This window comes from Bacillus hominis, assembly GCF_030348325.1.
Classification (GTDB): Bacteria; Bacillota; Bacilli; order Bacillales; family Bacillaceae_G; genus Bacillus_A; species Bacillus_A hominis.
In genome coordinates this window covers 57,672-257,756 of sequence record NZ_JAUCFS010000003.1, presented here as the reverse complement: position 1 = coordinate 257,756, position 200,085 = coordinate 57,672, and the positions used below count along the sequence as shown (strand labels likewise).

147 protein-coding genes and 38 pseudogenes (1 of these 185 cut by a window edge) are annotated in these 200,085 nt (G+C 34.2%); 123 read left to right on the top strand and 62 right to left on the bottom strand.

Annotated features, from left to right (window positions below):
* The 6 genes and pseudogenes from QUF93_RS01620 to QUF93_RS01595 form a co-directional block, all read right to left on the bottom strand.
* A partial coding sequence (locus QUF93_RS01620; RefSeq protein WP_289361222.1) for a hypothetical protein occupies positions 1-303 on the bottom strand: 303 nt, incomplete at its 3' end.
* A 423-nt stretch (positions 304-726) separates the two neighbouring features.
* The gene (locus QUF93_RS01615; RefSeq protein WP_289361221.1) at positions 727-1,239 is read right to left on the bottom strand and encodes a protein kinase; all 513 of its coding nucleotides are present in this window, start codon (positions 1,237-1,239) and stop codon (positions 727-729) included.
* Between the two features lie 419 nt (positions 1,240-1,658).
* Positions 1,659-2,426: a DUF817 domain-containing protein gene (locus QUF93_RS01610; RefSeq protein WP_289361220.1), complete on the bottom strand. Its 768-nt coding sequence runs from the start codon at positions 2,424-2,426 to the stop codon at positions 1,659-1,661.
* 110 nt (positions 2,427-2,536) lie between these two features.
* Positions 2,537-2,758: a helix-turn-helix domain-containing protein gene (locus QUF93_RS01605; RefSeq protein ID WP_289361219.1), complete on the bottom strand. Its 222-nt coding sequence runs from the start codon at positions 2,756-2,758 to the stop codon at positions 2,537-2,539.
* 10 nt (positions 2,759-2,768) lie between these two features.
* On the bottom strand, positions 2,769-3,248 hold the full coding sequence (locus tag QUF93_RS01600) for a DUF2975 domain-containing protein (protein ID WP_289375171.1): 480 nt from the start codon (positions 3,246-3,248) through the stop codon (positions 2,769-2,771).
* 269 nt (positions 3,249-3,517) lie between these two features.
* Positions 3,518-3,708 (bottom strand): annotated as a pseudogene (locus QUF93_RS01595) (hypothetical protein).
* A 622-nt stretch (positions 3,709-4,330) separates the two neighbouring features.
* On the opposite strand from QUF93_RS01595, the gene QUF93_RS01590 reads away from it, so the two are divergent.
* On the top strand, positions 4,331-4,468 hold the full coding sequence (locus QUF93_RS01590) for a hypothetical protein (RefSeq protein WP_000283272.1): 138 nt from the start codon (positions 4,331-4,333) through the stop codon (positions 4,466-4,468).
* Between the two features lie 200 nt (positions 4,469-4,668).
* Positions 4,669-6,099 carry an IS4-like element ISBce2 family transposase gene (locus QUF93_RS01585; protein WP_080019313.1) on the top strand — a complete coding sequence of 477 codons (1,431 nt, stop codon included), beginning with the start codon at positions 4,669-4,671 and terminating at the stop codon, positions 6,097-6,099.
* Positions 6,100-6,366: 267 nt separating this feature from the next.
* Here the strand turns inward: QUF93_RS01585 and QUF93_RS01580 are convergent, their stop codons facing one another.
* On the bottom strand, positions 6,367-7,797 hold the full coding sequence (locus tag QUF93_RS01580) for an IS4 family transposase (RefSeq protein ID WP_289375169.1): 1,431 nt from the start codon (positions 7,795-7,797) through the stop codon (positions 6,367-6,369).
* A gap of 1,005 nt (positions 7,798-8,802) precedes the next feature.
* Between QUF93_RS01580 and QUF93_RS01575 the strand changes: the two genes are divergently transcribed.
* The 3 genes from QUF93_RS01575 (at position 8,803) to QUF93_RS01565 (ending at position 12,139) form a co-directional block, all read left to right on the top strand.
* On the top strand, positions 8,803-9,072 hold the full coding sequence (locus tag QUF93_RS01575) for a YnaG family membrane protein (RefSeq protein WP_289361217.1): 270 nt from the start codon (positions 8,803-8,805) through the stop codon (positions 9,070-9,072).
* Between the two features lie 890 nt (positions 9,073-9,962).
* Positions 9,963-10,721 (top strand): DUF975 family protein, encoded by a 759-nt coding sequence (locus QUF93_RS01570; RefSeq protein ID WP_070142950.1) that lies wholly within the window; start codon positions 9,963-9,965, stop codon positions 10,719-10,721.
* A gap of 416 nt (positions 10,722-11,137) precedes the next feature.
* Entirely contained in the window at positions 11,138-12,139 is a 1,002-nt protein-coding gene (locus QUF93_RS01565; protein WP_289361216.1) for an alpha/beta hydrolase, read from the top strand.
* 184 nt (positions 12,140-12,323) lie between these two features.
* Here QUF93_RS01565 and QUF93_RS01560 read toward each other — a convergent pair whose 3' ends face one another.
* The 6 genes and pseudogenes from QUF93_RS01560 to QUF93_RS01535 form a co-directional block, all read right to left on the bottom strand.
* Entirely contained in the window at positions 12,324-13,148 is an 825-nt protein-coding gene (locus QUF93_RS01560) for an alpha/beta fold hydrolase (RefSeq protein WP_289375168.1), read from the bottom strand.
* Positions 13,149-13,693: 545 nt separating this feature from the next.
* Positions 13,694-14,800: a hypothetical protein gene (locus QUF93_RS01555; protein ID WP_353050833.1), complete on the bottom strand. Its 1,107-nt coding sequence runs from the start codon at positions 14,798-14,800 to the stop codon at positions 13,694-13,696.
* Positions 14,801-14,837: 37 nt separating this feature from the next.
* On the bottom strand, positions 14,838-15,500 hold the full coding sequence (locus tag QUF93_RS01550) for a hypothetical protein (RefSeq protein ID WP_289375164.1): 663 nt from the start codon (positions 15,498-15,500) through the stop codon (positions 14,838-14,840).
* 283 nt (positions 15,501-15,783) lie between these two features.
* Positions 15,784-16,281: a DM13 domain-containing protein gene (locus QUF93_RS01545; protein WP_289361213.1), complete on the bottom strand. Its 498-nt coding sequence runs from the start codon at positions 16,279-16,281 to the stop codon at positions 15,784-15,786.
* A gap of 76 nt (positions 16,282-16,357) precedes the next feature.
* Positions 16,358-16,507 (bottom strand): annotated as a pseudogene (locus tag QUF93_RS01540) (sensor histidine kinase); the annotation flags it as partial.
* Between the two features lie 154 nt (positions 16,508-16,661).
* Positions 16,662-19,067, bottom strand: coding sequence for a PAS domain S-box protein (locus QUF93_RS01535; protein WP_289361212.1), 2,406 nt, complete (start codon positions 19,065-19,067; stop codon positions 16,662-16,664).
* Positions 19,068-21,165: 2,098 nt separating this feature from the next.
* Between QUF93_RS01535 and QUF93_RS01530 the strand changes: the two genes are divergently transcribed.
* A complete protein-coding gene (locus tag QUF93_RS01530) occupies positions 21,166-21,903 on the top strand; it encodes a terminase gpP N-terminus-related DNA-binding protein (protein WP_289375162.1) in 738 nt (245 codons plus the stop codon).
* Between the two features lie 36 nt (positions 21,904-21,939).
* Here the strand turns inward: QUF93_RS01530 and QUF93_RS01525 are convergent, their stop codons facing one another.
* Positions 21,940-23,394 carry an FtsZ/tubulin family protein gene (locus QUF93_RS01525; RefSeq protein ID WP_097905103.1) on the bottom strand — a complete coding sequence of 485 codons (1,455 nt, stop codon included), beginning with the start codon at positions 23,392-23,394 and terminating at the stop codon, positions 21,940-21,942.
* 20 nt (positions 23,395-23,414) lie between these two features.
* Positions 23,415-23,831: a hypothetical protein gene (locus QUF93_RS01520; protein WP_002150988.1), complete on the bottom strand. Its 417-nt coding sequence runs from the start codon at positions 23,829-23,831 to the stop codon at positions 23,415-23,417.
* A 992-nt stretch (positions 23,832-24,823) separates the two neighbouring features.
* On the opposite strand from QUF93_RS01520, the pseudogene QUF93_RS01515 reads away from it, so the two are divergent.
* Positions 24,824-25,440 (top strand): annotated as a pseudogene (locus tag QUF93_RS01515) (alpha/beta fold hydrolase); the annotation flags it as partial.
* Between the two features lie 338 nt (positions 25,441-25,778).
* The gene (locus QUF93_RS01510; protein WP_289361210.1) at positions 25,779-26,219 is read left to right on the top strand and encodes a hypothetical protein; all 441 of its coding nucleotides are present in this window, start codon (positions 25,779-25,781) and stop codon (positions 26,217-26,219) included.
* 93 nt (positions 26,220-26,312) lie between these two features.
* On the opposite strand, the gene QUF93_RS01505 is transcribed toward QUF93_RS01510, so the two are convergent.
* Entirely contained in the window at positions 26,313-28,010 is a 1,698-nt protein-coding gene (locus QUF93_RS01505) for a helix-turn-helix domain-containing protein (RefSeq protein ID WP_289361209.1), read from the bottom strand.
* A gap of 1,872 nt (positions 28,011-29,882) precedes the next feature.
* On the opposite strand from QUF93_RS01505, the gene QUF93_RS01500 reads away from it, so the two are divergent.
* Positions 29,883-31,574, top strand: coding sequence for a hypothetical protein (locus QUF93_RS01500; RefSeq protein ID WP_289375161.1), 1,692 nt, complete (start codon positions 29,883-29,885; stop codon positions 31,572-31,574).
* A gap of 1,558 nt (positions 31,575-33,132) precedes the next feature.
* On the opposite strand, the pseudogene QUF93_RS01495 reads toward QUF93_RS01500, so the two are convergent.
* Positions 33,133-33,342 (bottom strand): annotated as a pseudogene (locus QUF93_RS01495) (hypothetical protein); the annotation flags it as partial.
* 49 nt (positions 33,343-33,391) lie between these two features.
* Here QUF93_RS01495 and QUF93_RS01490 point away from each other — a divergent pair.
* The 23 genes and pseudogenes from QUF93_RS01490 to QUF93_RS01380 all read left to right on the top strand — a co-directional run.
* A pseudogene (locus QUF93_RS01490) lies at positions 33,392-33,986 on the top strand (lysozyme family protein); the annotation flags it as partial.
* Positions 33,987-34,566: 580 nt separating this feature from the next.
* Entirely contained in the window at positions 34,567-36,390 is a 1,824-nt protein-coding gene (locus tag QUF93_RS01485; RefSeq protein ID WP_289375160.1) for a reverse transcriptase/maturase family protein, read from the top strand.
* Positions 36,391-36,500: 110 nt separating this feature from the next.
* Positions 36,501-36,977 (top strand): annotated as a pseudogene (locus tag QUF93_RS01480) (C40 family peptidase); the annotation flags it as partial.
* Between the two features lie 27 nt (positions 36,978-37,004).
* The gene (locus tag QUF93_RS01475) at positions 37,005-37,583 is read left to right on the top strand and encodes a YddI family membrane protein (protein ID WP_289375158.1); all 579 of its coding nucleotides are present in this window, start codon (positions 37,005-37,007) and stop codon (positions 37,581-37,583) included.
* Positions 37,584-37,604: 21 nt separating this feature from the next.
* The gene (locus QUF93_RS01470) at positions 37,605-38,501 is read left to right on the top strand and encodes a hypothetical protein (protein WP_289375156.1); all 897 of its coding nucleotides are present in this window, start codon (positions 37,605-37,607) and stop codon (positions 38,499-38,501) included.
* Positions 38,502-38,760: 259 nt separating this feature from the next.
* Complete coding sequence (locus QUF93_RS01465) at positions 38,761-39,021, top strand: hypothetical protein (RefSeq protein ID WP_002151030.1); 261 nt, start codon at positions 38,761-38,763, stop codon at positions 39,019-39,021.
* The gene (mobP2, locus tag QUF93_RS01460; protein ID WP_289375155.1) at positions 39,014-40,204 is read left to right on the top strand and encodes a MobP2 family relaxase; all 1,191 of its coding nucleotides are present in this window, start codon (positions 39,014-39,016) and stop codon (positions 40,202-40,204) included. The genes QUF93_RS01465 and mobP2 overlap by 8 nt, the downstream gene beginning before the upstream one ends.
* 3 nt (positions 40,205-40,207) lie before the next feature.
* Positions 40,208-40,651, top strand: coding sequence for a hypothetical protein (locus tag QUF93_RS01455; RefSeq protein ID WP_289375154.1), 444 nt, complete (start codon positions 40,208-40,210; stop codon positions 40,649-40,651).
* A gap of 42 nt (positions 40,652-40,693) precedes the next feature.
* Complete coding sequence (locus tag QUF93_RS01450; RefSeq protein WP_289375152.1) at positions 40,694-40,969, top strand: hypothetical protein; 276 nt, start codon at positions 40,694-40,696, stop codon at positions 40,967-40,969.
* Entirely contained in the window at positions 40,962-43,472 is a 2,511-nt protein-coding gene (locus tag QUF93_RS01445) for an LPD25 domain-containing protein (protein WP_289375150.1), read from the top strand. The genes QUF93_RS01450 and QUF93_RS01445 overlap by 8 nt, the downstream gene beginning before the upstream one ends.
* Before the next feature lie 146 nt (positions 43,473-43,618).
* Positions 43,619-43,807, top strand: a complete 189-nt coding sequence (locus tag QUF93_RS01440; protein ID WP_289375148.1) for a hypothetical protein — start codon at positions 43,619-43,621, stop codon at positions 43,805-43,807.
* Positions 43,808-43,954: 147 nt separating this feature from the next.
* Entirely contained in the window at positions 43,955-46,612 is a 2,658-nt protein-coding gene (locus QUF93_RS01435; protein WP_289375146.1) for a type IA DNA topoisomerase, read from the top strand.
* Positions 46,613-46,709: 97 nt separating this feature from the next.
* Positions 46,710-47,687 carry a DUF3991 and TOPRIM domain-containing protein gene (locus QUF93_RS01430; RefSeq protein WP_289375145.1) on the top strand — a complete coding sequence of 326 codons (978 nt, stop codon included), beginning with the start codon at positions 46,710-46,712 and terminating at the stop codon, positions 47,685-47,687.
* A pseudogene (locus QUF93_RS01425) lies at positions 47,680-47,871 on the top strand (restriction endonuclease); the annotation flags it as partial. The gene QUF93_RS01430 and the pseudogene QUF93_RS01425, both read left to right, overlap by 8 nt.
* A 593-nt stretch (positions 47,872-48,464) precedes the next feature.
* Positions 48,465-50,278: pseudogene (locus QUF93_RS01420) on the top strand (reverse transcriptase/maturase family protein).
* Positions 50,279-50,378: 100 nt separating this feature from the next.
* Positions 50,379-50,858: pseudogene (locus QUF93_RS01415) on the top strand (restriction endonuclease); the annotation flags it as partial.
* A 354-nt stretch (positions 50,859-51,212) separates the two neighbouring features.
* Positions 51,213-51,983 carry a PH domain-containing protein gene (locus QUF93_RS01410; protein WP_016132782.1) on the top strand — a complete coding sequence of 257 codons (771 nt, stop codon included), beginning with the start codon at positions 51,213-51,215 and terminating at the stop codon, positions 51,981-51,983.
* A 509-nt stretch (positions 51,984-52,492) separates the two neighbouring features.
* Entirely contained in the window at positions 52,493-52,711 is a 219-nt protein-coding gene (locus tag QUF93_RS01405; protein ID WP_289375140.1) for a hypothetical protein, read from the top strand.
* A gap of 378 nt (positions 52,712-53,089) precedes the next feature.
* A complete protein-coding gene (locus QUF93_RS01400) occupies positions 53,090-54,631 on the top strand; it encodes an SNIPE associated domain-containing protein (protein WP_289375139.1) in 1,542 nt (513 codons plus the stop codon).
* Positions 54,632-54,992: 361 nt separating this feature from the next.
* Entirely contained in the window at positions 54,993-55,220 is a 228-nt protein-coding gene (locus QUF93_RS01395) for a hypothetical protein (protein ID WP_289375137.1), read from the top strand.
* 232 nt (positions 55,221-55,452) lie between these two features.
* Complete coding sequence (locus tag QUF93_RS01390) at positions 55,453-55,905, top strand: SMI1/KNR4 family protein (protein WP_289375134.1); 453 nt, start codon at positions 55,453-55,455, stop codon at positions 55,903-55,905.
* Between the two features lie 263 nt (positions 55,906-56,168).
* A complete protein-coding gene (locus tag QUF93_RS01385) occupies positions 56,169-57,599 on the top strand; it encodes an IS4 family transposase (protein ID WP_289375109.1) in 1,431 nt (476 codons plus the stop codon).
* A gap of 232 nt (positions 57,600-57,831) precedes the next feature.
* The gene (locus QUF93_RS01380; protein ID WP_080019313.1) at positions 57,832-59,262 is read left to right on the top strand and encodes an IS4-like element ISBce2 family transposase; all 1,431 of its coding nucleotides are present in this window, start codon (positions 57,832-57,834) and stop codon (positions 59,260-59,262) included.
* Positions 59,263-59,650: 388 nt separating this feature from the next.
* Here QUF93_RS01380 and QUF93_RS01375 read toward each other — a convergent pair whose 3' ends face one another.
* Positions 59,651-59,992, bottom strand: a complete 342-nt coding sequence (locus QUF93_RS01375) for a YolD-like family protein (RefSeq protein WP_289361156.1) — start codon at positions 59,990-59,992, stop codon at positions 59,651-59,653.
* Between the two features lie 581 nt (positions 59,993-60,573).
* On the opposite strand from QUF93_RS01375, the gene QUF93_RS01370 reads away from it, so the two are divergent.
* The 3 genes and pseudogenes from QUF93_RS01370 to QUF93_RS01360 all read left to right on the top strand — a co-directional run bounded on the left by QUF93_RS01370 (position 60,574) and on the right by QUF93_RS01360 (position 61,554).
* Positions 60,574-60,936, top strand: a complete 363-nt coding sequence (locus QUF93_RS01370; RefSeq protein ID WP_002161986.1) for a YrdB family protein — start codon at positions 60,574-60,576, stop codon at positions 60,934-60,936.
* 210 nt (positions 60,937-61,146) lie between these two features.
* Positions 61,147-61,281, top strand: a pseudogene (locus QUF93_RS01365) (helix-turn-helix domain-containing protein); the annotation flags it as partial.
* A 147-nt stretch (positions 61,282-61,428) separates the two neighbouring features.
* Positions 61,429-61,554 carry a hypothetical protein gene (locus QUF93_RS01360; protein ID WP_289361154.1) on the top strand — a complete coding sequence of 42 codons (126 nt, stop codon included), beginning with the start codon at positions 61,429-61,431 and terminating at the stop codon, positions 61,552-61,554.
* Between the two features lie 160 nt (positions 61,555-61,714).
* Here QUF93_RS01360 and QUF93_RS01355 read toward each other — a convergent pair whose 3' ends face one another.
* Entirely contained in the window at positions 61,715-62,212 is a 498-nt protein-coding gene (locus QUF93_RS01355) for a CcdC protein domain-containing protein (RefSeq protein WP_002161984.1), read from the bottom strand.
* 729 nt (positions 62,213-62,941) lie between these two features.
* Here QUF93_RS01355 and QUF93_RS01350 point away from each other — a divergent pair.
* Together QUF93_RS01350 and QUF93_RS01345 are read left to right on the top strand one after the other, a co-directional pair.
* A complete protein-coding gene (locus QUF93_RS01350) occupies positions 62,942-63,376 on the top strand; it encodes an NUDIX hydrolase (RefSeq protein ID WP_289375132.1) in 435 nt (144 codons plus the stop codon).
* Between the two features lie 304 nt (positions 63,377-63,680).
* Entirely contained in the window at positions 63,681-64,106 is a 426-nt protein-coding gene (locus QUF93_RS01345; RefSeq protein ID WP_289361152.1) for a GNAT family N-acetyltransferase, read from the top strand.
* Positions 64,107-64,763: 657 nt separating this feature from the next.
* Here the strand turns inward: QUF93_RS01345 and QUF93_RS01340 are convergent.
* A complete protein-coding gene (locus QUF93_RS01340) occupies positions 64,764-65,204 on the bottom strand; it encodes a DUF2269 family protein (protein WP_289375180.1) in 441 nt (146 codons plus the stop codon).
* Positions 65,205-65,222: 18 nt separating this feature from the next.
* Positions 65,223-65,573, bottom strand: coding sequence for an ASCH domain-containing protein (locus QUF93_RS01335; protein WP_289361151.1), 351 nt, complete (start codon positions 65,571-65,573; stop codon positions 65,223-65,225).
* A gap of 346 nt (positions 65,574-65,919) precedes the next feature.
* Here QUF93_RS01335 and QUF93_RS01330 point away from each other — a divergent pair.
* The 4 genes and pseudogenes from QUF93_RS01330 (at position 65,920) to QUF93_RS01315 (ending at position 70,998) form a co-directional block, all read left to right on the top strand.
* Positions 65,920-66,418, top strand: a pseudogene (locus QUF93_RS01330) (GNAT family N-acetyltransferase).
* A complete protein-coding gene (locus tag QUF93_RS01325; RefSeq protein WP_289361150.1) occupies positions 66,405-67,091 on the top strand; it encodes an IS6 family transposase in 687 nt (228 codons plus the stop codon). The pseudogene QUF93_RS01330 and the gene QUF93_RS01325 overlap by 14 nt, the downstream one beginning before the upstream one ends.
* Before the next feature lie 258 nt (positions 67,092-67,349).
* Positions 67,350-67,508, top strand: a pseudogene (locus tag QUF93_RS01320) (IS6 family transposase); the annotation flags it as partial.
* Between the two features lie 136 nt (positions 67,509-67,644).
* The gene (locus tag QUF93_RS01315) at positions 67,645-70,998 is read left to right on the top strand and encodes a trifunctional glycoside hydrolase family 18/polysaccharide deacetylase/glycosyltransferase family 2 protein (protein WP_289375129.1); all 3,354 of its coding nucleotides are present in this window, start codon (positions 67,645-67,647) and stop codon (positions 70,996-70,998) included.
* A gap of 235 nt (positions 70,999-71,233) precedes the next feature.
* Here QUF93_RS01315 and tnpB (QUF93_RS01310) read toward each other — a convergent pair whose 3' ends face one another.
* Complete coding sequence (gene tnpB, locus QUF93_RS01310; protein ID WP_289375128.1) at positions 71,234-72,355, bottom strand: IS200/IS605 family element RNA-guided endonuclease TnpB; 1,122 nt, start codon at positions 72,353-72,355, stop codon at positions 71,234-71,236.
* 200 nt (positions 72,356-72,555) lie between these two features.
* Positions 72,556-72,702: pseudogene (locus tag QUF93_RS01305) on the bottom strand (recombinase family protein); the annotation flags it as partial.
* On the opposite strand from QUF93_RS01305, the gene QUF93_RS01300 reads away from it, so the two are divergent.
* The 3 genes and pseudogenes from QUF93_RS01300 to QUF93_RS01290 form a co-directional block, all read left to right on the top strand.
* Positions 72,643-72,834 (top strand): hypothetical protein, encoded by a 192-nt coding sequence (locus QUF93_RS01300; RefSeq protein ID WP_289375184.1) that lies wholly within the window; start codon positions 72,643-72,645, stop codon positions 72,832-72,834. The pseudogene QUF93_RS01305 and the gene QUF93_RS01300 overlap by 60 nt on opposite strands.
* An 18-nt stretch (positions 72,835-72,852) precedes the next feature.
* Positions 72,853-73,260: a UCP033725 family protein gene (locus tag QUF93_RS01295; RefSeq protein WP_289361147.1), complete on the top strand. Its 408-nt coding sequence runs from the start codon at positions 72,853-72,855 to the stop codon at positions 73,258-73,260.
* Between the two features lie 132 nt (positions 73,261-73,392).
* A pseudogene (locus QUF93_RS01290) lies at positions 73,393-73,589 on the top strand (DDE-type integrase/transposase/recombinase); the annotation flags it as partial.
* On the opposite strand, the gene QUF93_RS01285 reads toward QUF93_RS01290, so the two are convergent.
* Positions 73,558-73,689 (bottom strand): hypothetical protein, encoded by a 132-nt coding sequence (locus tag QUF93_RS01285; protein WP_289361234.1) that lies wholly within the window; start codon positions 73,687-73,689, stop codon positions 73,558-73,560. The pseudogene QUF93_RS01290 and the gene QUF93_RS01285 sit on opposite strands and share 32 nt — an antisense overlap.
* Positions 73,690-73,928: 239 nt before the next feature.
* Between QUF93_RS01285 and QUF93_RS01280 the strand changes: the two genes are divergently transcribed.
* From QUF93_RS01280 to QUF93_RS01250, 7 genes are all read left to right on the top strand, one after another.
* Positions 73,929-75,569, top strand: coding sequence for a family 14 glycosylhydrolase (locus QUF93_RS01280; RefSeq protein ID WP_070144042.1), 1,641 nt, complete (start codon positions 73,929-73,931; stop codon positions 75,567-75,569).
* 800 nt (positions 75,570-76,369) lie between these two features.
* On the top strand, positions 76,370-77,218 hold the full coding sequence (locus QUF93_RS01275; protein WP_289361146.1) for a HesA/MoeB/ThiF family protein: 849 nt from the start codon (positions 76,370-76,372) through the stop codon (positions 77,216-77,218).
* Positions 77,219-77,231: 13 nt separating this feature from the next.
* Positions 77,232-78,098 (top strand): HesA/MoeB/ThiF family protein, encoded by an 867-nt coding sequence (locus QUF93_RS01270; RefSeq protein WP_289361145.1) that lies wholly within the window; start codon positions 77,232-77,234, stop codon positions 78,096-78,098.
* 15 nt (positions 78,099-78,113) lie between these two features.
* Positions 78,114-78,551, top strand: coding sequence for a DUF441 family protein (locus tag QUF93_RS01265; protein ID WP_070143922.1), 438 nt, complete (start codon positions 78,114-78,116; stop codon positions 78,549-78,551).
* 14 nt (positions 78,552-78,565) lie between these two features.
* Positions 78,566-79,630, top strand: a complete 1,065-nt coding sequence (locus tag QUF93_RS01260; RefSeq protein ID WP_289361143.1) for an alpha/beta hydrolase — start codon at positions 78,566-78,568, stop codon at positions 79,628-79,630.
* On the top strand, positions 79,627-81,045 hold the full coding sequence (locus QUF93_RS01255; protein ID WP_289375125.1) for a hydroxymethylglutaryl-CoA lyase-like TIM-barrel protein: 1,419 nt from the start codon (positions 79,627-79,629) through the stop codon (positions 81,043-81,045). The genes QUF93_RS01260 and QUF93_RS01255 overlap by 4 nt, the downstream gene beginning before the upstream one ends.
* Before the next feature lie 452 nt (positions 81,046-81,497).
* Positions 81,498-82,928 carry an IS4-like element ISBce2 family transposase gene (locus tag QUF93_RS01250; RefSeq protein ID WP_080019313.1) on the top strand — a complete coding sequence of 477 codons (1,431 nt, stop codon included), beginning with the start codon at positions 81,498-81,500 and terminating at the stop codon, positions 82,926-82,928.
* 266 nt (positions 82,929-83,194) lie between these two features.
* Here QUF93_RS01250 and QUF93_RS01245 read toward each other — a convergent pair whose 3' ends face one another.
* Positions 83,195-84,625: an IS4 family transposase gene (locus tag QUF93_RS01245; protein WP_289375123.1), complete on the bottom strand. Its 1,431-nt coding sequence runs from the start codon at positions 84,623-84,625 to the stop codon at positions 83,195-83,197.
* A 155-nt stretch (positions 84,626-84,780) separates the two neighbouring features.
* Between QUF93_RS01245 and QUF93_RS01240 the strand changes: the two genes are divergently transcribed.
* From QUF93_RS01240 to QUF93_RS01225, 4 genes and pseudogenes are all read left to right on the top strand, one after another.
* Positions 84,781-85,758 carry a MerR family transcriptional regulator gene (locus QUF93_RS01240; RefSeq protein ID WP_289375122.1) on the top strand — a complete coding sequence of 326 codons (978 nt, stop codon included), beginning with the start codon at positions 84,781-84,783 and terminating at the stop codon, positions 85,756-85,758.
* A 2-nt stretch (positions 85,759-85,760) separates the two neighbouring features.
* On the top strand, positions 85,761-86,996 hold the full coding sequence (locus QUF93_RS01235) for an acyl-CoA thioester hydrolase/BAAT C-terminal domain-containing protein (protein ID WP_289375121.1): 1,236 nt from the start codon (positions 85,761-85,763) through the stop codon (positions 86,994-86,996).
* 199 nt (positions 86,997-87,195) lie between these two features.
* A pseudogene (locus QUF93_RS01230) lies at positions 87,196-87,258 on the top strand (N-acetylmuramoyl-L-alanine amidase); the annotation flags it as partial.
* 82 nt (positions 87,259-87,340) lie between these two features.
* The gene (locus QUF93_RS01225) at positions 87,341-89,431 is read left to right on the top strand and encodes a right-handed parallel beta-helix repeat-containing protein (RefSeq protein ID WP_289361141.1); all 2,091 of its coding nucleotides are present in this window, start codon (positions 87,341-87,343) and stop codon (positions 89,429-89,431) included.
* 255 nt (positions 89,432-89,686) lie between these two features.
* On the opposite strand, the gene QUF93_RS01220 is transcribed toward QUF93_RS01225, so the two are convergent.
* Positions 89,687-91,117, bottom strand: coding sequence for an IS4-like element ISBce2 family transposase (locus tag QUF93_RS01220; protein ID WP_289361140.1), 1,431 nt, complete (start codon positions 91,115-91,117; stop codon positions 89,687-89,689).
* Between the two features lie 140 nt (positions 91,118-91,257).
* On the opposite strand from QUF93_RS01220, the pseudogene QUF93_RS01215 reads away from it, so the two are divergent.
* From QUF93_RS01215 to QUF93_RS01205, 3 genes and pseudogenes are all read left to right on the top strand, one after another.
* Positions 91,258-91,407 (top strand): annotated as a pseudogene (locus QUF93_RS01215) (IS6 family transposase); the annotation flags it as partial.
* A 236-nt stretch (positions 91,408-91,643) separates the two neighbouring features.
* Positions 91,644-92,288, top strand: coding sequence for a hypothetical protein (locus tag QUF93_RS01210; protein WP_289375120.1), 645 nt, complete (start codon positions 91,644-91,646; stop codon positions 92,286-92,288).
* 556 nt (positions 92,289-92,844) lie between these two features.
* Complete coding sequence (locus tag QUF93_RS01205; protein ID WP_289361139.1) at positions 92,845-94,386, top strand: S-layer homology domain-containing protein; 1,542 nt, start codon at positions 92,845-92,847, stop codon at positions 94,384-94,386.
* 681 nt (positions 94,387-95,067) lie between these two features.
* Here QUF93_RS01205 and QUF93_RS01200 read toward each other — a convergent pair.
* Positions 95,068-95,700 carry a hypothetical protein gene (locus QUF93_RS01200; RefSeq protein WP_199710469.1) on the bottom strand — a complete coding sequence of 211 codons (633 nt, stop codon included), beginning with the start codon at positions 95,698-95,700 and terminating at the stop codon, positions 95,068-95,070.
* Between the two features lie 117 nt (positions 95,701-95,817).
* Here QUF93_RS01200 and QUF93_RS01195 point away from each other — a divergent pair.
* From QUF93_RS01195 to QUF93_RS01095, 22 genes and pseudogenes are all read left to right on the top strand, one after another.
* Positions 95,818-95,994: pseudogene (locus QUF93_RS01195) on the top strand (IS6 family transposase); the annotation flags it as partial.
* 235 nt (positions 95,995-96,229) lie between these two features.
* Entirely contained in the window at positions 96,230-96,802 is a 573-nt protein-coding gene (locus QUF93_RS01190; RefSeq protein WP_289361138.1) for a tyrosine-type recombinase/integrase, read from the top strand.
* Between the two features lie 47 nt (positions 96,803-96,849).
* Positions 96,850-97,137: pseudogene (locus tag QUF93_RS28970) on the top strand (pre-toxin TG domain-containing protein); the annotation flags it as partial.
* Positions 97,138-97,155: 18 nt separating this feature from the next.
* Positions 97,156-97,440, top strand: coding sequence for a hypothetical protein (locus tag QUF93_RS28965; protein WP_289361137.1), 285 nt, complete (start codon positions 97,156-97,158; stop codon positions 97,438-97,440).
* A gap of 334 nt (positions 97,441-97,774) precedes the next feature.
* Positions 97,775-98,149 (top strand): DNA/RNA non-specific endonuclease, encoded by a 375-nt coding sequence (locus tag QUF93_RS01175; protein WP_289361136.1) that lies wholly within the window; start codon positions 97,775-97,777, stop codon positions 98,147-98,149.
* A 79-nt stretch (positions 98,150-98,228) separates the two neighbouring features.
* Complete coding sequence (locus QUF93_RS01170) at positions 98,229-98,684, top strand: DUF600 domain-containing protein (RefSeq protein ID WP_289361135.1); 456 nt, start codon at positions 98,229-98,231, stop codon at positions 98,682-98,684.
* A gap of 687 nt (positions 98,685-99,371) precedes the next feature.
* Entirely contained in the window at positions 99,372-99,827 is a 456-nt protein-coding gene (locus tag QUF93_RS01165) for an immunity protein YezG family protein (RefSeq protein WP_289361134.1), read from the top strand.
* A 400-nt stretch (positions 99,828-100,227) separates the two neighbouring features.
* Positions 100,228-100,962: an AHH domain-containing protein gene (locus tag QUF93_RS01160; protein ID WP_289361230.1), complete on the top strand. Its 735-nt coding sequence runs from the start codon at positions 100,228-100,230 to the stop codon at positions 100,960-100,962.
* Positions 100,959-101,447 (top strand): hypothetical protein, encoded by a 489-nt coding sequence (locus tag QUF93_RS01155; protein ID WP_289361133.1) that lies wholly within the window; start codon positions 100,959-100,961, stop codon positions 101,445-101,447. The genes QUF93_RS01160 and QUF93_RS01155 overlap by 4 nt, the downstream gene beginning before the upstream one ends.
* Positions 101,448-101,606: 159 nt before the next feature.
* A pseudogene (locus tag QUF93_RS28810) lies at positions 101,607-101,942 on the top strand (HNH endonuclease); the annotation flags it as partial.
* Complete coding sequence (locus QUF93_RS01145) at positions 101,939-102,430, top strand: SMI1/KNR4 family protein (protein ID WP_289361132.1); 492 nt, start codon at positions 101,939-101,941, stop codon at positions 102,428-102,430. The pseudogene QUF93_RS28810 and the gene QUF93_RS01145, both read left to right, overlap by 4 nt.
* Before the next feature lie 270 nt (positions 102,431-102,700).
* Entirely contained in the window at positions 102,701-102,877 is a 177-nt protein-coding gene (locus QUF93_RS01140) for a hypothetical protein (RefSeq protein ID WP_289375119.1), read from the top strand.
* A gap of 17 nt (positions 102,878-102,894) precedes the next feature.
* Complete coding sequence (locus QUF93_RS01135; RefSeq protein ID WP_289361130.1) at positions 102,895-103,869, top strand: hypothetical protein; 975 nt, start codon at positions 102,895-102,897, stop codon at positions 103,867-103,869.
* Positions 103,870-103,885: 16 nt separating this feature from the next.
* The gene (locus tag QUF93_RS01130) at positions 103,886-104,341 is read left to right on the top strand and encodes a hypothetical protein (protein WP_289361129.1); all 456 of its coding nucleotides are present in this window, start codon (positions 103,886-103,888) and stop codon (positions 104,339-104,341) included.
* A 368-nt stretch (positions 104,342-104,709) separates the two neighbouring features.
* A pseudogene (locus tag QUF93_RS28805) lies at positions 104,710-104,829 on the top strand (HNH endonuclease family protein); the annotation flags it as partial.
* Between the two features lie 20 nt (positions 104,830-104,849).
* Positions 104,850-105,317 (top strand): DUF6985 domain-containing protein, encoded by a 468-nt coding sequence (locus QUF93_RS01125; protein ID WP_289361128.1) that lies wholly within the window; start codon positions 104,850-104,852, stop codon positions 105,315-105,317.
* 522 nt (positions 105,318-105,839) lie between these two features.
* On the top strand, positions 105,840-106,154 hold the full coding sequence (locus tag QUF93_RS01120) for a hypothetical protein (protein ID WP_289361127.1): 315 nt from the start codon (positions 105,840-105,842) through the stop codon (positions 106,152-106,154).
* Between the two features lie 12 nt (positions 106,155-106,166).
* Positions 106,167-106,433, top strand: a complete 267-nt coding sequence (locus QUF93_RS01115) for a hypothetical protein (protein WP_289361126.1) — start codon at positions 106,167-106,169, stop codon at positions 106,431-106,433.
* Positions 106,434-106,444: 11 nt separating this feature from the next.
* Positions 106,445-106,582, top strand: coding sequence for a hypothetical protein (locus QUF93_RS01110; RefSeq protein ID WP_289361125.1), 138 nt, complete (start codon positions 106,445-106,447; stop codon positions 106,580-106,582).
* A 97-nt stretch (positions 106,583-106,679) separates the two neighbouring features.
* Positions 106,680-107,078, top strand: a complete 399-nt coding sequence (gene tnpA / locus QUF93_RS01105) for an IS200/IS605 family transposase (RefSeq protein ID WP_289375178.1) — start codon at positions 106,680-106,682, stop codon at positions 107,076-107,078.
* Between the two features lie 11 nt (positions 107,079-107,089).
* Positions 107,090-108,202 (top strand): RNA-guided endonuclease TnpB family protein, encoded by a 1,113-nt coding sequence (locus QUF93_RS01100; RefSeq protein ID WP_289361124.1) that lies wholly within the window; start codon positions 107,090-107,092, stop codon positions 108,200-108,202.
* A gap of 1,192 nt (positions 108,203-109,394) precedes the next feature.
* Complete coding sequence (locus QUF93_RS01095; protein ID WP_289361123.1) at positions 109,395-110,627, top strand: DUF4046 domain-containing protein; 1,233 nt, start codon at positions 109,395-109,397, stop codon at positions 110,625-110,627.
* A gap of 271 nt (positions 110,628-110,898) precedes the next feature.
* Here the strand turns inward: QUF93_RS01095 and QUF93_RS01090 are convergent, their stop codons facing one another.
* The gene (locus QUF93_RS01090) at positions 110,899-111,552 is read right to left on the bottom strand and encodes an IS6 family transposase (protein WP_289361229.1); all 654 of its coding nucleotides are present in this window, start codon (positions 111,550-111,552) and stop codon (positions 110,899-110,901) included.
* 676 nt (positions 111,553-112,228) lie between these two features.
* Between QUF93_RS01090 and QUF93_RS01085 the strand changes: the two genes are divergently transcribed.
* The 3 genes from QUF93_RS01085 (at position 112,229) to QUF93_RS01075 (ending at position 118,835) form a co-directional block, all read left to right on the top strand.
* Positions 112,229-113,842 (top strand): S-layer homology domain-containing protein, encoded by a 1,614-nt coding sequence (locus tag QUF93_RS01085; RefSeq protein WP_289361228.1) that lies wholly within the window; start codon positions 112,229-112,231, stop codon positions 113,840-113,842.
* A 207-nt stretch (positions 113,843-114,049) separates the two neighbouring features.
* On the top strand, positions 114,050-115,834 hold the full coding sequence (locus QUF93_RS01080) for an S-layer homology domain-containing protein (protein WP_289361122.1): 1,785 nt from the start codon (positions 114,050-114,052) through the stop codon (positions 115,832-115,834).
* Between the two features lie 253 nt (positions 115,835-116,087).
* Positions 116,088-118,835 carry a M4 family metallopeptidase gene (locus QUF93_RS01075; protein WP_289361121.1) on the top strand — a complete coding sequence of 916 codons (2,748 nt, stop codon included), beginning with the start codon at positions 116,088-116,090 and terminating at the stop codon, positions 118,833-118,835.
* A gap of 171 nt (positions 118,836-119,006) precedes the next feature.
* Here the strand turns inward: QUF93_RS01075 and QUF93_RS01070 are convergent.
* Positions 119,007-119,295: pseudogene (locus QUF93_RS01070) on the bottom strand (Tn3 family transposase); the annotation flags it as partial.
* 3 nt (positions 119,296-119,298) lie between these two features.
* Here QUF93_RS01070 and tnpB (QUF93_RS01065) point away from each other — a divergent pair.
* From tnpB (QUF93_RS01065) to QUF93_RS01005, 13 genes and pseudogenes are all read left to right on the top strand, one after another.
* Positions 119,299-120,387, top strand: a complete 1,089-nt coding sequence (gene tnpB, locus QUF93_RS01065) for an IS200/IS605 family element RNA-guided endonuclease TnpB (RefSeq protein WP_289375176.1) — start codon at positions 119,299-119,301, stop codon at positions 120,385-120,387.
* A 332-nt stretch (positions 120,388-120,719) separates the two neighbouring features.
* Complete coding sequence (locus QUF93_RS01060; RefSeq protein ID WP_289361120.1) at positions 120,720-122,933, top strand: N-acetylmuramoyl-L-alanine amidase family protein; 2,214 nt, start codon at positions 120,720-120,722, stop codon at positions 122,931-122,933.
* 79 nt (positions 122,934-123,012) lie between these two features.
* Positions 123,013-123,731, top strand: a pseudogene (locus tag QUF93_RS01055) (IS6 family transposase).
* 335 nt (positions 123,732-124,066) lie between these two features.
* Positions 124,067-125,251 carry an efflux RND transporter periplasmic adaptor subunit gene (locus QUF93_RS01050; protein WP_289361119.1) on the top strand — a complete coding sequence of 395 codons (1,185 nt, stop codon included), beginning with the start codon at positions 124,067-124,069 and terminating at the stop codon, positions 125,249-125,251.
* Positions 125,248-125,928 carry an ABC transporter ATP-binding protein gene (locus tag QUF93_RS01045; protein WP_002187085.1) on the top strand — a complete coding sequence of 227 codons (681 nt, stop codon included), beginning with the start codon at positions 125,248-125,250 and terminating at the stop codon, positions 125,926-125,928. Before QUF93_RS01050 ends, QUF93_RS01045 begins: the two co-directional genes overlap by 4 nt.
* On the top strand, positions 125,925-127,124 hold the full coding sequence (locus tag QUF93_RS01040; protein WP_078214533.1) for an ABC transporter permease: 1,200 nt from the start codon (positions 125,925-125,927) through the stop codon (positions 127,122-127,124). The genes QUF93_RS01045 and QUF93_RS01040 overlap by 4 nt, the downstream gene beginning before the upstream one ends.
* A 108-nt stretch (positions 127,125-127,232) precedes the next feature.
* Complete coding sequence (gene yknW / locus QUF93_RS01035; RefSeq protein WP_199676356.1) at positions 127,233-127,931, top strand: YknW family membrane protein; 699 nt, start codon at positions 127,233-127,235, stop codon at positions 127,929-127,931.
* An 802-nt stretch (positions 127,932-128,733) separates the two neighbouring features.
* Positions 128,734-129,408, top strand: a pseudogene (locus QUF93_RS01030) (IS6 family transposase).
* Between the two features lie 350 nt (positions 129,409-129,758).
* Complete coding sequence (locus QUF93_RS01025; protein ID WP_080019313.1) at positions 129,759-131,189, top strand: IS4-like element ISBce2 family transposase; 1,431 nt, start codon at positions 129,759-129,761, stop codon at positions 131,187-131,189.
* 876 nt (positions 131,190-132,065) lie between these two features.
* Positions 132,066-133,604, top strand: a complete 1,539-nt coding sequence (locus tag QUF93_RS01020; RefSeq protein ID WP_289361118.1) for a thiol-activated cytolysin family protein — start codon at positions 132,066-132,068, stop codon at positions 133,602-133,604.
* Between the two features lie 904 nt (positions 133,605-134,508).
* Positions 134,509-135,909 (top strand): zinc dependent phospholipase C family protein, encoded by a 1,401-nt coding sequence (locus QUF93_RS01015; protein ID WP_289361117.1) that lies wholly within the window; start codon positions 134,509-134,511, stop codon positions 135,907-135,909.
* Between the two features lie 550 nt (positions 135,910-136,459).
* Entirely contained in the window at positions 136,460-136,684 is a 225-nt protein-coding gene (locus QUF93_RS01010; protein ID WP_289361116.1) for a hypothetical protein, read from the top strand.
* 246 nt (positions 136,685-136,930) lie between these two features.
* Positions 136,931-137,203 (top strand): annotated as a pseudogene (locus QUF93_RS01005) (pentapeptide repeat-containing protein); the annotation flags it as partial.
* Between the two features lie 297 nt (positions 137,204-137,500).
* On the opposite strand, the gene QUF93_RS01000 reads toward QUF93_RS01005, so the two are convergent.
* Complete coding sequence (locus QUF93_RS01000; protein ID WP_289361115.1) at positions 137,501-138,445, bottom strand: tyrosine-type recombinase/integrase; 945 nt, start codon at positions 138,443-138,445, stop codon at positions 137,501-137,503.
* A gap of 544 nt (positions 138,446-138,989) precedes the next feature.
* On the opposite strand from QUF93_RS01000, the gene tnpB (QUF93_RS00995) reads away from it, so the two are divergent.
* Entirely contained in the window at positions 138,990-140,111 is a 1,122-nt protein-coding gene (gene tnpB / locus QUF93_RS00995) for an IS200/IS605 family element RNA-guided endonuclease TnpB (RefSeq protein ID WP_289361114.1), read from the top strand.
* Between the two features lie 282 nt (positions 140,112-140,393).
* On the opposite strand, the gene QUF93_RS00990 is transcribed toward tnpB (QUF93_RS00995), so the two are convergent.
* Positions 140,394-140,708 carry a hypothetical protein gene (locus QUF93_RS00990; protein ID WP_289361113.1) on the bottom strand — a complete coding sequence of 105 codons (315 nt, stop codon included), beginning with the start codon at positions 140,706-140,708 and terminating at the stop codon, positions 140,394-140,396.
* 238 nt (positions 140,709-140,946) lie between these two features.
* Here QUF93_RS00990 and QUF93_RS00985 point away from each other — a divergent pair, with 238 nt between their 5' ends.
* Complete coding sequence (locus tag QUF93_RS00985) at positions 140,947-141,078, top strand: hypothetical protein (RefSeq protein ID WP_289361112.1); 132 nt, start codon at positions 140,947-140,949, stop codon at positions 141,076-141,078.
* A 70-nt stretch (positions 141,079-141,148) separates the two neighbouring features.
* Positions 141,149-141,382, top strand: coding sequence for a hypothetical protein (locus QUF93_RS00980; RefSeq protein WP_289361111.1), 234 nt, complete (start codon positions 141,149-141,151; stop codon positions 141,380-141,382).
* A gap of 307 nt (positions 141,383-141,689) precedes the next feature.
* Here the strand turns inward: QUF93_RS00980 and QUF93_RS00975 are convergent, their stop codons facing one another.
* Positions 141,690-142,586, bottom strand: coding sequence for a VanZ family protein (locus QUF93_RS00975; protein ID WP_289375175.1), 897 nt, complete (start codon positions 142,584-142,586; stop codon positions 141,690-141,692).
* A gap of 204 nt (positions 142,587-142,790) precedes the next feature.
* A pseudogene (locus QUF93_RS00970) lies at positions 142,791-143,021 on the bottom strand (IS4 family transposase); the annotation flags it as partial.
* Positions 143,022-143,077: 56 nt separating this feature from the next.
* On the opposite strand from QUF93_RS00970, the pseudogene QUF93_RS00965 reads away from it, so the two are divergent.
* From QUF93_RS00965 to QUF93_RS00945, 5 genes and pseudogenes are all read left to right on the top strand, one after another.
* A pseudogene (locus QUF93_RS00965) lies at positions 143,078-143,787 on the top strand (IS6 family transposase).
* Positions 143,788-144,751: 964 nt separating this feature from the next.
* Positions 144,752-144,919: pseudogene (locus tag QUF93_RS00960) on the top strand (Holliday junction resolvase RecU); the annotation flags it as partial.
* Between the two features lie 260 nt (positions 144,920-145,179).
* Positions 145,180-145,551 (top strand): hypothetical protein, encoded by a 372-nt coding sequence (locus tag QUF93_RS00955; RefSeq protein WP_289361110.1) that lies wholly within the window; start codon positions 145,180-145,182, stop codon positions 145,549-145,551.
* Positions 145,552-145,575: 24 nt separating this feature from the next.
* Positions 145,576-145,944 (top strand): FtsX-like permease family protein, encoded by a 369-nt coding sequence (locus QUF93_RS28800; RefSeq protein WP_353050834.1) that lies wholly within the window; start codon positions 145,576-145,578, stop codon positions 145,942-145,944.
* A 358-nt stretch (positions 145,945-146,302) separates the two neighbouring features.
* On the top strand, positions 146,303-148,117 hold the full coding sequence (locus tag QUF93_RS00945) for an acyltransferase family protein (RefSeq protein WP_289361108.1): 1,815 nt from the start codon (positions 146,303-146,305) through the stop codon (positions 148,115-148,117).
* A 32-nt stretch (positions 148,118-148,149) separates the two neighbouring features.
* Here QUF93_RS00945 and QUF93_RS00940 read toward each other — a convergent pair.
* Positions 148,150-148,398, bottom strand: a pseudogene (locus tag QUF93_RS00940) (hypothetical protein); the annotation flags it as partial.
* A 1,005-nt stretch (positions 148,399-149,403) separates the two neighbouring features.
* Here QUF93_RS00940 and QUF93_RS00935 point away from each other — a divergent pair.
* The 4 genes and pseudogenes from QUF93_RS00935 (at position 149,404) to colA (ending at position 154,167) form a co-directional block, all read left to right on the top strand.
* Positions 149,404-149,583 (top strand): CDI toxin immunity protein, encoded by a 180-nt coding sequence (locus tag QUF93_RS00935; RefSeq protein WP_002187481.1) that lies wholly within the window; start codon positions 149,404-149,406, stop codon positions 149,581-149,583.
* A gap of 8 nt (positions 149,584-149,591) precedes the next feature.
* Positions 149,592-149,804, top strand: a complete 213-nt coding sequence (locus QUF93_RS28960; protein WP_419761141.1) for a CDI toxin immunity protein — start codon at positions 149,592-149,594, stop codon at positions 149,802-149,804.
* Between the two features lie 58 nt (positions 149,805-149,862).
* A pseudogene (locus QUF93_RS00930) lies at positions 149,863-150,965 on the top strand (ABC transporter permease).
* A gap of 292 nt (positions 150,966-151,257) precedes the next feature.
* A complete protein-coding gene (gene colA, locus QUF93_RS00925) occupies positions 151,258-154,167 on the top strand; it encodes a collagenase ColA (RefSeq protein ID WP_289361107.1) in 2,910 nt (969 codons plus the stop codon).
* Positions 154,168-154,204: 37 nt separating this feature from the next.
* Here the strand turns inward: colA and QUF93_RS00920 are convergent.
* A pseudogene (locus QUF93_RS00920) lies at positions 154,205-154,887 on the bottom strand (IS6 family transposase).
* A gap of 186 nt (positions 154,888-155,073) precedes the next feature.
* Between QUF93_RS00920 and QUF93_RS00915 the strand changes: the two are divergent.
* The 4 genes and pseudogenes from QUF93_RS00915 to QUF93_RS00900 form a co-directional block, all read left to right on the top strand.
* Positions 155,074-155,442, top strand: coding sequence for a DUF898 family protein (locus tag QUF93_RS00915; protein WP_289361106.1), 369 nt, complete (start codon positions 155,074-155,076; stop codon positions 155,440-155,442).
* A gap of 630 nt (positions 155,443-156,072) precedes the next feature.
* A pseudogene (locus QUF93_RS00910) lies at positions 156,073-156,237 on the top strand (HNH endonuclease); the annotation flags it as partial.
* Between the two features lie 1,004 nt (positions 156,238-157,241).
* Positions 157,242-158,315, top strand: coding sequence for a tyrosine recombinase XerS (gene xerS, locus QUF93_RS00905; protein ID WP_289361105.1), 1,074 nt, complete (start codon positions 157,242-157,244; stop codon positions 158,313-158,315).
* Between the two features lie 223 nt (positions 158,316-158,538).
* Positions 158,539-158,751 (top strand): annotated as a pseudogene (locus tag QUF93_RS00900) (alpha/beta fold hydrolase); the annotation flags it as partial.
* A 47-nt stretch (positions 158,752-158,798) separates the two neighbouring features.
* On the opposite strand, the gene QUF93_RS00895 reads toward QUF93_RS00900, so the two are convergent.
* The 3 genes and pseudogenes from QUF93_RS00895 to QUF93_RS00885 all read right to left on the bottom strand — a co-directional run bounded on the left by QUF93_RS00895 (position 158,799) and on the right by QUF93_RS00885 (position 161,303).
* Positions 158,799-159,824: an ABC transporter permease subunit gene (locus tag QUF93_RS00895; protein ID WP_212091957.1), complete on the bottom strand. Its 1,026-nt coding sequence runs from the start codon at positions 159,822-159,824 to the stop codon at positions 158,799-158,801.
* Positions 159,814-160,452: an ABC transporter permease subunit gene (locus QUF93_RS00890; RefSeq protein WP_289361104.1), complete on the bottom strand. Its 639-nt coding sequence runs from the start codon at positions 160,450-160,452 to the stop codon at positions 159,814-159,816. Before QUF93_RS00890 ends, QUF93_RS00895 begins: the two co-directional genes overlap by 11 nt.
* Positions 160,453-160,595: 143 nt before the next feature.
* Positions 160,596-161,303, bottom strand: a pseudogene (locus QUF93_RS00885) (IS6 family transposase).
* A 461-nt stretch (positions 161,304-161,764) separates the two neighbouring features.
* Between QUF93_RS00885 and QUF93_RS00880 the strand changes: the two are divergent.
* Entirely contained in the window at positions 161,765-164,152 is a 2,388-nt protein-coding gene (locus QUF93_RS00880; protein ID WP_289375116.1) for an immunoglobulin-like domain-containing protein, read from the top strand.
* 174 nt (positions 164,153-164,326) lie between these two features.
* Here QUF93_RS00880 and QUF93_RS00875 read toward each other — a convergent pair whose 3' ends face one another.
* The 17 genes and pseudogenes from QUF93_RS00875 to QUF93_RS00795 all read right to left on the bottom strand — a co-directional run bounded on the left by QUF93_RS00875 (position 164,327) and on the right by QUF93_RS00795 (position 182,007).
* A complete protein-coding gene (locus QUF93_RS00875; RefSeq protein ID WP_289361102.1) occupies positions 164,327-164,521 on the bottom strand; it encodes a transcriptional regulator AbrB family protein in 195 nt (64 codons plus the stop codon).
* A gap of 22 nt (positions 164,522-164,543) precedes the next feature.
* Positions 164,544-164,738: pseudogene (locus QUF93_RS00870) on the bottom strand (DDE-type integrase/transposase/recombinase); the annotation flags it as partial.
* Between the two features lie 63 nt (positions 164,739-164,801).
* Positions 164,802-165,509, bottom strand: a complete 708-nt coding sequence (locus tag QUF93_RS00865) for an IS6 family transposase (protein WP_289361101.1) — start codon at positions 165,507-165,509, stop codon at positions 164,802-164,804.
* Positions 165,510-165,557: 48 nt separating this feature from the next.
* Positions 165,558-166,661, bottom strand: a complete 1,104-nt coding sequence (locus QUF93_RS00860) for a pre-toxin TG domain-containing protein (RefSeq protein ID WP_289361100.1) — start codon at positions 166,659-166,661, stop codon at positions 165,558-165,560.
* Positions 166,662-166,664: 3 nt separating this feature from the next.
* Positions 166,665-166,949 (bottom strand): hypothetical protein, encoded by a 285-nt coding sequence (locus QUF93_RS00855; protein WP_289361099.1) that lies wholly within the window; start codon positions 166,947-166,949, stop codon positions 166,665-166,667.
* A 30-nt stretch (positions 166,950-166,979) separates the two neighbouring features.
* The gene (locus tag QUF93_RS00850; RefSeq protein WP_289361098.1) at positions 166,980-167,582 is read right to left on the bottom strand and encodes a DUF5081 family protein; all 603 of its coding nucleotides are present in this window, start codon (positions 167,580-167,582) and stop codon (positions 166,980-166,982) included.
* Positions 167,569-167,709, bottom strand: coding sequence for a hypothetical protein (locus QUF93_RS00845; protein ID WP_289361097.1), 141 nt, complete (start codon positions 167,707-167,709; stop codon positions 167,569-167,571). The genes QUF93_RS00850 and QUF93_RS00845 overlap by 14 nt, the downstream gene beginning before the upstream one ends.
* Positions 167,710-167,982: 273 nt before the next feature.
* Positions 167,983-168,321, bottom strand: a complete 339-nt coding sequence (locus QUF93_RS00840; RefSeq protein WP_289375114.1) for a DUF4176 domain-containing protein — start codon at positions 168,319-168,321, stop codon at positions 167,983-167,985.
* Between the two features lies 1 nt (position 168,322).
* Entirely contained in the window at positions 168,323-168,583 is a 261-nt protein-coding gene (locus QUF93_RS00835; RefSeq protein WP_289361095.1) for a hypothetical protein, read from the bottom strand.
* A gap of 64 nt (positions 168,584-168,647) precedes the next feature.
* Entirely contained in the window at positions 168,648-170,117 is a 1,470-nt protein-coding gene (locus QUF93_RS00830; RefSeq protein ID WP_289361094.1) for a lipase family protein, read from the bottom strand.
* 23 nt (positions 170,118-170,140) lie between these two features.
* The gene (locus tag QUF93_RS00825) at positions 170,141-170,983 is read right to left on the bottom strand and encodes a DUF3952 domain-containing protein (RefSeq protein ID WP_289361093.1); all 843 of its coding nucleotides are present in this window, start codon (positions 170,981-170,983) and stop codon (positions 170,141-170,143) included.
* Positions 170,980-175,482 (bottom strand): type VII secretion protein EssC, encoded by a 4,503-nt coding sequence (gene essC / locus QUF93_RS00820; protein ID WP_289375112.1) that lies wholly within the window; start codon positions 175,480-175,482, stop codon positions 170,980-170,982. The genes QUF93_RS00825 and essC overlap by 4 nt, the downstream gene beginning before the upstream one ends.
* A gap of 40 nt (positions 175,483-175,522) precedes the next feature.
* Positions 175,523-176,731, bottom strand: coding sequence for a type VII secretion protein EssB (gene essB, locus QUF93_RS00815; protein WP_289361091.1), 1,209 nt, complete (start codon positions 176,729-176,731; stop codon positions 175,523-175,525).
* 189 nt (positions 176,732-176,920) lie between these two features.
* The gene (locus QUF93_RS00810; RefSeq protein WP_289361090.1) at positions 176,921-177,172 is read right to left on the bottom strand and encodes an EsaB/YukD family protein; all 252 of its coding nucleotides are present in this window, start codon (positions 177,170-177,172) and stop codon (positions 176,921-176,923) included.
* A gap of 13 nt (positions 177,173-177,185) precedes the next feature.
* A complete protein-coding gene (gene essA, locus QUF93_RS00805) occupies positions 177,186-177,698 on the bottom strand; it encodes a type VII secretion protein EssA (RefSeq protein ID WP_289361089.1) in 513 nt (170 codons plus the stop codon).
* A complete protein-coding gene (gene esaA, locus QUF93_RS00800; protein WP_289375110.1) occupies positions 177,673-181,332 on the bottom strand; it encodes a type VII secretion protein EsaA in 3,660 nt (1,219 codons plus the stop codon). Before esaA ends, essA begins: the two co-directional genes overlap by 26 nt.
* A gap of 378 nt (positions 181,333-181,710) precedes the next feature.
* Positions 181,711-182,007, bottom strand: a complete 297-nt coding sequence (locus QUF93_RS00795) for a WXG100 family type VII secretion target (protein WP_289361087.1) — start codon at positions 182,005-182,007, stop codon at positions 181,711-181,713.
* Between the two features lie 251 nt (positions 182,008-182,258).
* Between QUF93_RS00795 and QUF93_RS00790 the strand changes: the two are divergent.
* Positions 182,259-182,372 (top strand): annotated as a pseudogene (locus tag QUF93_RS00790) (IS6 family transposase); the annotation flags it as partial.
* 62 nt (positions 182,373-182,434) lie between these two features.
* Here QUF93_RS00790 and QUF93_RS00785 read toward each other — a convergent pair.
* Positions 182,435-183,064 (bottom strand): annotated as a pseudogene (locus tag QUF93_RS00785) (IS6-like element ISBwe3 family transposase); the annotation flags it as partial.
* Between the two features lie 313 nt (positions 183,065-183,377).
* Here QUF93_RS00785 and QUF93_RS00780 point away from each other — a divergent pair.
* The gene (locus tag QUF93_RS00780) at positions 183,378-184,220 is read left to right on the top strand and encodes an SDR family oxidoreductase (protein WP_131231528.1); all 843 of its coding nucleotides are present in this window, start codon (positions 183,378-183,380) and stop codon (positions 184,218-184,220) included.
* A gap of 271 nt (positions 184,221-184,491) precedes the next feature.
* On the opposite strand, the gene QUF93_RS00775 is transcribed toward QUF93_RS00780, so the two are convergent.
* On the bottom strand, positions 184,492-184,710 hold the full coding sequence (locus QUF93_RS00775; protein WP_289361086.1) for an alpha/beta-type small acid-soluble spore protein: 219 nt from the start codon (positions 184,708-184,710) through the stop codon (positions 184,492-184,494).
* A gap of 268 nt (positions 184,711-184,978) precedes the next feature.
* Between QUF93_RS00775 and tnpB (QUF93_RS00770) the strand changes: the two genes are divergently transcribed.
* A complete protein-coding gene (gene tnpB, locus QUF93_RS00770) occupies positions 184,979-186,100 on the top strand; it encodes an IS200/IS605 family element RNA-guided endonuclease TnpB (protein WP_289361085.1) in 1,122 nt (373 codons plus the stop codon).
* 75 nt (positions 186,101-186,175) lie between these two features.
* On the opposite strand, the gene QUF93_RS00765 is transcribed toward tnpB (QUF93_RS00770), so the two are convergent.
* Positions 186,176-187,348 (bottom strand): tyrosine-type recombinase/integrase, encoded by a 1,173-nt coding sequence (locus QUF93_RS00765; RefSeq protein ID WP_289361084.1) that lies wholly within the window; start codon positions 187,346-187,348, stop codon positions 186,176-186,178.
* A 403-nt stretch (positions 187,349-187,751) separates the two neighbouring features.
* Between QUF93_RS00765 and QUF93_RS00760 the strand changes: the two genes are divergently transcribed.
* From QUF93_RS00760 to QUF93_RS00745, 4 genes and pseudogenes are all read left to right on the top strand, one after another.
* A complete protein-coding gene (locus QUF93_RS00760; RefSeq protein ID WP_289361083.1) occupies positions 187,752-188,753 on the top strand; it encodes a helix-turn-helix domain-containing protein in 1,002 nt (333 codons plus the stop codon).
* A 239-nt stretch (positions 188,754-188,992) separates the two neighbouring features.
* Positions 188,993-189,508, top strand: a complete 516-nt coding sequence (locus QUF93_RS00755) for a hypothetical protein (RefSeq protein ID WP_289361082.1) — start codon at positions 188,993-188,995, stop codon at positions 189,506-189,508.
* A 404-nt stretch (positions 189,509-189,912) separates the two neighbouring features.
* Positions 189,913-190,222, top strand: a pseudogene (locus QUF93_RS00750) (hypothetical protein).
* A 266-nt stretch (positions 190,223-190,488) separates the two neighbouring features.
* Positions 190,489-190,668, top strand: coding sequence for a DUF8096 family protein (locus QUF93_RS00745; protein ID WP_289361081.1), 180 nt, complete (start codon positions 190,489-190,491; stop codon positions 190,666-190,668).
* A gap of 48 nt (positions 190,669-190,716) precedes the next feature.
* On the opposite strand, the pseudogene QUF93_RS00740 reads toward QUF93_RS00745, so the two are convergent.
* Positions 190,717-190,971, bottom strand: a pseudogene (locus QUF93_RS00740) (IS4 family transposase); the annotation flags it as partial.
* 195 nt (positions 190,972-191,166) lie between these two features.
* Here QUF93_RS00740 and QUF93_RS00735 point away from each other — a divergent pair.
* Together QUF93_RS00735 and QUF93_RS00730 are read left to right on the top strand one after the other, a co-directional pair.
* Positions 191,167-192,597, top strand: a complete 1,431-nt coding sequence (locus QUF93_RS00735) for an IS4-like element ISBce2 family transposase (RefSeq protein WP_080019313.1) — start codon at positions 191,167-191,169, stop codon at positions 192,595-192,597.
* Positions 192,598-192,827: 230 nt separating this feature from the next.
* On the top strand, positions 192,828-194,258 hold the full coding sequence (locus QUF93_RS00730; RefSeq protein ID WP_289375109.1) for an IS4 family transposase: 1,431 nt from the start codon (positions 192,828-192,830) through the stop codon (positions 194,256-194,258).
* Between the two features lie 635 nt (positions 194,259-194,893).
* Here the strand turns inward: QUF93_RS00730 and tnpB (QUF93_RS00725) are convergent.
* The 3 genes from tnpB (QUF93_RS00725) to QUF93_RS00715 all read right to left on the bottom strand — a co-directional run bounded on the left by tnpB (QUF93_RS00725) (position 194,894) and on the right by QUF93_RS00715 (position 199,124).
* Positions 194,894-196,015: an IS200/IS605 family element RNA-guided endonuclease TnpB gene (tnpB, locus tag QUF93_RS00725; protein ID WP_289375108.1), complete on the bottom strand. Its 1,122-nt coding sequence runs from the start codon at positions 196,013-196,015 to the stop codon at positions 194,894-194,896.
* Positions 196,016-196,210: 195 nt separating this feature from the next.
* Positions 196,211-196,633 carry a DUF1801 domain-containing protein gene (locus QUF93_RS00720; RefSeq protein ID WP_289361076.1) on the bottom strand — a complete coding sequence of 141 codons (423 nt, stop codon included), beginning with the start codon at positions 196,631-196,633 and terminating at the stop codon, positions 196,211-196,213.
* Positions 196,634-197,078: 445 nt separating this feature from the next.
* On the bottom strand, positions 197,079-199,124 hold the full coding sequence (locus tag QUF93_RS00715) for a sigma 54-interacting transcriptional regulator (protein WP_289361075.1): 2,046 nt from the start codon (positions 199,122-199,124) through the stop codon (positions 197,079-197,081).
* Positions 199,125-199,394: 270 nt separating this feature from the next.
* Here QUF93_RS00715 and QUF93_RS00710 point away from each other — a divergent pair, with 270 nt between their 5' ends.
* On the top strand, positions 199,395-200,085 hold the beginning of the coding sequence (locus tag QUF93_RS00710) for a YfcC family protein (RefSeq protein ID WP_289361074.1). The gene runs 722 nt beyond the window's last position; only the first 691 of its 1,413 coding nucleotides appear in the window; its start codon is at positions 199,395-199,397; the stop codon falls past the right edge of the window.

Sequence of the window (200,085 nt, the reverse complement as noted above, 5' to 3'; positions counted from 1 at the left end):
AGTTATGTTACAACCTCCACAAGTTATTTTAGTTTTAATAGAGTTTTGATCTAGTGAAACATTTCCGTCCCCTTTTCCACTACTATCAGTTTCATATTTATATTTAACATTACCTTTAATTTCTGAAGGATCCCCTTTATAAATTAGAGTAAGTTCACTTGCTTCATTATTTCCATCATATGTATAGCCTTGGTACATACCCTTCCAATTTTCACTCTCACCTTTAAGGGTAAACCACTTATCATTAGAACAAGCTCCTAATATAAGGATTATTAAAACAAACAGGAATTTTATTTGTCTCATCGAATCCTCCTATGTATCTTATTTATATTCCCTTATATCCCCATTTTACTGTATTAAATTTATAGTGAGTACTAAAAAATTAATGAATATTAAATACATGTGTGGTTGACATAACACATCATTATCAGCAGTAACCAAATCCTAGAAAGCCATTCATACCAATAGTTTGTCAGCCTTCCGTTCCTTCCGCTGTATGCAAGATTTCATACAGCCCTGTCACAACAGCATTTGGCAGTTCAAACCGTTCTCGTAGCCTGCATGAAATCCTGTATATCCTTAGCGTATAAAATCCACGTTTTGTTGGCGAGACCTCAAAAAGAAGCGCAAAACGCACTTCTTTTCTTTGTAATCACTACACATCACATTATTAATATGATTACGGACAAGCCTTCTTGTTACTAAATAATGTTTCTTCAATTCTTGTTATCTAACCCACTCATTTTTCATTACTTTAAAATACAGCTTTTCAAATCCCCTAAAATACTTACTGTAAACGCCTAACGTTTCAATATATGTATTAATAACCTCGCTTAAATCAAAATGAACACCATCTTTAGCTAAGTCATAGCTATCATCCAGACTATATAAATCAAAATATTTAGCTTCCCAATACAATCCCCTGTTAACTAAAAGTCTAGTGGTACATTTAATTGATTCTTCAATCGTCAGTTCTTGTTTTTTTAGTTTTTTATGAATGACGGAAAGAGTTAATTTAACAGTGTATTCTTCATCAACTGTGCTACTAAACTCAAATAACTTCCCTTCAATATCATCTATCTTTGCTTTAGACATTAAGGATATCTCAATTATTTCATATGGCGGACTGTCACTTGCTTCAATCAATTTATCACACCATTGAATTACTTCAGTTTTACTCCACAACCCACAGCAAATCCCTAAGCCATAAATACGAGTTAATTTTCGAATTAAATCCAAAGTTTCTCACCTACAATTTTTCATATACATTTTTGTTTAATTTTAATAGATTATTATTCATTCATCAATTTATATATAATAAAGAACAAAGCACCCATTATGGGCGCTTAACTTTCCTGTCGTCAAAAACAAAGGCAACATCATCTTCTTCATTAGTACTTTCAATAACAACGTCATTCCTACTTTTTATTGAACGGTCCGGCTTTTATTTTCTTAGATGACCAAAATTGCTAGTGATTAAAATAACAGATGCTTTTCTTTAAGAAGAGTTTTAAAGTCGATTTCCAATGGGAAATCGATTTTGTTAGCATCATAACTCAGTAATCTTGAAACTCCTTATTTTATTCGGTATTTTGTACGTTAAGAGAACTTTAACCTGAAAAAATCTTAACAGTTATAAAAATTAACTAGCATCTATCCTAGTGGAATTCCCTCCCCTTAACCTGCTTTAACGTCGCTACTATAAGAAAGCTAACAATCACTAATAAGAGCCATGAACTCACCTTCCCTAGATGAACGAGACTCCATGTATCGGTTTGGTTTGGGTATTGCCAAGCTCCAAAGAACGTTGCGATATTTTCGGCTATCCATATAAAAAATCCGATGAGCACAAAAGAAAGTGCGAGTGGCATACGGTAACGAGTTCCATTAACCTCGTATGTGACCCATGATTGCCAAAAAACAATAATTACAAGTCCAGATAACCACCAACGAACATCAATCCAATAATGGTGAGTGAAAAAATTCAAATAAATCGCAGATGCAAGAAGTACAACTATTAAAAACGGTGGCCACTTAACCAGTTCAACCTTTAATCTTCTCCACGCCTGACAAAGAAAACTCGCCACACTTGCGTACATGAATCCGCTATACAAAGGCACTCCAAAAATTTTGAAATATCCTTCCTCTGGATAAGACCAGGATCCCATATGTACCTTAAAAAGTTCAAGAGCAAGTCCAATAAGGTGGAACAATGTGATAACCTTTAGTTCATCACGTGTTTCCAGCCCAGAGCTCACCATCCACCACTGCATCAGAAGACAGATGATAAGTAGCCAGTCATAACGTGGCAGGAAGGGAAGTGGCAGGAATTTTGTAAAAGCCAAAGAAGCAAAAATAACGAGAGGAAACAAACATGATAAGGCCTGCTCCCAACCGAAACGTACGAGTTGTTTTAGTGCTCTCATGATTTATGCCCCCATTTTCGAATGGTTAAATTCATAAGTAACTCCCCTTTTATAAAATCACTGAAAAAGAAATCTTTCTTTTCCTTTTAATGCTAAATGTCCCCACTTTATTAATCTTGGGTGTCTTCATCAATTCGATATTCTAAAATATCTCCGGGTTGACATTCTAATGCTTTGCAAATTGCCTCTAAAGTTGATAGCCTAATAGCTTTTGCCTTTCCATTTTTCAATATAGAGAGGTTAGCCATAGTAATTCCAACTCTCTCCGAAAGCTCCGTTACGCTCATTTTTCGTTTTGCTAACATCACATCAATATTAATAATAATTGTCATATCCTCCACCTCAGACCGTCAAATCATTTTCTGATTTTATGTTAATCGCTTCATGTAGAAGCCGTTGGAGGATAGTAGCAAAAACGGCGATAACCAACGAAGTAAAAATGATGAGGAGTGCCATTAATGCAATAGGAGGGTCAACTTTCTTCGCAATAAAATGAAAGAGTGGCAAACCTAATACATACAAACTACTGATTGTAATCGCACAGCACTTTATGTTCTTTAACACTTTTACAGATAATTCCGAGAACGCTGTGTTCTCGTCAATGTACCGTAAAAGATTGAAAGCCTGATAGAGAGCAAAGTAAAAAGGTATAGCCGCTCCATACATCACCATGAAAAAGAGATATTTCATTGGGGCAATATTTGGATACAATTTTGCTGCGAAATTCGCGATATGGGGCACTAAAAATATACATATAGCAAGAACTGGGAGTCCTATAATAAAAACAGCTATCTTTAAAAAGAGCGTTGATACTCGTTTCATAAAAAGCACCTCACTTATTTATTGTAAATTTGATTTTAACACCAAATTTATTGTTTCTCATTAAATTATTATCTTTTCGGATTATATTTTTATTGTTATGCGAATATCTTTTAATTTCAGACAAAGATAAAAATTATCATTACAAAGGAAGGCTCTCTCTTTCAACTATTTGTTTTATCTTCCCTTAACAACAAATAAGACGCTAAGCCGATCACGGCAGCGCCTAAAATAGTAATAGTAAATTTAATCAAACTTATTTACACTCGCATTTACTTGTTTTTTTGTTTCCAAACCCCATTCTTCTTGTGATAAGTATCCTTGCTAGTCATGAAATGAAATGAGCTACCAGGAATATAGTATTTCTTACGCTTCTTTTTTCTTTTCTTTTCTTTCTCTCCTTTTCTTTAGCAATCTCCTGTAAATCCACTTTCCATTGTCTTAATAAATCTTTTTTTCGCATCGGACTGTGTTCCCCTTGAATTGAATTAATCACCCAAGAGATATATACACTTTTTTAATCCAATTGTCTATATTATTCATATTACTATTTATTATGTAATTTATATATAATAAATAAGCACCCGTTATGGGCGCTTTACATTTCTATTGTTAAACAAAGTCAACATCTTCATTAATACTTTTAATAACAACGTCATTCCTACTTTCTATTGAAAGGTTCGGCTTTTGTTTTCTTTTTATTACTTAAAATTCACCATACTCATTTTCAGTTAAATAGTTTCAAAGTCTTTCATTATAATATAATGGTACTTTAAATATTTTTTTACTTTATTTGGATATGTACAATTACATAAAATTATGTATTATTTGGTCTAAAAAAGTCTTTTCATGTAGATTCATGTAGATTAAACTTTAAATATAATGGTTTTATGTTTTTGCTTCACCCTCTTCATAGGAGAAATGAAGGGTTGTTGTCATTTTCATAATAGTAAGCACTTACAAAATGTCCAATCATTTCGATATGTAATATTTCATAAAACATTGTTGATTTATTTTTTAAAATATTCAGGAGAAATAGACGAAATGCAACAGAATAATTTATCAGACAGGGAGAAAATGATCGTATGTATCCAAAATTTATTGATAAAATAGCGTTTTCGAAAGCGCATAAAGAGTTATTAATTAAACTGTATAATAAAGAAATTTCAAGAAGCGAGTATAATCAATTGGTAGATGCTTTTTATCGTCCACAACAAAAATAAATATGAAGTACGTGTTTATTTTTTTATATCTTTTATAATAACAAAGTTCGTTTATATCATTTTTGGGGCAATCTCTTCTGCTAGGTTGATGGACATGTGGCGGTACCCCACATCCATCAACTTAAGGATTTAGACTATTCTTAAACTTAAAAGCACGTTACTATTCTCTTATGTTAATGAGAAAGGGTGACGTGCTTTTTATGAATATGCATCAAAAACAAGAGCTGTCTTTATTTGCCGAAGAGTTATATCGATATATGTCTCCCGCTACACTTAATCAATTAGCTATAGAAGCAGGTGGAATGAAACGAAAACGTAAGTGCCATGGGCACCATTTTTTATCTTTGTGTGTATGGTTAAATCAACAAATCGCTACAACCTCTCTTACTCAACTTTGTAGTCAATTAGAAACTTCAACAGGAATTTTATTAAGTCCTGAGGGACTGAATCGACGATTTAACTCGGCTTCTGTAGCCTTCTTTCGAAATGTATTTACTACACTTCTACAAGCTAAAATTGGAGGATCATCTACAATTTCTCATTCTCTTTCTGCTTACTTTGAGCGGATTCGCATCCTTGATTCTACAACCTTTCAAGTTCCAGATCGATTCGCAGCTACTTATCCTGGTGCCGGAGGCTGTAGTCATACAGCTGGTGTGAAAATTCAATTAGAGTATGACTTGTTGAGTGGAGAGTTTTCTGATGTGAAAATTGAACCAGGAAAACGAAGTGATCAGGCATATGGGGCGACTCGAATGGACATGACACAAAAGAATGAACTATATATTCGTGACTTAGGGTATTTTCGTTTACAAGACTTTAAATCGATCCAAGATAAGGAAGGGTATTATTTATCGCGTCTTAAATTACCAACTAAAATATATAGAAAAGAATTCGAAACAGTGGTATTTAAAACAAAACCTGCTCAATTGAGACCGGTATATATACAAATTCATTTGGAAGACATCATGAACCAATTACAACCTGGCCAAGTGTATGAATTACATGATGTATATGTAGGGAGCAAAGACAAACTACCCACTCGCATTGTGGTTTATAGATGTACAGAGGAGCAAAAACAGAAACGTCTACATGATCGAGCTATTCGCGAAAAGAAAAAAGGGATTACATATACAGAGCGTACGAAACTTTTACAAGGAATTACGGTATATATGACAAACATTCCTACGGAATGGGTACCGAAAGAGAAAATCTATGATTTATATTCACTGCGTTGGCAAATTGAGCTGTTATTTAAAATATGGAAATCTTGGTTTCGAATTCATCGTTGTAAATCTATTAAACAAGAGCGATTAGAATGCCACCTTTATGGACAACTCATTAGTATCCTATTATGTTCTTCTACTATGTTTAAAATGAGAGAACTCCTGTTACGTAAGAAACAGAAAGAACTAAGTGAATATAAAGCGATGTACATAATTAAAGATTATTTCTTACTTTTTCATCAAGCACTACATAAAAACACCCAAGAATTATCAAAGATTCTCCTTCGTCTGTTTAACCTCCTACAGCGAAACGGACGAAAATCTCACAGATATGAGAAAAAAACAGTCTTTGATATTTTAGGTGTTGTGTATGAGTATACCACTTCTGCCCATCAGGTAGCATAGCGAAAAATTTGAAACCCGTCAGGGTTTATTTGATGTGCCTACTTTTATAACATCTATAAAAGATAATAAAAAACTACGTGGAAAGACCGCATTTTGTATAAAAATATACGTTAAGTTGATGGATGTGTGGCGGTACCCCATCGCTATCAAGCTAAGCTTATGCAAAGTCAATTTTAGACGAGATTGTTTCTTTTTTCTAAAGGGCAAGTGTAGTTGATTGAAAGATTTGCATACGAAATAAACCCTAGCGGGTTTCATTTTTTTGAATTAAGCGGCTTGATTATAAGACAGGGTACAATTGTAAACGACACCTAATATATCAAAGACCGTTTTTTTCTCATATCGATGAGATTTCCGCCCGTTTTGCTGTAGGAGATTGAACAGGCGAAGTAACACCTTTGATAACTCTTGGATGTTTTTTTGTATAGTTTGGAATAGAAGAAGAAAATAGTCTTTAATCATATATATGGCTTTATACTCACTAAGCTCTCGTTTTTTCTTCATGAGGAGCAATTGGCGCATCTGAAACATGATAGAAGAACAGAGTAGAATGGCAATCAACTGACCATATAGATGGCACTCCAATCGTTCTGGTTTTATCTTTTTACAATGATGAATTTGAAAGAATGACTTCCACGTTTTAAATAAAATTTCGATTTGCCAACGCAAAGAATACCAGTCATGTACCTGTCCCATCGGGACAATATCTGTAGGGGTGTTTGTCATATATACGTTGATACCACTGAGTCGTTTACTACGAGGAGAATACTTCATTCCTTTCTTTTTTTCTCTTACAGCTTGATCTTGTAATCGTTTTTGTTGCTGTTGTTTTGTTAATCGATGAACAATTACACGAGCTGGCACTTTATCAATCATTCCTACATAAGCATCAGCTATTTCACATGTTTGTCCTGGTTGAAGAGAGTTCATTAACGTTTCCATATCTATCTGTATATACTCTGTACCTTTCTTAATTCTTCCATCTTGAAAATAATCAGGGTTAGGATTTTTTTGATACATACGTGTATTCGACTTGATACGAGAGATATAGTAGGCCTCTTTATCTTGTATATATTGAAGGTCTTTTAAATGAAAATAACCTAAATCTCGGATACATAAATCATTCGCTGTTACAGTTGGAGCACACAGCGAGCCGTAAGTGCGATCATGTTGTTTACCTGGACCTGTATGAATATGTAGGAACTGTCCACTTAACAAATCATACTCAAGTTGAATTTTTATCCCAGCTGTATGGCTGCATCCTCCTGCACCTGGATAAACCGATGAAAATACATCCGGGAGTTGAAATGCAGTTGAATCTAAAATACGAATACGCTTGAAAACAGAAGTGTATGGAGAAGAAATCGGCATAGATGCGGCCATTTTTTTGCTTAATAGTTCGGCTAGTAGCTGTTGTAAAAGTAGGACGGCCGTCTTATTAAACCGTTGATTCAGTCCCTCAGGACTGATGAGTACTTCTGTTGATGCTTCCAAACAGCTAGATAATTGAGTTAAAGAAGTTGTAGCGACATTTTGGCTCATCCATACACATAAAGCGACTAAATCTTTTGCTTGGTATTTACTGGTTCGTTGTACGAAACCAACATCTCTAGCAAGATCGCGTAAGATATTTGGAGATAAAAAGCTTTGAATCTCTTGAGCAAATAGTTGTAGTTCATCAGATATAGAAATAGACATACAAAAAACGCCATCCTTTCCTATGATTCTACAGAAAGGATAACGTCTTTTTTACTTTATGGGTAGTGCTATTCCTTGTATGACTTCTTGTGATTTCGGTGAAAGTCGTGATGGTACTTCATTCTCCCCCTTCGAATCATATTGAACTCACATCCTAACCATTTTCCTTTCAAATAAAGTTTTTATTAAAATTGCTTTAAATCGTATGTCTTGATATATATAAATTTCAAAAATAATATTATAATTTAGTAAAATAATACTTTTAATACTAATTTTTCATGTAGAATAGGAGATTAAAAATGATAACTGATTACCTTTCAACTAAATACACTGTAATACTCTCTTGCATAGCCCTATTTCTGATATTTGTTGTAATAATGAATTTTATAAAGAAAAATTCAGATAAGAAAAACAAAAAAGAATTATAAACATGTTGGTTATTAGGGGTATCATCACATCGCTATCAAATTAAAAAATTGATTGTTCCCCAAAACGAAAAAATGAGCTGAATGGTCATAAATAATTGTAGAGAGATAAAAAATTTTGTTTAGGGGGGACTTCATAAGCTTAGCTTGATAGCGATGTGGCGGTACCCCTACTTCAAAATGTTATCTCAAACTTTTTGACACATTGTTTTCCATAGAAATCACGCTACTTCAAAAGGTGTACCCTTTGATACAGAAATAATTTACATGAAATTATTGTAATTTTATATAAATTATTTAAAATATAACATTTATGTATTAATGATATTCAATTCATTTTATAGGATCCACAATGGTGATATTCAGTCTTTGTACAATTGGAGTATTAAGTAATGTAGTGAAAATAATGAATGGCACTGCAAAAATATATAACTATGTATTATTTGTATTTATCTTACCAGCAATAATTTATTATTTATAAGCTTCTTATCAAGAAGGAAAAAACACTAGCTTAATGACAGTGTTTTTTCCTTTATAATCTATGGAGCAATATATTTTATTTAGGCAAAAAGAGGTTATTATGATTAAAAAAAATAGAATAGGCACAATTATATCGATAATAATACCGGTTTTATTGATTTTATCTATCGTTAATGTTCCATACAAAATTATTATAACTGAATTTTTTGGAGTCTCTATACTTTTACCTGTATTTCTTTGTCCAATTGGATTTATCCTAGCTATATTTTCCTATCAAGTAGATAAAAATATCAGAGCGAAAATCGGGATAATATTAAATGTGGTAGTATTTTTGATTCCTTTTATTTGGGTGATTGGAAGAATTATGTAGTTGAAATGTATTCCGGCATATCTCCTATATCACTAAATCTATGAAGAAATAAAAAAGGAAGAGAATTTTTATAATTCTCTTCCCTTTTTATTTACGAGAAATTTCGTTTTCAATTGTTGTTTAGTATTTCGAAAAATGCTGTAGAATTTTTCTCTATCATTATAACAGTATAAAGGTTGGTTCTAAGATGCAATATTGCATATAGGAGTGTATTGATATCAACATAATCGCTTACCACCATGAAAACATAAAGCTGCATCACATCTTAACACATAAGTAGAGGAGGAAATAACATGGAAATCGCAATGGCAATTTTGAAATTTGTAAGTGGAGTTCTACCATTCGTAGCAGAACTTTTAAAAGCAGTAATGTAAGTTCATTATTACGCAATTATTAGGAATAACTTTTCATACAAATGATCTGTATATCAAAGATGAATTGATGTGCAGATCATTTGTATGAACAAACTTTAAACAAGAAAAAGAATTCCAGAATCTTAAGGAATTCTTTTTTTATGCGTAATTATAAATTTAATATTTTTTACAAATGATCTTAATTTTATTAACTAAACAAAAAAAACATACTACGTATGCCTTATTGTTTAGTTCAATATTGTTTGAACAGTAAGTAACCTTTCTCTTAACTATTTTTTAAAAAATAGCATGACTTAATCATTTTCATTAAGAGGTACAGCCACATATCAATCAACTTAAGATATATCTTTATATAAAGGTAACGTTTTTTAAGTAGTTTTTCATTACCTTTTACGGATATTTTAAATTAAATTCCACAGATGTAGATAATGTTATTTTTTCTAAAAAATGTTATCATTCTATTTGTCATAAAAAACTCACATTTAATGTGATAAAAAATTGAGGGGTTGGACTAACATGATCAGTGACTTAAAAAAAGAAGCCTTATCTTCAATAAGGGGCAATTGGGGATTAGGAGTAGGAGTAACGCTTCTTTATTATGGAATTCCTGCAATTGGTATGTTTATAATTGGATGTTTAATATTTATGCTGTTTAGCTTAATTATTGGAATGATAGATCCCGATAGTTTTGTAGAGTACTCGGTAACAGGAGAAGCAATAGCTGACTCATCAGCCGTCTTTTTTCTAGGACTTGCTACTGTAATTATGTGGGCTATTATATTTATTATTTATATTGCTACACAAAGCATTATGGGTTACGGCTATAATAATTTCACTTTGCGTTTAGCAAAAAAAGAATCTACTACAATTAGTGATTTATTTGAAGGATTTAAGAAAAATAATTTATTTAGATCTTTGAAGTTAGGTATCTTGCAGACTATACTTATCCTTTTGTGGAGTTTATTATTAATTGTTCCAGGTATTATAAAATTTTTCTCTTATTCTATGGCGTACTATATTTTAATAGAAAATCCAGAATATACAGCAAGTGAAGCGATTAAAAAAAGTAAAGAAATGATGCAAGGACATAAATTAGATTTATTCATAACATGGTTGAGTTTTATCGGATGGTTTATTTTAGGTTCTTTGGTAGGAATATTTACACTAAATATCCCATACCTTTGGATTAATCCATATTACACTACAACAATATCGCACTTCTACTTAAATTTATCTAAAAGGGAAAATAATATGGAAGAACTAAGAGTTAACTAGAAGCATCTGTTAGTTTGAATTAATTTAGAATTAATAATAGCTTACATATCTTCTCTAATGGAGTAGCACCACATATCCATCAACTTAAGCATTTTGGTTATTCTTAAAGTTAAAGGCAAGTTAATGTTCTCTTATATTAATAAGAATATTAACTTGCTTTTTAGATTTCAGTATAAATTATTTATGGTTTTATTGTATTGTTAGCTTTATAATATCCAAATTTATCACCTAGTTTTATAATTCAAGCACCTATTAATAGGAAAAAAGAATATTTTATACATTGGTTTTCTTCTAGAAATCCATTTAGACTAGTCATGATGAATAATCCTTTTAGTATTTTGTAATTAATTTACAGAATAAATAAAACATGAATTTTGCCCATGTTTTAAACCATATGTATATTGGAGGAAGCTAATTTGATTTTTTCAAAACTCATTGATCGATACGCCTTGTATGATTTGCATAAAAAAAGAAGTGCAGAGTTTCAGTATGCTTCTCTTTCTAACACCTCACTAAGTGTAAAGGACATAGATTCCTTTTATAAAGTAACACCATATGACATTCATTTTGACATGAAGCATTCACAACAGGAAAAGGAATACTTAGTTGGACACTTCAAATATAAAAGTTCAGTTCAATCTGGTGATTCATGCAACGACTCTGTAACTGGAGAAGTATACTTACATAAAAATGAAGATACACCTCATGTCATCTTTGTTCATGGTTGGCGAATGGATTCTAACGAACGTGTAAAAAAAATATTTCACGACCATATGAACAGCTTGAGCTGGAATATGTATTATTTCACTCTACCCTATCATTTTGAAAGAGAACCTGAACAATCCCTTTTCAGTGGAGAATACATGGTAAGTGCCCATATTGAACGAACTGTACAAGCAACTAGACAAGCGGTAGCTGATTTACGAACTTTGATCAAATGGATTAAAGCAAATAAAAAAGGTCCCCTGATTCTAATAGGAATCAGTTTAGGTGGGTTTATTACTAACCTAACAGCTCTTGTTGAACCAGAGATTGATGTATTAGCATCCATTTTCTACGCGAATCGACTTTCTTATTCTATTTGGAAGACAAATCCAGGTAAGTTTATTAAAGAAGACTTGGAACACCATGGTGTAACTTATGATGATTTAATAGATTATTGGAAAATCACTGAACCGAGTCAAGCATTACCAAAAGTAAAAAAAGAAAATATTTTATTAATTTCAGGTAAGCACGATCTATACGTACATTCTGAGGACACGGACTACTTGTGGAAATCCTGGGAAAGACCTACGCGATATATTTATACATGCGGACATGCTGGGATTGTTCTTAAACGTAAAAAAATTGCAACTGATACTATCAATTTTATTCAGAATCGATTGAACTACCCACACTTCCCCAATGACATGCCTTAAAGTGGGAGATTACTAAGTACAGAATCTTATTGAACTCTATTTCATTAGGTTCTCTCCGTATTTCCTACGTTTAAGAGACGAATAGCTTCGTCTCTTAAGTTTAGTCCAGCGGTAATCTCTTTGCCGTGATGTTTACTCCAAGAAGGGAAATCCACACCAAATGATATTATTTAAGACATTCATGTTAAGTATTTTCAGCCTTTAAAATATTGTGTAGTTTTTCAGCAAACTCTTGATGAAGCTCTGAATTGTAGGCCCCATGATGCCCTGGAAACTCCAAAAACTTTGTTCCTAATAGTTCTGTTAGTACGACCGAGCACCGGTAAGCAAAAAATTCTCGTGATGCACTTCCGCCAGCTGGAAGCACTTGCATGGGTGAAAGTTTTAATCTAGCCTTCAATGCATCAATAGCTAGCGAATAGTTTACTATCCCGGGAATTTCATGCTCAACAAAGTACGTTGAATTACTTAAAAGACGTTCTGTTTTCCCATCCTTCGAGTGGCCACAATTATTAGTATCCACTTCTGAAATTGATAGTAACTTTACAACCTCATTTCGATGATTCTCCTTAAGATATTCCAAGAATTGTTTTGCCTGTACAAGCTCATTGTCATATAAAAGTTGCAATAAAACCGGTTCGTGTGGGATAATCATCCGAATCTGTCCCGGATGTCGTATGCATAAATCGAGTCCGATGACAGCACCAGAGCTACTTCCAAATACGTACGCTGGTTCATCGGTCAGTTTAGCTAGTAGGCGGTGAGCATCATCACTGTGTGTCTCTACTTGATAATCCTCAGTTCGATTAGCTAGATTACTACGAGAATGGCCACGTCGATCGTAAGTAACAACAGTATACCGGTCAGCACGATAATTGGCGACATTATGAAACTTATCAGCATCACCACCTCCACCATGGATTAAAAGAAAGAGCGGACCTGCACCTTGTACCTCATAATAGATGTTTGCTCCAGGTACTTGCAATGTTCCATTTTTTACTACGCTCATTTGTAGATCTTCCTTTCTTCTGTCATCTCCCTTAACCTTACACGATTGGCGAATGGTATAAAATATAAGGATTAACTATGAAACAAACTCGCCATATGAAAAGGCGTTACTCATCATTTCACCAGTGGCTCCTTTTTATTGACATAAATTATTGTAGTTTAAAGATTAACCCTCCTTATGCAATATTACATATAAAAATCTTTATTGGGTCTGTTATAATTTTAAGAGTAAATTATTCATCCATTAATTTACTCTATCCATATCTATAGTTATGGAAACCCTAATTACATAAAAAAAGAGAGAAGGACATTGGTGGGTTCTTCTCTTTTTTTATTTACTAAAGATTACTATTCAAAGTGCTTATTGCAATTGCTTTAAGCTGAATTTTAAATTATAAATTCTGATTTTCATACTTCTTCACGAGTCGATAAAAAGAAAAGAGTATCTGCTCCTTCAAAAATAAGTTATAAAAGAGTTTTGTTTTCCTGTAACACATTATCTATCCTGCTATTCGCAATCAGTACGCTCCCGTACTGATTAAAGTTTCACTTTATAACCTGTTTGCAATATTTACACGTACCACGCCTCCGATAATAGTAAGCAATCGTAGCACCAAACAGAGCCACTCCCCAAATTGGCCATAATAACTCTGGACCTTCCAATGCCCATCCCCTATGATCTAGACCCCCTTTATTAATAAACCCCCGGATGTACATCAAACCTGCTGAAGTAACCATAATGGAAACCAGTGAAGCAGGAATAATTGCTAATGACAGAGGTACACGCCTACCAGCAATAAATGGAAACCAACGCGGGAAAATTTCTCCCCAGGGCTGAATAAGTCCCAGCGTAAGAATTGCCCCTCCGAGCGCTACGGTAGCTAAAGATGCGCCCATTAACCAAATTCCGGGTGAATCACGTTCAAAGGAATCAAGTAATTCTTTGGTAGTTCCCAGTGGAATGCCTAGCGCCCAACACCATCTTGTTATGGAATAACAGATAGGAATTATTATGGCAATGTAAGTGCACCATTTCCCCCAAGATGCTGCCGAGGATTGTGATGTCCATTTAGAGGGATTACTATTTCGGCCACAATACGGACAAGCATTTCGTGTTTGACGTTGATAGACTAAAGCAGTCGCACTCCATAGAAATGCTCCTAGCATACTAATATATTGATTTATAATCGTCCAATACATCATCTGTTCAAAAAATTTCACTCCATGCGGAAAATCAAATGGCGCTCCAATCAAAAAGATAAATCCATATGCTGCAGACGCTAAAACACGGTAGTCAATAACTGCAAATAATAGAATCGTTACTAACATATACACAAATATGAGTAATACTATTCGTAACAGGCTCTTGCCCCAGCCACGAATCATCATGACAGCTACAATGATCCCAATTAATCCAAAGCCAACCATTATAGGTGCACCAGTCTCAGGCCTCAAACCAGCTAGCATTGAGTATTCAGATTGTGGATCCCCTATTCCAAATGGAAACCCCTTTCCTCCCAACGCCCAATACTGACCTAATATCAAATACATCAACGACCAAACAACCGCCGTATAACCAATCCATTTAGGCCATAATGATAACCATCTAAAAATATGAATTCCGTTTTCGCTTTTCCTCTCAGTATTTGACATCGCGAAAGAACAACTCCTTTTTTAGAAAGTAATAATGCTAGAGCCTTCTACAATATTTACACTGCCCTCGCCTCCTTTGACAGTATGAAATAGTCGCTAGCCCTAATGCTATTCCCCATGGAAGCCAAAATAGTGATGGACCTAATTCTCCCCAATTTCCAGTATTGATGGAACCGTCCAAAATTTTTGAAATGATAATCGGACTTATTTTTAATCCTGCAAGAATGAGGAGAACAGATGCACATGTTGCTGGTATCACTGCGAACCAAATAGGAACACGTTTGCCACCCAAATAATAGAACCAATGAGGAAAATTTTCTCCCCATTTTTGGATAAGCCCCAATGTCAGAATAGCACCGCATATGGGTAATCCACCCAGAACAGCCTCTACCATACGTTCTGCAAGTGACTGGCTACTAATCGTCATTGCTGCTGTATTGCTCATCCCCAATGGAATCCCTGCAGCCCACGTTAAACGAACAATCGCATAAGGAAGTGCCATAACGATAGGGAATCCTGCGCCTCCTAAAGCCCAATAAGCTCCCATAAACCCGTAAGATATGGACCAAACTGCAGTTATATAGGCAATCCACCGATTCCAATTTGATAGCAAAAAATCCCGCTTTTCCACCCTGTCTTTCAATGTACCTTGTGAATCGTGATCTTTCGACCGTCGTATATGATTTAACTTAAAAACCATATTCTTCAACTCCCCAGTGTATATTGATGAATAAGTTCATATTATGATAAGAAAGTTAATTTGAAACGGACCTCCAGAACTGTTTATAAACAGTTCTGGAGGTCCGTTTAGAAAAGAAATTCCATAATCACAGTTGTAAGGTAACAACCTGGAAATATTGAGCAATAAAAATACCAATTCCGCATAATGGAATTGGTACGAAAAATCTTCTAATCTATATTAATTACCTTCTTTCTCTATAGAATTATACTTGTGTTACACAAACTCACTATTATGTTCATATTTATTTTTTAAAATAAACAGCACCAAAATTTTCATTAAATCTCTTACACCAAATAGAAACTGAACCATATACACTTACATCTACCCCTTCAGGAATTTCGTAGTTTTGGTCTCCTTTATTTCCCTTTAATTTTCCCAATTCAATATACTGATAGTTTTTCACGTCTTCATTATTTTTCAAACGATTCGTAGGAACTAATACAACTCGCACATCCGGCCCATTAGATGTTGCAAAATTAGAAAGTCTTAAAACACGTTTTCCATCTGCTAATTGATGAATTTTTGCCGTTCCAGTTGTTTCATGGACACCGTTTTGAAACTGTCCTTCACTTATTACTCGATCACTCTGTTGCTTTGCTTCAGTTGATTGTACCTCGGTTTGTGGCAATGCTTCATTCACGTGCTTATCAATAAATAATTTCTCTGGTCGGAACAATGACCATAAAATCCCCATTACAATTATCAAACCACCTATAAACCATACATATTTTCTTTTCATAAAGTAAAAAACCTCCTGTAACATACTGTGTAGTAATATGTTAGCAAGAAGGTCTTTCACTTTTATAACATAAATGTTACAAAAGTCTTTCAGCCGTCTTATTTTTTTCTGATACAATGGGAAGCGTAATCCAAAATTTCCTTCCCTGCTTGCCGTCTGTGCGATCCCTCACAACACGTTCTTCCTTGTGCATTTCAATCAATAATTCTGCAATATCTAATCCAAGTTCAGGAGATTACTTGCAAGAGTCTTAGAATTTTTGTATCAAAACCATGAACAGTATAGTAGGAGCTATTCAGGAAACTAAAAAAGAGCAGTTATTGACAAGCCCCCCTAAAGGGGGTGGGCTTTCCCGTTCGGAAAATCTGTAAAGAAAGGTATTACTTTTGAATTGTACAAATAGGGAGAGTAACTTCAACTGTTGTTCCTTTATTTACTTCACTCTCAATACATATCTTTCCTTGATGTGTTTCGATAATTTTATAACAGACCATTAATCCTAAGCCAATCCCCTCTTCTTTAATACTGTAAAAAGGTTCTCCTAGATATGGTATACGTTCTTTTGGAATCCCACATCCTTGATCGATAAAGCGAATGCTTATTTGATCATTATCAAGTTTATCAATTTGAATCAATATTTCTCCTCCAATTGACATGGATTCAATTGCATTTTTCAAAATATTAACAAATACTTGTTTTAATTGATTTCCTTCACATGGAATCAATGGAATACCAGGTATAAAATTTGTTCTAATTTGTATATTATTCATCAATGCTTGAGGTTGTAGTAGCATTAAAACTTGATCCATTAATACACTAATATCATTAGGTTGTATCTTTACCACCTGTGGTTTGGCCACCGCCATAAATTCATTTGTAATACTTTCTATACGCTCAATCTCTGACGATACTATATTTATATAACCCTGATTATTCTCATTTTCCGTTAATTTTAGTAATTGCATAAACCCTTTCATTGCGGTTAATGGATTATTAATTTCATGAGCCATTGCAGTCGCTAATTGTCCTACGACAGCAAGTTTTTCAGATTTTCGTAGTAATTCTTCTGTTTTTAGCCGTTCAGTGATATCACGAGAAATACTTAGGAAAACTTCTTTACCATTTAAGTTAAAAATACGGACACCAAACTCAGTTGTTATTATTTTTCCTGTTGGAAAAGCATATTCATCTTGCAAAGTGAAGGAAGTTTGTCCCTCTCTAATTTTTTCTAACAACCTTACAATCATTGGTGAATCTTGTGGTACAGCATTTGGAAACGGTAACGAGAGCAGTTCTTCTCTACTATATCCAAATCTTTTACAACCAACAGGGTTTACCTCAATAAATCGACTTGGAACACGATCCTCATTCAGCTCTACTACATATACTGCGTCAGTTGCTTGTTCGATTAGTGCACGGTACTTCATTTCACTATCTCTTAATTGTTGGTGTAATCGATGCCGTTCTCTTTCTGCTTGTTTTCTTTCAGAGATGTCTCTACATATTGCTGATAAAGCTATCACATTTCCTCTTACATCTAGTATAGGAGAAACCGTCAGACTGACATCAAGAAGACTTCCATCGCTACGTTGTCTAACAGTTTCTAATCTAGTAACTATGGATTCTCTTGTTAGAATTTTCTGAATATTTCTGAGTGATTCATCCATTAAGAAATCTGGTACACAAGGTAATCTCTCACCTATGATTTCGTTTGATGACCACCCAAATATATTTTCATAAGCTTTATTGGCTTGTAAAATATGCCCTTCTCGATCAGATATGGTAATGGCATCTACATTATGCTTGATAAATGATTCCAGTAATTCTTTGGTAGCTCTTAATTCTGATTCTACCTTTTTCCTTTCGGTTATATCGACTGTAGAACCAACAACTTCAATAACTTGTCCATTTCGTTTAATCGGCCTAAGCGCAATAAGAATAATAGTTTTATCATTCGGCCAGGGTAATTCAAATATAATTTCTTTCCCTTCCCACGCCTGAAGATAATACTTCATTAATTGTGGAACTAAATGGGGAGGAATAATAGAAGCATCAATAGTACGTAAACTTTTTCCTACCACCCGTTCAGAATAAATTCCGTTTTGATAATAAAACTGTCCATCACACAAAGTGTGTATAAAATGTTTATCCACTTTTTTAAATTTAAAGATACCCCCTTGAAGCTCATGTAAGGTATCTTTGAGTTCTTGCTTCGTTTTTTTAAATTCCCGATTCATTTTAGATAAGTCCTGTGTTAAATAATACAATCTCTGGTAGGCTTCCATAAGAAATAGTCCAATTAAAAGTCCTAAAGCTATATATAATAAGCCTTCAGTGTAAAGTAATGCATTATTAAAGAATACACCAACTAACCATTTTATTCCGACAAAAACAGAAAAATATAAAGATGCACTTTTAAAAGGATGAAGGTTTTTAAAATATGTTTTAAAAGTAGCAAATAAGATACCCATACCTAAATAAGCAATCACAGGAGGTTCCCAATACCCTCCAATGTAAAAGATGCGCATTATAATAATGCTAATTAACGTAATCCAACCAGCAATGCGACCAAAGTAAATAAAAGATAGAATAAGAGGAACAACTCGAAGATCATAGGAAAATCCCATGTACGGAAAAGAAAAGAACATCAAAGTAACTGCGATGATCCCCCCATAGAATTTTTCAAAATATCGCCTGGAATGAATCGTAAACACTTGAATATATATTGCTGCGCTAACTAATAAAGAAAAAATAGATAGATTGATGAAATAGTCTTTAATAATCATGTAATGTCCCTCCTTGCATTAAGTGTATTCGACAAAAAAGCAAAAAATCCTACAAAAAATATAAACGGTTCAGGTGCAAAAAATTCAAAATACATGTAAGTAATCTCTAAATCTTGGACATACTGATACTGTTACTCTAAAAAGATGCGCAATCGGCATAAATATTGAAGAATTTGTACTTCTTACAAAGGTATTCTTCTTAAAGGATGTCGACATGAGATTAACATTTCGCAAAAAAAGTATCAAAATGCAAACCTAAACTGAGATTGATATATCAACAGACATTAACATGTTAACATTCGAAAGAATAAAAATGTTAACTTCATGTCACCCCCCCTTGATAATAAGGATAATAAGAAACTAATACTACATGGATAAACCATAGGTTTATCAGAACAAGAATTGAAATATAAAAATTTATAGAGGTTAAAAACATCAATAAATACAATGATTCCCTATTAAAATATAAAGAATGTTTCTCCATATTTTAATAAAGTATTTCGAACAAAAGGTTAATAGAACATATAGACTGTAAAGCAAAATTACATCCATTGTATCGGAGCATATTTAATAAAGTATTATAATTAACATATATAGTTTTTTGTAACATGTAACTTAGAGATCTCCAATCCACTATTAGATATACAATTAAAGATTTAATACTTCTTACAAATATATTCTTCTCGCAGAGTATTGATATGAGATTGACATTTCGCGAAGCAGGATCGAAATACATAACAGGAATGAGATTGACATATCGATAGGTATTGACATGTTAGCCGACAAAAGAATTAGAGTGTTAATCTCATGTTGACTATACTTAGCAGTAATGAAAAATAAGACATTAACAAAACATCAATAAAACTATGGCTTTATTAGGACGAAAATTGAATTGAGAAAATCCACACTAGTTAAGAATTGCGCTTTATAAATTACTGGAAGTTTCAAGTAGAAAAATCACTAAGAAATACAGACTATCAAACAAAGCAGCGCTCATTATAGTTAATTCAATCAATAAAATAATATTAATATGAGCAAAATTACTTTGTAATATACGGCTTAGAGGTTTCAAATCTATTCTTGGGCGAATAATTAAAGGATCGTTACTTTAAATATAGAAATCCTTCCTGTAAGTATTAACATGAGATTGATATTGTGCATAATTGGATTAGAATACTCATCATTAATGAGATTAACATATCAATAAACATTAACATGTTAATCCTCAGAACGATACGATTGTTAATCTCATATCAACTATTCTTGATTATTGTGACAACAAGACATTGACAAAACATCGATAGGTATATGTCCTTATTAATAAAAGCGTTAATAAACCAAGATTCACATCAGTCTTTATTACTTATAATTAGAGACTGAATAGATCCTTCTATAAAAACCTTTTTCTTTATCGCAAACACTTAGAAATTAAGCATTACAGCTATTCAACAACAAAGCGAATGGGACCTTGTAGTGTTTCAAACTACTAATAGCCAATAACTCGACTAACTATTAGAATTTAATGCTCGTATGAACCTATAATAGTTGTTATCTAAAATTACTTTACTAGTCTTGGAATCAGTTAAAAAGAGACACTGCCTCTATTAGTCAAACAGATATCCGTTCTATACTCTCAAGTGTTATTAATGAAACAGGCTCATACTGCAATTATTAATAATATGGACTCTTTTTATCGTATTTATACCTATTTTTTTGAAAGTTTAATGCTATATCCTCATAATTTATTTACAAATCGGTTATATTTACTTATCATTAATGTTATGTGAATAAAACTGTCAATCTCATAGCAACCATTTATAAGGATATGGGTGACAAAGGTACCTCATTAATCCTATATAACATTGATGCATTTCAAATCCTAGTTAACAAAACGTTTACATTTGGTGAGGATAGATAACACTTTGTCAATGTTCTGTTAACACTTTGAGCATAACATGTTAGTGTTATCTTTCATGTTAATCCCAGATAAGAAAGGGATTCCTATTAGTACCGTCGAAAAACACTTAACATATCAATCTCGCATTTCATGTTAATGTCATTTATCAGCGAAATTACATACTGCTAAGGAGGTAATACTATGATTAAGCAGGAAAATCACTCAGAACAAACCACGGTAGATGATGAGAACTCATTACACGAAGACGCTTTTGAAAAAGCCTGGCGAATAACAGAGTTTTCTAAGTTAGTAGGTAGACACCATAATACTGTTTATAATTGGTTTAATACTTTAGAAGAGAAGGGATTGCACGGGACTCTTAGAACCAATAATACAAATGAAAAGCTATATAATTCATTAGATTTAAATATAGCACTTTTCATAAAGCAGAAAAGGGATGAAAAGTGGTCTTTAGATGCCATAATCGAACTTTTACCGCATCAATTCGAACTAAGGCCAGTATCTCCTGAAAACCACTCTAACGAAATATTATCTCAATTTGATTTTCAGGACGCAGCTGAGACAATCGAAAAATTGGTGGAACAAAAGGTTCAAGCACATTTACAAAACATCGAAATACAATTTCAAGAGAAATTTGAAATTGTATTAAAAGCATTACCTCAGCCTGAAGATCCAATTGCTATGAAAGAACGCCAAAGACAAGAAAGACTGGATAACATAATAATTGAACATAGAGCTCGTAAAGAATTAAGAAGACAAGCTGAAAAACTCTGGAATGAAAAACCTGAGGAAGAGCGTATGAAAAAAGTTGGTTGGTTTAAAAAAGAGGAAGATTTAGCAAAAAAACACCTATTTATAGAGAATTATTTAAACGAAAATATGATAGAGTACATGAAATCTATTATGACATCCGAATAAAAAAGAGGCCCGGGATATTCCCAGGCCTCTTTTTTATTATTTTGATGTACCAAACATTTTGTCTGGATCCATAAATGCAGCTAATTCTTCATCATTCTCAGCATCTGCTGATGGTTCCTCATTACTAGTTCCCATATCGATGTAATCACCAAAATTAATACTGAAATCATCGTCTTGATCTTGCATTTCAATTGTACTAATTTGAGATTTTTTAAACTGAATTTGATTTTGCTTCTCTTTAAATTCATTGAATTCTTCAACTAAACCCTTAGACAAACGGGACGGTAATGCATCAGTTTTATAGAACGTATACACACTGCCCATAAAATCATTTTTACTAATTAAATACCCATTAAATACCGTACCGTTGATTGGTAATGTATTCGTAACTTCTACTTTTGCATCATCCATAAATGAATCATCAATATTCTTTTGTTCGTCTAGAATTGCAAGCATTCCAAAATGATGCACCTTAGAGGCCTCCAACTCACCATCATCGTTCTTTTTCACTAATTCTATAGGATGGTGGAAAGAGCTTCCTTTCAACGATTCTGAGAACATATCTACTATTTCTTTACTATTTTCAATTTGATTCATATTGCGAGAAATTTTATTAATAACTAGACAACCAGTTTTCTCTAATAAAATACGTTTAAAGTCCTGTGAATCTAAAATAACAGATGTTCCTGCGCCATTAGAAGCTGTATTTAATTCATGGATGATTTCACCAATGCGCTGATTTGCATAGTCTCGTGAATTAGCAATACCTTTTTTCTCATTTTCGTTTAATCCCTTAAATTCATCATAGAAATGTTGGTTATCTGCGAAAACAACGAATGCAACACCTTTTGCTGGGTCATTTGCTAACTTCCAAATCTCTTGAGAGAATTTATTTACTTGTCTTAGTACATCAGGCCCATCAGCTCTTACAGGCAGTGTTACAACAATACCCATTTTAATAAAATCTTTACGTTCAATTGCATTATTGAATGCAATTTTTGCATACTTTTGTTGATTTGCTATTAATTCCTCTCTAGGAATTTTCATTGCCATACTTTTAAGTTCTTCAGCGATTATAGGTTTATTATGAAAAGCCGAGAATTCTTCAATTGCTTTAATGATTGTAGAAGTACCTGTTCCACCGCCTAAACCAGCAAAAAATAGTACCAATTCATCTGTTGGTCTTACACGCTCTGTGATGAATTCTTTTAACTTTTCTTTCGCTTCATCATTTGATTCTAGTACTTTTACAGCACGTTCTGGATTCTTCCCTAGTCCCCCTAATTTTAGTGATACTTGGTTACTTGTTGGTACGTTTTTTAATTCGGCTAAATCACCATCGTTACTATTTAGGGCAAGACAGTTGTACACAGATGTTCCATCCGTATGCTTATATTCAGCAAATTTATCTACCATTCTAGTTCCAGCCTGACCAAAACCAACCATTGTCATTTTTACTGCTACTTCGTTTTTAAGAAAGTTCTTCGCCATTATTTTATCTCTCCTTTTTCTTATCTATTCGTTTCTTTACGTTTTCCAAGTTCAATTAACACCTGCTGCCCTCTAATTGTTGAGATTAAAAATTTATAAGGGTGCATAATTTTTTCAGTTATTAATGACATTGAAGATAATGTACTAACACTTACTTCCGCTGATCTTCTTGATATGTTGGTTCGTTCAACCTCTAATGAGTATGATTTTCCCTTTAATTTCTTAACTCTCCTATCAATTACAACATTACCTACTATTTCATTTATTGAGATGCCTCTCATATATTTCGTCTCTTGGTATTGTTTATTTACCTCAGATCCTATGTAATGAAATACATTATAAAGTATTTCGTCCTCTTCAAGAATGTCTGCAAACATGTTCACAACTTCATCAGGAAATTTAATTACTTTATACTTTTCGCTCAATACCTCGTTCAAGTTGCCTCCCCCTTAAAACGTTGGTTAATTATTCCTACGAATATATTACATTAATATAAGACGTATATCAAGTGATTATATATAGAACTTACATATAAAGCGTATAAGTATTAAAGTTAGTTAAAATGTTGATATATCAACATGAATTCATACAGCGTACATACACACTGTATATAATATATATCAATTTCAGGTTTCATGTAATTAACAACACCTTCTATAAAACTATAAATTTAATATTTAATTTGACATTCTTCTGAATAATCCTTTATAAAAAATATCAAATTACAAACATTTCATGTTAAAACACTTCACAAAGCATCCATACGCTCTATTCATACACTTTATATATAAGCCGTATATATAAACCCTTTAAAATAAAGGGTTTATGGCTTCTATATCAATTTCATATCAATATATTTAACATATTTCATTTCTATACACCTTATATGTAAAACCTATACATAAAGTGTGTATGTACAGTGTGTATAAAACATACAAAAATCATTGCTCTTTTCACATCATATGGTTTGATATGAACATTTTAGTTTAATAAAGAGATCTTCGTATTCAGCTAGATTTATTAATGATTTTTCTACTATTTAAAACCATTGATAAAGGAGATCTGTCAATGTCATGTTATAAGTTCTCCTCTCAGTTATTAACTCACATAATTGCAAGTTCAATATCTCAAGTGTTAGGCTCTACACATTCACTTGTTAATCTCATATGTACACCATCTTTATAATTAACATATAGAGTCAATGTTAATAAATTCAACTAAATTTATTATATTTTTGTGTAAGTATAGATTTACTAATTGAATTATACATATTACTGTAAGCTACCAACTTAACAAAGCAATAGATACACCGAATGGCGATTAGTTCTGCTCAACAAATTGGACCTGTTGTAGAGTGACAATAAAGTTATTTAATTCACAACATAGTCATGTGAAAAATAATAAAGTTATTTAAAAATCTTTCTTTCAAGTGATCAAAAGGGGGGTTCAGAGGATATATATAGATTTACCTGCTCATGGTCGAAGTTTAATTGACGAAAGTTTCAACTCTCCAGATGATATGCTTTTAAATATTTTGAACTTTATTGATATGATAATTTCTAACCAAGCATTGTCTCTTATTGGTTTTTCATTTGGAGGATATTTGGCACAAGGTGTTTTGCACCATAGACATAAAAATGTAAAGAGTATTTGCTGGCTACTTCACTTCATTTGAAAGATAGAGATCTTCCTAAAAAAATAGTTGTTACAAAAGATGAAGATTTATTAAAAGAATTAGATTCTGATATAAGTATGGCTTTTGAAACATTGATGAATTATCAAAATAAAGAGAACCTTAACTACTTTTTAAACGAAATCCAACCCGGACAATCATTAGCTAATAAAAATTTTTAAATGTCGAATTGGAGAGAGAAAGGGTATTTTCTTTCTGAAGAACCTCTTAATGATGTAGGTACGCTTACACAACCTGCACTCATCATTCTAGGGAAACAAGATTCAATCTGTGGGTATAAAGATCACTTTTTTCTTCTAGAAAAATTTCCGAATGCTACGTTTTCTATTTTAGATGGTGCTGGTCATATGCTTCATAACAAAATTCAATAACTTTATTATCACTTTACACCTGTTGTATATTCTGGCAAGAAAGAAGAAGGGGGGATTGCTGACAAAATGGAAAGTGGCTCAGGATACATCAGAAAGTAAAGAAATATTAAATGGACTAATTTTGTACATTGGAACCGGTAAACCTAGCAATGGTTATTAAGTTTTGGTTTGAAACAAAGATGTACCGTTTATAAAAATGATGAATCGGAATTATCTACACTTTATTTTTTCTTATTGCACTAACGGGAAAGTCTAACTAGCTATTAAAGCTAAATGTTAACATTTAGCTGAAGAATCTTTAAATTTAAGGAGATTTAGATATGAAAATAGTAAATAAGATTTTAAGCGATTTTGCTAAAGTTAATGCGGGACTACATGTAAGTAATTATTATGAGCTTACTCTTTTATCAAAAAATAAGCAGGAAGGTATATATGGACTTGCAAAAATGGCTACACACGCTACTAATAATGACACAATGGAACTCATACAGTTGAAGGAATGGGAAAAAGATTTCCTTATTTATCAATACCCTGATGGGGAAGCAGCTTGGTTTGGAACAATACCATATGGATATGATTTAAATGGATTGACATCGAAGGAATATATAATAGAACAGTTATTGAATGAGTTCGAACAAGGACTAGAAGAGGTTTATTGGATTAAATTAGAAACAGAAGGTTATTATGCATGCTGTTATGAAGAATATATCTTTAAAACGGATAAGGGCATTTATTTTTTTAGTATGCAAGTCCACGATTAAAAACATAAAGACAAGACTTCTACATAGATTTTAAGCAAACATTTATATATATAAAGAGGAAACCATTTTCAAAGTGGTTTCCTCCTTTTTTGCTTACATAGACTCGATTATCATTTGTCTTTCATACCATTTTGTTAACTTATCATTAACACTGTTTGAAATCCGTTTCATTTTCTTATTACAGAATCTCGATAGTGTAGCAGGGGATAAGCCTAACTCATCTGCTATTTCGCGCATTGTTCTATTTTGATGCATATGTTGGTGCATAATTTTCTCTCTAATTAGCTCCTCAGTACTTACTGTACTATGAGTTATCGTATTTATAATCATATTATTTTCTTGCTTATCCGGAGTATCAATTACCTTTTTCTTTGCCAAACTCCCGATATTATCCATTAACTCTTTTGGTGGTAAAATGATGATTCCTAATTTTGAGTAATAATTCTTAAACCAGTTCCGTTCTCCAATTCTTGATTCATCAATTTCCTCAGCGTACTCCCAATGTGAAATAACTTTTTCTTTTTCTAAATCTATTAATACATTTTCTAATTGCTCACGAATACGGTGGGGGCGTCCCTTAGCTATATTAATCCCCATAACAGACAATAGTCCTTTTTCTCCATCAATTGAATATGGTCTTTTTAAATTACTGTACTGTTGTCGAATTCTCCATTGCCAAGATAAATAGCGAATTAGTCGCTTATGGAATTTGTGTCGATAACTATTATACTCCAATGCTTTTTTAGATAATAACGCTGTTGTGCTACTAGATCCGTATAAATACATCGACAAAAAGCTACCTGGCTTTATTCTACAAGATTCAATACCTACGTAATCATTGGTATTTTTATCTCTCCAAAGAACTACAGAATCTAAAACGAAAAGTCTTTTAATTATTTCACGTTTCATCTCAAATTGCTCACCAGTTTCTGCACGATCATTTAAAACCACGACTTCATTATCGTCATTTAAATAAATAAATATACTCGCCAAAGCAGCTATACGTTGTGCAATTTTAATTTTATCTTCTGCACGATAATACTCTATACCATTTGCTGATGCTTTTGAAATATTACACATATCTAGTACATTTTCATAGCTGAAATCAATAAAATCATCTGGAGATTTCGCTTGATTCAACCACTGTATTGTAATTGTATCTAAACAGTCTGCGGTAAGATCATCCATGTTACTAATAACACCATCGACTAGTATTGACCATCTTTCTGCTTCATTGGTGTTTACTAGCCTTAAATCTTCATCCTTGTGTGAGGATAGCTGAGCAACTCCGCTTGTATTTTTAGTTTCTAATGGTAAAACAGGTACTGCTCCTACTTCATCTTCTTCAAAGTGATTCTTGGCTATACCATCTCGTAGTTGATAATATACCGCATCATTACTTACAGGATAGTAATCCTCTTGTAGATCAATTGAATGCTCTTTTAACTTTTCAACGTCTGTATTAGATATTATAGCCGTTTCAACTTCTTCAGACGTACCTCCAAATTCTTGCTCTATTATTTTATCGAGTACATTTCGAATCTCAATTTTATATTTATCTAGATTTGCATATATGTGCAATAATGAAATCCCTTGTTCTTGTTTCTGACCTAACCAAGAGACAAGTGCTGAAAATGAAGGGGATATATTAGCTGAAGTTACTACTTTGTCATGATTTCCTTGTACTTCCTCATAATATCTATTCCACTTTTCCCATAGCTGCGTGTTCTTTTCATACATTGGAGCAGCAAGTAAAAGGGCATCGCTAAACAACACTAATACTTTCTCCATATTAAAAACCTCCTTACTAAATTCCCACCAATTAGAAATATAAATTATAGAACTTGAGACGTTATAGCTATATGGTGGCAACATAGCATATAAGTTGAAACGTTATCAGAATAATCTATATCGAGAAATGATTTATCGAACAGTATTTGTCCTATCAAGTAAACATTCTTGTACTTGTATTATATAAGACTGTACTTATTTGTAAAATTACTACTTTACACCACAATCTCCATGCGGGAAACCCATTTGGCATTAAATAGTGTAAATCATACTTTTAAAGTGAAACGTAATTGTCCCTTTTCTTACAAATGAAATAAAACATTATAGCGATATGATAACAATTACTTTCTGATCAAGAAACATCGATGAAATGTCGGTTTCATCTAAAAAATTCTGAAAGTCACTCTATACAATGATGCAAATACCTCTACTTTTATGAAACACCATAGCTGCATTGTGGCAAGTTCTATTAAAAACTTGAAACGGTTTAGCTTTATGGTGGCAAGTATATTCTCAACAAAAAATGTTAATGGATTGTCGGGTTTTATCTAACAAGAATTAACGGTATTTCATACTTCGATACGAATACCTCTACTTTTTTGAAATCCCATAGCTACATTGTGGCAAGTTCTATTAAAAACTTGAACGGTTTAGCTTTATGGTGGCAAGTATATTCTCAACAAGAAATGCCAATGGATTGTCGGGTTTCATTTAACAAGAATTAACGGTATTTCATACTTCGATACGAATACCTCTACTTTTTTGAAATCCCATAGCTACATTGTGGCAAGTTCTATTAAAAACTTGAAACGGTTTAGCTTTATGGTGGCAAGTATATTCTCAACAAAAAATACCGATGAATTGTTGGGTTTTATCTAACAATTCATCGGTATTTCATACTTCGATACGAATACCTTTACTTTTATGAAACCCTATAGCTACATTGTGGCAAGTACTATTGAAAACTTGAAACGGTTTAGCTTTATGGTGGCAAGTATGTTCTGAACAAGAAATGCTAATGGATTGTTGAATTTCATTTAACAAGAATTAACGGTATTCCATATAGCGACACGAATACCTTTACTTTTATGAAACATCATAGCTACATTGTGGCAGGTACTATTGAAAACTTGAAACGTTATAGCTATATGGTGGCAACAACTCTTTAAATATGAAACATTAACGCACTAAAATCTGTTCATATAAAAAAAATATTTTTTATTTAAATTAGTGCTAAACATTGATATAAAGCCATTCTTTAAAAAAACTAAAAAATCCCAATGAAATGCTATAGCTATATGATGGCAACAACTTTTTTTTAAAAAAACCTATGAATCCATATGTAACAAGGGTTTAGGTACATTTCAAGCGCAATGAAACATTGATTTCAAACATGAAACGGCATAGCTTTATGATGGCAACAATCTAAAAAAAACATGAAACGTATATAGCTATATGATGGCAATAATCCTTTGACGTAAATTAACATGAAAAGGCTATACCACAACATTTATGAATGAATTCTACACATTATTTAGTCATTTCAAAACTTGAAACGTTATAGCTATATGGTGGCAACAACTTTTAACCCAAAGCCCTAAAAAACCTATTATATCAAGGTTTAGGTGCTGTTTCATTAATTTCAGATACGTTTCATATTCAAAATACCTTATAGCTTTATGGTGGCCAAAAGTTTTTTTTTGTGAAACGTTGAATCCCTTGTGCCCCTAAGGCTCAAGCGACGTTTCACATTTTAGATTTTCTTCTTAAAGGGACACATTTCACCAATATTCGATTTGATATAATCAAAATTGAATTTTTATATCCTATTTAGGTAAAAACTGAAACTCATAATAAGAGGAGGTGAAAAAGATGGCTAAACCTTTCGTTATAAAGAACAAACGTAGTTTAAATGGTGAAACAACAACTCCAGTATTAGTAACAATTAAAGCGTGGCAAAAATTAGTGGAAGCTTTAGAAGGCAAATACTATAGCTTTAAAGATACATATCTAGAAGATATCGTAAATTCAATGTCTTACGAGGAACGAATCGCAGACGAAGAAGGGTTTGTTGAAAAAGCCAAACCATCTTTTTCACTTCAAATGAAAAATCTCTTCACTAAAGCAAATGGTAGAAAGCATAAGCTATATGGCATTACTAATGCAGATCTAGAAGTATTTCTATTTCTACATAAAAAATGTAATACCTATGGTGAACTTTCTCATGTTTCCATTCACATGCTTTGGGAGGACTACAAAAATTATAAAGAAGCATTTGCACATATTCATCATTCACAATTCTATGTTGCGTTGAAAAAGCTTAGCTTACACAACATCATTGAAATTGAGAATGAATACAGTGGTAAATATAAAATTACATTAACTGATTTTATGAACAAGGAAACGAATAAAGCGAATCCTTACACGTTTATCAGTCCAATTGTATTTACAAAAGAGTTCTTCGATTTATCCATTGCTGCTAAAAAGCTATTTATTGATATCGCAATGCAGCAAAAACGAGAAACTACTTTGAAACGTTCACTTTATAAGTTGGATGAACAAGGACAACAGACTCATTTTGGCGGTATGTATCGCTTCTTACATAAGAAATACCCACATCAGATACGTTCTGTAATGGCTGAATTAACAACTAAATCAACTGCTACTGGATCTTCTTTCTTTAAAATTTGCAAATTAGAAAAAGGGAAAAAGAATAAAAAGCAGTATACAACACTGTATTTATCTGTACACCCTGATTTCCTGTGTAATAAGGAAGTAGGGGAAGAATATCGCGATCCATTTACACCAAGACTTACATATAAACGTAAAGCTAAGTTCATTGAAGAATCGTTAGTTGAAATGAATATTGCAGAATTTACAAAAGATATAAACCAATTTGTAAATGTCTTAAAACATTCCTGTCATCGTCAAATCCGACAAGTAATTCGTGGATTACGCGAAATGATTGATAGACAAGAGGGTTTCCCTAAAAATCTTGTTTATACACTAAGCAAATTATTAAAGCAGTCTTCTCAATATCGCGTATTAGATACGGCTGCTAAAACAGGTATTTATTCTCTAATTACACATAATGTGCCGAAAGAGAAACAAGAAGATGCGGTATTTAAATTTGGTACTCACTTCGCTATATATTCATTACAAAATGTTAAGAAGTTATTCTGTAAAGCGCATGACCTACTTCATGCTACATATGCTGTTCCTGTAACTGAAGAAGCATACCATCGTAATTATATGCAGTATCAAGAAGAAACTCTATTTAGGAAGTATGCTTTTGAGCAAGGAGTAAATGTTAACGCATATATTGCATTAGAAATTAAAATTCGTGAATTATTAAAATCTCATGGCCATAAAGAACGTCATATTCCAAGTGATATTCGCGAACTGTTCATTGAAAAAATAGATAGATTACCTAAGGAAAAAATCCGCGTAATTGAAGTTCCAAAAGACTTTAATTTAATCGATTTTCTTCAATCCTTAGAAGCTTATTACCGTAAAACTAGTGAAACACCACACACGGTAGATCAGCTGCTTCCTGCAATGTAAAATTACATGCTCTCCTTTTTTGAAAAATCAAAGACGGAGGGCTATTCGTGCTGAAATTAAAAATTATATTCGTACTATCCAAACAAAAAAGAGAGAGATTCTTAAATTTGAGTTAGAATACCTCTCTTTTTTTATACACTTCCATACAAAAGTCCTAAAATATAATCAGTAATTCACAATTTCATTTTACTTTTTTCTGAACATTCGTCCTTTTTTTGGGATTTAATCTACTAAAAATCATAAATATATATATAAATTCAGTGGATATCTGAATAATATTTCCCAAATGTGTACAATAAAATAGCTTAAAACTTCATTTATAAGCATTTCATATATAAATCTACCTAAAATCAGAATGTATTTTGTTAATCATGTTGATTTACTGAATTATGTCTATAACTTACTTCTAAATGTTAATAAAATGTGGCTTATTTTATAGCGTATGTGGAAATCATGTTATTAATTTAAGCTAGACTACCATTAATCTTAAATACACTTTTATGCATCAAAATAATGCTGATTATATGTAGGTTAAGTAATTCAACTTTATGATATTTTGTATTTTTAGAGTGACGTAAAACGCAATAAATACATTTCCAATAAGTGTTTTTTTCGATTTTTTATGGTTCTATAGCTTGAAAAACACTGTTATTGCTGGATTTGCAAGCCATTTTTCATAAGTATAATAGTTTTATCTTTATATTCTTTTTATATAAAAGATATATATTATATTAGGTTTTAACATACTATCCGAAAAATACACATCTCTTAATTATTTAAAAGGTAATAGTCTTGCACTAAGTAAAAAATAAATTTAAATACTTGGAGATACTAATGATATTATTTTAAAAAAAGTGTGTAATCAGTATGAAAAGGAAAATTAGTTAAAATAGAAGCATTATCCGTATGAACTAAAGGGAAGAGACGTATGAATTGCTCAAACAACAATTATACGCTGAGTTTATCCATATAGACCTTAATTAGAAGAGACAATACAATATCATCTTAAATGAACAAACAACTCATGAGGAGTCGATAAAACCTTTATCAGAGTAAACAGCCAATTTATTTTGTCGAACAAGTCTGTCCAAGATTAAAAACACTTTATGAATAAAGTGTTTGGTTTAGCTTCATAAGCTAGAAATTCACAGGATTCTTTTTATATATTGAAAATATGCTAAGCTTCCTGAAAAAATGGCAAAAAATATAGAATACTATATTTAATAAATCTTGTTTTAGAAATTAAAATAAATAAAAACATTAGAATTAATTTTTGATCTTTCATACTTACTACAACAAGCTATTGAAGATTTAAGCTTAGTAAATTTCAAAGTTAATCCATTGGTAAATAAATGAATATTCAGTATCTATTAAATGTAATTTCTATAGTAGAGTTACCTGGAAACTGATAACAGTACACAGAAAACGAGTACGGCTATTGAAGATTTTTATGTTGAAAAATACTAAGAGTATAGAAAACTAGAAAAGGACATGACAAATAACCTTGCTGTATATGATTATTTTAAGCAAGGTTATTTGTCATTGGATTTTTTAAAATTTATCTGTTCTCTTCTAAAAAATTATAGAAAACAAACTTACGATTATTATTTGCACCCAAAAACGAGCTTGTTTTTTGGGTATGACGTTTTCTTCGTTCTTGATTCTGTTTAGATTTTTGATTAAACATCTTTATGAAATGCGCAGGATTGCTGATTTCGGCTTTATTAAATTGAAACCATTACACACATTCTTCAAAATCCCATCTTGTTTTAAAGATAATACCAAAGAAATGGCTCATCACTTTAGCGTTACTTGTGATGGGTCTTTTTTCTTTTCTTTTACTTGGAGTAGTTAGTATTTTCATTGCGGCAATGGGAAGTGATAGTGGAACAGAAACGGGTGATATTACGTATACAGGTGAAGGGCAAGTCATGAATGTTTCACCTGAAGTTTTAAAATGGGAACCTACGATTCGGAAGCATGCGAAAGACTTTGGCGTGGAACCGTTTGTCGCTTTAATGCTGGCTCAAATGATGCAAGAAAGCGGAGGACGTGGTAGTGATCCCATGCAAAGTTCTGAAGGTGCATTTAATACGAAATATTGTAAGAAACCAAATTGTATTACAGATCCCGACTATTCTATTTGGGCTGGTGTACAGGAGTTTAAACATGCGATAGAACGAGCTGGTGTAACTGGGCCTGGTGATATGGATCATATAAAAACAGCTTTACAAGCCTATAATTTTGGTACTGGTTTTTTTGATTTTATTTTTTCAAATGGTGGTAAATATACAAAGGAATTAACCATAAAATTCTCACAGGAGCAATACAAAAAAAGTAGCTCACACTGGTATGTATCATTGCCTTAGACCGGAGGCTGTACCGTATCAAGCGTATTATGGCGACATAGTGCGCCCGGAGAGGGAGCAAGAGAACATGGTGATTGCAAACCATTAGGTCTTCCCTAGATGACCTATCATCACTTGACTAACCTTGGAAGGAAACTGAAGGGGGACAACAGCATGTCAAGAAAGCCGTAAGTTGATTAATCATCGAATCACGACTGAACGGCAAGATGTGAAATATGGATAAGGATGAAAGCTATACTGCTTGAACGATAGCACAAGGAAGGCTACCGTAACTCATTTCGGAAGATGGTTATATACGGAATGTGGTAGATGACATAGCGATAAGGGTGTCGTCGCTATGTATAGGGACATTTACCATCCTCCACTATACGTGGAAACGTGTGAAAGTCGCATCCGAAACCATATGTGCAAGTCTCTTGTCTTCTAAACGGGGATTACCTAAGTTGGAATGCCGGAAGGCTATTGAGGATGACTTCAAGGCACTGCCAAGAAGTGTGGCTCATGAATATCCAATACGGTAACGGAGCCTTCATAGTAGTCCGAGCTAGGGAAAGCCTAGTACATGGCGAAGGAAGGCAGTCTGTCCGCTTAAAAAATGAAATTGGGGAGGTGCGAAAGGCATCATGCAAAGTCCAAAAGTAGTATTAAGCAACCTGCAAAGACAGAGTCAGAAGGAAGAGTATAAATTCCGAAGACTCTATCGAAATTTGTACAATCCAGAGTTTTATTTCACTGCATATGACAATCTGAGTAAAAATGATGGAGCACTCACGATGGGTGTAGATAAACGTTCTATTGATGGATTTTCAATAGAAGTTATTGAAGAGCTGATAGAAGCCCTTAAGCAACGGGCATATCAACCGTTCCCATCAAAAAGAGTATATATCCCAAAGAAAGACGGAAAGAAAAGACCATTGGGTATACCTAGTTTTGCGGATAAATTGGTGCAAGAAGTTGTGAGAATGATATTGGAAGCAATATATGAACCAACGTTCTCCGTATCATCACATGCTTATCGAAAAGGAAGAAGCTGTCACACGGCACTTCAAGAAATCCAAAGAACGTTTACTGGTAGCAATTGGTTTATTGAAGGGGATATTAAAGGTTTTTTTGATAACATCAATCATCATACTTTGATTGGCATTTTAAGAAAACGTATTGAAGATGAGGCATTTATTGAACTGATATGGAAATTTCTTCGTGCTGGATACTTGGAAGAATGGAAATTTCATAATACCTTTAGCGGTGCTCCGCAAGGTGGTATTATCAGTCCACTTCTATCTAATATCTACTTGAATGAGTTAGACCAATACATGATGAACTATATACAACAATTCAATCAAGGTAAAAAACGAAAGAACAATCCTGAATATCAACGGAAATATACTCAAATGAGAAGCACGATTCGGAAGTATAAAAATGCACTGGAAAAAGAACAAAAAGAAGAAGCACAACAACATTTAGAACAAGCTAAAGCGTTAAAAAAAGAATTACAGACGATTCCATATAGTAATCCAATGGATTCAACTTATAAGCGTCTTACTTATGTTAGATACGCTGATGATTTTCTGATTGGTGTAATTGGTTCAAAGCACGATGCAAGATATATTAAGAAAACGTTGACTGAGTATCTAATGAAGACACTTCAATTGGAATTGTCTTCAGAGAAAACGCTTATTACCCATGCTTCTGAAAAACATGCAGGATTTCTCGGTTACAATATTCGTGTTTTTAGAGGAAGTGCACCTCGAAAAGATGCGATTGGGAGAGTATGTAGATACCTTAATGGAAAAGTTCAATTAAAAATGCCTCATGAGGCTTGGGTCAACAAATTGAAGAAATACCAAGCTATCAAAATGAGTGCCGATGGCACTTGGATGCCCAAAGAAAGAGGATACTTCATTCATAATGAAGATTTAGAGATTGTCGCTCAATATAACAGTGAAATAAGAGGATTGTATAACTATTATCGGCTAGCAGAAAACGTGAGTAATCATATGCATCGTTTTGCTTACTTCATGTATTACTCTATGCTAAAAACATTTGCATCTAAGTATAGAGTTAAAACAAAAGAGATTCGAAAACGTTATGAGAAAAACAGACGATTTACTGTCACATATAAAACATCTCGAGGAGAAAAGCAAACTCATTTTATTGAACGTAGTTTTCCACGAGAGAAACAGTCAAAAGAAGCGAACTTAGATTTAATTCCAGATACAAAATATGTGTTAAGTGAAACGAAACTCTCTGATCGAATCAAAGCCGAACAATGCGAATTGTGTGGGAAAACGAATACCACAATTCATATGCACCACGTAAAAAGATTGAAAGACATTAAAAATAAGCCGAACAATTCCTTTCTAGAGAAACGTATGGTTTCAAGGAATCGTAAAACCATAGCGTTATGTAAAGAGTGCCACGTAAAAAGGCACAAAGGAGAGGTTTAGCGGGAGACAGATGGAGAGCCGGATACATTGAGAGATGTAAGTCCGGTTCGGGGAGGAGCACTTAAAAACCTACTACAGTAATGTAGCAAGGCGTTGGGTGCTTACTCTACTTGTACGTTGATGCGGTTTTGAAATATTATCAGCCGGGTTCTGTCGTGTCTGGTGGTGGAGGAAATTCCGGAAGCGGAGGAAGTAGCGGTGTAAAAGTTGTAGATGTTGGTCGTCCATTGATAGGAAAAAGTACTTATGTTTTCGGTGGGGGAAGAAAGCAATGGGAAATTGATAGGAATATATTTGATTGCTCAAGTTTTGTACATTGGGCATTTAAGCAAGTAGGTAGAGAGCTAGGACCTGTAACAGATGTTAACACAGATTCATTAGTACAAATTGGCCAGAAGATATCACCAAATGACATGAAAGCTGGTGATGTAATATTTTTTGATACTTATAAAAAAGATGGGCATGTCGGTCTGGTTATAGATAAGGATCACTTCATTGGTTGCCAAACGAATAAAGGGGGAGCTATTGAAGATTTAAATAATCCGTATTGGAAAAAAGTATTTACTGGTCATGTAAGAAGGTTCTAAAAATCAAAAGAATAGGAGACTGAAAGAATGAAAGATAAACGAAAATCTTTGTTTATTGTGTTTGTCATTTTAGTTGTAGGTGTGACAGCTTTTAATATCTATTTGAGCAAAAAATCAATGAGTGATGGTAAAGAAAAACAGTTAAAATTTTCAAATGAATTACTAACAAAACAAAATGAAGACTTAAAAAAACGGCTTGATAAGGTGCTTCCTTCCGCACAAGAACAACAGAGAAGGGCGTATTTATCGACAGCCGAAACGTTTATTCAATTATCCTTTCATCGAGAAAAAGAAGGCTATAATGAGCGGAAAGAAAAAGCAAAATCCATTATGAGTGAAGAACTTTTACAACAATTCTATCCCACTGATAAATACGAATTAGGGGATACCTATAAGACGAAACCAATAGAAATGAAGTTTTATTTACAAGAAAATGAACCCGATCAAGAGGAAGTAAATGTGTTAGCTGAATTTATAAACGTCACGACTGATTCAACGCAAAATCGAGAAGAAAAAGTCAAAAGTGTGTTACGAATTATCTTGAAAAAAGAAAAGGAAACATGGCGAGTTACAAGTGTAGAAGAACTCAATATAAAAGTTTTATAACAAAAAAGGTGGGGTGAGAGTGTGATAGGTGCAATCAGTAAAAAGAGTGAAAGAATCAATTTGAGAAGAAATAAGTCATGGATCTACCTAGCAATTATCAGCTTTCTATTTTTCGGTTTTTTCGCTTTCTTGACATCTAAAATTTACATGCCGAACGATGAAAAACTATTCCATACGGAAACAAATAAAGTAATCAAGCTGTCCGGGATGGGGAAATTGATTGTAGAGCAAAGGGAGTATAATCCACATAAAAACTTTATAGAACTTCGATTTCGGATAGAAAGATATGAGGAAACTGGCTTTACGTTTAAGGCACAAGAAAAAGGAAAACCAGGTGTTCAATTACCTGTCAAAGTGTTGTATGAAGAGAACGGAAATTACGTGATAGAAGTCCAAGAATTATCTCCAAATTGGGGAGCGTTAGCTTTAGATATTTACAATAAAAACAGTGAAAAAGAACAAATGGATATTCGGAAGTTTACACAAGATGTTAACGAATACGAAGAAGAAAATACAAGTGCAAAGAGTCCAAATAAACTTGTTCAGACGATTTTTACCGATCAAAGAAAGACGAAAGTAAATGATGAATTGTTAGCTGAAGATAAAAAAATATATGAGTTAGATTTTATAGAAAGAGACAAAAAAGATATTGAAACAAAGATCGAAAATTATGGGAAAGCAATCAAGCTTGAAGAAGAAAATGGGAAGATAGTTTTTGAGAAAGTAAAAGAACTGAAAGATGAAATGAAATACCAAACCGAAGCGGAAAAAACGGAAACGCAATCGAAAATAGCATCTCTAGAATCCAAAATAAAATCATCAGAAAAGAACGTTGAATTGTTTAAAGGAGAACAAAAAATTGCACGAGATAAGATCGAAAAATTAGAGCAAAAGGCGCAAGAAATTAATAAAAACTGAAAAAAGTCATGTCGTGAGTGAGTCTACATCAAGGGATTTCGTGTCGTGAGTGAGTCCACATCACGAAAAAATGAGTCGTGAGTGAGTCTACATCAGAAGATTTTGTGTCGTGAGTGAGTCTACACCTAGAAGGTTTTCTTGTTCCCATCGTTTTGCTAGGCTCCGCCTAGCTTCACACCCTAGGTGGGAACAAAAACCCCTTATGCTCTTCTCACTATTTTTTGATCTCTACCCAAATTTGCAGAAAGGAGAGGGAAAAGTGGAAATTAGAATTAGAGAAGTAGATCCAATTGCCGTAAAGAAAATAGACGAAATTGCAAAGAGGAAAGGATTATCCAGACAGAAATTTTTGAAAGACCAAATTGAAATGCTGGCATTTTTTCAGCAACAAAATAAAAGAGAAATGGAATTAGAAAATATCATCCAAAAGAACATCCATATGATGAATGATTGTTATGGAGAAATGAAAAAAATGAATGAGTTTATTCAAATGATGATGCAGGATGATGAAAATGAGTAATGTGGTTCCTGTTCAATCTTCCAGTACACCGGGTGTTGTTTTAAAAACAAAATTTGTGCTACCAAGTTCGGATGCATTTCAGAACTATATTGAGTATGTAGACCGGGAAGAAGCACAAAGTGAAGTGAAGCTGAATCCGAAAATGTTTGAAACGTATCAAGAATATATGGGAAATCCAGAAAAGACATCGGCACTGTTTACGGAACACGCAAATCGTTTAACAGAAAGTGAGAAAAAATCCTTAAAGGAAATGTTTAAAACCGCTCACGAAAATGGAAGTATTATGTGGCAGGATGTCATTTCTTTTCATAATCCTTGGCTAGAGGAACAAGGCATTTATGATGCAAAGACAAAGACGTTGGATGAAAAAAAGTTAATGGATGTGACACGGCTTGCGATGAAAGAAATGCAAAAAAGAGAGGGGTTAGAAAAAAGTTCTACCTGGTCGGCAGCCATTCATTTTAACACGGATAACATTCATATTCATGTAGCAACTGTTGAACCATTTCCAACGAGAGAACGTGGAAAAAGAAAACCCAAAACATTAGATGCGATGAGGGGGAAAGTCGTAAATAATCTGTTAGATCGTAAGCAAGAACAAAAACAAATTAATGATCTGATTCGAAACAATATGGTAGGAAGTAAAAAAGAGGATTCGGTTTTTGATTGGCGCAATCAACATTTGAAACCGTTGTTTTTACAAATTTATAAACAGTTACCAAGTGATAAAAGACAATGGCAATATAGCTACAATACAATTCAGCCATTGAAGCCGGAAATTGATGAATTAAGCAGAAGATATATTCACCATCATCATAAAAAAGATTACGATCAGTTTCTTCAAAAGTTAGATAAAGAAGTGCAAGTTTTCAAAGAAGCATACGGGGAAGGCAAGTATGATAAGAAGCAATATGAAAATTACAAGACGAATAAAATTAATGACTTGTATAAAAGAATGGGGAACGCCTTTTTACAAGAAATGAAGGCATATGATAAAGAACAAAAGAGAATCCATCATATGAAAAAATCAAAGCCGTTTCAAAAATTTCAACAGAATGTATCTATTCAGTATTCTATGAAGAAAGTGGAGCGTGCTTTTAAAAGTGAATATGAAAGTTGGAAAAACCAAAAGTATTATGAGCGGATGCAAAGGGAAAATGCATATGAAAACGAAAGGGGTTAGATTATGGGGAATGAGAAAGTACGAATGAAGTTATCATTGAGTGAAAACGTCCATCATTATGTTCAAGAGTATATGGAGGAGAATAATATTACACATCCTGGGGATGCCATATCGAAAATTTGTATGGAACATCAAGCATCAAAAAATACAGAATGGTCATTGAATTATATTTCAGAAGTTGTTTCTAAAAATCTTCATGACATATTAAAAAGTGAGCTAACAAAAATTCGTCTTGGTGCAAATAGTGCGGATAGGAATACACAAGTTTTAATTGAATTAATGAATGGTTACTTTTTTGCCAATGACTTAGATTTAGAGAGCATTATTACTACGGATAAAATAGAAGTCGGTGGCGTGAAAATGGCAAAGGAAGTTGTAGCGGAACGGATTAATCATGCTAGACAAAAACGTATAGATCATGAGGCATCAAAGAACAATGTAACGTAAGCTACATTGTTTCTTTTTATAAAAAAATAGGAGGTTAGTAGGATGTTATTATTTCATGAAGATATCGCATTAGGAGTCATTAAAGCAATTGGAGAAGGTGAACTAATTTTACTTGTAAAAGATAAAGAATTAACAATTAAAATTACAAGAGAACAAGAGGAAGAACTTGCAGTTCATGTTATGAATCAAGAGAATATGTTAGTTCCGGTTAACGTAAAAACTCATGAGCTTTTCTTTGATACAACGGAAAGATGGAATGAAGAAGACATGGAGGAATTGCAAAGAGCTAGCGAAAGAGTAGGAGAAGATCATGAGTAAAAATTATAAGAAAAAATATCAAACGAAATCACCAGAAGAAAAGAAAGAAGCGTTGCAAGCTTTAACAAAAAAGATGGAAAAAAGCATAGAAGGCTATTTTCGTACACCGGGAGACTTAAAAGATTATTTATCGTTTATGGCAAAGTTTTATCAGTATTCACCATCTAATATTTCATTAATACAGAGTCAATTTGAAGGAGCCAGGGCAGTTGGTTCCTTTTCTTTTTGGAAAGAAAAAGGGTTTGCGGTTAAGAAGGGCGAGAAAGGAATCCAGATCCTTGTTCCAAACAGAACTATAGCGAAATTTAAAGACAAACAAGGCACTTGGAAAACAGTAACTAAAGCAAATGAGGAAGAGAAAAAGCAAATTGAATCTAAAAGCGTAGAAGTGAAACCTGGTCGTTTATATTTTGCTGTTGGCCATGTGTTTGATGTGTCGCAGACGAACGCAAAAGCGGAAGATTTGCCACGTATTTTTCCGAATCGTTGGCTAGAAGGAAGCGTAAAAGATTACAAGAGTTTGTACAGAGGGATGGAGGCTGTTGCGGAAAAGAACGGTGTGAAAATTATTGAGCCGAAGCAAGAACTTGGGGTCGCAAAGGGGGTTAGTTACACCTTAACAAAAGAAGTTGCCTTGAATCCACGAAACAGTGAATTGCAAAATGTAAAAACCCTTCTTCATGAATTAGCACATGCCAAACTTCATACAGCAGAGACACATATGAATTACACAGCACCAGAAAAAGAGTTTCAAGCAGAGATGACCGCTTATGCCGTTTCTTCTTATTTCGGGATTGATACAAGCGAATATTCATTAGGTTATTTAGCGAGCTGGACACAAGGAAAAGAAATGAAAGATAAAACGAAGTTATTAAAAGAAGTACATGAAACTTCGATTGAATTTATTGAAACAATTGAAAACACGTTAGAAAAGGAAAAAGAAAAAACAAATGAAAAAGAGGTGGAAGGTATGGCAAATAAAAATGAAAAACAGGATGAAAAAAATATTTTATTGGTCGAATACATGAGTTTAAGTAATACGACACAAGAGCTTGTTTCCGTTGCAGAGCTAAGGGAACAAGTAGATAGAAATCGAGCGTTTGAGCCTGTAGAAGGTGCAGAAAAATTGAGTGATAAAGAGTTTATTGATGCATTTAACGAGGCGAATCAAGAAAAGTATGCAGCACTAAATCAGGACAAAATAAATCGTCCAACCATGTTAGTTCAGTGGAGCGAAAACGAAAATTTTAAAGGCAATCAATTAATCCCATTTGGAGAGGCCAATGAAAAAATGGCTGAAGTCATTACAAATATTGAAAAAGCAAAAGAGGAAGCAAGAGAAAGAGATGAATACGTACCATATGATAAAACTCGTTATCATATTGCCATTCCAAAAGAAGTAGATAGAGATTTTGGGAGAATGGAGCTTGTGAGAATGGATCGTTTAGATATGGGGGATGGGGACTACAAGACACCGTATGAACAGATATTAAACGAGAAAAGGTATTTATCGGATGAAGTGAAACAAGCGTTACGAGATGAAGTAGTGAATTATAGAAATAACAAAGAAATACCGATGGAAAAAGCACAGGAAAGTACACTAGAAAACTTGAAAGAGACACCCAATCACCTAGTTACAATTGAAGTGTTAGCAAACGGTATGCAAGATGAAGAACTTGCAAGAATACACATGATGGACGGTGTTACGAAAGATAATAATTATTTATCGGTATGGAATCAAGATAAAACAGATCGTGAAGATTTATATGTTTCATTAATGGAGAAGAACGGGAAACGAGAAAATGTCTATTTAGATAACATTTTGAAACCAGATTTATATGAAAAGGTTCAAAGTTCTATCTTTGATGGAAGAGGAAATTTGTCATTTGTTGTTTATGAAAAGGATGCAAATATGAGTCTAGATGAAATTGTAAAAGATGAACGATATGGACTCTTAGTTGATAAAGCGGAGGGACAAAAAGATTACTCATTTAATGAAAAAGAAGTGGAATTGTATAAAGAAATGAAAAAGGAAGGATATGCACCTATTGCCTCCTTAGATCAACAAATTCAACCTTCAAAAGAACAAGAGTCAACTACCTTAGATAAGGATTTAAGCCGGAAATACGAAGCATACAGACGCTCACAATATGAAGAAACACCAGATAATATCGATAGTATTGTCACTCGTGTAAAAGCTGAAGAGCGTTATTATACAACAAAGTATGTTTCGATTGATAATGAGCTGGTAAGCCAGGAACACGTTGTAAAATTAGAAAACAGGGTGGATGAGAAGCTTGGGATAGAAGGAATAACGGTGAATCAATCTACAACTTCAAAGGAAATGAATGGAGATAAAAAATTTCAGCCATTAAACGGAAAACAAACGAATAGTAAAGAAAAAAACAAAGACCCAGAGCCTATTGCACAAGGCAATGTAGACCAGTCGAAGGCTATAAAAAAATCAAGTAGGAAAAAAGAAACAATGGAAATGGAACGATGAAAAATTTTATAACAGGAAAACCAGATTGAATCATTTTTTGTTACTCAATTGAGAAAACGGAAAGTGATTTTTTTATGTCTAGAAATGAAAGGGGGTACATGTAAAAGCCCTCTTTTTTGTTTGTAGAACGAAAGGAGTGAAAGAGAATGGGAAACATTGTGGAAATCGTAGACATTGATTACAAGGGCGTTTGGGCAGAAAAAGGAGATCCAAAAGAACTTATATTTATTTCGTTATCTAATGAAGAAATTCAAGCCGTACGTAAAATGCTGTCGGAACAAAAACCATTATATGTGTTCTTACAGAAGGAACTAGAATGGAAAGTCATGTCATGAATATGTGGCTGTTTTGCGGGCTGTATGTTCCTTGTAGCTGTCTTTTTGAACATGTTGTTGTTATTCGGTTACCGAATCGTGAAAAAGCTGAGAATCAAGAAATGGAAGCGTAAAACTGAAATTGCAGATTAATAGGAGATACTACTTATGGGAAAAACGTTATTTATTGCTGAAAAGCCGAAGGTAGCTGTTGAATTATTAAAATCACCTAGATTTAGAAACTCAAAAAAATATCCAGGAAGCAAGCCGTATTACGGATACTATGAAAATGAAAATTACATTATTAGTTGGTGCCGTGGGCATTTATTAGAGTTAAAACATCCAGAAGAGATGGACGAGAGATACAAAGAATTTAAATTTGATCACTTGCCTATTATTTTAGAGCCAACATATAAAGAGAAGTCGGATTGTCTAGAACAAATTCAAATATTGGTTAAGCTGTTAAATCGTCCTGATGTAGATTATGTGGTCAACTCCTGTGATGCAGATAGAGAAGGTGAGCTTATCTATCGTGAATTATATGAATATGCAGGTGTGAACAAGCGAGAATCTCGTCTTTTTATCTCTTCTTATGAGGCCGCAGAATTAGAGGGAGCGTTGAACCGATTAGAACCAGGAAAAGACTATGACGGGCTTGCACAATCCGCTAAAGCAAGGCAATACCTGGATTATATTCTAGGCATTAATGTTACAAGGGGCTGTACATCCAAATTAGCAAAAAATCAATTCTTATTGGCTTCTGGTCGTGTTCAAATGTGTATCTTAAATGAAATCCGTCAAAGGGAAATTGCTATCCAAAATTATAAAGAACAAACCTACTACAATTTGAAGCTACTAACCGAAAATGGCTTATCACCGGTGATGACAACCGAAGATCAACTGATAGATCCATCCCCACTACAAAAACTTGGAGATAGCTTGAAAGGAACGAATGCAATCGTAACGGAATTTAAAGAAAGTACGAGAAAAAAGAAACCAAAATTATTATATAACCTAACGGACATCTACAAAGATGCACACGCCAAGCTGAAGATAAATGCGGAAACAGCAAAAAAACATATTCAGAGTTTGTATGAAGAAGGCTTTATCACGTATCCTCGTTCTTCATCCAGACACTTACCTACAGAACAAGTGGAACGAGTGAAAGAAGTAATGGCAGCATTAGAAAAAAGCTCCTATGCAAACCTAGTACAACAAGTAATCCCATCTTCTATCACAAAAAAACACACTACATTTAATGATGAGCTAGTAAGTAGTCACTTTGCAATCATTCCAACAACAAAATCATATGTCGGGACCAACCGAAATCCATTAGAAAAACTGTTATATGACTTAATTGTAAAACGATTTATCGGGAACTTTATGAAACCAGCAATCTACCTGGTAAGAGAAGTACACTTTATAGATCAAGAGGGCAACACATATAGTACAAAAGAAAAGATCCTACAAGAGAAAGGGTTTCTAAGTGTGTTTCAAGAGGATATAGAAGAGGGATCAGTTGAGGCATTTCAAATCCCTGTTTTACAGGAGGGAGATTCTTTCAGAATCGTTCAGTATGACTTGATTGAGTCCCGAACAAAGAAACCAGCCTATCATACGGAAAGTTCCATTTTAACCTTTATGGAAACGGCAGGACGTAAATTGGATGATGAACATTTGAAAGAACTGATGAAAGGAAAACGGATTGGGACAGTCGCAACGGAAGAAACATTTATCCCAAAACTGTTAGAGCGAAGCTATATTGATGTTACCAATAATCAGATTCAAACCACTCATATTGGTCGTGCATTTATAGATGCTTTTCCGGTAGATGAAATCAAAAATCCAGCTTATACGGCTGAAATGGAAGGGATGATCTACATGATTGAAAAGAAAGAAATGAACTATGAAGAGTTTGTGGAAAAAACAAATACGTTTGTAAAGGATACGGTGGAACAATTAGGCGCAATGGATGATAAAGTGTCGGATAACATTATTAATACTTGGAATCAGCAAATTGAGGTGTGCAAATGCCCTTGTAGAAAAGGGAAAATCCTTCATAAAGGTAATTTTTATGGGTGCAGTAATTATCCAGAATGTGAAATTTCCTTACCCAAGAAAATTAAAGAAAAAGCGATTCCGGAGCCGCAAGCGAAAAAGCTGTTTGAAGATAAAAAAACAGATCTTCTAAAAGGATTTAAGTCCAATGAGAAGGAGTTTTCCGCTTATCTAGTGTTACATGAAGGGAATATCAAATTTCAGTTCCCCACACAAGAGGAGCTGTCATTTGGTAAATGCCCAAAATGTAAAAAAGGAGAAATCCTTCATCACAAAACGTTTTATGGATGCACAGAGCATAAAAACGGATGTGATTTTATGTTACCAGCAAAGATGAAAGGGAAAGCAATCCCTGGTAATCAAATGAAAAAGCTGATTCAGTATAAAACGACTGATTTTATAAATGGCTTTGAAGGGGAAAAGGGAGAATTTACGGCAGCTATCTATATGGAAGCGGACGGAAGTTTGAAATTCCGTTTTCCAACGACTGAAGATCGTACAATTGGCAAATGTCCATTATGTAAGAGTAGAGTTCTTGTAGGGAAAAGTAACTACTTATGTGAGAAATACAAAAAAGGCTGTGACTTCATTATTTTTGGTACATTCTCTGGTAAAAATCTAAGTAGTAACCATGTGAAAAAGTTATTAGAAAAGAATGTGACAGATCAGATTAAAGGGTTTATCTCGAATAAAAATGGGAAGAAATTTGACGCTCGTTTATCATACAGCGTACAGGAGAAGCGATTAAAATTCTTATTCGGCAAATAAAAATGAAATGTATCAACTATAAGTAGCAAAAGAGGACTAGGAAACGGAATAGTCCTCTTTTTTATTTCATTTTATAGAGTAAAGGGGGGATTCCGTAATGGCACATGTCAGTACGGAGGATGCGATGAAAGCAAGAAACATTGACTTGATTTCATATCTGGAAGCAAAGGGAGAAACGTTTAAAAAAGAAGGAAACTATTACCGTCATACAGAGCATGACAGTCTCATTATTAAAGGGAATCAATACGCCTGGAATAGTCGAGGGGAGAAGGGATATGGAGCGATTAGCTTTGCGATGATGTACTATGAAATGACATTTCCACAAGCCGTATTAGATATAAATAAAGGGGATTACAAAGAGTTTGATCGCTCAAAAGCTGAAGAAGAACGCAAAAAAGAACAGCAGCCATTTATCTATCCAAAACACTTAGAGGTGCCGAAACAAACAGAGATCAAGCGATATTTAATTGATGAACGGAAAATAAATCCTCGCTTGGTGAACTGGTTGATTAAAAAGGATCTCATCGCCCAGGATAAGAAAAATAATGTGGTGTTCAAATGGAAGGAAGAAGGCGGCAAAGGGCAAGTAATTGGAATGAATCGTCAAGGTACAGTCAAAATGGAGAATAAAAGAGGAAGCTTTAAACAAATTGTCCCGAATTATGAAAAAATCAATGTGGGTTTTACAGTTGATGTAGGTAAGCCGGATAAAATCTATTTTTATGAAGATCCGATTGATATGTTATCTCACTGGAGTATCAAGCAAAATAAGATACAAAATGCTCGCCTGGTTTCTATGCATGGATTGAAGTCAAAAACAGTGATTCAATCTTTAATGGATGCGAAAAAAGAAGGGCACGATATTAAAGAGGTCATTATGGCAGTTGATAACGATAAAGCCGGGAAAGACTTTATTCAGACGATGAAATGCTTTGTAGATCTTAAAGAGGATATTCCAACGAATGAAAAAGATTGGAACGATGTTCGGAAGAAACAAGTGAGTGAGCAACAGGTAAAAGAAACAGCTCAACCAAAGAAAATGAAACCAATTAAAGAGGTGGAGAGAAGTGTCTAATCTACCAGGAACGCCAAACATATTACAGATTTTGATTTATGGTTTTATCCTTTATGTTCTTTTTCATATTTGTAAATTCATGTACCGGAAGATCCAGGAGCGAAGAATATTAAAGCGAATGGCTAAGTCCGGTATTCGCTATATAGACAAAATGGACGGCCATCAATTCGAAGTATACGTGCGCCCATAAGGGCTTCTGGGGAATCTGCTTTAGCAAGTAGTAGGTATAGACACCCAACAAACCTATCATCAACCAACTTATCCATGAGGGAAACCAAATTGGGGAGTGTAGCATGTTGGTAAAGCCATAAGTTGCCTAGTTACCAACGGCACGACTGAATGGCAAGATGAAACCGTTGTGAACAAGGATGAAAGCTAAACTGCTTGAATGATAGTCCAAGGGGGCATATCGAAGTCTATTTCGAAAGGTAACTGATACGAAATAAAACCATGGTACAGGGTTCAGATAGACAACCTTTGTACAGTAGGTGTCCGTGGTTTCCTAGCCATAATAAATGGAAAAGGACGAAAGTCACATCCGATATCACAATACTGCTATGTCCGCAGAAGTACTAAATGGGGATTACCTAAGTTAGAGTGCCATAGAAAATGGCTATTGAGGATGATATCAAGTGTAATAAGCAAGATATGTGGCTCATGAAAATCTAATAAGGTAACGGAGTTCCCGTAGTAGTCTGAAATGGGGAAAGCCTATTACATGGCGAAGGGGAACAGCTTATCTAGTTTAATACAATTATGGAAGGAGCGAGAGGCTTCATGAGAAATCCACATGATGTATTAAGCAATCTAGCGTCTAAGGCAAACAATACTGAGTATAAGTACAAAAGACTGTATAGGAACTTATACAACATAGAGTTTTATCTTTTAGCTTACCACAAGATTAATGCCAAAGAAGGAAATCTGACTAAAGGTACAGATGGAAAAACTATTGATGGAATGAGTATCGAAAGAATACAAAACATAATTGAAGAATTAAGAGAGCAGTCTTATCGACCACACCCTGCTAAAAGAGTGTATATCCCAAAAGTAAAACAAGGAAAAAGACCGTTAGGAATTCCGTCTTTCGATGATAAACTAGTACAAGAAATATTGAGATTAATACTCGAAAGTATATACGAGCCACAATTTTTGGAAACATCACATGGTTTTAGACCGAAAAGAAGCTGTCATACAGCAATAATAAAAATTCAGAGGCGATTTACTGGTGTGAAGTGGTTTGTTGAAGGAGATATAAAGGGATTCTTTGATAATATAAACCATCACACACTTATAGGAATATTAAGAAGAAGAATCGACGATGAAAAATTTATTAATCTCATTTGGAAATTCCTAAAAGCAGGTTACCTTGAAGACTGGAGATATCACAAGACGTATAGTGGGGTACCGCAAGGTGGAATTATAAGCCCTTTATTAGCCAACATCTATTTAAACGAGCTAGATAAATATGCGGAAAAATATAAAAAAATATTTGACTCACAAACTACTAAAAGAAGAAGGCCTATAGAGTACAAGAGGATTCAGTACAAAGTCAGTGATGAAAGAAAGTGGCTAAATGAAAATTGGAGCTCCCTATCTAAGGAACAACGAAGACAAAAGTTAAAAAGCATAAGGGAGAAACAAAAAATATTAAGTAGTATGAACTGTACGGACCCAATGGATGGAAATTTTAGACGCTTTAATTATGTCAGATACGCCGATGATTGGATTGTTGGGATAATCGGTAGCAAACAGAATGCAGAGGACGTCAAAAAAGACTTTGCTAACTATTTAAAGAGCGAGCTTAAATTGGATTTATCATTGGAAAAAACACTAGTTACAAATAGCAAAAAAAGGTTAGATTCCTAGGGTATGATTTAACCGTACAAAGATCCTCAGCAATAAAAAAAGATAAAAATGGAATTCCTAAAAGGACTTATAATGGCGGTGTAAAAATATACGTTCCTAACGAAAAGTGGGTGAGCTCTCTATTAGAAAAAGGTGCCCTAAAGATTAGACCTGACGGTCGATGGAAAATCCTGCACAGAAATACTCTTATAAGGTTGGATGACTTAGAAATACTTAGCACGTATAACGCTGAAATTAGAGGATTATATAACTACTATTGCATTGCTAATAACGCTTGTGTACTAAACAAATTCAAATATGTGATGGAGTATAGTATGTATAAGACTTTTGCTTCTAAGTACAGAAAATCTAAAAGGAAAATAATTGACAAATACTCAATCAATGGGAAATTTGGCGTGAAATATATTGTAAAAGGCGAGGAAAAGATAAGATTCCTATATAATGAAGGCTTCAAAAGAAAGAGGCCAGTAACAGAAATGAAAACAGACTATCTCCCAACTATAATGCAATATAAAGGTAGAACAAGCCTTATATCAAGGCTAGAAGCTCAAACATGTGAAATATGTAAGACTGAGGAAAAACCTTTTGAAGTTCACCATGTAAGAAAATTAAAAGACTTAAAAGGTAAAAAACGTTGGGAACAAAGAATGATAGCAAGACGACGAAAAACTTTAGTAGTTTGTTTAAAATGCCATAGAGACATTCATAATGGAAAGCTAGATTGATAAGTGGAGAGCCGTATACATTGAGAGGTGTACGTACGGTTCGGAGGGGAGTTCTTGGAAACCTCCTGTAGAAATACAGAAAGGCGCTGGGTGCTTACCCTACCTAAAAGCTCTCTTTCGAGAGTTGGGTTATTCTCCAACAGTCACAAAGCAGTCAAATGATTTCGGAGCGGATCTGGTATTGAAGGGGAAAAATCGTATTGTAATCCAGGCGAAACGATACGGGATGAAAAATAGAGTCGGCATCAGTGCCGTACAAGAGATATATGCAGCACAAGCCTATTACAAAGCACATGAGGGCTGGGTTGTAACAAACAGTGTATATACAAGACAAGCAAAAGAATTAGCGGAAGCTTGTAATGTAAAACTAATAGATCGTGTAGAACTTCAGAAATTGATTAATAAAATTAATCCCGAATATACGGCTGAAGATGTATATCAAGGGGTAAAACCTTCAGAACGGAAATGTCCAACATGTAAGCATGATTTAGTGATTCGTAATTCAAATAAAACAGGAAATAAGTTTTTTGGTTGTTCTCAATATCCTACATGTACACATACAGAACCAATTAATACATGAGCTATGATGAAAATCCGGCTCTTTTTTCATTTGTTTAAAGAATACATGAAAAAAATCAGTTTAACTAAAAAACGACTCTTCAGATTTGGTTGTATGGGATTTTGATGTACTTATCAATGCAATAAGTTGTATTTGTTATAAAAACGCATGTAAAGGGGGAAACGGACTTTACATGCGTTTTTAGGGTTTTTAGAGAAAGTAAAAAGACAGAAAATTATTTTAATTTTAACCTTGATAAGGTTTTGATAATTAATAGGTGCTTTTGTTCAATAAGGCGCTTTCCTAGAAGAAGAGATTTTTATTAGTTATCGATGTGCTATACTCAGTTTTAAGAGACAAAAAGGGGGCTAAATTATGGGATTTTTCGATAGGAAAGCTGTTTGTGGTGTTTGTGATAGCAAAGTTGGCTTGAATCGGTATAAGGTGAAACAATCTGACGCTTGGGTTTGCCCAGATTGTTTTAAAGAAGCTGGTGGCTTAGGTGTTGTAGACGTAAGTAAAGTTACTATTGAAGAAATTAAAGCTATAATCGATGAAAAAGTAGCAAGACGTGGTGAGGGCCCGTTATCAAGCGCTGAAGGAATGTATCAATACTGCATTGATAATAAATTCGGTTCTGGATTTAATGAAAAATGGGGAGTAAAACACTTTAGAGTGCTCGAAAACAACTTGATGAACGGTGAAAAAGTTCAAATGGCGTTTATCGGAATACATAATTATCAATCTACAACAAAGCATGATAATAATTATGCCTATGCTATCACCAATAAACGTATTATGTTTGGACAAAAAAACTTAACTGGTGAAAAATTCAAAGCGGTAGATCATGGAAAAATAAATGATATATCATTTGAAACAGGGATGCTTTTCGGGTTTCTAACGATTGATACACCACAAGAAAAATTTAAAGTTGCTTTAGACAAAGCTTCAGCAACATCCATAAACAATAATATTCATCAGGTTCTGGATGCTTTAAAAAATAACACGAGTGAAGTTCAACCACAATCAATACCTACTCCTACATCAGTAGCAGATGAATTGAAAAAATTCAAAGAATTGTGCGATATGGGTGTTATTACAGAAGATGAATTTAATGCCAAAAAGAAACAGTTGCTAGGTATATAAACATAGTATGTACAAGAAGACCAAGTTAGATTGGTCTTCTTGTTTTGAAAAATTAATAGTTAAAAAAGATGCTGTAATTTTGGGTCATTATGTTTCTCATATATGGCGAAAGCCTGTTACAATGGAACTAAGTCGAATATGAAATACCCTTAGGCAGCTCTCATAGGTATAAGATCTATGGGGGCTTTTTCATAACAGCACATAATAATTTCACGTACCGTAATTATTAATAATAAATAAACATCATACAAATAGTCTACATTTAATTTTATGTTGAATTAATCCGCTAAATGGATCATGTATTGTTTGTTTTGGATAGATTTCTTGCGAAATATGTCCCTAAATCAGAATTCAATTACAATTAAGGTATTAACTCAGTCAAGAAACATAACCAAAAACTTTACTATTTTAGTAATGCCTAGATATCGCTTCCAGTTCTATATACAATTAAAACTCTTTAAAATGGTATATTAAATATATCTAAATTATAAAGAAGGAGGGGGATAGACATGTCAGAAATAAACAAAGTTATTTCTAATGTTGAAAAGATGAAAGAAGTAAGGGTAGCCGTTGATGAAGTAGGTAAAGCGTTGGGGGATGCGATAAGGAAACACCCTGAAAAAGCATTAGCTATAGGAGGGGTCTTAGGGGGTCTTTATATTCTAAGACATAAAAAAATTAAATTTAAACTTAAAGATCTTAAAGACATTGAATTTGAAACTGAATAAATTTATTTAAAGGGGTAGCACGCACATTTTAACGTTTTTATACTCTAAGGGGTACGCCAGTATTTCGGAAAAAAACCACGCTAAGAGCATACAAGGTTTTATACAGTTTTTTGCTAATCCAGTAACAAACGAGAGCCCTAAAACCCACGCCAGGATAGGACTGTATAAAAAAATGCATAGAGTCATAGAAACAGAAAAAGGCGGATTCCTTGTGAGAGTATGATTCCGCCTTGTCTTTGCTACTGATAACACTGATTAACATAATCCATTGGCAACAATCTTTGCGAAAAGAACCTAATAAAAATAGCTTCTTTTTATAATATGTTAGGGAGTTTATAATATAAAGATAGAAAAGTAAATAAAGGAGAAAAAAAAACTATGTATAAAGAAAAATTTCTGTATTCACCATGGGTAACTGGAATTTTATTTGCTTTATGGATCCTCATCATCCCCCCTATCATCGCAATCATCCTTGTCATTAACCGAAATAAGGAAATGAAGAAAGTACAACAAGTTTGGGAAGAAAATGGATTTGATAAAGTTGTAAATGTTAAAGAGCAAATTGCCAGTCTTAGTGAAGAGTTGCAAAAGCTAACATTAGCTAAACAAGAAGTTCTAGCGGAGCTCGAAACTTTCAAACCTATTACAGACCTAACGGAAGTGAAAAATAGCATTTCCTCTCAAATTGATAATATGAATAAAGAAAAGGATGCCCTTGCAAAAAGAATTGAGGATGTTCAATCACTTGTAAATTTAACCGAATCTAAACAAAAATTGAACGAGGAGATTGAAGGATTCACATCCAATAAACAAGCAATTATTCAAGAGATTGATAGTTTGCAAAGAGAAGTTATCCTTCTAAAAGAGGACATACTTATGCAATCATTTGGATTTACAAATCCGAAATATGGTTTTGAAACGTCAGAGGCATTCCAAATCAAATTGAATGAGATTCGACAAAAACAAAAGAAAATGGTTAAGGATAAAGAAGCTACATTTCATCGCTTGGACTGGACAATTGGAGATGATAGAAAGAAAGGTAAGGAATTCATACTTGATACAATTAAACTTACCTTGAGAGCATTCAATAATGAATGCGACAATATCATTACAAAAGTAAAATACTCTAACCTGGAAGCAAGTGAGAAAAGGATTAAAAAGATTTATGATGAATTGAACAAACTCACTGATATGCAAAAGGTATCAATTACACCCGGTTATTTAAAATTAAAGATCGAAGAGTTGTACTTAAAGTATTCATTTGAACAAATGAAACAAGAAGAAAAAGAAGAGCAGCTTGAGATAAAAGAACGCATGAGAGAAGAAGCGAAAGCATTAAAAGAGTTAGAAAAAGCAAAAGAGAAAGTGGAAAAAGAAGAAAAGCACTTCGAGCAAGCAATTGAAAAGTTAAAAATGCAAATGACTGAAACAACTGAAAACCAACAGGCTAAATTAATTGAGAAGCTTAAAGAATTGGAAGCACAGCTGGAGCAAACGCGGAAAAATAAAGAAGATGTATTGTACAGAGTACAAAACACTCGTGCCGGTTACGTGTATATCATTTCAAATATAGGTTCATTTGGTGAAAACGTATTTAAAATCGGTATGACTCGTCGTTTAGAACCTATGGATCGTGTGAAAGAATTGGGTGATGCATCGGTTCCATTTACGTTTGATGTACATGGAATGATCTTTAGTGAAGATGCTCCTGCTTTGGAAAATGCCCTTCATCAAGCATTTGCCGATAAACGAGTGAACAAGGTAAATGTAAGAAAAGAATTCTTCCGGGTTGAGTTGGCTGAAATAGAAAATGTTGTGAAGAAAAACCACAACAAGACGGTTGAATTTACAAAGTTAGCTGAAGCTGAAGACTTCAGAAAATCTATCCAACTTGAAAATAAGCCTTTGCAAGCTGTTTAATATTTTTTCCCTTTGAATTTAATTAAAACAAATACAAAAAGAGTACCGATTGCTTAAATATATGTTTAACAAACTGGTACTCTTTTATTTATACAAGATTTTATACAGTTTTTCGGCTAATCTAGTAACAAACGGGAACCCTGAAACCTACACCAGGATAGGAATGTATAAAAAAATGAATAGAGTCATAGAAAAAGAAAAAGGAGGATTCCTTGTGAGAGTAGGGATCCTCTTTTTCCTTGCTACCAATAATAGGACGTTATGTTAACCTGACATGAATAGAATATGCAATCAAAATACCTTTTATTATCTATATTCTTGATGTGGTACAATCTGGATAAAAGGTAGAAGGAGATAGACAATGACAGAAATCATTAAAGAGATCGTTTCTCAAAACAAAAGATACAAGGTTCAAGTTATCAAACGAAATAATGGCTTTTTCACTACAGAAGTTTTTGCGTGGTTTGAGGATTATGGATATAAGTATTGGTCTCCTATTAAACAGGGAATATCGTTAATTGATACAGAAAAACATGCTATAGCCATAGCAATGGAAGATTTAAAAGTGTATTCAGGTGAGAATGATTAGTGAGTGTGGATTACACTTATCTCAGAACAGGAGAGGTAATTGTTGTAATATTAAAAATTAGCTTCCTATAACGAAAATTATGTAAAGGAGCTGTCCATATGGATGGCTTATTTTTTTGCTTAGCGTGGTTTTATTCCAAAATGCTGGCGGTATCCCTATAAACAGTATAATAATTTTAGAAATAACTATTGGAAAATGAGAGCACAAGAACATTTAGAAGGGAAATAAAAAGATGAATGACAAGATTATTTCAATCATTTCCACATATGAGAAAGATGACGATTTTATGGGAGTTGTAAATGAAGATACGATTCAAGAAGCAGCAAAAATGCTAAACATTACATTTCCAAGCAGCTATCATTGGTTTTTAAAACAGTATGGTAGTGGTGGTCTTGACGGGATGGATATACATGGTTGTGAAAAAACAGTTGCGGATTCATCCGTTGTCTACCACACAAAATTGTATAGAGAAACATATGACCTACCAGTACAATATATTGTTTTAAATGATATTGATGGCACCGTAACATGCTTAGATACAAGCAAAATGAAAGATGGCGATTGTCCAGTTGTTTTTTGGAGTCGTTTTTCAAAGGAACTGTATGCCATTACTTATGATAATTTTAGCGAGTATCTATTAGATTCTTTACAAGAAACTGTAGATAATCTGTATGATGAGGATTAATTGGATATAAGATGCCAGAAATCGTGATTTAAGTAATAATACAGTTTTATAAAGTTTTAATATTCTTTTATTGCTTTGATTTAAGAAGCCGATTATTCCATACAAGAAATCGGCTTTTTCTATGTGAGAAATCGCTTAGCGTACGAAATTCGCGTTTTGTTGGTGCTACCCCATCGCTATCAAGCTAATAAAAAGAAATATCCTCAAAATGAAAAAAATACGTTATTCTTTCTGTAGAATCATAAGAAAGGATGGCGTTTTTTATGTCTGTTTCTGTGTCTGACGAATTACAACTATTTGCTCAAGAGATTCAAAGTTTTTTATCTCCAAATACCTTACGGAATCTTGCTAGAGATGTTGGTTTTGTACAACGAACCAGTAAGTACCAAGCAAAAGATTTAGTAGCTTTATGTGTATGGGTGAGCCAAAATGTAGCTAGGACTTCTTTAACTCAGTTATCTAGCTGTTTAGAAGCATCAACAGCAGTACTTATCAGTCCTGAGGGACTGAATCAACGATTTAATAAGGCGGCCGTCCAACTTTTACAACACCTACTAGCCGAACTATTAAGCAAAAAATTGGCCGCATCTATGCCGCTTTCTTCTCCATACACTTCTGTTTTCAAGCGTATTCGTATTTTAGATTCAACTGCATTTCAACTCCCGGATGTATTTTCATCGGTTTATCCAGGTGCAGGAGGCTGCAGCCATACAGCTGGGATAAAAATTCAACTTGAGTATGATTTGTTAAGTGGACAGTTCCTACATATTCATACAGGTCCAGGTAAACAACATGATCGCACTTACGGCTCTCTGTGTGCCCCAACTGTGACGGCGAATGATTTATGTATCCGAGATTTAGGTTATTTTCATTTAAAAGACCTTCAATATATACAAGATAAAGAGGCCTACTATATCTCTCGTATCAAGTCGAATACACGTATTTATCAAAAAAATCCTAACCCTGATTATTTTCAAGATGGAAGAATTAAGAAAGGTACAGAGTATATACAGATAGATATGGAGACGGTAATGAACTCTCTTCAGCCAGGACAAACATGTGAAATTGCTGATGCTTATGTAGGAATGAATGATAAAGTGCCAGCTCGTGTAATTGTTCATCGATTAACAAAACAACAGCAACAAAAACGATTACAAGATCAAGCTGTAAGAGAAAAAAAGAAAGGAATGAAGTATTCTCCTCGTAGTAAACGACTCAGTGGTATCAATGTATATATGACAAACACCCCTACAGATATTGTCCCGATGGGACAGGTACATGACTGGTATTCTTTGCGTTGGCAAATCGAAATTTTATTTAAAACGTGGAAGTCATTCTTTCAAATTCATCATTGTAAAAAGATAAAACCAGAACGATTGGAGTGCCATTTATATGGTCAGTTGATTGCCATTCTACTCTGTTCTTCTATCATGTTTCAGATGCGCCAATTGCTCCTCATGAAGAAAAAACGAGAGCTTAGTGAGTATAAAGCCATATATATGATTAAAGATTATTTTCTTCTTCTATTCCAAACTATACAAAAAAACATCCAAGAGTTATCAAAGGTGTTACTTCGCCTGTTCAATCTCCTACAGCAAAACGGGCGGAAATCTCATCGATATGAGAAAAAAACGGTCTTTGATATATTAGGTGTCGTTTACAATTGTACCCTGTCTTATAATCAAGCCGCTTAATTCAAAAAAATGAAACCCGCTAGGGTTTATTTCGTATGCAAATCTTTTAATCAACTACACTTGCCCTTTAGAAAAAAGAAACAATCTCGTCTAAAATTGACTTTGCATAAGCTTAGCTTGATAGCGATGGGGTAGCACCACACATCCATCAACTTAAGGATTTAGACTATTCTTAAACTTAAAAGCACGTTACTATTCTCTTATGTTAATGAGAAAGGGTGACGTGCTTTTTATGAATATGCATCAAAAACAAGAGCTGTCTTTATTTGCCGAAGAGTTATATCGATATATGTCTCCCGCTACACTTAATCAATTAGCTATAGAAGCAGGTGGAATGAAACGAAAACGTAAGTGCCATGGGCACCATTTTTTATCTTTGTGTGTATGGTTAAATCAACAAATCGCTACAACCTCTCTTACTCAACTTTGTAGTCAATTAGAAACTTCAACAGGAATTTTATTAAGTCCTGAGGGACTGAATCGACGATTTAACTCGGCTTCTGTAGCCTTCTTTCGAAATGTATTTACTACACTTCTACAAGCTAAAATTGGAGGATCATCTACAATTTCTCATTCTCTTTCTGCTTACTTTGAGCGGATTCGCATCCTTGATTCTACAACCTTTCAAGTTCCAGATCGATTCGCAGCTACTTATCCTGGTGCCGGAGGCTGTAGTCATACAGCTGGTGTGAAAATTCAATTAGAGTATGACTTGTTGAGTGGAGAGTTTTCTGATGTGAAAATTGAACCAGGAAAACGAAGTGATCAGGCATATGGGGCGACTCGAATGGACATGACACAAAAGAATGAACTATATATTCGTGACTTAGGGTATTTTCGTTTACAAGACTTTAAATCGATCCAAGATAAGGAAGGGTATTATTTATCGCGTCTTAAATTACCAACTAAAATATATAGAAAAGAATTCGAAACAGTGGTATTTAAAACAAAACCTGCTCAATTGAGACCGGTATATATACAAATTCATTTGGAAGACATCATGAACCAATTACAACCTGGCCAAGTGTATGAATTACATGATGTATATGTAGGGAGCAAAGACAAACTACCCACTCGCATTGTGGTTTATAGATGTACAGAGGAGCAAAAACAGAAACGTCTACATGATCGAGCTATTCGCGAAAAGAAAAAAGGGATTACATATACAGAGCGTACGAAACTTTTACAAGGAATTACGGTATATATGACAAACATTCCTACGGAATGGGTACCGAAAGAGAAAATCTATGATTTATATTCACTGCGTTGGCAAATTGAGCTGTTATTTAAAATATGGAAATCTTGGTTTCGAATTCATCGTTGTAAATCTATTAAACAAGAGCGATTAGAATGCCACCTTTATGGACAACTCATTAGTATCCTATTATGTTCTTCTACTATGTTTAAAATGAGAGAACTCCTGTTACGTAAGAAACAGAAAGAACTAAGTGAATATAAAGCGATGTACATAATTAAAGATTATTTCTTACTTTTTCATCAAGCACTACATAAAAACACCCAAGAATTATCAAAGATTCTCCTTCGTCTGTTTAACCTCCTACAGCGAAACGGACGAAAATCTCACAGATATGAGAAAAAAACAGTCTTTGATATTTTAGGTGTTGTGTATGAGTATACCACTTCTGCCCATCAGGTAGCATAGCGAAAAATTTGAAACCCGTCAGGGTTTATTTGATGTGCCTACTTTTATAACATCTATAAAAGATAATAAAAAACTACGTGGAAAGACCGCATTTTGTATAAAAATATACGTTAAGTTGATGGATGTGGGGTAGCACCACATGCCCATCAACTTAAGATATGGATATGAAATAAAATCACGATGTTTATAAGAAAGATGCGATGTTATATCTTTTCAATTAAAGAATTCTAAATGTGTTTTGATCAAACTTTTTTATAAAAATGGAACATCCAGTCACAAAGAAAGACTCTATTTTGATCAATCTTTTTTCAAAATGGAGTCTTTTTGTGTAACACAGAATGTGGATTTGTAAGAGGTTTTTAATCAAACTTTATAAACAGTATGTTTTTTATCTTAAATCAATTATATCCATAAATTTAAGAAAAATTCTGTTATAAGATGCATCAGTACAAGTTATTAAATTTTCTATCGGATTTATGTCAGTTACAGTCATATATCTAGTAAGCAAATGATCATCTCTATAATAAGTAATCAATTTCTTCTCTTCAGAAAGAAATGAACATAATAACATGTTTTCAATACGTTCTTGTTCGTCTTGGGTTAATGTAGGGCGCTCCACTTTTGTCTGCTTTTTAACAATCTTACGAATACCAGCGAATTGCTCTGGTATAGTAGTGAATGGAGTCTGTTTAACCATTCCTCTTTCTTTTGGCATATTTGTATAGTTCATGCTGTATATCCTCCTAATTGCTATTAATAACCGTATCATTATATCAAACTTTAGGTATATTAGGATTAATTATGTGATTATAAAATAAATATTTAGAGGTTTTTGGCTCCTTATAAAATCAAACCAATTTAACTAAGCATGATTTATATATATAATAGGAGAAATTACTGTGGAGTCCCTTTGTAGGTAAGTGTGTTGTTGCTGGTTCTGTTGATGCAGGATTAGGATTTACTATAGATACAAAAGTAACTGTCAATGGATCATCACAATATAAAATACACAACAGCAAAGAAAAAGCTAAAAGGCAGGAGTCCGGTACAATACCGGACCCGTGCCCAAGAAGCTGCCCAATGAAATAACGTGTCTAACTTTTAGAGTTAAAATTGTCTTTTTTTTTAATGTATTAATTGATCTTCAACAATTGGGCCATTTTCTGGAATAAAGCGATTGCTCAAATCACAGAATTTTGAAATAATTGTTATTAAGTTAAATGGCAGGATTTTAGAATATGACCGAAACATATTGTATATAAAAAAATTAACATTAGTTTCTTAATTCTTTTTATTGGGAGGAAGAGTCGGATGGAAATAAAATGGATAGGTGTTAGCGTCCTCACCGGATTCTTTCTACTGGAGCTTGGTGCAATGGCTGCGTTCAGTTACTGGGGTTATCATATCAAGACAGGGGCAGCGGTCAAAATTATACTCGCGGTTGCCACGCCACTAGTCATAGCCACTCTTTGGGGTATGTTTCTCTCCCCGAAGGCGTCGCTCCCCATCTTCTCCTTCCCCATACGAACTACGCTTAAGCTGGTTGTGTTCATTGTTGCTTCCGCAGCTTTGTACGCAAGTGGGCAAAGCGCGTACGCAGTTACTTTTCTGACGGTGTCCCTTCTTATCGTGGCAGCAGTCTTTATCTTGAAGCTTCATAAAGTTAATATGTGAAGTGGATTAGCCTAAAACCGAACTTCAATAATCGGGCGCTTTAATTGAGCAAGGATCACAAAAATCATCAAACTTTTTTATAAAAGGATGATTCAATTGAATATAGAAAAAGCGTATTTTGATCAATCTTTTTTCAAAGCACGTTTTTTCTATTTGCTCTTTTATCAAGGTTTATTAGGTTAATTTAATCAAACTTTATTCAAAAGCTACAACAAAGCATATAAATTTCGTATCTATCCAACGAAGGAACAAAAAATATTAATTGTTAAAACCATTGGGTGCAATCGCTTTGTATTCAATTTCTTATTGAGCGAATGGGGCAGTTTATTTAAAGAAGTAAATCAAATCGCATAGGCTACAAAAAAGAAAGCAAACTAAAATCGTGGGTGCTGATGACGAAAAAACACAACTCCGCTATCTGTATATAGTGTATTTATTATAGTTGGCATCCTTGAAGGAATAACTAAATCAAGCTACAAGGGTGGTGAAAAAATGGCTAAAAATAAGAATAATCAATTGAAGAACAATAAAAATGCTGTACCAAAAGCAGATGCAGAATTTGCGGGAGAAAATGGACTTGAAAAAATCGCATTAAGAGCCCAAAAAAAATCAAAATAAGTAAACAATAGGGGGCAGTAAATCTGTCCCTTTGTTCCTCAAAATTAACATAGTTCTTCAAAAAAATAAGCATCTTTTGTTAGCATAAAACCAATGTATTGCAAAACCTGGAAAGTCCCCTCAGAAGTTCTGAAAGTACTTTCCATTCACATAATTAGTGTTATCGTAAGTCAATGTTATTGTTAGTTTGGATTCGACTTTTGTATAGTTGACGAAATTTGATGAAAGAGATAATTCTCCAAGGTAAGATATATCCCAGTGCTACAGTCATAAATAGTGCTGCTTCTGTTTCTGGACCTAGCCATTTTAAATAATCACGAAGTAAAAAACGGATAATAAGTACGATGAGAAAGGTAATAATAAAGCTCTTGTTTCTTACAGCATAAATATGCTGATCGAATCGGAGTTCATAGTGAGTGGTCCAAATAAGTGGAATTGACAAAAGAAATCCAAAGATAGCTGCACAAATCCATTCCCAGCCAGCGGCATGTGCTTTTGGATTTAAGATGATGTGAATGCAGGGGAGTAACAAAAATAGTATGGGTAAGAGAATGCGGGTTCCGTTTCCTTTAATAGGGCGATACATTGCCAAAGTTCTACGCCATATGACTAACGCAGCAATTATGATCACAATAGAGTAAAACGAAGAAGAATCCATGATTTCACCTCGACACATAGAATATTTCAATTATATGGAAAGTACAGATGGTTGGATAGTGGTATTCATCCTGATTGGGGAAATATAACATTAATTTGTGATATCATATATAGGTATTTGCCATTACATACTATTGCAAGAGGTAAGTAAAGAGGCTTATCCCTTATGTATCAAGGATTACGCCTTTTTTTCTTTTGAAAGATTTATAGAAAAAAACATACTTGTTTTATTAAGTATGCAGTCTCAGAATTGTCCTTATTTCCCATATGAAAATCGCATATTTGCTAGTTAGTTTAATACTTTTTGTAATGGAACAGCTGCAATCTAAAATTATGATTTGAGTACATGCAATATATACAATACCCCTGGCATATAGCTAATAGCGTATAGCGCGCTTATAGCTAAACAACAAGTCCACTGCCAAAGTAGGGCTATTCTTTTCTGCCTTTTGTGGTAATATCGGTGTTGCCGTTTCACGCATTAGTTTATATTCAAGCTGTGCAGTGATAATAAAGCTGTTTAATTGTAAACGTAAAAGAGCGATATCCTAAAAACTACGATAGACGGTATAATAAAAGCAATATATATAGAAATACGTTTGCTTTCGAAAGGGAGTACATATATGAAAATAAAAAAGGGCAAAAAACACTTGGTTATGCTTTTGAACAAGCTACAAAGCATAGGAAATACCCGAAATTAATAAGGATAATTTATAGGAGGTACTTTAAAATGTTTATCGTAAATGTTGAAGGTGCTATAAGGAAAAATGATAAATGGCTTATTATTGAAAGAAGCAAAAAAGAGGAACATGCTGGTGGTTGGCTTTCTCTTGTGGGAGGTAAGGTAGATATAGAAGGGAATTCATCAGACATATTAGAGAGAACAGTAAAGCGAGAAATATTAGAAGAAGTCGGTGTGAGCGTAAAAGACAGGCTAAATTATGTACATAGTACGTCATTCGTAACCGATACAGGTGAAAATGTTGTGGATATTGTTTTTCTTTGCGAATATGAATCGGGGGAGGCATTTTCTAAAAGTCCCGATGAGGTTGAAGAGGTATTATGGTTAACTACTGATGAAATATTAAAACACCCCAATTCGCCAATTTATTTAAAAGAAAGCATTAATCAGGCGGAAGCGTTGATTCGTATTCATTCTTCATAACACTTTAAATTTATACGAAATGAACAAATGGATTTTTTAGGAAGTGAAAATGATATACCATTCTATTTTCTTAATTCACATAATTTTCGAAATTAAAATCTATGGATGTTAATATTTGTTATATAATATATTTGTCAAAGCATTACCCCTGTAGTTTCTAAGATGAACCTGTAAGATAGTTTGTTTGTCCCGTATATTCACCTTAAACAAAAAGAACTTGTAGGGATTCCTACAAGTTCTTTTTGTTTTTTCGGTTAAATGTTGATTTGAAATAAAGTTACTATTTTTTGAGGGGGAAAAGTAAATGTCTGTAAAAGCAGAAAGATTATTAATACGAAAATTTGAGTTCAAAGATTGGCAAGCTGTCCATGAGTATACATCAGATATCAATGTTATGAAATACATACCTGAAGGGGTTTTTACTGAAGAAGATACAAGAAACTTTGTGAATGAAAACATTGGTGAACATACTTATGAGATTGGTTGGGTGTTCAATTCTAAATATTTCAATAAAGGATATGCTTCTGAAGCAGCACAAGCTACATTGAAATATGGGTTTAAGGAAATGAAATTACATAGAATTATAGCTACATGTCAGCCACAGAATACCCCATCATATCGAGTGATGGAGAAGATTGGAATGAGAAGAGAAGGCTATTTCAGGAAGTGTATACCACATGGAAATGAATGGTGGGATGAGTATTATTACGCTATTTTAGAAGAAGAATAGGGTTCTGGTGCAAACACTCCAAAACTTGGACATTGATACTAGTACTCTAAAAAAGGAAGTGATTAGTATGGAAAAGTAAAATCTATTCTTTCAGGAATAGAAACGATGCATATCATTACAAAAAGGAATCCATAACGGGTTCCTTTTTTACACTCTTCAAAAGGTACACTTTTTAAACGCATAGCACCACAGCTCGATTCAGAAGCACATAGTAGCATCTTTCAAGAACCAAATAAAAAATAGTAGCTTAAGCCAAACGATCAGCTCAAGCTACTATTTTTATTTATGTTGAATCTCTTAAGAACCTTAGTGTATGGATTGAATCATCTGGCGTAAATAATTTCTTCTTATAAAAGATTAATTAGACCTAGAAGGCAAAGTAGATATAAGAAATGGATACTTCAGTATAACTGATTTATCTACGGGACAAAAAAAGATATATTAAATAAAATGATCAAACTTTTTTTAAAAAAATGAATGTGGGTAAAATGCCAAAGAGCTAAATTTTGATCAGACTTTTTTCAAAATTTAGCTCTTGTTTTTTGCTGAAAAACAATACTTCACACAAGGTTTTGATCAAACTTTTTTTAACACCTACACCTTGTTCCATGCCGCCTGGCGAATTCAAACGGCAAGCCGCTATTCGCCCTAGATCTATCACCCCTGCCACAGCGCAGGCTTTGTCACCATGAACCATAACATCGCCATTAAAAGAACAATGTAAATCCAAATAGAACGCCGCAACAATTGAATCAAGGCGTTCTTTTCTTGGCCCGTTTCGCTGAATTTTCGAATGGTCGGAGAAAAGGCGCGGGCCAGGAAAAATATTGAACTCGCCATGAGAATAAGGGTCATCACAATCCAAGGGGTCTTCCAAGTCCAAGGGCCCGCCAGTACAAGCAGAACCCCGGATGCAACCAGCACATGCCCGGCATGCTTGGCCAGCCTGACCGAAAATCGGAATACATCCAGATAAGCCTGCTGTGTTCGGGCCTCTGTAGCCCGCAATTTTTTGATGAGCGGAAGCAATACAAAAAACGGGCCGATGGATAAGATTACACTAAAAATATGTACATACAGAAGTAGTCGATACAACATGTCCATCCTTATATCACATTAACCTTTGATGGGATGGAACTCATGAACCCAAACTCTCATATTTGGCAGCCACGGCATGCCAGGGTGAAGAGACAGGATAGATTGCTTATATTCCTCCACATCCGCATAGCCTTCTTGACGTGCATGCTCATCAGTCAATTCGCCAAGTGACTGTGAATAGACCTTCTCCACAACATACCGGTGACCTTGAAGCTCCATCACTTCCCCGACATCCGCATATCTCCCGTTGCGGCGAGTAGCCGTTTTCTGTCCTGCAAGTACTTTTTCAATGTCCTCCTGAATCGTAATGAGACGTTCAATCGTACATGTTTTTGGTGGTAAAGCGTTCGTTTCATTTTGGTTTGTCATCTGGGTCACTCTCCTTTTTTCATTTAAGCATAAGCCCACTTTATCATATAAAAAAATTATTCTATATAGCAAGTTTCTACATAATAGGGATAACAAACTTTCATACAATGTTTATACTGTAGATTAAAAATAAAGATTGATAATTAGTAAAAAAGTTTGACAAAAATGTCTATTTTGTAGGGCAATTGCTTATGCATAAAATAACACTAATTTTTTGTATACTGTTGCTATAAACTCTCGCGAGAGTTGGAAAATAGATTCGCGAATCAACCGGGTTTCAAACCTGATGTGGTGATGAGGTGCGAAGCTATTATGAGTGCAGTGACATAACTAGGAGGTTTCCACTATGACAGCTTTATTTAAAGCTATGGCGTTCCAGCTGAAAACTGAACGACTTGACCTGAGTATGTGGGAGGCCTGGATGAGAAAATTAATTGGCGAACGTGGTGTGGACATGCCAACCCTTGACGCCGTTCGTATCCAGCTTATCGAGATGCGCAAGAGAGCAGTCGAAAATGGCATTTCCCTTCTCACTATTCGCCGACGAGACGAAGGCGATTTCATCGGATACGGTGGCTTGATTATCGGTCGTTCCACACTTGAAGAGCCGGAGATCGCATACGAGTTGTTCCGCAGTGTTCATCGTAAAGGCTATGCGACTGAGGCAGCATCCGTTGTGCTGGACGGTGCGATTGCTACAGGGCGCCACAGACTTTTGGTCGACTGTACGCGCTTGGAATGTTGCGTCCTTACGGGTGCTAGAAAAGGTTCTGTTGCAAAGTTTTAGGAACTCGATTAAACTTTGGAAAAAGAAGAACGGGAGCGTAACAAATGGGATATTTTAAAGGGAAACAGTTCAAACAAACTATTATTTTAGTAGCCGTCGGCTACTATTGTCGTTTTTCTTTAAGCTATCGCGATGTAACTGAAATACTGAAGGAACGTGGGGTGTCTGTTCACCCAACAACCATTATGCGCTGGGTTCATGAATATGGTAACTTGATCTATCAAATATGGAAGAAGAAAAAGAAGAACGTACACTTATCTTGGAAACTGAATGAAACCTATATAAAAGTCAAAGGAAAATGGTGTTATTTATATCGTACGATTGATAAAGAAGGCCATACGCTTAATATTCAACTTCGTAAAAAGCGGGATAATCAGGCGGCATATGCCTTTATGAAAAGATTGGTTAAAACTTTTGGGGAACCAACGGTTCTGACAACAGATAAGGCGCCAGCGTTACTTTGTGCATTTAAAAAGTTAAAGGAGAAAGGCTTTTACAAAAGCACCGTTCATTGTACCGTTAAACATATGAATAATCGTATAGAACAAGACCACCGACATGTGAAACGTCGTTTTGCTAAGTCATCGGGATTTCAAACTCTCCGGCATGCTTCTCGTACAATAAAAGGCATTGAAACCATTCATGTCCTATACAAACAAAGGCGAAGTCTTCAAATAGGCTCCGCCTTTTCGGTGTATAACGAATTACAGGAATTATTAATGGTTGCATAACCATTTAACGATGCAACTCTAGATTCTCTATGTTTTGGGTAACTTTGCAACAGAACCGTATAAAGAATATTGATATGTGAGGGTTTTACTGCCCGCGAATAGCGAGATAAAATGAATGCGAGTATTTTTACATATGAATATATGAAAAATGAATGCTATTATTTTTACATATGAATATATGAAAAAATGATGAAATTGTCAGCTTTTTATTTTTTTGACCCCCATAAAATTTTTATTTCCTCCGAATATGTATAGTGAAGAAAGCAATTAGAATTGAAATCATTTCGTACAGAAACCTTGATTTTAAGAGGTATCGAAGCCATGCATATGATGAAAAAAGGGCAACTTCACCAAAGGGTGAAATCTGCCCAAAATGAGGTTGAAGTCATTCATAAGATATGTGGATTAGTCGTTTGATCTCAAAGTTAACAGGAAATTACTGTTCTATATTCTTATTAAGCTATTTTCGCACCAAAACCCTAGAAGGTCTATCTAGTAAAATAGCTTGCGTTTGTACTTAGAATAAAAAGAAAAGGAGTATGTAAAAAAAATAATGGAGAAAAAAATTCAACAAGAGAAAGATAACTCAAAACCCGTTTTTTATGATCCTAAAGGAAGAAGAAAAATAGCTTTCAGTTGGTTTCTATGTATCTCAATAGTTAGCATAAGTATTGTATTTTATTTTTTCTTTCGAAGTATTTTTTCAACACCAGAAATTCCAAATATGAATCCTTCTGTAAAGCAAGATACTAAACTTGTACCTATTAATCAAAAACTCAGCGACCAGCAGTTAAAGAAGGAAGAATTCAAATCTCCTAATACCGAAATAAACAATAAAGAAAATTCCGAAAATCCAACAGACAATGGCGAACAACCTAAAGAAGTTTATGGTTTTTATGTAAACTGGGATGAAAATAGTACTGCTTCTTTAAAAGAAAATATTGATTCATTAACAATGTTAGTTCCAGAATGGTATCACTTAAAAGAAAACTTAACAATTAGTAGTGAGATTAAACCTGAGATTGTAAAGTTAGCAAAAAAAAATCATGTAAAAATTATGCCTTTGCTTACTAACTATACTCAAGAAGCTTCTGGTCCTGATAGTAAACTTATTCATAAGTTACTGAATGCTCCAGGTAATGTACAGACAAAGTTTATTAATGATTTAGTAAAGCGAATTGAAGAGAATCAATTTGCAGGTATTAATATTGACTTTGAGTCAATACCTGAAGGCGATAGAGATAAATTAACAAATTTCATGAAAGAACTTACTACGGTCTTTCATAAACATCATTTGCTCGTAACGCAAGATGTCCCTGCTAATGATAAAGCCTTTGATTATGGTGCATTAGCCAAAGTAATAGATCGTATGATTGTAATGATGTATGATGAGCACTATGGAGCAGGGACATCAGGACCAATTGCTTCAAATAAATGGTTTGAACATACGCTCAATGATCTAAACATTCCCTCTGAGAAACTTATAGTTGCTTTTGGTAATTATGGATATGATTGGGAAGTGAAGAGTGAAAAACCTGCGGAGCCTTTAACTTTCTCAGAAGTTATGAAAATGGCTCATGATTCAAATATAAAAATTCAATGGGATAAGATCAGTGGAAACCCTTATTTTCGATATAAAAAAGGAGCGAAAGAACATACTGCTTGGTTCTTAGATGGTGTTACTCTTTATAATCAAGTCAAAATTGCAATGAACAATAATGCAAAGGGGTTTGCATTATGGAGACTAGGAGCAGAAGATCCTACTGTATGGAAAGCTTTAAAAGATCCTATTGAAGTACAAAAAAATCCTGATGCATTACATAAAATCGCTAGTTTAGATGAAGTAAATTATTCTGGACAAGGCGAAATTTTACAGATTGAAAATGAAAGACAAAATGGATTGAGAGATTTTAAAGTAGGAAAAGAAGGTTATCTTACAGATGAAGTGTATCAATCACTACCATCTGCATATCAAGTGCAGCGCTATGGAAAACCAAAAGGAAAACAAGTAGTACTAACATTTGATGATGGACCAGATCCTAAATACACCCCGGAAATTCTAGATATATTAAAAGAGCATAAAATAAAAGCAGCCTTTTTTATACTTGGTGAAAACGCCCAACTAAATCCTAGTCTTGTTAAAAGAATGTACGATGAAGGGCATGAAATTGGCAATCATACCTTCAAGCATCCTAATGTAGCTGATACGTCTTTACTACGAACAAAAGTAGAGCTGAATACAACTCAGCGCCTGATTCAGGAAATAACTGGACATTCTACGGTTTTATTTAGGCCACCGTTTGAAGCAGATGCTAACCCGGATTCATCAAATGAAATACTGCCTATTTTGCGTGCACAAAATATGAACTATACAATGGTGGCAGAAGAAGTTGATCCTGAGGATTGGGCGACTCCATCAACAAATGAATTAGTAAAGCGTACTCTTAATCCCATTTATAAGGGGGAGGGAAATATTATTCTTCTCCATGATGCAGGAGGGAATCGTACCCATACGGTAGAGGCGCTGCCGATGATTATTAAAGACCTTAAAAAGCATGGATATAGTTTTGTAACAATTTCAGATTTAATGGGTAAAGAACGAGATGAGGTTATGCCTCTCGTTTCTTCTGAGGATAAGCAATATTTACTTTACAATAAAGCTGTTTTTTCAGGAGCGGGATATTCTAAGCATATATTAACAACTATTTTTTATATTGCTATTGGATTAGGTATTTTCCGATTCCTATTTTTAATTTATTTTTCATTCAAGCAAAAAAAGAAAACAAACTCTCGTTTATTTGCTAATTCGTCTTATCAACCTTTTGTTAGTGTTGTGATAGCAGCATATAATGAAGAGAAGGTTATAGCTAAGACGATTCGCTCAATTTTGGATAGTAATTATAGAGAGTTTGAAGTTATTGTTGTTGATGACGGATCGAAAGATGGTACGTCAAAAGTAATTCAAGAAGCATTTCATAAACATCCTAAAGTTTGTTTAATTCAGAAAGAAAATGGTGGGAAATCATCCGCAATGAATTTAGGATTTCAAAAATCACGAGGAGAAATCATTGTCACTTTAGATGCGGATACTATTATTGCGCAAGATGCTATTTCTCTAATGATTAGACACTTTGAAAATCATAATGTAGCAGCAGTTTCAGGCAATGTCAAAGTGGGAAATAGACGAAATTTGTTAACTACTTGGCAACATGTTGAATACATTACAGGATTTAATTTAGAACGCAGAGCTTTTGATGAGTTGAATTGTATCACGGTAGTTCCTGGAGCTATTGGAGCATGGCGTAAAAAGAATGTAGTTGAATCTGGATATTTAAGTGAAGATACACTTGCAGAAGATACGGATCTTACTATAACATTTTTACGTCAAGGGCATAGAATTGTATATGAAGAAAAAGCATATGCTTATACGGAGTCGCCTGAAGATGTGAAAAGTCTCATTAAACAGCGATATCGTTGGTCGTATGGTACACTCCAATGTCTTTGGAAGCATCGAAAGGCATTGTTTAATGCAAAGCATAAAACATTAGGGTTTGTTGCATTACCTAATATGTGGTTGTTCCAATATATCCTGCAATTCATTGCTCCTTTAGCAGATATATTAATGATTATGGGGATGTTTGGTAGTAATCCTCTAAAAGTTTTAGGATTTTATCTTGTGTTCTTTGCAATGGATCTTCTCGCTTCTCTTTTTGCATTTAAATTAGAGAAAGAGAATCCTAAACCATTAGCATGGTTAATTTTACAACGCTTTATTTATCGTCAATTTATGACTTATGTTGTAATTAAATCTGTATTTTCATCTATTCGAGGGGTAGCGGTAGGATGGAATAAACTAAAGAGAATGGGGAGTGTTAAGCACTCCTCTGAACATAATGAGGCATCATAAGAGAGCAGATAATCTGCTCTCTTTTTGTTAAAAGGATTCACCATATCAAAAAAAGAAAATTGTAAGTTTAAACACAATTTAGACTTATTTCAACCGATTCCCTGTACTTTGTATTCGTTTTTATACTGAAAGGGTTATGTGGACTTAACTATCTATTGGATTGAACTACCCCCACTTTCACTTCGTTTAGAAGAGGGGGATTCCTAAGTAAAGAGTTCTATCGAACTCTAATTTATTAGGCTATCCCCACAGTCCTTGCGGTTAGAAGCCTTATCGCTTCATTCTTTAGATTGATACTTGCGTTAATATCCCTATCATGGTGTGTATGGCAAGAAGGGCAGTCCCATTTACGTAGGTTTAGATTTTTAACGTCTTTGTTTTGATATCCACAACAAGAACATAATTGGCTTGAAGCAAATGTTTTTGATACGACAATGATTTGTTTGTCGTACCATTTTGCCTTATATTCCAACATAGTTCGAAACTGTGACCATGATACCTCACTAATTGCTTTTGCTAACTTATGATTCTTTAACATATTCGATACTTGCAAATCCTCTATACCGATAACATCGTGGTTTTTGATGATTTCAGTCGAGATTTTGTCCAAGTAATCTTTTCTAGCATTCGTCATGTATTCATGAATTCTAGCTACTTTTACTCGTTGTTTATTCCAGCGAGAAGATCCTTTCATTCTTCTAGAAAGAACACGCTGTGCTTTTGCCAACTTCTCTTCTAATGATCGAAAAAACTTCGGATTTTTATAGGTTGTTCCATCTGACAAAATGGCGAAATCTTTTAGTCCCACATCCATTCCAATGTAAGAATTTGTTTTCGGAAGTGCTTGCACTTCTGTTTCAACTAACAATGACACAAAGTATCTGCCAGAAGGGTTCCGTCTAACTGTAGCATTTAAAATACGTCCTTTTACTTCACGACTTTTGGCAAATCGAACAAGACCTAGTTTTGGCAATTTTATTTTGTTTCCTACAACGGCAATGTTTTCATTTGTTTGTTTTGTGGTATAAGATTGTACGTTGTTCTTCTTAGATTTGAAACGCGGGGCATTGTTTTGTTTTTTGAAAAGGCGTGTATAAGCATCCGCAAGGTTGCGAACAGACGACTGAATCGCGATACTATCCACTTCTTTTAGCCAAACAAACTCTTTCTTCATGGCAGGGAGTTTGGCAGAGCATGTACCATATGTCAAACCTTTCCCTGTTTCTTTGTATGCATTATCCCATAGAGATAGGAAATGATTGAATACAAAACGGGAACAGCCAATCGTTTTATTGATTAGGGTTGCTTGTGCTTTATTTGGATAGATACGAAATTTAAATGCTTTATTAATCATCATTCATTTCACCTCCATTTCGGTATGTTTCTATTATACAACAAACGTACATTCGATAGGTAGTGAAGTAACAGTTTATGTATGTCGAACAATTAAGATGGCTTCCTGACATCCCTTGTCCAAAGCCAATTCATCTCCCACCTACTCACTTCGCGTTCCTTGAGGAAGGAGTCTTCTTGGCTAAAATGATAAAAAAAACCAACTCATAGCTGGTTTTGATTCAGTGTACTTTCATATTCCTTGATTATTTTGTAAAAAGTATTTTTCTTCAGTTCTAACAGTTCCATAAATTGAACCCCAGTTATTTCTTTATTTTTCCACTTAGGATACGTTTCTTCTATGAATATGAGTCACCGTATGGACAAGGCTTGCACCCAAATGACGGAGATGAAATATATGAAATAGTACATGGTGAAGAACGATTAGTGGGGATATATGATGGACGTAATGAAAAATGCGTTGCAGCTACTGCTAAAAATTAAAGAGAGGAAACCCAGAAGATGAGACGTAATAAGTACGCAATTTATAACGAAAAAGAATATAAAATAGTACAAATAGATAACCACCTAGAGTTAATTTCTAGAGATGAACAAGATTTAAAAAACGGCTTTGTACGATATGACCGAGACCCTAATCTTTTTATTAAGGTAGTTGAAAAATCCGATTTAGAAACAGCCTATGACGTTACTCCTTTTGCTGTATATAAAGGAATTGAATTTTTAGTAATAGGATTGAATGAAGAAAAAGGGACTGTAGATATATATGGCATTGACCAGAAAGTAGCTCGTGAGCTAGGAATGTCTACAGCTGGTCGTGGTGAATTTTCAAAAACTGTAAACCTAGTTGATGTTAAGTTAATCGAAAAAGTAAAACCTATATGGGGATTTACACTAGATAAAGAGAATTAATTACAACAAATAAAAGCAGAACCTTTGCTCATACAGGTTCTGCTTTTCACTTCACATATACATAAGGATTCATGGTTCTGTTAGGGATATATGTACTTTATTCTCTTTTATTTTATCTTTGCACCAGAACCCATAGTAGAACAAGATCATCCGCTTTATAAAGAAGCGAATCCGTTCTATGCTAGGTCTTAAATCTTTTGACACAGCTACATCTATTCTTTCTGGAGTAGAAGCCATGCATATGATTAAAAAAACAGATTGCTTTACGGAACCAGTCTGTCCAAAATCAAAAAGAATTCATCCATCAATTGTTTGGACTTGCAACATAAGATACGATTCCGTTAGGAATATAAATGCTTTATTCTCTTTTGTTTTATTTTTGCACCAGAACCGATAATGCTTCCATTTGAACAAATTTTCCTTTTTCATACTGATCACACACCTTTTGTAGAGAAGTAATATCAGTATGTCCAAATTTAAGAGAGTTTTTGCACCAGAACCGAATAATCTGTAGTCGAATTTTAAAATAAACAATTTAATTAATCTAGCTTGTTTATTTTAGCTTAATATTATGCAATATTTCCATGCAAACGATTGCGTTTTTCGTATATAATGAAAACGGATACATAAGTGTTTTATAAATTTAAAAAAGGAAAAGGAGAAAAGGGATGAAAAAACAGTTTCAATATTATGGTATTGTCATTTTATCTGTCTTGATGTTATTTGTATCTCTATTAATTCCACAAGCAAGTTTTGCAGCCGTAAATGGAAAAGGAATGAATCCGGATTACAAAGCTTACTTAATGGCACCATTAAAAAAGATTCCGGAAGTAACAAATTGGGAGACATTTGAAAATGATTTAAGGTGGGCAAAACAAAATGGTTTTTATGCTATTACTGTTGATTTTTGGTGGGGAGATATGGAAAAGAACGGGGATCAGCAATTTGATTTTTCATACGCACAGCGTTTTGCTCAATCAGTAAGAAATGCAGGTATGAAAATGATACCTATTATTTCTACACATCAGTGTGGTGGAAATGTTGGCGATGATTGTAATACACCAATTCCTTCATGGGTTTGGAATCAAAAAAATGATGATAGTCTTTACTTTAAATCTGAAACCGGAACCGTTAATAAAGAAACATTGAATCCACTTGCTTCAGATGTAATTCAAAAGGAATATGGTGAACTATATACGGCATTCGCAGTAGCTATGAAACCGTATAAAGATGTAATCGCAAAGATATACTTATCTGGGGGACCAGCTGGAGAGCTGAGATATCCTTCCTACACATCTGCTGATGGAAGCGGCTATCCATCACGTGGAAAGTTTCAAGCCTATACAGAATTTGCAAAATCAAAATTCCGTTCCTGGGTATTAAATAAATATGATTCCTTAAATGAAGTGAACAAAGAGTGGAGTACAAAACTTACTTCTGTTTCAGAAATTTTACCACCAAGTGATGAGGAACTGTTTCTAAAGAATGGATATAACTCTTCATATGGAAAAGATTATTTAGAATGGTATCAAGGTGTTTTAGAAAGTCATACAAAATTAATTGGTGAATTGGCACACGATGCTTTTGATTCAAGTCTTCAAGTACCAATCGGTGCAAAGATTGCAGGAGTACATTGGCAATATAATAATCCGGTTATACCTCACGGGGCAGAAAAGCCAGCAGGGTATAATAATTATAGCCATTTACTTGATGCTTTCAAAAGCGCAAAGTTAGATGTAACATTTACTTGTCTAGAAATGATAGACAAAGGTAGTTATCCCGAATATTCAATGCCTAGAACATTAGTACAAGAAATTGCAACATTAGCTAATCAAAAGGGAATTGTATTAAATGGTGAAAATGCTTTAAGTTTAGGAAATGAGGCAGAGTATAACAGAGTTGCAGAAATGGCTTTTAATTATAATTTTGCTGGATTTACGTTACTTCGGTATCAAGATGTAATGTATAACAATTCATTAATGGAGAAATTTAAAGATTTATTAGGTGTGACTCCTGTTATGCAAACGATTGTAGTAAAAAATGCTCCTACAACAATAGGAGATACTGTTTATATTACTGGGAATCGTGCGGAATTAGGAAGTTGGGACACAAAACAGTATCCAATTCAATTATATTATGATTCTCATAGTAATGATTGGAGAGGAAATGTTGTGTTGCCAGCTGAAAGAAATATAGAATTTAAAGCATTTATTAAAAGTAAAGATGGAACGGTCAAATCATGGCAAACAATACAACAAAGTTGGAATCCAGTCCCACTGAAGACTACCTCTCATATAAGTTGGTGGTAATTATATTATGCAAACAAAAAAGATCCTTTAATAAGTGATAAAGGGTTCTGGTGCAAGCCTCGAATGCTGTCAAAATATACACAAAAATATGAGAGTAATTACGAACGTTCAATTTTTACAAAGTATAAAAATAAGGATTTTTATATTGATTTCCGAACAACTCATTCTCATGAGAATATAACATTCATGTTGGATTATCTACGTAATCATTTTTGCACCAGAAACAGATTAGTTCAGGCTGATAATGTTTCCACTTGAATAGGTTTTGCTTTTCCATACTGATCACGTCCTCTTTTAGAGTACTAGTATCAGTATGTCCAAGTTTCAGAGATTAGTTACATAAATCTTATAGTTTTTGCACCAGAACCAAATATACGTTAAAGAGAGCAGATGGTTCAGTTGTTTCAGATCCTTGGGTTGTAAAAAACAATAAGATAACAGTAGCAAGAAAAAATGCGCAATAATTAGGAAATATATTGCGGTAAATGTCAACAGTAAGTGGACAAGCAAAGTGATGGAGCCCCCTCAAAAAATGAGGGGGTTTCTTCGGTTACAATTATTTGTTTGCATCATGGGGGCACCATATCAAAAAAAGAAAATTGTACGTTTAGACACAACTTGGACACATTCTAAGGTGTATGCTGTACGTTAAACCTACTTTTTCTATTGTTAAAAAAATTAGAATTGAAAGTTTTTTATTTTTTTTACAAATAGCACACAAAAACGACATACTTCTAGACTATTTTTATATACAGGAATTATTTTTTGAAATGGTTACTACATATAAAGGAGACTCCAAAATGGATATGGATTCATATTATTGGGAAATGGTTAAGAAGAATATTGGTGTGTATTCTGAACAGGAACAAGAATGTCTTCGAAATAAGAAGGTCATTATTTTTGGACTAGGGGGAGTAGGTGGATATGAAGCAATTCTGTTTTCGCGAATGGGAATAGGGCATATTACCGGTGTTGATCCTGATGAATTTGAAGTTTCTAATATTAACAGACAAATGTTAGCGCTTTCTAGTGTTATAGGTGAACCAAAAGCAAAAGTTGCAGAACAGGTTGTAAAAGATATACATCCATATATATCAACAAACTTTATCCAAACAAGAGTAGATGAAGATAATGTAATCGAGCTTATAAAAGGGCATGATATTGTACTAGAAGCCGTAGATGATATGCCTTCAAGAGTCATAATACATAGAACAGCTAGAGAATTAGGTATACCAAGTGTGGGGATGTCAGGTAGCCCCCCAACACGAGGATTTGTTTCTACATTTTTCCCAACCGGAATTCCTTATGAAGAAGCATTAAATATCTCAAGTGTCGGATGCAAATTAACAAATCAAGAATTAAGACAACAGATTGCTGATATAAAGAAAAGTCGAGCTTGGTATTCTGTGGAGAAAGGCGCACCAAAAGAGTGGGCGCAAGATTTTTGTGATGGAAAAGCAGGATGGATTATCACGCCGATGCGTGCTCATCTATTGTCACTATTTAGTTTTCATGAAGCAATACAAGTTTTAACTGATCGTGAACCTCTAGCTAGAGCGCCTAAAGGCATTGTAATGGATTTAGATAGTCATATCCCGGTTCAAGTAAAAGAAGCCCCAAAAGGTGGATGGGATTATAAAACACTGTAAGGAGGAATACAATTTGTTAACAAAAAATAATGATATGCAAAATATATATGAAGAAAGTTTTACGCGAAATATTGGTGTTATCTCTGTAGAGGAGCAGGAGAAATTAAAAAATTCTCGAGTTACTGTAGTTGGAGCAGGGGGCGTAGGAGGAATTACAATTATCCAATTGGCGCGAATGGGTGTGGGTTCTTTACATGTTATTGATCAAGATGTATTTGAAGCAAGTAATATCAATCGACAAATGCTAAGTTCCATCAGTAAATTAGGACAGCGAAAAGCAGAGGTCGCTTTAGAAATTTTGCAAGACATTAATCCATTATTACAAGTAGAGATAACAAAAGAATTTGTTACCGAGGACAATGCATTAGAACTTCTAACGAATACAGATGTCATTATAGATGCAACTGATAATTTAGTAGCGAGAGTAATTATCCATCGTACAGCTCAGAAACTAGGAATCCCTTCTATTTGGATTGCAGTTACCCCCCCTTTTAGAGGTGGCGTCATGTCTTTAACTCCTAACTCTACGCCCTATGAAATTGCGTTAGGATATCCATCTTATCAACAAGAGCTAACACCAGAAATGCAGAATAAAATTCATGAGTTAAAAGATGGACGTGCTCTTCATTCTGTCAAGCATGGTGCGGATGAGAAATGGGCAAATAGTTATGTGCAAAAAGATCGCCCATGGTCGGTACTGTCTCCTGTTGCGAATATCATAGGCATTCTAGCAAGCTTTGAAGCATTTAAATTTATAATAAATCGAGAAGACTTAAAACCTGTAATAAGTCCAAATTTAATACAAATTAACCTTGCAAATCAAAATATGGTACATGTGTCTGTACCTGAAAATGATAGTTGGGATTATACAACATTATAGATGAGGTAAGAGAATATGCTTCCTTTTTTGTTACTGGGGATTATTGTTACACTCGCTCTGCTTGTTAAGGATTATGCGCTAGCTGGTGCGGCTTGTTTATTAGGAGTTTTACTTACTGTTGGACAAAAAACTTTATTACATCTTATTCAACAATATTCTTTTCCAATTGGTATTTTCTTTCTGATGCTATTCCTTTTAGTACCAATCACATCTGGAAAGATTACAAGTGAAAACGTAATAAAATTAATTACCTCTCCTATCGGATTAGGATCCATTCTAGCAGGTTTTACTGTGTCATACATAGGAGGAAAAGGTGTAGGAGTTCTACCTATGAATCCTACAATATTGTTAGGTGTCTTAATAGGTACTCTTATTGCCGTATTATTTACAAAAGGATTACCAGCCGGATTAATTATTGCGGCGGGAATCATAGCTATCATTTCTATGAAATGAAAGGAATATTCTAAATGAAGATAAAATGGACATACATTAGTTTAGTAGGGATTTTTTTGATAATACTTATGTCTAGTTGTTCTAATAGCAAAGAAACTTCTCAAAATGATCAAACTTCTAAAGTGGTAAAACAAGAATTAGGAATTCAGCAAGGAGAAGAAAAATTATTTTTACTTCATAAAAACTTAAATAATAAAAAACAGTATACATCTGATGAAATTATCTTATTTTTAGAACCATTTAGTGTACCTACAGCTCAAGCATTTGATGTACCAAAATTTTCGTGGATGGATGAGTATGCCAGAAAAGGGTATGATACTTGGGCTATGGATTTCAGAGGGTTTGGTCGTTCTTCTCGCCCTAAAGAAATGTCAGATCCTTTTTCCAAAAACCGTCCGGTTATTCATTTGAATGATGCAACTAAAGATCTAGAGACAATTGTAAATTGGATTAAAAAGAAGAGAAACGTAAAAAAAATTCATATTGTTGGATGGTCATATGGAGGCGTTGTGGCTGGAAATTATGCAATATCCCATCCTCAAGATATTAATAAACTTATTTTATATGGGTATATGCATGGGTTCACACTTCCTATGATGACACAACCTTTCGAAAACCCACTACAACCTAATCAGTTTAATCCTGAAGCACCAGCTTATCAAATCGTAGACTTTGATAAAGGAATGCATCATTGGTATATGATGATGGGAAATAAAAAAATTGTTACAAACGAAGCAATGGATGCCGTAAAACAAGTTTTTATTGATTCAGATCCTATGAGTAAGAAAAATAATCAAACAATTCGCCGACCAGTTGGTCCACTTGAAGATTTATTTTATATTTGGAAAAATCAGCCTCTATATGATGTATCTAAGATTACCGCTCCATTACTTGTCATTTACGGGGAAGATGACATATTTGCAGACCGAAATATGATGTCAAAATTAACAAGTGCAAAACAAAAAAAAGAAGTAGTAATCCCCGATGCAACACACTGGGCTGTTTATGAAAAGAATCGTAATACCCTATTCGAACAAACATTAAACTTTATAGAAGCGAAAGAAGGCAGACAGGAATGAAAAAGGGTTTAACAATATTAGATGCTACCTTACGTGAAGGAGAACAACAATGTGGTATTCGTTTCTCTAAGGAAGACAAAATTACATTACTTCACATGTTAGAGGAATTTGGAGTAAGTCTTATTGAAGTTGGACACCCTGGTATCTCTGAAGAAGAAGAAGAGATTTGCCGAGAAGTTGCAGCATCTGCAAAGCACGCCGAAATACTTATGCATGCTCGGGCGAAAAAAGAAGAAGTTCATGCGGCTTATCGTGCTGGTGCCGATTGGATAGGAATTTGGGCGTCTATTAATCCTATTTCTTTACAAACAAAATACACCAATCGATCAAAAGATTATGTTATTAATCAGGTGAAACAAGCTATTGAAGAAGCAAAATCTTTAGGAATGAAAATCCGTTTTACTATTGAAGATGCTTCACGAACGGAATGGGAAGATATCGCCTACATTGGACAGATTGCACATATAGCTGGAGCAGATCGAATCAGTTTAGCAGACACTGTAGGAATTTGGGAGCCAGGTCAGTGTGCGACAATCGTGAAGAAATCTGTTGAGACATTCCCTTGTGAGATTGAAGTTCATCTTCATAATGATTTAGGATTAGCCATGGCAAATGCTCTTGCTGCAATCGATTCGGGGGCATCTGTCATTGATGCTACATTATGCGGAATAGGTGAACGTGCTGGGATTGTTGATTTGCTAAATTTATCAGTATTTTTATCTCAAAAGCGTAATCTACAGTGCTTTAAACTACAGATGATTCCTGAATTAACGCAATCTCTCCAATTAGCTACTGGTTGTCAAGTAGATCATTGGAGACCGATTATTGGAAAGAATATATTTACTCATACTGCATCCTATCATATAAAAGCTGTTCAGCAGAATTACTCAGCATACGAGGGTATTCAACCTGAAATGTTAGGAAGAGTAAGGAACATACAACAAAAACGTATAGAAAGAAAAGGGCCTCGGCTTTCAAAGTCTCTCCGAGTTAGTAAACCATTTGTAAAAGGAGCATCTGAGCTTTTATATCATAGTGATGGTCCAGGAGAGCGTTGGGTACAGATGGATTATAGAACTGATGAACGCGCTTCATTTTATGTAATACAGCGTGTATTTTACGATGCACAGATGGAGGATAGCTTAGAAGGACATGTAGATGTTCATGCACATCATTGTGATAGTGCTTTTATTTTCTGGGGGAACAAAATAGATGGTACAGGCCTTATATGTGAAGTAGAAATTGAAGGAGAATCTAAAATCATTGAGAGCCCTGCATCCGTTTTTATTCCAGCCGGTTTAAAACATAGGTACAAGTACCTTTCGGGTACAGGAACCTATACGAATATCGTACTAGCACCTAATTATAATTCTAGTTTGTTAGAGGAAAACTCATCAAAAGTGTTTGTATATTAATTAAATATAAAAAAGTTTTTATTTTTGTTATGATGATGTTTTAGTAAACCATTTGACTGATAAGAGTATAAGCAGTCTCAATGTTCTTTATGTAAAAAAATAAAAAACAGATAGGATTCAATGTGTTCTTTGGATTCTATCTGTTTTTTGAATGGCCCCAAAAAGAAAGAATCGTTGCCGTGCCCTCCTTATTTGGTTGGCGCCATCCCTTCTAGTCTGGTGGAACTTTTTATTCACATAATTCCTGTTATCGGTAGTATCCCAAAAAGCTAACTACTTATTATTTTTCAGATAAGTAGTTAGCTTTTTCGTTTTGGGGGCACTTTAAAATATTAGCTTGATAGCGATGGGGTAGCACCACACATCCATCAACTTAAGGATTTAGACTATTCTTAAACTTAAAAGCACGTTACTATTCTCTTATGTTAATGAGAAAGGGTGACGTGCTTTTTATGAATATGCATCAAAAACAAGAGCTGTCTTTATTTGCCGAAGAGTTATATCGATATATGTCTCCCGCTACACTTAATCAATTAGCTATAGAAGCAGGTGGAATGAAACGAAAACGTAAGTGCCATGGGCACCATTTTTTATCTTTGTGTGTATGGTTAAATCAACAAATCGCTACAACCTCTCTTACTCAACTTTGTAGTCAATTAGAAACTTCAACAGGAATTTTATTAAGTCCTGAGGGACTGAATCGACGATTTAACTCGGCTTCTGTAGCCTTCTTTCGAAATGTATTTACTACACTTCTACAAGCTAAAATTGGAGGATCATCTACAATTTCTCATTCTCTTTCTGCTTACTTTGAGCGGATTCGCATCCTTGATTCTACAACCTTTCAAGTTCCAGATCGATTCGCAGCTACTTATCCTGGTGCCGGAGGCTGTAGTCATACAGCTGGTGTGAAAATTCAATTAGAGTATGACTTGTTGAGTGGAGAGTTTTCTGATGTGAAAATTGAACCAGGAAAACGAAGTGATCAGGCATATGGGGCGACTCGAATGGACATGACACAAAAGAATGAACTATATATTCGTGACTTAGGGTATTTTCGTTTACAAGACTTTAAATCGATCCAAGATAAGGAAGGGTATTATTTATCGCGTCTTAAATTACCAACTAAAATATATAGAAAAGAATTCGAAACAGTGGTATTTAAAACAAAACCTGCTCAATTGAGACCGGTATATATACAAATTCATTTGGAAGACATCATGAACCAATTACAACCTGGCCAAGTGTATGAATTACATGATGTATATGTAGGGAGCAAAGACAAACTACCCACTCGCATTGTGGTTTATAGATGTACAGAGGAGCAAAAACAGAAACGTCTACATGATCGAGCTATTCGCGAAAAGAAAAAAGGGATTACATATACAGAGCGTACGAAACTTTTACAAGGAATTACGGTATATATGACAAACATTCCTACGGAATGGGTACCGAAAGAGAAAATCTATGATTTATATTCACTGCGTTGGCAAATTGAGCTGTTATTTAAAATATGGAAATCTTGGTTTCGAATTCATCGTTGTAAATCTATTAAACAAGAGCGATTAGAATGCCACCTTTATGGACAACTCATTAGTATCCTATTATGTTCTTCTACTATGTTTAAAATGAGAGAACTCCTGTTACGTAAGAAACAGAAAGAACTAAGTGAATATAAAGCGATGTACATAATTAAAGATTATTTCTTACTTTTTCATCAAGCACTACATAAAAACACCCAAGAATTATCAAAGATTCTCCTTCGTCTGTTTAACCTCCTACAGCGAAACGGACGAAAATCTCACAGATATGAGAAAAAAACAGTCTTTGATATTTTAGGTGTTGTGTATGAGTATACCACTTCTGCCCATCAGGTAGCATAGCGAAAAATTTGAAACCCGTCAGGGTTTATTTGATGTGCCTACTTTTATAACATCTATAAAAGATAATAAAAAACTACGTGGAAAGACCGCATTTTGTATAAAAATATACGTTAAGTTGATGGATGTGGGGTAGCACCACATCGCTATCAAGCTAAGGTTAGGAAAGGTCAGTTTCAGAAGAAATTTTTTTCTTTTTCTAAAAATCAGTGTAGATCATTGGAAATTTTGCATATCAAATAAACCCTAACGGGTTTCACTTTTTTTTATTAAGCTGTTTGATTGTCCGACATGGTACAATTGTAAACGACACCTAATATATCAAAGACTGTTTTCTTCTTGTATCGATGAGATTTCCGTCCGTTTCGCTGTAGGAGGTTAAACAGACGAAGAAGAACCTTTGATAATCCTTGGGTGTCTTTTTGCATTGCTCCAAACAGAAGAAAAAAATAGTCTTTAATCATATATATGGCTTTATATTCACTCAGCTCGTGTTTCTTTTTTATGAGAAGTAACTTCCGCATTTGAAACATAATAGAGGAACAGAGTAGAATGGCAATCAGTTGCCCATACAAATGGCATTCCAATCGTTCTCGTTTTATCTTTTTACAATGATGAATGTGAAAGAATGATTTCCACGTTTTAAATAAAATTTCGATTTGCCAACGTAAAGAATACCAATCATGTACTTGTCCCATCGGGACAATATCTGTAGGGGTATTTGTCATATATACATTGATACCACTGAGCCGTTTACTACGAGGAGAATACTTCATTCCTTTCTTCTTTTCTCTTACAGCTTGATCTTGTAATCGTTTTTTTTGTTGTTCTTTTGTTAGTCGATGTACAATCACACGAGTTAATACTTTATCAGTCATTCCTACATAGGCTTCGGATATTTCACATGTTTGTCCTGGCTGAAGAGAGTTCATTAAGACCTCCATATTTATCTGTATATACTCTGTACCTTTCTTAATTCTTCCATCTTGAAAGTAATCAGGGGTGGGATTTTTTTGATAAATACGTGTATTCGACTTGATACGAGAGATATAGTAAGCTTTTTTATCTTGTATATGTTGAAGATCTTTCAAATGAAAATAACCTAAATCTCGGATACATAAATCATTCGCTGTTATAGTTGGGACACACAGAGAACCGTAGGTTCGATCATGTTGTTTACCTGGACCTGTATGAATATGTAGGAACTGTCCGCTTAATAGGTCATACTCAAGTTGAATTTTCATCCCAGCTGTATGACTGCATCCTCCTGCACCTGGATAAACGAATGAAAAGATATCTGGAAGTTGAAATGCGGTAGAATCCAGGATCCGAATACGCTTGAAAACAGAAGTGAATGGAGAAGAAATCGGTATAAATGAAGCTAATTTTTGGTTTAGAAGTTCAGCTAATATGTGTTGTAAAAATTGAACGGCCGCTTTATTAAATCGTTGATTTAGTCCCTCGGGACTGATGAGAACTTCTGTTGACGCTTCTAAACAGCTAGATAGCTGAGTTAAAGAAGTCGTAGCAACATTTTGACTCATCCATACACATAAAGCAACTAAATCTTTGGCTTGGTACTTACTTGTTCGTTGCACAAAGCCAACATCTCTAGCAAGATTTCGTAAGATATTAGGGGATAAAAAGCTTTGAATTTCTTGAGCAAATAGTTGTAATTCATCTGATACCGAAACAGACATATAAAACCATCATCCTTTCCTATAATTCTATATAAAGGATAACGTTTTTTTGTGTTCTTGTGACGATATTTTATAAGTGATTTTATTTTAGAAAACGACGTTGACTCTCTAGTTACAGGAGACTTTATAATGAAAAAGAAGAGAGGGAAGAATAAATGCAAACTTATTATACAATTGGTGAAGCTGCGAAAATGGCTGGAACAACTGTGCAAACTGTTCGGTATTACAGTGACATAGGATTATTGCAGCCTGTTTCCATTAAAGAGAGCGGTTATCGTTTATACTCTCCAAAAGAAATTTGGCAACTAAATATGATTACCACCTTACGTTCACTCGATTTTTCTTTGACGGACATTGCCAAATTACAAGAGGGGGAGGTTCCTGTTCACCAAGCAATAAAGTGGCAGTTAGAAGCGGTGAGACATCAAAAAATCCTCTATGAAAAAATGGAACAAACGTTAGAGAAAGCATCTCATATAGAAGATCCAGAAGAATCCCTTGCATTTATGCAAAAGATTGTAGAGGTGATGAAACAAAGTGCAGAAACACGGAAAGAATACTTGATGCAAAAGGTTCGTGAAAAATTAGATGAACAAATAGTCCCCCCTGATTGGTTTCAGCTACTTTTTTCAAACATTCATCAATCTATAGGAACCTTAGAGGATATCTCAACCGAACAAGCTGTCATCTGGCATAAAATCAAGGAATTATGGGATGCTCCTGAATTTGTTACGGAGTTTCAAGAACATCTGTCTCCTTTTACTGAAAAACTAAACAATACTAAAATCCAAAGTAGTTACTACTATCAAGTATTAAACCAAATTCTATTAGAGGTTATAGATTGCTTGGAATCGAATGTTGCCTACACTGATACAAAAATGCAATCTTTGGTTATCACTTTGTTACAGACATTAGCAAATATGCTCCAAACGAAATATTCTACTAATTTTGTTCAAAACATGTATCCAACCATTCAATACTTTACTTCTAAGAGAGGAAAGCAATTTTATGTATTGTTATCAGAGTTTAATCCCGACTCAAAAAAATACCAAGAGGCTTGGGATCATATCTATAATTGTTACTTCTGGATGCTAGAACATGAAAAGTTTATCTTTATAACAAAGGAGGAGTAATAGTGAGAAAAACTGTTATGGTAAGTAAACAGATAAGTACAGTATTAGGAGAACCTTTCTTTATAGAATTTAGTGGATTAGAGTCAGGGCAAAATATACGTATTGATGCAAAAACCAAAGATAGTGCAAATCGAGTTTGGAAATCTTGGGCAACCTGGCAAGCGGATATAAATGGAGAACTAAACATAGCAATTAACATACCTAGTGAGGGGTCCTATCAAGGGATAGATGCTTATGAGCTTATTTATGGAATGGAGCTCGTTGAGCCGTCTTTTCCACCTTACTTTCTACAAGATGAAATGCAAAAACTAACCATTTCTTTGTGTATCACTCTAGAAGATCAAATTCTTGAAGAAATGGATATCACATTTGACTTATACCAAACAGACGTAACTCAAATAGAGATACAAGAAAATTTTTCAGGAAAATTCTTTCTTCCCAAAAAATTAAAAGGTTCACTTCCTGCAGTTCTTGTATTGGGAGGATCTTTAGGTGGTTTCAGCTGGTCAGAGCAAGTAGCTAATTATTTAGCTTCTCATGGTTATGCTGCACTGGCTGTCGCATACTTTGATTGGAATGGATCACATTTGTTACCCAATCAGTTAGCAAATGTACCATTGGAACCATGTTTAGACGCAATGAAATGGTTAGCTAATCATTCCACAGTAGATCCTAATAAACTTGGTATCATTGGCTATTCTAAAGGAGCAGAATTAGCATTACTCCTTGCTTCAAAATTAGAAAAAACTGATCTTCAAGCTTTAGTTACATTATCCCCTAGTTCCCATATATTTGCTGGATTTTCCATGGAAGAAGCGCTCAACACATCTTCGTGGAGTTATCAAGGGGTGCCTGTACCTTATCTTCCTTATCCGAAGACAAATCACCCTCTCTATGAAACTAATCTCTATCATTTACATAGCGAAGCGATAAAACAATCCTCTCAGGAAATATGGGAACAAGCTAGAATTTCCGTAGAAAAAATACAATCCCCTATGTTAGTTGTCACAGGTATGAAAGATTCAACTTGGCCATCAGTGGAAATGGTGGATACTATAGAAGCCCAAACTTCTTCAAAATTGATAAAAAAAGTAATACTACAAGAAGCCGGACATGATTTTACTCTTCCCTATTTGCCAATTGTTACAAACAATGATAATTTGCAAAAGAAAGAGATTGAATTAGCTAGACGAAAAACATGGGATAATGTACGAGAGTTTCTGAAACAAACATTATAAAGAATAAGTAATAAAGCCTATTTAGGTGTAAGTATAATAAATGTAAAAAAATGTATGGGTAATTTCCATTTAATCTTTAAAAAAATATACTATTCCTTCTGAATTGGTATGTATGGTGACCTCAATTAAAAGAATAGTATATTTTTTTCTTCTTGGGGGGAATTCTTTTTCTTAGCTTGATAGCGATGGGGTAGCACCACACAATAGCAAAGGCAAAACATATTACGTTACTGCAAATGAAGCCTATGTATATGTGAAATGATTTTTAAAACCATCTCCTTTTAGGGGACGGTTTATTTTATCAATGAATATACTATATTAAGAAATTTAAGAGGTGATAATAATTGGATTATTTAATTGAATTAAATCAGTGGGGCATAAAAGAAGGGTTACCTACTAAACCCTATGTAGATGCAGATTATATACAAGCTGATAAGAATATTCAGGGGATAAACAATGCGTTACAATTTGCAGCATCTAATAATTACTCTGAAGTTATTCTTCCAAAAGGCAATTACGCTCTATGTTACCCACGTGAGATTGTTATGGTTTCCGATTTGGATTTTAATTTAAATGGATCAACATTAAAAGTTATATACGATTCTAATAAAAAATCGCCATTTGACAATAGAACAACTACTGATTATTACAACTTCAAAGGGAATAGTATCGTATTTAGTAAAGTCACCAATTCTAATTTATTTGTTGGAACAATAATTGGATGTAGGGACGACAGAAGTTTCTCTAATCCTTTAGAAGTAGCAATGGAGCATACGTATGGTATTCTCTTTCAAAAAAGTTCAAATTATTGTTCTGTGAAAAATTGTAAGGTTCGCGATTATATGGGCGATAATATTTCATTTAGCTCAAACTCGATATTTGATTATGGAGAATTTGATCAAGGTCTTACTTTGAGTACCTTAGATTACAACACTGGACAACCTATTCCTTCTACGAATACACTCACAACAAAGATGTTAAACATACCTCAAGATTTAACACCAAAGATTACTTCCTTTCTTATAGCTGGAGCAGGATACGCTAGAACAACAAATTTAAATAGTAAAGACTTGGATATCTTCTTTTACGATAATAACAACAAATTCATAGGGGTTATGAAGAAAAGAAGAATCTATACAGATATTTCAATCCCAGTTAACGCAATGAAATTTAGACTTCAATTTTATAATGAAAACAATGTAAATAAGAATCTGCAATATACAATTATGTTTGGTGGTATCCCTCACCATAACACTGTTGAAAAATGCGAGGTTTTTAATGGTCATAGGGGTGGTATCACTTTAGGGGGGAATTACAACGAAGTTATAAATAATAAAATCCGCGATAACGGAAAAGGATTGGTTAGGTTTTTGGATGGGAAACCTATTTTCAACGATCCAACTCGTTATTCAATAAACATGGAAGATTCATACGGAGCAAGCTGTACCATAAAAGATAACGAAATTTACGGGAGTTATCACGGCATTTTAGTTGGTTGCTATGATGTCTTAATAGAACATAATCATATTTACAATATAGACTACCTAGCGATTAATCTTTATTCCTTAATGCATGCAACTATTAAGGATAATTTCTTATACAACTGTCAAAATAACATTGGACTCATGACTTCTAATTTTAGTGCGGCATTTGTGAATATTATAGAAAATAGTTTCACAGGCGGTAATATGAATTTAACTAATGATTCGTATAGGGTTTCTTTATCTAACAATCAATACGTAAATCCTGATTTCGTTACATTGGGAGATAATTGCACATTTGATAATAATCACATTATTTTTACAGAAAATCCGACTACCACACCATGGATAAAAGCAAATAAAATAAGAAAATGTACCTTTAAATCGGTTTTAACACAAAGAGAGATGACGTTTAAAGTTAAAGAATATGATAGTTGTAAATTCGAAAATCTACGAGTCAGATCAGAAAACCCTAATACTCAAAATGTAGACGTTTGTGAGTTCACAAGGTCAGAACTTCTTAATTGCGAGTTAAGAAATCATTTGTTTAGTGGGCGTCCAATGAATATTAGAGTTACTAAATCAAAACTTATAGATACAACGTGCGAAGTTGGTATTACAAATGTGGATAATCAAGTACCATACACTACACTGGAAGACTGTGCTATCTCCATTAATACGAAAAATAATTTATTCTTATCTGATACAAATCGTCCATATACAACTTATATAGTAGAGAAATGCAATGTTACTATTGATAATCCAGCATTCGCTGCTCTCTTAGCTTCAGGGGCAGCAGCGGGAGTAAACGAGTTAATTTTAAAAGACAATGGATTTGTTTATACAGGAACAGCACCATTGAATTTAAAATATTACACAAATAAAAATCATATTCGTAACTTTATCAATTCGAATAACACCTTTACAAATATCAATTTACCTGCTGCGAATTAAAGCTGGCTCTTTCGAGTCAGCCCTTTTTTATTCTACATCCACAAGTTCATTAAGTTTAAATTCTGTATTCAATCCAAATGCATCCGTGTAGTATACCGTTTATGTTCTTATGCATGTGGGGTACCGCCAACATCCATCAACTTAAGGTATCTTTTTATACAAAATGTGGTTTTTTCACGTAGTCTTTTATTATCTTTTATAGATAGCCTAAAAGTAGGCACATCAAATAAATCCTGACGGATTTCAAATTTTCCGCTATGCTACCTGATGGGCAGAAGTGGTATACTCATACACAACACCTAAAATATCAAAGACTGTTTTTTTCTCATATCTGTGAGATTTTCGTCCGTTTCGCTGTAGGAGGTTAAACAGACGAAGGAGAATCTTTGATAATTCTTGGGTGTTTTTATGTAGTGCTTGATGAAAAAGTAAGAAATAATCTTTAATTATGTACATCGCTTTATATTCACTTAGTTCTTTCTGTTTCTTACGTAACAGGAGTTCTCTCATTTTAAACATAGTAGAAGAACATAATAGGATACTAATGAGTTGTCCATAAAGGTGGCATTCTAATCGCTCTTGTTTAATAGATTTACAACGATGAATTCGAAACCAAGATTTCCATATTTTAAATAACAGCTCAATTTGCCAACGCAGTGAATATAAATCATAGATTTTCTCTTTCGGTACCCATTCCGTAGGAATGTTTGTCATATATACCGTAATTCCTTGTAAAAGTTTCGTACGCTCTGTATATGTAATCCCTTTTTTCTTTTCGCGAATAGCTCGATCATGTAGACGTTTCTGTTTTTGCTCCTCTGTACATCTATAAACCACAATGCGAGTGGGTAGTTTGTCTTTGCTCCCTACATATACATCATGTAATTCATACACTTGGCCAGGTTGTAATTGGTTCATGATGTCTTCCAAATGAATTTGTATATATACCGGTCTCAATTGAGCAGGTTTTGTTTTAAATACCACTGTTTCGAATTCTTTTCTATATATTTTAGTTGGTAATTTAAGACGCGATAAATAATACCCTTCCTTATCTTGGATCGATTTAAAGTCTTGTAAACGAAAATACCCTAAGTCACGAATATATAGTTCATTCTTTTGTGTCATGTCCATTCGAGTCGCCCCATATGCCTGATCACTTCGTTTTCCTGGTTCAATTTTCACATCAGAAAACTCTCCACTCAACAAGTCATACTCTAATTGAATTTTCACACCAGCTGTATGACTACAGCCTCCGGCACCAGGATAAGTAGCTGCGAATCGATCTGGAACTTGAAAGGTTGTAGAATCAAGGATGCGAATCCGCTCAAAGTAAGCAGAAAGAGAATGAGAAATTGTAGATGATCCTCCAATTTTAGCTTGTAGAAGTGTAGTAAATACATTTCGAAAGAAGGCTACAGAAGCCGAGTTAAATCGTCGATTCAGTCCCTCAGGACTTAATAAAATTCCTGTTGAAGTTTCTAATTGACTACAAAGTTGAGTAAGAGAGGTTGTAGCGATTTGTTGATTTAACCATACACACAAAGATAAAAAATGGTGCCCATGGCACTTACGTTTTCGTTTCATTCCGCCTGCTTCTATAGCTAATTGATTAAGTATGGCGGGAGACATATATCGATATAACTCTTCGGCAAATAAAGACAACTCTTGTTTTTGATGCATATTCATAAAAAGCACGTCACCCTTTCTCATTAACATAAGAAAATAGTAACGTGCTTTTAACTTCAAGAATAGTCTAAATCCTTAAGTTGATGGATGTGGGGTACCGCCACATCAGATACTTTAAAGGAAAACAATTCAAGTAAGCTATTATTTTAGTAGCCGCCCTGTACTACTGCAGTTTTTCTTTAAGTTATCGCGATGTTTCTGAAATGCTGAAAGAACGTGGTATTTCAGTTCACCCAACAACCATCATGCGATGGGTTCATGAATATGGAAATCTCATCTATCAAATTTGGAACTAACTTCTTCCGAAACATTGTTCCGCATTTACCAACCTGTTTATGTTTTTTTAAAACTTTGCAACAGAACCACATTGTTTTAATTAAATTTTATGTTATACTTCTATAGGCATCTGATTTTTATTCTATATAAAAGCAGGTGAAAAGCCCTTATCAAATCGATAATGGCTTTTCTATTTTTCATGAAGATCGATTATATGGCATGAGCAATAAATTTAAAGGAGAATTATAAAATGATTTTTCCAAGTAACATCAATACGTCTTATGAGTATTCAATTATAGAAATTCAATGTTTACCTAGTATTTCTACAGTACCTGATTTTTATGATAATTTTGTACTTATTTGTAGTACTTATCTTAATAAAAATGATAAAGCACATGGTCATACTACATTTGAAATTCAATCAATAAAAGAACTGTCTTATAATAATCCAAATGTAAAAAATGCTAAGAAGTTTGTATACCAAGGTGGGTCTTTGAAAATAAATGATTTTGTAACAATTACTCAAGCGGAATCAGACTATGATACGAAATTCATAGCGAGACTTTCCTATCAATATCATAGCGATCAAGAGAGGGAATATATACAAGAGCAAGATTTACTCTTATTTTCCATTTCTGAAGGGCCAAAGGGGCAATTGTCTAATATTCCTTATTTATATCTTCCTCCGGATTTTAAGAAGTATATAGAATATTATCAGGCTAAGCACGATTCTGAAGTTCTTCACACCGCTTACTCAATATTAGAACATTTCATAAAAGAACATGATTGTTCAGAATCTTTCATTAATCAATTTGAAATTTTAAAAGAAAAACAAAAGAATAAATCTCTTATCTTGTATGATAGCTTTTTACGGAATCAATATAAGAAAATTTGATTTATTTTCATAGAAACATCAAAAACCCTTTAAATATTATACAAAATACACCTATTTGTTTATAAAAATGAAGAAAATGCATAAATTCATAAAACTATATATGTATTTTGTAGTATCCTAGACCATATCTATCTAAAAGTCTTTCATAGTACATTTTTGACACTCCCACCCCTAAAGGGGCAAGCTGACATACGTCAGTGGGATTCTTGCTACCAAAGGCGAAGTCCATTTCTGGTATCGCTGACGTGCAAGATTGCGATGTGCTATCACCACTCCCATGACAGACCGTATAGGTTTATGGGCTAAGGGGCTGTTACCATACCGTACAGATTGTTTGGTTCTCCTTATGTTTTAGAGTCTTTTGCATGACTTTGAAGCCATTTTAACATGTTTTGCTACGCAAAAGCGATACTTTCATCCTATGCTTAAAGGCGGACTTAAGTCCTGCAGGGGCTTTCTCGTATCGTAAATCTGTAAATTTTAGTTAAATACCACTTGTTTAATAAACTTAGTGAAGTAAAGTTAATTACTTTAATATATTATTAGGAGAGAATTTATGAGTAAAAAACTATTAAAATCAATAACATCATTAACGATGGTAGGAGGTGCATTGTTAGGAACAAGTAGTGATCCCGTAAAAGCTGAAGTCCAGTCAGGGGGAAATTCAGTTGTATTTAATGATGTTCCCAAAAACCATTGGGCAAATAATGCCATTACGAGCTTAGCTAATCGTAATATTATCGGGGGATATGGAAATGGAATGTTTGGCCTGGGAGATAATGCTACTCGTGAACAGGTGGCAGCTTTAATTTATCGTGTGCTAGCTCCTGCTAAAAAAGGAGGCACTCTTAATAAGGACAACTCTTTTTATATTATGCAAGATGGGTCTCAGCTTAAAAATCCATATAAGGACATTAATAAAAACTCAACAATGTTCCTAGAAGAGATTCTATTTTTGACAGACATAGGAGTCTTTAAAGGGGATCAAAATGGGAAATTTCGACCAAAAGAATCATTAAGTCGTGCAGAAATGGCACAGGTCATCAAGAATGCTTTTAAAGTTCCTGTGTTAAGTAAACATACTTTTAATGATGTACCAGATAATTCATGGGCGAAGGACGCTATTAGTGCCGTACAGTCGAATAAAATTGCATCAGGTACAGGTAATGGAGGTTTTGAACCAAATAAAACTGTAACTCGTGAACAGTATGCACAGTTTTTATTTAATGCATTAAATTATATGGAACAATTTAATACACAAAATCCTGATGTGACAAAACCAAATAATGAAGGTACGAGTGTACAAACTGAGGTACAACTATTAGAAGCTTATAAAAAAGACATGAAAAATTATATTAATAATCATGAAGAAGATATAACTATAACATATAAATCTAAACAATCTAATATTAGAGAAGTTATGGATACGCTTGTTAAAGCATATGATGAGACAGTTGATTCAAATGAATACATGAAATATAACATCGCAAATACACAATATTCTATTCGTGGTATTCCAGGAGATTATGTATTTACATTAAAAATTACATACCGTGAATCAAAAGAGCAAATGAACTATGTAAAGACACAAGCAAAATCAGTTATCACTTCTATTGTTAAAGCTGGTATGGATGAACATGAAAAAGTAAAAGCGATTCATGATTATGTCGTAAAACATGTTTCTTATGATACTTCTTTCCAGGCTTATACGGCATATGAAGCTTTAGCAAACCGTTCTGCTGTTTGTCAAGGATATGCATTATTAACTTATCAATTGTTAAAAGAGGCAGGAGTAGAAGGTCATATTGTAACAGGGACTGGAAATGGACAACCTCATGCTTGGAATCTAGTGAAAATTGAGGGGAGATGGTACCATCTTGATACAACCTTCGATGATCCAATTCCAGATGTAGAAGGACGTGTAACTTATTCATACTATAATTTATCTGATGAACAAATTGCTAAAGATCACCAATGGGATCGTAATCAATTTGCGAAAGCAACAACAATCTATAATAATGAGTTAACAAATAAAATTCAGATCGGTAGCCCGAAAGCAATGGGATATCAGAAAATATTAACGGATATCAAACGCTAATGTGAATCTATGTAGTTTATTAATAAAATAAAACAATGCACAAACGGTTAATTGAGGTCTGTGTAACAATGGACCAGTACTAGATGAAAAAATAATCCCATAAACATATATGATATGGGATTATTTTTTTTATTTTATTTGTTTTGTTCATCTGATGTGTATATTTACAGCATGTAATCATTTTAACTAAATTTAGGTAATTCCTCTCTCTCCTCAATTTGTATGTAGGTGCATGGCACCAACAAATAGGTGGGAGATGAATTACTTTTTTTCATAATAAAACATACGTTTTATTGTTATCATCTAGTTATGAAGTGTCCTTTAACAAGTGATTATATAAGGTTAAGTAGACAAAGAAACTGCGAAAACCAAGAAAATCCTTCCAATCGTAAAATAATCAAGGTATCTAAAGAATCTCCATTCGTTGAATATCTAAGGCAGGAATAGTCCGAAGTAACGCCCAGCCAGATGAAAGAGTACGTTCGTCATGGAACTGAGAAGCTCCCACCTCTAAGCGTTAGCATAGGTGGTGAGTAGTTCACCGAACTATATAAACTAACGAGATAGCCTAATTCATGATTAGTTCTTGTACTTGTATAGAAATAAACACGCAAGATAGGTGAATTTAGGAAGCGACCACTTCTAAACAAGCTGGAAGTGGGGATAGTTTAAGAAATTCATTTAGTCCTTATATGTGTTTTGTAAATAACGATCATATAAATCTTTTTCTAAAATACTTTGTTTATCTTGTAGTTCCTTAAATTGTTCAATGAATTCACTATCTTCTTTTGTGCTTCGACACAAAGTATAAAAAGCATCATGGAGAATTTTAGATTCTTGATGAGCATCATAGTAGTCTATGTAGGTCTTAAATTCTGGTGGTAGATAAAGATAAGGGACGTTAGAAAAAGAACCTTTGATTCCTACTGAAGTAGAAAATAGGAGTAAGTCTTTATTTTGTATATATTCCATCTCTTGATCTTTAGAATATTGGTAAGAAAGGTTTGCTATAATCTTTGTATCATAATCAGTTTTCACCTCAATCATGTTTACAAAATCATTAATCCTTAAAGTACCACCTTTGAATGCAAACTTTTTTGCTTCTTTAACGTGTGAATTATTATAAGATAATTCTTTTATAGATTGGATTTCAAATGTAGTATGACCATGTGCTTTATCATTTTTATTAAGATATGTACTACAAATAAGAACAAAGTCGTTTTGAAATTTTATTGTTTCAGAATTATAGGGTAAGCATCTAATTTCTATTATTGAATACTCACACTTACCGTTAACATTATTGGGAAAAGTCATTATTATTATAATTCTCCTTTATATTTATTTCAGGTGAAGAGTAGTTACTCTTCACTACCTTTATTTTAAATAAATTATATATTAATAGTAACCCTCAATTCCAGAAATTTATGAGGGTTCATAAAAAAGCGAGTCCATTCTATGTTAGGATTGAAGTCACTTCGTACAGCTACATTAATTTTAAGTGGCATCGAAGCTATGCATATGATGAAAAAAAGGCAACTTCACCAAAGAGTGAAATCTGCCCAAAATGAAGTTAAATTCATTCATAAATTGTTTGGATTAGCTGTTTAATCTCCTCGTTAACAGGATATTGCCGTTCTATGTTTCTAGTGAAGTATTTTCGCACCAGAACCGTTATATCAATATTGATAAATTTATTACAAAATTAGCTATAAATGATTCAAAACTCAAAAGTTTACTTTCATTTCCCCTTAAACATTGACTTTAATCTATTTTTATTGATATCCTAAAAATATATAAAAAAGTATACATTCAAATTAATGAAAATAAAGGGATTGAAAAGTAGATGAATAAAAAGCAACATTTAATTGATGTACAACCAATTCGAAGCAAAGAACAGCTCGAAGATATGAAATGGTCTCTTAAACGTCATTGTTCAGATCGTGATTATATTTTATTCCTACTTGGGATTAATACTGGATTACGTGTAAGTGACTTACTTAAAATGGAAACGAGTGAAATTTTAAAACTGAAGCGAAAAAAACGAAAAGAATTTAAAGTGAAAGAAGGAAAGACAAAAAAGGAGCGTATCATAAATATTACATCCATTTTTGAGGAAGTATTTCCATATGCTGAAGATTTAAAAAGTACCTGGTTATTTCCTTCTCGAAAAGGTGATAAGCCCATTAGTAAAATTCAAACTTATCGACAGTTACAAAAAGCCGGGGATTTTGCCGGAGTCGAATCTTTGGGTACTCATACAATGCGTAAAACATTTGGATATTGGTTTTACAAGCAAACAAAAGATATTGCTATGTTACAAGAAATATTGAATCATAGTACACCACAAATTACACTAAGATATATCGGGATTAATAAGGAAGAAAAAGATAATGTACTTGATACATTCCGCATCTAATTTAAATTAGATGTTTCTTTATTTTCGGAGATATGTTGAAATGATAATTACGTGAATTAGGTGGAGATCCATCTCGTATTTATAATCGCGCGAATGATGGGGACTTATCGTTTATTTTAGATATTACACCAGGTATAGGAACAGGAAAAGAAATTGGACAGTTAATCAAAGGTGAGAATCTGATAACAGGTAGGAAATATGGACCAGAAGATTATGGCTGGGGTACACTATCCGTTGTATCAGGTGGTACTTCACGTGTAATTGGTAAAGTTGTAGGGAAAATTGGTGATCTTGAAAAGAAAGGAAAGGCTATTGAAAATGCAACAAAAGGGACTTCAGGTATTGGATGGAGCATGCCAAGAGGTGGAGGAGTAATCAATGGTCGACAGTATACTGAGCATGCTTTAGAAAGAATGGCTCCAGATACTCTTGAAATAAGAGCAGAGCTTAATTCAAGAGCTCACGGAATGGCTGCTAAAAAGGGATATAAACTAGGTTGTGCGGAATATAACGAGCTATTTTCTAAAATTGACTTTCGTGGTATGACACCTAATGTAGTTGAAGATATTATCAAAACGGGTTCTCGTGCTCCAGCTGATACACCTGGCACATGGAAATATAGTAGAGCTTATACTTAATGATAACGGGGATGTTATTACTGCTGTTCCCGCAAAGAAAAAATAATAAAAATTTTTTTACGGTGCAGAAGGTTGGTTATAAACATTGGATATTAAATATGATGAATACGAACTATTAGAGCTATTCGAGAGTGAACCAGAAGACTTTTTGATTGAAGGTGCAGGGGTTCTAGTGCAAAAATGATTTCATAAAAATTCTAAACTGAATGTTTGTCGACAATAAAAGTAAATCATCCGAAATTCAACGCAAAAATACGTAGTTAAAGAACCAACGGCTATTAAATGTTCGGAATTAAACTCATATTTTTGTGTATATTTTGACATTATTCGAGGTTTGCACCAGAACCGAAAAAATAGATTAAAGCCTGATATTAGGTATAAAACAGGAGAGTTTGACTATTTTTATGAAACCGATAGTCTTGGAAGAATTGAAAAATTTGAAACAGACAAGTTACAATTAACTGAAAGAGAGAAGAGATTATCACATAGTAAAAATACACTAGGAAAAGTAAATGGAGAAGATAATGCTGGGCACGTAGTAGGTGATAGATTTGGTGGTTCACCTAAACTTGATAATTTAGTTTCTCAATTAGAGAAAGTTAACAAAAGTATATATAAGAGAATAGAAAATCAATGGACAACAGCGTTAGAAGAAGGGAAGCATGTCAAAGTAAAGGTTGAAATTAAATATGATGGAGTTAATTTATGAACATCAGAATTTAATATACAATACGAAATAGATGGGAAATATATTGAGCGTGATATTTTAAATTCAAAAGGAGATTATTATGAATAAAGTATTTGAAGATTATTTTAGTGAATTACAGGCAGATATGGTTTCTATATGTTTAGAATACGTAGAGGATAGAGCAAATAAAATATATATTTATTGCTCTTTTGAAGATAATGTTATAGCAAGTGACTATTTCTATAATATAAATGGAGAAATAGTAGAACGCCATAAAATAAATGACATTATGAGTAGTAATGAAGAAAAATATGATACCTCTATAGAACGACAAAAAGGTGTTGTTAGAATATTAAATAATGACATGAAGAATATGATTAGACTATGTAAAGAATATAAAAGAGAAATGCCAACAGAAATGAAATTAGTATATGATGTATTAAAAACTAGTTTGAAAGCAGAATATAAATATGATTTGGTATATTCTAATGATCCAATTAAAGAAGCAGATGATATAGCTATGGAATGGTTTAATGAGTTAAAAAAAGGAAATTAGATGTTATTTAAAAAGTAAAGGATGCTTAATTCAAGAGTATAAAGTCTTGAATAGCATCTTTTTATTTTTTTGTTACTAGGGGTTTGACAATGTTAGTCTATTTGAATAGTATAGTTAATTTGAGTCAATATCGTGGACACAAAAAAGTTAAATCTAAGCGATTTCTTTAACCAAATTTTTTATTGCTTGAGAAGTTTTATAACGGGTGTTAATATAGCTTCGCTTACAGTTATAAAATCTCTCAATGTATTGCAATAATGCTAGAATTGCTTGCTTAAACGTGACATATTGTGTGAAGTGTACTTCTTTTTTAGAATGGCGTGAAACGACTTGATACAAGTGTTATCATACGGACACTTCCTCTTTGAAATCTATTGTAAAAGGTAAGAACCTCATGAAATTGCGTCCATATAATCATACGAATATACATGAACTTAAAACGCTTGATTGTCAACAATAGACGACGAGTGATTTTTTGCGTTTTAGCATAGAAATGAAACATTATATTTTTATAAATTCATGTAATGTTTTATAGATTATAATGGCTATGTATAAAGTAAGACCGTAGTAGAGAAATATTATAAAAAGTGTCAAAGCAACAACCAACCATGGATTAGTAGCAAAATTGCACTTGGTAAGCAAGACTCTTCAGTTCTAAAGAATTAATCTAAGGAGTGAAAAAGTAGTATGAAAGAATTTGAGGATAAATTTAGTGAATTGCAATCAGATATGATAGCTATATGTATGGAATTTGTTGAAGATCGAGCGGATAAGGTATATGTTTATGCTTCATGTGAAGAAGGTATTATTTCGGGTAGTTTCTTTTATTTGATTAATAATAAGTATGTAGAATGTCATAAAGTGAATGATGCATTAGAGAATGGGGACGAAAGATATGATGTATCTCCAAAGCGACAGTCTATGGTATTACGCATAATATGTAAAGACGTTCAAAAGGTAAAAGCGTTGTGCAAAGAATATGAAAAAGACATGCCAACAGAGATGAAGTTAATATATGATGTTAAAAGTGGCAAATTCAAAGCTGAATACAAGTATGATTTAGTATATACAATTCATGATATTAAAACGACGGATCATATTGCTGATGAGTGGTTTGAAGAAGTGAAAAATAATAACCTTTAAAAGGTTTACAGTAATAGTTATATCTAAGTTGAATGGATAACTCATGGTGGTTGTACCATCATGGGGTACTATATGCAATTCTGGAATAGAAAACGAGGTGCGAGATTAGGTGAGATAACGAATTACTAGACGATGAATATTAATACATGGATTCTATATGAAACTAACCAACTCGTACAAGCTCATAAGTTTTAACGTATTACTTGTCACGATTTATAAAAGGTGTCATACTTGTTACTACAAGACTTACAAAATTAACGATACTTAAAAACAAATGAGCTTAAAAATAAATGAACTTAAAGCACTTGATTGTCTATGATAGGCAACAAGTGCTTTTTTAATTGATTGGTATGCTTTAACTTCATAAATAGTTGGTAAGTTGGAAGAAATAGCGGCATTCATGAATAAGTTGCCGGGTAGTATGAAGAATGTCGTGGGGAAGATTAAAAATATTGAGATCCCGGATTTATCCCCTAAACCTTCGTTAGCTGGCGTTGGAAATGTAGGAGAAAGAAAGACACTTGGAGAGTTAGTTTCTACTGTTAAGAGTGAAACTAAGGGTACGGTTGAAGCTACTAGGCTTATTCCAGGTACTCCTGGAAAGGTTACAGGAGGTAGTTCTACAAAATTAGGGAAAAATATGTTTAAAGAAATGGGGCTACCTCGATCAACTAAACGTTCTCCTTATCAAGCGCAACATATTATTCCTGCTGAATTTAATGAGCATCCAGTTATTGAAAAAATAGGAATGGACATGGATCATGCATCCAATGGATTTTTCCTTCGTATTCCTGATGAGTACGTAAGTTCCACTTCGCGTCATCAAGGGTATCACGCTGTTTATAGTGATTTTGTCGAAAAGAAATTAAATGAAATAGATTTAAGTCAAGATATTAGTACTATTGAAAAACAAGTGTTTGAGTTACAACAAAAGCTAAGGGTACTACAAGAAAATGGACTGCCACTCTATATGACAAATGATTATCTACAAAAAGAACTGAAAATATTAAAACAAAAGGGAATAGATGATTATTTGATTGACAGAGCCAATAATAAGGATAGAATTAGACCTGTTTGGGGCAGAGGTGGAGGAGCAACAATAGAATTATGGGAAAGGTGGTTTAATAAATTATGAAGTATGGAATTCATACTAAATTAGTTGAAGAAGTTATTCAATTTGCAAATTCTTTGCAAGATATTCAAAAGACAGTGGTTCCTGAAGATGCTAATATTATTAATGATTTTATTGAGGCTAAAAAATTAGCTTTTTATGAGACTTTTGGTGAGGATGAATATACTTGGTCGGATATTAAGCAAATTGAAATGGGGAAAGTTAAGGGGAAATTGTATAAGCTAGATCCTAGTCAAAAACCTAATGGCTTAGAGGAAGTGACAGAAGGAATTGCTAACGGACTTAGAAACACACTCCCAGACTTGTATAGTGACTTTTTTGAGAATGTTGTGGTAGATTTAAGGAATTGCGCGATAAATCGTGCGATAAATGGTCAAAGTGAAAGTTTTTATGAGGAAATTTTCAACATATACAAAGCTGGTGGTTTTCCTTGTGGCTGGAAAGGAGATTATCCAGAAAAAGGGGTAATAATTGCTTACTTTGTTTGAAAGTTATCTTGAAATGAAGCTTTGTTACAAATTCAGGAGTCTTAAAATAGTAAATTAAAGCACTTGATTGTGAACTGTACCCCAATTGTTAGACTCAGTCTAATAATTGGAGGTGCAGTTCATTAGGCGACAAGTGCTTTTTAGCATGAGATTAGTTAAAAAGAAGTGGATTTTGATATTTTAGGATTCCCAATATTTTAGGGGGATGATGTTAAGCTTACAATGAGACTAGATAAAATTTTATATATTAAGCCAGATGATATACAGTTTAAAGAGTGTACTCAAATGCTAAAGGAGGCTATAGAGAAGGGAGAGATTCCAAAAGAAATATTTACTCCAAAATAGTTAAAAGAAATAAAAATAGGATTGCCCCGTATATCAGATTTAACTTGGCATTATCATCGAGTATCTGGGAAAATGCAGTTAGTAATATCTGATACTCACAGTGTAAATCATTTAGGTGGAAATAAACTTTTGGGAGGTGGTATTAGATGAGAACAGATTTAAAATGGCCAGTTCCAGATGAGCATGTATCAAAAGAATATGTTATTGAGGTTAGCTTAAAAATAGGTGTTAGATTTTCAGAGGACTATATAGAATGTGTGATGGTTAATAATGGGTCAGCAGTTATGCCATATGTTTTTGAGGTAAACAAGGTTAGAAGAGTTTTTGGGACTTTATTATCTTATGATAATTCAAGTTGCGAGTATATTTTAAAAGTATATGATAATTATAAAGATACTTTACCTAGTGAAGTGATACCATTTGCTTTTGACCCAGTAGGAAATTTAATTTGTTTTGATTATAAAAATCATGAAGACAATCCAATTGTTGTCTTTTGGGAACATGAAGATGCATGGGAAAAAGAAGCGTTAATGGAAAGTGAAGGGATTACAGCAGAAGAAGCAGAGGAAGTAGCAAGAGAAAATGTATTTTATGTGGCAAGTACCTTCACTGAGTTTTTAAACAAATTACATGATTAATAGATAGTTAAAATAAAAGGGTTGTCCTATAAGTCGGTTTTGCTTGATTATGAGATGACCCTTTTTGCTTTAGAAGAAAATGATTTGTTTAACTGATATTTTAAATAAAAGATTCATGCAAGAAAGCAGGTTAGTTGAACCAATCGGGCTTTTACGGGCAGTTATCCCTCACCTATCTTCTTTGCTTCTCTCTCAATCTTGAGGTGGGGGTTTTACTGCCCGTTAATGCGGGATAAACAGAAAAAGGGCGGAGAAACGTACTTCGATGACATGGTTAACAGTGATGATCCTAGGTATGCCAGTTTTAGTGATAACTTAGAGGGACTGATGAAGGAGCGTCCTGATCTACAATTCGATTTTATTAGAGTTGAAACAGATATCAAAATCACTGATATTGGATTCGGCGTTGATGAGTTACAGGTAAAGGAATGGAAGGAAATAGATTAATTCATAGGGAGGATACAATGATAAACCAAAAAAAGTTAGAAATGGCTTTTAAAAAATATAGCAAAAATTTTGTGGATGGCATCAAATTTGAAGATGTGAAAGATAAATATAATGTCAGTAGAAGAAAGATTGAGAAAATCGTTGAGCAAAATGAAACAGATAAAGATCACATACTATTAATAAATCTAAGCAAAATTTCCTCATATCACTTGTCTTTATGGAAAAACGATGTATTGATCAGCGGTGGAAACAATGCAGAAGGATTAAAGAACATGCAGAAGGTTTTATTTTACCAGTGCATGGGACAGGATCTCTATACAAGCAGGTATCCAGAAATGATCTTGGGATATACGTTTAGAGAAGTCGTCCTCACATTAGTTCATTTTGCAATGTATGGATGGGAGAAAGAAGAAAATATATTATATGATTTTATGACTCATCACTTCGGTGAACATTTAATAGATGCCAATGAAGAGGATAGACATATTTGGTTTTTGCTAGAGCTGTACTTGCAGTATAGAAATAAAACCATCATGGGAACGAATAAAAAATTGCATCTAGCTGTGAAAAATAAGTTTAAGGAAGCTGAACTGCGATGCGGCTCAATCCCTGAAGACCTGAATATTTATGATGAAGTGCTGGAACGTTGGTCGACTGGTGATTTAGAAGAAATAGAACATCTAATTTCGATAATGTCACAGTATCATTCTGCATTAGCTTCTGAAATCGGACAGCTAGGTGAATTTGGCGATTTCGGATACGGATTTTATCCTTTTGAAATCTTATTCTTGATCCATGTAAGGAAACAACTAGGGTTGCCAGTACCTACTCAATTCGATAATTTTCTGATGAATACTCCAGAAGCAAAAATGGTATTTAGAGAACGTGAGCCATACCCTGAGTGGGATCCCGTGCTTCAGATGATCGATCAATTTTATCGTAAAAACTACCCAGAATATATTCCTAACAAGCATGGAGAATTATTTCAATAAAAGGGAGGAAGCTAATATGCCGGATAAAGGGATAGCACAGATTATATTTCCTGATAGCAAGGATTTGGAAACGTTTTTGAAAGAGCAAGGAAGTTATGACTTACATGAAGACCTATTAAAATATGGATTGACGACGAAACAGCTTTTATACGTTGACTATAAAGGTGAGCAATACCAAGAAATTGTCAATTTTATTCTTGATTACGAATTTTCCCACCAAATTGAATTAGCAACAAAAGAAGAACTCGAGAAATTAGAAGCATTTCATTATGAATTTTTACCTGAAAAGATCAAGGAGGTCAACAAAATACTGTCACCAAAGGGGTATGGACTATTTTCATATCCAAATTCGGGCGACTTCTTCGCACTATTCATTGGAAAAATAGAGACTATAACAAAATTGCTGCAAGAAGAAGTGCTGCTCGATGATAGAATCCCTTTTCAAGAAAGGTGTATCAAGTATTATAGATAGACCTAAGATTGTACGTCTTCAACCCTGACTCCGGTCAAGGTTTCCTTATAAGTTAATATCAAGATTGCATAGCTATCTAGAATGTGCTATTTTGGCCATGTATGATTGTAATAACGCCATGTGTTACGGTGATCGTTCATGTTCTTGCAAATCTATTTAAAACTTTTCGCATGAACATTAGTCAAAATAATAAAGATGTTTTGAATTTGGAAGGCTTGATACTAGAAATAGAAGAATAAGTTGAGAAATGTGCCTATTTTGTGAATTACTTGGATACTGACAAAGGTACATGCTTAATAAAGGAAGTCAATAGCGACGTTAGGAGAACGTAGTGGCTATTGACTTTTTTATTTTTACAACTGGGTTAGAATGAGGGTAAAACAATGCAACTCGTGCCAACAATCATAAATGTTGAATTTGGACATCTGGGTGGTGTAGGAGAGATAAACGCAGGAGCTTTCGAGCCTGGAGAGTTTGCAAATAAATAATGTAATAAAGAGATTTTTAAATGACAATAAATGATAAAGTTTTTGGAGAACTTGATTATCAGTATAACTGGGTAGGATATAGAACCATAAAGTTTTTGGGAAAAGATACAGAGATAGCATTATTGGTGGGAGGTACTGAAGATGGGGATTTTGATGAAGGACAATATGTGGCATACAACTCATTAATGGATAATTGGGAACAAATCAAACATAGCATATTACAACCAGTTTTAGATTATTATAAAGAAAAAAGGCATGAGCTTGGTTATGATGTGGCATTTAATGAGGACTACCCATTAATTGAGACAGTCGATCAATTAATAGAACATATAACATTAGTAGGTATTTCAGTTCCGTATGATTTCCTTCGCGATGGACGTGATATAGGAATCTCATTTGATTGTTCATGGGATGAAGAAAATGGTTTAGGAATTCGTCTTATAAATGAAAAGGTAGATGAAGTAGGTTATCAAGATGTCGCTATTTAAAATAGGGTATTAAAAAGTACAGACCTCATGATGGTTGTACCATCAAAGAGTATTATGTGCAATGATAGAACAGAAAACGAAGTACGAGCTTAGGCGAGATGACATTTTATTAGGCAATCAATATAAATGCATGGAATGTATATTAAACTAAAGAACTCGTAAGTTTTAATGTAGTAGTTGTCATGACATATAAAAGGTGTCACGCAATAACTTGAAAACTTACAAATTTATGCTATTTAAAAATATATGAACTTAAAGCACTTGATTGTCATTTATGGCAACAAGTGCTTTTTTCATAGATATATTAAGACTCGATAAACAAATAAAATATAGATTGTATATATGGATTGATAAATGAAATAAAATAAGTCGTGAATATTATATAAAAGATAAGACTTACTTAGGTAATATAGATAAAGAGTTATACAAGAAGTTAGACAAAGGCTCTAAAATAGAAGTACTAGAATATAAAGGAAAGACAATCATGTATGATAGTTACGATGTAAAGTAAGGGGGATTATATTGAAAAAGAAACGGTTTAGAATTGGTTGTATTGTAGTGTTTCTAGTGTGTACGTTCCTACTCATAGGGATAGGAACGTACAACGAGATACAGGTCAGACAACATGGTAAGTCAAGTATAGCGGAAGTCGTAGATATGAAAGAGTACACACCTAGAGGGTTTAAGACTTATGAAATCAAGTACAAAGTAGATGGTGAAACGCACACAGGTAGCGTAAGTAAGAAAGTATACAAACGTTTAGACATTGGTTCTCGCATTGAGGTTGTTGAGTACAAAGGAAGGACTATGCTATTTGAAAGTTACGATTCAAAGTAAGGGGTATGAATAGTGAATCATAGACGTAAGAAAAAGAAGAATCCAATACACGTAGAAAAAGTACCAAATAGGGTAGAACGCATAGGAAAAGAAGAGAAACCGAAAGAGGAGCAGCGTAACAAGTTTGTTGACATTCTCCTTGGTATTCTTCTTTTCCCAATTATTATATGGGCAGTATTAGAAGGTTCTAGGGGAAAGTTAAGTAAAAAGGCAACTCTTGTGGTTATAAGTGTTATTGTTTTCATCTTAGTTGGGGTAGTGATAATAGGAAACAAATAAAGGGGTATGTTATGAGTGAAAAGAAATTCATAAACTTAGAGAAAGACCTAGAGTATGTAGACGACTATGTTGTATTTAACGCATTCCCCGAAAGAATTCTCCTTCCTCAAGCGTGTGAAGGGCGTAGCCCAACGATAGGTGGGAGATGAATTTCGGTTTGGTGTAGCCAAAAGGCTTTGCCTTTTATTTTGCCTCTGATAAAATCAGTCTTATAAAGAATAAAGGTTGGTAAAGGTTGGTATACGAATGAAATTAGATAGCAATAATCATTTAGTGTTCTTGTTGTATTATCATCTTGTGTTGGTCGTAAAATACAGAAGAAATGTGTTCGATGATGATATATCAGACTATGCAAAAGACATGTTTGTCAGGTTATCCGAGAATTACAACATAACACTGATAGAGTGGAATCATGATGTAGACCATGTTCATATTTTGTTCAAGGCACATCCGAATACAGAAATGACAAAATTTATTAATGCTTATAAAAGTGCAAGTTCTCGACTAATCAAGAGAGACTTTCCACAAGTGAAAAAGAAACTTTGGAAAGAGATGTTTTGGTCAAGAAGTTTTTGCTTACTAACTACTGGTGGTTCGCCAATAGACGTAGTAAAGAAATATATTGAAAATCAAGGTGAAAAGTGAGGTGAAATGATATGACAAAGCATAATAAAGCATATAAATTCCGTTTGTATCCAACAGAAGAACAAGCATATCTTATGCGCAAAACCTTCGGTTGTGTACGTTTCGTGTATAATAAAATGTTAGCTGAACGAAAAGAAGCGTACGAAAAATACAAAGATGATAAGGAGCAACTAAAGAAACAAAAGCCTCCAACTCCCGCGAAATATAAAGCAGAATTTGAGTGGTTAAAAGAAGTTGATTCATTAGCTTTGGCAAATGCTCAACTAAACTTGCAAACTGCCTATAAGAATTTCTTTAGTGGTCAAAATGACTTCCCAACATTCAAAAGTAAAAAAGACAGAAAGTCTTATACAACGAATGTAGTAAACGGAAATATTATGTTGCTTAATGGTCATATCAAATTGCCAAAACTGAAAATGGTATGTATCAAACAACATAGAGAAATACCACAAGATTATATGATCAAGTCATGTACGATTTCTATGACACCTACTGGTAAATACTATGTGTCTATCTTGACTGAATACGAAAAAGAGATTGTACAAAAAGAAGTAGAAACAGTTGTTGGGTTAGACTTTGCGATGGGTGGATTATACGTTAGTTCTGAGGATGAGAAAGCCAATTATCCTAAGTTCTATCGTGAAATGTTAGACCGATTAGCAAAGGCACAACGAGTATTATCAAGGCGCAATAAAGGTTCTGAGCGTTGGAATAAACAACGTATTCGTGTAGCTAAGTTACATGAGAAAGTAGCTAACCAACGTAAGAATTTCCTTCATCATGAGTCTAAAAAGTTAGCTGCTAATTTTGATGTTGTAGCTATTGAAGACCTAAACATGAAAGGAATGTCGCAAGCACTTCATTTTGGAAAAAGTGTCGCTGATAATGGGTGGGGTATGTTCACTTCTTTCTTAGTTTATAAACTAAATGAACAAGGAAAACAACTTGTGAAAATAGACAAATGGTTTCCTTCCACAAAAACATGTAGCAGTTGTGGAATTGTGAAAGATATATCATTGTCTGAACGAGTATATTCTTGTATATGTGGTGTAAATCTCGATAGAGATTATAACTCAGCTATCAATATTAAAAATGAAGCAATACGTCTATTAGCGTTAGCATAGATAGCAATAATATAACCTTTGGAACAAGGGAGTTAGCTCGGCTGTCTTAGGACTAATTCGTTAGCTATCAAAAGTAACGACTAACCGAGAAGCCCCCACTTCAGACAGTCCGTTAGGACGTTAAGTGGCGGGTAGTTCACTTGTTAATATTTGTTATATAATGAAATCAAGCCATATGTAAGATGGTTTCCCCGTTACGAGTAATGAGATAGTTTGATTCACCTTTTATACATTATCTGAAAAAGAGCTTGTAGTGATTCCTACAAGTTCTTTTTGTTGCTCTTACAAATACGAAAATATCCTTTTTAGCAACCAGTCATTTTCCGTTGTGAATTTTATCCCTCCTAATAAAAATCATAATATCTTTTTAAAGAAAGTTTAGATTTAAACCCCATATAGTGACCCCTATGAATACATAAAAAAGGAAGAGAATTTTTAAAATTCTCTTCCTTTTTTATGTATTCATTAGCTGTTTAGTATATCGAAAAATGATGTAGAATTTACCTATTCTATTATAACAGTATTAAGCATGATTTTAAGATGAAATATTGCATATTAAAATGTATTGATATGAGTTAATACACTTAATATAATGAGAGTATAAGATTTACTACATCATAATATTAAAAAGGAGGAAATGATTATGGAAATCGCAATGGCAGTTTTAAAATTCATAGGTGGAGCAATTCCATTGGTTCAAGAACTTTTAAAAGCATTTATGTAAGTTTATTACTCCGCAATTATTTATAGGAATTATCAGACAAATGATCTGTATATCAAAGATAAATTGATGTGCAAATCATTTGTCTGAAAAAACTTTAAACAAGAAAAAGAATCCCAGAAATCATAAGGGATTCTTTTTCTGTATGTGTAATTATGGCTGTACCCCACGCCCATCAACCTAACAGAACAGGTTGCCCCCAAAACGATAAAAATGAACTTCGTTTCTATAAAAAACACAAAATTTTCGTTAAAGGGGAACTTCAAAATGTTAACTTGATGGGCTGAACCCCTTATTCCCCCTTATCGAGGGGGGATCAGTGTTCAATTATATATATTAATTATGAACAAAATTCACCTATTAGCACTTAAAATATAGGTGGATTATTGCTTAGAAATAAATTTGTAATTGCTGGTGATTTTTATCTCGTTTACTGTAAAAATCACTATAGAAAGAGAGAAAAGGGTTGTAATGGTAATAAAAATAGAAGAGATATACCAAGAGATATTGGACAGTAAAAGGAACAGATTTCCCAAAGGTACATGGAGTGATGATCAAGATAATAATCTAGCAAAACGTGTAATCAAGTATCTTATAGAAAAAGTTTTAAAGTGGGATAAAAAAACAATTCTTAAGAGTTGGAAATCCCAATTAATTATTAAATATAAATTAGGTGGTTTACTTAGCGTTAAATATCATGATAGCCCATATGTAATGATAAATGATGTTTATCCGAATTGTTTTAAAGAATGGGAATTTCAAATGACACCTAGGAACTATTGGACAAAGGAAAAGGCATTGGAAGCGTTAAAATGGACGATAGAAAAAAAAGAAAGGTTAACAGATAATAAACTATTGGAGGTTTATAACGTTCGGTGGTTATCTAATCAGAATTTGAGTTCGCCTTGCCAAATTTTTTGGGGAGGTAGTCCTTACATAATGATAAATGAATTATATCCAGACCATTTTAAGGAATGGGAGTTTAAAAAAACTCCTAGTCGTTTATGGACAAGAAAAAAAGCGTTGGAAGCATTAAAATGGACGATAGAGGAAAGAAAACAAATGAATAATGAGGAGATAAGAAAAAAAATTAGTGTAATTTGGTTTTCAGAAATAGGCTTAAGGACCCCATTGGAGAGATATTGGAATGATAGTCCATTTAGTATGATAAATGAGTTATATCCTGGATGTTTTAAAGAGTGGGAATTCCAGAAAACACCTAAAAACTACTGGACAAGAAAAAAAGCGTTGGAAGCATTAAAATGGACGATAGAGGAAAAAGAAAAGTTAACTAATGAAGAACTTATAAAGGTCTATAGTAGAAGATGGATGATTAATCAAGGGTTAATAACTCCATTAGAGAGATTTTGGAAAAATAGTCCATATGCCATGCTACACGAGTTGTATCCAGGGAAATTTAAAGAATGGGAATTAAATAGGGCCCCTCGTGGATTTTGGACAAAGGAGAAAGCATTGGAAGCATTAAAATGGACGATAGAGGAAAAAGAAAAGTTAACTAATGAAGAACTTATAAAGGTCTATAGTAGAAGATGGATGATTAATCAAGGGTTAATAACTCCATTAGAGAGATTTTGGAAAAATAGTCCATATGCCATGCTACACGAGTTGTATCCAGGGAAATTTAAAGAATGGGAATTAAATAGGGCCCCTCGTGGATTTTGGACAAAGGAGAAAGCATTGTAAGCATTGAAATGGACGATAGAGGAAAAAGAAAAATTAACTAATGAAGAACTAATAAGGGTGTATAGTAGAAGGTGGATAATTAATCAAGGGTTAAGAACCCCATTAGATAGATTTTGGAATAAGAACCCACATACTATGTTAAGTGAACTATATCCTAATTAATTTATAAAAAATATGAAAGTTTAATATAAATGAAACTAAATTTTTCTTTTACGGGCTCTGTTGCAAAGTTTTTATATAAACAAAAAAATCCTAATATAGTAGGTAGAGTTTATGCAACTTTGAATAGTTTCTCTAATTCATTGTACGTCGAAAAAACGAAGTTTGGTTGTTGCAAACTTCGTTTTTGTTTATATAGGGCATGAATATTTTCGATGCTTTTCAAGTTACGTGAAGCATAACGAAGACTTTGAAATCCTGCGGATTTGGAAAAACGTCGCTTGATATGTCTATGATCCTGTTCGATGAGATTATTCAAATGCTTGATTGTGCAATGAATGGTATGCTTATAAAAGCCTTGCTCTCCCAATTTATTGAACGCGCAAAGTAACGCGGGAGTCTTGTCTGTTGTGAGAACCGTTGCTTCTCCTAATGTTTTTACTAGTCTTTTCATAAAGGCATAAGCCGCTTGATGATCTTGTTTTTTGCGAAGCTGAATATCCAATGTGTGTCCATCTTTATCAATTGCTCGATAGAGATAACGCCATTCGCCTTTCACTTTGATATAGGTTTCATCCAGGTGCCAAGACAGCTGCACAGATTTGTTTTTCTTTTTCCAAATCTGATAAATGAGATTTCCATGTTCATGAACCCATCGCATGATAGTAGTGGGATGGACCGATACACCACGTTCTTTCAAAATTTCAGATACATCTCGATAACTTAAAGAAAAACGATAGTAGTAGCCGACGGCTACCAAAATAATATCTTGTTTGAACTATTTTCCTTTAAAATATCCCATTTATGATTCTCCTCATTCTGTTTTGCAAAAATTTAGCTTACTTTTAAAAACTTTGCAACAGAATCGAAGGGACAAAAAGGGTAGAAAAGACATGGATTTGCAAGGGGTCGTCTGCAAAAGTTTATAAATTATAACATATATATATGCCTATAGTAGTTACGAAAAAGTAACAAAAATGCTATTTTCAAAAAAAATGCTTGATATATATTTTGAGTTTTTGTTATTATAGGCTTATTTATTCTATATTTTTGCAAATGTAATAGAGGGAGTGCCATCATGTATGGTATGGTTGAAATCGCAAAGGAGAACAATATAAGTCTCTATCATTCTCTTCGGTTTCTGATTGAAACGTTCCCATTACTAAGACAAAAGAAAAATCTATGTTGGGTTTTCTTTTGTCTTAGTAGTGGGAGGAGCCCTAGTGTTATGTTATAACACTGAAATATGTAGGAGAAACTATAGATTTTGGTTGATTATATGGAATGAAAAATTAAGTCGTTATTCTTGGGATTCAGACTACCATTATTCTCACTACTATTCTCACTACTATTCTCACTATTATTCACACTATTATTCACATTAAAAGAGGTATAAGGAGGAAGGTATATCTATTAAGATGGAGAGATATACCAAGTTAGAAATGAACATTAAATTTAATAAAAAAGTAGTAGCATTCACGGCAGGATTAACGGTATTATCTTCACCATTGGTATCGTTTGCAGAGGAACAACAATCAGTAAACAATAAGCAACCTACAAGCGTTCAGGAACAAGGTAAAACAGACCAACTTCAAACATCAGATGAACAGGCTCTAAAAAGTATTGAAGCTAGTTTTGAAGAGGTAGACGGACGTGGTGGAGGTACTGTCGATAATAAGAAAGCAGACAGTCTTCAACGTTCAGAAGGTATTCATGAAGAAACAGGTACATTAACTGTTCCTAACAATTCAAACAGAACAAAACGTAGTCTGTCTTCCGCATCACCTAGCATCTCTAGTACAATAAACGGTGTTCCATTCACTGAATGGATTGTTCCAGCAGGTAACGATAATATTCGTCCTCAAAACTACATGAGTCCAAAGTACATTACAATTCATGAGACTGATAATACAAGTGTAGGAGCAGGTGCTAGGAACCACGCTCAATACCTATATAACCAAGCAGTAGGGAACACAGACCGAGCTGCATCATGGCACTTTACAGTGGACGATAAAGAGATTTATCAACACTTACCATTAAACGAAAACGGGTGGCACGCAGGAGACGGTGATGGCCCGGGTAATAGAGAGTCTATTGCAATTGAAATCGCGGTTAACAGCGATGGTAACTACAGTAAAGCAGTAGATAACGCTAAGAAACTTGTAGCTTATTTAATGGAAGAAACTGGTGTACCGTTAAATAACATCGTAAAACATCAAAGGTGGAGCGGTAAAAATTGTCCTGCTAAAATGATTAATAATGGACAATGGGATGCATTCGTAAATGGTGTTGGAGGGTATTATAATAATCTTTATCAACCAAAAGACGACATTACAGGAGGTTGGTATGAGCCGGCTATTCGAGAGCTAAATAGAAGGGGTATTATGGCAGGGGAAGGAAACGGTGTTTTCGCACCTAATAGAGCGGTAACAAGAGCCGAATTTGCTCAATTAATCTCTAAATCTCTAAACTTGCCCGCTGGAGATACTTCATTTAAAGACCTAAACGATGCAAACTCAACTTTACGAGATGGTATTAAACGCACTGCAAGTGCAGGTATCATTGCAGGTAGAGGTGACGGTTATTTTGACCCAAACACACCTATTACAAGAGAAGAATCAGCAATTATTGTAAACAAGGCTTTACAGTATAAAGGTCTATGGGGGCCAGTTGCAAACTTACCATTCTCAGACAAAGACCAAATTATCTATAAGGAAGACGTACAAAGATTGTATGGACTAGGTATTGTAAAAGGTAAGGGTGACAATCAATATGACCCTAAAGGAACAACAACTCGTGGTGAAACAGCATCATTTATTCTAAATATGCTTCAAGTAATTGAAACTGGTAGTGTTCAAAATACAATTGGAACAGCTCAAATAAATGGTATTGGGGTAAATGTTCGGAGTGGAGCAGGTACAAACTACTCTATTGTTAGAAAGACAAGTAAAGGTGAAAAAGTTACAGTATATGAAGAAAAGAATGGTTGGCTAAGAATTGAAACGAATCAGTGGGTTTATAATGACCCTAGTTATATCAACTATAACAAACGATAAAAACTAAATAGTGAAAGGAACAAGTCATATTTGGATATATAACTTGTTCTCAGGCTGTGAAGAAGACTTTCTCCACAGCCTGTTTTTGTGTCTGCTCCCTCTTTACCTGCCAATGCTGATAAATTAATTTTTTTGAAATTGTCACTTTCCTGTAACATAAGTGATTTATTTTATAATAAGAAACTGACATGGAAAGAGGGAGAAGTTATGAAAAAAATCATACCGATAGTCGCATTAATAGGCATGATGAGCTTAGGGATACAAGAAATGAATGTGAAAGCTGAGACATACAAAAGTGCAGGTTCCAAAATGGATTTTTGGAATTCTAAAAGAACAGGTACTAATTTTATGAATAGCACTTCATTACCTGAGAACTACAAAAGTGCAAAGGAAGCTCATATTGAATATGTTCGTTTAGCACCTGATAAATGGGCAAAAGATAAGGATTTCTTATTTGAAGACAAACCAGATACATCAGGAAAAGATTTTCTTATCGGTAATGCAGATAATTATCAAAGATTGGTGGAAGAGGATGTAGCAAAATTGAAAGCAGATTTAGATGCTGCACAATCACAAGGGATTAAAGTTGTACTTACAATGCTTTCATTACCTGGTGATCGTTGGCGTCAATTTAACAATAATCAGAATGATGATAGAATTTGGGAAGAAGAGAAATATCAAGAACAAGCAAGCCAATTTTGGAAGGACCTTGCGTTTGAATTGAAAGATCATCCAGCTGTGGTTGGTTACAACATTATCAATGAACCACATCCAGAAACATCTAAGAAAAATAGATATAATGATTTTTGGACGGAAGATTATGAGAAATGGTATTCAAAAGTGAAGGGAACCCCAGCTGATTTAAATGAATTTTATCAAAAAGTTGTTACTTCAATTCGTGAAGTAGATAAAGAAACACCTATTATTTTAGATTCAGGTCTATATGCCACACCTTGGGCTTTTAAATATCTTAAACCAGTTAAAGATAATAAGACATTGTATGCATTTCATATGTATGAGCCATATCAATTAACAAGTCAACGTGAAAATCAAAATAAAGAGTATCAATATCCTGGAACTGTAAAAGTAGGAGATTTAGAAACACCTATGATGTGGGATAAAGATGGATTAAATACATTCTTACAGCCTGTGCAAAATTGGTCTCAGGAAAATCATGTACCATCTAATCGAATCATTGCTGAGGAATTTGGAATTAATCGTACCGTTCCTGGAGCACCTCAATACATGCAAGACTTAATCTCTATATTCAATCAGAAAGGATGGCATAAATCATTCTATGCATTCCGTGAAGATACTTGGACAGGAATGAATTATGAATTAGGAACAGAAAAAATAAAATGGGATGAAGAGGGGCAACCAAAACGTCAAGATAATCCACTTTGGGATGTAATAAAAAATGATTTACAAATCGATGCAGGAGTAAATAGAACAACATTTAAGGATGTCCCACAAGAACACTGGGCATTTCATGCAATTCATGATTTAGCGAATAAAGGAATTATTGCAGGTTATGGAAATGGGATATTTGGTATGGGTGATAATGTAACACGTGAACAAGTAGCTGCATTAATTTACCGTACTTTGTATATAGAAAAACAAGATAAATATGAAAATCCATACAGAGATATCGATGGAAATTCAACAATGTTTCCTGAGGAAATATTAGCTTTAACTAAGATAGGAATTTTCCAAGGAGATGATCAAGGAAACTTTAGACCGAAAGCTACATTAACACGTGCAGAAATGGCACAAGTTATTAAGAAAGCGTTTAGATTAGATGTAAAGGCGCCACATAATTTCAACGATGTTCCAGCAAATTCATGGGCAAAAGATGCGATTGGTGCCGTGCAATCGAACCATATTGCAGTAGGAGTTGGAGAAGGGAAATTTGCTCCGGATATGAACGTAACACGTGAACAGTATGCACAGTTTTTATATAATGCAATTTCAAATGCGCAATCCCATCAATAAAAAGAAAATGAAGTTGAGTGGTTTATTATATCATCATTATAAGGGCGTATTACTGCTCGTAAAAATTTAATTGGTGATACCCCATATCAACTTAAAAACTTTATAACGCCCCCTAAACAAAAAATTTGTGTTTTTATAGCACCGAAGTTCATTTTTATCGTTTTGGGGGCAATTTGTTCTGCTAGGTTGATAGGCATGTGACGTTACCTTTTTATAAGCTTAATTTTTTAGAAAATGATACGAGGTAAATATGATGAAAAATAAAAAAAGAACAGCTACAGTTGCATTAACAACAGGATTAGCTTTAACAGCTGTAATACCATATGGAGTAGGTCATGCAGAGGAAACAGATCAATTACAAGTTCAAATTCAGGAGGATTCGTTTCGTACAGGTGAACTTACACAACCATCACAAAAGGCACCAGAGAATGTAGTAAAAGATGCCCTTAAGGAAAAGACAGAGCAAGCTTTGTCTCCAAAACAAGTGAATGGAGAAATGGGAGTAGATTATAAGGTTCTTCAAAAACGCGGTTCGTATGATGGGACTACACTTGTGCGTATGCAACAAACATATGAAGGAAAAGAAGTATATGGGTATCAATTGACTGCACACGTAGATAAAAAGGGTGTTATTAAAAGTGTTTCAGGGGATAGTGCGCAAAATTTAAAACAAGAAGATTTAAAGAAGCCTATTAATCTATCACAAGAAAAAGCGAAACAATATATTTATACGAAGTACGGGAATGATATCAAGTTTATTTCTGAGCCAGAAGTAAAGGAAGTTATTTTTGTTGATGAAAATAATGGACAAGCCAGTAATGCATACCAGGTTACATTTGCTGCAGTAACACCAAAATATGTATCTGGAACTTATTTAGTGAATGCTCATAATGGTGAAATGTTAAAAAATATGGTACAAGATTCAGATTTAAAAGCAAGTGAGAAGCTTGTTGATGCCTTAGAGGAAAGTAGAAAAAGCATTCTTGCATCATTAACTGGAACAGGAAACGATGCTTTCGGTATATCTCGTACATTTGGTATTTCTAAACAAAGTAATGGTGAATATGCACTTGCTGATTATTCAAGGGGGCAAGGAATTGAAACATATGATGTGAATTACAGAGATATTACTAAAGAGGAAAGCTATTATCCTGGCACACTAGCAACTAGCACTTCAACAACATTTAATGATCCAAAAGCGGTAAGTGCTCATTACTTAGCAACAAAAGTATTTGATTTTTATAAAGATAAATACAAGCGTAATAGTTTTGATAATAAGGGACAAAAAGTAGTTTCAGTTGTACACGCTTGGGATTCTGAGGATACGAACGATCCAAAAAATTGGAAAAATGCATTAAGTGCTAATATTAATAATAGTAGTATGCTCGTATATGGAGATCCTATGGTGAAGGCATTTGACGTAGCGGGACATGAATTTACACATGCGGTTACATCTAGCGAATCCAATCTTGAATATTCCGGAGAATCCGGTGCGATTAACGAGGCGTTATCGGATATTATGGGGACGGCTATTGAGAAATATATAAACAATGGGAATTTTAACTGGACAATAGGAGAACAAACTGGATTAGTTTTACGTGATATGAAAAATCCATCTTCAATCAATTATTCAAATGGAGTACCATATCCAGATGATTATAGTAAATATACTAATTTAAATGGAGAGGATGATGGAGGCGTTCATTTCAACTCAAGTATTATTAATAAAGTTGCATATTTAATTGCAAAAGGTGGCACTCATAACGGTGTAACTGTAAAAGGTATTGGCGAGGATAAAATGTTTGATATTTTTTATTATGCAAACACTGATGAACTAAACATGACTTCTGATTTCTTTGAATTGAGATCAGCATGCCTTCGAGTTGCAACAAATAAATATGGCGCGAACTCGGCTGAAGCTCAAGCAGTCCAAAAAGCTTTTGATGCAGCAAAAATTAAGGTAACAGTGGAAGAAAAAGAAAAAGCTGTGGAAAAACAAGCGCCGGAGTTAACTGTACCGTTTACAACTACACTACATGTAGGTGATACGTTCGACCCGATGAGAGGCGTAAAAGCTGTTGATAAAGAAGATGGTGATTTAACAAATAGAGTAAAACATAAAGGCGATGTAGATACTTCTAAACCAGGTAACTACATTGTGGAGTACTCGGTTGTCGATTCCCAAGGGGTTAATGCAACGGCTACACAGACTGTAATTGTAGAGGAAAATGGAGAAACTCCAGATATGGAACCTAAATTAACAGTGCCTGTTGGAGCAACAATTAATGTAGGAGATTCATTCGACCCAATGGCAAGAGTATCAGCTACTAATAAAGAAGACGGTGACCTTACTTCTAAAGTAACAGTTGATGGTAAGGTAGATACATCTAAGGCCGGTACTTACGTATTAACTTACACAGTTACAGACACTAAAGGTCATGAAGTAACTGCGAAACAAACAGTAACGGTTAAAGCTGGAGAAGAAGTTAAAGATGAAAAACCAGTACTAAAAGTACCTGCTGAAACAACAATTATTGAGGGTAATCAATTCGCCTCAATGGCAGGAGTATCAGCTACTGATAAAGAAGGTGGTGACCTTACTTCTAAAGTAACGCATGAAGGAACTGTAGATACATCTAAAGCCGGTACTTATGAAGTAATATATAGTGTCAAAGATTCCGCAGGTAATGAGGTAACTACAATACAAAAAGTAGTTGTGAAAGATAAGGACAATGGTAACGGTTCTAATAACAGAAATAATGGTTCAGACAACGATAACGGTTCTGATAATGGCAGTACTGGTACTAACAACAGCAATGCCTCTGATACTGGTAACAGTAATATCTCAAACAATAGTACTACTGATAAAAAAGAAGATACATATAAAGAGCTTCCAAAAACGGGTGCAAGTACAAATAACAGTGCAGCAATGGGTGTATTGATGGTTCTTGCAGGTATGGTTCTTTCTTTTGGTCGTAAATTTAGAAAGGTATTAAAATAATAGTAACTTATTGCATTAAAAAGCACCTTCAAATATTGAAGGTGCTTTTTATGGTTCTGGTGCAAAAATATTAACTTGATGGGCATAAGGTCACCTTATCAAAAAAAGAAAATTGTACGTTTGGACACATTTTAACCGGTTCCCTGTAAGTTAAGGAACTGGTTATTTATTTTACCGATTTTTTATAGACTTTTTATCTCGTAATGGTCTTAAATTATTGAAATTTGTTTTTTGGTTTAAGTTCCAAACATAATCACCTGTTAACGTAATATGTTCCCATCCAAGTGGAGATATATGTTGTACATATTCTTCGGGAATGTCCACTCCTTTTGCATGCAAAGCATCAACCGCTGTGATATATATATACTATATTCCATAATATAATAGCTAAAATCAGAAGTTGTAAACCACTTGCTCTATGTAATTGATCCTCATAAGAACAATCAAGAATTTCTCCTAATTAATTAAAAATGCATCTCAAGCAACCCTAATCAATAAAACGATTGGCTGTTCCCGTTTTGTATTCAATCATTTCCTATCTCTATGGGATAATGCATACAAAGAAACAGGGAAAGGTTTGACATATGGTACATGCTCTGCCAAACTCCCTGCCATGAAGAAAGAGTTTGTTTGGCTAAAAGAAGTGGATAGTATCGCGATTCAGTCGTCTGTTCGCAACCTTGCGGATGCTTATACACGCCTTTTCAAAAAACAAAACAATGCCCCGCGTTTCAAATCTAAGAAGAACAACGTACAATCTTATACCACAAAACAAACAAATGAAAACATTGCCGTTGTAGGAAACAAAATAAAATTGCCAAAACTAGGTCTTGTTCGATTTGCCAAAAGTCGTGAAGTAAAAGGACGTATTTTAAATGCTACAGTTAGACGGAACCCTTCTGGCAGATACTTTGTGTCATTGTTAGTTGAAACAGAAGTGCAAGCACTTCCGAAAACAAATTCTTACATTGGAATGGATGTGGGACTAAAAGATTTCGCCATTTTGTCAGATGGAACAACCTATAAAAATCCGAAGTTTTTTCGATCATTAGAAGAGAAGTTGGCAAAAGCACAGCGTGTTCTTTCTAGAAGAATGAAAGGATCTTCTCGCTGGAATAAACAAAGAGTAAAAGTAGCTAGAATTCATGAATACATGACGAATGCTAGAAAAGATTACTTGGACAAAATCTCGACTGAAATCATCAAAAACCACGATGTTATCGGTATAGAGGATTTGCAAGTATCAAATATGTTAAAGAATCATAAGTTAGCAAAAGCAATTAGTGAGGTATCATGGTCTCAGTTTCGAACTATGTTGGAATACAAAGCAAAATGGTACGGCAAACAAGTCATTGTTGTATCGAAAACATTTGCTTCAAGCCAATTATGTTCTTGTTGTGGATATCAAAACAAAGACGTTAAAAATCTAAACCTACGTAAATGGGACTGCCCTTCTTGCCATACACACCATGATAGGGATATTAACGCAAGTATCAATCTAAAGAATGAAGCGATAAGGCTTCTAACCGCAAGGACTGTGGAGATAGCCTAATAAATTAGAGTTCGATAGAACTCTTTACTTAGGAATCCCCCTCTTCTAAACGAAGTGAAAGTGGGGGTAGTTCAATTAAGCAATATGTACATATCTTCCATTTTCAACACGCTGTAACCATTTTAACACTTGTTAATACTTATTTTCTGAATATGTATTTTGATCTCCTCACATTAATATTTAATATTTTCCTTATTACAAATTAAAATCAATGAAAGACTTTTGTAACACTTATGCAAGAAATTCGAAAGGTATCTAAGCTAAGATGAACTTCAGAACATTAATTTTAGATGATTCAAAAGTGATTAATTTCACAACGAGAGGAGAACGAAATGAAAAAGAAATTTAAAACAACTGGAATTGGAAAAAAGGTAATCCCTGCTACAGCGGCATTAGGAATTCTTTTTTCTATGGCACCGATTGCAGAAAATAAGGCTAGCGCAGGGGTAGGTGCGGTAGTGGATATAACTATTACTGTATTAGGTGCTGTAGCAAACACTTATGAAACACTTGGACTAGCCCCTGGGGATCGAGACCCAGGCACTCATATTGATGTATATGCAGAAAACGAAACTTACCAGGCTCCTACTTTTACACCTGGGGAATTTAATATTTCCATGTATCATACACAAGGTGATGTGAATTTTCTTAAACCAGTTAAAGTACGCTATCCAAATGGAAGAATTGAAACTCATCAACTAAAATCTGGACAGCAGCTTAAAATTACTGAAGCAGGTGCAATTATAGATTTAAACCCTAATGCAGAAAATATCTCAGAACACGATCTTCTTTACATTACACAAGCACAATTAGACGAAGGAAAGACCGGAGTTGTGATAAATCAAGGCCAACATGCATTTGTAGAAAAAGCATCTGGTAAAAACCCAAGATTTCTTGGTCCACTTTACAAAAAATATTCCGGCGACTCCTTTGGCGATTGGACGGTGATTGTTAAAAATTCAGATTACCTATTTGATCAGATAGCAAATAAATTATCAGATGAGCAAAAACGATTGATAACATTGACTTCAAAGCCAGTAGGTAAAGATGTCCTTGACAACTATGTTAATAATGATCCTAAAGCTCGTGCAGATTTTTATGATCGATTATCTGATATATTGGCGGAGCGTACTAACGTCCTAGAGACATCTATGGCACTGCCATTCATTACACTAAATGACGGTAAACCTTATCAAATTATCCCTTATAAAAAAGGAACGAATAAAGTAATCGTAAAAACAGGTTCAAAATATCTTTCAGGAAAAGAAGGAAACGGACTTCAATATTCCGATTCGCTTGGCGATGATGAAGTGTTTGAACTTGTTCAGATAGGAAATTCTAACGATGGTAAATTTCAGTTCCGTTTGAATAACAAAAATGGGGTAAGTTTGGCTGGTAATCAATATATTTCTCAATTTGGTACTGATTGGAGTTTCAAATCTGAAATTCGTTTCTCTGATAAAAGCAACAATGAAATTAACAATTGGTTAATAGAGTGGTATCCGGGTAAAGAAAATGAGAGACAGAAGTATGATAAAGTACAGGCTGTAGCTGATGAAAAAGATTCTACTAAATGGATTGCAAAAGATTCCTCTGGAAACGTGATAAAGAACAGTTGGATAAACCGAGGTGATGGGTATTCCTTTACAGATGCTGAAGGAGTCATTTTGACAGGCTGGCAAGAAATTAAGGGGAAGACTTATTATTTCTCATCGCCTTATGGCTACATGGTTGCTGGAAATGCAAGTGATGCACTGATTGAGGATAAATACTACTACTTTAATGATGACGGTGTTTTACAACGATCAACCTGGGATGGAGATTCCTATGCCGATGCTTCTGGAGCAATCGTTAAAGAAGGTCTAAAAGAAGTAGATGGTAAAATTTATTACTTCCAAAATTACAATGTAAATAAAAAGGAAATACGCTTAGAAGATCAAAATAAAATTATTCACGTTTCCGACAAAGGTGTACTTGAGAGAGTTTCTGATCTAAATGGAAAAGTGATAAACAGCGTTGTTAATGTTGGGTTGGACAACAAAATATTATCATTTAAGCATGACGGTTCGCTTTATAAAACAGGGCTCAACAAAAGTGAGAACCTACTAGAATATTATAGTTTAGAAGATGGAGTTTTCTATACCGGTTGGAAAATGATAGACGGTAAAAGATATTATTTCACAAATGGTCGCAATTATACTTTCAATGATTATGAAAACATTGACGGAAAAAAATATTATTTTCATGAAGACGGATCAGTTAATCGATCAGGGTTTGAAAAAATAGATGGTAAGATATACCATTTTGACAATAACGGCGTAGCACAAACAGGATGGCAAACTATCGATAATAAATATTATTACTTCGATGAGAAAGGGGCAGCTAAAACAGGGTGGTTCCAAGTTGGTGGTGGATATAGACCTTGGCCTCTTGCATACGGATACCTTTGGTATTGTGCTAGAGAAGATGGTTCACTTTATTCAGACGGTTGGTTTAAAATCGACGGTAAAGATTATCACTTTGACCAGTGGGGACATAAGATGTAAGGCTCTGATGCAAAAACTTCAGGATAATTGCAAGTAATCTCTAAATCTTGGACATACTGATACTATTACTCTAAAAAAGGTGAGTGATCAGTATGGAAAGCGAAATTTATTCAAGTGGAAGCATTATCATCATGATAATATTTTGCAAACAGTAAGATGGTACCTACGGTACAACTTGAGCTTTCGTGATTTGGTGGAAATGATGGCGGAACGGGGCTTATCTGTTGCTCATACAACGATTATGCGTTGGGTTCATCAGTATGGTCCTGAATTAGACAAAAGAATCCGTCGTCATCTCAAGCAAACCAATGACTCTTGGAGATTCGATGAAACATATATCAAAGTAAAGAGTCAATGGATGTACCTGTATCGTGCTGTCGATTCGAAAGAAAATACCATCGGTTTTTACCTAAGCAAACCAAGAAACCACAAGGCTGCAAAGCGATTCTTCAAGAAAGCTTTGCAGTCTTTTCATATTTCTGATCCTCGTGTCGTGACAGTAGATAAGAATCCAGCTTATCCTATAGCAGTTGAAGGATTGAAAAAAGAAAAAAAGATGCCATTAGGCATCCAACTAAGGCAAGTGAAATATCTCAATAATATAGTAGAACAAGATCATCAATTTATTAAAAAGCGATTTCGTTCGATGTTAGGATTGAAATCCTTTCGCACAGCAACATCCATTATTTCTGGAATAGAAGCTATGCGTATGGTAAAAAAAGGTAATTCGTTTCACTGGACAAGTCTGTCCAAAATCAAGTGAAGTTCATCCATCAACTATTTGGAATTGCTGCTTAAGACTAGATTCCACTAGGAAACTTTTCACCTCTTTATATCTTTCCTAAGTATTTGCACCAGAACCCTTTTGTTTCAGTTCCGGCAATTATAGCATTTAAAGAATAAGATATATATATGCTATTAGTTTATATGTTAACAGGAGTGAATACCTTATAAAATATGAATGTATGTTCCTTGTTGTTGTGTTTTTATTTATATAACCAAATGTTAAATCTCATAAAAATCTTTTAATCTAACTATATGCAATAATACATATTGGTTATGAGTATTTTTCGTGTTATATTATTTAATTGCTATATGTTTTAGTAATATATAATTTTGAAAGGGGAAAGATTATGTTACAAAATACAGTTCGTACTCCAAATAAGAAAAAAAAATGGATTATTGTTGGGGTTATTGTACTAATTGTTATCGTTGCGGCGGTAAATATTTTTGTTATGCAAGGTAAGAAGAAAGATACAACGAAGGCGGATGCTGTAAGTTTTGAGAAAGTGACAGAGCGTAAGCTAAATAATACGAAGTTAATTTCGGGTCAGGTGAAGCCGGGGAATATTGAAAGCTTCTATGCGGATCCAACTAAAGGAAAAGTGAAAGATATTGCAGTGAAAGAAGGACAAGAGGTAGAAAAGGGAACGAAATTATTCTCTTATGATAATGAAGAAATTAATTTACAGGTGAAACAAGCTGAGCTTGATCAGAAGATGGCTGATATGCGTTACGATCAAGGGAAAAAGAAGATTGATTCATTGAAGAAAGAAATTAAGAAGGCAAAAGATAGTGGGGCTGCGAAAGAAGTAACAGACCCAATGGAAGAGCAGGTAAGTGAGTTAGAAATGGCACAAAAAACAACTGATCTTGAAAAAGAAAAAGGAGAGTTACAAAAAGAAGAGTTAAGTAAAAAACAGAAAGAACTTACGATTTATAGTAATTTTACAGGTGTTGTACAAAAGTTAGATAAAGATGCAGCGCAAAGTTCATCTCAAGCTTTAGGTGGCCAAGGGAAAGCATTCTTACAAGTTGCTTCTAAAGATCCGTTCCAAGTTCAAGGGACTTTAACAGAGCTTCAAAAGTCACAAATTCAAAAAGATCAAACGTTTACTGTAACTGCGAAAGCAAATAATAAGAAGAAGTGGACAGGTAAGATTACGGAAGTAAGTGAATTCCCAACGAGTGCTGAGATGGCTCAAGCAGCTGGTGAAGGAACTCAAAATATGTCTCAATATACATATAAGGCAAGTCTTGATAGCCAAGATGGTTTATCTCCAGGTTATCACGTTTCTTTACAAGTAAATTTAGAGAATAAGACGATGATTGCTGTTCCAAGTAAGAGCATTGTAGAAAAAGGCGATGATGCATTTGTTTATATTGAAGAGAAAGGGAAGCTTCATAAACAAAATGTGAAAAAAGGCGCTACTGATGGAGACTGGACAGAGATTGTTGAAGGCGCAGCAGTGGGGCAAAAGGTGGTTAAAAATCCTTCCGACAACGTGTATGACGGAATGGAAGTGACAGAGAAATGATTACGTTAAATAATATTGCTAAAACGTATTATCAAGGAAAATTGGCAGTACCGATTTTACATGGTATTAGTTTAACGATTCAGAGTGGTGAGTTTGTTTCAATTATGGGACCGTCTGGTTCCGGTAAATCAACGCTTATGAATATTATCGGTTGTTTAGATCGCCCAACAGAAGGAAAATATATGCTGAATGATGTGAATATCTTAACAGCAGATGAGTCAAAATTAGCTTTAATTCGTAATGAATATATCGGCTTTGTGTTCCAGCATTTTAATTTACTGCCACGTCTTTCAGCGGTGGAAAATGTTGAACTTCCTCTTGTATATGGTGGGGTGAAGAAAGCTGAGCGCCGTAAGCGTGCTTTGGAAGCACTGGTCAAAGTAGGGTTAGCAGATAGAGTGCATCATTTACCGAATGAGTTATCAGGTGGACAGAAACAGCGTGTAGCAATTGCGAGAGCGATTGCGAATAATCCAACGTTCATTATGGCCGATGAGCCGACAGGGGCGCTTGATACGAAGTCTGGTGAACAAGTTATGGATATTTTCACGAAGCTTAATGCAGAAGGTACGACGATTGTTATGGTTACGCATGAAGAAGAGGTAGCAGCTTATTCATCTCGCCGCATTGTACTGCGAGATGGGAAAATTACTGAAGATAGAAGGTGTGCAGTATGAGTTTACTAGATAGTATGAAAATTGCCCTATCTTCAATTTTAGCTCATAAACTGCGTTCAGCTTTGACGATGCTCGGTATTATTATCGGTGTAGGTTCTATTATTACTGTCGTTGCGATTGGGCAGGGCGGGGAAGTGATGCTGAAGTCGAAAATCGCTGGTTCTGGTAATAACCTTATGCCAATTCAGTTTAAGCCGGATATTAATGATGAGTTTGCTATGGGTGGGCATGAAGTACCAAAATTAACGGAAGAAGATATTCTTGAGGTGAAACAGGTAAAAGATGTTGCCCATGTTATTACGACGAATAGTACGATGGAAACACTTGATATAAATGATAAAAAAGCAATGATTAATGTTATTGGACTGGATAGTGAGTATTTTCAAGTAAATAAAGTGAAAATGCTCAAAGGGCGTTCATTGAATGAATCAGATATTTCACAAGGTAATAACGTCGTTATGATTAGTACGAAGGCAGAAGAGACGCTATTTAAAGATGAAAATCCAGTAGGAAAAATTATTGAAATGAAAGGACAGCCGGTGCAAATTATCGGTGTCTATAAATCAGATAATGAATTTATGGGATTTGAAACTGAAGAAGTACTGATTCCTCTCACCTTATGGCCTGTTTTATACGGAACAGATGAAATTCAAAGTATCGCAATTCAGGCTAAAAATGTAGACAATTTAGAATCAGCAGGAAAAAAAGCTGTTGAAGTATTAAATAGTCGTAAGCCGAGTGAAATTCCAGGTAAATATGAATTAGTAAACTTAAAAGAGTTCCAAGAAGGAGTTTCTAAAGTCACTAATATCATGACAATGATCATCGGTGGTATCGCTGGCATTTCATTAGTCGTTGGTGGTATTGGCGTTATGAACATTATGCTCGTATCTGTAACGGAGCGTACGCGCGAAATTGGAATACGTAAAGCGCTTGGAGCAACGCGTAGTAAAATTTTATTACAGTTTTTAATTGAAGCCGTTATGTTAACGCTTCTAGGTGGTTTGATCGGAATTGGTCTTGGATATGGCGGGGCATATATTGTTTCCACATTTGCGAAATGGCCACCACTTGTTTCATGGGAAGTTGTTGTCGGAGGCGTATTATTCTCAATGACACTTGGTATTATTTTCGGATTAATTCCAGCGAATAAAGCTGCAAAATTAGATCCAATTGAAGCACTCCGCTACGAATAGTTTACTAGTGTAGTAAAGATAAATATCTCTATTACACATACATATTGTTTGAGTTAATTGTTTTTACCATCCTTTAAAAGGAATATGTAAATAGAAGGAGGCGTTATAATGAAAGCGAATATTAATACACAAGATGTAGGTGCGAAAAAGCCATCATTATTTGGAATGATTACATCTCCTGGAGTACAATTTGAAAGAATGAAAACAAACGAGAAAGTTTGGGGTATGTTCCTCTTAGTAGCATTGTTACAAGGGCTTCTAGGTGGTTTAAATGCGTATGTTATGTATACCTCACCTGAGATGCTTAAAATGAAAAAAGAATTAGGTGAAATGGCTGGACAAAGTTCACTTACATCAGAAGTTATTTCTGGAATTGGAACAAGCTTTGCTAGTGCGATGGTTGGAACACTATTCATAGCAGCTATTTATAAAATGTTTATGATGTTCTTTGGTAATGATACGCCTTATAAAACCTTATTGAATATTGTAGCTTATACAAACATTGTCCTTATTATTGGTGGACTTATTAATTCAATTTTAAGTATAATCTTTAGTAGTGGAATGAGCCAATATACGAGTTTAGGGTTATTATTTACGAAAGGTACATTTGCATATGGAATTGGTAATACAATTGAAATATTCTATGTATGGAATTTAATCTTAATTTGGCTCGGATTACACATTACAACTGGATTAAGCAAAGTGAAAGCATCGATTCCAATTATTATTCTATTCATTATTAAAGCGGTATTCTTTGCGGCAATTATTGTATTAATAGCAAAGTTTTTACCAGGTATGCTATTGTAAATAAATTAAGTTCCTTATAAATAAGTTCAGTAAAATATTTGCAACATTAGTAACCAGTTCCTTAACCTAAAAGGTACTGGTTATTTTTTGTCCAAAATATGTTCAAACGTACAATTTTCTTATTTTGATATGGTGCTCCCATGCCCATCAACTTAAGAAATTTTAATACCCCCAAGTACCAAAAAACGTTATTCTTTCTAAACAAGCTAGATTAGAAAGGATGACGTTTTTTATGAATCTTTCAATTCAAAGTAAACTACAATTATTTGCTGAAGAATTACATAAACATTTTACTCCTTCATTTTTAGAAAAGCTTGTTAGAACAACGTATTATAGCTAGACATATTCACTGATGGTTTGATGCATAAGTGAATCCCCAACAACAAATACATTTACACATAGCAAAAGTTATTTATGTCATAAAGTAAAAAAAGGAAACGATTATTGGGTCCAAGGGGCATCCTGAGAGTAAATACTATAATTTGAGTTTGATAAGTGTATTTTAGAAATTTCAAAGCCTTTCAAATTAATGAAAGACTTTTGTAACATTTATGAAAGTGATTTGAAAGATATTTATAATAAGATAAATATATCGAAAGGGATTTTATTCCACAGCAAAAGTATAAGCAATGTACAGTATAATTTCATTTTTGTAATCTTATAGAAATAATGAAAGAAGGGGAGAAATAGCATGAATCGTATAAAAAATAAGGTTCTGGTGCAAAAATCTAAAGACTCTTGCAAGTAATCTCCTAATCTTGGACATACTGATAGTATGACTCTAAAAAGGTGCGTAATCAGTATGGAAAAGGAAAATTTGTTTAAATGGAAGTATTATCAGCCTGAACTAATCTTATTAATAGTAAGGTGGTACCTACGGTACAATTTGAGCTTCCGTAACCTGGTGGAAATGATGGAGGAAAGAGGCTTATCAATTGCTCATGCAACGATTATGCGCCGGGTTCATCAATATGGACCTCAATTAGAAGAGAAAGTACGACATCATCTTAAATCAACAAATGACTCATGGAAAGTCGATGAAACATATATCAAAGTAAAAGCTCAATGGATGTACTAATACCGTGCAGTCGATTCAGAAGGGTATACAATTGATTTTTGTCTAAGTAAATCAAGAGATAAACAAGCAGCCAAGCGCTTTTTCAAGAAAGCCTTGGCTTTTTCGTATGTTTCTAAACCTCGCGTGATAACAGTAGATAAGAACCCTGCCTATCCTGTAGCAATTCAAGAGTTAAGAGAAGAGAAACATATGCCTGAAGGCATACAACTAAGGCAAGTTAAATATCTCAATAATATAGTGGGACAAGACCACCGGTTTATTAAAAGGCGAGTTCGTTCTATGTTAGGATTAAAGTCGTTTAAAACAGCAATCTCTATATTGAGTGGTGTTGAAGCCATGCATATGATGAAAAAAGGGCAACTTGTTTTACCGGATAAGTCTGTCCAAAACCAGAAATGATTTATTCATAAATTATTTGGCTTAGCTTCATAAGATAGAAATGAAGAAGAAATTGCTACTCTATGTTTCTAACTAACATTTTCGCACCAGAACCTTTTTTACTACCATAAGATAGAAAGAATACCACATTGCTATCAAGCTAAGATTTTAAGTTTCCCCATAGCGAAAAAATGACTTCTTTACGACTAGTGTTTAACTCATTTTTTTCGGTTTGGGGAACAACCCACTTCTTAAGTTGACGGGCATGGGGTAGCGCCACACATCCATCAACTTAAGGATTTAGACTATTCTTAAACTTAAAAGCACGTTACTATTCTCTTATGTTAATGAGAAAGGGTGACGTGCTTTTTATGAATATGCATCAAAAACAAGAGCTGTCTTTATTTGCCGAAGAGTTATATCGATATATGTCTCCCGCTACACTTAATCAATTAGCTATAGAAGCAGGTGGAATGAAACGAAAACGTAAGTGCCATGGGCACCATTTTTTATCTTTGTGTGTATGGTTAAATCAACAAATCGCTACAACCTCTCTTACTCAACTTTGTAGTCAATTAGAAACTTCAACAGGAATTTTATTAAGTCCTGAGGGACTGAATCGACGATTTAACTCGGCTTCTGTAGCCTTCTTTCGAAATGTATTTACTACACTTCTACAAGCTAAAATTGGAGGATCATCTACAATTTCTCATTCTCTTTCTGCTTACTTTGAGCGGATTCGCATCCTTGATTCTACAACCTTTCAAGTTCCAGATCGATTCGCAGCTACTTATCCTGGTGCCGGAGGCTGTAGTCATACAGCTGGTGTGAAAATTCAATTAGAGTATGACTTGTTGAGTGGAGAGTTTTCTGATGTGAAAATTGAACCAGGAAAACGAAGTGATCAGGCATATGGGGCGACTCGAATGGACATGACACAAAAGAATGAACTATATATTCGTGACTTAGGGTATTTTCGTTTACAAGACTTTAAATCGATCCAAGATAAGGAAGGGTATTATTTATCGCGTCTTAAATTACCAACTAAAATATATAGAAAAGAATTCGAAACAGTGGTATTTAAAACAAAACCTGCTCAATTGAGACCGGTATATATACAAATTCATTTGGAAGACATCATGAACCAATTACAACCTGGCCAAGTGTATGAATTACATGATGTATATGTAGGGAGCAAAGACAAACTACCCACTCGCATTGTGGTTTATAGATGTACAGAGGAGCAAAAACAGAAACGTCTACATGATCGAGCTATTCGCGAAAAGAAAAAAGGGATTACATATACAGAGCGTACGAAACTTTTACAAGGAATTACGGTATATATGACAAACATTCCTACGGAATGGGTACCGAAAGAGAAAATCTATGATTTATATTCACTGCGTTGGCAAATTGAGCTGTTATTTAAAATATGGAAATCTTGGTTTCGAATTCATCGTTGTAAATCTATTAAACAAGAGCGATTAGAATGCCACCTTTATGGACAACTCATTAGTATCCTATTATGTTCTTCTACTATGTTTAAAATGAGAGAACTCCTGTTACGTAAGAAACAGAAAGAACTAAGTGAATATAAAGCGATGTACATAATTAAAGATTATTTCTTACTTTTTCATCAAGCACTACATAAAAACACCCAAGAATTATCAAAGATTCTCCTTCGTCTGTTTAACCTCCTACAGCGAAACGGACGAAAATCTCACAGATATGAGAAAAAAACAGTCTTTGATATTTTAGGTGTTGTGTATGAGTATACCACTTCTGCCCATCAGGTAGCATAGCGAAAAATTTGAAACCCGTCAGGGTTTATTTGATGTGCCTACTTTTATAACATCTATAAAAGATAATAAAAAACTACGTGGAAAGACCGCATTTTGTATAAAAATATACGTTAAGTTGATGGATGTGGGGTAGCGCCACATCGCCATCAACCTAAAGAATCATAATCCCCCATGCCCATCAACCTAATATTTTGAAGTACCCCAAAACAAAAATTTTGTCTCAACAAAGTTATCTATAAGAATTCAGTTCATTTTTTTGTTTTAGGGAGCAATTAATTTCCAATACATGTCTTAATGCGAAAATGTGATATTTCGTGATCTTACCCTCATATGCAATATTGCATATAAAATTATATTGATATAAATGTAAGCGCTTACTATAATAAGAGTATAAAGATTTACAACATCTTACTATACAAAATAAGAGGAGGAAATAATATGGCAATCGTAATGACAGTTTTAAAATTTGTAGGTGGAGCACTTCCATTAGTTCAAGAACTTTTAAAAGCATTTATGTAAGTTCATTATTTAGCAATTATTTATAAAAATTATCATATCTTAATACGAAATAAGAGGAGGAAATAATATGACAATCGCAATGGCAGTTTTGAAATTTGTAGGTGGAGCACTTCCATTCGTTCAAGAACTTTTAAAGGCATTTATGTAAGCTTATTATTTAGCAATTATTTATAAAAATTATCATATCTTAATACGAAATAAGAGGAGGAAATAATATGACAATCGCAATGGCAGTTTTGAAATTTGTAGGTGGAGTACTTCCATTAGTTCAAGAATTTTTAAAAGCATTTATGTAAATATAAGATTTGACAATCATTTATAAATCATTATCAAATCTTAAAACAAAAAAAGAATGGGATGATTTTTTTGAAAATTAAGAAAAATAACAGAAGAATAAAATTCCTAACATGTTTATTAGTTAGTTTATGCACTATTAATTATTCATCTATTTCCTTCGCAGAAACAAAAACAGGTAATTCAGCTGATGCAACAAAAAATGCTAGTGGCATTGATACTGGCATAGCAAATTTAAAGTATGATAGTAGAGATATTTTAGCAGTAAATGGTGATAAAGTAGAGAGCTTTGTTCCGAAAGAAAGTATCAATTCAAATGGTAAATTTGTAGTAGTTGAACGTGAGAAAAAATCACTTACAACTTCACCGGTCGATATCTCGATTATTGATTCTGTGGCTAATCGTACTTATCCAGGAGCATTACAACTTGCAAATAAAGCTTTTGCAGATAATCAACCTAGTTTATTAGTGGCTAAGAGAAAACCTTTGAATATTAGTATAGACTTACCTGGCATGAGAAAAGACAATACAATTACTGTCCAAAATCCTACATATGGTAATGTGTCTGGAGCAGTAGATGAATTAGTATCTACTTGGAATGAAAAATATTCAAAAACACATACGTTACCTGCAAGAATGCAGTATACAGAATCTATGGTGTATAGTAAATCTCAAATAGCAAGTGCTCTTAATGTTAACGCTAAATATCTTGACAATTCACTGAACATTGATTTTAAAGCGATTGCAGATGGAGAGAAAAAAGTGATGGTTGCGGCATATAAGCAAATCTTTTATACCGTAAGTGCAGAACTACCTAACAATCCGTCAGAACTTTTTGATAATAGTGTTACTTTTGATGAGTTAACTCGTAAAGGGGTAAGTAATGCGGCTCCGCCTGTTATGGTGTCAAATGTAGCTTATGGTAGAACAGTTTATGTGAAATTAGAAACATCATCTAAGAGCAAAGATGTACAAGCTGCCTTTAAAGCCTTAATTAAGGGGCAAGGCGTTGAAGCGAGTGGACAGTACAAAGATATTTTTGAAGACAGTACCTTTACCGCTGTAGTATTAGGCGGAGATGCAAAAGAGCATAACAAGGTTGTTTCAAAAGATTTTAATGAAATCCGAAATATCATTAAAGATAATGCAGAATTAAGTCCTAAAAATCCAGCATACCCAATTTCATATACAAGCACTTTCTTAAAAGATAATGCAACTGCTGCTGTTCATAACAATACAGATTATGTTGAGACTACAACTACAGAATATTCAAGTGCTAAAATGACGCTTGATCATTACGGTGCATATGTTGCTCAATTTGATGTATCTTGGGATGAATTCTCATATGATGAAAATGGAAAAGAAGTATTAACCCATAAAACTTGGGAAGGGAATGGCCAAGACAAAACGGCTCATTACTCTACAGTTATACCGCTTCCACCGAATTCAAAAAATGTAAAAGTCGTAGCGAGAGAATGTACAGGTCTTGCATGGGAATGGTGGAGAACAATTATTAATGAACAAAATGTTCCATTAACAAATGAAATAAAAGTTTCAATTGGAGGAACAACTTTACACCCGACTGCTAATATTAGTCATTAGGTAGAAGTGAAGCGCCCTGTAAACAGGGCGCTTTTTCAAATATATCATACTCATCAAATTGGAGAGTCAATTTAAGTAGGGGGACCGTCACATAGCCATCTAGCTAAAATTTCATAGTACCAAAGAACAAAATTTTTTGCTAACTTATAACAAATAGCTCATTGTTTCATTTTGGGGTAATTCTGAATTCTTAATTTGATGGACATAGATTGTTAACGTGAACTACTCGTCACTTAGCAAAGCTTGAAGTGGGGGCTTCTCAGTTCCGCGACGAAAGTAACTTTTCGTCTCCCTGAGCGTTACTTCTGGGTGTTCCACCCCTAGATGTCCAACGCTTGGACGCTCTCACGGTACGGTTGTTATTTTACGCAGGAACCGAATGGATTGGTTTTCGCACTCTATTTTCTTCCTGCAACCTCATATATCAAGTTATCAAAGAACTTCATATAGCTAGTTTATCAAAAGTTTTTGGCTATTCCAAACCGAAATTCATCTCCCACCTACCGCTGGGCTATCACCCTTCACACGCTTGAGGAAGGAGACTTCTTTCGGTAAATTCGTTAAAACATCATAATTTCAATTATCTAAAGACAACGGTCATTCATTAATACAATAAATGGAAGCTTATTCGATTCCCTATATTTGTATATGCGAAATTGCATAAAAATATATGTTTAAATAAGACGCGATTTTATATATAACTAGAGGTAGAGAAAGTAAATTATTGTTTAGTGTCTACGTAAAACTTTTAAGTTGATCGATGTGGCGGTATCCCTTTAAGAGAAATATTAAGCAGTTAGCCTTTGCTAATCGCACTTTTATTAGAGATATTTACCTGTTGATATTACGTTAATATGATGAAAATTCGCATAAGAATCTTAATATTTAGAAAGGAAATAAAAAAATGAAAAAATTCGCATCAACACTATGTATAGCTGGAGTGACTTTAACTATTTTAGGAGTATCTCCTCAAAGTAGCTATGCTCATCTCGATCAAATTGATTTAACTGAGAATGATCCTATTACTGCAGGATGGTCTGCAGAAGCTCCGTATCATTCTGATAAAAGTACACATTTATGGATTGCAAAACAAGCTATTGAAATTATGAAAACAGAATCTAATATTGAAGCAAATAAGCAGGCTGTGGACTTTTTAAATTATCCGCAATATAAAGATCTATTTTCTAAAGGATTATATGATGCAGATTATAATGCAGAGTTTAACGATGGTGGAACAGGAATAGGCGGCGTTTTTAAAGGCGGATGGAAATCTCATTTTTATGATCCTGATACTAAAGAAAATTATAGAGGAGAAACAAATCCAACGGCTCTTACACAAGGTAAGAAATACTTTTATGAATCTGGAGAACATTTACGAAATAAAGACTATGAAAAAGCTTTCTATTACTTAGGAGTAGCCACGCACTACTTTACAGATGCTACCCAACCTATGCATGCAGCAAATTTTACCGCAATTGATACGAGAGCTATAAAATATCATAGCTACTTTGAAAATTATGTTACAACCATTCAAAATCAATTTGCAGTCAATACTGGAGGGAATTATAACGACTCTCTATCCACACCTGAAGAATGGATTGATTATGCAGCCCGAGTAGCTAAACCTGAAATCCAAAATATTACTAATGATAAAACATTTAAGTATTATAATAGTGGTAAGGCACAATTGTGGCAAGAAATGGTTACCCCAGCTGTGCAGCGAAGCTTAGGAGAAGCTCAGCGCAATACAGCAGGTTTCTTAAATCTTTGGTTTAAAACTTTTACTGAAAATGTGAAAGCTCCAAGTATAGAGACTGCATTAATCTATGATATAGAAGGAAACGTCATAGAAGCAGGGAAAAACTATTATATCGTACCAAGTGAATCTCCTTATCAAGGTCTAACATTTGAATGGTATGTAGCAAACCGTTATGATTATGTCTCACTTGCAAGTAAAGAAAACAATGCTTTATCTGGTACACCTATAGAATTTGAATTCTACAAAGAAAATGATGCAAAGCTACACCACGGGGAGAGTATATATCTTCGCATGAAGCACTCAAATTACGACCAATTTCAATATTTAAATTGGTCTAATTATTCTAGTTGGATTCACCTTGCTCAAAAATCGGATAGTTTAGCTGACTTTAAAATTAAAATTAACCTGGATAATCCTACAGAATATAATATTTTTACAGATGACTATCCATTAAATTATGAAAATATAAATGCAGAGAAAAATTGGATCGTACTAGGTGGAAAAAAACAAAAACCTAGCTCATGGAAGTTTATACCTGTTAGATAAACTAAAAAGAAAAACACTCGTCCTTAATCAGAACGAGTGTTTTTTTATCCGTAAACGTCAAGTAACTTCACTTATTGGCAACAAACAAAAAAGCCCATCTCTTTTTTCATAAAAGATGAGCTTTTTTATTCTTCAATTATTCTAAATAACCTGTTAAAAAGAATAAAATACTGTAGCTTTGAAATAAAGTCGTACCGTTTATAAAGAAGATGTACTGTTTATAAAGAAGTTGCATCGTTTTATCCCTTTGGATTTCCTTATCTATGGGTTACTCCCCATCGCCATCAAGCTAATAAAGGAAAATACCCCCAAAATGAGAAAATTGGCATATATAGGTAAAAATATACATTTTTTTGTTTTGGAGCAACTAGTTTCATTACCTTGATGGGCATGTTGGTGAGACCCTAAAATGAACATTTGGATAGGCAATCCTTCTTCTCTTAAAATAACCTTAAATATATTATAGATTTAAGAATATCAGAAAAATAAATGGTATAATTTTCTAAAACATCCTGAATAAAGTTGATTTTAGAAAAGGAGTAGAGGGGAAATGTTTCAGAAGCTCAAATTTTATTTAATCAGTCTTGTAATTAGTTCAATGTTAGGTGGGATTATCATAGGTGCTAATTTCTTGGTCCATAACATCTATTATTTAGTTGTAGGTAAAGAATTTCATTTTAATATGTGGTCTTCCACTATTATATTTAGTATCGTATTTATTTCAGGTTTTACATATATGTTGAAAAAGGGCCCAGATATACTTGTTAATGATTAAACCAATAGTAATTCATGATCTGGTTGGCGTCTTGTTTGTTGTTAGGGAAAGATAACAAAACTAAATTTCCTTAAAATGAAAAAATACGCCATTCTTTCTATATATTTTTACAAAAAGAATAGCGTTTTTTTGATTATATGGATACAAATTTATCTTAGCTTGATGGGCATTTGGCGGTACCCATTTTTGGACTAGTTATATATATGTTATACGGAAAAAACAAAAGAAATTTAGCAAATAAGTTGAATATATTTTAGAAATACATTGTTTGCCGATCTAAATTTTTCTAATAGTGAAATGGCTTTGGTAACTTTAGAGGGGGTTCGTTTCATTGATACAAGTCTTGGAGATGAAGGTAATCCAATCACATTTGAAAGGTGTAACCTTAAAGGTAGTAAAATAAAGAATAGTAACCTTAGGAACGTGGAAATACAGCAGAGTGATATTACAGGTATGAAAATAAATGACATTCCTGTGGCAGATCTTCTCGAGCTATACTATCATGTGAATAAAAAGTAAACAATCAGTGCTTCCCTTCAAAATTGGCTCTTTTAAATAATGGATTCATTTTTGAATGATGACCTCTAAATCAAAGAAGCTTACATATTAGATATGTCTAATATGTAAGCTTCTTTATTTCTCAAGGGTTCTCAGAATTTAGGTCTTAATAATGTACGATTTTCTTTTTTTGATAAGGTGACCCCTATTAGAATTAGTACCAACAAAATGTGAACTTCGTACGTTAGACGATTCCTCACATAGAAAAAGCCGATTTCCTGTACGCTAAGGGATAATCGGCTTTTAAGATGAATAGGTCTAATCGATGTAATCATAATATCTTTTTAATGAAAGTTTAGATTTAAAACCTATCTGTTTTATAATTTGCCCCTCTAAAACTTCATTTTCGATTAGCCGTAAAATGAAGGTATTCCGTAGATGTTGTGCTGAAATTCCTTTTCGTAAATTCGCTCTTTCAACTTCAAGTCGAATCATTTTTTGAACAGCAATTTCTGTTAAGGCTTTTGGAGCATCGTTGTCATATGACCAATGATAAGTTTTTCGAGTGAAATCGTATGCTACGAATAGTGGATCATTGCTATGATATTTTGGACGAACAGGTTCAGGAATAGTTATATAATAGTTACATAATCGCTTTTTATCATCTTCAGATAAAAGAACCGTCCTCTCTATACCCACTATTCCTGGTACTGAGATCGTATTTTTTTCAAAATGAACGTGCTTCATCTGTAAACCTACAAGTTCTTTTAAGGACAAACCATTATTAATGAGTAAATGCACAATAACAATGTTACGATCCATAAGTACTGGACGAGCGGAGCGTTGTTTTTCTGTTAATCCTTCTAATGAAGTTAATATGTACTTTAGCCGTTTTTCTTCCTCTTTAGAAATAAAGTCTTCATCACGTAACGCCCGATTAGGCTGAATCATGAGATTCATATCTTCTAATGGATTAGGTAGGCCTAAATATTGATAAAGTCTACTTAGGACAATATAAACACGATGTATCGTTTTATCAGAGTAATTTCGTTGCTTCTTTAAATCATTAAAATATTCTTCATAACCCTCGGTACTAAGTGTCGTCCATATATTGCGTAAGGGAAGCTTTTTTGATTTTTGCAACCACTGACCAAAATCTTCAATATCATAAACATATCGTTTAATTGTGGAAGGTTTTCTTCCTTTATCTAATAAGAAAGAAGAAAAATGCTGTATTGTGTCTTGAAATTCTTTTGTTGGCATAGCCTTATCATCCTAATTTTTTCTTTTAGTATATCAAATTTTGAAATTAGCTTTACTTACACTACGTAATACATACTGAATTTATGTAAATATTTCTCAATATTATATTATTGCTATATGAGCTATAATATAAGTAATTCTTTTTATTATTTATATTTTGTTATTTTCTGTTGCAGAATCCTTATTATAAGGATTCCTTTTTTGTATCAAAAATCTCCAAAGAAAAAAGATAAGATCGGGAACACAATCTTATCTTTAGTACAAAGAGAATACAAAAGGGATTACTATCTTATTTATATTATATTGTTTTTTGTTAATTTTTTATCATTTTAGCCAAGAAGACTCCTTCCTCAAGGAACGTGAAGGGTCGCAGCCCAGTGAGTAGGTGGGAGATGAATTGGCTTCGGACAAGGGATGGCATGAAGCCATCTTAATTGTTCGACATATGTAAAGTGTTACTGGACAATTTGTCATTATCACTTCACTACCTATCGAATGTATGTTTGTTGTATAATAGATATATGTCGAAATGGAGGTGAAACGAATGGTTATTAATAAAGCATATAAATTTCGTATATATCCAAATAAAGCACAAGCAACTCTAATCAATAAAACGATTGGTTGTTCTCGTTTTGTATTCAATCATTTCCTATTTCTATGGGATAACGCATACAAAGAAACAGGAAAAGGTTTGACATATGGTACTTGCTCTGCCAAACTTCCTGCCATGAAGAAAGAATTTGTTTGGCTAAAAGAAGTGGATAGTATTGCTATTCAGTCGTCTGTTCGCAACCTTGCGGATGCTTATACACGTTTTTTCAAAAAACAAAACAGTGCCCCGCGTTTCAAATCTAAGAAGAACACTGTACAATCTTACACCACAAAACAAACAAATGAAAACATTGCCGTTGTAGGAAACAAAATTAAATTGCCGAAACTAGGTCTTGTTCGATTTGCCAAAAATCGTGAAGTAAATGGACGTATTTTAAATGCTACGGTTAGACGGAACCCTTCTGGCAGATACTTTGTGTCACTGTTAGTGGAAACAGAAGTGCAAGAACTTCCGAAAACACATTCTTACATTGGAATTGATGTAGGTCTAAAAGATTTTGCCATTTTGTCAGATGGAACAACCTATAAAAATCCGAAGTTTTTTCGATCATTAGAAGGGAAGTTAGCGAAAGCACAGCGTGTTCTTTCTAGAAGAACGAAAGGATCTTCTCGCTGGAATAAACAACGAATAAAGGTTGCTAGAATTCATGAATACATGACAAACACTAGAAAAGATTACTTGGACAAAATCTCAACTGAAATCATCAAAAACCACGATGTTATCGGTATAGAAGATTTGCAAGTATCGAATATGTTAAAGAATCATAAGTTAGCAAAAGCAATTAGTGAGGTATCATGGTCACAGTTTCGAACCATGTTGGAATATAAAGCAACATGGTACGGCAAACAAGTCATTGTCGTATCGAAAACATTTGCTTCAAGCCAATTATGTTCTTATTGTGGATATCAAAACAAAGACGTTAAAAATCTAAACCTACGTAAATGGGATTGCCCTTCTTGTAGTACACATCATGATAGGGATATTAACGCAAGTATCAATCTAAAGAACGAAGCGATAAGGCTTCTAACCGCAAGGACTGCGGAGATAGCCTAATAAATTAGAGTTCGATAGAACTCTTTACTTAGGAATCCCCCACTTTTAAACGAAGTGAAAGTGGGGGTAGTTCAAATCAAAACCATAAATAACAGTTATACCTATATTGAAAAATTTATTACAAAATTAGCTATAAATGATTCAAGAAGTGAATGTAAACTTTTATACAAAATTTCACATTTTAGAAAGGTAAAAAGAGCCCAATTAATTTAGGACTCTTTTTCGTTTTGGGTAATTCTAAATTCTTAAGTTGATGGATGTGAGTACCCCTATAAAAAACAATTATTTACGACGCCTTCTCTTTGCTTTTTTACGCTGATTTGTATGACTATATTTTTTTATATGAGTACTTCTGTTCTTCTTATAATTAGGTAACTTACATATAAGAATAGTAATTGCACAAAAAATGAAAAATATAAGGTTTGCAATCATCCAAAGGTTAATATCATAGTCATATAGCTTACTAAAATACTTTTTGTCACGAGTAATATGACTTACGTTACTGTCAATTGCTTCTAGGGTGTAAGGAATAATCCAAGAGGAACCAATTAATATAACAATTGTTCCAAGAATGAAACTGAGTATATGTTTTATCAAGTTCTATTCTCCTTTAATTATGTTACGTCAGTAAGCGTGATATCTTCTTTTTGTAAAACTCCCCAAAATGTGTATCTTTCTAATTCAGGAGTGACACATATCATCAGTCGCAAATAACAAATAATAGACAATTAATTTTATAAAAAATGTTGATAAAATGCACTCTTCTATTTTTGACACAATCAATAAAATAATTCATCTTTATATATTGTTTTATTGATTGTATGGGGTGAAAAACATGCAAAGCAAAGAAGAAATAATAGCGTTTTCGTTAACGGCAGGATTAGTTATACCTGCTGTGGCATTATGTGATGAAGGTCATGAAGAGGAAAAAGGACAGGCTATTTCTGATTTACCATTTGAATATTAATAGGGTTTCCATAGACTCCTGGGTGCAAAGTGAAAATGAAGTAGATTGGTATTATGTCAAGGGGATACTTATGTTTGACCCATCTGCTCCTTGTGATAATAATAGCCCTTGGTTGAAGATAGACGGTAGATGGTACTTATTCAACCCTGGTGGAAAGCTAGTTAGGAAAGAAGGTTGGGAACAGTCGTCTGCTAATGGGAAATGGATGTATTGGATTCCTGGAAATTATGGACTTGCAACAAATGAATCAAGGGTAATTGACGGGGTAACATATTACTTCGATAGTAATAGTTATATGAAATAAAAATGAAAGCATCCATTCGGGTGCTTTCATTTTTATTTTGTAGAAATTACACAATGAATGTGAAACTGAAAAAAATGGACATTTGATAAGGTTATAACATACATGTGTATAGGAATGGCTATTTTAGGCGCTGCCGTGATCGGTTTATCGTCTTATTTGTTGTTAAGGGATGATAAGGGGTAACAAAACAAACGAACACAACGAACAAAAAACACCTGAGACTATAGCCCCAGGTAAGTTTGTACAATTTGTAGTATTAAACCAGAGATTTAATCCGCTAGTATCTAAACTAGTGGAATTCAATTCATTATTTTTTCCATTCTGTAAGCTTGACATCCCATAGCAATGCGTCTGTATCAATAAATTTAATACTAAGTTCATTTGCTTTAGCCAACTCTATCTTAAAGGAACTTGTGGATGTAGATATGCTTTCTTCAGAAAATCGAATGGTTTGTACATCTTTTCCATCAATAGAAAAAATTATCTTACCGGAATGTTTGCTCGCACTATCAGGGATACCGAGATATCCCGAAAGTTTTGCATACTTACCTTTTAGCAAGTATTTAAATTGCTGAGAATTTGTCCCTTTACTACTAAACATATTTAATTTAGGTTCAATTTTTTTATGAGCCACTTCAAAGCTAGTGGAATTGTTAACATTCGGTACATATCCAGTACTTTCTGTCAGTTGATTTAGCGCTATAACGGTTCCATTTTTGGGGGATTGGTGTTCCTTTTCTAATGATTTATTAATTTCACCTACAACTACAAGTACTCCTAATGTCAAGATAAATGCTATTACACCTGTAATAATAAAGTTTTTCAAAGTATTATTAGAGCGAAATCCTATTTTATAGGCACAAAATCCTATCGTAGCACCCATTGCATTCACAATTACATCATCAATGTCAAAGCCACCAAGAAAAGTAACCATTTGTAGTACTTCTAGTATAAGAATAGAAATACAGAATGAAGTAATAAATCTAATAAAGCTACAACGATATAACATAGGAATTAATACCCCAAAAGGTATGAATGCTGTTAAATTTCCAAAATTAAAAAACCATAGATTAAAATCTTCTCTATCTACCATATTTGGCAAGCTCAAAGGAATACTACTCGGAATTAACTGGAATTCATATTCATGGTTAATATATTTTAATCCCAATCTATCGAAACCAAGGAACATAAAGTAGAGAATCAGAACGGAATATAGTCCTAATATTGCAAGGGTAATGTTACGATGTTTTCCTTTGATAATAAAACCTCCTATTACTAATAATTGTTCGTATTGATAATTTTACAAATTCTCATATTTTAAATATAACAATAAAACTATGTTGGCGTAAGTAGTAATTCGGTTCTGTTGCAAAGTTTTTAAAAGTAAGCTAAACTTTTGCAAAACAAAGCGAGGAGAATACGTCATTCCTTTCTTTTTCTCTCGAACAGCTGGATCTTGTAGACGTTTTTGTTGCTCCTCCGTACATTTATAAACCACAATGCGAGTAGGTAATTTGTCTTTGCTCCCTACATATACATTATGTAATTCATACACTTGGCCAGGTTGTAATTGGTTCATGATTTCTTCCAAATGAATTTGTATATATACCGGCCTTAGTTGAGCGGGTTCTGGTGCAAAAAAATACTGTCATTGTGTACACTATTATTATTCATAAATAAAGGACGTGTATGAAAGTGACAAAACCGGCGGATTTTAAATGGAAACATTATCAATCAGAAATCATTTTGCTAACTGTTCGATGGTACCTGCGGTACGCTTTAAGCTACAGGGATCTGGTAGAAATGATGGAAGAACGTGGTGTATCTATTACTCATACAACCATTATGCGTTGAGTCCATCAATATGGACCTGAGCTAAATAAACAAATTCGCCGTCACTAGAAGAAAACTAATGACTCATGGCGTGTTGATGAAACTTATATCAAAGTAAAAGGGAAATGGATGTATTTGTATCGAGCTGTAGATTCAGAAGGAAACACGATTGATTTTTATTTAAGTAAAAATAGAAAAGCAAAATCAGCTAAGCGCTTTTTCAAAAAAGCCTTGGCATCTTGTCATGCGACAATACCACGTGTAGTCACAGTTAATAAGCATCGATCTTATCCAAAAGCAGTGAAACTTTCAAAAAAAGAGGATGATTTATCCGAATGTTTAGAACTAAAGCAAATAAATTATTTGAATAATATGGTCGAACAGAATCATCGCTTTATTAAAAAATTAGTACGCCCCATGTTAGGATTTCAATCCTTTCAAACTGCAACAAAGATACTGGCTAGTATCGAAGCTATGCATATGATCAAAAAAGGTCAAACTTCTCAAGGGACGAAGTCTGTCCAAAAACAGATGGCGCTATAATCCATCATCTATTCGGTTTATCGGCATAAGGGTAGATTCCGTTAGGAATATGGCGTCCTCTATTTCTATTCCATTATATTTGCACCAGAATCAAAATTCCTTTATTAGTAGTAAAACTCCGAGGAGAGACAAGACTTCAATCGAGAACCAAAACATATCTTTTTGAGGTTTTTTAAACTCAATTATTTAGAGAAAAATAAAAATAAAGCAATGACTATTACAATACAGAGACGGATTACATCATAATTTTTAATAATAATAATATATAGATATTAGTATTATATATATCAAAAGCTAACTGCTCGGCTGGTTCTCCAAAAGGGGAAGGAGAAAGGTTAGGGACTTCATTAAATGAGTTCTGGCTATCGCCTATCTACATTATTGACGGAATATTGAGTTTTATTTACTGTAAGATTCATATTTAAATTAAAATCTCTGTTATTAATATTATCATCCCTATAAGAAGCAAGAATTCCAAAATACACTTTTCTGTGACTTTTTAAATTCTTTTATTAAAGAGAAGATGGAACCAATTGCTACAAAGATGAAAAGAATGAGTCGTGTCATATCTGGCATTTGAATCACTCATAAGGTTTGAATAGATTCATTATATAACATTTTAAAGATTTTCAGATAATTAAGCAAAATTTAAACAAAATAATCCTTTTACGAAAAAAGGTCCTGTTGTCTCCAACAGAACCTTTCCTAAAATGGCAAAGAGTAACTCTTACCTTACTCTTCTGCTATATAATACACAAAAAACGTATAGTTGTATATAACAATAAATACCAATATAAATATTTGAATAAAGTGTTTAAGAGTATTTTATCAGAGCTTAATATAAGGAATCAAATTACAAATGTTGATTTATCAATGAATATTAATGATGCGCTATTAAATGATAGTTAATAAAGTGATATTACAATAAACAAATATGAAATATTGCATATTCAATTGAAATAGAAAATTACAAGTGGAAAGTGAGGAATAACAATGGGACTAGGAAACCGTGGTATGGCATTTGAAATGCATATTAATCTAGCGAATGAAATGTATCAACGAGGGGGAGTAGCGCTTATAAACAAGCGTCCGACTCCTGTGAAGGTGTTAAAAAGTAAAGGTGGCCGTGTATTAAATGGATTCTATGAAGCAAAAACTACAGAGAATCCTACACGATTAGATAGATAATCTGTTTTATAGGAGTAGCAGATTATCGTTATTCATATTTCCCTGACTGTATCCTTTATTTATCAGGGTCTTTTAAGATAGCCTTTTTTTAGGAGGGAAGTCCCAAGCTAACCACTACTCCAGCGTGATCGGACGGCCAGAGAGCGGTTGACGTTCTGTCATGCTGTTCTTCTCCTACCACATCCGCCACAATTGGGTTCCAACCGTTTTTTAACAAAATAAAATCTATTCTTTTGTTTAGAGAGGACGCGGCATTCAATAGAACAGAACCCTGGCAACAGGTAAGTCCTTTTCATTTACCCACCTGTATCCAAACATCTCGAAATCAAGCATTGATAAAATTCCCTTATGTTGGTGTGCTGGTTCCACTAGCATTTGAATTCAAATCTCCTATAATGATTAGCGGTATCTTTAATGCTGGTTATGATGATTTCATTGTAAGCTCTGACGTTGATCAGGAGTTTTATAAGAATATCAAGGATAAAAAATGTTATTCAATTAGCTATGATGTGATAAGTTTCGATGATATTGTTTCTGTGAACGAAATGCTGAAAGTAAAAGATATAGATAGTAAAAATATTTCAAGCGAAGTTGCAGCCTTGTAAAGCACCTTTAATAGCCTTAACCGCCTGTTTTTAATAGTATCCATTCTGATTTTAGCAATAGGTCTCTTTATCAGCATCATTCTGCTTGTTAAGTTGCAAAATTCAAGATATAGAGAATTGGGGTTACTATCTGCACTAGGTTTTAGTAAAGGCGCAATACGAAGAATGATACTCAGTGAAAATGTATTGTTATCGGGAATGGCGTCTGTTTTTAATGCTTTTCTAATTAGTTTCACATATTTTGTCAGTATTGCTTTTGATCTTGGTTTAGTTATCACGATACTTCAAATGTTTCTTTCCATTTTAGTAACAGCAATTATTGTTATCGTGATCAGCATAACAGCAAGTTATAAGCTTATTAATACTGAGCCTGCTGAGGCACTAAGAAAGTAAAAAATTCATTAGGGGTACCGCTACATGCCCATCGAGCTAAAATTTTGAAATATCTCAAAAGCGAAAATTTTATATCTCTACAGTTATTTATGGGGAATTCAGCTCGTTTTTTTTGTTTTTGTAATAATTTATTACTTGTATGGGGCTTATAAGGGACTATTCAGTGTGGATTGAGAAAATTTAACTACCATATAAAGCGATAAAGTGATAAAGTGTTAGTTGCTGTGCATGTTATTATAAAAAAGAGAGCCTTCCCGGATGATGTTTGTAATAGTTTAGCTTATACGATTTTAGGAAATTAATAGCATTTTATACCGCTATTATTTACCTAATTTCCAAGAAATAGAGGTGATTGTAGGTGACTAAACCTTTTAAAAAAAATAGTCGTTATATGGTTGGATTAGACGGTCTAAGGGGCCTAGCTATACTAGGTGTTATTTTGTATCATATTAATTTTAATTGGATGCCTGGAGGATTTTTAGGGGTTACTGTATTTTTTGTACTCTCAGGTTATTTAATTACAGATATTCTAGCGATGGAGTGGAAGAGAAATAAGAGAATTGATTTGAAGAAATTCTGGCTTAGTAGGGCAAGGAGATTGCTTCCAGCAATGTTTGTTATGCTCGTTATAACGTTGGCATGGATTACGATTTTTCATAGCTCTTTACTTGAAAAAATGCGTGGAGATTCATTAGCGGCGTTATTTTATGTTAGTAACTGGTGGTATATCTATCATAAATTATCGTACTTTGATAATTTTAACCAGCTTTCTCCATTGAATCATTTTTGGTCGTTAGCAGTTGAGGAACAATTCTATGTTGTCTGGCCGTTTATCATTAGTTTAGGACTTTACCACATAAAAAAACAATCCCGTATGATTTTATTGATTTGTCTGGGAGCTGTTGCTTCAGCTTTAGCGATGGCAATTTTGTATGAACCTGGAACTGATCCGAGCAGAATTTATTATGGCACAGATACGAGGGCCTTTTCTTTACTTATTGGAGCGGCACTTGCCTTAATTTGGCCAAGCAATAGGCTTGCAAATAAAATTATTCCAAAGGCGCGTCTCATTCTTGATGTAGTGGGAGGAACTGCTCTTATTATTATATTGCTTATGTTTTGGAAGACGAATCAATATGATCCGTTTCTATACAATGGAGGAATGGTTCTCTTATCAATTGTAACAGCCTTGTTAGTCGCTAACCTTGCGCATCCGGCTAGTAGAATCGCACTATTTTTGAGATTTAGACCACTGCTTTGGATGGGCGTGCGATCATATGGAATATATCTTTGGCATTATCCGATTATTGCATTGACGACTCCGAAGGTAAATGCTGGAGATTTTTCACTAATAAGAGCAATTTTTCAATTTCTTCTTATTATAATGATTGCGCAAATTTCATGGAAGTATATTGAAAAACCAATCCGACAAGGTGCGCTCCGAAATATTGAGTTTAAGAATTTAAGAATTCAAAATGTCGCTTTAGGTGTTAAGTTAGCTTTAATTTGTGCAGTATTCGTTTCGTCGATAGCCGTCTTTGGGTTATCAAAAGTTAGTAAGGCTAAGGAGAATCCTCAACTAGATAAGGCGGAAGCAGTACAAACACAACCTGCGAAACATCCAGTTGCATATTGGGATAATCCAACTCAAGAGACGCCTCAAAATCAAGAAGAATCAAAAGAAGTAAATTCTGCGCAACCTAAAGATGCTCACACCGTTACTGCAATAGGCGATTCCGTTATGATTGATATTGCTCCGTATTTAAAAAATACTTTTCCTGATATTAGGATTGATGCACAAATTGGTCGCCAACTGTCAAAAGCGATTCCTGTAGTTGAACAGTTAAAGAATGAAGGGAATTTAGGAAACTATGTCATTATTGGATTAGGTACAAATGGAGCCTTTACTACTGAGCAACTTGTATCATTAATAAATTTAATTGGGAATGAACGTAAAATAATATTTATTAATACGAGGGTACCACGTCCGTGGGAATCAATCGTGAATGAGAGATTAAAAGCGACAACATCTGAATATCCGAATATAACTCTAGTAGATTGGTATGCAGCAAGTGCTGGAAAGGGAGAGTACTTTGCACCTGATGGTGTGCATTTAACCAAAGTAGGTGCAGAAGCATACGCAGCACTTGTAGCCAAAGCGGTGAATCAATAATTAGATATATTTTATTAACTTCTTTTGCAAAATTAACTGAAATGTAAAAGATCTATGGTTGAGGAAGACAAATTTTTTGCAGTCATCAATAATTTCTGTAATTCATTATACGTCGAAAAAGCGAAGTTTGGTTGAAGACTCCGTCTTTTTTATACAGGGCATGAATGGTTTCGATGCCTTTTACTATACGTGAGGCATGACGAATGTTTTGAAATCCTGCGGATTTGGAAAAGTGTCTGTCGCTTTACATGTCGCTGGTCCTGTTCTGTGAGATTATTTATAGGAAGAAAGAATGTAACTTCCTAACTTTAAAAATAAACCCAAAGAATTATTTAATTCTTTGGGCTTATTTTTGGTTCTGGTGCAAAAATGATTACGTAGATAATCCAACATGAATGTTATATTCTCATGAGAATGAGTTGTTCGGAAATCAATATAAAAATCCGTCTTTTTATACTTTGTAAAGATTGAACGTTCGTAATTACTCTCATATTTTTGTGTATATTTTGACAGCATTCGAGGTTTGCACCAGAACCCTCTAATTGTACCATCAGCAAGGACAATTTTGTGCAAATTTGGATGAATAGGACATCCATGTAAAGTTAACATAACGTCCCATTATCGGTAGAAAAAATGTTATAGCCTTAATTACATAAAGAAAAAGAATCCCTTATGGTTTCTAGGATTCTTTTTCTTGTTTAAAGTTTGCTCATACAAATGATCTGCACATCAATTCATCTTTGATATACAGATCATTTGTATGATAATTCTTATAAATAATTGCTAAATGATAAGCCTACATAAATGCTTTTAAAAGTTCTTGAACGAATGGAAGTACTCCACCTACAAATTTCAAAATTGCCATTGCGATTTCCATAATCATTTCCTCCTTTTTTATATTAAGATATTATGAATCTTTATACTCTCATTATAGTAAGCGCTTATATAGATAGCAATTTATTTTAATATGCAATATTTCATATTAAAAGACGGCTTATATTGTTATGATAGAAAAGGTAAATTCTACAGCATTTTTCGATGTACTGCGAAGCTAATGATTATGAAAGTTCCAGTAGGTAAAAAGGGAGAAGGATTTTTATAATTCTTTTCCCTTTTTATATGTTCACAAACAGAACATATCTATAATAAGAGAGTGGTTGTATACGATTATTTATTTCACTCCCTTTTCCTCATATCTCTTTACAACCCGATAAAAAGGTTCGACTTGAGGGGAACGAAGAAACTTATATATCATTATTAAATCATTTAAACAAGTAGGTGATAGTATGGGAACATTGTTAGAGGAATGTATTGAAACTTTGGGACAGAATATAAGAATCTTATCTAAAGAAGAAAGAGAAATGGTTCTTATAAATTTTGAAACTAATTTTTATATTACACAAGGGGGACGTATTGAATGGTCAAAAATAACTCAGTGCATTGAAATAAATACAATTGATGAATAATTTCATATTTGAATAGTTGTTACGATGAATATAATAAGAAGGTTTATTTAATTTGGGATGAAGGGAAATTACCAATTAGTAAGACAGACTTAGATAAGGTTTTCGAAGTAATAGACGATGTTAATGCGGTTAGCTTTGATACTTGGATATATGGGTTCTGGTGCGAAAATTTCAAGACTATTGCAAGTAATCTCCTAAACTTGGACATACTGATAGTATGATTCTAAAAAAGGTGCGTGATCAGTATGGAAAAATTACAGAAGACAGAAGGTGTGCGGTATGAGTTTACTAGATAGTATCAAAATTGCCCTATCTTCTATTCTAGCTCATAAGCTGCGCTCAGCCCTTACAATGCTAGGGATTATTATCGGTGTAGGTTTTATTATTACCGTTGTTGCGATTGGACAGGGCGGGGAAGCTGCATTAAAATCACAATTTGTTGGTTCTGGAAATAGTGTGATTTCTATTCATTATAAGGCCAACATGAATGATCCATCCGGTATGGAATCAATAGGACAACCGAAATTGACAGAAGAAGATATTTTTGAAATTAAGAAGATTCCAGAGAATGCACATGTAATTAAGACAAATTAAAATATGGAAACACTAGATGTTAATGATAAAAAAGGTCATTCTTTAAATGATACAGATATTGAACAAGGAAATAATGTTGTCATGATTAGCGCGGGTTTAGAAAAAAGGATATTTGAAAAAGAGAATCCCATTGGAAAAATCATTGAAATGAAAGGCCAACCAATGCAAATCGTTGGTGTATATGAAGCTACAGGTGGATTTATGGGAATGGGAGATTCCGAGGCGTTATTTCATTAACGTTATGGCCAACGTTGTATGGAACAGATGAAATTCAAAGTATTTCCGTCCAAGCGAAAAAAATCGATAATTTAGATGCCGCTGGAAAGAAAGCAGCTGATGTATTAAATAGTCGTAAGCAAAGTGAGTTTACAGGTAAATATGAGGTACTAAACTTAAAAGAAATTCAAGAGGGTATTTCTAAAATGACAAATATCATGACGATGATTATTGGTGGTATCGGTGTTATGAACATTATGCTTGTATCTGTAACAGAGCGTACTCGTGAGATTGGGGTACGTAAAGCACTTGGAGCAACGCGTAGTAAAATCTTACTACAGTTCTTAATTGAAGCTGTTATGTTAACGCTTCTTGGGGGACTAATTGGAATTGGCCTTGGTTATGGAGGTGCATATATTGTGTCAACATTTGCAAAATGGCCACCACTTGTTTCATGGCAAGTAGTCGTTGGCGGTGTGTTATTCTCTATGACACTTGGTATTATTTTCGGGTTGATTCCAGCGAACAAAGCAGCAAAATTAGATCCAATTGAAGCCCTTCGTTATGAATAAGTTTATTAGTAGAAAGCTATTTATTTAATGTGGTTCTGATAAAAAGATAAAACAAAAAAGAATCCCCCGTTTCTTTTGGGATTCTTTTTTGTTTGCAAAGGTATGTTTATCTGAACACACATAAATTTACAAGGTTTTTAAACACAAAAATAGGAGGCATTTTATGATTTTTTGTTCAACATTACCGTGTACAGAAATGTACAAAGAAAGAATATGCAATATTGCATTTTACATTATTTCATCGGGATAATATGTTATTTATTGAATGTAATATATAAATGGAGGAAATGTTATGAACAAGAAATCAAGGTTTACCCAAATGATGCTCGGTATTAGTACAATGGCCTTATCATTTGGAAGTATCCAAACACAAGTATCAGCGGAAGAAAACACACCTTATAATGTGTTACAAAAGAAACCAATTGGGATAGAAACTTCAACAGATGAAATTGCACATTCTACAAAAGCAGACGAAACATTGTCTTATGAAGAACGTTTAAAAGTAGGCGATTTTTCACAACGTCCAGCTCCGGTCGTGAAACGAGCAGCGGCAAAACAATTTCAGCAAAAGTATTCTGTGGCAGAGCTGAATAGAATGAGTAATGACGAATTCATCGATACATTGGCAAGTATTAGTTGGAATCAAATTACAGATTTAGATCAATTTAATCAAGAAACAAAAGAGTTTTATCAGAATAAAGAGCGAATACAGGTTATTATTGATGAATTAGGTCGTCGTGGAAGCACATTTACAAAAGATGATACAAAAGGGATTGAGACGTTTGCTGAAGTATTACGTTCCATATCTTATGTAGGCTTTAATAATAAAGAGGTAAGCTATTTAAATGAGAGAAGCTTTCATGATAAATGTTTACCTGCATTAAAAGCAATTGCAAAAAATCCGAATTTTAAATTTGGTACAGATAAACAGGATGCAGTGGTATCTGCATACGGTAAATTAATTAGAAACGCTTCTTGTGATGCTGAAACAGTTCAATATGCGGCGAATATATTAAAGCAATATAACGATAATATTTCCACATATATAAGTGACAAGAAGAAAGGGGACGCCTTGTATGAGCTTATACAAGGGATTGATGATGATATACAGTCTTACTTGTTTGAGACACGTAAAAAAGCGGATGAAACAATATGGTATGGGAAAATTGATGGTTACATAAATGAAGTTAGTCGAATGGCTCTTTTGAACCATCTAACAACAGAAAATAAATGGTTAATTAATAATGGTATATATTATACTGGTCGTTTAGGGAATTTCCATAGTAATCCAAATAAACCTTTAGAAGTACTTACACAAGCAATGCATATGTACCCTCGTTTAAGTGAGGCTTATTTTAATGCGGTAGAGCAAATTTCAACAAACTATGGTGGAAAAGATTATAACGGAAATACAGTAGATTTTAAGAAAATACGTGAAGAAGGCCAGCAGCAGTACTTACCAAAAACGTATACATTCGATGACGGCTCTATTGTATTTAAAACAGGAGATAAAGTAACGGAAGAAAAGGTTAAGAAACTATATTGGGCTGCAAAAGAAGTAAAAGCGCAGTATCATCGTGTAATTGGAAAAGATGGAGCGTTAGAATCAGGGAAAGCTGATGATGTACTGACAATCGTCATTTATAATAATCCAGATGAATATAAACGAAATAGCCAACTATATGGATATGATACGAATAATGGTGGAATTTATATTGAAGGAATCGGAACGTTCTTTACATTTGAGCGTACACCGCAGCAAAGTCGTTATAGTTTGGAAGAATTGTTCCGTCATGAATTTACACACTATTTACAGGGAAGATACGAAGTTCCAGGATCATGGGGACAAGGAGAAATGTATCAAGATCAACGTTTGACTTGGTTTGAAGAAGGAAATGCAGAATTTTTTGCAGGATCTACTCGTACGAATAATGTTGTTCCGCGCAAAAGTATAATTAGTGGATTATCATCTGATCCTGCGAAACGTTATACAGCAGAACGAACATTATTTTCGAAATATGGAGAAGGAGAAGGAGACGAAAAATGGAACTTTTATAATTATTCTTTTGCACTGCAGTCTTACTTATATACTCATCAATTTGAAACTTTCGATAAGATTCAAGATTTCATTCGTGCAAATGATGTGAAGAATTATGATGCATATCGTGAAGCTTTAAGTAAGGATCCAAATTTAAATAAAGGATACCAAGACTATATGAAGCAGTTAATTGATAATCAGGGTACATATAATACTCCGCAAGTATCAGATGATTATTTAGCTACCCCTTCACCAAAGCCACTAGCTGATGTAAAGAAAGACATTACAGATGTAGCAAAGATAAAAGATGCAACGATTACAAAGCATAAGTCTCAATTTTTTGATACGTTTACATTAGAAGGGACATATACAGGTGGCGTAACAAAAGGAGAATCTGAGGATTGGAAAACGATGAGCAAGAAAATCAATCAATCTTTAGAACAGTTAGCGCAAAAAGAATGGAGCGGCTACAAAACAGTTACAGCGTATTTTGTTAATTATCGTGTGAATGCGAAAAATCAATTTGAATATGATGTTGTATTCCATGGTGTTGCAACGGGAGAAGAAGAAAAACAGACTGTTAAAGTAAATATGAATGGACCGTACAATGAAATATTAAATGAAAAAGTTGAGTTTCATAGCGATGGTACAGAAAGCACAGGTGGAAAAATTGTTTCTTATCTCTGGGATTTTGGGGATGGTACAACAAGTACAGAAGCAAATCCTACTCATGTATATGGAAAAGAGGGAACATATACTGCAAAGCTAACAGTGAAAGATAATAAAGGAAAAGTAGGCCGAGGACAAACATCGGTTACCGTAAAACAGGATGAGCCAGCAGGTCATAACTATCAAAATGCAAAGGTAATTCGTTTTAATAAGCTTTCAAAAGGAAATATGGATCGTCCGAATATGGCGTATATGCACACATTCAATGTCACATCTCCAAAAGAAGTAGATATTTCTTTTATAGATGAACAGGAAATTGGGATACAATGGGATGTATATCACGAATCAGATTTAGAACATCCTGTTATTACGGGCCAAGCGGATGGAAATAATATAAAAGGGAAATTTGAAGCGAAACCTGGGAAGTATTATTTAGTCTCATTTTTTGAAAAGGAAAACGGAAAGGGAACATATTCGGTTCTGTTGCAAAGTTAGAAAAAATATAGAGAGGTCTACAGATTGGAAATAGACTTTAAGCAATCGCTACTAATTGCTGTAGTTCTTTGTACACTGAAAAGACGGAGTCTGATTCAAGACTTCGTCTTTGTTTATATATGGCCTGAATCGTTTCAATCCCCTTTATGGTTCGTGAAGAATGACGAAGATTTTGAAAGCGGATTTGGCAAAACGTCTCTTTACATGCCTATGATCCTGTTCAATCAGGTTATTGAGATATTTAACGGTACAATGTTTTGTACGTACATAAAAGCCGTTCTTCTTCAGTTTTTTGAACGCACAAAGCAAGGCCGGAGCTTTGTCTGTAGTGAGAACTGTTGGTTCTCCAAAATGTTTTACTAATCTTTTCATAAAGGCATAGGCAGCCTGATGATCCCGTTTTTTACGAAGTTGAATATTCAACGTGTTTCCATCTTTATCAATTGCACGATAGAGATAACGCCATTCTCCCTTAACTTTGATATACGTCTCATCCAAATGCCAAGATAAGCGTGCAGATTTATTTTTTACTTTCCAAATTTGATAGATGAGATTTCCATATTCATGAACCCATCGCATGATGGTTGTTGGATGAACTGAAATACCACGTTCTTTCAGGATTTCAGATACATCGCGATAACTTAAAGAAAAACGGCAGTAGTAGCCGACAGCTACTAAAATGATATCTCTCTTGAATTGTTTTCCTTTAAAGTACCTCATGTCTGATTCTCCTATATCCTGTTTTCTAGAGTGTAGCTTCATGTAGGAAACTTTGCAACAGAACCAATGAAATAACTAAACGTTTAAAAAATTTATGGAAGTAACATTTTTGTGCTAAAATATGTAAGGTTATATTGAATAAAATACGTGCGCTAATCACGATAAACTGGCAAAGGAGTGTGTTTTATGGCAGAAAATATTAACATAAACGTTAATGCAGGAAGTAACTATGGACCAGAATCAAAATGGGGGCGTCAGTCTTTCTTTGATGGTGGACTTTTGAGCTTCATTGGTTGGAGTATCTTGGGAGCGCTTATTACAGTGTTCACGCTTGGTATTTGCTATCCGTGGGCGTTGTGTATGGTTTATGGTTGGAAAATTAACCATACTGTGGTTGATGGGCATAGAATGAAATTTAACGGTTCAGCAGTTGGCTTGTTTGGTAACTGGATTAAATGGCTACTTCTAACAGTTATTACACTAGGTATCTATGGTTTTTGGGTTAGCATTAAACTTGAAGACTGGAAAATAAAAAATACAACCTTCGTTAATTAAGTGGAAATTAAGAGATGCATTATGAAATTACGTACATTAAAAATAATTCAATTAGTGTTATATAGCGTTTTTTAATTATTGCGATTGATTATAGTATTTATTAAAATATTTATGTAAGGGTTCATGACTTTAATTTCTCTATTAAGTGAGTGCAATAATTTTCATAAATTACTATTTTTAAATAATATAGAGAAATGGTTTTTGAGTTGTCAGAGCTCTATCAGAAAGCAAGCCTGTTCCAGCAGACTTGCATTTTTTGCTATTTATTAAGTATGCAAAAAATGCCAACGTTCCAGTTAGTTATCCTGAAGGGAGCGCGACCTATTGGAGTTAGTTATAGCGTTTTTTACGGTGTTTATAATTATCTAGGCGATTATCAAGCCATTTGCTAAAAATAGAAGACACAACACTAACCACGAGTGGAAAAACAAAATTGGTTAAAAAATTGGTCAAAGTTTATCCACGTTTCTAAGTCCATTGAATAGACTGAAGGGATCTAATAATGTGATAGAAAAGACTGCTTGTTTTGTATCATTAGTATTTATCATCTTTATGGATTATCATTCTAACATTTGATATTGCTTAGTTGGAGGGGGAAGCTTCATGAATGAATACAAAGCCAAACAACAGAAGCATAAGAAGATGCAACTCGTTATCCATCATATAAAAGAACTCGAACATCATTCAACACTCGTATTAGATATAGATAATCTAGAAACAATCTGTGTGGATTACCACAATAGAAAACACGGAAGCACATTCAAAAAGAAAAATTGTTTACTTACTTATATTTAGTTTACATAAGAGATATTATAGATATTTGAAAAAAAGGAGTAAAATCCGTCTCAAAATGAAAAGAATTCTTATCTTATTGAGACGGAAGGGAAAATTGCGAAGTTATATTTTAAAATCTGTATTAGAATTAAAAATCACTGTATGCTCACATAAACAAAGTACAATAAAGAATACTTTTTACAGGACTATAGGAAACATTCTCTTTCAATATAAAAACAATTAAGTTTTGGGTAAAGCACAACCTATTTAGTCTTAAGTGGTTAAAGTTACCCGTATTGCATTGAAATTTTTTTAACATGTATTTATATGCTAGCTATACCCTATAAGCAACCATGTAATCAATATTAAAATGTATAGGTGAATGTATCTGCAACTAAAAGATATTCATACTGATGAAAGGTGCATGATGCATTTTGTTGGATGAACATAAAAGAATTATAAAAAGGGGGAAAAATAAACACCTTACAACTTCGCACGAAATACCAATTTTACGAACAATATAAGAGTTTTATAAAAATATAATACAGCATCTAGGGATTTAAAGCCTATATCCATGATTTTAGTGAATTGTTTTAAAGCCATATAATTCATATTTTATATAAAAATAATCAACTGCTGATTTGTTTAAAAAGAACCATTATAATAAATATCATTTTAATTTGCGCGAGTTTTTCTTATGTTGACCTAAACTCCTGATAAACCATAATTAAACTAAACAATTCACATTTTATAACGACTTGAAAACACTTTTTTGTACATTCCGTATGATTTAATACATTAAATTAGTTTTATTTTATATACAGTTATATGTAGTTTTTGTACCTGTTTTTATAGTCTGATTGTCTATAGTTAATATTAGAGTACCTACATTATCCTATTCAAAATTTACATACATTTTTGTATAACATAATTTTATTATGTAAATAAGTCTGTGTAAAAATTGAATTTAACGCGAACTTGTGTTCGTATACTTTTTCTGTTATAGTATATATGAGGTGATTTTTATGGATTACAGCAAACAACGTCAAAAATCCGTACATCGTAAGAAATTATACGAAAATTTAAATGAAATGCCATTTTACATAGAAGAATTTGTGGAGTATAAAGAATTGCATGATGCCTCTCCCTCCACCCTACTCAATTATGTATATGATTTTAGAGTCTTCTTTAATTGGCTATTATCTGAACAAATTATTGAATTTAAGTCCATTAAAGACATATCCTTCTCTGATTTGGAGAATTTAAGGAAAAAAGATATTGAGAACTTTATGAGGTTTCTAAAACTACAACAAAACATGCAAAATTCCTCTGTTAACAGAAAAATTTCAGCTTTAAAATCTTTATTTAAGTATCTTACTTCCCTTTCAGAAGATGAAGATGGAGAATGCTATTTTTATAGAAATGTAATGGCTAAAATTGAAATACATAAAGATAAAGAAACATTAAACGCCCGTGCGAAGCGTATGAGATCTAAAATATTCCATAATGATGACGATCAAGAATTTTTAAATTATGTTAAGTTTGAACATGAAAAAGCTTTAACAAAACATCAGTTGTTCTATTTCCTAAGAGATAAAGATCGTGATGTAGCTATTCTCTCTCTCTTTCTTGGTAGTGGTATTCGTGTAAGTGAATTGGCCGATCTTCGTATGGAAGATATAAACTTAAAAGAAAGACTAATTGATGTAATACGAAAAGGAAACAAAGAAGATTCTGTATGGATTACCCCAATTGCATTGAATGATCTTGAAAAGTATATGGAAATTAGAGATAACAAATATGCTCCAGGGAAAGAATTAAAAAATGTGTTTTTATCGAAGTATAAACATACTGCACAGCCTCTTTCAGTTAGGGCTATCCAAGATATAGTAGAAAAATATACTAAGGCCTATGGCAAAAGAATGTCTCCTCATAAATTAAGACATACATTGGCAAATAAATTATATATGGAAGAAAAAGACTCGTTACAAGTCATGCAGCAACTTGGGCATACTAGTCAAGATACAGCTTTGTTGTACACTCAACTTGGAGAAACTACTATTAAAGATAGTTTAGGAAGAATAGGGAAGAATAAATGATAAAAGTTCAGCAATGTAAAATTGCTGAACTTTTATTTTTCCCCTATAACAGAGTTTTAAATGCTATTTATTATTCATTTAATCTTTAATTTTATTATGTAAAAAATACATAGTTTAAATGTAAGTGAAAAGTAGTAATCTTTCTGGTTCTGGTGCAAAGATTGCGGCCTATCCAAGGCAGAATAGCTTATCTGCAACTTTGTGTGTGATAGGAAGGATTAAAGAGAACGTAACGAAAGATTTAAGTAAAATTAACGTCCCAACAAAAATATTCCATGGTGTTCATGATCAACTGATTCCCTACAAAAGCGATGAGCTCACGCAACAACGGATTAAAAATTCTAAGCTATATGCTCTTACAAATAGTGGTCATGGTTCCCCAATCGATCAGGCAGATGAATTAAATAAAGAACTTATAAAATTTTTAAACTCATAGTTCCTTTACAATAAAAAAAGAATTTGCCCTTACGGCAAATTCTTTTTTTAACTACCTTTTCCTATCGATTTAGAAGTTGCTGGAATAAATAATGATGTATCGATTTCCTTCTTCTCTTCTTTTAATTCATATCGCGTTTTCTTTTTCTTCCTATCCATAGAGTAGAGCTTTCCTTCCTGCTCTTTCTTTATCCCTTTAATCATCAAATGTAAAACGAATATAGAAACAGTAAAGAATAGTAGTGGCGCAATGACAATCCACGGTGCCGCTAAAAATTCACTTTTGTATAGACCAATTAGCCCCGCCCATTCATTCGTAAGTGAGAATGGTTTCCTCGTATCATAATCTATACCTCGTCCCCCTATTAAAATCCCAAAAAACGCTAAATGAATTAATAACGTAAATAATTGAACAAACTGCTGCAAAAAAAGAACGACAAGAATTTCTTTTAAATACAACCATATATGCTTTCTAATAATCCGAAACCTTGAAGCACCTAATATTTTCGAAGTTGTAACAAACTCATTTTTCATAAATAAATTGATTTCTTGATTCACATAAAGAATAACAGCTGGCAGTAGCGCAAAACAAAGAACAGTAAACTGCTTTATAATAATCTCCATATTAAATCCAGTTAATTCACTGTGCAACATGATTGGAAACATCCACAAAATCGCCCATAGCACTGTCGGAATAAAGAAATACACTTTACATATTTTTTGAAATAAATTTTGTACTATAGATGGTGTATGAGCTAATGCTACACCTAATATAGTACCGAGAAACACTTGTACAACACATATGCCAAATACGAATAAAATAGTAAACTTTGCACCTACTAATAATTGAAAGAATAAATTAAAACCGTTACGATCTGTACCGAGCGGTGGTATTGTAAGCGGGCTAAACGGAGCGGCCCCAACAACATTCCCACTCGCATCTCTAATCCAGATTGTCTTACTCGTATATAAATCCTTACCAAACCATGTAATAAGATAACTAATTACAACAATCCCTACAAAATACAGGACACCACACAAAAAACGTTTGGAGCGAAAGTTTCTATATATCATGAGAAGCCCCTCCTGTAATACGATTCACTCGGTAATGTATAATAGTAAATAGAATGTAGAATGGAACAAATAATAAAAGAATCCACCATGCCATCGTTAAAGGATTTAAAGAGCCTGCCCTTATTAAGAAAGACATATACCCCGTAATATTAAAAGCTCCCTCTACCATTAAAAGGCTTGAAATCATGAACAAGAAAAGCGGCTGCAAGTGATTTAACAGATGGTACATAATATTACGTAATAAATGAGCATACAGTATATATTTATTGCTCAATCCTTTCGCACGGGCGAATTCCACATACGGCTTATTCTTTTCTTCCATTAAAAATAAAACGATAATACGGAAAAAATGAAGGATTGGAACGATTGTCATACAAATAATAGGTAAGAAATAGGCACGTTCATCATTAAACGAATAAATAGTAACGAAGCGATATCCTGTCTGTTTATAAATCCATACAACAAAGAACTGTAAACTAAAAATTAATAATAAATCTGGAACTGATTCTATTAAAATTAAACAACTCTCAATCCCCTTCTTAATTTTAGAAGAAACTAATAAGTATACGAATGAAAGACCAATTGAAAGAATAATAGTTAAACAAGTAGCGATTAAAAGAATAGTCATAGAATACTTATAAGGTTCAATAATCCTTTCAAAAAAAGGAATTGACTGCATAGTGTTTGTATCAATATGTGCAATATCCGGTTCTGGTGCAAATACTTAGGAAAGATATAAAGAGGCGAAAAGTTTCCCAGTGGAATCTAGTCTTAAGCAACAATTCCAAATAGTTGATGGATGAACTTCACTTGATTTTGGACAGACTTGTCCAGTAAAATAAGTTGCCCTTTTTTTACCATATGCATAGCTTCTATTCCAGAAATAATGGATGTAGCTGTGCGAAAGGATTTCAATCCTAACATCGAACGAACTCGCTTTTTAATAAATCGATGATCTTGTTCCACTATATTATTGAGATATTTCACTTGCCTTAGTTGGATGCCTAATGGCATTTTTTTTTCTTTTCTCAATTCTTCAACTGCTATAGGATAAGCTGGATTCTTATCGACTGTCACGACACGAGGCTCAGAAATATGAAAAGACTGCAAAGCTTTCTTGAAGAATCGCTTTGCAGCCTTGTGGTTTCTTGCTTTGCTTAGGTAAAAATCGATGGTATTTCCTTTCGAATCGACAGCACGATACAGGTACATCCATTGACTTTTTACTTTGATATATGTTTCATCGACTCTCCAAGAGTCATTGGTTTGCTTGAGATGACGACGGATTCTTTTGTCTAATTCAGGACCATACTGATGAACCCAACGCATAATCGTTGTATGAGCAACAGATAAGCCCCGTTCCGCCATCATTTCCACCAAATCACGAAAGCTCAAGTTGTACCGTAGTTACCATCTTACTGTTTGCAAAATAATATCATGATGATAATGCTTCCACTTGAATAAATTTCGCTTTTCCATACTGATCACGCACCTTTTTTAGAGTACTAGTATCAGTATGTCCAAGATTTAGAGATTACTTGCAATTATCTTGAAGTTTTCGCACCAGAACCCTTTATTCCAAGCCTGCTATTTCTCATATTTTTCTGCAATTCTGTTAAATTAATACTGTCATTATATTAAACACCACAGAAATAACATTATCATCCCTCCGCAGGTTTACATATTATTCAAGAAATTAGTTTTTATTGATAGTATATTTATTTAAATATAATTTTCAAAACATCTTCTTAAAAGCTCTCATTATCAATATAAACTTATCTTAGTAGAATCAGAATGTGGGGATCGCTATTATGAATTTAACTTTGTAAATATCTACATATAAGCCAATCTTTTTATACATATATTGGATAAGTTATGGTAAGATATCATTGGATATTATAAAATTATTAATTTTTCCAACAACGGAGGGGCTTATTAATATGGGGAAGTCAATAGCAAAATCAAAGAAACTAGTAGGAATTGTGGCAACAGCAACATTAGCTACATCAATGATTGCAGGGACAAGTAACGCAAGTGCACAAACGACAGATTCATTAAAAGTTAGTGAACCAGTACAGGAAAGAGCAGAAGACAAGCAACTTACATTGTTTGTTCCTCCTCAAAATGTTGTTTTTGTAGGTGATTCATTTGATCCTATGAAAGATGTATGGGCTAAAGATAAAAACGGTAAGGATATTACATCAAAAATAACTTATACAGGTGATGATAAAGTAGACTTAACTAAAATGGGAGAGTATGAATTAACTTTTACCGTTTCAGATGATGAGGGTAATACTGTTGTTCAAAAGCAACGTGTAGTAGTTAGATATAAGCACGTTACTAATACTGCTCCAACAATATTAATAAAGCGTGATGAAATTACGCTTAATGTAGGTGATTCATTTGATCCAATGGAGGGTATAACTGGTTCAGATTCGGAAGAAGGAGATTTGACTCATAAAATAACTTATGAAAATGGGCTAGATACAAGTAAACCTGGTACTTACTATATAACGTATCACCTAATGGATTCTCAAGGGAAAATGGATTTAAAAACTAGAACTATAACAGTAATAGACCAGTCCCCAGTAATTACAACCCCAGATGAATTTGTAATTACTGAAGGTGAACAGTTTGATCCAATGGTTGGTGTTAAGGCTACTGACCCTGAGGATGGCGATATTACTTCTAAAGTAGAATATGAGTATTATACTGGCTCTGTAAATAAACCTGGTACTTATAAAGTGTATTATAAAGTGAAAGACTCTTTCGGAAACACAGCAAGTACAGTCGCTACGTTAATTGTAAGAGAGAAAGCTACACCGACAGATGAAGCACCAGAACTCAAAGTACCTACTTTAACCACGATTACTGAAGGAGATAAATTTAACCCTATGACAGGAGTATCCGCTACTGATAAAGAAGACGGTGACATTACTTCTAAAGTAACAGTTGATGGCAGCGTAGATGCTTCTAAACCTGGTACTTACGAGTTAACTTATACTGTTTCAGATTCCAAAGGCCATAAAGTTACCGCTAAACAAACTGTAACTGTGAAACAGAAAGTAGAAATAAAAAATGAAGCGCCTGTATTAACTGTGCCATTTACTACTACACTTCGTGTTGGTGAAGAGTTTAATCCAATGGCTGGTGTGTCTGCAACTGATAAGGAAGATGGCAATTTAACTAATAAAGTTAAATATAAAGGTAATGTAGATACTTCTAAACCTGGTAAATACATTGTAGAATATTGGGTTGTTGATTCTAAAGGAGTTAATGCGACAGCTACACAATCCGTAATCGTGAAAGAAAATGAAGAAACTCCCGATATGGAACCGAAATTAACTGTACCTACTGGAGCAACGATTAATGTAGGGGATAAATTTGACCCAATGGCAGGAGTTAAAGCTATTGATAATGAAGATGGCGACATTACTTCTAAAGTAACAGTTGATGGCAACGTAGATACTTCTAAACCTGGTACTTATGAGTTAACTTACACAGTTTTAGACTCTAATGGGAATAAAGTTACTGCAAAACAAACAGTAACTGTGAAACAAAAAGTAGAAACAAAAAATGAAGCACCTGTATTAACTGTGCCATTTACTACTACAATTCATGTTGGTGAAGAGTTTGATCCAATGGCTGGTGTGTCTGCAACTGATAAGGAAGATGGCAATTTAACTAATAAAATTAAATATAAAGGTAATGTAGATACTTCTAAACCTGGTAAATACATTGTAGAATATTGGATTGTCGATTCTAAAGGGGTTAATGCAACAGCTACACAATCAGTTATTGTAAAAGAAAATGAAGAAACTCCTGATATGGAACCGAAATTGACTGTACCTACTGGAGTAACGATTAATGTAGGGGATAAATTCAATCCACTTTCTGGCGTTAAAGCTATCGATAAGGAAGATGGCGATATTACTTCTAAAGTAATTCATATGGGCGAGGTTGATACATCTAAAGCGGGTAATTTCGAAGTGAAGTTTCTAGTTCGTGATTCAAGCGGAAATGAAGTAACGGCAACACAAAAAGTAATTGTGAAAGATAAAGGCACAGAAAACGGTTCTGATAATAGTAATAACAACACTAATACTGGAAACGTCTCTGACAATAACAATAACAACACTAATACTGGAAATGGTTCTGACAATAACAATAACAACACTAATAGTACTTTGGATAACAAAAAAGATACAATTAAAGAGCTTCCAAAAACAGGTGCAAGTTCAAATAACGGTACAGCAGTAGGCATATTAGCAATCCTTGCAGGTATGTTAATTACTTTTGGTCGTAAATTTAAAAAGGCTATAAAATAAAGCTACTCATTGTCTCAAATAAAAAGATTGTGTGAATTTATTTCACACAATCTTTTTAAATACCATTTTATTCCAGTAAACAACCCACTTTTACAGATGGTACTTGATGCAAATGAAACCTTTCGGATATTAAACCTATTTCACCAAAAATTTTTTTAGTTCTTCCGCTAAATATTAAGCTCCAGTAGGACTTAAAGTAATTTTCCCATCTGCTAAAGTTATATTTCTTTCAGATACCTCTCCAGTAATTTGGCATGCATTATAAGGTGAATATCTTTTTAGAATTATATTTTCATTATCAACATAAATTTCTAATGGTGATTTAATCGGTTCTGGTGCAAAAATAAAATAAAAGAGAATAAAGCGCATATATCCCTAAAGGAATCGTATCTTATGCTACCAGTCCAAACAATTGATGGATGAATTTTTTCTGGTTTTGGACAGACTGGTCCCGTAAATCAATCTGTTCTTTTTTAATCATATGCATAGCTTCTACTCCAGAAAGAATGGATGTAGCTGTGTCAAAACATTTGAACCCTAGCATAGAACGGATTCGCTTCTTTATAAAGCGATGATCTTGTTCTACGATTCTGGTGCAAAAATAAAATACAGGAGAATAAAGCACATATATTCCTAACGGAATCGTATCTTATGCTGCAAGTCCAAACAATTGATGGATGAATTCTTTCTGATTTTGGACAGACTGGTCCCGTAAATCAAGCTGCTCTTTTTTAATCATATGCATGGCTTCTACTCCAGAAAGAATGGATGTAGCTGTGTCAAAACATTTGAACCCTAGCATAGAACGGATTCGCTTCTTTATAAAGCGATAATCTTGTTCTACTATGTTATTCAAGTACTTTTGTTGTCTAAGTTGCATACCATCAGGTATGCTTTTTTCTTTTTTCAACTGTTCAATTGCTATAGGATAAGCCGGGTTCTTATCGACTGTTATAACACGTGGCTTTGAAACATGAAAAGACCGCAAAGCTTTCTTGAAAAAGCGCTTTGCAGCCTTCTGGTCTCTTGTTTTGTTTAGGAAAAAATCAATTGTGTTTCCTTTCGAATCAACAGCACGATACAGATACATCCATTGACCTTTTACTTTGATATATGTTTCATCGACTCTCCAAGAGTCATTTGTTTGTTTGAGGTGACGTCGGATTCGTTTGTCCAATTCAGGACCATACTGGTGTACCCAACGCATAATCGTTGTATGAGAAATGGATAAACCCCGTTCTTCTAGCATTTCCACCAAATCACGAAAACTGAGGTTGTACCGTAGGTACCATCTTACCGTTAACAAAATAATATCAGGCTGATAATGCCTACATTTGAATACATTTTCCTTTTCCATACCAATCACGCATCCTTTCTAAAGTAATAGTAACAGTATGTCCAAGATTTATAGATTCATTGCAATTGTCCTTAAGTTTTTGCACCAGAACCTTTTCTTCTCTATATTAAGAGAAAGATTATCGAATTTCTCTCTAGATAATCGGTTCGCATTTTGCGCTCGTTCTGTAAGAAGATTATCAGCCTGCTTCAAATGAGATCCGCCTTCTTCTAACCCTACTTTGGAAGCACCTTTAATTGTTGTCGTACTAATACCTGATTTTAAGCCTGTTGTGACATTTCCAAAGGCATGCAATCCTTTTGCCATAGGTGCTACATCTACGAATCCCAACAAACCGCGTAGCCAACGTTCATTTGTATCGAGTTTCCGTTGTGTCAGCCAATCTTTTCCCGTTACTGCGCTGGAGGCTTCCATTACACCAACACTCGCTGTAAGGGCAGTTAGCGCTGTACCAGCCAACGCTGCACCAGCTGGTGGACAAACCACTGTGGCAATGCCTAGTCCTACCACTGTTACTAGTATCCCCACATCACGCCAAACTTCCTTATGTTCTTGTTGATCTTTGATTGAGTCATAGTTAAACGCACGGCTGTTTAATCTTCTCTGTTGATAGGTCTCATAAGACATGTTGTCTTTTGGATTCTCTTTCTTATATGCGTCAAACTCTGCCTTTAAACTGGTCATAAAAAAGTTGTTGGAAGAGAAAATATCACTCACTTTGATCTTGTCTTTTATGTGCTCCGCTGTTTGTCCATAGGACCCTGTCATAATTGTTTCTTTGGCGCCAATGGTGTTGCTAGTTTCATATTTATCAATCGTTAAATCTCGCATCGCTTCCGCGAAAGCATCCATATCTTCATAAAACGGCTGGTCGATTTCAGTGTCGATGAGACCGCCTACTTTTCCGCTAAAATCATGGAGCACATTGTAATCTTTTTGTAATTCCTGATATTTTCCTTTTTGACTCTTATACGGAAGATGGACAACTTTGTCCTCATCATTCCTCATAATAGAACCTGTTGCTTTTTCTATTATAGTATCTAGTTTTTTTAGGTTGTCAATAGCGCCTCTGCTAAACATACCTGAACCAACTAATTCCCCTATTCCCTCTTTTGTTTTCTCCCAGTCCTCAGGGACATACTTCACATCCATGGCCTATCCCCCAATTTTCCTGATAATTTCTTGTCCCAATTGTTCATCTGTTGCCATCATTGATTGTAACGTATAGGCAACTAGCGACATGATGCGCTCATAATGATCTCCGATTTCCATCGTTTTATTCAAGATATGCTCGTATTCCATTACAACTTGTGTTGCTTTCCCGTCTTTATAGTATTGGAGTTGCTGAATGTTCTGGCTATTAGCCTGTATATCATTTCTAAACGTGTTCAGTATTTCTTCTAAATATTTATAAATCGTCGTCATTTCATCCACATTCATTTGAATGCTTTGACCGCCCCTGGCGCAACATTAGCCATGTACTACTCCCTCCTTTGCATACGGAATTTCCAGTTCATCAAACAGAAGTTTCAATAACCAAAATTGACTGACAAACAAATATTGTTTTTTTACTAAATCAATAGCCGCTACTCTTTGATTGGATTCTAAGCAAAGCCATTGCTGATAGTAGCGCGGGTTAGATTGTAATCTTGGTTCTTCTGTTAGGTGAAACAGCTCTATATTGATGCCTGTATCTGATAATGACCGTTCTTCTAACTGTTTTCTTTCCTGCTCGGATGCTCTGTGCGTCAAGTCTTTGTATTCCTCTTCTTCTGGTTCCCGTAATAGTATAGGGAAATGTTCAATTAACATGTTTAACACAATCATTTTCGATAAAATATGTAATTGGTATTGTTGATGAGGCACGATTTTATTCATATCTTTATGATATTGCGTAATCAAATCCAAGTAAGCTTCAAATGACCCTCTCGTGCTGCCGCTCCATTTTGCTGATTTCACATAACTTTTTAGATCATTACTTTTATCATAAGATGTACGTAGCGCCTCTTGAATTGCTTTGGAATATTGAACGGCTTGCTGTAAGTCGCTATCAATAATCTCAACTTTCCCCATCTTTCTCACTTCCCTTCTGCTGCTTTCGCATTGGCCTTATCTCTGTAATACACGTACCGCGATCATAAGCCACTTGTCTAGATGCCGTTAAACTAGACTTTTTCTTTTCTATTCTCTTCTTTTCCATACATTTCTTAGCTCGGCCCATCTCTTCTCGATTTGAAACGTACTGGGCTGCAGCATCTAGTGTTTTAAGATTTCGTTACTGTCGGATGTGTTTTACATTTTTAGCACTTATTTAATTTAGCTAGTTATTCTTCGATTGCATAAATGCAAAAAAAAATGACTTCGGATCAATATCCGAAGCCATTTTTAAATTTATATTCTCTAGAGCCTTTTTGTAAAACTCTTCATTTTATAAGGTATAGTTCAAATATAGAAAGAAGAAGTCCTATCATTTTTATTTCTTCGTTTCAGCTACCTGATCTGTCTGTTCTTTTTTCTTTGTTTCAATTACCTTTTCAACAAATTCATTCCGCCATATTTTAAATTTAGCTGCAAATTGGCCTTCAATTTTGTTTCGGTATCCCTCAAATTGGACTTGTACAATATCTGAATGATTAAAGAGTTTATATGTTTCTTCTGTCAAACCTAATGGATATAATACTCCTCCATAATCATAGAATGTTGTATCATCCAATAATATACCTCTTGTTGTAATAATATAATCTGTATCTTCATCAGAACTTAATCTTACTACACTTCCTAATGGTAATACCGTCTCCATATAATCCTTCATATTAATTAACCGTCCCTTTTAATGCGTTAATTTTTTCTTCTATCTTTTGCCGTTTTCTTTCTAACTGACGAATCCGATCCATGAATGCATCTCGTGTTTTCCCATTCATATGTGTATCAATGCTGCTCTCTAAATTTCTAATATCTGTTGTTAAAGAAGCTGCCGCATTTTCAAGCTGTTTCACTACACCCAATATTTGATCTCGTCCGCCGTTATCCGAAAATGTACTATGAACTTTACTCATAATCAAATGCAAATCCATAACATTTCTCCTTACTTATATGTTCTATAAATATTCAAAACTTCCAAGCTTCTTGTAGAACCTATCAATAATACGCTACTGCTCCTAACTCTTCATCTTTTGCCATCATGGAAGCAACTGCCGAGGAGACATCCTCATTTAATTGCCTTAAATCTTTTGTTAGCTCCTTCACATCTTTAGAAATTTCACCAAGCAATGAACGATCTATGCCTTTTCTACTATCGTTCATAAAGAGATTAAGAAGTGATTGGCGATGGCTCCTTATATGACTTTCTACGACTGCAGTAATATTTGTATCAATGATAAAATCACCTTTAAACACATCCACAATATCTTTCAAAAGAGATGGTGCTACTTCTCTTGCGATTGCCATAATTTCACCTGGGTTCAAATACACCATAAGAGCTCCTACAAAAGCATCTATCGCCACATTAAAGGCTGCTTTTAATACTTCTAGCACTTTCTCTTTACATGTAGCTAATTTTGTTTCAATAAAGTCAATTGCTGTATCTACTTTACTTTTAATTTCTATGCTAGCTGCCATACTAAACTTAATGGCTTCTGTTATAGCTGTTGACTTTATACTTTCTAATTTATCAGCTATATGACTAAAATCTCCTGCAGTCATTAGTACAACTAGTAATGCGCTAACTGGTGTACCATTTACTACTATGTCTACTATAGCTTCTTCCTTTTCACTAATATCTTTTTTCCCAGTAAGCCCCTTATACAACTTTGCTGATGCCCCTGACAACTCTAAAAAACCTGGAATCCAATCAAGCCCCGTATCATTTCCGGCTTTAAGTTTTTCTAAACGTAAATTGCTATTTCCATCAAAGTATTCACCTTTAGGAACATAGGAATGTCCTTCTCCGTTCAGCATCATATACACTCTTCCAGGGATAACAAAATCTGCTACTTTTATGGCATTGTACAAAGGATCATTTTCATTTACAATAGAGCGGTTATTCTTCATATTGGAACCGCCACCGTATTTGTCAACATCCGTATCCAATACAGGTGCAGGATTTAAAGTTAATACAGGAATATTATCCTTTTGGTTTCTTAGTGCAACTGTATTTGCTATTCCTCCACCCAATGAATGTCCAGTTAACGTTATATTACTATTTTGTCCATGATTCCTCTTAACTCTTTCATAAAAATCTACCCCCATATCGTACTGCCTAGTGGGAGCGTCTGTATTAAACAAATTATTAAGACCAATTGACGCGTCTGCCCATATATCTGGAGAGTCAATCCCTCCAATACCAAAGTATGTTTGACTTGGCTGCGTTCCTACATATGCTATTGTAATTTCACCTGTATCATTATCTTTAAGCGCATAAGCACCGAATCCAGTGATTTGATCATCTTCAAAGTCTATGATTCTACAATTGAATGTACTTTCTAATTTTTCTCGGTTTATTTTCGCTGACTTACTATCATATTCTCCTTCTCTCCCATTAAAACCGTAAATATCCTTCCCTGCTAATTGTAATTTTCCTTCGTCGGAAGATAGATTAAAACGCCCCATAATTAACCTCAACCCCTTCCTAATTATTTATTACTATTGAATTGATTTTTATATTCTAAATATTTAGCTTTTGCATTTCGAGTATTTTCTTCCTTACCATCAAACCCTACTAATATTTGTTGAATATGTGTTAATATCTTTCCTTGATCATTTTTTTTCTCATAATCCACGGATATCCTTAATTCATCTATTTCCATAGGCTTTTCTTTTACATCTTTAGCCTGGTTAAAATAAATAACAATTGAAGCTGTACCAAATTTGTCATATTGCAAATGTAATTTATCATTAATAATTTGTTGAAATTGCGACTCTGTTAAATTATACGAAATTCTATTCGGTTCATCGAACCCTTGTCTATCATCTTTTGGCTTTAATTTTCCAATTCCTTGTAAACGATCTATAATTAATTTAACTGGTAAAACATCAAGATTTGGAGTTGAGCTTTGTACTTGTCCATTTCTATACATGAAATTCGAACTATATATTTCATCCTTTTTATATTCATCATCTTTATGCGTTTGATTAGCATTATTTATTAAGTTACTTGTAGTTTGCTTTGTAGTACCATATATATTTCTTTCTTTCAAAAAGTATATTCCATCTGTTGATTGATATAGTCTTTTAGTATAAGTACCATCCTCTTTTTCCTCCATAACAGATTGTATACTTTCTTCTTCTACATGCGCATACCCATCATCACTCGCAGACATTACCGTTTTCATATCTCCTTCATCTAACGCCTTTACCAATCTTTCATACTCAATTTTTGTTCCTGTTTGAAGCTTTGTTTTAGATGAACCACATCCACCCAATAAAGACGCGACAATCGTCATAATAATCATCCCCTTAACTTTCTTTTTCTTCATACCGTCACCTCGTTCGTTACTCTTGGCATTTTTAGTTTGATTATGCTTCCTTTTACATAATAGTATACTTCATCTTTTCCTAAAGCCGGTTCGTTACTTACATACTTGATGCTGAAAATGCTTTGGTCGTTTAGAGGCATTGCGATGATTGCTGTTGTTAGTTTACTTCGCATTTTCATTGGCAATGCATCTCTGTTTCGGTCCATATATTCATGATGCCCAGCAAAGATAAAGTAGATGCCTACTGCACGAGATGAATCTATTAAATTTGTTGCCGCTACGTCGTCGATGTAAACAAGTCGATTCAATTCTTCAACGTTTGCAATAATAATGAGTTGTTTTGCGAATGTTGGTATTTCTCTACCTTCTTGTCTTGCTTGTGCTAATTCATTGGATCGTTCGCGAATATTTTCCATCCACTGCTTGAGATGTGTATTCACATCATTTTCTGCTACGATGTAATGGGTCACATTCTCTTTATATTGAACAAATCCGTATTCGCTTGTATCTACTAACGTTACACTTTCAAAATAGTCTTTATTCGTTTGAGAAATGATACTTGATACGACTTGTTTTCTTATACTATCGTCTACACTATAAATCATTAAGTGGTCATTTACCGCACTATCATGGGCAGCAACTTCCACTTCTTTAAAGTCAAGACCCATTGGAATTTGTCCTAATTGTAATGCTTGTTTCACTTGTTTATGGTTACGATATGTCATTAAATCAATTACTTCTGGCATCATCGGAATTGCTTTTGGACGTTCTCCTTGCCATGCTTCATCCATTTCATGTGCTTCTTGTTGTAACAACTGAATTTGCTGCAATTCGTCTTCTGCTGTTGTTGGTAATGCTGTTTGGAATAATGTAGGATTTTCTAGTTTTATCAGTGCACGTCCTGTAATCTCTTCAATCTTAATATCAGATCGTCCTACAATACTTGATACTTCACTATGATCAATCATGTACAGACAAGGTTGTACCTTAATGTTATTGTATAGTTGAATGCGTAGTGCACTTTGTCTACCAGCACTAATCAATGTATGAATTCCTACACTTGCACCTTCTCTGACAACTTGCATCATAAGCATTTCAAACTCTTCGTAAAATCTAGCTTCTTTTACCGCATCGTAATTATCAATTGCTACAATGATATTCGGAACTTTATTTCCGCTAGCTTTTTCATACATTTCTAAGCTTGCTACGTCATATTGGCTTAACATGCGCTTACGAGCTTTCATTTCTTGATTTAATCGTTCTACTAACTTCAAGCATTTTTCTGTTTCGTCAATTGTAATTGTATCCGCCACATGAGGTAATCCTTTTAATGGTAAAAGACCATTTGTTCCAAGGTCGATTAAGTACACATGCAAATGCTCCGGACTATGCTGACGCGCCACATCCATAATAACTGTTTGTAAGAAAGTTGATTTTCCGTATCCTGGACTTGAGAAGACTGCAACGTGACCGTCTTTACTTATGTCTAATGTAAGCGGTGTTTGCGCTTGTAGTTCAGGCTGGTCTAGTAAACCAACTGTTGCTTGTAATGGTTTCTTTTCACCTGACCATGCTTCCTTAAAGTTTACTGGATGTAAGTCTTGCAGGAATATTCTCTCTGGAAGCGGTGGTAACCACGGTCTTGGTAATGCTTCAATGTGGTTTTCTTCTGTGTAATCATAAATATAATTGATAACTGCATCTAGTTCAGTCGGCACAGTTGTGATTTCTGATTTGTTTCCAAGTCCACTCAAATCCTCACTCAAAATCTCATACTGCCCAAGTTCATTAATCGCATAAATCGTCGTATCTAGTTGTTCTTGGTCCTCTTTGTTTTCAATATAATCCGCTCCGCTCCATGCACTTTGGAACAGTTCATAGATTTCGTTATTTCCGACTTGTAAGTATGCGCGGCCTGGCAGTGTAATTTCTGCGGCATCTGGTGTTTTTAAGATTTCGTTACTGTCGGATGCATTTTGTACTTTTAGTGCTAATTTGAATTTGGAGTTACTCCAAATTTGGTCATCTACGACCCCGCTCGGTTTTTGCGTTGCTAGGATTAAGTGGATTCCTAGTGAACGACCAATACGTGCCGTTGATACTAATTCTTTCATAAATTCAGGTTGTTCTGATTTTAACTCAGCAAATTCATCTGAAATTAAGAATAGGTGCGGCATTGCTTCTTTCGCTTTGCCTTGTTTATATAGTTTTTGATATTGATTAATATGGTTTACATCATATTCGCCAAATAGGCGTTGACGTTTTTGTAATTCTGCTTTAATCGATGCAAGGGCACGCATACTTTGAGCGCCGTCTAAGTTCGTAATTGTTCCTAATAAATGCGGTAAGTTCTTGAATAAGTTCGCCATTCCGCCGCCCTTATAGTCGATCAGTAGGAATGCGACTTCATACGGATGGAAGTTTACCGCTAAAGATAAAATGTACGATTGAATAATTTCTGATTTACCAGACCCTGTTGTACCTGCTACTAATCCATGTGGTCCGTGTGCTTTTTCGTGTAAGTTCAAGTTGACGATGTCATCTTTACCACGTAAGCCGAGCGGTACAGCTAAACTTTTAAATGTTTCGTTTTTCGCCCAGCGCCCCTTAATGTTTAGTTCATGAATTTTTTCGACGCCGTACATTTCAAGGAATGTAACACTTTCTGGAATACTGTTTCTTAAGTTTTGCAATTGATTCAGCGGTGCTAATGCACGAGAGAACTCTTCTTTGCTGAAACCATCTGGGAAGTGATCGAGCGTAAAGTGGCGATTCACTAGTTCACCTTTTTCTAAGATAACATTCCCGTTTTTCGCATCGCGAATATCAATAACTGTTTTCACATGTTCCGGTAAACTTTGCATCACATCTTCTACAAATATGAGAGATACACCAAGTTCGCTCGGGTCTTCGTTAAAGAACTCCATTACACTATGATCTAAAATTAGTTTTTCATCTGTAATCGATACAACGTAATGAGGTGCAAAATACATTTTTTCATTGGAATTGCCTTTCTCTTCTAATGCTAATTTGCGTTCCTTCAGGATTTGATACAAACTGTTCAATACTTGATCTCGGCTTCGGTCATGATACACGAACCCGCGAACATTAATATCACGTAAACTCGCATGCGGTAGCCAGCGCATCCACTCCCAGCTTGCTTTTTCTTCTTCTGGGAAAATCGTAATGAATTGTAAATCATAATAACTATGAAACAGAGCTGTTTGCATAACGAGCATTTGCAGCTGTTCGATTACTAATTTTCGTTGTCCGATATAACCTACTGGGCCATTCACTAAGTCGGTCACAACTGGTACATTCTCTAAACCCATATATTGCGAACGTAAGCCGCTTGCAGCTTCTACTAATTCATCTTTGTTTTGCGTAAACTCTTCTTCGTTAAACTGAATTTCAAAACTAGAATCAACGCGGCCCAATCCAACCCGATATGTCAAGAAATCATGGTGGAACATTGTTTTTTCATAGATTTGCGAATCTACTCTTACTGCCATATCACGAATTTGTTCAATGTTTGGATAGTGATAATCTAAAGCGTGCCTTTGCTCTTCACTTGCGGCATACAATTCTTGCGTTTTCTGCTTCAAATAATTTTGATAACTTTCATTCCGTTCTTTCGTATCAATTCTGTATTTCTTTAAATTCTTTAAATATGTGGTTAATGCAATAATTACTGTTACCACTGTCATCCCGAGTGATGCGAGAATAAAAATCCCGCGGGGCTGAAAGATTGAAACGACTACAGTCAACACGATCATCACAATCGGCGGGACGATCATCTGTGCCAGTTGTTCACTTGGTTTTGACGGTAGGTGAGATGGCTTTCCAATCGTGAGTTTTTCCTCTGGCTCACGGTAAATAATCCGCGGGGAACGATGATAATTCGGATATTCTTCACCTAAATCATTATCAGCTTCAATTAAAGGTGTTAATTTTGATGTAACGCGATTAGATGAAGCTAATATTTGGATATCTTCTTTCCCAACTTTGATTGTTACACCGTCAAAATACAGTTGATCGCCTGGTTCAAGCATTTCTTCACCAGTCATGCGAAAAAAGTTGTGATATACATAGCCGTCATTCACAACGACTTTGAAACAATCTCCTAATGTTTCACGGATAAACAGCAAGTTAGCAGCTGTCATATTTTTAATTGTCACATCATCGCGATCCGTTGCTCCAAACGAAATACTATACTTGGACGCCATATCATACACATACTCTTCTCCTGCATCCGTTAAGTAAAAATGCATTTGTTTCTCTTTCGTAATATCTAGAGTCACATGTTCATTTACACGTAATGCTTCATCCTCAAGTTTCCATGCTTCGCCGTCCCACTTCACCACTACACGCGTTTCCAAGTCCGCGTAAGTAACTGTATCGGACCATTCATTTCCGATTGTGACTAATTCACGTTTTTTCGGATTAAGATGACATTTATGCAGTTGATTACCGTAACTAATTGTTAGTAGTTGTACCATCTCTATCTCCCGTTTCTTTTATTTTTATTTCGTCTGATGTCTAGTTCGCTTTATTTCCTGATGGGTTTTCATTTGATAAGTCATCTGAGGAATTTGTATTATATTTCTTTTGGTAATCTTCCAATTGTTGCTGATATTTCTGTACTTTTTCTTCACGCGTCGAACCAGTCAACTTCGGATCATTTTTCGCTTGTTCAATTTGTTTAATTAATCCGTACATAATCAATTGCGGATCATCGATATATTTCGCAAGATCTAAGGATTTAGAGAAATCTCCGCGCCCATTGTAAATCCAATATAATAAATAATTTTTATCACTTTTTAGACTCACGTTCTTCATAATTGCTGCTTTTTGATCATCCGTTAGCTTTTCTGCCTTCACATATGAAGAAGCTAAAACATATTTAGATGCATCCGGTAGTTTTTCAGGATCTTGCTCCTTTAAAGTGCTAATTACTTTATCGTAGTCTGTCGCCAAGAAATTCTTATCTGCTTCTAACAATTTATTTTGATACGGCATTTTTACAAAGCTGAAATAGCCAAGCGGTACTGCGAGAACAATCGAAGCAACGATCATCAAAATGGATAATTGCTTAAATAAACGGAATCGTTTTTTCGACACAAGCTGCATATTTTTCTCTGTTGTCGTTTGTTCTCTTCTGTAATGATCATTTAACAACTTTACAAGGTCATCAAATGTACTAACCTCAACCACATTACGTTCGAATGCTGTATCTTTTGCATTGTTCAATGAACCAGAATACAATTCATCAAAACTATATTTCTTCGAGAATAGTGCGACAACTAAACATTTATACTGACGTAAAAACTTCTCATCATCTAGGCGATACGGTGGTACAATATCACGAATACCACGATAAACTAGATAAGGCATATAATTGTCATCAAATACTAGATTGTCTGGATGAAGGAAGAAAGTTTTTCGCGTTTGTAAGCACTCTTGAAAACGAGCAACATTAAGCAATAATCGTAATTTATCGTTCTTTCCTAGTTTTTGTACATCTTCCCATTCCTTTGTATATCCCTTAACATCGAACTCAAATGTAAACATATCTTCATGATCTTCTACTGTAGCCGGTACAAAGAAATTAGATCTTCCCGTGATTAACTCTAATTGCCGTATGTCCTTCACACGCGTCTGTGATTTCGATAACTTCAATTTCCGTATATGCTCAGTCGTTTCAAATAGATACTGCATCGAATCTAGCTGAATCGTTCTCTCTGTCATAGTCTCTGACTCCTCTTTTTCATGTTCTTTTCTAAATAAATTCATTTTGATTTTTCAACATATAAGTTGCTGCTATGTAGAAATGATCCACTCTTGCTTTCTAGCTTTGTTTTTTGGCAAAAGCAGTAACTGACCGCTTCTATGCACGGTCAGTTACTCTCACCTAACTAAAAAGAAAGATTTTTAATTCTACAAAACTTTTAATATATCCCCGTCCGTTACCTGATAATCAATTAACCGATCATCGTCAGTGAGTAACAGTTCTTTATTAACAACCTTAATAGCGCAGCGAGAAACTTCTATCACATCAAGTTTTAGTGCTTCAGCAATGTTCATGAGCAGCTGTTTGACGGGCTGGTGGGTCGGGATACGCAGATCATATGATCTGCTATCCCATTTACTAAAGTCAATTGTGACATTAATATGTGTTTGTCCTGCCATACTTTCTTCTCCCTTACTGCCAAATTTTCCGTATTACAACATAAATGCCGCAGCAAATTGCTAGTACTACACCAGATAGGATTCCTATCATTTGTTTACTGATAGGTTCCGTTTCTAGTTGATTAGTGTTTTGGTCAGCGTTAACAGCGTTGCTAACCGTATAATTTTGAGCAAACAAGCTGTTTTGTCTGTCCTTCACAGTTGTATCCTTCTTGTCTGATGTTACAAACAATGAGTCATTTAATGCTTTCGTTTCGCCCTCTATTTGTTTCTGCTTCTCTTTAATTACATCTTTTGTTTGTTCTTTTAACAAGTCTGGTGCGTGTTTTTCAAGCTCAGTTTCTTGGGTTTCCTTTTGTTCCTTTTCGACTTTTTCCTGTTTCATCTGTTCCACACGATCCGTTTTCAAATCCATCTTTCCGTTATGATCAAGATAGCTGCCCGTATCAGCGTGAAGGGACGACGGAGCAAGAAAAAGCAACAAAAAAACAGTAATGAAACTAGCTCGTATGAGAATCAGCTTCATATTCATCCCTTTCTTCTGCCCGGTATTTGCGTATTACGAACAAGTTTACTACAAAGCCAATAACGGCAGCTGCAATTAAACTATACATAATAGTCGACCAAGTTGCTCGGTCGTTTGCAAAACCAGTAATCATACTTTCAATATATTGAAGCGGTGAAAATTCACGTATTTTAGCAGCAGTCGACATTTTATCAAGATTCAACCCAACTGCATCTGTCAGGAACAGATACATGCTAAACGTGGCTAGCAAAATAAACATTCCGATCATTTTCATTTGGCGTAATAAGTAGCCTGAAATGAGAACTAGCACTAACATAATGGTGGTATACATGCTGATCCATACTAGGAATTCTGCATGACTAACTTTCAATAAATAGCCTGAAATACCGCCAATTAGAATCCCTTCAACTATTCCAATACCAGCTTGAACAATCGTAGTTGGTACGTTTTTCAGTACCAATGACATCTCTTCCTCAAAAGCACTTTTTTCTATGCGTTTTCGTTCTTGGTTTGAAATTACATAAGCTGTAAATAGAGAAACAATAAAGCAAATCAGTACTAATAAATATGGTGTAAACGTATCTGCGGCTACAACAACACCATCGTTTTTCTTTTGCACTGGGTTTGCAAGGAAGCTATATAAGTTTTCGTTTTGTCGTTCGCCTACACGACTGTTTGCGAGAACTTTCGTGAAATTTCCCAAGTAATCTTTATCATCAATTAGTTTCTTACTTAGATCATTCGAAAGCCTTGTCGCCTGACCAACTAGCGAATCTCCACTATCTTGAATCGTTTTCGCTTGGTCATCGATGTTATCAAACGTTTTATACACATCGTCAGCTGATATTAAGTTACTCTTCGACTGATCAGCGAGTGTCTGACTTTGTGTAAAAATAGACTTAAATTCCCCGTCTAACGTAAGCGTTGCCGTTTGTTCACCATCACTATTTGTCACAACTTTCCCTTGTTGATCGATTAGTTTATTGCTTGTTTCACGCCATGTTGCTAAATCTTTTAACGTTTGCGTAAGGTTCGTATTCATCGCGTTTGCTTGCTCAGTTGTCTGCTTAATTTCTTCTGTTAAATGAGTAGAATTTTTATCTGCTTCATTAACCAATTGAAGATAAGCATCTACTTTGTCTTTCAAATCTTTTGTTTGTTGCTGTACTTCTTCTGTCGTTTGCTTAGCAATGTATTCCGCTAATAAGTCAAGCACATCGCGTTTGTTGAACAGGTAGTATAATGAATCTTGATGTGATTCTGTTAAATCCGTAAGTGATTTTTGATTAAAATGCTCCGGTAAATCGGCTGATGCTTCAAACCCGTAATACAAGTTATACATGTTAGATAGTTTTTGATAATTTTTAATCGTATCTTCAACTGCTTGTATAAGCTTATTAGTCGCATTCGGACCTAACGACGACATAACTTGGTGAGTAATGTAATTATTATTTACAGGTTTCCATTCCCCTTCTGTATTCGTCTCTTCATCTTTTGTAGGGGGATGCTCTGTTTGTGTCTCTCCGTCACTTTTTCCTGGCTGTTCTGTTTGTGTCTCTCCATCATTTTTTCCTGGCTGGCTACCACCATTTTGCGTTTGACCGTCACTTTCACCTGGCTGGCTACCACCATTTTGCGTTTGACCGTCACTTCCACTTGGCTGGTTACCACCATTTTGCGTTTGACCGTCACTTTCACCTGGCTGGCTACCACCATTTTGCGTTTGACCGTCACTTCCACTTGGCTGGTTACCACCATTTTGCGTTTGACCGTCACTTCTACTTGGCTGGCTACCACCATTTTGCGTTTGACTGTCACTTCCACCTAGCTGGCTACCACTATTTTGCGTTTGACTGTCACTTCCACCTAGCTGGCTACCACTATTTTGCGTTTGACTGTCACTTTTCTTTACCTTCTTCAAAGGATTTTGATTAGTAATCGTACGTGATTGACCTAGTATAGGCGGTTCAGTTGATTTTGGTTTCATGTCAGATGATGGGTTATCAATGACATAATCTGTATCTTCTTGTATCAAATTCCAACTCCAAGTTACAGGCTCAAAGACAGAAATATTACTGTTAGCATTTTTTAAACGTAATGTCGCTTTAATTTCGAAATCGCTTTTATCTGTAGCTGGTAAAACAACTTTTTTATTTTCAAGGTACTCCTCTGTGTAATCTGCTTCATTTCCGATAACCAGTTTTACACTTGTCACTTCATAATCGTCTGGTACATTTAATGTGATATATTGCCCTTCTTTTTTCGTAGCTGGCAATACTGCTTTATCGTTTACTTCAACACCAGATGTCGTCAAATTATCCTTAATTTTTTTTATCATTTCCACCATTGGAATAGTATCTGTACCTCGCGTAGGTGTATAAAGTTTTTCCGCATTATATTTATTTGTGATATCAATAACATTTTCCAGTTCTTTCTTCGTCCCATCTGATAAACCAATGTTTTGAATATCATCTTTATTTAATGACGGTAACTGATTAATAGCCTCTTGAATTCTTTGATTCGCATGATTATCCGGTGCATCAAAGAATTTATTTAAATACACGTCTTGATGACCCTCAGAAGAATTTGAAATTTCCTTCTTTAGTTTTTCAGTTATTGATGCCGTAAGCTCTGATCCTATTGTATTTGCTAACTCAGTACTGTAACTACGAATTTTCGCACTGTTATCACTCAAATACTTTTGCATACCAGCTGAATCCGATAAAAGATTAGGCTGCTCTTCTTTTAACTGAAATTGATCGTAAATTACTTTATTCGCTAATTCTAAATTAGCAAATTGTTGCATTATATCTGTTGTATTCATACTTTGGTCAAACTGAGTCAACTGTGTCGTGAAATCCTTTAAGACAAGGCCATTTGCTTCCTTCATTTTATTAAAATCACCAAAAGCTGTCTGACTGGTCTGATTGGATTTCATACCTTCATTCAAATTGTTGCTAAACCCATTTAAAATCTCTTGTAACCCATTAAAACTGCCTTTCGCCACACCTGTTTGATCTTGAACACTTTTAAACTGCTGTGTGTAACCAGCTAGTGGGCTATGAACCTCTTTCTTGTACACATCGGTGTAAGTTTGTTCTTTTTTTACAAGAGTTGTAATGTTATCCTGCGCGTTTTGCAAGTTTCCGATAATGCTAGCGAAATAAACATCGATAATTCGGCTGTTGAAATCTCCAAGTATCGAACTTGCTGTTTTTTCTGCTTCTGCTTTTACATCATTATTACCAGTTGTATTAACCTTGTAGTTAAGCGTCACCTTTTCCGGCGCATTCGACTCAATTGATACTGCTTTTTTGGAAAAATCGTTCGGAATAACAATCATCATATTATAGACGTTACGTGCTAGTCCGCTTTCTGCTACTCCGCGGCTAACTACATACCAATCGTGCGTATTATCTTTTTCCACACTCGTAATAAATTCATTACCAAATTCAATCTTTTTGCCATTCAGGTTTGCACCTTGATCTTCGTTAACCAGCGCAACTGTCATCTTTTGTGTATCTTTATCACTCTTTCCTTTCTTCACTTGATTCAGTGCTAGAAAGGAGGTTCCAGTAGACAGCGCAAGCGTCAGTATAATAAAAAATACTATGCTCCACTTTATTTTTTTCACACATCACCACTCCTGCTAGTAAAACTCTTTGTCTGTATACTGTTATTCGCTTACTTCTAGTAGTCGCGAAAACGGATACTCCTTTTCATACCCACAATAAGGTGAAAATTTCATTAGTAGGAGCTTTACTATCCGCTAATGCGGGAGAGATACAAACAAACTTCAAGCTACCTTATACTTTTTTTACTCAGCATTTATATTTATTTTGTAGTATAATCCCAAGAAAAATAGCAGCATCTCTCCCTTTTTTTACAAATAACCCCAATAAATAAGCCACGCAGCACTTGCTGCGTGGCTCACTACTCAGAGGATTTACTCGCGCCCGTTACTATGTAAAGCATGAAAAATCCCCTAATCTACTAACAAACATCACCGTAATTAGCTAAGTCCAAAATTACGGGATAATTCTTGATCATGTCGTGCCACAGCATCTGCTGTATCCTTCAATTGTCTTTCGATGTCATGTAGTAATTGGGCAAAATTTCTTACCTTCGGTGCTAATTCGATAAATTGTCGGTCAAACCCTTCGAATGCACGACCTTCCCATTCTGCGCGTAAGTCTGATTGTAAATTTGTTAAATCGCGTAGAATGTCCTCAATTTGTTGACCACCGTTACCATAACGAGCTGCTTTTGCTTTAAGCTCCTCTGGGCTCATACGAATTTGTCCAGCCATTTATATTCCTCCTATCAATTCTTAAAAATTGTAAAACGAAATTTGATTTTACTTACTGAATTATAACAATAAGTAGAATAATTGAAAAGATTTTTTTACTTTTTTGGATATTCTTATCATATATTGTCGTTTTTTCTTGTTTATACATATAAATAAAGGGGGTCTGGTGCAAAATTTTTGAAGTATATGAAAATGGTCTATCAAACTTGGACATACTGATAGTACTACTCTATAAAAGGGGTGTGATCAGTATGGAAAAGGAGAATTCATTTAAGTGGAAACATTATCAACCAGACATCTTCTTGTTAACTGTACGTTGGTACCTACGGTACAACTTAAGCTTTCGTGATTTGGTGGAAATGATGGTTCTGGTGCAAAGATAAAATAAAAGAGAATATAGCGCATATATTTCGAGCAGAATTGTATTTTATGCTGTTAGCCCAAACAATTGATGGATGAATTCTTTCTGATTTTGAACAGACTGATCCCGTAAATCAATCTGTTCTTTTTTAATCATATGCATAGCTTCTACTCCTGCAAGAATGGATGTAGCTGTGCCAAAAGACTTGAACCCTAACATAGAACGCACACGTTTCTTAATAAAACGATGATCTTGTTCCACTATATTATTGAGATATCTAACTTGTCTTAGCTTGATGCCTTCAGGCATATGTTTTTCTTCTTTCAACGCTTGAATTGCTACAGGATAGGCAGGGTTCTTATCTACTGTTATCACGCGAGGTTTAGAAACGTACGAAAAAGCCAGGGCTTTCTTGAAAAAGCACTTGGCGGCTTGTTTATCTCTTGATTTACTTAGATGAAAATCAATGGTATTCCCTTTTGAATCAACGGCACGATATAAATACATCCATTGCCCTTTTACTTTAATATAGGTTTCATCGACTCTCCATGAATCATTGGTTGATTTTAGATGATGTCGTACTTTCTCTTCTAATTCAGGTCCATATTGATGAACCCAGCGCATAATCGTTGTGTGAGCAATTGATAATCCTCTTTCCTCCATCATTTCCACCAGGTTACGAAAGCTCAAATTGTAATTATTGATGAGGTTTTAAATTGGGCTGAATTAGAGAAAATCATGATTTTCTTTTTCAAATAAAAAGGTGAAATAAAATATTTGTTTTGGATTACTTCAAAATCTTAGCTTGATGGGCATGTAGTGCTACCCCTAAAGGGAAAAACTAATACCTTTTTACAAATAACAGGAAATGATATTACACCTTGATGGAGTAAATCCCCCTTCACTTCCTCTATTTAATTCTTTGGTAAGGATATATTTTCCTGATGATAATCATAACCTATATCAGAATTTCATTTATTATAGGAAAATTCCAAAAGGAGTGAATGTGATGGGTTTCCCGCCTCAACAACAAAGTAAACCTGGCATTGAATCATTAATGATACCTAGACCTATATTTGATAACCCCAATTACAAACCAGCCGGTAAACTTATAAATAAGGTAGCGCTTATAACTGGTGGGGATAGTGGAATTGGGAGGGCTGTCGCTGTAGCATTCGCGAAAGAGGGTGCAGACATAGCAATCTCATACCTAAATGAGCATAGTGATGCAAAAGAAACGGAGTTCTATGTTAAAAAGTATGGCCGTAGTTGCATTACCATTCCAGGTGATATTGGGTATGAGCAGCATTGCCAACAAGCAGTAATGCAGACAATTCACCAATTTGGTCGTATTGACATTTTGGTGAATAATGCCGGTGTACTATACATAAGGAACAGTCTACTTGATGTAGATTCTAACCAACGAACAAGTACCTTTCACACAAATGTTTTTTCTCAGTTTATTTTGACGAAAGCTGCTTTGCCATATATGAATTCAGGGAGCTCCATAATAAATACAACATCCCTTAGTGCCTATCATGGAGATCAAGATGCAATTGACTACGCGGCATCTAAAGGAGCCATTGTTTCCTTTACACGTTCGCTGTCATCGTCACTGGCACCGCAAGGGATCCGAGTTAATGGTGTTGCCCCAGGACCAATTTGGACTCCATTAATTCCATCTTCCTTGCCTCCAGAATGGCTTGCCACATTTGGAGACCATGTTCCTATGAAGCGAGCCGGTCAACCGTTTGAAGTGGCACCTGCTTATGTATTCTTGGCATCCGAAGATGCATCTTACATATCAGGACAAATTCTGCACGTGAATGGTGGGGAAATTATAAACGGTTAACTATTTAACAAAAAATTACTTACAAATGAATTTGTATTATATTGGCTTAAGTATTATGGAATTAAAATTACAAAAAACAAAACGCCGTTTAACCACCCTGTAACCACTCATATAAGATTTAATTCACATCGATACCTATGTCATTGATGTGAATTTCCAAAGTGCTTACAAAGAAATCTAAGAGGTCATTTTTTTAGATTCACAATCATTATTTTGAAGTTTATGTAAAGAAAAGAAAAAGAATCCATTTTTAAAAAATGGATTCTTTTTCTTAGTGTAATCTATATTCTCCTGTTAATTGTTCCTTGGCCATTCGAACTAAGCGTTTTGTAATTTCTCCACCGACAGAACCATTTGCACGCGATGATGTATCAGGTCCAAGTGTGACTCCTAATTCGCGAGCAATTTCATACTTCATTTGCTCAATAGCACTTGCAGCAACTGAAATATGAACTTCATTTGCATTATTTTCGTGTCTTTGAATATTCATCGTTGCACCTCCATTATATTTGTATATAACATGTGCTTAATTATGATATTTATACATGAGTTAACTATTTTCTTCTATTTTATCATTTTAGCCAAGAAGACTCCTTCCTCAAGGAACGCGAAGTGAGTAGGTGGGAGATGAATTGGCTTCGGACAAGGGATGGCAGGAAGCCATCTTAATTGTTCGACATACATAAACTGTTACTTCACTACCTATCGAATGTACGTTTGTTGTATAATAGAAACATACCGAAATGGAGGTGAAATGAATGATGATTAATAAAGCATATAAATTTCGTATCTATCCAAATAAAGCACAAGCAACCCTAATCAATAAAACGATTGGCTGTTCTCGTTTTGTATTCAATCATTTCCTATCTCTATGGGATAATGCATACAAAGAAACAGGGAAAGGTTTGACATATGGTACATGCTCTGCCAAACTCCCTGCCATGAAGAAAGAGTTTGTTTGGCTAAAAGAAGTGGATAGTATCGCGATTCAGTCGTCTGTTCGCAACCTTGCGGATGCTTATACACGCCTTTTCAAAAAACAAAACAATGCCCCGCGTTTCAAATCTAAGAAGAACAACGTACAATCTTATACCACAAAACAAACAAATGAAAACATTGCCGTTGTAGGAAACAAAATAAAATTGCCAAAACTAGGTCTTGTTCGATTTGCCAAAAGTCGTGAAGTAAAAGGACGTATTTTAAATGCTACAGTTAGACGGAACCCTTCTGGCAGATACTTTGTGTCATTGTTAGTTGAAACAGAAGTGCAAGCACTTCCGAAAACAAATTCTTACATTGGAATGGATGTGGGACTAAAAGATTTCGCCATTTTGTCAGATGGAACAACCTATAAAAATCCGAAGTTTTTTCGATCATTAGAAGAGAAGTTGGCAAAAGCACAGCGTGTTCTTTCTAGAAGAATGAAAGGATCTTCTCGCTGGAATAAACAAGGAGTAAAAGTAGCTAGAATTCATGAATACATGACGAATGCTAGAAAAGATTACTTGGACAAAATCTCGACTGAAATCATCAAAAACCACGATGTTATCGGTATAGAGGATTTGCAAGTATCAAATATGTTAAAGAATCATAAGTTAGCAAAAGCAATTAGTGAGGTATCATGGTCTCAGTTTCGAACTATGTTGGAATACAAAGCAAAATGGTACGGCAAACAAGTCATTGTTGTATCAAAAACATTTGCTTCAAGCCAATTATGTTCTTGTTGTGGATATCAAAACAAAGACGTTAAAAATCTAAACCTACGTAAATGGGACTGCCCTTCTTGCCTTACACACCATGATAGGGATATTAACGCAAGTATCAATCTAAAGAATGAAGCGATAAGGCTTCTAACCGCAAGGACTGTGGAGATAGCCTAATAAATTAGAGTTCGATAGAACTCTTTACTTAGGAATCCCCCTCTTCTAAACGAAGTGAAAGTGGGGGTAGTTCAATCATTGCAACATATCCGCAAAGGAAGTACCCACATTATTCTTCCGTTTCATATGCTTCTCTAAATAGATTTTTGTTGTTTGGATATTTTCATGCCCCAGCGTTTGCATTAAATGATATAGATCCGCATTTCCTTGTTCAACGGCCATGATTGCAAAAGCATGACGGAATGTATGCGCCGTTACTGGATTCTCACGATACTGCAGAAACTCTAAATTTGTCTTTTTTATCATATCTGTTACCTGACTCGATAACGTTTTTGAATTATAAAAGTTCCCCCTTTGATTTACAAATAAAGGACTTTCATCTCCTTGATCCAATACAGTTTGGAACCCTCTTCTTCGTCTCATTTCACAAATGCACTGATACAAATGTTCCGAAATGAAAAGTTCACGTACTTTATCCCCTTTGCCCGTTACTTTTAACCAGTGCTTTCCGTCATAGTGTAAATCTTTGACTCTTGTTGTACACAATTCTTGAATTCTTGCACCGGTACTTGCCAGGGCTAATAAAATTGTATAGTTTACTAAATGCCCTCTTTCTTTATAAAACCCTAAGATTTTCATAACTTCATCATACGATAGGTCCCGATTTGGTCGATCCTGTTCATTTACATTTGCACGCTGCAGTTCTTCATGAAGAGGTTTTTCAATATAAGCAAATACATGAAGGTGTTTTAAAAAAGAACGAATAAGTACTGTTTTCTTTGCAAGTGTTGCGACTGCATACGTGTCACTATTCCTACCGTTCTCTACTTGCTTCAACCAAGAATTATATTTACGAATATGCCATGGTTGTAATGTTTTCAGTAAAGAGGCATTTTGCTGTACCTCTTCCCCATTTAATTCGAACTCTTCTGCATGCTGCACCATGCACTGACAAAATAATAAGATTTCAGATACATAACTCTTTTTCGTATCCTCTTTTCTATTCTTCCTCTCATCCATATCTTTTTGTAAATGTACGAAATGATAAATGACTTCCAGATCACTTAAATACGTATATTTACTCTTTCCCTCTTTTTCTGCAACCTCCATCTTCTCTTCTACCTTATCTACATAACTATTGTTATGCAGGAAAGGAACGATATCACTTATATTCTCTAAATATGTATCTATATATTCACTTTGATTATTTATAATAGGTAAGTTTTCACTTCCACTTTTATTATCCATATTTCAAATTCACCTCTCCTATTAAAGATTATGAATACAATTATCTTTATTAACTATACTTATCATTTTATTTCACTTCTATCAATTATACAAATGATAACTCATATTCTTTCTATAAGAATGCTACATTCTTCTCTATTTACCTATACTTATATTTTTTAATAATTTATTAGTAAATAGATATCATTTAATGATTAACTACTCAACTTTTATATTACTTTTATTATAAAATCAACTATAAAAATTCATTAAAATATAAAATGAATTACAAATATTATTAAACTATAAAAATGTATAAGATCTTTAATAAATTCTATTTCTCATTTTAAATATAAATCATATTCTGATATGATATATACATATCTAAAATACTAGCAAACAATAGTTATGGAGGTGTCCTTACATGACACAAGATTTATTGTTCATTACAAAACCTACTGTAACGACAAAAGAGGCAGCCGGCTTATTAGGAGTAACGGTACAAACAATTTTACAAAAAGAAAAAGATGGATTAATAGAATGTGTATATAAAGATAACTGGAAGCAATTCGGTAGTAAGATTTACTATTTAGAGGATATTGAACGTTTAAAAAATATTGAAGAGGTTGAAGGCTATAGCACAAAAGAAGCAGCTGAAATTCTCAATGTAGCACCATCCACAGTTTTTACATATATCAAATCTGGTAAATTACCTGCCTCAAAGATTGAAAAACGTGGAAAAGAAGTATATATCATTGATAAAGATGACCTTGAAACTTTTCAACTTACTTATGAAAAAACTACATCAAAAGAGCGAAAAGCATTCATTACTAAGATTCAAGAAGAAGATATATATTTATATCAATTATTAACACATCAACATACCGGAAAAACAGCCAGGGTAATAGAGATCAATGGAGCAGACGGCAAGATTCTTACAGAAGACGAAGAAATTTTCCCTCTATCCACTTATAAGGAACATGATTATTCCTTTGAGCCTTTTCATAAACAAGCGGTAATTACGAAACGAGGGTATTTATCTTTTTCATTTAAAAAACCTCAGCTATTTAATTCCATCACTTATAATCTATTAAATTTATTTTATAAAGAGCTAGGTGTCACAAATATGCGATTGAGTATTTCATCTGATACTATCAAATTAGAAATTAAACCTTTCGTATTACAAGTTGATCCATTGCAGTTTCAAGAGGAGATTAAATACTTACATTCTCATATGAAATCCGGCACGATCCTTCCACATGTAGAAGGTATTTACTTTAAAAGTAATGTAGATTCATTAACTTTTCATGCAGAACATGAATTTAAGCAAAAAATAGTGCAAATGGCAGCAAATGCAGGTATGGGACAGGAAGAATTCTTATTGCAAGCTGTGAAATCTTATATAAGAGATTTAGAACAACAATAAATATTTATTAAGAAGAAAAAGCGTAGAAATTTAATCTTCCTACGCTTTTTAAATTATTCAACTCCAGAAAAAACTGTACATGTGCAGAGATAATAAAGTTGTTTAATTTATAATAAAATACTTTGAAAAATAATAAAGTTGTTTAATTCTTATTGAACTAGCGGTGCAGGGTAGTTCAATAAAAATGATGAAATAAATAAAGGGGAATTTACTTTATTTTATAATTTATGAGGTGGAAAATGGACTCTTTAGAATTAAACGAATCTAAATATATTGTCTCTAATATCAAAGACATTTTGCATAAAAAGCTTATTCTTGATAAACCGTTAACTAAAGATGAGGTGAAAAAATTAAACCTAGTTAATCCCACTGTATACGAAAATGAGAAGTTGCTCATTCAAGAACGGTGGTTTTATAGTATTAATATTGGAGAATGGGAAGATGTGGATATTATTATTCAAGGGAATAATGAAAATCCCAATGTGGAGATTATCGAAATGGCAGAAAAAATATTCGATGAACTCCATCTACACATAAGCTGTGCATTAAAATATTTACAGAAATTCTTCCCTAATCAAGATATGAAGAACTACTATCTATCCACAATATGTTTTGGAAAGATGGTTAATTTTGACGATTACATATTTTCAGGGTTTAGTTTAGCTTTTATTTTTGATGGTCACTTTGAGTTTCAGTATAAAGTAAAATTTAAAGACGATGGGTGGCCTATTGGTTTTGAAGGTGGCCCACTTTAATAATCATAGATAATTTTTTCTTATTGAACTAACGGGTGCTTTAGTTGAACAAGAAAGGACATAACATATTAGTCATATAAAATATGTTATGTCCTTTAATTTATTTATCTTTTTTTAGAATTAGGTCTTGATAATTTTATTTGTAGCGAGGCTCTTATATTTTCAAATCAGAATTATATAATTTTATTATCACTTTACAGTACATTTTCTCCTAGAGATACTAATTTTCTAGTTTCGATGTATTTACTTATCTTAGCTTTCTTGTGTTGTGCTGAAAATCCATTTTTAAATATAGAATCCAATAGAAATTTATATTATTCCTTCAAATAAATACAATCTGTGCAGCAAAACCATTTATACTAAATGAGCGTATATAGTCAAACATACTTAAAGGAGAATAGAACATGATAAAACATATACTCAGTTTCATTCTAGGAACAATTGTTATGTTATTTGGTTCCTTTTGCGTTATTCCCTACACTCTCGAAGCAATTGACAGTAATGTAAGCTATATTACTCGTGACAAAAAGTATTTTAGTAAGCTATATGACTATGACATTAACCTTTGGATGATTGCAATGGTTATATTTTGCATTTTTTCTGCGATTTCTGTTTTTATATTAAAGTTACCTAATTATAAAAAGGGTTGAAACACTCATAAAAAAATATAGTCAAACAAACCAACGGAAAGAAGTAAAGAGAAGGCGTCATTAATTATTTTTTCTATAAACAATATATATGCATCGTATCTGGATATAAATGAATAAATATATTAATCAATACAACAAAAATCCAGGGCGATTCCCTTGTGAGGATGGAGATATTTCCTTATCCTTGCTGTAACTTTGAAATAAAATTGTACCGTTTATAAAAAAGATACATTGCTTTATCTCTTACAAAATAAAAAGTATCCACTAAGTGAACACTTCATGTTATTATGGTTAAGCTATATAAGTCAGATTGATATGTAGGTGAGAAAAATGGAAAATATAGATCCTAAACAAGAATACGATCTGAGCAAAATATACACATACATAGAGTTCCCCGATAAAGTTAGTGGTCGCTGTGATAATTGTGGCAATACCTCATTTAAAAGTTCCGTTAAAGATTTCATCTTTTTGAGAGAATGTCGTCAATGCGGCATGAAGAAAATCATATAGCCCTATCCAGGGCTTTTTTCATTTCATTTTATATTCTTCTCAAGGTAAGCGTTGATTCAGTCCCTCAGGACTGATGAGTACTTCTGTTGATGCTTCTAAACAGCTAGATAACTGAGTTAAAGAAGTCATAGCTACATTTTGGCTCACCCATACACATAAAGCTACTAAATCTTTTGCTTGATACTTACTAGTTCGTTGTACAAAACCAACATCCCTAGCAAGATCCCGTAAGGTATTTGGAGATAAAAAACTTTGAATCTCTTGAGCAAATAGTTGTAATTCATCAGACACAGAAGCAGACATAAAAAATGCCATCCTTTCCTATGATTCTACAGAAAGAATAGCGTATTTTTTCATTTTAGGGGGCATTTCTTTTTATTAGCTTGATAGTGATGTGGTGATACCCCACATCCATCAACTTAAGGATTTAGACTATTCTTAAACTTAAAAGCACGTTACTATTCTCTTATGTTAATGAGAAAGGGTGACGTGCTTTTTATGAATATGCATCAAAAACAAGAGCTGTCTTTATTTGCCGAAGAGTTATATCGATATATGTCTCCCGCTACACTTAATCAATTAGCTATAGAAGCAGGTGGAATGAAACGAAAACGTAAGTGCCATGGGCACCATTTTTTATCTTTGTGTGTATGGTTAAATCAACAAATCGCTACAACCTCTCTTACTCAACTTTGTAGTCAATTAGAAACTTCAACAGGAATTTTATTAAGTCCTGAGGGACTGAATCGACGATTTAACTCGGCTTCTGTAGCCTTCTTTCGAAATGTATTTACTACACTTCTACAAGCTAAAATTGGAGGATCATCTACAATTTCTCATTCTCTTTCTGCTTACTTTGAGCGGATTCGCATCCTTGATTCTACAACCTTTCAAGTTCCAGATCGATTCGCAGCTACTTATCCTGGTGCCGGAGGCTGTAGTCATACAGCTGGTGTGAAAATTCAATTAGAGTATGACTTGTTGAGTGGAGAGTTTTCTGATGTGAAAATTGAACCAGGAAAACGAAGTGATCAGGCATATGGGGCGACTCGAATGGACATGACACAAAAGAATGAACTATATATTCGTGACTTAGGGTATTTTCGTTTACAAGACTTTAAATCGATCCAAGATAAGGAAGGGTATTATTTATCGCGTCTTAAATTACCAACTAAAATATATAGAAAAGAATTCGAAACAGTGGTATTTAAAACAAAACCTGCTCAATTGAGACCGGTATATATACAAATTCATTTGGAAGACATCATGAACCAATTACAACCTGGCCAAGTGTATGAATTACATGATGTATATGTAGGGAGCAAAGACAAACTACCCACTCGCATTGTGGTTTATAGATGTACAGAGGAGCAAAAACAGAAACGTCTACATGATCGAGCTATTCGCGAAAAGAAAAAAGGGATTACATATACAGAGCGTACGAAACTTTTACAAGGAATTACGGTATATATGACAAACATTCCTACGGAATGGGTACCGAAAGAGAAAATCTATGATTTATATTCACTGCGTTGGCAAATTGAGCTGTTATTTAAAATATGGAAATCTTGGTTTCGAATTCATCGTTGTAAATCTATTAAACAAGAGCGATTAGAATGCCACCTTTATGGACAACTCATTAGTATCCTATTATGTTCTTCTACTATGTTTAAAATGAGAGAACTCCTGTTACGTAAGAAACAGAAAGAACTAAGTGAATATAAAGCGATGTACATAATTAAAGATTATTTCTTACTTTTTCATCAAGCACTACATAAAAACACCCAAGAATTATCAAAGATTCTCCTTCGTCTGTTTAACCTCCTACAGCGAAACGGACGAAAATCTCACAGATATGAGAAAAAAACAGTCTTTGATATTTTAGGTGTTGTGTATGAGTATACCACTTCTGCCCATCAGGTAGCATAGCGAAAAATTTGAAACCCGTCAGGGTTTATTTGATGTGCCTACTTTTATAACATCTATAAAAGATAATAAAAAACTACGTGGAAAGACCGCATTTTGTATAAAAATATACGTTAAGTTGATGGATGTGTGGTGATACCCCATCGCTATCAAGCTAATAAAAAGAAATATCCTCAAAATGAAAAAAATACGTTATTCTTTCTGTAGAATCATAAGAAAGGATGGCGTTTTTTATGTCTGTTTCTGTGTCTGACGAATTACAACTATTTGCTCAAGAGATTCAAAGTTTTTTATCTCCAAATACCTTACGGAATCTTGCTAGAGATGTTGGTTTTGTACAACGAACCAGTAAGTACCAAGCAAAAGATTTAGTAGCTTTATGTGTATGGGTGAGCCAAAATGTAGCTAGGACTTCTTTAACTCAGTTATCTAGCTGTTTAGAAGCATCAACAGCAGTACTTATCAGTCCTGAGGGACTGAATCAACGATTTAATAAGGCGGCCGTCCAACTTTTACAACACCTACTAGCCGAACTATTAAGCAAAAAATTGGCCGCATCTATGCCGCTTTCTTCTCCATACACTTCTGTTTTCAAGCGTATTCGTATTTTAGATTCAACTGCATTTCAACTCCCGGATGTATTTTCATCGGTTTATCCAGGTGCAGGAGGCTGCAGCCATACAGCTGGGATAAAAATTCAACTTGAGTATGATTTGTTAAGTGGACAGTTCCTACATATTCATACAGGTCCAGGTAAACAACATGATCGCACTTACGGCTCTCTGTGTGCCCCAACTGTGACGGCGAATGATTTATGTATCCGAGATTTAGGTTATTTTCATTTAAAAGACCTTCAATATATACAAGATAAAGAGGCCTACTATATCTCTCGTATCAAGTCGAATACACGTATTTATCAAAAAAATCCTAACCCTGATTATTTTCAAGATGGAAGAATTAAGAAAGGTACAGAGTATATACAGATAGATATGGAGACGGTAATGAACTCTCTTCAGCCAGGACAAACATGTGAAATTGCTGATGCTTATGTAGGAATGAATGATAAAGTGCCAGCTCGTGTAATTGTTCATCGATTAACAAAACAACAGCAACAAAAACGATTACAAGATCAAGCTGTAAGAGAAAAAAAGAAAGGAATGAAGTATTCTCCTCGTAGTAAACGACTCAGTGGTATCAATGTATATATGACAAACACCCCTACAGATATTGTCCCGATGGGACAGGTACATGACTGGTATTCTTTGCGTTGGCAAATCGAAATTTTATTTAAAACGTGGAAGTCATTCTTTCAAATTCATCATTGTAAAAAGATAAAACCAGAACGATTGGAGTGCCATTTATATGGTCAGTTGATTGCCATTCTACTCTGTTCTTCTATCATGTTTCAGATGCGCCAATTGCTCCTCATGAAGAAAAAACGAGAGCTTAGTGAGTATAAAGCCATATATATGATTAAAGATTATTTTCTTCTTCTATTCCAAACTATACAAAAAAACATCCAAGAGTTATCAAAGGTGTTACTTCGCCTGTTCAATCTCCTACAGCAAAACGGGCGGAAATCTCATCGATATGAGAAAAAAACGGTCTTTGATATATTAGGTGTCGTTTACAATTGTACCCTGTCTTATAATCAAGCCGCTTAATTCAAAAAAATGAAACCCGCTAGGGTTTATTTCGTATGCAAATCTTTTAATCAACTACACTTGCCCTTTAGAAAAAAGAAACAATCTCGTCTAAAATTGACTTTGCATAAGCTTAGCTTGATAGCGATGTGGTGATACCCCATAAAGAAAAGACACTCAAATGAGCGCCTATTTCTTTTAATATCCGAATTATTATTCTCTACTAACACTACGAAAATAAGAACATACCATCAAGAGATACGTAAGTAATCTAACATATATTTGCACGTGTCTCCTTCAATTAAAACGTTTCATAATTCTTGATCTGCATTTTTTTGCCAGTTGGTAAAAAAGTCCCTCATATAATTATGTGGGACTTTTTTATTTCTCTAATTTAGCGTTTCATATCGTGTACTCCAGTGTTACTTTATTCAATCACAATAATATATTAAAGTTTGTGACACCTTACATTATTTACATAACGTTTTTATTGTCTACTTATATTAATACCAGCGCCTGAAGGAATACGGACACGATTCTGATTATGAAGGGGCATTCTAGAAAATATTCAAAGTAATTCTTTGAACTACCCCCACTTTCACTTCGTTTAGAAGAGGGGGATTCCTAAGTAAAGAGTTCTATCGAACTCTAATTTATTAGGCTATCCCCACAGTCCTTGCGGTTAGAAGCCTTATCGCTTCATTCTTTAGATTGATACTTGCGTTAATATCCCTATCATGGTGTGTATGGCAAGAAGGGCAGTCCCATTTACGTAGGTTTAGATTTTTAACGTCTTTGTTTTGATATCCACAACAAGAACATAATTGGCTTGAAGCAAATGTTTTTGATACGACAATGATTTGTTTGTCGTACCATTTTGCCTTATATTCCAACATAGTTCGAAACTGTGACCATGATACCTCACTAATTGCTTTTGCTAACTTATGATTCTTTAACATATTCGATACTTGCAAATCATCTATACCGATAACATCGTGGTTTTTGATGATTTCAGTCGAGATTTTGTCCAAGTAATCTTTTCTAGCATTCGTCATGTATTCATGAATTCTAGCTACTTTTACTCTTTGTTTATTCCAGCGAGAAGATCCTTTCATTCTTCTAGAAAGAACACGCTGTGCTTTTGCCAACTTCTCTTCTAATGATCGAAAAAACTTCGGATTTTTATAGGTTGTTCCATCTGACAAAATGGCGAAATCTTTTAGTCCCACATCCATTCCAATGTAAGAATTTGTTTTCGGAAGTGCTTGCACTTCTGTTTCAACTAACAATGACACAAAGTATCTGCCAGAAGGGTTCCGTCTAACTGTAGCATTTAAAATACGTCCTTTTACTTCACGACTTTTGGCAAATCGAACAAGACCTAGTTTTGGCAATTTTATTTTGTTTCCTACAACGGCAATGTTTTCATTTGTTTGTTTTGTGGTATAAGATTGTACGTTGTTCTTCTTAGATTTGAAACGCGGGGCATTGTTTTGTTTTTTGAAAAGGCGTGTATAAGCATCCGCAAGGTTGCGAACAGACGACTGAATCGCGATACTATCCACTTCTTTTAGCCAAACAAACTCTTTCTTCATGGCAGGGAGTTTGGCAGAGCATGTACCATATGTCAAACCTTTCCCTGTTTCTTTGTATGCATTATCCCATAGAGATAGGAAATGATTGAATACAAAACGAGAACAGCCAATCGTTTTATTGATTAGGGTTGCTTGTGCTTTATTTGGATAGATACGAAATTTATATGCTTTATTAATCATCATTCATTTCACCTCCATTTCGGTATGTTTCTATTATACAACAAACGTACATTCGATAGGTAGTGAAGTAACAGCTTATGTATGTCGAACAATTAAGATGGCCTCCTGCCATCCCTTGTCCGAAGCCAATTCATCTCCCACCTACTCACTTCGCGTTCCTTGAGGAAGGAGTCTTCTTGGCTAAAATGATAAATTTCATTAATGATTTTGATACGTTTCCTTCAAAAAACTTACAGATTGTTTGATTAGCGCCTTTAGAACATTACTATCAATGTCTGCTATTTTATTAATATAAATACATGATTTTCCAGAGGTGTATTTTCCAAAGCTTTTTAATAGTTCCTCTCGCTTAGGATCACCAGCTGCAAAATATAAACTAATTTTAGCTTTTCTTGGGGAAAACCCTACTAATGGAGCATCTCCCTCATGACCAGATGCATACTTATAATGGTATGTTCCAAAGCCGATAATGCTTGGTCCCCACATTTTTGCTGAATAGCCTGTTGTTTCAGTAAATATATCTAATAATTGATATGCGTTTTCTCGTTTTTTAAGATTTTCAACACTTTCAATAAATTCAATTACACTATTGTTAGTTTCTTTTGTTTTAAGTTTGTACATATTAAAATCACTCCTTTTTAGATATAGTTTTCATAACATATATAATTATAATATAGAGCTCATCATACAAGTCTCTCAACTTTAATATACTAACTGCTTCCTTTTTTAACTTTCTGTCCATTATGGGGAATAAAGATAATTGAATCGCTTAAAATCCCCGTATTACTGAATTTTTTTATTAATATAAAATACGGTACGTGAAATTTATTTATCTCTACAGCTAAATAAAAAAATAAGCTTATTTTTTTATTTAGGATAGAAAATTATGATTTCAAATTTAATTTTCATGATAAAAAATAAAAGATGGCTTAATATCAACCATCTTTTATGGCCCAGTACCTAAAAAACCGCCATCTTTTCCTTTGATTCTACAGAATGAATAGCGCTTTTAGTAATGGCTAATTATATCATTTCCATTCACAATCAAAATATAGGAATGATTTCTTTAGCAATACACAGCAGACTTTGATTTAAGAAAATACAAATACTCTATTCCGGCATCAGTGATCTTTGTACCGGCCCGCCCTCTGCCTTTTACGACAAATCCTTCACTTTCTAAAATATCCAGGCGGCGGCGAATTTGCTGAGGGGATAAAACAAAGTCTGATTCTTTGCTTTTACTTGAAAGCAGATCTCTGCTTGCTGCTTTTCCTTTTTCGTTGCATTGCTTGATTACTTCCAAGATAAAAACATGCTCCTTCATTTCCAGTATACTTCCACATATGGAATATTCGGATGTCATGCGGCCCCCCTCTTGTCCCAGCATTGACGGAAGATCTCCTTTCGTCACGACATTTCCCTCACAAATCGTTAGCATATAATCAATTGTGCTTTTTAGTTCCCGTATATTCCCAGGCCATTCATATTGCATGAAATACTCCAGCACATCTTGTTCTATCTTTACCCATTTTCCGCTCTTTGTGATGAAATGCTTAATCAAAATTGGTATATCCGCCCTTCTCTCAATGAGTGGTGGAATACAGAGATTAAGTACATTCAGTCGGTAAAATAAATCGGCTTTGAATGAACCGGCACGTATCTTTCCTTGAAGATCTTTATTTGTTGCGGTAATCACTCGAACATTAACAGGTATAATTCTTACACCGCCGATTCTTCGGATTTCTCCCTCCTGCAGAACGCGCAGCAGATGTGATTGAACTGTAAGACTTATATCGCCGATTTCATCCAAAAAGATAGTTCCGTTATCCGCTAATTCAAACAGACCTTTCTTGCCCCCCTTTTGTGCTCCTGTAAATGTCCCTTCTTCGTAACCGAACAATTCACTTTCAAGCAGGTTCTCTGTTAATGCGCTACAGTTTACAGCCAGAAACGGTCCGTTTTTTCGCAATGAATGCTCATGAATAGCATGGGCAAACAGTTCTTTTCCTGTTCCTGTATCACCCTGAATTAAAATCGGATGTTCTGATAAGGCAAGTTTCTTGGCGATTCGCTTACGCTCTTTCATTACAATATGTTCGCCGATAATATCCTGAAATCCGTATTTTGTATGAAATCCTTTATTACGCATTTCTCTTTGCGCTGTTTTTTCAATTTCAAAGGCTTGATGTACACTCTTAAAAGTTGCGACAATTGTATTTTCTTGCACCATTTGCAATCGAAAAATTACGACATCCACGCCATCTATGTTGAAGAACTTGCTTTCATCCTTTCCATTCATGATGAAATCGGTAATATCCCGACGACTCATCACATGTTCTATATACTCATTAACCACATCTTGTGCCACAATATGAAACAATGCCGTAAGACGTTCATTGATTACCGTAATCCGTCCTTCCTGGTTAACGACCAATATTCCATCATCGACAGTTCCCAACACATTTTGGATATGCTCGCTCATCTGCTTAGCATCCCGCTCTGCATGTAATAGCTTACGTTGTAATTCAATGATATTGCTAATATACCTTTCTGAAACCTTCGAGGATATATCCTTGTTCAAACCGCAACATTCTACAACCTCCAGGATTGTTGTCATATCAAAAAGACGTACACCTATATCAATTACTTCTTTTATGTAAGAAGGGCACAGATGTGTTTCTCCTGGCGAAACAGCAATTCGAACATCATCATAAAACAATACCCCCTTCCGAAAAGGGATAAATTGAATATGATTTATACCAAGTTGATATAAGGATTCAATAAGATTTATTGTTGCATCATCATTATCATTCACCACTAGAACTGATGAATCTTCAGGTATTCTTAAAAGTTTATCAATGTATTCATGATGAACTGTTCTCTTTCCCACAATTATTTTCTCAGCATTCACGCTATACATACCTTTTGTTTGATCATAAACAGAAGCTGATGAATACAAAATAATTGTATCTTCAAGAGACTGCGGTATTCCCTCATCCGCAGCATAGCTTTTAATATGAACATAGTCTCCAAGCAATTGTTCCAGTTGCTCCTGTAAGGCTTGCTTTGTTTTTGAGCTTCCAGCTATGAGTGTAAGTGAAAATTTTGACATTAAAACACCTGCCTACGTTTAAATTGGTTCTATTATATCGCCAAAAAAGAACAATAAAAACCAAAAACTCGAATCTTACCATAAAGATCCCCTTAAAAATCAATCTATTAATACTGGCACAGATATTGCATATATAAATCGATGAAGTGTCCGAGGTTATGAAAAGGAGGTAAACAGCAGAATACGCGAAAAAGAACATAGTCTATTGGCGGCACTTTGGTAAGCATTCTATTTCAACCCATTTATTTTAAATACAAAGGAGGAACACATATGAGCCAACTACACGAACAGACTGTTTCGCTTGGAAAAAAAGAGAAAAAAATTAATGTTTTTGTATTGCTGTTCGGCATTCTCGTAATAGCGACCCTATTAACTTATTTTTTGCCGACCGGAGAATATGCACGGATTGAAGTAAATGACCGGACAACTGTAGACCCAAATTCTTTTAAATCGATAGCATCAACTCCGGTCGGATTTTTCGATATGATAAAAGCTGTTCATACGGGAATGGTAGAAGCCGGCAATATTATATTTTTCTTGTTGATTATCGGAGGTTTTTTTGGTGTCTTACGAGCAACAGGTACGGTTGATATGCTTATCGCTTCATTGGCTAGGAAGTTGGCGACGCGTGAAAAACTATTGATTCCTGCCGTGACGCTGTTTTTCGCTGTAGGTGGTTCTTTAATGGGGATGGCGGAAGAAACTCTGGCTTACCTTCCACTTATCATTCCTCTGGCGCTGGCTCTGGGATTTGATGCAATTACAGGAACTGCTATCGTCATAGTAGGAGCATTATCAGGGTTTACAACTGCCATCATGAATCCTTTCACAGTAGGACTTGCCCAAGGAATCGCAGAATTACCGATGTTCTCAGGCATAGTGTTTCGTCTTATTTTATTTGTTATCGTCTACCTTGTTTCAGTTCTTTATATCTATCGTTACGCAATGAAAGTAAAGAAAA

What these genes read in the sequence shown, in the direction of transcription:
- QUF93_RS00745 (WP_289361081.1), top strand. Translation starts at nt 190,489, where the DNA reads ATGGAAAATATAGATCCTAAACAAGAATACGATCTGAGCAAAATATAC.
- essC (WP_289375112.1), bottom strand. Translation starts at nt 175,482, where the DNA reads ATGGTACAACTACTAACAATTAGTTACGGTAATCAACTGCATAAATGT.
- xerS (WP_289361105.1), top strand. Translation starts at nt 157,242, where the DNA reads ATGGATTACAGCAAACAACGTCAAAAATCCGTACATCGTAAGAAATTA.
- QUF93_RS01125 (WP_289361128.1), top strand. Translation starts at nt 104,850, where the DNA reads ATGACAATAAATGATAAAGTTTTTGGAGAACTTGATTATCAGTATAAC.
- QUF93_RS00825 (WP_289361093.1), bottom strand. Translation starts at nt 170,983, where the DNA reads ATGAAGAAAAAGAAAGTTAAGGGGATGATTATTATGACGATTGTCGCG.
- QUF93_RS01170 (WP_289361135.1), top strand. Translation starts at nt 98,229, where the DNA reads ATGAATAAAGTATTTGAAGATTATTTTAGTGAATTACAGGCAGATATG.
- QUF93_RS01360 (WP_289361154.1), top strand. Translation starts at nt 61,429, where the DNA reads ATGGCTAAAAATAAGAATAATCAATTGAAGAACAATAAAAATGCTGTA.
- QUF93_RS01380 (WP_080019313.1), top strand. Translation starts at nt 57,832, where the DNA reads ATGAATATGCATCAAAAACAAGAGCTGTCTTTATTTGCCGAAGAGTTA.
- QUF93_RS01315 (WP_289375129.1), top strand. Translation starts at nt 67,645, where the DNA reads ATGGAGAAAAAAATTCAACAAGAGAAAGATAACTCAAAACCCGTTTTT.
- QUF93_RS01555 (WP_353050833.1), bottom strand. Translation starts at nt 14,800, where the DNA reads ATGTCAAATACTGAGAGGAAAAGCGAAAACGGAATTCATATTTTTAGA.
- QUF93_RS01165 (WP_289361134.1), top strand. Translation starts at nt 99,372, where the DNA reads ATGAAAGAATTTGAGGATAAATTTAGTGAATTGCAATCAGATATGATA.
- QUF93_RS01545 (WP_289361213.1), bottom strand. Translation starts at nt 16,281, where the DNA reads ATGAAAAGAAAATATGTATGGTTTATAGGTGGTTTGATAATTGTAATG.
- tnpA (WP_289375178.1), top strand. Translation starts at nt 106,680, where the DNA reads ATGAAATTAGATAGCAATAATCATTTAGTGTTCTTGTTGTATTATCAT.
- QUF93_RS00760 (WP_289361083.1), top strand. Translation starts at nt 187,752, where the DNA reads ATGACACAAGATTTATTGTTCATTACAAAACCTACTGTAACGACAAAA.
- QUF93_RS01435 (WP_289375146.1), top strand. Translation starts at nt 43,955, where the DNA reads ATGGGAAAAACGTTATTTATTGCTGAAAAGCCGAAGGTAGCTGTTGAA.
- colA (WP_289361107.1), top strand. Translation starts at nt 151,258, where the DNA reads ATGAACAAGAAATCAAGGTTTACCCAAATGATGCTCGGTATTAGTACA.
- QUF93_RS00875 (WP_289361102.1), bottom strand. Translation starts at nt 164,521, where the DNA reads ATGCGCTTTATTCTCTTTTATTTTATTTTTGCACCAGAACCGATTAAA.
- QUF93_RS01590 (WP_000283272.1), top strand. Translation starts at nt 4,331, where the DNA reads ATGTATCCAAAATTTATTGATAAAATAGCGTTTTCGAAAGCGCATAAA.
- QUF93_RS01535 (WP_289361212.1), bottom strand. Translation starts at nt 19,067, where the DNA reads ATGATTATTAAAGACTATTTCATCAATCTATCTATTTTTTCTTTATTA.
- QUF93_RS00850 (WP_289361098.1), bottom strand. Translation starts at nt 167,582, where the DNA reads ATGGGGAAAGTTGAGATTATTGATAGCGACTTACAGCAAGCCGTTCAA.
- QUF93_RS01600 (WP_289375171.1), bottom strand. Translation starts at nt 3,248, where the DNA reads ATGAAACGAGTATCAACGCTCTTTTTAAAGATAGCTGTTTTTATTATA.
- QUF93_RS01395 (WP_289375137.1), top strand. Translation starts at nt 54,993, where the DNA reads ATGACAGAAATCATTAAAGAGATCGTTTCTCAAAACAAAAGATACAAG.
- QUF93_RS00810 (WP_289361090.1), bottom strand. Translation starts at nt 177,172, where the DNA reads ATGGCAGGACAAACACATATTAATGTCACAATTGACTTTAGTAAATGG.
- essB (WP_289361091.1), bottom strand. Translation starts at nt 176,731, where the DNA reads ATGACAGAGAGAACGATTCAGCTAGATTCGATGCAGTATCTATTTGAA.
- tnpB (WP_289375128.1), bottom strand. Translation starts at nt 72,355, where the DNA reads ATGATGATTAATAAAGCATTTAAATTTCGTATCTATCCAAATAAAGCA.
- QUF93_RS01445 (WP_289375150.1), top strand. Translation starts at nt 40,962, where the DNA reads ATGAGTAAAAATTATAAGAAAAAATATCAAACGAAATCACCAGAAGAA.
- QUF93_RS01250 (WP_080019313.1), top strand. Translation starts at nt 81,498, where the DNA reads ATGAATATGCATCAAAAACAAGAGCTGTCTTTATTTGCCGAAGAGTTA.
- QUF93_RS01015 (WP_289361117.1), top strand. Translation starts at nt 134,509, where the DNA reads ATGAAAAAATTCGCATCAACACTATGTATAGCTGGAGTGACTTTAACT.
- yknW (WP_199676356.1), top strand. Translation starts at nt 127,233, where the DNA reads ATGAAAGCGAATATTAATACACAAGATGTAGGTGCGAAAAAGCCATCA.
- QUF93_RS01575 (WP_289361217.1), top strand. Translation starts at nt 8,803, where the DNA reads ATGATTAAAAAAAATAGAATAGGCACAATTATATCGATAATAATACCG.
- QUF93_RS01275 (WP_289361146.1), top strand. Translation starts at nt 76,370, where the DNA reads ATGGATATGGATTCATATTATTGGGAAATGGTTAAGAAGAATATTGGT.
- QUF93_RS01560 (WP_289375168.1), bottom strand. Translation starts at nt 13,148, where the DNA reads ATGAGCGTAGTAAAAAATGGAACATTGCAAGTACCTGGAGCAAACATC.
- QUF93_RS01135 (WP_289361130.1), top strand. Translation starts at nt 102,895, where the DNA reads ATGATAAACCAAAAAAAGTTAGAAATGGCTTTTAAAAAATATAGCAAA.
- QUF93_RS00720 (WP_289361076.1), bottom strand. Translation starts at nt 196,633, where the DNA reads ATGTACAAACTTAAAACAAAAGAAACTAACAATAGTGTAATTGAATTT.
- QUF93_RS01505 (WP_289361209.1), bottom strand. Translation starts at nt 28,010, where the DNA reads ATGGAGAAAGTATTAGTGTTGTTTAGCGATGCCCTTTTACTTGCTGCT.
- QUF93_RS01025 (WP_080019313.1), top strand. Translation starts at nt 129,759, where the DNA reads ATGAATATGCATCAAAAACAAGAGCTGTCTTTATTTGCCGAAGAGTTA.
- QUF93_RS01550 (WP_289375164.1), bottom strand. Translation starts at nt 15,500, where the DNA reads ATGGTTTTTAAGTTAAATCATATACGACGGTCGAAAGATCACGATTCA.
- QUF93_RS00730 (WP_289375109.1), top strand. Translation starts at nt 192,828, where the DNA reads ATGTCTGTTTCTGTGTCTGACGAATTACAACTATTTGCTCAAGAGATT.
- QUF93_RS00880 (WP_289375116.1), top strand. Translation starts at nt 161,765, where the DNA reads ATGGGGAAGTCAATAGCAAAATCAAAGAAACTAGTAGGAATTGTGGCA.
- QUF93_RS01605 (WP_289361219.1), bottom strand. Translation starts at nt 2,758, where the DNA reads ATGACAATTATTATTAATATTGATGTGATGTTAGCAAAACGAAAAATG.
- QUF93_RS00915 (WP_289361106.1), top strand. Translation starts at nt 155,074, where the DNA reads ATGGCAGAAAATATTAACATAAACGTTAATGCAGGAAGTAACTATGGA.
- QUF93_RS00845 (WP_289361097.1), bottom strand. Translation starts at nt 167,709, where the DNA reads ATGGAAAAGAAGAGAATAGAAAAGAAAAAGTCTAGTTTAACGGCATCT.
- QUF93_RS01045 (WP_002187085.1), top strand. Translation starts at nt 125,248, where the DNA reads ATGATTACGTTAAATAATATTGCTAAAACGTATTATCAAGGAAAATTG.
- tnpB (WP_289375108.1), bottom strand. Translation starts at nt 196,015, where the DNA reads ATGATGATTAATAAAGCATATAAATTTCGTATCTATCCAAATAAAGCA.
- QUF93_RS00890 (WP_289361104.1), bottom strand. Translation starts at nt 160,452, where the DNA reads ATGACTATTCTTTTAATCGCTACTTGTTTAACTATTATTCTTTCAATT.
- QUF93_RS01080 (WP_289361122.1), top strand. Translation starts at nt 114,050, where the DNA reads ATGAAAAAAATCATACCGATAGTCGCATTAATAGGCATGATGAGCTTA.
- QUF93_RS00840 (WP_289375114.1), bottom strand. Translation starts at nt 168,321, where the DNA reads ATGAAGGATTATATGGAGACGGTATTACCATTAGGAAGTGTAGTAAGA.
- QUF93_RS00735 (WP_080019313.1), top strand. Translation starts at nt 191,167, where the DNA reads ATGAATATGCATCAAAAACAAGAGCTGTCTTTATTTGCCGAAGAGTTA.
- QUF93_RS01265 (WP_070143922.1), top strand. Translation starts at nt 78,114, where the DNA reads ATGCTTCCTTTTTTGTTACTGGGGATTATTGTTACACTCGCTCTGCTT.
- QUF93_RS01510 (WP_289361210.1), top strand. Translation starts at nt 25,779, where the DNA reads ATGAAAATAGTAAATAAGATTTTAAGCGATTTTGCTAAAGTTAATGCG.
- QUF93_RS00780 (WP_131231528.1), top strand. Translation starts at nt 183,378, where the DNA reads ATGGGTTTCCCGCCTCAACAACAAAGTAAACCTGGCATTGAATCATTA.
- QUF93_RS01325 (WP_289361150.1), top strand. Translation starts at nt 66,405, where the DNA reads ATGGGATATTTTAAAGGGAAACAGTTCAAACAAACTATTATTTTAGTA.
- QUF93_RS01350 (WP_289375132.1), top strand. Translation starts at nt 62,942, where the DNA reads ATGTTTATCGTAAATGTTGAAGGTGCTATAAGGAAAAATGATAAATGG.
- QUF93_RS01570 (WP_070142950.1), top strand. Translation starts at nt 9,963, where the DNA reads ATGATCAGTGACTTAAAAAAAGAAGCCTTATCTTCAATAAGGGGCAAT.
- QUF93_RS01405 (WP_289375140.1), top strand. Translation starts at nt 52,493, where the DNA reads ATGTCAGAAATAAACAAAGTTATTTCTAATGTTGAAAAGATGAAAGAA.
- QUF93_RS01525 (WP_097905103.1), bottom strand. Translation starts at nt 23,394, where the DNA reads ATGGCGAAGAACTTTCTTAAAAACGAAGTAGCAGTAAAAATGACAATG.
- QUF93_RS01370 (WP_002161986.1), top strand. Translation starts at nt 60,574, where the DNA reads ATGGAAATAAAATGGATAGGTGTTAGCGTCCTCACCGGATTCTTTCTA.
- QUF93_RS01400 (WP_289375139.1), top strand. Translation starts at nt 53,090, where the DNA reads ATGTATAAAGAAAAATTTCTGTATTCACCATGGGTAACTGGAATTTTA.
- QUF93_RS01140 (WP_289375119.1), top strand. Translation starts at nt 102,701, where the DNA reads ATGGTTAACAGTGATGATCCTAGGTATGCCAGTTTTAGTGATAACTTA.
- QUF93_RS01205 (WP_289361139.1), top strand. Translation starts at nt 92,845, where the DNA reads ATGAGTAAAAAACTATTAAAATCAATAACATCATTAACGATGGTAGGA.
- QUF93_RS01585 (WP_080019313.1), top strand. Translation starts at nt 4,669, where the DNA reads ATGAATATGCATCAAAAACAAGAGCTGTCTTTATTTGCCGAAGAGTTA.
- QUF93_RS28965 (WP_289361137.1), top strand. Translation starts at nt 97,156, where the DNA reads ATGCCAAGAGGTGGAGGAGTAATCAATGGTCGACAGTATACTGAGCAT.
- QUF93_RS00935 (WP_002187481.1), top strand. Translation starts at nt 149,404, where the DNA reads ATGGGAACATTGTTAGAGGAATGTATTGAAACTTTGGGACAGAATATA.
- QUF93_RS01475 (WP_289375158.1), top strand. Translation starts at nt 37,005, where the DNA reads ATGAAAGATAAACGAAAATCTTTGTTTATTGTGTTTGTCATTTTAGTT.
- QUF93_RS01455 (WP_289375154.1), top strand. Translation starts at nt 40,208, where the DNA reads ATGGGGAATGAGAAAGTACGAATGAAGTTATCATTGAGTGAAAACGTC.
- QUF93_RS01340 (WP_289375180.1), bottom strand. Translation starts at nt 65,204, where the DNA reads ATGTTGTATCGACTACTTCTGTATGTACATATTTTTAGTGTAATCTTA.
- QUF93_RS00895 (WP_212091957.1), bottom strand. Translation starts at nt 159,824, where the DNA reads ATGATATATAGAAACTTTCGCTCCAAACGTTTTTTGTGTGGTGTCCTG.
- QUF93_RS01450 (WP_289375152.1), top strand. Translation starts at nt 40,694, where the DNA reads ATGTTATTATTTCATGAAGATATCGCATTAGGAGTCATTAAAGCAATT.
- tnpB (WP_289361114.1), top strand. Translation starts at nt 138,990, where the DNA reads ATGGTTATTAATAAAGCATATAAATTTCGTATATATCCAAATAAAGCA.
- QUF93_RS01000 (WP_289361115.1), bottom strand. Translation starts at nt 138,445, where the DNA reads ATGCCAACAAAAGAATTTCAAGACACAATACAGCATTTTTCTTCTTTC.
- QUF93_RS01440 (WP_289375148.1), top strand. Translation starts at nt 43,619, where the DNA reads ATGGGAAACATTGTGGAAATCGTAGACATTGATTACAAGGGCGTTTGG.
- QUF93_RS01255 (WP_289375125.1), top strand. Translation starts at nt 79,627, where the DNA reads ATGAAAAAGGGTTTAACAATATTAGATGCTACCTTACGTGAAGGAGAA.
- QUF93_RS01390 (WP_289375134.1), top strand. Translation starts at nt 55,453, where the DNA reads ATGAATGACAAGATTATTTCAATCATTTCCACATATGAGAAAGATGAC.
- QUF93_RS00755 (WP_289361082.1), top strand. Translation starts at nt 188,993, where the DNA reads ATGGACTCTTTAGAATTAAACGAATCTAAATATATTGTCTCTAATATC.
- QUF93_RS01240 (WP_289375122.1), top strand. Translation starts at nt 84,781, where the DNA reads ATGCAAACTTATTATACAATTGGTGAAGCTGCGAAAATGGCTGGAACA.
- QUF93_RS01280 (WP_070144042.1), top strand. Translation starts at nt 73,929, where the DNA reads ATGAAAAAACAGTTTCAATATTATGGTATTGTCATTTTATCTGTCTTG.
- QUF93_RS00835 (WP_289361095.1), bottom strand. Translation starts at nt 168,583, where the DNA reads ATGGATTTGCATTTGATTATGAGTAAAGTTCATAGTACATTTTCGGAT.
- QUF93_RS01610 (WP_289361220.1), bottom strand. Translation starts at nt 2,426, where the DNA reads ATGAGAGCACTAAAACAACTCGTACGTTTCGGTTGGGAGCAGGCCTTA.
- QUF93_RS01010 (WP_289361116.1), top strand. Translation starts at nt 136,460, where the DNA reads ATGTTTCAGAAGCTCAAATTTTATTTAATCAGTCTTGTAATTAGTTCA.
- QUF93_RS01100 (WP_289361124.1), top strand. Translation starts at nt 107,090, where the DNA reads ATGACAAAGCATAATAAAGCATATAAATTCCGTTTGTATCCAACAGAA.
- QUF93_RS00775 (WP_289361086.1), bottom strand. Translation starts at nt 184,710, where the DNA reads ATGAATATTCAAAGACACGAAAATAATGCAAATGAAGTTCATATTTCA.
- QUF93_RS01430 (WP_289375145.1), top strand. Translation starts at nt 46,710, where the DNA reads ATGGCACATGTCAGTACGGAGGATGCGATGAAAGCAAGAAACATTGAC.
- mobP2 (WP_289375155.1), top strand. Translation starts at nt 39,014, where the DNA reads ATGAGTAATGTGGTTCCTGTTCAATCTTCCAGTACACCGGGTGTTGTT.
- QUF93_RS01200 (WP_199710469.1), bottom strand. Translation starts at nt 95,700, where the DNA reads ATGACTTTTCCCAATAATGTTAACGGTAAGTGTGAGTATTCAATAATA.
- QUF93_RS01375 (WP_289361156.1), bottom strand. Translation starts at nt 59,992, where the DNA reads ATGAACTATACAAATATGCCAAAAGAAAGAGGAATGGTTAAACAGACT.
- QUF93_RS00985 (WP_289361112.1), top strand. Translation starts at nt 140,947, where the DNA reads ATGCAAAGCAAAGAAGAAATAATAGCGTTTTCGTTAACGGCAGGATTA.
- QUF93_RS01220 (WP_289361140.1), bottom strand. Translation starts at nt 91,117, where the DNA reads ATGAATATGCATCAAAAACAAGAGTTGTCTTTATTTGCCGAAGAGTTA.
- QUF93_RS01385 (WP_289375109.1), top strand. Translation starts at nt 56,169, where the DNA reads ATGTCTGTTTCTGTGTCTGACGAATTACAACTATTTGCTCAAGAGATT.
- QUF93_RS01210 (WP_289375120.1), top strand. Translation starts at nt 91,644, where the DNA reads ATGATTTTTCCAAGTAACATCAATACGTCTTATGAGTATTCAATTATA.
- QUF93_RS01085 (WP_289361228.1), top strand. Translation starts at nt 112,229, where the DNA reads ATGAACATTAAATTTAATAAAAAAGTAGTAGCATTCACGGCAGGATTA.
- QUF93_RS01040 (WP_078214533.1), top strand. Translation starts at nt 125,925, where the DNA reads ATGAGTTTACTAGATAGTATGAAAATTGCCCTATCTTCAATTTTAGCT.
- QUF93_RS00980 (WP_289361111.1), top strand. Translation starts at nt 141,149, where the DNA reads ATGTTTGACCCATCTGCTCCTTGTGATAATAATAGCCCTTGGTTGAAG.
- QUF93_RS01130 (WP_289361129.1), top strand. Translation starts at nt 103,886, where the DNA reads ATGCCGGATAAAGGGATAGCACAGATTATATTTCCTGATAGCAAGGAT.
- QUF93_RS01145 (WP_289361132.1), top strand. Translation starts at nt 101,939, where the DNA reads ATGAGAACAGATTTAAAATGGCCAGTTCCAGATGAGCATGTATCAAAA.
- QUF93_RS01075 (WP_289361121.1), top strand. Translation starts at nt 116,088, where the DNA reads ATGAAAAATAAAAAAAGAACAGCTACAGTTGCATTAACAACAGGATTA.
- QUF93_RS01530 (WP_289375162.1), top strand. Translation starts at nt 21,166, where the DNA reads ATGATTAAGCAGGAAAATCACTCAGAACAAACCACGGTAGATGATGAG.
- QUF93_RS00855 (WP_289361099.1), bottom strand. Translation starts at nt 166,949, where the DNA reads ATGAATGTGGATGAAATGACGACGATTTATAAATATTTAGAAGAAATA.
- QUF93_RS01050 (WP_289361119.1), top strand. Translation starts at nt 124,067, where the DNA reads ATGTTACAAAATACAGTTCGTACTCCAAATAAGAAAAAAAAATGGATT.
- QUF93_RS01295 (WP_289361147.1), top strand. Translation starts at nt 72,853, where the DNA reads ATGAGACGTAATAAGTACGCAATTTATAACGAAAAAGAATATAAAATA.
- QUF93_RS00715 (WP_289361075.1), bottom strand. Translation starts at nt 199,124, where the DNA reads ATGTCAAAATTTTCACTTACACTCATAGCTGGAAGCTCAAAAACAAAG.
- QUF93_RS01190 (WP_289361138.1), top strand. Translation starts at nt 96,230, where the DNA reads ATGAATAAAAAGCAACATTTAATTGATGTACAACCAATTCGAAGCAAA.
- QUF93_RS01110 (WP_289361125.1), top strand. Translation starts at nt 106,445, where the DNA reads ATGAGTGAAAAGAAATTCATAAACTTAGAGAAAGACCTAGAGTATGTA.
- QUF93_RS01345 (WP_289361152.1), top strand. Translation starts at nt 63,681, where the DNA reads ATGTCTGTAAAAGCAGAAAGATTATTAATACGAAAATTTGAGTTCAAA.
- QUF93_RS01285 (WP_289361234.1), bottom strand. Translation starts at nt 73,689, where the DNA reads ATGAAAAAGGAAAATTTGTTCAAATGGAAGCATTATCGGTTCTGGTGC.
- QUF93_RS01245 (WP_289375123.1), bottom strand. Translation starts at nt 84,625, where the DNA reads ATGTCTGTTTCGGTATCAGATGAATTACAACTATTTGCTCAAGAAATT.
- QUF93_RS01155 (WP_289361133.1), top strand. Translation starts at nt 100,959, where the DNA reads ATGAAGTATGGAATTCATACTAAATTAGTTGAAGAAGTTATTCAATTT.
- QUF93_RS01485 (WP_289375160.1), top strand. Translation starts at nt 34,567, where the DNA reads ATGCAAAGTCCAAAAGTAGTATTAAGCAACCTGCAAAGACAGAGTCAG.
- QUF93_RS01410 (WP_016132782.1), top strand. Translation starts at nt 51,213, where the DNA reads ATGGGATTTTTCGATAGGAAAGCTGTTTGTGGTGTTTGTGATAGCAAA.
- QUF93_RS01260 (WP_289361143.1), top strand. Translation starts at nt 78,566, where the DNA reads ATGAAGATAAAATGGACATACATTAGTTTAGTAGGGATTTTTTTGATA.
- QUF93_RS00865 (WP_289361101.1), bottom strand. Translation starts at nt 165,509, where the DNA reads ATGGAAAAGGAAAATGTATTCAAATGTAGGCATTATCAGCCTGATATT.
- QUF93_RS01580 (WP_289375169.1), bottom strand. Translation starts at nt 7,797, where the DNA reads ATGTCTATTTCTATATCTGATGAACTACAACTATTTGCTCAAGAGATT.
- QUF93_RS01335 (WP_289361151.1), bottom strand. Translation starts at nt 65,573, where the DNA reads ATGACAAACCAAAATGAAACGAACGCTTTACCACCAAAAACATGTACG.
- QUF93_RS01355 (WP_002161984.1), bottom strand. Translation starts at nt 62,212, where the DNA reads ATGGATTCTTCTTCGTTTTACTCTATTGTGATCATAATTGCTGCGTTA.
- QUF93_RS01020 (WP_289361118.1), top strand. Translation starts at nt 132,066, where the DNA reads ATGATTTTTTTGAAAATTAAGAAAAATAACAGAAGAATAAAATTCCTA.
- essA (WP_289361089.1), bottom strand. Translation starts at nt 177,698, where the DNA reads ATGAAGCTGATTCTCATACGAGCTAGTTTCATTACTGTTTTTTTGTTG.
- QUF93_RS00765 (WP_289361084.1), bottom strand. Translation starts at nt 187,348, where the DNA reads ATGGATAATAAAAGTGGAAGTGAAAACTTACCTATTATAAATAATCAA.
- tnpB (WP_289361085.1), top strand. Translation starts at nt 184,979, where the DNA reads ATGATGATTAATAAAGCATATAAATTTCGTATCTATCCAAATAAAGCA.
- QUF93_RS00860 (WP_289361100.1), bottom strand. Translation starts at nt 166,661, where the DNA reads ATGGATGTGAAGTATGTCCCTGAGGACTGGGAGAAAACAAAAGAGGGA.
- QUF93_RS01160 (WP_289361230.1), top strand. Translation starts at nt 100,228, where the DNA reads ATGAATAAGTTGCCGGGTAGTATGAAGAATGTCGTGGGGAAGATTAAA.
- QUF93_RS01095 (WP_289361123.1), top strand. Translation starts at nt 109,395, where the DNA reads ATGGTAATAAAAATAGAAGAGATATACCAAGAGATATTGGACAGTAAA.
- QUF93_RS00830 (WP_289361094.1), bottom strand. Translation starts at nt 170,117, where the DNA reads ATGGGGCGTTTTAATCTATCTTCCGACGAAGGAAAATTACAATTAGCA.
- QUF93_RS01500 (WP_289375161.1), top strand. Translation starts at nt 29,883, where the DNA reads ATGGCTAAACCTTTCGTTATAAAGAACAAACGTAGTTTAAATGGTGAA.
- QUF93_RS01060 (WP_289361120.1), top strand. Translation starts at nt 120,720, where the DNA reads ATGAAAAAGAAATTTAAAACAACTGGAATTGGAAAAAAGGTAATCCCT.
- QUF93_RS00795 (WP_289361087.1), bottom strand. Translation starts at nt 182,007, where the DNA reads ATGGCTGGACAAATTCGTATGAGCCCAGAGGAGCTTAAAGCAAAAGCA.